The sequence below is a fragment of the Paraburkholderia silvatlantica genome, assembly GCF_003096715.1.
Lineage (GTDB): Bacteria > Pseudomonadota > Gammaproteobacteria > Burkholderiales > Burkholderiaceae > Paraburkholderia > Paraburkholderia silvatlantica.
Map to the genome: position 1 here is coordinate 1 of NZ_QEOL01000017.1, position 181,291 is coordinate 181,291.

142 protein-coding genes, 1 tRNA gene and 8 pseudogenes are annotated in these 181,291 nt (G+C 61.8%); 90 read left to right on the forward strand and 61 right to left on the reverse strand.

The features are described 5' to 3' along the window. Nucleotides 1-216: 216 nt before the first annotated feature. Nucleotides 217-456 (reverse strand): hypothetical protein, encoded by a 240-nt coding sequence (locus C7411_RS21705; protein ID WP_110386126.1) that lies wholly within the window; start codon nt 454-456, stop codon nt 217-219. Nucleotides 457-636: 180 nt separating this feature from the next. Here C7411_RS21705 and C7411_RS21710 point away from each other — a divergent pair, with 180 nt between their 5' ends. Together C7411_RS21710 and C7411_RS21715 are read left to right on the forward strand one after the other, a co-directional pair. Next, entirely contained in the window at nt 637-1,485 is an 849-nt protein-coding gene (locus C7411_RS21710; protein WP_110386127.1) for an alpha/beta fold hydrolase, read from the forward strand. A gap of 232 nt (nt 1,486-1,717) precedes the next feature. Further along, a complete protein-coding gene (locus C7411_RS21715) occupies nt 1,718-2,203 on the forward strand; it encodes a hypothetical protein (protein WP_110386128.1) in 486 nt (161 codons plus the stop codon). A 148-nt stretch (nt 2,204-2,351) separates the two neighbouring features. Here C7411_RS21715 and C7411_RS21720 read toward each other — a convergent pair whose 3' ends face one another. Then, the gene (locus tag C7411_RS21720; protein WP_110386129.1) at nt 2,352-3,149 is read right to left on the reverse strand and encodes a MipA/OmpV family protein; all 798 of its coding nucleotides are present in this window, start codon (nt 3,147-3,149) and stop codon (nt 2,352-2,354) included. A gap of 762 nt (nt 3,150-3,911) precedes the next feature. On the opposite strand from C7411_RS21720, the gene leuC reads away from it, so the two are divergent. The 17 genes from leuC (at nt 3,912) to C7411_RS21800 (ending at nt 22,492) form a co-directional block, all read left to right on the forward strand. Further along, nucleotides 3,912-5,321, forward strand: coding sequence for a 3-isopropylmalate dehydratase large subunit (gene leuC / locus C7411_RS21725; RefSeq protein ID WP_110386130.1), 1,410 nt, complete (start codon nt 3,912-3,914; stop codon nt 5,319-5,321). A 12-nt stretch (nt 5,322-5,333) separates the two neighbouring features. Continuing rightward, on the forward strand, nt 5,334-5,984 hold the full coding sequence (gene leuD, locus C7411_RS21730) for a 3-isopropylmalate dehydratase small subunit (RefSeq protein WP_042272794.1): 651 nt from the start codon (nt 5,334-5,336) through the stop codon (nt 5,982-5,984). A 48-nt stretch (nt 5,985-6,032) separates the two neighbouring features. Beyond that, on the forward strand, nt 6,033-7,100 hold the full coding sequence (leuB, locus tag C7411_RS21735) for a 3-isopropylmalate dehydrogenase (protein WP_110386131.1): 1,068 nt from the start codon (nt 6,033-6,035) through the stop codon (nt 7,098-7,100). A 29-nt stretch (nt 7,101-7,129) separates the two neighbouring features. Next, nucleotides 7,130-7,342, forward strand: a complete 213-nt coding sequence (locus C7411_RS37095) for a hypothetical protein (RefSeq protein ID WP_133253687.1) — start codon at nt 7,130-7,132, stop codon at nt 7,340-7,342. Between the two features lie 82 nt (nt 7,343-7,424). Then, a complete protein-coding gene (asd, locus tag C7411_RS21740) occupies nt 7,425-8,546 on the forward strand; it encodes an aspartate-semialdehyde dehydrogenase (protein ID WP_110386132.1) in 1,122 nt (373 codons plus the stop codon). Nucleotides 8,547-8,710: 164 nt separating this feature from the next. Then, complete coding sequence (locus C7411_RS21745; RefSeq protein ID WP_165822855.1) at nt 8,711-11,044, forward strand: FimV/HubP family polar landmark protein; 2,334 nt, start codon at nt 8,711-8,713, stop codon at nt 11,042-11,044. Nucleotides 11,045-11,060: 16 nt separating this feature from the next. Further along, on the forward strand, nt 11,061-11,876 hold the full coding sequence (truA, locus tag C7411_RS21750) for a tRNA pseudouridine(38-40) synthase TruA (RefSeq protein ID WP_110386134.1): 816 nt from the start codon (nt 11,061-11,063) through the stop codon (nt 11,874-11,876). 85 nt (nt 11,877-11,961) lie between these two features. Further along, on the forward strand, nt 11,962-12,642 hold the full coding sequence (locus C7411_RS21755; RefSeq protein ID WP_110386135.1) for a phosphoribosylanthranilate isomerase: 681 nt from the start codon (nt 11,962-11,964) through the stop codon (nt 12,640-12,642). 77 nt (nt 12,643-12,719) lie between these two features. Then, nucleotides 12,720-13,913: a tryptophan synthase subunit beta gene (gene trpB / locus C7411_RS21760; protein ID WP_110386136.1), complete on the forward strand. Its 1,194-nt coding sequence runs from the start codon at nt 12,720-12,722 to the stop codon at nt 13,911-13,913. 21 nt (nt 13,914-13,934) lie between these two features. After that, a complete protein-coding gene (locus C7411_RS21765) occupies nt 13,935-14,861 on the forward strand; it encodes a DNA-methyltransferase (protein ID WP_110386137.1) in 927 nt (308 codons plus the stop codon). A 53-nt stretch (nt 14,862-14,914) separates the two neighbouring features. After that, nucleotides 14,915-15,724 (forward strand): tryptophan synthase subunit alpha, encoded by an 810-nt coding sequence (trpA, locus tag C7411_RS21770; RefSeq protein ID WP_110386138.1) that lies wholly within the window; start codon nt 14,915-14,917, stop codon nt 15,722-15,724. A gap of 156 nt (nt 15,725-15,880) precedes the next feature. Then, a complete protein-coding gene (gene accD / locus C7411_RS21775; RefSeq protein ID WP_042272776.1) occupies nt 15,881-16,753 on the forward strand; it encodes an acetyl-CoA carboxylase, carboxyltransferase subunit beta in 873 nt (290 codons plus the stop codon). 197 nt (nt 16,754-16,950) lie between these two features. Next, nucleotides 16,951-18,261, forward strand: a complete 1,311-nt coding sequence (gene folC, locus C7411_RS21780; protein WP_110386253.1) for a bifunctional tetrahydrofolate synthase/dihydrofolate synthase — start codon at nt 16,951-16,953, stop codon at nt 18,259-18,261. Nucleotides 18,262-18,322: 61 nt separating this feature from the next. Then, nucleotides 18,323-19,246, forward strand: a complete 924-nt coding sequence (locus tag C7411_RS21785; protein WP_110386139.1) for an SPOR domain-containing protein — start codon at nt 18,323-18,325, stop codon at nt 19,244-19,246. A gap of 7 nt (nt 19,247-19,253) precedes the next feature. Next, nucleotides 19,254-19,748, forward strand: coding sequence for a CvpA family protein (locus C7411_RS21790; RefSeq protein ID WP_110386140.1), 495 nt, complete (start codon nt 19,254-19,256; stop codon nt 19,746-19,748). Nucleotides 19,749-19,873: 125 nt separating this feature from the next. Further along, nucleotides 19,874-21,418, forward strand: a complete 1,545-nt coding sequence (gene purF, locus C7411_RS21795) for an amidophosphoribosyltransferase (RefSeq protein ID WP_110386141.1) — start codon at nt 19,874-19,876, stop codon at nt 21,416-21,418. 198 nt (nt 21,419-21,616) lie between these two features. After that, the gene (locus C7411_RS21800; RefSeq protein ID WP_110386142.1) at nt 21,617-22,492 is read left to right on the forward strand and encodes an MOSC domain-containing protein; all 876 of its coding nucleotides are present in this window, start codon (nt 21,617-21,619) and stop codon (nt 22,490-22,492) included. Between the two features lie 23 nt (nt 22,493-22,515). Here C7411_RS21800 and C7411_RS21805 read toward each other — a convergent pair whose 3' ends face one another. Beyond that, a complete protein-coding gene (locus C7411_RS21805; protein WP_110386143.1) occupies nt 22,516-23,319 on the reverse strand; it encodes an AraC family transcriptional regulator in 804 nt (267 codons plus the stop codon). Between the two features lie 54 nt (nt 23,320-23,373). Beyond that, nucleotides 23,374-23,715: an FKBP-type peptidyl-prolyl cis-trans isomerase gene (locus C7411_RS21810; RefSeq protein WP_028202932.1), complete on the reverse strand. Its 342-nt coding sequence runs from the start codon at nt 23,713-23,715 to the stop codon at nt 23,374-23,376. 155 nt (nt 23,716-23,870) lie between these two features. Here C7411_RS21810 and C7411_RS21815 point away from each other — a divergent pair, with 155 nt between their 5' ends. Together C7411_RS21815 and C7411_RS21820 are read left to right on the forward strand one after the other, a co-directional pair. Beyond that, the gene (locus C7411_RS21815; RefSeq protein WP_110386144.1) at nt 23,871-24,629 is read left to right on the forward strand and encodes a sensor histidine kinase; all 759 of its coding nucleotides are present in this window, start codon (nt 23,871-23,873) and stop codon (nt 24,627-24,629) included. 110 nt (nt 24,630-24,739) lie between these two features. Next, a complete protein-coding gene (locus tag C7411_RS21820) occupies nt 24,740-26,155 on the forward strand; it encodes a hemolysin family protein (RefSeq protein ID WP_110386145.1) in 1,416 nt (471 codons plus the stop codon). Between the two features lie 9 nt (nt 26,156-26,164). On the opposite strand, the gene treY is transcribed toward C7411_RS21820, so the two are convergent. The 8 genes from treY to C7411_RS21860 all read right to left on the reverse strand — a co-directional run bounded on the left by treY (nt 26,165) and on the right by C7411_RS21860 (nt 45,717). Next, entirely contained in the window at nt 26,165-29,062 is a 2,898-nt protein-coding gene (gene treY, locus C7411_RS21825) for a malto-oligosyltrehalose synthase (RefSeq protein ID WP_110386146.1), read from the reverse strand. After that, nucleotides 29,059-31,302, reverse strand: a complete 2,244-nt coding sequence (malQ, locus tag C7411_RS21830) for a 4-alpha-glucanotransferase (protein ID WP_110386147.1) — start codon at nt 31,300-31,302, stop codon at nt 29,059-29,061. The genes treY and malQ overlap by 4 nt, the downstream gene beginning before the upstream one ends. Then, complete coding sequence (gene treZ / locus C7411_RS21835; RefSeq protein ID WP_110386148.1) at nt 31,299-33,200, reverse strand: malto-oligosyltrehalose trehalohydrolase; 1,902 nt, start codon at nt 33,198-33,200, stop codon at nt 31,299-31,301. Before treZ ends, malQ begins: the two co-directional genes overlap by 4 nt. A gap of 37 nt (nt 33,201-33,237) precedes the next feature. Continuing rightward, nucleotides 33,238-35,457, reverse strand: coding sequence for a glycogen debranching protein GlgX (gene glgX / locus C7411_RS21840; protein ID WP_110386149.1), 2,220 nt, complete (start codon nt 35,455-35,457; stop codon nt 33,238-33,240). A gap of 78 nt (nt 35,458-35,535) precedes the next feature. After that, nucleotides 35,536-37,752: a 1,4-alpha-glucan branching protein GlgB gene (gene glgB / locus C7411_RS21845; protein WP_110386150.1), complete on the reverse strand. Its 2,217-nt coding sequence runs from the start codon at nt 37,750-37,752 to the stop codon at nt 35,536-35,538. After that, on the reverse strand, nt 37,745-41,200 hold the full coding sequence (gene treS / locus C7411_RS21850; RefSeq protein WP_110386151.1) for a maltose alpha-D-glucosyltransferase: 3,456 nt from the start codon (nt 41,198-41,200) through the stop codon (nt 37,745-37,747). Before treS ends, glgB begins: the two co-directional genes overlap by 8 nt. Then, nucleotides 41,197-44,700, reverse strand: a complete 3,504-nt coding sequence (locus tag C7411_RS21855) for a maltotransferase domain-containing protein (RefSeq protein WP_110386152.1) — start codon at nt 44,698-44,700, stop codon at nt 41,197-41,199. Before C7411_RS21855 ends, treS begins: the two co-directional genes overlap by 4 nt. A gap of 360 nt (nt 44,701-45,060) precedes the next feature. Then, complete coding sequence (locus tag C7411_RS21860) at nt 45,061-45,717, reverse strand: DUF1345 domain-containing protein (RefSeq protein ID WP_110386153.1); 657 nt, start codon at nt 45,715-45,717, stop codon at nt 45,061-45,063. A gap of 325 nt (nt 45,718-46,042) precedes the next feature. Between C7411_RS21860 and C7411_RS21865 the strand changes: the two genes are divergently transcribed. Further along, nucleotides 46,043-46,783, forward strand: coding sequence for a metallophosphoesterase (locus C7411_RS21865; protein WP_110386154.1), 741 nt, complete (start codon nt 46,043-46,045; stop codon nt 46,781-46,783). A gap of 44 nt (nt 46,784-46,827) precedes the next feature. Here the strand turns inward: C7411_RS21865 and C7411_RS21870 are convergent, their stop codons facing one another. Both C7411_RS21870 and C7411_RS21875 read right to left on the reverse strand, forming a co-directional pair. Continuing rightward, a complete protein-coding gene (locus tag C7411_RS21870) occupies nt 46,828-47,529 on the reverse strand; it encodes an RES family NAD+ phosphorylase (RefSeq protein ID WP_110386155.1) in 702 nt (233 codons plus the stop codon). After that, entirely contained in the window at nt 47,526-47,888 is a 363-nt protein-coding gene (locus tag C7411_RS21875; protein WP_110386156.1) for an MbcA/ParS/Xre antitoxin family protein, read from the reverse strand. Before C7411_RS21875 ends, C7411_RS21870 begins: the two co-directional genes overlap by 4 nt. Before the next feature lie 199 nt (nt 47,889-48,087). Here C7411_RS21875 and C7411_RS21880 point away from each other — a divergent pair, with 199 nt between their 5' ends. Continuing rightward, nucleotides 48,088-48,567 carry a hypothetical protein gene (locus C7411_RS21880; RefSeq protein WP_110386157.1) on the forward strand — a complete coding sequence of 160 codons (480 nt, stop codon included), beginning with the start codon at nt 48,088-48,090 and terminating at the stop codon, nt 48,565-48,567. A gap of 7 nt (nt 48,568-48,574) precedes the next feature. Here C7411_RS21880 and C7411_RS21885 read toward each other — a convergent pair whose 3' ends face one another. Further along, the gene (locus tag C7411_RS21885) at nt 48,575-49,426 is read right to left on the reverse strand and encodes a LysR family transcriptional regulator (protein WP_110386158.1); all 852 of its coding nucleotides are present in this window, start codon (nt 49,424-49,426) and stop codon (nt 48,575-48,577) included. Between the two features lie 100 nt (nt 49,427-49,526). On the opposite strand from C7411_RS21885, the gene C7411_RS21890 reads away from it, so the two are divergent. Beyond that, nucleotides 49,527-49,910, forward strand: coding sequence for a tautomerase family protein (locus C7411_RS21890; RefSeq protein WP_110386159.1), 384 nt, complete (start codon nt 49,527-49,529; stop codon nt 49,908-49,910). Nucleotides 49,911-49,929: 19 nt separating this feature from the next. Here the strand turns inward: C7411_RS21890 and ppk2 are convergent, their stop codons facing one another. Next, on the reverse strand, nt 49,930-51,021 hold the full coding sequence (ppk2, locus tag C7411_RS21895; RefSeq protein ID WP_110386160.1) for a polyphosphate kinase 2: 1,092 nt from the start codon (nt 51,019-51,021) through the stop codon (nt 49,930-49,932). A gap of 255 nt (nt 51,022-51,276) precedes the next feature. Continuing rightward, nucleotides 51,277-51,495: an HP1242/YdcH family protein gene (locus tag C7411_RS21900; RefSeq protein ID WP_110386161.1), complete on the reverse strand. Its 219-nt coding sequence runs from the start codon at nt 51,493-51,495 to the stop codon at nt 51,277-51,279. 231 nt (nt 51,496-51,726) lie between these two features. Here C7411_RS21900 and C7411_RS21905 point away from each other — a divergent pair, with 231 nt between their 5' ends. Both C7411_RS21905 and C7411_RS21910 read left to right on the forward strand, forming a co-directional pair. Next, a complete protein-coding gene (locus C7411_RS21905) occupies nt 51,727-53,376 on the forward strand; it encodes a CHAD domain-containing protein (RefSeq protein WP_110386162.1) in 1,650 nt (549 codons plus the stop codon). A gap of 82 nt (nt 53,377-53,458) precedes the next feature. Next, the gene (locus tag C7411_RS21910; RefSeq protein ID WP_110386254.1) at nt 53,459-54,382 is read left to right on the forward strand and encodes a TOBE domain-containing protein; all 924 of its coding nucleotides are present in this window, start codon (nt 53,459-53,461) and stop codon (nt 54,380-54,382) included. Between the two features lie 36 nt (nt 54,383-54,418). Here C7411_RS21910 and C7411_RS21915 read toward each other — a convergent pair whose 3' ends face one another. Beyond that, nucleotides 54,419-55,120 (reverse strand): phosphatase PAP2 family protein, encoded by a 702-nt coding sequence (locus tag C7411_RS21915; protein ID WP_110386163.1) that lies wholly within the window; start codon nt 55,118-55,120, stop codon nt 54,419-54,421. A 300-nt stretch (nt 55,121-55,420) separates the two neighbouring features. Between C7411_RS21915 and C7411_RS21920 the strand changes: the two genes are divergently transcribed. Then, complete coding sequence (locus tag C7411_RS21920; protein WP_110386164.1) at nt 55,421-56,599, forward strand: extracellular catalytic domain type 1 short-chain-length polyhydroxyalkanoate depolymerase; 1,179 nt, start codon at nt 55,421-55,423, stop codon at nt 56,597-56,599. A gap of 101 nt (nt 56,600-56,700) precedes the next feature. After that, nucleotides 56,701-56,880: a DUF3563 family protein gene (locus C7411_RS21925; RefSeq protein WP_110386165.1), complete on the forward strand. Its 180-nt coding sequence runs from the start codon at nt 56,701-56,703 to the stop codon at nt 56,878-56,880. A 96-nt stretch (nt 56,881-56,976) separates the two neighbouring features. Here the strand turns inward: C7411_RS21925 and C7411_RS21930 are convergent, their stop codons facing one another. From C7411_RS21930 to C7411_RS21940, 3 genes are all read right to left on the reverse strand, one after another. Beyond that, nucleotides 56,977-57,780 (reverse strand): BPSS1780 family membrane protein, encoded by an 804-nt coding sequence (locus tag C7411_RS21930; RefSeq protein ID WP_110386166.1) that lies wholly within the window; start codon nt 57,778-57,780, stop codon nt 56,977-56,979. Continuing rightward, a complete protein-coding gene (locus C7411_RS21935; protein ID WP_110386167.1) occupies nt 57,771-58,778 on the reverse strand; it encodes a homoserine kinase in 1,008 nt (335 codons plus the stop codon). Before C7411_RS21935 ends, C7411_RS21930 begins: the two co-directional genes overlap by 10 nt. A gap of 173 nt (nt 58,779-58,951) precedes the next feature. Then, complete coding sequence (locus C7411_RS21940) at nt 58,952-59,359, reverse strand: hypothetical protein (RefSeq protein ID WP_110386168.1); 408 nt, start codon at nt 59,357-59,359, stop codon at nt 58,952-58,954. Between the two features lie 215 nt (nt 59,360-59,574). Here C7411_RS21940 and C7411_RS21945 point away from each other — a divergent pair, with 215 nt between their 5' ends. Beyond that, nucleotides 59,575-61,098, forward strand: coding sequence for an AMP nucleosidase (locus C7411_RS21945; protein WP_110386169.1), 1,524 nt, complete (start codon nt 59,575-59,577; stop codon nt 61,096-61,098). An 84-nt stretch (nt 61,099-61,182) separates the two neighbouring features. Further along, nucleotides 61,183-62,397, forward strand: coding sequence for an MFS transporter (locus C7411_RS21950; protein WP_110386170.1), 1,215 nt, complete (start codon nt 61,183-61,185; stop codon nt 62,395-62,397). A gap of 27 nt (nt 62,398-62,424) precedes the next feature. Here C7411_RS21950 and C7411_RS21955 read toward each other — a convergent pair whose 3' ends face one another. Both C7411_RS21955 and C7411_RS21960 read right to left on the reverse strand, forming a co-directional pair. Continuing rightward, nucleotides 62,425-62,952 carry a chromate transporter gene (locus C7411_RS21955; protein ID WP_110386171.1) on the reverse strand — a complete coding sequence of 176 codons (528 nt, stop codon included), beginning with the start codon at nt 62,950-62,952 and terminating at the stop codon, nt 62,425-62,427. Beyond that, the gene (locus C7411_RS21960) at nt 62,949-63,551 is read right to left on the reverse strand and encodes a chromate transporter (protein ID WP_110386172.1); all 603 of its coding nucleotides are present in this window, start codon (nt 63,549-63,551) and stop codon (nt 62,949-62,951) included. The genes C7411_RS21955 and C7411_RS21960 overlap by 4 nt, the downstream gene beginning before the upstream one ends. A gap of 192 nt (nt 63,552-63,743) precedes the next feature. On the opposite strand from C7411_RS21960, the gene C7411_RS21965 reads away from it, so the two are divergent. Next, nucleotides 63,744-63,926, forward strand: a complete 183-nt coding sequence (locus tag C7411_RS21965) for a hypothetical protein (RefSeq protein WP_110386173.1) — start codon at nt 63,744-63,746, stop codon at nt 63,924-63,926. A gap of 90 nt (nt 63,927-64,016) precedes the next feature. Here C7411_RS21965 and C7411_RS21970 read toward each other — a convergent pair whose 3' ends face one another. Then, entirely contained in the window at nt 64,017-64,784 is a 768-nt protein-coding gene (locus tag C7411_RS21970; RefSeq protein WP_110386174.1) for an LOG family protein, read from the reverse strand. 1 nt (nt 64,785) lies between these two features. Between C7411_RS21970 and polA the strand changes: the two genes are divergently transcribed. From polA to C7411_RS21985, 3 genes are all read left to right on the forward strand, one after another. Next, nucleotides 64,786-67,587, forward strand: a complete 2,802-nt coding sequence (gene polA / locus C7411_RS21975; protein ID WP_110386175.1) for a DNA polymerase I — start codon at nt 64,786-64,788, stop codon at nt 67,585-67,587. Nucleotides 67,588-67,835: 248 nt separating this feature from the next. Then, on the forward strand, nt 67,836-69,212 hold the full coding sequence (locus C7411_RS21980) for an NAD(P)/FAD-dependent oxidoreductase (RefSeq protein WP_110386176.1): 1,377 nt from the start codon (nt 67,836-67,838) through the stop codon (nt 69,210-69,212). Between the two features lie 71 nt (nt 69,213-69,283). Next, nucleotides 69,284-70,156: a dienelactone hydrolase family protein gene (locus C7411_RS21985; RefSeq protein ID WP_110386177.1), complete on the forward strand. Its 873-nt coding sequence runs from the start codon at nt 69,284-69,286 to the stop codon at nt 70,154-70,156. Between the two features lie 27 nt (nt 70,157-70,183). On the opposite strand, the gene C7411_RS21990 is transcribed toward C7411_RS21985, so the two are convergent. Together C7411_RS21990 and C7411_RS21995 are read right to left on the reverse strand one after the other, a co-directional pair. Beyond that, complete coding sequence (locus tag C7411_RS21990; protein WP_110386178.1) at nt 70,184-71,053, reverse strand: sulfurtransferase; 870 nt, start codon at nt 71,051-71,053, stop codon at nt 70,184-70,186. A gap of 139 nt (nt 71,054-71,192) precedes the next feature. Next, the gene (locus C7411_RS21995) at nt 71,193-72,299 is read right to left on the reverse strand and encodes an aromatic ring-hydroxylating oxygenase subunit alpha (protein ID WP_110386179.1); all 1,107 of its coding nucleotides are present in this window, start codon (nt 72,297-72,299) and stop codon (nt 71,193-71,195) included. Between the two features lie 307 nt (nt 72,300-72,606). Here C7411_RS21995 and C7411_RS22000 point away from each other — a divergent pair, with 307 nt between their 5' ends. The 4 genes from C7411_RS22000 (at nt 72,607) to folE2 (ending at nt 76,760) form a co-directional block, all read left to right on the forward strand. Then, nucleotides 72,607-72,921 (forward strand): exodeoxyribonuclease VII small subunit, encoded by a 315-nt coding sequence (locus tag C7411_RS22000; protein WP_028202970.1) that lies wholly within the window; start codon nt 72,607-72,609, stop codon nt 72,919-72,921. Beyond that, nucleotides 72,918-73,799, forward strand: a complete 882-nt coding sequence (locus C7411_RS22005) for a polyprenyl synthetase family protein (RefSeq protein WP_110386180.1) — start codon at nt 72,918-72,920, stop codon at nt 73,797-73,799. Before C7411_RS22000 ends, C7411_RS22005 begins: the two co-directional genes overlap by 4 nt. 84 nt (nt 73,800-73,883) lie before the next feature. Further along, complete coding sequence (gene dxs, locus C7411_RS22010) at nt 73,884-75,785, forward strand: 1-deoxy-D-xylulose-5-phosphate synthase (RefSeq protein ID WP_110386181.1); 1,902 nt, start codon at nt 73,884-73,886, stop codon at nt 75,783-75,785. Between the two features lie 168 nt (nt 75,786-75,953). Then, nucleotides 75,954-76,760: a GTP cyclohydrolase FolE2 gene (gene folE2 / locus C7411_RS22015; protein WP_110386182.1), complete on the forward strand. Its 807-nt coding sequence runs from the start codon at nt 75,954-75,956 to the stop codon at nt 76,758-76,760. A 77-nt stretch (nt 76,761-76,837) separates the two neighbouring features. On the opposite strand, the gene tsaD is transcribed toward folE2, so the two are convergent. Then, nucleotides 76,838-77,866, reverse strand: coding sequence for a tRNA (adenosine(37)-N6)-threonylcarbamoyltransferase complex transferase subunit TsaD (tsaD, locus tag C7411_RS22020; RefSeq protein ID WP_110386183.1), 1,029 nt, complete (start codon nt 77,864-77,866; stop codon nt 76,838-76,840). A 168-nt stretch (nt 77,867-78,034) separates the two neighbouring features. Between tsaD and C7411_RS22025 the strand changes: the two genes are divergently transcribed. The 5 genes from C7411_RS22025 to dnaG all read left to right on the forward strand — a co-directional run bounded on the left by C7411_RS22025 (nt 78,035) and on the right by dnaG (nt 83,392). Beyond that, the gene (locus tag C7411_RS22025; RefSeq protein WP_110386184.1) at nt 78,035-79,255 is read left to right on the forward strand and encodes a BaiN/RdsA family NAD(P)/FAD-dependent oxidoreductase; all 1,221 of its coding nucleotides are present in this window, start codon (nt 78,035-78,037) and stop codon (nt 79,253-79,255) included. A gap of 180 nt (nt 79,256-79,435) precedes the next feature. After that, nucleotides 79,436-80,356, forward strand: coding sequence for a universal stress protein (locus C7411_RS22030; protein WP_165822857.1), 921 nt, complete (start codon nt 79,436-79,438; stop codon nt 80,354-80,356). 142 nt (nt 80,357-80,498) lie between these two features. Further along, nucleotides 80,499-80,711 (forward strand): 30S ribosomal protein S21, encoded by a 213-nt coding sequence (gene rpsU / locus C7411_RS22035; protein WP_013434742.1) that lies wholly within the window; start codon nt 80,499-80,501, stop codon nt 80,709-80,711. Between the two features lie 225 nt (nt 80,712-80,936). Further along, on the forward strand, nt 80,937-81,383 hold the full coding sequence (locus tag C7411_RS22040; RefSeq protein WP_042269886.1) for a GatB/YqeY domain-containing protein: 447 nt from the start codon (nt 80,937-80,939) through the stop codon (nt 81,381-81,383). Between the two features lie 128 nt (nt 81,384-81,511). After that, a complete protein-coding gene (dnaG, locus tag C7411_RS22045) occupies nt 81,512-83,392 on the forward strand; it encodes a DNA primase (RefSeq protein WP_110386186.1) in 1,881 nt (626 codons plus the stop codon). 21 nt (nt 83,393-83,413) lie between these two features. Here the strand turns inward: dnaG and C7411_RS37595 are convergent, their stop codons facing one another. Further along, the gene (locus tag C7411_RS37595) at nt 83,414-83,653 is read right to left on the reverse strand and encodes a hypothetical protein (protein ID WP_165822854.1); all 240 of its coding nucleotides are present in this window, start codon (nt 83,651-83,653) and stop codon (nt 83,414-83,416) included. Between C7411_RS37595 and rpoD the strand changes: the two genes are divergently transcribed. From rpoD to C7411_RS22060, 3 genes are all read left to right on the forward strand, one after another. Then, a complete protein-coding gene (gene rpoD, locus C7411_RS22050; RefSeq protein WP_110386187.1) occupies nt 83,535-85,943 on the forward strand; it encodes an RNA polymerase sigma factor RpoD in 2,409 nt (802 codons plus the stop codon). The two genes, C7411_RS37595 and rpoD, sit on opposite strands and share 119 nt — an antisense overlap. 166 nt (nt 85,944-86,109) lie before the next feature. Next, nucleotides 86,110-86,197, forward strand: a tRNA-Ile gene (locus C7411_RS22055). Nucleotides 86,198-86,432: 235 nt separating this feature from the next. Further along, nucleotides 86,433-87,782: an IS4 family transposase gene (locus C7411_RS22060; RefSeq protein ID WP_110386188.1), complete on the forward strand. Its 1,350-nt coding sequence runs from the start codon at nt 86,433-86,435 to the stop codon at nt 87,780-87,782. A 227-nt stretch (nt 87,783-88,009) separates the two neighbouring features. Here the strand turns inward: C7411_RS22060 and C7411_RS22065 are convergent, their stop codons facing one another. Then, nucleotides 88,010-88,849, reverse strand: a complete 840-nt coding sequence (locus C7411_RS22065; RefSeq protein ID WP_243413280.1) for an HAD domain-containing protein — start codon at nt 88,847-88,849, stop codon at nt 88,010-88,012. 1,807 nt (nt 88,850-90,656) lie between these two features. Between C7411_RS22065 and C7411_RS22070 the strand changes: the two genes are divergently transcribed. The 8 genes from C7411_RS22070 (at nt 90,657) to C7411_RS22110 (ending at nt 107,538) form a co-directional block, all read left to right on the forward strand. Then, nucleotides 90,657-93,269: an AAA family ATPase gene (locus C7411_RS22070; protein WP_110386189.1), complete on the forward strand. Its 2,613-nt coding sequence runs from the start codon at nt 90,657-90,659 to the stop codon at nt 93,267-93,269. 197 nt (nt 93,270-93,466) lie between these two features. After that, nucleotides 93,467-95,833, forward strand: a complete 2,367-nt coding sequence (locus C7411_RS22075; protein ID WP_243413281.1) for a tellurite resistance TerB family protein — start codon at nt 93,467-93,469, stop codon at nt 95,831-95,833. After that, the gene (locus C7411_RS22080) at nt 95,830-97,134 is read left to right on the forward strand and encodes an ATP-binding protein (RefSeq protein WP_110386191.1); all 1,305 of its coding nucleotides are present in this window, start codon (nt 95,830-95,832) and stop codon (nt 97,132-97,134) included. The genes C7411_RS22075 and C7411_RS22080 overlap by 4 nt, the downstream gene beginning before the upstream one ends. 18 nt (nt 97,135-97,152) lie before the next feature. Beyond that, nucleotides 97,153-99,360 carry a DEAD/DEAH box helicase gene (locus tag C7411_RS22085; protein WP_110386192.1) on the forward strand — a complete coding sequence of 736 codons (2,208 nt, stop codon included), beginning with the start codon at nt 97,153-97,155 and terminating at the stop codon, nt 99,358-99,360. Between the two features lie 79 nt (nt 99,361-99,439). Then, complete coding sequence (locus C7411_RS22090; RefSeq protein WP_243413282.1) at nt 99,440-100,432, forward strand: helix-turn-helix transcriptional regulator; 993 nt, start codon at nt 99,440-99,442, stop codon at nt 100,430-100,432. Nucleotides 100,433-100,505: 73 nt separating this feature from the next. Then, complete coding sequence (locus C7411_RS22095; protein WP_110386194.1) at nt 100,506-100,784, forward strand: hypothetical protein; 279 nt, start codon at nt 100,506-100,508, stop codon at nt 100,782-100,784. A 421-nt stretch (nt 100,785-101,205) separates the two neighbouring features. Continuing rightward, nucleotides 101,206-105,315 (forward strand): hypothetical protein, encoded by a 4,110-nt coding sequence (locus tag C7411_RS22105; RefSeq protein WP_110386195.1) that lies wholly within the window; start codon nt 101,206-101,208, stop codon nt 105,313-105,315. A gap of 24 nt (nt 105,316-105,339) precedes the next feature. Next, entirely contained in the window at nt 105,340-107,538 is a 2,199-nt protein-coding gene (locus C7411_RS22110; protein ID WP_110386196.1) for a hypothetical protein, read from the forward strand. Between the two features lie 334 nt (nt 107,539-107,872). Here C7411_RS22110 and C7411_RS38320 read toward each other — a convergent pair whose 3' ends face one another. Next, complete coding sequence (locus C7411_RS38320) at nt 107,873-108,124, reverse strand: tyrosine-type recombinase/integrase (RefSeq protein ID WP_243413283.1); 252 nt, start codon at nt 108,122-108,124, stop codon at nt 107,873-107,875. A 163-nt stretch (nt 108,125-108,287) separates the two neighbouring features. Between C7411_RS38320 and C7411_RS22120 the strand changes: the two genes are divergently transcribed. Then, nucleotides 108,288-108,599, forward strand: coding sequence for a head-tail connector protein (locus C7411_RS22120; RefSeq protein ID WP_110386197.1), 312 nt, complete (start codon nt 108,288-108,290; stop codon nt 108,597-108,599). Nucleotides 108,600-108,879: 280 nt separating this feature from the next. On the opposite strand, the gene C7411_RS22125 is transcribed toward C7411_RS22120, so the two are convergent. The 7 genes and pseudogenes from C7411_RS22125 to C7411_RS22155 form a co-directional block, all read right to left on the reverse strand. After that, a complete protein-coding gene (locus C7411_RS22125; protein WP_243413284.1) occupies nt 108,880-109,134 on the reverse strand; it encodes a hypothetical protein in 255 nt (84 codons plus the stop codon). Between the two features lie 44 nt (nt 109,135-109,178). Further along, nucleotides 109,179-109,939, reverse strand: a pseudogene (gene istB / locus C7411_RS22130) (IS21-like element helper ATPase IstB). A gap of 15 nt (nt 109,940-109,954) precedes the next feature. Continuing rightward, nucleotides 109,955-111,496 (reverse strand): IS21 family transposase, encoded by a 1,542-nt coding sequence (gene istA, locus C7411_RS22135; RefSeq protein WP_110386256.1) that lies wholly within the window; start codon nt 111,494-111,496, stop codon nt 109,955-109,957. 249 nt (nt 111,497-111,745) lie between these two features. Then, the gene (locus C7411_RS22140) at nt 111,746-112,234 is read right to left on the reverse strand and encodes a Mov34/MPN/PAD-1 family protein (RefSeq protein WP_110386198.1); all 489 of its coding nucleotides are present in this window, start codon (nt 112,232-112,234) and stop codon (nt 111,746-111,748) included. Then, entirely contained in the window at nt 112,222-113,865 is a 1,644-nt protein-coding gene (locus C7411_RS22145; RefSeq protein WP_110386199.1) for a ThiF family adenylyltransferase, read from the reverse strand. The genes C7411_RS22140 and C7411_RS22145 overlap by 13 nt, the downstream gene beginning before the upstream one ends. Then, entirely contained in the window at nt 113,862-115,001 is a 1,140-nt protein-coding gene (locus tag C7411_RS22150; RefSeq protein WP_110386200.1) for a CBASS cGAMP synthase, read from the reverse strand. The genes C7411_RS22145 and C7411_RS22150 overlap by 4 nt, the downstream gene beginning before the upstream one ends. Next, complete coding sequence (locus tag C7411_RS22155; RefSeq protein WP_110386201.1) at nt 114,995-116,008, reverse strand: CBASS cGAMP-activated phospholipase; 1,014 nt, start codon at nt 116,006-116,008, stop codon at nt 114,995-114,997. Before C7411_RS22155 ends, C7411_RS22150 begins: the two co-directional genes overlap by 7 nt. A gap of 89 nt (nt 116,009-116,097) precedes the next feature. Between C7411_RS22155 and C7411_RS22160 the strand changes: the two genes are divergently transcribed. The 5 genes from C7411_RS22160 to C7411_RS22180 all read left to right on the forward strand — a co-directional run bounded on the left by C7411_RS22160 (nt 116,098) and on the right by C7411_RS22180 (nt 124,297). Next, nucleotides 116,098-117,006 (forward strand): helix-turn-helix transcriptional regulator, encoded by a 909-nt coding sequence (locus tag C7411_RS22160; protein WP_110386202.1) that lies wholly within the window; start codon nt 116,098-116,100, stop codon nt 117,004-117,006. A 295-nt stretch (nt 117,007-117,301) separates the two neighbouring features. Then, on the forward strand, nt 117,302-118,783 hold the full coding sequence (locus C7411_RS22165; RefSeq protein ID WP_110386203.1) for a DUF3375 domain-containing protein: 1,482 nt from the start codon (nt 117,302-117,304) through the stop codon (nt 118,781-118,783). Further along, nucleotides 118,770-119,633: a DUF4194 domain-containing protein gene (locus C7411_RS22170; RefSeq protein WP_110386204.1), complete on the forward strand. Its 864-nt coding sequence runs from the start codon at nt 118,770-118,772 to the stop codon at nt 119,631-119,633. The genes C7411_RS22165 and C7411_RS22170 overlap by 14 nt, the downstream gene beginning before the upstream one ends. Before the next feature lie 6 nt (nt 119,634-119,639). Then, nucleotides 119,640-123,089: an ATP-binding protein gene (locus C7411_RS22175; RefSeq protein ID WP_110386205.1), complete on the forward strand. Its 3,450-nt coding sequence runs from the start codon at nt 119,640-119,642 to the stop codon at nt 123,087-123,089. Further along, on the forward strand, nt 123,089-124,297 hold the full coding sequence (locus C7411_RS22180) for a Wadjet anti-phage system protein JetD domain-containing protein (RefSeq protein WP_110386206.1): 1,209 nt from the start codon (nt 123,089-123,091) through the stop codon (nt 124,295-124,297). The genes C7411_RS22175 and C7411_RS22180 overlap by 1 nt, the downstream gene beginning before the upstream one ends. Nucleotides 124,298-124,623: 326 nt before the next feature. Here C7411_RS22180 and C7411_RS22185 read toward each other — a convergent pair whose 3' ends face one another. Both C7411_RS22185 and C7411_RS22190 read right to left on the reverse strand, forming a co-directional pair. Beyond that, on the reverse strand, nt 124,624-125,778 hold the full coding sequence (locus C7411_RS22185; RefSeq protein WP_110386207.1) for a hypothetical protein: 1,155 nt from the start codon (nt 125,776-125,778) through the stop codon (nt 124,624-124,626). 477 nt (nt 125,779-126,255) lie between these two features. Continuing rightward, nucleotides 126,256-126,474 carry a DUF2188 domain-containing protein gene (locus C7411_RS22190; RefSeq protein WP_110386208.1) on the reverse strand — a complete coding sequence of 73 codons (219 nt, stop codon included), beginning with the start codon at nt 126,472-126,474 and terminating at the stop codon, nt 126,256-126,258. Nucleotides 126,475-126,880: 406 nt separating this feature from the next. Here C7411_RS22190 and C7411_RS22195 point away from each other — a divergent pair, with 406 nt between their 5' ends. Then, nucleotides 126,881-129,904 carry an NACHT domain-containing protein gene (locus C7411_RS22195; protein ID WP_133253688.1) on the forward strand — a complete coding sequence of 1,008 codons (3,024 nt, stop codon included), beginning with the start codon at nt 126,881-126,883 and terminating at the stop codon, nt 129,902-129,904. A 718-nt stretch (nt 129,905-130,622) separates the two neighbouring features. Continuing rightward, a complete protein-coding gene (locus C7411_RS22200) occupies nt 130,623-131,741 on the forward strand; it encodes a tyrosine-type recombinase/integrase (RefSeq protein ID WP_110386210.1) in 1,119 nt (372 codons plus the stop codon). 376 nt (nt 131,742-132,117) lie between these two features. Here C7411_RS22200 and C7411_RS22205 read toward each other — a convergent pair whose 3' ends face one another. Both C7411_RS22205 and C7411_RS22210 read right to left on the reverse strand, forming a co-directional pair. Then, the gene (locus tag C7411_RS22205) at nt 132,118-132,330 is read right to left on the reverse strand and encodes a hypothetical protein (protein ID WP_181431362.1); all 213 of its coding nucleotides are present in this window, start codon (nt 132,328-132,330) and stop codon (nt 132,118-132,120) included. Between the two features lie 336 nt (nt 132,331-132,666). Beyond that, nucleotides 132,667-133,665: an alcohol dehydrogenase catalytic domain-containing protein gene (locus tag C7411_RS22210; RefSeq protein WP_110386211.1), complete on the reverse strand. Its 999-nt coding sequence runs from the start codon at nt 133,663-133,665 to the stop codon at nt 132,667-132,669. 131 nt (nt 133,666-133,796) lie between these two features. On the opposite strand from C7411_RS22210, the gene C7411_RS22215 reads away from it, so the two are divergent. The 3 genes and pseudogenes from C7411_RS22215 (at nt 133,797) to C7411_RS38330 (ending at nt 135,531) form a co-directional block, all read left to right on the forward strand. Next, the gene (locus C7411_RS22215) at nt 133,797-134,699 is read left to right on the forward strand and encodes a LysR family transcriptional regulator (RefSeq protein WP_110386212.1); all 903 of its coding nucleotides are present in this window, start codon (nt 133,797-133,799) and stop codon (nt 134,697-134,699) included. Between the two features lie 211 nt (nt 134,700-134,910). Continuing rightward, a pseudogene (locus C7411_RS38325) lies at nt 134,911-135,066 on the forward strand (transposase); the annotation flags it as partial. Nucleotides 135,067-135,081: 15 nt separating this feature from the next. Next, nucleotides 135,082-135,531, forward strand: coding sequence for a group II intron maturase-specific domain-containing protein (locus C7411_RS38330; RefSeq protein WP_373682628.1), 450 nt, complete (start codon nt 135,082-135,084; stop codon nt 135,529-135,531). Between the two features lie 184 nt (nt 135,532-135,715). Here the strand turns inward: C7411_RS38330 and C7411_RS38335 are convergent, their stop codons facing one another. Further along, the gene (locus C7411_RS38335) at nt 135,716-136,291 is read right to left on the reverse strand and encodes a hypothetical protein (RefSeq protein WP_220025059.1); all 576 of its coding nucleotides are present in this window, start codon (nt 136,289-136,291) and stop codon (nt 135,716-135,718) included. Next, entirely contained in the window at nt 136,263-136,835 is a 573-nt protein-coding gene (locus C7411_RS22235; protein WP_243413285.1) for an MFS transporter, read from the reverse strand. The genes C7411_RS38335 and C7411_RS22235 overlap by 29 nt, the downstream gene beginning before the upstream one ends. Before the next feature lie 49 nt (nt 136,836-136,884). Here C7411_RS22235 and C7411_RS22240 point away from each other — a divergent pair. Further along, nucleotides 136,885-137,925: pseudogene (locus C7411_RS22240) on the forward strand (M20 aminoacylase family protein); the annotation flags it as partial. A 439-nt stretch (nt 137,926-138,364) separates the two neighbouring features. Here the strand turns inward: C7411_RS22240 and map are convergent. Together map and C7411_RS22250 are read right to left on the reverse strand one after the other, a co-directional pair. Beyond that, complete coding sequence (gene map / locus C7411_RS22245) at nt 138,365-139,138, reverse strand: type I methionyl aminopeptidase (protein ID WP_110386216.1); 774 nt, start codon at nt 139,136-139,138, stop codon at nt 138,365-138,367. Further along, the gene (locus tag C7411_RS22250; protein ID WP_110386217.1) at nt 139,135-139,347 is read right to left on the reverse strand and encodes a ParD-like family protein; all 213 of its coding nucleotides are present in this window, start codon (nt 139,345-139,347) and stop codon (nt 139,135-139,137) included. The genes map and C7411_RS22250 overlap by 4 nt, the downstream gene beginning before the upstream one ends. A 284-nt stretch (nt 139,348-139,631) precedes the next feature. On the opposite strand from C7411_RS22250, the pseudogene C7411_RS38340 reads away from it, so the two are divergent. After that, a pseudogene (locus tag C7411_RS38340) lies at nt 139,632-139,781 on the forward strand (integrase core domain-containing protein); the annotation flags it as partial. Between the two features lie 121 nt (nt 139,782-139,902). Here C7411_RS38340 and poxB read toward each other — a convergent pair. Genes poxB through C7411_RS22285 form a run of 6 tightly spaced genes read right to left on the reverse strand, consistent with a single transcriptional unit; the run spans nt 139,903 to nt 145,794 of the window. Next, nucleotides 139,903-141,621 (reverse strand): ubiquinone-dependent pyruvate dehydrogenase, encoded by a 1,719-nt coding sequence (gene poxB / locus C7411_RS22260; protein WP_110386219.1) that lies wholly within the window; start codon nt 141,619-141,621, stop codon nt 139,903-139,905. Between the two features lie 11 nt (nt 141,622-141,632). Further along, complete coding sequence (locus C7411_RS22265; RefSeq protein WP_110386220.1) at nt 141,633-142,967, reverse strand: acetyl-CoA hydrolase/transferase family protein; 1,335 nt, start codon at nt 142,965-142,967, stop codon at nt 141,633-141,635. An 11-nt stretch (nt 142,968-142,978) separates the two neighbouring features. Beyond that, complete coding sequence (gene ripB, locus C7411_RS22270) at nt 142,979-143,506, reverse strand: (R)-specific enoyl-CoA hydratase RipB/Ich (RefSeq protein ID WP_110386221.1); 528 nt, start codon at nt 143,504-143,506, stop codon at nt 142,979-142,981. 60 nt (nt 143,507-143,566) lie between these two features. Continuing rightward, the gene (locus tag C7411_RS22275; protein ID WP_243413286.1) at nt 143,567-144,490 is read right to left on the reverse strand and encodes an aldolase/citrate lyase family protein; all 924 of its coding nucleotides are present in this window, start codon (nt 144,488-144,490) and stop codon (nt 143,567-143,569) included. Beyond that, nucleotides 144,490-145,434, reverse strand: coding sequence for a LysR substrate-binding domain-containing protein (locus C7411_RS22280; protein WP_110386223.1), 945 nt, complete (start codon nt 145,432-145,434; stop codon nt 144,490-144,492). Before C7411_RS22280 ends, C7411_RS22275 begins: the two co-directional genes overlap by 1 nt. Beyond that, nucleotides 145,435-145,794 (reverse strand): hypothetical protein, encoded by a 360-nt coding sequence (locus C7411_RS22285; RefSeq protein ID WP_110386224.1) that lies wholly within the window; start codon nt 145,792-145,794, stop codon nt 145,435-145,437. It lies immediately after the preceding gene. A 151-nt stretch (nt 145,795-145,945) separates the two neighbouring features. Between C7411_RS22285 and C7411_RS38985 the strand changes: the two are divergent. Both C7411_RS38985 and C7411_RS37860 read left to right on the forward strand, forming a co-directional pair. After that, nucleotides 145,946-146,101: pseudogene (locus C7411_RS38985) on the forward strand (helix-turn-helix domain-containing protein); the annotation flags it as partial. A 202-nt stretch (nt 146,102-146,303) separates the two neighbouring features. Beyond that, nucleotides 146,304-146,660: pseudogene (locus C7411_RS37860) on the forward strand (LysR substrate-binding domain-containing protein); the annotation flags it as partial. Nucleotides 146,661-146,867: 207 nt separating this feature from the next. On the opposite strand, the gene C7411_RS22295 reads toward C7411_RS37860, so the two are convergent. Further along, entirely contained in the window at nt 146,868-148,130 is a 1,263-nt protein-coding gene (locus C7411_RS22295; protein WP_110386225.1) for an MFS transporter, read from the reverse strand. 103 nt (nt 148,131-148,233) lie between these two features. On the opposite strand from C7411_RS22295, the gene C7411_RS22300 reads away from it, so the two are divergent. Continuing rightward, nucleotides 148,234-149,112, forward strand: a complete 879-nt coding sequence (locus tag C7411_RS22300; protein WP_110386226.1) for a LysR family transcriptional regulator — start codon at nt 148,234-148,236, stop codon at nt 149,110-149,112. A gap of 213 nt (nt 149,113-149,325) precedes the next feature. Here C7411_RS22300 and C7411_RS22305 read toward each other — a convergent pair whose 3' ends face one another. Then, a complete protein-coding gene (locus C7411_RS22305; protein WP_110386227.1) occupies nt 149,326-150,177 on the reverse strand; it encodes a ketopantoate reductase family protein in 852 nt (283 codons plus the stop codon). A 66-nt stretch (nt 150,178-150,243) separates the two neighbouring features. Here C7411_RS22305 and C7411_RS22310 point away from each other — a divergent pair, with 66 nt between their 5' ends. Then, the gene (locus C7411_RS22310; RefSeq protein WP_110386228.1) at nt 150,244-151,107 is read left to right on the forward strand and encodes a LysR family transcriptional regulator; all 864 of its coding nucleotides are present in this window, start codon (nt 150,244-150,246) and stop codon (nt 151,105-151,107) included. A gap of 646 nt (nt 151,108-151,753) precedes the next feature. Here C7411_RS22310 and C7411_RS22315 read toward each other — a convergent pair. After that, the gene (locus C7411_RS22315) at nt 151,754-152,644 is read right to left on the reverse strand and encodes a LysR family transcriptional regulator (RefSeq protein WP_110386229.1); all 891 of its coding nucleotides are present in this window, start codon (nt 152,642-152,644) and stop codon (nt 151,754-151,756) included. 186 nt (nt 152,645-152,830) lie between these two features. On the opposite strand from C7411_RS22315, the gene C7411_RS22320 reads away from it, so the two are divergent. The 6 genes from C7411_RS22320 to C7411_RS22345 all read left to right on the forward strand — a co-directional run bounded on the left by C7411_RS22320 (nt 152,831) and on the right by C7411_RS22345 (nt 161,529). After that, nucleotides 152,831-154,003, forward strand: a complete 1,173-nt coding sequence (locus C7411_RS22320; RefSeq protein ID WP_110386230.1) for a CaiB/BaiF CoA transferase family protein — start codon at nt 152,831-152,833, stop codon at nt 154,001-154,003. After that, entirely contained in the window at nt 154,000-154,839 is an 840-nt protein-coding gene (locus tag C7411_RS22325; RefSeq protein ID WP_110386231.1) for an HTD2 family dehydratase, read from the forward strand. The genes C7411_RS22320 and C7411_RS22325 overlap by 4 nt, the downstream gene beginning before the upstream one ends. 48 nt (nt 154,840-154,887) lie before the next feature. Continuing rightward, the gene (locus tag C7411_RS22330) at nt 154,888-156,237 is read left to right on the forward strand and encodes an MFS transporter (RefSeq protein WP_110386232.1); all 1,350 of its coding nucleotides are present in this window, start codon (nt 154,888-154,890) and stop codon (nt 156,235-156,237) included. Between the two features lie 1,181 nt (nt 156,238-157,418). Next, a complete protein-coding gene (locus C7411_RS22335) occupies nt 157,419-158,765 on the forward strand; it encodes an MFS transporter (RefSeq protein WP_110386233.1) in 1,347 nt (448 codons plus the stop codon). A gap of 76 nt (nt 158,766-158,841) precedes the next feature. Next, on the forward strand, nt 158,842-159,960 hold the full coding sequence (locus C7411_RS22340; protein WP_110386234.1) for a porin: 1,119 nt from the start codon (nt 158,842-158,844) through the stop codon (nt 159,958-159,960). 72 nt (nt 159,961-160,032) lie between these two features. Beyond that, complete coding sequence (locus tag C7411_RS22345; protein ID WP_110386235.1) at nt 160,033-161,529, forward strand: M81 family metallopeptidase; 1,497 nt, start codon at nt 160,033-160,035, stop codon at nt 161,527-161,529. 88 nt (nt 161,530-161,617) lie between these two features. Here C7411_RS22345 and C7411_RS22350 read toward each other — a convergent pair whose 3' ends face one another. The 3 genes from C7411_RS22350 to C7411_RS22360 form a co-directional block, all read right to left on the reverse strand. Continuing rightward, nucleotides 161,618-162,517 carry an NAD(P)-dependent oxidoreductase gene (locus C7411_RS22350; RefSeq protein ID WP_110386236.1) on the reverse strand — a complete coding sequence of 300 codons (900 nt, stop codon included), beginning with the start codon at nt 162,515-162,517 and terminating at the stop codon, nt 161,618-161,620. Further along, nucleotides 162,517-162,903 carry a carboxymuconolactone decarboxylase family protein gene (locus tag C7411_RS22355; RefSeq protein ID WP_110386237.1) on the reverse strand — a complete coding sequence of 129 codons (387 nt, stop codon included), beginning with the start codon at nt 162,901-162,903 and terminating at the stop codon, nt 162,517-162,519. The genes C7411_RS22350 and C7411_RS22355 overlap by 1 nt, the downstream gene beginning before the upstream one ends. 203 nt (nt 162,904-163,106) lie before the next feature. Next, entirely contained in the window at nt 163,107-164,111 is a 1,005-nt protein-coding gene (locus C7411_RS22360; protein ID WP_110386238.1) for an AraC family transcriptional regulator, read from the reverse strand. A 207-nt stretch (nt 164,112-164,318) separates the two neighbouring features. Here C7411_RS22360 and C7411_RS22365 point away from each other — a divergent pair, with 207 nt between their 5' ends. After that, nucleotides 164,319-165,227: a polysaccharide deacetylase family protein gene (locus C7411_RS22365; RefSeq protein ID WP_110386239.1), complete on the forward strand. Its 909-nt coding sequence runs from the start codon at nt 164,319-164,321 to the stop codon at nt 165,225-165,227. Nucleotides 165,228-165,361: 134 nt separating this feature from the next. Here C7411_RS22365 and C7411_RS22370 read toward each other — a convergent pair whose 3' ends face one another. Beyond that, nucleotides 165,362-166,462, reverse strand: a complete 1,101-nt coding sequence (locus tag C7411_RS22370) for an NADH:flavin oxidoreductase/NADH oxidase (protein ID WP_110386240.1) — start codon at nt 166,460-166,462, stop codon at nt 165,362-165,364. A gap of 143 nt (nt 166,463-166,605) precedes the next feature. Beyond that, a complete protein-coding gene (locus C7411_RS22375) occupies nt 166,606-167,319 on the reverse strand; it encodes an alpha/beta fold hydrolase (RefSeq protein WP_165822859.1) in 714 nt (237 codons plus the stop codon). A gap of 950 nt (nt 167,320-168,269) precedes the next feature. Here C7411_RS22375 and C7411_RS22380 point away from each other — a divergent pair. After that, a complete protein-coding gene (locus C7411_RS22380; protein ID WP_243413287.1) occupies nt 168,270-169,052 on the forward strand; it encodes a MipA/OmpV family protein in 783 nt (260 codons plus the stop codon). Nucleotides 169,053-169,062: 10 nt separating this feature from the next. Next, complete coding sequence (locus C7411_RS22385) at nt 169,063-169,794, forward strand: response regulator transcription factor (RefSeq protein WP_110386243.1); 732 nt, start codon at nt 169,063-169,065, stop codon at nt 169,792-169,794. Between the two features lie 582 nt (nt 169,795-170,376). Here C7411_RS22385 and C7411_RS38990 read toward each other — a convergent pair. After that, the gene (locus C7411_RS38990; RefSeq protein ID WP_373682626.1) at nt 170,377-170,634 is read right to left on the reverse strand and encodes a BON domain-containing protein; all 258 of its coding nucleotides are present in this window, start codon (nt 170,632-170,634) and stop codon (nt 170,377-170,379) included. A gap of 125 nt (nt 170,635-170,759) precedes the next feature. Here C7411_RS38990 and C7411_RS22400 point away from each other — a divergent pair. Together C7411_RS22400 and C7411_RS38655 are read left to right on the forward strand one after the other, a co-directional pair. After that, nucleotides 170,760-172,107: pseudogene (locus tag C7411_RS22400) on the forward strand (IS30 family transposase). 63 nt (nt 172,108-172,170) lie between these two features. Beyond that, complete coding sequence (locus C7411_RS38655; RefSeq protein WP_373682629.1) at nt 172,171-172,653, forward strand: integrase core domain-containing protein; 483 nt, start codon at nt 172,171-172,173, stop codon at nt 172,651-172,653. A gap of 26 nt (nt 172,654-172,679) precedes the next feature. Here the strand turns inward: C7411_RS38655 and C7411_RS22410 are convergent, their stop codons facing one another. Further along, a complete protein-coding gene (locus C7411_RS22410) occupies nt 172,680-173,879 on the reverse strand; it encodes a citrate synthase (protein WP_243413291.1) in 1,200 nt (399 codons plus the stop codon). A gap of 311 nt (nt 173,880-174,190) precedes the next feature. Between C7411_RS22410 and C7411_RS22415 the strand changes: the two genes are divergently transcribed. The 8 genes and pseudogenes from C7411_RS22415 to C7411_RS22455 all read left to right on the forward strand — a co-directional run. Next, nucleotides 174,191-174,871: an alpha/beta hydrolase gene (locus tag C7411_RS22415; protein ID WP_133253690.1), complete on the forward strand. Its 681-nt coding sequence runs from the start codon at nt 174,191-174,193 to the stop codon at nt 174,869-174,871. Then, complete coding sequence (locus C7411_RS22420) at nt 174,868-176,241, forward strand: acyclic terpene utilization AtuA family protein (protein WP_110386248.1); 1,374 nt, start codon at nt 174,868-174,870, stop codon at nt 176,239-176,241. Before C7411_RS22415 ends, C7411_RS22420 begins: the two co-directional genes overlap by 4 nt. Next, nucleotides 176,238-176,549 carry a DUF4387 domain-containing protein gene (locus C7411_RS22425; RefSeq protein ID WP_110386249.1) on the forward strand — a complete coding sequence of 104 codons (312 nt, stop codon included), beginning with the start codon at nt 176,238-176,240 and terminating at the stop codon, nt 176,547-176,549. Before C7411_RS22420 ends, C7411_RS22425 begins: the two co-directional genes overlap by 4 nt. A 133-nt stretch (nt 176,550-176,682) precedes the next feature. Continuing rightward, the gene (locus C7411_RS22430) at nt 176,683-177,780 is read left to right on the forward strand and encodes a porin (RefSeq protein ID WP_110386250.1); all 1,098 of its coding nucleotides are present in this window, start codon (nt 176,683-176,685) and stop codon (nt 177,778-177,780) included. Nucleotides 177,781-177,860: 80 nt separating this feature from the next. After that, nucleotides 177,861-178,220: a BON domain-containing protein gene (locus tag C7411_RS22435; protein ID WP_110386251.1), complete on the forward strand. Its 360-nt coding sequence runs from the start codon at nt 177,861-177,863 to the stop codon at nt 178,218-178,220. A gap of 274 nt (nt 178,221-178,494) precedes the next feature. Then, nucleotides 178,495-179,784, forward strand: coding sequence for an MFS transporter (locus tag C7411_RS22440; protein ID WP_165822862.1), 1,290 nt, complete (start codon nt 178,495-178,497; stop codon nt 179,782-179,784). A gap of 668 nt (nt 179,785-180,452) precedes the next feature. Continuing rightward, the gene (locus tag C7411_RS38995; RefSeq protein WP_220025058.1) at nt 180,453-180,749 is read left to right on the forward strand and encodes a transposase; all 297 of its coding nucleotides are present in this window, start codon (nt 180,453-180,455) and stop codon (nt 180,747-180,749) included. A gap of 150 nt (nt 180,750-180,899) precedes the next feature. Continuing rightward, nucleotides 180,900-181,193, forward strand: a pseudogene (locus C7411_RS22455) (IS6 family transposase); the annotation flags it as partial. Nucleotides 181,194-181,291 lie beyond the last annotated feature (98 nt).

Genomic DNA, 181,291 nt, shown 5'->3' on the forward strand with positions numbered 1-181,291 from the left:
CGAGATGATCGCCGACCCCGAGCAGAAGATCGGCCGTCCGCGCCAGCTGTTCATCGGCGAAACGCCGCGCGAAGCGAAGCCGATTTCGCAACGCTAAGCGGTTTCGCTTTGCCACGCCGCGCGACAGACGCCGCGCCGCGTGCAAGCGCTCACGCAAACGCCCCGACGGGTTCTCGCCCGTCGGGGCGTTTTCTTTGGCAGTAGCCGCGGCCGCGGTTAGATCCAGCCATCGATCTTCAGCCCGCTCGCCACTTGTGCTTCTTCGCGCGTGACCTCGCGCACGGTTTCGCCGAAGCTCCACACGTGGCCTTCGGGGTCGCATGCCACATAGACGCGGTCGCCGTAGAACTGCTGACGCGTAAAGCCGAACGCCTTTTCGAGCCAGTCGAGCGCGGCGAACGGGTCGCGATAGTAGACGGCAGACCCGAAGGCCGGACGCGGCGAGGTATTGCTCATGCTTGTCTCCCGGGCTGTACGTGTGACGAATCTAGCACCGGCGTGGTGCGCTTGCGTGCAGCGCGCTCATGCGTCTTCGCCGCACACGCATGGCCATTACCTCCGACGTAATCGTCAGCGCGCACGGCATCGGCCACCATGTCGCTCATCGGCACACCCCACCCGCAAGGAGCGACGACCATGACACGCGACACCTTCAACGCCCGCCAACCCGGCTACATCAACGTCGACGACGATACCGCGCTGCACTATCGCGACTGGGGCGATGGCGTGCCGCTCGTGTTCCTCTCGGGCTGGACGCTCAACGCCGACATGTGGAACTACCAGTGCGCGCCGCTCGCGGCCGCGGGCTTTCGCTGCGTGGCCTACGACCGCCGCGGGCATGGACGCTCGAGCGACCCGGGCCGCGGCTACGACTACGACACGCTCGCCGACGATCTCGAAGCCGTACTCGCCGCCCGTGGTCTGGCGCGAGTCACGCTGGTCGGCCATTCGTTCGCGAGCGGCGAGATCGTGCGTTATTTGAGCCGTCACGGCTCGCGCCGCGTGGCGGGCGTCGTGCTGGTTTCCCCTGCATCGACGCCCTGTTTGCTCAAGACTGCTGACAATCCCGGCGGGCTCGATGCGAGCCTCTTCGAAGCGTCCATCGAAGAGATGCTCACGTCGTTTCCCGACTGGATTTCGCGGCGCGCCGAAGCTTACTTTGGCCCCGGTACGTCGCACACGGTCATTCAGTGGACAGCCGACATGATGCTGGGCGCGTCGCTCCATGCCGCGGTCCAACTGTCGCGCGTGCAGATGGTCACCGACTTCCGCCGCGAACTGGCCGCGATCGACGTGCCGGCGCTCGTGCTGCACGGCGATTGCGACGCCTCGGCGCCGCTCGAGATCACCGGACGTCCCACCGCGGACGCGCTCGAACACGCGACGCTAAAGGTGTATGAGGGCGGCACGCATGGCATGTATTTCAACCACGCCGCGCGTGTGAACGGCGATATACGGGAGTTCGTCAAGCGGTGGCAGGCGTGAAACGCGGCACGCCCCATTGGCGCAAACAAGTCGCGGATACAAGTCGTAATGAGGGCCCGGCCATTCGCGGCTAGCGCAAAGGAATAGCGCCCCTGCGCCCCTCGTTTTGCAGATGACACGCGGCCCGCGCGAGCCACTCGCGCGCCGCGTGCCAGGCGTACCGACGGAGTCTTCACGGCCAAGGCGCACAGCCCGTGCGCCGCGAGGCCGGTCCGTCGAGAGGGGCGACATCATGCGCAAACTTCTCGCCTTCACTGCGCTGGCCTGTTTGCTGGGCGCCTGCACGGCACCGGTCGCGTCGCAGCAGGCCGCGGACGCGTCGTATTACCCGCCGCCCGGCTGCCGCACCGTCACCGGCACGGCAGAGATCGACGGCACACCGCAGGTCATCAGCGGCCTCGCCTGCCTGCAGCCCGACGGCACCTGGCAGATCGTGCAGGGTAACGACGGCACGCAGGTCTACCCCGTGGCATGGACCGACGCGACGACCTGGTACGCCGGCCCATGGTATGGCTGGTGGCCGCCGGTGTTCGTGGGCGGCTCGTTCGTGTTCGTCGATCACTTCCATCACTTTCATCACATGGATCACGTCTTTCCGGGCGGCCCGCATATGCATCCGGCGCCAGGCATGCACGGCGGATTTCATGGCGGTTTCCACGGTGGTCATGGCGGCGTCTGGAGCGGGGCGGGTGGCATGCACGGCGGCGCTCATCGCTGAGACACACTGCACGGCCTGATTGACGCACGACGAATCCTTTATGGCAGAGCAAAATGAGCGAAAAACGAGGAGTGCGGGGAGCGCTCCGTTTGAGCCGGGTGTGACCTTAATACGTGCCGAGCGTGTTCTTCGACTTGTGCGGGCGACGCTAGAACTGGTAGTTGATCGAGACGTCGCAAACGCCGCCCGTCTTCGACTGGATGATCGGGCTGTGCGAAGCGCTGCCGAGCAGGCGCTTGATGGCGCCGTCCGCGCTCACGAACCAGTGTTTGTTGACGAAGTACACCATGGTGATGCCGAAGCCGGCCGACTTGAGGCCCGCGCTCGCGTCGTACTGACGGTAACCCGATGCGGCCGCCTGCTGCGGCGTCACGCCAAACCAGCTCTGCATGTAGTTCGAGTCGGCGAAGGTGACCGAGGGGCCGGCGAACCAGTAGAAGCTCTGGTTGCTGCCCGGCAGCGGCATATAGGCGCCGAGGTCCGCAGTCCAGCCATTCGAACCGCCGAAGCTGCGCGTGAACGCAGTACGGAACACGAGCGGAAAGTCCTTCGAAATCACATATTCGCCGGCTATCTTCAATTCCGGCGCCGGGTTGATGTTACCCATGCCGTGCAGCCGCGTCGGGTCGTCCTGCCCACGCCGCCCGAGGTCGTAGGCCGCGGCGACGCTCACGCGCCAGTTCGGACCCTGCAGAACGTTGACGCCGAAACCTTCGCCCGTCGAGCCGAACAGAATGTCCTTGTAGCGCAGGTCGATGCTCGGCCCGACCAGCGTGTGATAGCGGTCCGAGCCGTCGTAGCGCGGTTCGAAGGTCGCGCCCACGCCGAGCCGCGCCTCGAAGTCGGGACGGTTCGGCTCGAACATCTTTTCGAGCGGAATGCCTGCGGAGTATTGCCATTCGCCGAGCGGCGAGGGGGTTTGCGCCTGGGCGCGCAGGGCGAGCATAACGAGGGCGCATGCCGCGGCGGCGAGAGACGCACGCCGCGCGGCACGCGGGCGGCGCGGCGCCGCTGGTTTTATTCTGCTTTTTCGTTGTTGCGCAGTGCGGATTGCGAGTGGCATGAAGCCTCCGGGTTTGCCTGGCCGGCCGCGGCGTCGTTTATTGGGTGTAATGAAATCACAAAGTGGAATTCCGTGCGGCCGGGCTCGTCTCGCAAACCTCGTGCCCGATCGCAATGTCACCTGGGTGATTCGTCGTGCAGCCTGTGGATACGACCGCCAGACGCGGGTGAAGGGTGCAGATAATCAGGATGACGAATTGAATTGCCGGCGCACCCGCGCACCGTTCTGGAGCCCCGTATTCGCCCCGCGCATTCGCCCCGATTAAACCCTGGCGCGAATTTGCCGTTAGACAGCCATGGACTTCGGCGATGCGGCCCCCCCTGTGTCGCGGAACCCGGAGCCCATGTTTCACCGTTCTCACAGCGGTAACCAACTTGCGCCGGTCGTGGTCGGGCCGGCGCATCCCCTTTTTTGCCTCCCGAATCCCTTCAACAAATGACCGGCGCGCGCGCCCGCTACGGCGCGGCACGGATGCGCCACGACATCGGCACTGGCCGGGTAACGCTGATACAGGTATCGCGACTACCACCATAACCCCCTGTTTTTTATCGCTTTTTTCGGAGTGAGCCCTGTGGCGGGCGGGTTTCGCGTGGCATAATCGACTCACACCGTATTGCCCCGCAGACAAACATCTCCCCGCACATCATGGCAAAGACGCTCTACGACAAATTGTGGGACACGCATGTGGTCCACACGGAAGACGATGGCACGACGATTCTCTACATCGACCGTCATCTGTTGCACGAAGTCACCAGTCCGCAGGCTTTCGAAGGCCTGAAGATGCACGAACGCCCGGTGTGGCGCATCAGCGCGAACCTGGCCGTGTCCGACCATAACGTGCCGACCACGGACCGCAGCCACGGCATCGCCGACCCGGTCTCGAAGCTGCAGGTGGACACGCTCGATTCGAACTGCGACGCCTTCGGCATCACGCAGTTCAAGATGGCCGACCAGCGCCAGGGCATCGTGCACATCGTCGGTCCGGAGCAGGGCGCGACGCTGCCCGGCATGACCATCGTCTGCGGCGACTCGCACACGTCCACGCACGGCGCGTTCGGTGCGCTCGCGCACGGCATCGGCACCTCGGAAGTCGAGCACGTGCTGGCCACGCAAACGCTCCTGCAAAAAAAGAGCAAGAACATGCTCGTGAAGGTCGAGGGGCAACTGCCGCGCGGCTGCACCGCGAAGGACATCGTGCTCGCGATCATCGGCAAGATCGGCACGGCGGGCGGCACGGGCTACGCCATGGAGTTCGGCGGCTCGATGATCCGCAGCCTCACGATGGAAGGCCGCATGACCGTGTGCAACATGGCGATCGAAGGCGGCGCGCGCGCCGGCATGGTCGCCGTGGACGACACCACGATCGAATACCTCAAGGGCCGTCCGTTCTCACCGCAAGGCGCGGAGTGGGACCAGGCCGTCGAGTACTGGAAGAACTTCCGCAGCGACGAAGGCGCGCACTTCGACCGCGTGGTCGAGCTGAGCGCGGCCGACATCGTGCCGCAGGTCACGTGGGGCACGTCGCCGGAAATGGTCACGGCCGTCGACAGCCGCGTGCCGGACCCCGAGCGCGAGAAAGACCCGGTCAAACGCGACGCGATGGAACGCGCCCTGCAATACATGGCGCTCGAACCGAATACGCCGATCGAGTCGATCAAGCCCGACAAGATTTTCATCGGCTCGTGCACGAACGCGCGCATCGAAGACCTGCGCTCCGCCGCTTACGTCGTGAAGAAGCTCGGCCGCCGCGTGGCGCCGAACATCCGCCTCGCGATGGTCGTGCCGGGCTCGGGTCTCGTGAAGGCGCAAGCCGAGCGCGAAGGCCTCGACAAGGTGTTCACCGAAGCCGGTTTCGAATGGCGCGAGCCGGGCTGCTCGATGTGTCTCGCGATGAACGCCGACCGGCTGGAGCCGGGCGAGCGCTGCGCGTCCACCTCGAACCGCAACTTCGAAGGCCGTCAGGGCGCGGGTGGCCGCACGCACCTCGTGAGCCCGGCCATGGCAGCCGCGGCGGCAATCGAAGGCCATTTCGTCGACATTCGCAAGCTGGGGTAAGGCTACACGATCATGGAAAAATTCATCGTACACACCGGCGTCGTGGCGCCGCTCGATCGCGAGAATGTCGATACCGACGCGATCATTCCCAAGCAGTTCCTCAAGTCGATCAAGCGCACCGGCTTCGGGCCGAATGCCTTCGACGAATGGCGTTACCTCGACCACGGCGAGCCGGGCCAGGACAACTCGAAGCGTCCGCTCAATCCGGATTTCGTGCTGAACCAGCCGCGTTATCAGGGCGCGTCGGTCCTGCTCACGCGCAAGAACTTCGGCTGCGGCAGCTCGCGCGAGCACGCGCCGTGGGCGCTCGACCAGTACGGTTTCCGCGCGATCATCGCGCCGAGCTTCGCGGACATCTTCTATAACAACTGCTTCAAGAACGGCCTGCTGCCGATCGTACTTTCCGAATCGGATGTCGATCACCTGTTCAACGAGACATACGCGTTCAACGGCTTCCAGCTCACGATCGATCTGGACAAGCAGGTCGTGCGCACGACGGACGGCTCGAAGGAATACCCGTTCGAAGTGGCCGCGTTCCGCCGCTACTGCCTCCTGAACGGCTTCGACGACATCGGCCTCACGCTGCGTCACGCCGACAAGATCCGCCAGTACGAAGCCGAGCGTCTCGCGCGCCAGCCGTGGCTGAACAACCGCGTGCTTTGATACGCGGAGAATAAACGCACACCGAACAACTGAGCGAGGAATCACAGGATGAAGATTGCAGTGCTGCCGGGCGACGGCATCGGTCCCGAGATCGTCAAGGAAGCCGTCAAGGTGCTCAACGCGCTCGACGAAAAGTTCGAGCTGGAAGAGGCGCCCGTTGGCGGCGCGGGCTACGAGGCAAGCGGCCACCCGCTGCCCGAGGCAACGCTCGCGCTGGCTAAATCCGCCGACGCGATCCTGTTCGGCGCCGTGGGCGACTGGAAGTACGACAAGCTGGAGCGCGCGCTGCGTCCGGAGCAGGCCATTCTCGGCCTGCGCAAGCATCTGGAACTGTTCGCGAATTTCCGTCCGGCGATCTGCTATCCGCAGCTCACGGGGGCGTCGTCGCTGAAGCCGGAAATCGTTTCGGGCCTCGACATCCTGATCGTGCGCGAACTGAACGGCGACATCTACTTCGGCCAGCCGCGCGGCACGCGCGAAGCGCCGGACGGCAACTTCAAGGGCGCGCGCGAAGGCTTCGACACGATGCGCTATGCGGAGCCGGAAGTGCGCCGCATCGCTCACGTGGCGTTCCAGGCCGCGCAAAAGCGCCAGAAGAAGCTGACCTCGGTCGACAAGGCCAACGTGCTCGAAACGTCGCAATTCTGGAAGGACATCATGATCGATGTCTCGAAGGAATATCCGGACGTCGAGCTGTCGCACATGTACGTCGACAACGCGGCCATGCAGCTCGTGAAGGCGCCGAAGGCGTTCGACGTGGTGGTGACCGGCAACATGTTCGGCGACATTCTCTCGGACGAAGCCGCGATGCTCACAGGCTCGATCGGCATGCTGCCCTCGGCTTCGCTCGACAAGAACAACAAGGGTCTGTACGAGCCGTCGCACGGTTCGGCGCCGGATATCGCGGGCAAGGGCATCGCCAACCCGCTCGCCACGATCCTTTCGGCTGCCATGATGCTGCGTTACTCGCTCGGTCGTCCGGAGCAGGCGGACCGCATCGAGAACGCGGTGAAGAAGGTGCTCGAACAAGGCTATCGCACCGCCGACATCGTCACGCCGGACTGCAAGCAGGTCGGCACGGTGGCAATGGGCGACGCCGTGATCGCAGCGCTCTAACGCCGCACAAAGGGCATGCCGTTCCAGGCATGCCTTTTTTGCTTCGCGCGCCTGATGAACGGGCGTCGCAAATAGCGGAAAGTATGGTTTTTTCCGCGCAATTCAACTGTTTCGTGTATATTGCTTCGATGGCGAAGATCTCCCCGATCACGACTGTTACGAACATCCGCGGCACGGCCCGCGCGATTTCGCTCGCCATTACCACGAAAACCACGATTACGAAAACGATCACCATTCGTTGATCGCTCGTCGTGCCCGCTCATCTTCCCCGCGCGGCCACGCCGGGCGAGCGAAGCGGGGAAGTGTCCATCTCAAGGGTTAGTCATGAACGTAGGTCTCGTAGGTTGGCGCGGCATGGTCGGCAGCGTGCTGATGCAGCGCATGCAGGAAGAACGTGATTTCGACCTGATCGAACCGGTGTTTTTCAGCACCAGCAATGCAGGCGGCGCGGCTCCGTCGTTCGCCAAAAACGAGACGAAGCTCAAGGACGCGAACAGCGTCGACGAGCTCAAGAAGTGCGACATCATCATCACTGCACAAGGCGGCGACTACACCAACGAGGTGTATCCGAAGCTGCGCGCGGCGGGCTGGAACGGCTACTGGATCGACGCGGCCTCGGCGCTGCGCATGAAGGACGACGCCGTCATCATCCTCGACCCGGTCAACCTCGACGTCATCAAGGACGCGCTGGTCAAGGGTCAGAAGGACTTCGTCGGCGGCAACTGCACGGTCAGCCTCATGCTGATGGCGCTGGGCGGCCTGTTCCGCGAGAACCTCGTCGACTGGATGACGGCCATGACCTACCAGGCCGCTTCGGGCGCGGGCGCGCAGAACATGCGCGAACTGCTCTCGCAGATGGGCGCGCTCCACGCATCGGTTGCGAGCGACCTGGCGAATCCGTCGTCGGCGATCCTCGACATCGACCGCAAGGTGCTCGCCACCATGAACAGCGACGCCATGCCGACCGAACACTTCGGCGTGCCGCTCGCGGGCTCGCTGATTCCGTGGATCGACAAGGACCTCGGCAACGGCATGTCGAAGGAAGAGTGGAAGGGCGGCGCGGAAACCAACAAGATTCTCGGCAAGCCGGCCATGGGCCAGCCGGGCTCGGTTCCGGTGGACGGCCTGTGCGTGCGTATCGGCGCGATGCGCTGCCATTCGCAGGCGCTCACGATCAAGCTGAAGAAGGACGTGCCGCTCGACGAGATCGACGGCATCCTCGCCTCGGCCAACGACTGGGTCAAGGTCGTGCCGAACCAGCGCGAGGCTTCGATGCGCGATCTGTCGCCGGCCGTGGTCACGGGTACGCTGTCGGTGCCGGTGGGCCGTCTGCGCAAGCTGGCGATGGGCGGCGAGTATCTGTCGGCCTTCACAGTGGGCGACCAGCTGCTGTGGGGTGCGGCTGAACCGCTGCGCCGCATGTTGCGCATTCTGCTCGACAAGTGAATGAATTAAACTACGCGGCTAATGACGCGTAGACAGGGTGAAAAGCGCCGCGCCAGTCGCGGCGCTTTTTTATTGCATGCTTTTATTGCATGCATCGATGCAATCGCCCCGCAGCACACTCCTATTTGATCGACAGCCGCAAGAGCGGTATGCCAGGGCAACTGATGATCGTTCGATTTGATTCTGTTTCCGCCGCGCCTCGCGCGAAGCGCGCCCAAGGGCGGCGCGCCATCCGCGCCACCGTGGCGGCGGCGAGTTTCCTGTTCTGCGGCTTCGCCGCTGCGCAGGGCGGCGCGAGTGCGGCGCCAGGCGCTGCCGCCAGTGCTGCCACGGGTGCGTCTTCCGCCGCGGCGGCGGTGGGCATCGCTGGACAATACACGGTTCGTCCCGGCCAGTCGTTGCACGACGTGGCCGTCGACGTCACGCAGTCGCACGACAAGGCCACGCTCGCACGCATGAGCCAGGCGCTCTTCAATGCGAATCCCGGTGCGTTCATCAAGCAGGATCCCAGCCGCATGCGCGTGGGTGCGACGCTGAACGTGCCGGCTACGCCGGACGTTTCCAGCGCGGCGGCGGGCATCACGGCGGCATCCGGTGGGGCGGCTTCGGCGGGCGCTTCGGCTGCCGCCAGCGCGCCCGCGGCGGCTGCGCCTGCCAGCACACCCACCGCTGCTTCGAGCGCTGCTGCTTCGAGCGCTGCCGCTGAGGCGGTAGCGGCTGCATCGTCGGCGGCTGCCGCCGCGACGGGCGGCGCGAGTTCGGCCAGCACTGCCGCGACGACTGCAACAACGGCCTCGGCAACGGCTTCGGCAGTCCCAGCGAGCAGCCCCGAAGCGGCTGCGCAAGGCGCTTCGGGCGCCGCTGCGCTGGGCGCCAGCGCAGCGGCGCCGGCGGCCAGCGACGCGCACGTGTGGAGCGGTTCGATCCAGTCGGCCCCGGCCAGCGGCGCATCGGCCCAGAGCGCGAAGGGCGCGCCCGTGACGGTCTCCAGCCTGCAGCAGCTTCTAGCCTTGAAGAACCGCGTGCTGATGGCGTTGCAGCAGCACGGCATCGGCAAGCCGGCGCAGACGGCGGGCGGCGCTTCCGCAGGTGCGCCTGTTGCGCAAGGTGGCGCGCCTGTGCAGAACGGCGCGGCGAACGCCGGCCCGGCTGGCGGCCAACCGGAAGTCTCGCCGATCGCCATGGGTGCCGTGGCGGCGGTCGTCGTGGCGCTGCTGGCGTTGTTCGTGCGCCTGCTCATGCGCAAGCGAAAGAAACCGGCTGATCAGGCGCCTGAGGTCTCGTCCGAAGCGCACGAGCCGACGCCGTCTGGATCGGCCGCCGCCGCCGTGGCTGCCGCGCCTGCGGCCGAGGAAACGCCGGTATTGCGCGAGCCGGTTACGCGCGCCGGGGATGAACCGGGCGTGAACGACGTCGCGCCCGTGGAGGAAGCGCAGTTTGCGCCGCCGGTCGAGCCGGCCGAACCCGCCGCGGACGAAGCCACGATCACGCCGGTGCCCACGCCAGTTGTGACGGCCGCGCCGCTCGAGCACGACGAAGCGCCGCCGCCGACCCTCACGGAGACGCTGCACCCGGCCGCCCCGCAAGGGCCCGCGGTGGCGCAGGAAGTTCACGCAGCACACGAACTGCCGCATGGCGTCGAACCGGGCGAACCGCAGACGCTTGCCGACGCGACCGAAGTCGCAAGCCTCGCCGCCGCGGCGGCGCTGGGGGCGGATGCGCTGCCGCCCGAAAGTGCTGGTGCGCCGCGTACAGCCGAAGACGCCGAGGCGCTGGCGCGCACGCTGGAGGAGCCGGCGCGCGCCCAACAGCCTGCTGCGCCCGATATCGCGCTCGATTTCGGCGATGGCGTACCGCAAGCCGCGCCAGCCGCGCAAACGCCGCAGGCCGAACCGCCCGTCGCGACTCCGCCCATCGGTGAAGCCTTCGAGCGCCCCCCGGCGCCGCGTACCGCACCAGAAATTCCGTCAGCACCCACAGTCACCGAAGAAGACACGAGCTACGCCGCAGTACCGATCGCGTTCCCGCACGATGCCGTCGAGGCGCTGGGCGGCCTCGACCTGCCCCTGCCGCCGCGCATCGGGGAGCCGGTCATGCCCACGCAGCCGCTCTCGACCGAGCCGGCCGCCACGCCCGAGGCCTCGGCGCGTCTCGCGGCGCCGTTCTTCGAGCCGCCTGCGCCGCTGGCGGGCCAGGCCATCGAGGCGGGTACGGCAGGCGCAGGCGCGCTCGCGGGCCTCGGCGCGCCGCGCTTTGGCGCGCTCACGCTCGACTTCGACCTGAACCTGCCGCCCGATGCGGCCGAGCCGCTGCCGGTCTTCACGCCCGAGCAGCTCGCGCGCATCGCGCGCAACAAGCTCGATCTCGCGCACGAATACATCGCGCTTGGCGATGTGTCCGGCGCGCGCTCGCTCATCAACGAAGTGATCGAGTCGAACGATCCCGCCACGCGCAGCGACGCGCAGGCGTTGCTGTCGACGCTCGCTCCGCTTTCGTGACGCTGCTGCAAGCCGTATGCGTATCGCGCTAGGAATCCAGTACGACGGCGCCGCGTTTTGCGGCTGGCAGTCGCAGCCGCACGGCAAGACGGTGCAGGACGCGCTCGAGCGCGCGCTGCGCGAGTTCGCCACCGTGCCGCTGCCCACCGTCGTCGCCGGCCGCACCGACACGGGCGTGCACGGACTCGGCCAGGTGGTGCACTTCGACACCGGCCTCGACCGCACGCCGTTCTCGTGGGTGCGCGGCACCAATGCGTTCCTGCCCTCCACGGTGGCCGTGCAATGGGCCAAGCCGATGCCCGAGGCGTTCCACGCGCGCTTCGCGGCGTTCGAGCGCACCTACTACTACGTACTCTACGTGAACCCCGTGCGCTCGCCGATGCTGGCGGCACGCGCGGGCTGGATCCACACGCCGCTCGACGTCGATGCCATGCGCGAGGCGGCGGCGCACCTCATCGGCGAGCACGATTTTTCGTCGTTTCGGTCGTCGGAGTGCCAGGCGAAGACGCCGGTCAAGCATCTGTACCAGATCGACATCCGGCCGCAGGGCGACTTCATCCACTTCCGCTTTCGCGCCAACGCGTTCCTGCACCACATGGTGCGCAACCTCATGGGTTGCCTCGTGGCCGTGGGGCGAGGGCGCTATCCGGCCGCGTGGATGGCCGAGGTGCTGGCGGGCCGCGACCGCACCGTGGCCGCGCCGACCTTCATGCCCGATGGCCTCTATCTCGCCCAGGTAGGCTATCCTGATGAGTTCGCGGTACCCGCGCCGCATACCGCCAGCGTGCCGTGGAGCGCGATCTGGAGCGATGCGCCCGAAGGCCGTGCCTGAGGCTGCTCCGCGGGTCGCACCCGCAATCGCGGCGCGCTTGAAGCATCGGAATTGAATCATTGAAACCAACACTACACCTGGAACCATGACGTCAGCCGAGCAACTCGCCCCCGCGCACCGCACCCGCATCAAGCTGTGCGGACTTTCGACGCCCGAGGCGGTTGCGCACGCCGTCGACCTCGGCGCCGACGCCGTCGGTTTCGTGTTCTACCCGCCGAGCCCCCGTTCGGTGAGCGTGGCGCAGGCGGTCGAGCTCACGCACGACCTGCCGCCGTTCGTTTCGGTGGTGGGCCTCTTCGTGAACGCCACGCCGCAGTGGATGAGCGAAGTGGCGAGCAACGTCTCGCTCACCATGCTGCAGTTCCACGGCGACGAAACGCCCGAGCAGTGCGAGTCGCTGGCGTCCGTTGCCGGTTTGCCCTGGTTGCGCGCGCTACGTGTAGCGGCCGATACTCAGCAGGCCGATTTGATAGAATCGGCTAATCGTTATTCATCAGCCAGCGGCCTGTTGTTCGACACCCATGTCGAAGGTTACGGCGGCGGCGGAAAGGTCTTCGATTGGTCACTTATTCCCGCAGGGCTCGCGCGTCGGGCCGTTTTGAGTGGTGGCTTGAACGCGCAAAACGTCGGTGATGCGATTCGCCAGGTGCGTCCGTTCGCTGTCGATGTCTCCAGTGGCATCGAGGTTCCGGGCGCAAAGGGCGTGAAGGATCACGCCCGCATGGCGGCGTTCGTGCGCGCAGTGCGCGAAGCGGACGCGGGATGAATCCGGGGCAGATGCCCCTTTGGCCGGCACGGCCCGCGCAATGCGGGTCCTTCCAGGTCCGGCCGAGCGAGTGACTTATGTACAATTTGCCAGATGAACGCGGCCATTTCGGCCCTTATGGCGGCGTGTTCGCTGCTGAAACCCTCATGCAGGCGATCGACGAGCTGCGCGACGCCTACGCGAAATACAAGGACGATCCCGACTTCCGCGCCGAGTATGAGCGCGAGTTGAAGCATTTCGTCGGCCGTCCGTCGCCGATCTATCACGCACAGCGCTGGAGCGAACTGCTGGGCGGCGCGCAGATCTACCTCAAGCGCGAAGACCTGAATCACACCGGCGCGCACAAGGTGAACAACGTGATCGGTCAGGCGTTGCTCGCGAAGCGCATGGGCAAGCCGCGCGTGATCGCCGAAACCGGTGCAGGTCAGCACGGCGTGGCCACGGCCACCATCGCGGCGCGCTTCGGCATGGAGTGCGTGGTCTACATGGGCGCCGAGGACGTGCGCCGCCAGGCCGCCAACGTCTACCGCATGAAGCTGCTGGGCGCGACCGTGGTTCCGGTCGAGTCGGGCTCGCGCACGCTCAAGGATGCGCTCAACGAAGCCATGCGCGACTGGGTCACCAACGTCGAAAACACCTTCTACATCATCGGCACTGTGGCGGGCCCGCACCCGTACCCGATGATGGTGCGCGACTTCCAGCGCGTGATCGGCGACGAATGCCGCGTGCAGATGCCCGAAATGACGGGCCGCCAGCCCGACTCCGTGATCGCCTGCGTGGGCGGCGGTTCGAACGCGATGGGCATCTTTTACCCGTATATCGACGACAGTTCCGTGCAATTGATCGGCGTCGAGCCCGCCGGCGACGGCATGGAGACGGGCCGTCACGCCGCTTCGCTCGCGGCGGGCACCGTGGGCGTGCTGCACGGCAACCGCACGTATCTGCTGCAGGACGAGAACGGCCAGATCATCGAGACGCATTCGGTCTCGGCGGGCCTCGACTATCCGGGCGTCGGTCCCGAGCACGCGTGGCTCAAGGACAGTGGCCGCGCGCAGTACGTGACCATCGACGACGAGGAAGCGCTCAAGGCTTTCCATGACTGCTGCCGTATCGAAGGCATCATTCCCGCGCTCGAATCGAGCCATGCGCTCGCATACGCGGCGAAGCTCGCGCCCACGTTGCCGAAGGAGAAAATCCTGCTGGTGAACCTGTCGGGCCGGGGCGACAAGGACATGCACACGGTCGCCGAGCGATCGGGCATCCAGTTCTGAGCGCCCGGAGCGACGCAAAAGATGCGTGACGAGTTCGACGAGCCGGAAGTGCCGGCGCCCGTGGGCGAGGTGAACACTGAGGTGAATGCCGAGGTGAACGCAAATGCGGCTGCTCTGGAAGCCGCCGAAGCGTTCGCCAACGCAGCCGCCGGGTCACCCGCACTCGCCACGGTGCCGGAAACCATCCGGCTCCTGAACCGCGATTTTCTGACCGATGCAGCCAGCCTGCCCGACGCCTCGATCGACCTGATCGTCGCCGACCCGCCCTACGGGCTCGGCAAGGACTACGGCAACGACTCCGACATGCGTTCGGGCGAGAACTTTCTCGCCTGGACGTACGAATGGCTCGACCTGGCGATTCCGAAGCTCAAGCCCACGGGCTCGCTCTACGTGTTCTGCACGTGGCAGTACGCGCCCGAGATCTTCGTCTATCTCAAGTCGAAACTCACGATGATCAACGAGATCGTCTGGGATCGTCGCGTCCCCAGCATGGGTGGCACGACGCGCCGTTTCACCTCGGTGCACGACAACATCGGTTTCTTCGCGGTGTCGAAGGATTACTACTTCGATCTCGATCCCGTCCGCATCCCGTACGATGCCGCCACGAAGAAGGCGCGTTCGCGCAAGTTGTTCGAAGGCAGCAAGTGGCTGGAACTCGGCTACAACCCCAAGGACGTCTGGTCCGTCTCGCGTCTGCACCGCCAGCACGCGGAGCGCGTGGATCATCCCACCCAGAAGCCCCTGGAAATCGTCGAGCGCATGGTGCTCGCGAGCTGCCCGCCGGGCGGCCGCGTGCTGGACCCGTTCATGGGCAGCGGCACCACGGCAGTGGCTTGCACGCGTCAGCAGCGCGAATTCGTCGGCTATGAAATTAACGAAAGTTACTGCGCGATCGCGCGCGAACGCGTCAGCGCGGCCGCCGCATGCGCCGTCGCGGCCGGTGCCTGATGCGCCGCCGCCGGACCCACGCCCAGTAACGCCTAAAAGCTGAGGATCCTGAAATGTCCCGTATCAAAACCACGTTCGAGGCGCTCGCCGCCCAAGGCCGCAAAGGCCTGATCCCTTTCATGACGGCAGGCGACCCCGATCCCGCACGAACCGTCGAGTTCATGCACGCGCTGGCGGCCGGCGGCGCCGATGTCATCGAGCTGGGCGTGCCGTTTTCCGACCCGATGGCCGACGGTCCCGTGATCCAGCAGTCGTCCGAGCGCGCGCTCGAGAAGGGCGTGACGCTCAAGAGCGTGCTCGCCGACGTGAAGCGCTTTCGCGAAACCGACGACAAGACGCCCGTCGTGCTGATGGGCTACGCGAATCCCATCGAACGCATGGGTGCCGACGCCTTCGCGCAGGCCGCGAAGGAAGCGGGCGTGGACGGCGTGCTCGTGGTGGACTATCCGCCCGAGGAGTCGGTCGAGTTCGCGGCGAAGATGAAGGCCGCCGACATCGATCCGATCTTTCTGCTCGCGCCGACTTCGACGGATGAACGAATCGCGGAAGTGGGTCAGGCCGCGAGCGGCTATGTTTATTACGTCTCGCTCAAGGGCGTGACGGGCGCCGCGAATCTGGACGTTTCGAGCATCGCGGGTAAAATCCCGGCGATCAAGAAACATGTCTCGCTGCCCGTGGGCGTGGGCTTCGGCATTCGCGACGCGCAAACGGCCGCTGCTGTTGCGCAGGTGTCGGACGCCGTGGTGATCGGCAGCCGCATTGTTCAGTTGCTCGAACAGGCCACGCCGGAGACGGCCGCCGACACACTCACGCAGTTCATCACGGGCATACGCGCGGCGCTGGATGAGGTCTCCGTCGCGTAGGCCGCAGGCCCTGGCGTAGTTGGCTGGATTCGAGACTGCTGTAAAATCCACTTTTCGCCATGCGCGGTCGGGGTCGGAACCCGGTCGGTTTTACCGATCGGACGATGAAACGGTCCGCCGCGCCCGCGCATCACGAAGGTCAAGGAAGGAACATCAATGAGCTGGCTCGATAAACTGCTGCCGCCCAAGATCAAGCAAACCGATCCGAAAAGCCGCAAGAGCATTCCGGAAGGGTTGTGGATCAAGTGCCCGTCGTGCGAAGCGGTTCTGTACCGCAACGACGTCGAGGCGAATCTCCACGTCTGCCCGAAGTGCGATCACCACATGCGCATTGGCGCGCGCGAGCGTCTGGACGGCCTGCTCGATCCGGAAGGCCGCTATGAAATCGGTCAGGAAATCATCCCGGTCGACGCGCTCAAGTTCAAGGACAGCCGCAAGTATCCGGACCGCCTGAAAGAGGCGATGGACGAAACCGGCGAAACCGACGCCATGGTGGTGATGGGCGGCGCGATCCGCACGCTGCCCGTGGTGGTGGCCTGCTTCGAGTTCTCGTTCATGGGCGGGTCGATGGGTTCGGTGGTCGGCGAGCGTTTCGCGCGCGGCGCGCAAAACGCGCTCGAGCAGCAAGTGCCGTTCATCTGCTTCACGGCTTCGGGCGGCGCGCGCATGCAGGAAAGCCTGCTTTCGCTCATGCAGATGGCCAAGACCACGGCCATGCTGACGAAGCTGGCCGAAGCCCGGCTGCCGTTCATTTCCGTGCTGACCGACCCGACGATGGGCGGCGTTTCGGCGAGCTTCGCGTTCCTTGGCGACGTGGTGATCGCCGAGCCGAAGGCGCTGATCGGCTTTGCCGGCCCGCGCGTGATCGAGCAGACCGTGCGCGAAAAGCTGCCGGAAGGCTTCCAGCGCGCCGAATTCCTGCTGCAGAAGGGCGCGATCGACATGATCGTGGATCGCCGCAAGCTGCGCGACGAAATCGCGCAAATGCTGGCGCTGCTGCAGCGTCAGCCCGCCGACGCGGTGGCTTGAGCCCTGCCTTGAGCGATCCGCGGCGCTGCGTGCGCCGCAAGCCGCAAGCCGCAACGCTCTACCCAACGCGCCGCGAGCGAAAGCAAGCGGCGCGTTGTCATTTCCGCGATAATGCCGTTCTTTCGAAGCGGATCATTCGCGTGAACCCTCCGCCGCCGGCGGCGTCTCACGCGCAGCACCTGGCAATTTCCATCCTGATGAGTACCTTTCCCACCCTCGACGCGTGGCTCACGCACCTCGAAACTGCGCATCCGGTCGGCATCGACATGGGGCTGGACCGCATCCGTCAGGTGAAGGACGCGCTGAACCTCAAGTTCGACTGCCCGATCATCACGGTTGGCGGCACGAACGGGAAGGGCTCGACCTGCGCGATCCTCGAAACGATCCTGCTCAAGGCGGGCTATCACGTGGGCTGCCACACCTCGCCGCATCTGCTCGAGTTCAACGAGCGCGCGCGCGTGGACGGCCAGCAGGTCAGCGACGCCGAGCTGCTGCCGCACTTCGAGGCCGTGGAAGCCGGGCGCAATGCGCTCGCCACGCCCGTTACGCTCACGTACTTCGAGTTCACGACGCTCGCGATCATGCATCTGTTCGCCTCGCGCGGGCTCGACGCCGTGATCTTCGAGGTGGGTCTCGGCGGGCGTCTGGACGCCGTCAACGTGCTCGACACCGATTGCGCGATCATCACGAGCATCGACCTCGATCACACCGAATACCTCGGCGACACGCGCGAGAAGATCGCGTTCGAGAAGGCCGGCATCTTCCGGGCGGGCAAGCCCGCGATCTGCGCCGATCCGATGGCGCCGCAGTCGCTCATCGACCATGCTGAGGCGATCGGCGCCGAACTGTGGCTCTTCGGCCGCGATTTCCGCTACGAAGGGCAACCCGGCAACGAGCGCCAGCAATGGAGCTACGTGGGCCCGACGATGCGGCGCTCGGCGCTGGCCTATCCGGCGCTGCGCGGCGCGAACCAGCTGATCAACACCTCGGCCGCGCTCGCGGGCCTCGAGTCGCTGCGCGCGAGGCTGCCGGTTTCCGCGCAGGACATCCGCCTCGGCCTCGCCAACGTCGAACTGCCGGGGCGCTTCCAGGTGCTGCCGGGCAAGCCGTCGATCATCCTCGACGTCGGCCACAACCCGCACGCGGCAGCCGTGCTCGCGCAAAACCTCGGCAGCATGGGCTATTTCCCGTACACCTACGCGGTGTTCGGCGCGATGCGCGACAAGGACATCGCGGGCGTGATCGAGCACCTGAAGGGCGAGATCGACCACTGGTGCGTGACGGATCTGCCGCTGCCGCGCGCGGCCACGGCCGTGCAGCTCGAAGACGTGCTGCGCGATGCGGGCGTGACGGACGGCGCTAATAGCAGCGTCACGCGCCACGAAAATCCCGCTGCCGCCTTCCAAGATGCGCTAAAACGTGCAACCGAAAATGATAGAATTATTGTTTTCGGAAGTTTTCTGACGGTTGCCGGGGTCATGGCCTGGCGAAAGTCGCAGCAGCACTGACCGCCCGGCACCGCACGCCGCCCACGTAAGACAGGCCAGGTAGGCCAACAGCAAGCCATACATGGGAATTTTCTCGTTCGGCAAGAAAGATGACGCTGACGCGCCCCGCCGGCGCGGCACTGAGTCCGGCTCCAGCCGGCGCAGCAATCCGGGCGCGCGCGTGGAGCGGCGCAGCCGCCGGCCGGACCGGTCGGGCGACGCCGAAGCCATGCTGCTCGACCCCACGCTCCCTGAAAAGCAACGCGCGCGCCGCCGTCTTGTCGGTGCGATCGCGCTGGTGCTCGCGGCCATCGTGATCCTGCCGATGGTGCTCGATTCGCACCCGAAACCCGTCACCGACGACATCGCCATCGACATTCCGAGCCGCCCGGCCGACAAGGCCGCCGCGCGCCAGCACGACGCCGAAGACACGCAAGCCGGCGTCGCCCCCGACGATCCCGCGCCCGCGCAAGCGACGCCTGGCGCGTCGGGCCTCGCTGCCGCTTCGGGCGCCGCGGCCACGCAGAGTGCGCAAAGCACGGACAACACGCCGGCAACGGCTGCCAAAAAGCCCGCCCAGGCGGCAACCGCTCCGGCCCAGTCGACCCAAACCGCTCAAACGCAAAAGCCGGCTGCCAGGCCGGCGGTGTCGGCCAGCACGGCCATTGCCGCGAACAGCAAGCAGACAACTGCCGCAAACGACAACGCCGAGAGCCGCGACGGCAACGGCGCGAAAGCCGAATCCGGCACGCCGGCGGCGCCCCCGGGCGCGCGTTACGCGGTGCAGCTCGGCGCGTTCTCGAATGGCACGACGGCGAACAACTGGGTAACGAAGTTGAAAGCGGCGGGCGTACCCGCATATACCGAACAGCGTAAGGAAGCAGACGGCACGACGCGCACGCTGCTGCGCGCGGGCCCGTTCCCGGACCGCGCCTCGGCCACGGCGGCGATCGCCAGGGTGCGCGGCGCCGGCCTGATGGCGGGCTCGAACGCCAACGCGGAATAAGCCGTCGATGTTCACGGCATTCGACTACGCTGTAATGGCGGTGATCGGCCTGTCGGCGCTGCGCGGCGCGTGGCGGGGCTTGATCGGCGAGATTTTTGGATTGATCGGCTGGATCGCGGCGTTGCTCGTGGCCTGCCGCTACGTGGACCGCGTGGTGCCCTGGATTCCGGCGAACTGGCCGGGCGGGGCGCTTACCCAGTGGCTGATCGCCTTCGCGCTGATCGTCGTTGCCGTGGTGCTCGTAGCCGGCGTGGGCAACGCACTGATCGGCCGTCTGGTGCAGGTGAGCGGATTGTCCGGCGTGGACCGTTCGCTCGGGATGATGTTCGGCCTCGTGCGAGGCGTCGTGCTGGTGCTGATCCTCGTCGTCCTCGGCGGGCTGACCGAGCTGCCCCAGCAGGACTTCTGGCGCCACGCGCTGCTGCGGCCCTATGCCGTGCAGGGCGTGCTCGAACTGAAACCGCTGTTGCCCGAGGCGCTCGCGGCCTACGTTCACGTTTGATCAGAAACTGATCGGACGCGATGCGAGGCGCAGCTTCGCGGCAACACTGCCCATTTGCGGCGCTCGACCGGTGTTGGTGAAGCTGGGCGGCCCGCGACCGATTTCGCTTTTTTGAAGGACCTGCCATGTGCGGCATCGTAGGCGTAGTTTCCCGCTCTCCCGTCAACCAGCTCCTCTATGACGCGCTGCTGCTGCTGCAGCACCGCGGTCAGGACGCGGCCGGCATTGCCACCGCGAACGGCAGCACGTTCCACATGCACAAGGCCAACGGCATGGTGCGCGACGTGTTCCGCACGCGCAACATGCGCAGCCTCCCCGGCACCAGCGGCATCGGCCAGGTGCGCTACCCGACGGCCGGCTCGGCGTCGAGCGAAGAAGAAGCCCAGCCGTTCTACGTGAACGCGCCGTTCGGCATCGTGCTCTCCCACAACGGCAATCTCACGAACTGGCAACAGTTGAAGGAAGAGATGTTCCGCGTGGACCGCCGCCACGTGAACACCAACTCCGACACCGAAGTGCTGCTCAACGTGCTTGCGCACGAAGTGCAGCTCGCCACTTCGGGCCTCGAACTCGATCCGGCGACGCTCTTCAAGGCGGTTTCGGGTGTGCACCGCCGTCTGCGCGGCTCGTACGCCATCGTCTCGCTGATCGCCGGCTACGGTCTGCTCGCGTTCCGCGACCCGTTCGGCATTCGCCCGCTGTGCATCGGCAAGATGGAGACGCCCGAAGGCACCGAGTGGATGGTCGCATCGGAATCGGTGGCGCTCGAAGGCATCGGTTTCGAGTTCGTGCGCGACGTTCGCCCGGGTGAGGCGGTGTTCATCGACTTCGACGGCAATTTCCACTCGCAGCAATGCGCCACGGCGCCGACGCTCAACCCCTGCATCTTCGAACTCGTGTATCTCGCGCGTCCGGACTCGGTGCTCGACGGCGTGCCCGTGTATAACGCCCGTCTGCGCATGGGCGACTATCTCGCCGAGAAGATCAGGCGCGAGCTGCCCGACGTGAAGATCGACGTGGTCATGCCGATTCCCGATTCGTCGCGCCCCGCAGCCATGCAGGTCGCGAACAAGCTCGGCGTGGAGTATCGCGAAGGCTTCTTCAAGAACCGCTACGTGGGCCGTACCTTCATCATGCCGGGCCAGGCCATGCGCAAGAAGTCGGTGCGCCAGAAGCTCAACGCCATGGGCATCGAGTTCAAGGGCAAGAACGTCCTGATCATCGACGACTCGATCGTGCGCGGCACCACCTCGCAGGAAATCGTGCAGATGGCGCGCGACGCCGGCGCGACCAAGGTGATCTTCGCCTCGGCGGCGCCGCCCGTGAAATACCCGAACGTCTACGGCATCGACATGCCCACGCGCGGCGAGCTCGTCGCGCACGGCCGCACCGATGACGAAGTGGCGCGCATCATCGGCGCGGATCACCTCGTGTACCAGGACGTGGAATCGCTCAAGCAGGCCGTGCGCGACATCAATCCGGAGCTGAAGGAGTTCGAGGCTTCGTGCTTCGACGGCGACTACATTACCGGCGACATCACGAGCACCTACCTCGACAATATCGAGACGGCACGCCTCGCGCCCCAGGCGCAGTCGGACCGCGACGCCGCAAGCGACGCGATGGACGGCGGCTCCCGCTCGCAGTTGCATCTGCAGCTCTCGATGGAGTGATCCCTTCGGCGAACGCGAGCGTGATGCTCGCGTTTGCGCCGAGTCCGCAAGCCCGCTTTCTGCCTATGCAAAAGCGGGCTTTTTTGCGCCTGGGCGTGCAGGATCGAAGCCGGTAAGCTGTTTTAAGCAGCGGTTGTATCATCGTGTGCCGGGCGCCGCCCGGCCCATTTCCTTTTCTTTTTTTTCCGTGAGTTCGCCATGCCCATTGTTCGTGCGTTGTTCGTCTATCCCGTGAAGTCATGCGGCGCGATCGCGCTCGACGATGCGCAGCTCGGCCTGAAGGGCATCGAGTGGGACCGCCACTGGATGGTCGCCGACGAAAACGGTCGCTTCGTCACGCAGCGCCAGTACGCCGCCATGGCGCGCATCGTGCCCGCGTTCGTCGACGATGGCGTGCGCCTCACCATGGAGGGCATGAGCGAAGCGCTCCATCTGCCGTTCGCGCCGCGCGGCGGCGAGGCGCGCGTGCCGGCTTCGGTCTGGGACGACGATTTCGAGGCGCTCGACGAAGGCGATCACGCGGCGCAGTGGTTCACGCAGGCGATCGGCGTGCCGGTGCGCCTGCTGCGCTTCGCGCACGGCGTGACGCGTCTCGCGAGCAAGGAGTGGACGAACGGCGAAGACGCGCCCACGCAATTCGCCGACGGCTTTCCGCTTCTCGTGACCAGCGAGGCGTCGCTCGCGCAACTCAACGAGCGTCTCGCGGCGAAGGGCGCGCCGCCCGTGCCGATGGCGCGCTTTCGTCCGAACATCGTCGTCGGCGACGTGGGCGATGCGTTCGAGGAAGACTTCATCGACACGCTCGCCATCGAATCCGCTTCAGGCGGCGAAGAGATCGTGCTGCGCTTCGTGAAGCCCTGCGCGCGCTGCCCGATCACGACGATCGATCAGCTAACGGGCGAGCGCGACGCGCAATGGCCCACCGAACCGCTCGACACGCTTGCCGTGTTTCGCGCCGATCCGCGCGTGGACGGCGGCCTTACGTTCGGCCAGAACGCGATGGTGGTGACGGGAGCGGGCCAGCACGTGACAGTGGGTGCACGCGCCGCGTGGGAATACCGCTTCGACGATTGAGCGATTGAGCCGCGCCTGCGCGCTCAGTGCGAAGGCAGCGCGCGCCACTGGCCGGGCGCGAGCCCGAAGCGGCGCGTGAACGCATGCGTGAACGCGCTCTGGTCGCCGAAGCCCACTTCGAGCGCGATATCGGTGAGCGAGGCGCGCGGGTCGGCGAGCAGCGTGAGCGCCGTGTCGAGCCGCAGACGCTGCAGATAGCGATGCGGCGTCTCGCCGAACGCCTCGATAAAAAGCTGATGAAAGCGCCGCATGCCGAAGCCGCAGTGCGCGGCGAGATCGGCAATGCGCAGCGGCTGCGCGAGATGCGCGCGCAGCCAGCGGTCGATACGGGCGAAGTCCAATCCGGCAGCCGCGCCGAACTGCGCGCTGGCAGCCACGCCGGTTTGTGCGATGAATGCCGCGCACAGGCGCGCCGAGGCGTCCCAGTGAAAGCGGCGCGCGCGCAGCTCGTCGCCTTCGCGAGGCAGTGTGGCCGCGGCGGCGCGCTGTGCGATCTGGCTCACGAGCTGCGTGAGCGCGGGGTCGAGGCGCACGGCGCGCGCGGTGTCGAAAAGCCGTTCGGGCACCGCGAGCGTTGCCGCGGGCAGGTCGAGCACGAGCTGGCGGTTATCGCCGATGCCCATGTAGTCGTGCCGCGCGCCCGCCGGAATGAGCCAGGCGGAACCGCTGTCGATGCGCTCGCCCCGGCCGTTCACGGTCATCTCCATCTCGCCGTCGAGACCGAGCACGATCTGGTGAAAATCGTGCAGATCGGTTTCCTCGATCGCGCCGTAGCGGCGCAGTTCGACGCCGGGCGCGGTGACGGGAGCGTGGTGATGCGGATTCATGTTGACCGGTTGCGGTTGCAAATAAGGCGAGCGCCGTGAAGTATCAAGCGGGCGTCAGACGTCGAGCAGCTCGACTTCGAACACGAGCGTCGCGTTCGGCGGAATCACGCCGCCCGCGCCGCGCACGCCGTAGCCAAGTTGCGGCGGAATCGTCAGCTTGCGCACGCCGCCCACCTTCATGCCCTGCACGCCTTCGTCCCAGCCCTTGATGACCATGCCGCCGCCCAGCACGAAGGCGAACGGGTCGTTGCGGTCCTTGCTCGAATCGAACTTCTGGCCGTCCGTCAGCCAGCCGGTGTAGTGCACGCTGACGGTCTGGCCGGCCTTGGCTTCGGCGCCGGTGCCTTCAGTCAGGTCCTCGTACTTGAGGCCGGATTCGGTGGTCACGATAGACATGGAAAAACTCCTGATTCGGATAGGTTGGACCCGTCATTGTAGGCGCTTTGCCGGGCCGGGCGGGCAGCGGCTTGCCGGGCACGCCGGTTGCTCGCTACGCGCTGCCTATAATGGGGGACCGCTCGCCCGGCTAGTGGCGAAATACGAGGAATCCGATGGTGTCGACTTCGCAAAACCGCACCGAGCGCACGGCGCGCCTGTGCGCCGAGGCAGCGCTGTTCATGCGCGACCACGTGCTCTCGCGCGTTTCGCACGATCTGCGCAGCCCGCTCAATGCAATCCATAGCTGGGCCTACGTGCTCGAACGCAAGTTCGACAACGCGGACGCCTCCGCGCAACGTGCGGTGGGCGGCATTCGCACGGGCGTGGAACAGCAGGTTCGGCTGCTCGAAACGCTCGTCGATACCACGCGCGCCGAAACGCGCAAGCTGCGTATCGAGCGCGCGCCGTTCGCCATCGCGGCGCTGATCGGCGAGGCCGTGGACGACGCCCGCGCCGCGCTCGGCGATGCCCGCGGCGTGACGTTCGCCGTGCAGGACACGACCGGCGCGGCGGCGCTCGACGGCGACCGCGAACGCATTGCGCAGGCGCTGTGGCTGATGCTGGTGTTCGCGGCGGAAACAAGTGACCAGGGAGCCAGCGTGACGCTCGCGGCGAGCGCGAGCGTCACTGCCGCCCAGCTGGAAGTGCAATGGCACGCCACGCGCGCGGCGCTCACCGACGACGCGCTGGCGCACGTGCTGGAACCGTTCGCGCGCGCCCAGGCGAGCGAACAGCAGGAAGCGGGGCGCTACGCCTGGGTGCTGGCGCTGTGCCACCGTGTGGCCGAGGCGCATGGCGGACGCTTCGAGGCGCCGGCTCTCGTGGGCGAGGAGATGGTGCTTGTTCTCAATGTGCCGTTGAACGGCGCGTGAGCGGGTCGAGCCGGGGCGCCCATGAGCGGCGGGCCGGATTGAGTTCGCCTGAGCCTTTCATCCGCCTTGCACCCTTATACTGAGCGCTTCGTCCCTCGGAGCCATCTGTCTTGATCCAGCTTCTCGCCCTCATCGGGGCGTTCCTGCTCGTTGCCCTCAACGGTTTCTTTGTCGCGGCCGAGTTCGGCCTCGTCAAACTGCGCGCCACGCGCGTGCAGACCCTCGCGCAGCAGCACGGCTTGCGTGGCCACCTGCTCGCCAAGGTTCATGGCCAGCTCGATGCCTATCTTTCCGCATGCCAGCTCGGCATCACGCTCGCTTCGCTCGGCCTCGGCTGGATCGGCGAGCCGGCGTTCGCGCAGTTGCTCGCGCCGGTGTTCGAACTGCTAGGCGTGCAATCGGCGGAACTCGTGCATGCCATCTCGCTGGTGTTCGCGTTCACGGTCATTTCGTTTCTGCACATCGTGGTGGGCGAACTTGCGCCGAAGTCGCTCGCCATCCGCCAGGCCGAGAAGATCTCGCTGTGGACGGCCATGCCGCTCTACGGTTTCTACTGGACCATGTATCCCGCGATCTGGGTGCTCAATACGAGCGCGAACGCGGTGCTGCGCCTCGCGGGCCTTTCTTCGGAGCACGGCCACGACACGCACTATTCGACCGACGAACTCAAGCTGATCCTGCGCAGCCGCCGCGCCGCCGCCCAGGCCGAGGCGCAAGACGCGATGCACGAGCCGCGCGGCGCAAAAGGGGCAAAAGGGGCAAACGGCGCGGTGCCGCTGCTCCCCGCGCCGGCCGCGAACGCCTATAGCGCCGACGAATGGAACACGCTCGCCCATTCGCTCGACTTCTCGCGCCTCACGATATCCGACCTCATGCGGCCTACGCACGAGATGGTGGGGCTGCGCCGCGACCTGTCGCTGCGCGAGAACATGCAGATCGTGGCGCGCCACCGTTTCAGCCGCTACCCGCTGTTCGAAGACGCCGCGGGCGAGCGCGTGGCGGGGCTCATCCACCTGAAGGACCTGCTGCTCGCGCGCGAGGCGGGCAACGCCCTCAGCGATCTCGGCAAGTTCGTGCGCCCCGTGCAGTACGTGCGGCCCGACACGCCCGCGCTCGCGCTGTTCCGCCGCTTTCGCAAGGGCGCGCCGCATTTCGCGCTGGTGGGGCACAAGAACGCGCGCCCGGTCGGCTTTCTCACGCTCGACAATCTGCTGGGCGCGCTCGTCGGCCAGATTCACGACGAATTTCACCAGGCCGACACCGACTGGACCCGTATGGACGACGGCACGCTGATGGGCCGCGGCAGCCTGCCTGTGGTGTCGCTGGAGCAGGCGCTCGGCATCGACATCGACGAAGGGCGCGCGGAGTCGGTGGGCGGTCTCGTGATTCATGCGCTCAACGACCTGCCCACCGAAGGGCAGCGCGTGGAGTTCGACCGCTTCGACATCGTCGTGAAGAAAATGAAGGGGCCGCGCATCGTGCTCGTGCGCGTGTATCCCAAAGATCTCGAGGACGAAGGCGGTTGAGCACACCTCTTAGCTGCGCGCGAGCGTGGAGAGCACCGCTACGGGCATGGCGCCGAGGACCTCGCGCAGCGCGAGCGTGCCGCCTTCGCGCACCGTGTGCGTGGCGTCGCTGAGCCAGTCGTGCAGCGTGGCTTGCGCGCATCCTTTGGGCAATTCGACCGTGGTCTCTTCCCAGCGTTCGGGCGCGACGAGCGGCGTGTCGCCATCCAGCAAACCCGCCGCGAGGCGGGTGCCGATCACGACGGCCCACGCATTGCCGTGATGGCGCGCGAACGCGATCACATGGGAGGCCTGCGCGCCGCTCACCGTGAGCGGCAGATACTCGCCTTCGCGCAGCAGTTCGGGCGCGCGCGCTCGCAGCGCGAGCAGGCGGTGCACCGTGGCCAGTTTCACGTGTGCGTTGCGCCAGTCCTTCAGTTTCGCGGCGGGCGCCTGATCGTCGAGCGCGGCCGCGCGGGCGGCGTAATCGACCGGCCGCCGGTTATCCGGATCGACGAGGCTGAAATCCCATAGTTCGGTACCCTGATAAAGATCGGGCACGCCCGGCGAAGTGAGCCGCAGCACCGTTTGCAGCAGCGTATTGAGCGCGCCCGCAGGTGCCACACGCGCGACGAATTCGGCCAGCGCCTGCAAAAAGCCGTCTCGCCGCTGCGGCGCGAGGATATCGAAGAGAAATGCCTGGCATTCCGATTCATAGGTCTCGTCGGACGAGAGCCAGGTCGTGCGCAGCTTTGCTTCGCGCAACGCCTTGAGCAGCCACGTCGAGACGCGCTCCGCGAGCGCATGCACGCCCGCCTCGTCGCCCGGGTCGAGTTCGGGCGGCCAGCAGCCCACCAGCGTTTGATACAGCATCGCCTCGGCAGTGGGTCCCGGCGACCAGGCCGCGCCGGCCGTCCCGTCGTTGCGGCGATGCGTCTGGTTCAGCGTCGACCACGCGCGCAGCGTGGCGCTCCAGTCGGGCGCAATTTCGCTCAGTACGGCGAGCCGCGCGCGCACGTCCTCGCCGCGCTTGTGGTCGTGCGTGGCCGTGGCGAGCAGCCCATAAGGGCGGCGCTGGCGCAGCCGGTTCGACGCATGAAAGTCGTGGGGCGTGCGCGCGAAATCGTCGGGGTCCGCGCCCACTTCGTTACGCGAGAGCAGGCGTCCGTAGCGATAGAGCGCGGTGTCTTCCGTGGCCTTTGCCGCGAGCGGCGCGGTGAGCTGCGAGAACAGCGCGAGCGCCGTGCGCTGCGCAATGAGCGAATGGCTGAGCGGCGTATTCGCTGGGTTGCTGCCCGCACCCGCACCCGCACCCGCATTCGCGCCGGCCGGCGCGGCGCGTGGCGTCCTGGCGCCGCCGCTGTTGCTGCTGTTGCCGCCGGCGCTACCGGGATTGTTGGCGGCCGGGTCGGGAGCGCGGCCGCCCAGCCAGCCGTCGACCAGATCGAGCGCCGCGAGGCTCGCGCGCGGCAGCGCTTGTCGCGCGGCTTCGAGCGCCACGCCGAAATAGCGGTTGTCGAGCGCGCCGCGCAAGCCGTTCACCGGATAGATCCGATAAATCGGGAAGTACATGGCCAGATGCGCGGCCACGCGATGCACCGACGCATAGGTGGTGTCGCGCGTAGCCGGGAGTTCGCGCGCGATGCGGTGCAGCGCGCGCGTCACATGGTCGAGTTCCGCGGGCAGATAGGCGGCCAGCATCTCGCGGCGCGCGTCGAGCGCGTAGGCAGCGAACGGCCGGTCGTCGCCGGCAATGGCGGCCCACGCTTCGGCGAGCGGCGCGGCGCCCGCGGGATCGTGCAGCAAGGCGCCCACGTCGTTCATGAAGTCGTAGCCGGTCGTGCCTTGCACGGGCCAGTCGTCGCGCAGCGTTTCGCCTTGCGCGAGGATCTTCTCGACCACGATGAAGGGCGGCGTGGCGCGCAGCGCAGCGAGCCGCTGCCGCAGGCGTTCGCAGTACTCGCGCGGGTCCGCGAGCCCGTCGATATGGTCGATGCGCAGGCCGTCGATCACGCCGTCGGCATAGAGGCGAAACACGAGCTTGTGCACGGCCTCGAACACGTCGTGGCGTTCCACGCGCACGCCGGCGAGCGCGGTGATGTCGAAGAAGCGCCGCCAGTTGATCTCGTCGGTGGCGGTGCGCCACCACGCGAGCCGGAAGTGCTGGCGTTCCAGCAGGCGGTGCAGCCGCTCGCGCGGCACCGGGTCGCCGCTTGCATAGGATTCCAGAACGAAGTCGATGGGGTCCGTGCCGGCCCGCTCGACGAACGCGCGCAGCGCGTCGCGCCCGGCGGCGGCGCGCGCCTGATCGTCGGGCTGGGTCGTGAGGCCCTGGAACGGCCCGGCGAGCGTGTTGAGATCGGCGCGGTTCGCGGATTGCAGCAGCGCCGCGTAATCGGTCGGGCAGATCGGGCACACGTGCGGCCCGTACTGCACGTAAAAGCGCGCGGCGGCCGGGTCGAACTTCAGCTCGATGCGGCCTGCCGCGAGTTCTTCGCCGTACTGCGCGCCGAGAAACGGCATCAGCACCTTGCCGCGCAGGGCGGGGTCGGGCGAGTGCCAGTCCACGTCGAAGTGGCGCGCGTACGCGCTGTGACGTCCCCATTCGAGGATGTCCAGCCACCAGGCGTTGTGACCGCCGCCCACGCCCATGTGATTCGGCACGAAGTCGGCGATGATGCCCATGCCGCGCTCGTGCACCTTCGCGGCGAAGCGGCGCAGCGCGCCTTCGCCGCCCAGTTCCGCGCTCACCGTGCCATAGTCGACGGTGTCGTAGCCATGCATCGAGCCGGGCTGCGCGGTCGTGACGGGGGAAAGGTAGAGATGGCTCACGCCGAGCGCGGCGAAGTAGTCGAGCTGCGCGAGCGCGTCGGCAAACGTGAAGCCGTGGTGGAGCTGCAGGCGCAGCGTCGCGCGAGGGTGTGTCATGGCGTCTGCTTCTTTTCGGGCGCACCTGGCGCCGGGCTGGCGGTTGAGTGGGCGTCGCGCGCGCCGCTATCGGCGCCCGGGCCGGACTGCGCGCGCGCGACGGCTTCGCGTGCGTGGACGACGGCTTCGACGCGCGCGGCGACGGCGGGATCGGCGAACAGCGTCTCGACGGGCAGCGGCAGGCGGCGGCGCCAGTTCGGATGCTCGTCGATCGAGCCGGGCAGATTCGGCTGGTCCGACAACGCGAGCAGGTCTTCGAGCGGGCAGGTGACGAGCGGGCTGCGCGTTGCCGCGACATAGGCGAGCGCGGCGTTCACGGGCGGATCGCCGGCGGGCGGCGGATCGGTGTCGCGCGGCGCGAGCCCGCTGTGCTGCAGCGCATGCCAGAGCGCGACGCGATCTGTCGCGCGCCGCGCGTGGTCGAGCGCGACGGGGTCGCGCCCGTCGGCGCGCGGGAGCGTCTGGCCGATGCGGCTGCGCCAGTCGATGTCCGCGCCGCGCCACCAGCCCGCGACGGTCGGCAGATCATGCGTGGTGGTCGTCGCGACGCCATGCGGGTCCCAGCGCGCAGGCGCGAGAAAGCCCTTGCCGTCGTGCTCGAACCACAGCACGCGAATGCCATACAGGCCGTGCGCGGCGAGCCGCTCGCGCAGCCCCGGCGGCACGGTGCCGAGGTCTTCGCCAATCACGATTGCGCGATGCCGCCACGATTCGAGCGCAATGAGCCGGACGAGATCGTCGAACGGGTAGCGCAGATACGCGCCATGGCGCGCGCTTTCGCCTTCGGGCACGAGCCAGAGCCGGCGCAGCCCGAGAATGTGGTCGATGCGCACGCCGCCCGCGTGGGCAAAGGCGGCGCGCAGCATGTCGATGAACGCGCGAAAGCCGTTGTTGTGCATGGCGCGCGGCGAGAACGTCGTGAGCCCCCAGCTTTGCCCGGCCTGGTTGAAGATGTCGGGCGGCGCGCCGACCGAAACGCGCTGCAGCATGTCCTGCGGCAGCGACCACGCGTGCGAGCCGGCGCCGTCGCAGCCCACGGCGAGATCGGCGACGAGGCCGATCGCCATGCCGGCCTCGCGCGCGCTGCGCTGCGCGCCCGAGAGCCCTTGCGCCGCGAGCCATTGCAGGAAGCAGTGAAAGTCGACTTCGCGCCGGCGCTCCTGCGCAAACGTCGCCACGTCGGCGCTGCGCGGGTCGCGCAGCGGCTCGGGCCAGTCGCGCCAGTGGCGCGCGCCGCCGGGGCCCTGCAGCATGGCTTCCTGCAGCGCCTCGAAACGCGCGTGGTCCTCGAGCGCCTCGCCGCCCTGTGCGCAGAACGCGGCGAAGGCGGCGGCACGCGGCGAGCCGCTTGCGCGCTCTTCGGCGTCGAAGCGCTCGAACAGCGCGCGCAGCACCTTCAGCTTGAGCGGCAACGCACGCTGCCAGTCCACGAGCGGCGCGGCTTCGAGTTCGCGCCAGGCGTCGAGCGCATTCGCGGCCACGCTCGCGTCGTGCGCGGCCTTGGCGCCGAATTCCGCGGCGGGATCGATATGCGCGACGTTGACCCACAGGCGCGACGAGGGCGAATAAGGGCTGAAGTGGCCCGGCTCGGCGCTGAACATCGCATGGGTCGGGCTTACCGCGAGCGCCTGCGCGCCGCGCCGTGCGCTTTCGCTCGCCAGCGTGGCGAGCGCGGTGTAGTCGCCGATGCCGCCGTCGCCGTTGCGTCGGAGTCCATACAATTGCGCGGCGAGGCCCCATAGCGGCGGCACCGCGCCACTGTCGCCGTGACGTGCGCGCCAGGCGTCGGCGACGGTATGGCAGTGCGGCGGCGCGACCGCGATCGTCAAGCGATGGTCGTTGACGGTGAGCGTGTGGTAGCCCGGCTCCGCAAGCGGCGCGAGCAACGCGCTCTCGCCGCGCGGCGAGGTGAAGCGGCCCTCGATATGCTCGCCGCTTTCGAGGTCGATACGATAGTGGCTGCCCGCGCGTACGGCCGAAGGCGGCAGCTCGATCGCGTTGTCGTATTCGGCGGTGATGAGCGGCGGCAGTCGCCGCGTCGACTGTTCGGCGTTGAGCGCGGAGGCGCTCTGGCGGATTTGCGTGGCATTGGCGCAAGGCAGGCCCGCGCATTCCAGCAGGGCGGCGAGCGTGCTGTCGGGCACGCGCTGCACGGCGCCGTGCGCGTCGGTCCATTCGACCTCGAAGCCCGCGCGGGCGGCCAGGGTCGCGAGCGTTTCGCTGCGGCGCGCCGTGCTCATGCGTTGGGCTCCTCGCGGTGCACGACGCGCGCGTCGTGCTGGCTCGAATACTCGGGCACGTTGCCGGTGAGCCATGCAATGCACGCGCTCTCGGGCAGCACGCCATGGTCGGCATGGTCGCGCGCACGCGGCGGCGTTTCGAAGATCACCATGCCCTCGGGCCGCGGACTGAGCGGCACCCCGTCGCTGCCCAGGTTCAGCGCGATCGTGAGCGTCTCGCCATCGTCGAGGCGCCAGCGCGCGACGAGCGCGGCGAGGCCGTTCGCGGCGTCGTCGGCGAGCACGGTCGCGCCGAGCGCGCGCGCGTGGCGCAGGCGCGGCATGAGCAGATGCGCACGCACGCAGAGCGCCGATTGGTAGAAATGCATCCATTCGAGCCGTTCGCCGTCGAGCGGCGCGTCGGCCGGCGGCGACGAATTCACGAAGGTCTGCAGATCGTTCGGATCGGGAATGCGTGCGCGGCTCGCTTCGTCGTTGAACGCACTGAATGCCTTGAATTCGCGGCGGCGGCCTTCGCGTACCGCATCGGCGAGTTGACCGGTGAAGGCAGTGAAGAACTGGAACGGCTGCGTCGAGCCGTATTCCTCCTCCATGAAGAGCAGCGGAATTTGCGGCGAAAGCAGCAGCATCGCCGTGGCGGCGCGCAGGGCGTCGTCGTCGGCCAGCGTGCGCAGCCGGTCGCCCAGCGCGCGGTTGCCGATCTGGTCGTGGTTCTGCAGGAACATCACGAACGCGGTGGGCGGCAGATGCGCGCTCGGTTCGCCGCGCGGCTTGCCCGCATGCACGGGCGACGGGTCGCCCTGGTACACGAAGCCTTCGCCGAGCACGCGCGCGAGTTTGCCGATGGGGGAATCCTTGAACGCGCGATAGTAGCCTTCCGATTCGCCGGTCAGCAGCACGTGAAAGCAATGATGCGCGTCGTCGTTCCACTGCGCACTGAAGTGCGATTCGAGCAGCCTGGCTTCGTTGTGCTCGTTTTCGAGCACGAGGTGCACGTGCCGGCCGGGCTCGACACGCGCCTTCACGTGGTCGGCCAGCTCGCGCAGCCAGCCGGTGTTGCCGATCGCGTGCGCAGCGTCGATGCGCAGCCCGTCGAAGCGATATTCCGTGAGCCAGTAGAGCGCGTTGTCGCAGTAGAAGTCGCGCACTTCGAAGCGGTCGAAGTCGAGTGCTTCGCCCCACGGCGTCTTCACGTCCTGGCGGAAGAACGGCTTGGCGTAGAGGCCAAGCCAGTTCCCGTCGGGGCCGAAGTGGTTGTACACGACGTCGATGAACATCTGCAGCCCCAGCCCATGTGCCGTATCGACGAGCGTTTTCAGTTCGTCAGGACTGCCATAGGCCGCGTGCGGCGCGTAAGGCAGCACGACGTCGTAGCCCCAGCCGCGCTCTCCCGGATAGTCGTTGAGCGGCATGAGTTCGACGGCCGTCACGCCAAGCGCCGCGAGCGCGGGCAGACGTTTCATTACACCCTGGTATCCGCCCAGCGCGCCCACGTGCAGCTCGTAGATCACCGACTCTTCCCAGGGGCGCCCTTGCCAGTGCGTATGCTGCCAGGCGTACGCGCGCGGGTCGAGCACTTCGCTCGGCCCGTGCACGCCCTGAGGCTGGAAGCGCGATGCGGGGTCGGGTACACGTTGCTGGCCGTCGATGCAGTAGCGGTACAGCGTGCCCGGCCCGCACGGCGCCTGTGCCTCGAACCAGCCGTTGCCGCTCGGCGTCATGTCGAGCGGCGGCGCGTCTCTCACGTTCTCGAACACGACCTGCGCCGATTGACACGACGGCGCCCAGAAGCGAAAGCGCGTATGCGGCTGTGCGTGCGCCGCGCCGATCAGTTGCGCGCCGAACGGCAGGCAATGCATGTACCGGCGGGTGTGCGGATCGTGCGAAAGCGGGGACATGGTGGATTCCTGTTTGCTTCCTCGTTGCGTCCTTGACTCATCCAGCGGCGGCTTCGTCCGGGCCCGCGGGGGCGTCCGTCCTGGACGCGCCGGGCGTGCGGCGCGGGTCCGGCGTGGGTGCGTCGCCGCGCGTGCCCGCTGGCCGGTGCGTGTCGGCACGCGCCGGACGGGCGCGGAGCACGGCGAGCGCGCGTGCAGCCAGCTCGTACGTCGTGTCGGGCAGCGCGTAGGGCGCCGCGTCGGGCCGCGCGGTATCGAGCAGCACCTCCCATGCCATGCGCGGCGCCGGCGCGGCGAACGTCACCGCGCCCTGCGAGGCGTTCAGCATCATCAACAATACTTCCATTTGGCCTTGGAGTCCCGCTCCTGCGCGCCGCATGGTGAACGCGCTCGCCTCCGGGTCGTGCCAGGCCTCTGGCGAGAGCGGCTCGCCACGTTCGTCGAACCAGTCGATATCGTGCACGCCGGGCATCAATTCGCGCTCGCCGAACAGAAAGCGCGTTTCGCGCAGCAGCGGATGGTCGCGGCGCAGCGCGATCACGCGCGCGGCGAAACGCGTCATCGCCTTGCCTTGCGGCGTTTCGGCCAGCGCCCAGTCGAGCCACGACATATCGTTGTCCTGGCAGTACGCATTGTTGTTGCCGCGCTGCGTGCGGCAGGCCTCGTCGCCCGCGAGCAGCATGGGCGTGCCGAGCGCGATCAGGAGCGTGGCCATCATCGAGCGGGCCACACGCGCGCGCGTGGCGAGGATGGCCGGGTCGTCGGTGGGGCCTTCCACGCCCCAGTTCGCGCTCCAGTTTTCGTTGTGGCCGTCGCGGTTCTCTTCGCCGTTCGCCTCGTTATGCTTGCGCTCGTACGAAACGAGGTCGGCGAGCGTGAAGCCGTCGTGCGAGGTGATGAAATTGATCGACGCCCAAGGCCGGCGCTTGCGCTTGTCGAACAGATCCGCGCTGCCGGTCAGGCGTGCCGCGAGGTCGGCGCGCTGGCCCGGTGCGCCGCGCCAGTAGCGCCGCACGCTGTCGCGAAAGCGATCGTTCCATTCAGAAAAGCCGGGCGGATGATTGCCAAGCTGATAGCCGCCCGGGCCCACGTCCCATGGCTCGGAAATCAGCTTGCATTGCGAAAGCACGGGGTCCTGGCGCAGCACGTCGAAGAACCCGCCGTTCGGGTCGAAGCCCGCGGGCTCGCGCCCGAGCGTCACGCCAAGGTCGAAGCGGAAACCGTCGATGCCATATGACGTGACCCAGTGGCGCAGCGAATCGGCGACCATCTGCAGCACGCGCGGATGCGAGAGGTCGAGCGTGTTGCCGCAGCCCGTGTCGTTGATGAAGTGGCGCTCGTCGCCGGGCACGCAGCGGTAATAGCTGGCGTTGTCGAGGCCGCGCCACGAGACCGTGGGGCCCATTTCGCCCCCTTCGCAGGTATGGTTGTAGACCACGTCGAGAAAGACTTCGATACCTGCCGCATGAAGCTGCCGCACGGCAATGCGCATTTCGTCGGTGTCGTAGCCCACGAGGTAGCTCGGCTCTGGCGCGAAGAACGCGGCCGCATTGTAGCCCCAGTAGTTGCGCAGTCCTCGATCGATCAGAAAGCGCTCGGAGAGAAACGCGTGGACCGGCAGGATCTCGATGGCTGTGACGCCGAGCTTGTGCAGATGCTCGATGAAACGCGGCGCCGCAAACCCGGCGAAGGTGCCCCGCATGTGCGTGCGCAGCTCGTGACGCTGCATCGAAAGCCCGCGCAGATGCGCCTCGTAGATGACGGTGTCGCCCCACGGCGTATTGGGGCGCCGGTCGCGCGACCAGTCGAACTTGTCGTTCACGACCACGCATTTGGGCATGGCCGGCGCGGAGTCGCGCCGGTCGATCGAGAGATCCACGCGGTTCGAATGCACACGATAACCGTACAGCGTGTCCGACCAGCGGAACTGGCCGATGAGCTGCTTCGCGTAGGGGTCCAGCAGCAGCTTGTGCGAATTGAAGCGGTGCCCCAGATGCGGCTGATAGGGCCCATGCGCGCGCAGGCCGTAGACAGTGCCGGGATGCGCGCCCGGCAGATAGCCGTGCCACACCTCATCGGTGCATTCGGGCAAGGTGTAGCGAATGCGCTCCTTGCGGCCGGTGGGGTCGAAGAGGCACAGCTCGATGCGCCAGGCGTGGGACGAGAACACGGCGAAGTTGGTGCCGAGGCCGTCCCACGTCGCCCCGAGCGGCCAGGGGGAGCCGGGCAGCAGGCGCTCAGGCGGACCGTTTGCCATGACGATGCTCCATCTGTTGTTCTTCGTTTTGCATCGGGTTCCTGATCAAATCGCGCCGCTGCGCCGCGCCGTGTCTCGCTATCGGCGCAGGCGCAGTATCAGCGTGCCGAGCGGCGGCAGGACGAAGGCGGCCGACTGCGGCTTGCCGTGGCTCACCACGCCCTCCGTGGTGACGAGGCCCCCGTTGCCCATGTTCGAGCCGCCGTACACTTCGGCGTCGGTGTTGAGCGCTTCTTCCCACTGTCCCGGCTGCGGCATGCCGATGCGGTAGCCGTGGCGCGGCACCGGCGTGAAGTTGCAGATCACCACGATCTCGCGGCCCGAGCCGTCCACGCGGCGCCATGCGAGCACGCTGTTTTCGTTGTCGTCGGCAACCAGCCATTCGAAGCCGCCGGGTTCCGAGTCGAGCGTGTAGAGCGCGGGCTCGTTCGCATAGAGACGGTTGAGGTCGCGCACGAGTGTTTGGACGCCGCGGTGCAGCGGGTCGTCGAGCAGGTTCCAGTGCGGCGTGCCGTCGTGATCGAATTCGGCCATCTGCCCGAACTCGCCGCCCATGAACAGCAGCTTCTTGCCGGGGTGCGCCCACATGAAGCCGAAATACGCGCGCAGGTTCGCGAACTTCTGCCAGCGGTCGCCCGGCATCTTGCCGAGCAGCGAGCCTTTGCCATGCACGACTTCGTCGTGCGACAGCGGCAGCACGAAGCGTTCGGACCACGCGTAGACCATCGCGAACGTCATCAGGTGATGGTGATAGCGGCGATAAACGGGGTCTTCGTGCATGTAGTGCAGCGTGTCGTGCATCCAGCCCATGTTCCACTTGAACTGGAAGCCGAGGCCGCCATCCTCGGGCCGGGCCGTGACGCCCGGCCAGGCGGTGGATTCCTCGGCAATGGTGATGACGCCGGGGCGTTGCGGAACGTATTGCGTTTCGTGATTGAGGCGCTTGAGAAACGCGATCGATTCGAGATTTTCGCGGCCGCCATAGATGTTGGGCACCCACTCGCCTTGCGCGCGCGAATAGTCGCGGTAGAGCATCGAGGCGACCGCGTCCACGCGCAGCCCATCCACGTGATAGCGCATGAGCCACGCGAGGCCCGACGCGACGAGGAACGCGCTCACCTCGCGGCGTCCCAGGTTGTAGATCATCGTGTTCCAGTCGGGGTGATAGCCTTCGCGCGGGTCGGCATGTTCGTAGAGCGCCGTGCCGTCGAAGTCGATGAGACCGTGCGCGTCGTTCGGGAAGTGCGCGGGCACCCAGTCGAGAATCACGCCAAGCCCGGCTGCGTGCGCGCGATCGACGAATGCCGCGAAGTCCGCCGGCGCGCCGAGACGCGCGGTGGGGGCGAACTGCGAGAGCGGCTGATAGCCCCACGAGCCGCCAAACGGGTGTTCCGCCACGGGCAGCAATTCGATGTGCGTGAAGCCCATGCCCTGCGCGTAGGGGATCAGGCGCTCGGCGAGCGCGCCCCAGTCGGGCGCGGGGGCATCGGCGCCTTGCGTGGGCAGCCACGAAGGCGCATGGACCTCGTAGACCGACATGGCGGCGCGCGCGTTCTGCCGTTCGGCGCGCGTTTGCAGCCATTCCTGATCGCGCCACGCGTAGTGATCGATCGCCTCGACCGGCGCGACGATCGAAGCGGTGCCCGGCGGGCATTCCGTCTGCAGCGCGCAGGGGTCGGCCTTGAGCGGCAGGACCGCGCCGCGCGCGCCGAGTAGCTCGTACTTGTAGCGCGCGCCGGGCGCCACACGCGGAATGAAAAGCTCCCAGACGCCCGCTTCGTGGCGCAGCCGCATGGGGTGACGCCGTCCGTCCCACGCGTTGAAGTCGCCCACCACGGAGACGCGCTTCGCATTCGGCGCCCAGACGGCGAAGCGCACGCCGGGTACGCCGTCGCACGTCGAGGGCCGCGCGCCGAGGCATTCGAGCACCGCGTAGGGGTCGCCGTCTGCAAGACGCACCAATGCTTCGTGCGAAAGCTGCGGGCCGAATGAATAGGTATCCTCGATTTCCTGGCTCACGCCATGCCAGTCGATCACGAGCCGGTAGGGCACCGCTTCCGCGAGCGGTCCTGCATAGAGTCCTGCGGGATGCACGAGCGAAAGTTCGCCGAGCGTGTGGGCGCGGTCGCGCGCCACGACACTTGCGCCCGAGGCGTTGGGCAGCCATGCGCGCACGTAGGGGGCGCCGTCCACCCAATGCAGCCCGAGCACAGAGAAAGGATCGGAGTGGTAGGCGCCGGCGAGTGCGTCGGCGTCGTGGGGAATCAGGCCGGCTTGGGGCGCGCGCTCAACCATGGCCACCTCCGCCGGAATGCGATTGTGTGGACTGCGTCGGCGTGAGTCCGAGCACGCGCGCCGCCAGCGCCGCGAGTCCGCGTATCGGCAATGCGAGCCACGTGGGGCGGTTGGCCGCCTCGTAGCGGATCTCGTAAGCCGCCTTCTCGATCAGGAACAGGTCGAGCAGCGCCTGTTCGTGCGAAGCGCCGACGAGCGTGAGCGGTCCGTCGGCCACGGCTGCGCGGTACTGGCTCAGGAACGCTTCGGCCGCGTAGCCGCGGAAGCGCTCGAACAGGGCACGCTTGCGATCGACGACTTGCTGCGGCGCGTTTTCGAGCGTCGATTGCGCGGCGGCTCCCGCATACGAGAGCGAGCGCAGCAGGCCCGCCACGTCGCGCAGCGGCGAGGCCTTGGCGCGCCGGTATTCGAGCGCTCGCGCGGGCTCGCCTTCGAAGTCGATCAAATACGCGTCGCCCTGGGAGAGCAGGACCTGGCCAAGGTGGAAATCGCCGTGTATGCGGATGCGGGCGGCCTTGGTGTCGTCCGGCACGAGTTCGTCGATCTTCGCGACGAGTGCCTTGCGCCGGTCGATCAGGCTGCGGGCGAGGTCGCGTGCGTCTTCGTCGAGTGTTTGCTCGTCTTCGCCCGTGTGCTTCGCGACGATGTCGAGCGCTTCGTTGAGCATGGCCTTCGTGTCGGCGATCCAGCCGCGTACGTCGCCGGGTGTGGCGGCAACGGGCGCGAAGGCTTCGTCGTCGCTGGGTCGGGAGAGCATCGCGTGCAGTTCGCCCAGCCGCTTGCCGATGGCGCCGATCACCGCGCAATAGCCCTGCACGGCTTCTTCCTCGTGCGCCTGGTCGGCGCTCGTGTCGTCGTCCATGGCGAGCGCGAGTTCGTCGATCGTGCGGCGCAGATAGTCGAGCGCCCAGTCCCACGCGTTGCCCTGGTTGTCGATGAAACCCTGCACGATGATGAGCGTATGCGGCACGCCCGCGGGATCGACACGCACGACTTCGCCGTAAAGCGGCGCGGTGTTTGCGTAGCCGAGCTTCGTGAGGTAGCGGCTCATTTCCGCTTCGGGGTGCACGCCCGCCATCAGCCGGCGCACGATCTTGAGCACGAGGGTTTCCGCGATCACGAGCGAGCTGTTGCTCTGCTCGGCCGCGAGCCAGCGCACTTCCGGCGTGTCGCCAAGGTCGAGTTCGTCGAGGCGCTCCGTCGGCTCGAAGCGGATCGTGCTCTGCTGCACGGTGGGCACCGAGGCGCGCTCGCGCAGTTTGCGCAGCACGCCATAGGCGAACCACGGCAGCGAGAACGCATCCGTGAGATAACCCACCGTGCGGCCGCGCCGCACGCGCGAGAGCGCGAGCTGAATGTGCAGCGGCGTGGTGATTTCGGTACCCCACGTAATGGCGATCGGGAGGACGTATCGCTCGCTCGCGCCATCCGCGAGCTCGGCCTCGATCTCCGTGAACGCGAAGCCTGCGCCATAAATCGTCGTGAGCGCCGCGAGGCGTACCGCGCGCAGCGGCTTGTCCTTGGAGGCGAACCAGCGGCGACGCGAGAGCCACGACGGCAGCACTTCCGATTCGAGCAGCCGCACGTTTTCGGGCGTCGCCCCGGTTTGCCCTTCGCGGATCACCACGGTCACGAACTCGGGCAATTGCTCCGAGGTCGGCTGGCTCCACGAGGGCCGCTGATCGCCGGCGCTCAGGAGGAACCACAGGAAGCCGTAGGGCGGGAAAGTCAGTAGATAAGGCAACTGCCCGATGGCCGGAAACACGGAGTCGGCCGTCATTTCGACGGGGGACATGCCCGCGAATTCCGAAAGATCGAGTTCCACCGCCTGGGGCGCGCGCGACAGGTTCGCCACGCACAGGATCGGCGCCTCGCCGGGCATTTCGCGCAGGTACGCGAGGATCTTGCGGTTGGCGGGCCGCAAAAACCGGATCGTGCCGCGCCCGAACGCCTGCCTGGCGCGGCGCGTGGCGAGCATGCGGCGCGTCCAGTTGAGCAGTGAATGCGGGTCGCGGCTTTGCGCTTCGACGTTGATGGCGTCGTAGCCGTAGAGCGAGCCCATGAGCGGCGGCAGGACGAGCTGTTCGGGGTCGGCGCGCGAGAAGCCGCCATTGCGGTCCGACGACCACTGCATCGGCGTGCGCACGCCGTCGCGGTCGCCGAGGTGAATGTTGTCGCCCATGCCGAGTTCGTCGCCGTAATAGATCACGGGCGTGCCGGGCATGGAGAGCAGCAGCGAGTTGATGAGTTCGATGCGGCGGCGGTCGCGCTCCATGAGCGGCGCGAGACGCCGGCGAATACCGAGGTTCAGGCGCGCGCGCCGGTCGCTCGCGTAGGTGTTCCAGAGGTAATCGCGCTCGGAGTCCGTCACCATTTCGAGCGTGAGTTCGTCGTGATTGCGCAGGAAGATCGCCCACTGGCAGCTCGGCAGCAAGTCGGGCGTCTGCTTCATGATGTCGAGAATCGGGAAGCGGTCCTCGCTCGCAATCGCCATGTAGAGGCGCGGCATGAGCGGGAAGTGGAACGCCATGTGGCATTCGTCTTCGTTGCCGAAGTACTCCTGCACATCTTCCGGCCACTGGTTGGCTTCGGCCAGCAGCATGCGATTCGGGTAGTGCTCGTCGATGGCCGCGCGGATCCGTTTGAGAATGCCGTGCGTTTCGGGCAGGTTCTCGTTGTTGGTGCCCTCACGCTCGACGAGATACGGCACGGCGTCCAGACGCAGCCCGTCGATGCCCATATCGAGCCAGAAGCGCATGACCTGCAGCACTTCGCGCAGCACGGCCGGATTGTCGAAGTTCAGGTCGGGCTGGTGCGAATAGAAGCGGTGCCAGTAGTACGCGCCCGCCACCGGGTCGTGCGTCCAGTTGGACGGCTCCGTGTCGATGAAGATGATGCGCGTGCCCAGGTACTTCTGGTCCGTTTCGGACCACACGTAGTAGTTGCGATGATTCGAGCCGGGCTTGGCGCGGCGCGCGCGCTGGAACCACGGGTGCTGGTCCGAGGTGTGGTTGATGACCAGTTCGGTGATCACGCGCATGCCGCGCGCGTGCGCTTCCTGAATGAAGCGGCGCACGTCGGCGAGCTGGCCGTAGTCGGGGTGGACGTTGCGATAGTCGGCGATGTCGTAGCCGTCGTCGCGGCGCGGCGAGGGGTAGAACGGCAGCAGCCAGATCGCGGTGACCCCAAGGCTGGCAATGTAGTCGAGCTTGGCGAGCAGGCCCGGGAAGTCGCCCACGCCGTCGTTGTTCGAATCGAAGAACGATTTCACGTGCACCTGGTAGATGATCGCGTCCTTGTACCAGAGCGGGTCGTCGGAAAGCATCGACGGCTTGCCGCGCCGTTGCGTGCCGCGTTCCTCATGGCGCGGATCGTGTGCGGTCGAGTCTCGCGTGACGGTCTGCACGTTCGTTGCCACAGGCTCGTGCGTAGCGGGGTCGCGTTTCATGTCGCTCCTCCGGGCGGGAAGTCCGCGTCCAGTTCGGGATGGCCCTCGATGTGCTCATCGTACTCAGCGGCGTGTTCGGGCAGCGGTTCGTCGCGCGGCAGACCGTTGGCGGGCTCGATGCGCCAGATCGCGAATGGGCGCGCATGCGGGTCGAGCCGCACGTGCTGCCAGCGCCCATGCCACGCGAAGCGCTCGCCCGTCATTTCGTCGATCACATTGAGGGGGGCGTGGTCGTCGAGGTGCCAGCGCTGGAACGTCGCCCACGAAAGTTCGAAGTCGGCGCCCTGTTCGTTGAAGGCGTCGAGATTGATGGCCACGACGATCACGTTGTCGCGCGCGGGCGTGGCCTTCTCGAAGCAGAGCAGCGAGTCGTTGCGCGCGTCGAGGAACGCGATGCCGAGATGCGTGTGCAGCGCCGGGTTGGCGCGCCGGATGCGGTTGAGCGCGGCGATCTCCGCGACGATGTTGCCGGGGCGATGCCAGTCCCATGCGCGCAGCTGATATTTTTCGGAGTCCAGATATTCCTCCGAATTGGGCATGGCGCGCCCTTCGCACAGCTCGAACCCGCAGTACACGCCCCACAGCCCGGAGAGCGTCGCGGCCAGCGCCGCGCGGATCAGGAAGCTCGAGCGCGCGCCGGTCTGCAAATGGCGCGGATTGATGTCGGGTGTGTTGACGAAGAAGTTCGGCCGATAGAAGTCGCGCACTTCGGTTTGCGTGAGTTCCGTGAGGTACTCGGTGAAATCGCGCTTCGATTCGCGCCACGTGAAGTAGGTGTACGACTGCGAGAAGCCGAGCTTGGCGAGCCGGTACATGAGGCGCGGTCGCGTGAAGGCTTCGGAGAGGAAGATCACGTCGGGGTGGCGCGCGCGCACGTCGGCGATCATCCATTCCCAGAACGGCAGCGGTTTCGTGTGCGGGTTGTCCACGCGGAAAATGCGCACACCCGTATCTACCCAGAACAGGATCGCGTCGCGCAGCGCGAGCCACAAATCAGGTTTCGAGTCGTGCGCGTAGAACTCGGGGTTCACGATGTCCTGGTACTTCTTCGGCGGGTTTTCGGCGTAGCGCAGCGTGCCGTCGGGCCGCCATGCGAACCAGGTGGGATGCGCCTTCAGCCACGGGTGGTCCGGCGAGCATTGAATCGCGAAATCGAGTGCGATTTCGAGGCCTTGTTCGCGCGCCGCGGCGAGCATGCGGCAGAAGTCCTCGAGCGTGCCCAGTTGCGGATGCACGGCAGTGTGGCCGCCTTCGGCTGCGCCGATCGCATAGGGGCTGCCCACGTCGCCGGGCTGCGCATTGAGCGTGTTGTTGCGCCCCTTGCGGTTCGCGAGGCCGATGGGGTGGATCGGCGGAAAGTACAGCACGTCGAAGCCCATTTCGCGAATGCGCGGCATCTTCGCGATCACGTCGTCGAAGGTGCCGTGGCGCGATTCGTCGTCGCTCATCGAGCGCGGGAAGATCTCGTACCAGCTCGCGAAGCGCGCGGCGCCGCGCTCCGCATCCACGCGGCCCACGACCGTGTCGCGCGAAAGGAACGGGCGGTGGCGCGCGGCGCGCACGGCCGCGGCCGTCGACGGCGCGGCGATGATCGCGCAACGTGTTTCGGTGTCCGCAGCAATGAAGCGCTTGACGACGGCGTCGAGCGTTTCGTTTGCGCGCTTCTGGTCGTCGTCGCCCGTGCCCGATGTTTCCGCGGTGGCGAGCACTAGGGCGAACAGGCGGCTCGCTTCCTCCAGCTCCAGATCGACGGGCTGGTTCGCCGCGCGCTTCTTGTGCAAATGTTCCGCGAGCGAGGCGAAGTCGTCGCGCCACGCGATCACGACGTACTCGTAGCGTCCGATGCGATCGAGCGGAATGTGGCCCGCCCACAGGTCGGTGCCGGCGGGCGGCACAGGCGACATCGGCGACTCGTGCCAGGCGGTTTCGTCGGCGGCGCGCCAGAGCACGGCGGCGTCGATGCGGTCGTGGCCCTCCGCGAAGATGGCGGCGCGCACTTCGCAGCGCTCGCCCACGGTGCGCTTCGCGGCGAAGCGTCCGTGATCGACCGAGGGCTGTGTGCTCTCGATGGCGATGCGCGGCGCCGCGATCGCTTCGAGCACGCTCTTGTGGCCGCTCGTGTCGGTCTTGCCGCGATCTTCGGGCGGCGCGAGCACCACGTACGGACTCGTGAGCGCGCGGAACATCCAGCATGCGCCGGCGGGCAGCGTGAATGCGTCGGGGATCGCGCTCGCGTCGCGCGGCGCGGGCAGGCGTGCGCCGCGCAGCGTCTCGGCGTCGAGCGGCGCGAAGCGCGTGAAACCGCCAGGCACACCGTCGAGCAGGCGCGCGAGGTCCACGCGCACAGGCGCGGCGAGCGCGGGATTGACAAGCGTGAGGATGGCCTCGTCCGCCTCGCGCAGGTCCGCGCGGTCGCCGCGCAAGAGCGCCGCGACACTGGCGCCAGGCCCACTGAGCGCGCGCAGTTCGCCGTTGGTCTGCAGCGTCCATGTTTCGCGTTGCAACGCGTTGGCGTGCGCGACATCGGCGCTCAGATCGAAGGGGGCGCGCGCCTTCGCGGCTTCCCACGCCTGCGCGCTGTTGCCGCTGTGCGAAATCGCTTCGTCCACGCCATATTCGAAACCCATCGGCATGAGCCAGCCGGTGCCGAGCGCGGCTGCCGCGCGCAGCATGCGGCGATAGGCGCGCTCGACTGCGCGCGCATCGGCGGCGCCTTCCTGGTCGTGCGCGTAGCGCGCGCCATAAGGCGCTTCTGGAAACGTTATCGGCGAGCCCACGCGGCGCAACGCGGCGTGTTCCTCGACCATCCAGCTCGACGAGAAGTCCCACCAGCGCAGCGAGGAGAACACCGCGTCGAAGCCCGCACCTTCGAGGTGCGTGATCGCCTCGCGCGGCAGGCCAGGCGTTGCGGCGAGCCAGCGTGTCTGCGGAAAGCGTGCGCGCACGGCATCGAAGATCGCGCGCAACACATGGGGCGGCGTGCGGTGCGGGGAGTCCACGCGAAAGCCGCCGATGCCCGCTTCGACGAGCGCGATGGCGCGTGCCGTCCACCATGCGATGAGCGGCGCGCTCGCGCGCTCGAAATCGGCATAGGCGACATTGGCTTCGCGATGGCCGTGGCGTGGGTCGAGGCGGGCGTCTTCGGGCTCGAAGGGATGGAACCACTCGGGATGCGCGGCGTAGAGTGCGCCGTCGGCGGCGCTGCGATCGAGTACGAGATCGGCAAGCAGCGTGATGCCGCGCGATTGTGCCGCGAGTGCGAGTTCGCGCACGGCGTCGTCTGTGGAAAGCTTGCTGCCGAAGGCCGGGTTCAGGCGCGCATGGTCGGCGACGATGCGGTCGTCGCCCGACGCGCCCGAGGCGAACAGCGCGCCGATCAGGACGTGGTCGAAGCCAAGCGACGCCGCGCGGGCGATGTGTGCCGGCCACGCGTCGAGTGGTCCTGCCAGGACGGAATGGACGAAGTAGATCCGCGGCGCATAGGCGTGGGGAGGTTCCATCGGTCGTATTCCAGGTACGTCAGGCGAAGGGGATGCAAGTCGGGGGTTAGCCGAGATGCGATCGCGCCGCCCGGGGGCTGCCGGAGCGTGCCGCGCTGCGCATGGTGGACAGGCACCTGTTCAGAGTAGTGCAAGAGCAGGCCGGAACCAAACCGCTTGCGCCGCGGGGCGACTTGCAGGGGAGGTCGAGCAAGGCACATGCCCATGAGCGACATAGGGGCTGTTATTCGCATGAACAGGCCATCGGCGCGGGCGGCGCGCGAGAGGCGCGCGTTCGCGAAGGCCGAGCGCAAAGGCGGGAGGATCGAGGGGAGAAACCGGCGGCGATTGCCGGTATCCGTTGCAGCGGCGAAAAACGGGTCAACTACCGACCATGCTCGCGGCGATGTTTACGCACAGCCCTAGCACAGAAACGTTGAAATAGAACGACAAAATCGACTGCGCGAGCACACCGCGCCGCGCGCTGCGCCCGCGCAGGCCGATATCGGCGGTTTGCGACGCGCAGGCGATGGTGAACGAGAAGTACAGAAAGTCCCAGTAGTTCGGCGCGAGCTTTTGGTCGGGAAACGCGAGAGCGGGTTCGTTGGGATCGGAGCCGTAGTAGAGGCGCGCGTAGTGCAGCGTGAAGATGGTGGGAATCAGGAACCACGCCCCGATGAGCGTGAGCCCCGTGAGCAGCGAATGCAGCACTTTCGAGGCCGTGTCGAGATCCTTCGTCGTGCCCAGTTCGATGACGATGGCGACGATGCTCGCCACCGTTGCGGTGCAGATGAGAAACAGCACGGTGCCCGCGTTTTCGTCTTCGCGGCGGGCGTTCGCGCGCACGCTCTCCTCGTTTGCGAACACCATGTGCAGCCAGATCAGCACGAGGTAGGTCCACACCGTTGCGTCCCAGCCGAGCAGGACGCGCGCGGAAGTGCGGATCGAGGCGGGCGCGAGCGCGCCGAGCACGATGCCCACGGCGATGGCGATCATCATGTGCGGCCGGTTGCGCAGTACCAGCGGAATGAAGTTCATGGCGTGGCGAGAATTGGCGCGGGTTGGCGCGGGTTGACGCGGTTGGCAACTGATTGCGGCGATTCTACCGTGCGCGGCCCGCCATGATGACGCGCTGTTCACCACCACGGCCGCCCAGGCCGCGGCGCTCGCGCCCAGGCTCAATAACTCTGGAACGACGGGGCTTGGCGGCGTTCGCGCCGGCAGTCGCATCTGCAAACGCGTGTGCTTTGAGAGCAGGCACGCCGCTTGCATGGTGTCTAACTCGTGACGCGCCTGTCGCTATCGAATTTTTTACGATATTTGGCGCTCATATGGTCCACTCACACAGCGCTATGATGAAGTGATGACGCATACACCCGACGCTCTCGTGCAGCACCATGCCGCCAACCTTGCAGGTCGCGACTTCGTAGTAGGCGATTTGCATGGTTGCGTGGAGGCGTTGCGCTATCTTTTGCGCGAAGTCGAGTTCGACACCGCGCGTGACCGGCTGTTTTCGGTGGGCGATCTCGTTGACCGGGGCGAGCGCGAGCAGTGCGAACAGGCGCTCGCGCTGCTCGACAAGCCATGGTTCTACGCCGTGCTCGGCAATCACGAAGACGCGCTGTGCGCCGTGGCCGAAGGGCGGATGCCGCGCAACCGCTGGTATGGCATCGGCGGCGGCTGGGCGCAGAGCGTGCCCGACGCCGAACTCGTGCATTACGCGCAACGGCTGCGCCAATTGCCGCTTGCGCGCGTGGTGGGCGAGGGCGAGAAGCGCTTCAATGTCATCCACGCGGAATTTTTTGGCGACGACGCCGCGCTCGACAGCGGCCAGTTCGATTCCGACGTGCGCGAACGCCTGCTTTGGGGCCGCGATCTCGTGCTCGGTACAGGCGACCCGACCCGCCACGGGCTCTCGCTCACGTTCTGCGGGCATACGCCGGTGCGCGAAGTGCGGCAGATCGGCGCGCAGGTGTTCATCGACACCGGGGCGTTCATCACCGAAGGACGCCTCACCATGGTCGAGGCGCTGACGTCGCGCATCTGGTCTGTCCCGCAGGTCGAAGCGCTCGCGCACGGCGCGGCCGCGATCGTGCTGCCCTGAGGCCCGGGGCCTGGCGCCTGCCGGTCTCCCGTTAGCCGCTCGGACTATACGATGCGGTTCAACTCGAACACCATGTCGATGGTGTGCCCATTCCAGTTGTATTCCAGATATGCCGCGTGATGGCACGCGCGCAGCAGCGTCGTGCTGAGGGCGGCGAGGCATTCGCCGCCCTCGTCGCGCACCGACGGATACGCAATGCCCGGCGCACGCGCCTCGCGGGCGGCGCGGCCCAGCGCCTGGCCGGCCGTGTAGTCGTCGGGCGAGAGCACGCCCGGGTCGAGCGCGGGGTCGTCGCGCAGATCGATCACCTCGCCGTGTGCGATCACCGTATAGAGCCGCATTTGCTGGCGGATGGGCGGCTCGTTCGTGGCCGCGAGAAAAAGCCCCGAGTGATAGCGCGTTTCCGCCACGGCGGTCGCGCGCGAGCGCGCGCAGTAGAACACACCGTAGGTGCCGTCGGAAAAGCGGCTGCCTTGCGGATTCAAGTGCGTGAAGGCCGCCATGATCGGCCCGTAACCGGGACCGAAGCGGCGCTCCTCGCGCGGCACGAGGTCGAGGTCGCCGGTTTCGGTGCGCAAGCGGTCGTTGGTGAGCGCCTCGAGCGCGTAGAGCGCCTCGAAGTCGTCCGCGGAAGCCACACGATCGAACAGGTTCACGGCGGGAAACCGGGTGGGAATCACCCTGAACGCGGGTGACCACGTGAACTGCGCGCTGCGCCAGCGGTCTTGCCAGTTCGTTTGCGTCACGCCCAGCCGCCTCGCATTGCGTCGAGATACTGGCGCACCGCCACGAGGTCGCTGACGTTGCCGGCCAGCATGCGGTCGAGCGCGCGCCGTCCGCCAAAGGGCGGCGCGCTGTTGGGACGCTTGATCCAGGTATCGGCGGAGGCGGGTTGGGGCAGGAGAATCTGTAGCGCCTTGTAGATGCCGAGCAGCAGCGAAAGGCGTTCGAGTGTGTCGCGGCCGAGCCGGGCGGTTTGCGGGGACTGCTTCCACTTGAAGAACGTGGATCGGCCCGGCGAGCCGAGCAGAATAATCTGCTCTTCGGCGCTCAGGTTCCAGTCGCTCGCTATGCGGAAGAACGCCCTGAGCCCCGCTGCCGACATTTCGGTGAGCGAGGGCTCGGCGCCGGGACGTCGTGACGGAGTGAGGGAAGCAGTGGCGGGTGGCATGGTGGTCGAGTCCTGAATTGAACTTTTAGTAGATATTAGTCCATGTATGGATTATTGCAAGGTTCGACTCGGTATAATCCTCGCCGGACATTGGGACGGCATTGGGGAGAGACGGGTGCGGGCAGGCATATTGATGGTCGCGGCGATGGTATTTGCCGCGCCGGTTTGGGCATGGGGACAGGGGAAGACGGCCGGAGCGCATGCCGGGCAGGGCGCGGCGGCTGCGCAACAGTCGCATGGCGGGCAGGCGTCCAAAGCGCGCGGCGGCCACGCGGGGGCCGCGTCGCACACGGCCGGACGTCATACGCACGCGACGGGTTCCACCGATGCGAGCGCCCCGCGCCATGTTGCGAAGGCCGGCAAGCCGTCGCACGCGAAGCTCCACGCGGCGGCGCAGCGGCACACGCCCGGCGAGACCCACGCGGCAGTACGCCGCCATCATCCGGCTTCTGGCGCGGTACCCGCGCCCAAAACCGTCACGCAAAAGCGTCCCGCGCCGAAGCCGGCCGCCGTGCGGCCCGCGCCACGCCACAAGCTCGTGGTGGATGCGCCTCCGCCGTCCATCCAGCGTGCGATTCCTGTGCCGCATGCGTTGCCGCCCATCCTGAGCTGAGCGCCATCTAGCCTGTGCCGAGTCCCGACGCGAGCAATTGCAGCGTTGCCGCGGTTCGCGGCTCGCGTACCCGCGAGTGAAGCATCACTTGTGAAACCGGCAGCGCGGGCAAACCGAGCCGCGCGCCGACGTCGATCAGTTCGCGCGGCGCGACCCGGCGCGCCAGCGGCGAGACCGCGAGCCCTGCGGCCAGCGCCGCGCCCACCGCGGCGACACCGCCGCCCACGAACACTTCGGTCCACGCCACGCCCGCGGCGTCGAGCGCGCGAATTGCCGCTGCCCGCACCGCGCATGGCGCGGCGAGCAGCGCGAGCGGCAGCGCCGCGCCGGGCTGCCACTGCCATTGCGGCGCGGCGAGCCAGACGAGCGGCTGCGCGAAGAGCCGGCGGGCATCGCCGCGTGGCGCCTCCTCTTCCTCCCGACGGACGATGACGGCATCGAGCCGACGCTCGTCGAACTGTGCAAGCAGTTGTGCCGAGAGCCCCAGATGCAGTTCGATCACGAGCCCCGGATCGTGAACGCGAAGCTGGGCGAGCTGGCGGGCCAGGTTGGCGTCCGCAACGTGCTCGCTCAGGCCAAGCGCGAGGCGCCGTTCGTCGCCTGAAAGCGCCCTGAGCGCGCGCTCATGTGCACCCAGCAGGTCGCGCGCCGCGGCGAGGAACGTGAGGCCATCCGCCGAAAGCCGCACGACGCGCGGCGTGCGTTCGAGCAATTGCTTGCCCAGATGCGCCTCGAGGCGCTTGAGCTTGAGGCTCACAGCCGATTGCGTGGTGTCGAGGGCGTCGGCGGCGCGCGTGAAGCTGAGCAGTTCGGCGACGAGCACGAAGGCGCGCACGGCGTCGAGATCCAGTGGTTTCATTTCAGATGAAAATGGATGAAATATCTATCTATGCCTGTTTATTATGATAGATCGCACCTAAGCTGATGTCATGTCAAACCCACCCAAGCAGGAGATCGACATGCCGTTCACCCGTATCGCTGTTCGCGCAGGCAAGCCCGCCACGTATCGCAAGGCGCTCGCACAGGGCATTCATCAAGCGCTGATGGAAGTGTTCAAGGTGCCTGAAGACGACATCTTCATGGTCATCACCGAGCACGATGCCGATAACTTCGTGTTCGGCCGGCATTACCTCGGGATCGAGCGCAGCGACGATCTGGTCATGATTCAGATCGCCTTGAACAACACGCGCGGGCAGGATCAGAAGAAGGCGCTGTTCGCGCAGATTGCCGAAAACCTCGCGCGCGATCCCGGGGTGAGGCGCGAGGATGTGTTCGTGAATCTCGTGGATGTCGCGCGGGAGAACTGGTCGTTTGGGAATGGGGTGGCACAGTACGCGACTTGAGCGCTGAGCCTGAAGCCGCCTACAGAGCCCGACTCACCAGCAACGGATCGACCACCCCAATCGCCTCCGCATCCCGGCTCGCATAGGGCAGTTTATGCAGCACGAATCGCATGGCATTGAGCCGCGCGCGCTTCTTGCAATCGGAGCGAACGACCGTCCACGGCGCATCGGCGGTGTCCGTCTGCGAGAACATCGCCTCTTTCGCCTGCGTGTACGCGTCCCACTTGTCGAGCGAAGCGAGATCGACAGGACTCAGCTTCCATTGCTTGAGCGGGTGCACCTTGCGTTCCTTGAAGCGCCGCCGCTGCTCGCCACGGCTTACCGAAAACCAGAACTTGATCAGGTGGATGCCGCTGCGAATCAGCTGCCGTTCGAACTCCGGCACCTGCTGCATGAAATCGGCATATTCCTCAGGCGTGCAGAAGCCCATGACATGCTCGACGCCCGCGCGGTTGTACCAGGAGCGGTCGAACAGCACGATCTCTCCCGCCGAAGGCAGATGCTGCACATAGCGCTGGAAATACCACTGGCCGCGCTCGACTTCAGTGGGTTTTTCGAGTGCGACGACGCGCGCGCCGCGCGGGTTCATATGCTCCATGAAGCGCTTGATCGTGCCGCCCTTGCCGGCTGCGTCGCGGCCCTCGAACAGGATCACCACGCGCTGACCCGTTTCGCGCACCCACGCCTGGAGCTTGAGCAGCTCGACCTGCAGCCGATACTTCTGGCGCTCGTAGGCGCGCCGCGACATCAGATTGCGATACGGATAGCCGCCTTCGCGCCAGCCAGAGGCGAGTTCGTCGTCGGGGTGGCGCGTGCGCGAGTTGCGCCAGTCGGCAGGGTTGCCTTCGAGGATCAGGCTGCGCAACCGGGCGGCTTCGTCGGGCGACATGCCTTGCATCAACGCCGCGATCGACTCGATCAACATGGCGGGCGAATCGCCCCCGGCACGGGTGCGTGCGGCGAGATCGTGGACAGCGCCCGCGATGGCCTCGCTCGCGGATTCGACGGCACTGTCGACGGTGCGCAACTCGGCGCTGTGCGGCGTGACGAGCGGCTGTCGTGCGGCGGGGCCGGTGGTGTCGGAAGCGGAGAAGGGAATGGATTTGGGCATGGTGTCGGCGGGTGCGGAGATGGGACTGCGTGCGGAGTGACTCGCATCCAGGGCGTGCGCGTCGAAGAAGGCAGGCGCATCGAAGCGCGAGCGGCAACGGCGCGCAGGGAAGTCGTCGCGGCTTGAGGGGCAGGGCAGCGACGAGGCAAAAGCCGGCGCGCGGATGGCCGGCGCCAGCCCGCTACCAGACAACTGCCAGACAACTACCAGACAACTACCAGACAACTACCTGCCAGCGCTGGACGCCGCCTGGTTTCAGGCGTTTGCCGCCTTTTTGAGGATGAGGTAGAGCGAGTCCTTGAGTTGAAGCTTTTCCTTTTTCAGCTGCTCGACTTCGCTGCCGTGCGAAGCCAGGATACCCGCCTCCATGTTCTTGATCTGCTGGTCGAGTTCGTTGTGACGATGAAAAATCCGGGCGAAATGTTCGTCCTGGATCTTGAGGCGCGAAATCAAATCTCTGTACTCAGGGAACACTCAATACTCCTTATAGACTGGCCAAGTTAGGCAAATTGAAACGTAATTTTTCCACCGTCTAGTCGTGGCAGTCTTGATCATCGTCAGATTACGGCTTCCCGAAGGGTCAGGGACGTTACCTGGGGCATCGAGGCGCGCTCGCGTGTACCATCGATCGCGTCGTCGCAGTTCCTGGCTCTCCATCCACTTGCACTGTTCCAATCCGTCGCCCTACAGAACCCTGGAGCGTTCATGGATCGCGTTCTGGAAATCGTGCTGGACGTCGTGATCCCGGCAGCGCCGGATAGAAAAAGCGCAAAAGCCGCCGCCACCATGGCAACGGCGTCCAGGGCGCACGCCAGCCCGAAACCTTCGCAGCAGGCTGCCAGCCTGTGCGCGGTTTTGCCGCCGCTCGTGGCGCAACCCGAAGCGCGCCAGCGCGTGACGACGGTCGTCTTCGACCGCGGCGGCGTCCTTGGAAGGCTCGGCTGGCGCGTCGCGGTCGAATCGCACGGCGGCACGCAGCACGTCGTCGTGTCGAGCCGGCGCGTTCATACGCCGGGAGTGACCGTGATCGCACCGATCTTCGAGGCGGCGCTCGATGCGAACGGCATCGCGCATGCGCTCTTCGACGCCGCGCCCGAGCCGTTTCGCGAGGCGCTGGGCAGCGCGGACGATCTCGCTGCGTCGGCCACGCTCGTGGCGACACGCAGCCGCTGGCAGTGGCCGCGCGACGGCATCGACGTGCTGCTCACATTCGACGAAGACTTGCACGAGCCGTCGGCAGCGCCACAAGAACCGGCGGCGCAGGACGCTCGCGGCGCGGATGCGGCGCCCCCGCCCGACTTGCACGAGTTGCGCGTGAGCGCGCCCTGGCCCGAAGGCGAGGACGAGCGGCCCATCGTCGATGCGCTATTTGCCTGTGCCGGCGACCTCGTCGGGGCGCTGCCCGCATTCGTGCGCCTGACCGACGCCCTCGACCGCGCCAGCGCCGGCAGCGTGACCGGCGACGCCGAAGCCATCAAGGCCGAAGCCGTGGATCTGGGCGGCGCGGCCACAGCCGAGGCCGCGCTCGTGGCGATCGGGCGCAACATCAGCGCGCAGTGGTTCGGCAATGACACGGGCGCGCGCGACAGCAAGAACGGCGAGTTCATCCATCAGATGCGCGTGTCACAGCGGCGGTTGCGCACCGCCATGCGTATCTTCTCGCGCTGGTGCGACGAAACCTGGGAGACGCGCATCGAGCCGGAGCTCAAATGGCTCGGCGGCCTGCTCGGCGATGCGCGCGACCGCGATGTCTTCGTCGAATCGACGCTGCCGGCGCTTGCCGCCGCCGACGTCGAGCCGGGGCGCTGGGACGCGATTCGCGATGCGGCAAACGCGCAACGCCTCGCCGCGCGCGCGCGGCTGCGCGAGGCGCTGGCCTCGCAGCGCTACGCGCGGGCGGCGCTGGCGTGGCTCCAGTGGCTCGACTTGCTCGCGCGGCGCGCGCACGACGCCGGCAGCGCCGGGTTTTCGCTGCACCGCCACGCGAAGCGGCGTGTGCGGCGCTACTACGAGCGGCTCGCGAGCACGCAAAAGCTCACGGCCATCGACGAGGCGAGCCGTCACCGCGCGCGCATCAATGCGAAGTATTTGCGCTACACGATCGAATTCTTCGCTACCCTCACGTCGCGCCGCACGCGCGTGGAGGTGGCGCGCGCGCTCGCGCGGCTGCAGAGCGTGCTCGGCGACGGCAACGACGCCGCAGTGGCCTTGCGCTATCTCGAGCGCATGGATGCCGAGCCGTATCAGCTTGGGTTCGCGCGCGGCTGGTGCGAGGCCGTCAAGCGCTATACGGCGAAGGAGGGCGAGCGCCTGTTGCGCGAACTGGGTGAGCCGAAGGTACCGCGCGGCGCCTGACGCGCCTCTCTATAATCGCTGGCGGATTGGCGGGCGCCGAACCGTCGCTCGTTTCGGCTTGTCTTAGCTTGCCTTGCGCATGATGAATCCCACGAAACCTGACACCCCATCCGCCGGAGCCGGCCACGCCGACGCCGTTTGCACCGATACATCGACACCCGCCGAAGCGCCGGAACTGGGTCTGGGCGGCTCGGTCTGGTTTCAGTCCGGCCAGCAGATGCTGGGTGGCGCGGCGCGCATCGCGCTTCTGGAAGCCATCCATGCAACCGGTTCGATCACCGGCGCCGCGAAAGCGGTCGGCATGAGCTACAAGGGCGCCTGGGACGCCATCGACGCCATGAACAATCTCGCGGGCGAGGCGCTCGTGGTGCGCGCGACGGGCGGCAAGGGCGGCGGCGGGACGACGCTCACGCCGCGGGCGCTGCGGCTCGTCGACACGTTTCGCGTCATCGAGCAGGAACACCGGCGCTTTCTCGAGCGTGCGGCGCACGCACTCGGAGCCGTTTCGGGCGAAGGCAGCGACGCACACGCTGGCGGGTTTGCGCGCGACCTCGCCGTGCTCGGTCGCTTCGCCATGCGCACGAGCGCGCGCAATCAGCTTTTTGGCACCGTCTCGGGGATCGTGCGGGGCGCGGTGAACGACGAGGTGTCGATCGCGCTGCCCGGCGGCGACGTCATCGTGGCCACGACCACACACGAGAGCGCCGAAGCGCTTGGGCTTGCCACGGGCGCGCCCGTGGTGGCGCTCGTGAAGGCAACCTCGGTCGTGCTGGTCGCGAGCGCGGCGGATGCGGCGCGGCTTTCGGCGCGCAACCGGCTGAGCGGGACGATCGAGGTCGTGCGGCGCGGCGCCGTGAACGCCGAAGTGACACTCGTCCTGCCGGGCGGCACCGTGATCGCCGCGATCGTGACCGAAGGGAGCGCGGACGCACTGGGACTCGCCGCAGGGCAAGCGGCGACGGCCGTGTTCAAGGCTTCGAGCGTGCTGCTAGGCGTGGCCGGCTGAGCGGCGCGCGATGGAGGACCGCCCAGTCAGGCAGGTTCAGGCGTGGCGCTGTGCGGGCAGCGCGAGGCCGTTGCGGGTTTGCGAGACGGGAGCGACTGGCGCGCGGTTGGCGCGGTTGGCCTTCCATTTGGCGCGCACATAGGGCCGGTCGTGACCTGAAACCGTAAGCGCGATGTTGGTGACCCAGCGATGCGTGGGTACATGGACGTTGTGCAACGCGACAGTCAGCGCCGTGAGGCTCAGCGCGACGGCCGCCGCGGAAATTCGCCGGGCCTGCGCCTGCCACCAGTAGCGCGCAAATACGAGTGCGGTGAGCGCCCCGACTACACAGCCCGTGACGGCCTCGGAAGGCGAGTGAGCGTCGAGCACCACGCGCGAAAGCGCGACCGCGAGCCCCACTGCGAGGCCTATGGTCACGCCTGCGGCGCGCACGAAGGACGGCGTGCCTTGCAGCATCAGGAAAAACGCGACGGGATAGACGGCCGTGGACAGCATGGCGTGGCCGCTGATACCCGTGAAATCCAGTTCTCTTACGCCGACGCCCCAGCCGAGAAACGCGATCTTGGTGAGCGTCACGAGGCCGATTGCCAGACCGAGCACCAGCACCCAGCTCGCCGCCATCCGCCATGAGTAGCCGACCACGAGCCATAGCGCGATCGCCAACGCGAGCGGCAGGGTGAGGCCTGCGCCGCCGAGGTTGGTAATCGAGTACCAAAGGTGAATGGGCAAATCTGGCATGAGTCCGCGCTGCAGGCTGTCTGAAGGGGATACTGAGGTTGCAGGGGCTAGCCCCTGCTGCATGGCGACTTAACGCGCGAGCCGGCTGGCTGGCCGACATGCGCGTGAGACAAGCGTCCAGTATAGCTGCCTCGCATAGACGCAGGCGTGCCTCGTGGAACGCACACGCAGAACGCACACGCGGCCGCAATCGAATCGGTCCGATCTGCAGCGTCATCCAAATGATGTTATTGTGCGTTGCACAACGACGGATCGCGGCAAAACGCCACGATGTGTCGGACCCCTTTTACGAGGCCATAGATGACGAAAAATCTGACGAAGCTATGGGCAGGTGGCATGCGACGTCTGCTCGCCATCCAGACCCGGGCGGCGCGCGACGCCCTGAAAGGCGCGCGGATCGATACCCCCCAGCCGCAGGCAATCTGGCGCGCCGCTCAGGCCGCTGCCGAGCAGGCCGCCAGGCAGGTCACGCCGGCGCACGCGAGCGGTGCGCCGGTGCGCGAATCGCGCGTGGGTCCGCGCGCGGCCGCCTGGGCCGCGGGCGAATGGCACCGCGCGGAGCACCTTGTACCGGCGAACGACCAGCATGTCGGGCGATCGCTCCCTTACGGGCTTTATCTGCCGCCGGGGCGCAAGACGGCGGGCATGCCGCTCGTCGTGATGCTGCACGGATGCAAGCAGTCGATGGACTCGTTCGCCGAAGGCACCCGCATGAATCTGCTCGCCGACCGCCATGGCTTCGCGGTGCTGTATCCCGAGCAGACGGAACGCGCGCACCCGCACCAATGCTGGCACTGGTACGACTCGCGCGACGCGGCGGGCGGCGGCGAAGCGGCATCCATCGTTTCGCTGATCGACACGCTCGTCGAGGAGCACGGCTTCGACCGTTCGCGCGTCTATCTGGCGGGTCTGTCGGCGGGAGCGGGGCTCGCGATGCTGCTCGCAGTACGCTCGCCCAGCCGTTTCGCCGCCATCGCACTGCATTCCGGCCCCGCTTTCGGTGAAGCGCGCTCTGGCGTGACGGCGCTCGATGTAATGCGGCGCGGCGTGCACCACGATCCGGTGGCGCTCGTTGATACCCAATTGGGCGCGCGCATTCACCCGGGCATGCCGGCGATCGTCGTGCAGGGCGACGCGGACACCGTCGTCGCGCCGGTCAACGCGGAACAGCTCGCGGTGCAACTGCTGCGCCTGAACGGTCTTGCGGATACGCGTGGCGTGCGTCAGGGCGTCGTGTCGCGCGAGACGTTCAAGGACGGCTATCGCGAGCAGGATTACGAGCTGGGCGGCGCGAGCGTCGTGCGGCTGTGCCGCGTAGCGGACCTTGACCACGCCTGGAGCGGCGGCGACGACACCGTGCCGTTCCATTCCTCGACGGGACCGGACGCGAGCACGCTGATCTGGGACTTTTTCGAAGCTCATCGCCGGGAGGCCTTCGACGAGGCCTACGACGCCGAATTGACGCAGGATGTTGGCTAAACGCGACTACGGGTGATTTAGGGGTTTACCCTTAACAGGGTTTACCCTATAATTGAACCATTCGATTCGCGGGCACGTGCCCGTCAAAGAAGGGCCAAATCATGTACCTGCTCAGCCGTCTTTTCCTGTTCCTCTCCGAAACCGCCGAAACTCGCCGTCAGCAGCGCGAGGAAGCGTATCTCGCGCAGTCCGTCGACATCTACGATCTCGAGTTCCGCATGCGCAAGATGGATCGCGAGAAGGCCACGCGCCACCCGTCGTGGATGAACCACTACGGCTAAGCAGCAGTGCTGCGCCCCGCTCACGGGGCAAAATGAAAACGGCGCCCCGAGGCGCCGTTTTTGCGTCGTGCCGTGTGTGAACGGCTGCCGCGCCGCTCAGCGGCCCGAGTCCGGCATTTCGGCGGCCTGCTTTTCCTGCACGCCGAAGCAGCCGCGGTAAGTCGCGTAGAACGAGCAATAGAGCATCGTCGTCACGATGATGAGCGCGGGCATCAGGATCGCCACCGTGAAGTCGCCCGCGCCGAGCGCGCGCAGAAGCGTCGACAGGCCGATCGATACGACCGTCGAGACCGCGAACCACAGCGCCCCGTACACCATGAACGCGCCCTTGTTGCGCCAGCAGCTCACAATGCTGAAGAACATGGCCTTCACGGGCGGCACGTCGTGCCATGCCGTGAGCACGGGCGCGAACCAGAACAGCATCGACACCGGCACGTAGCAGAGCAGCGAAGCAAGCACCGCAAGCGGCACGTCGCTGCTGGCGAGCGCTTGCGCATCGAGGTCGCCGCCGATCGTCATCAGCTGCAATAGCGCGCCGCCGTCCACGAACGCAGACGCGGCCAGCACCAGCAACATCGCCACCACGTAAATCGCCCCGAGCACGAGCAGGTGCTTCGCCACGACGTTGCCGTACGAACGAAAGCCGTCGATCAGAATGGTCGGGAACACCGGTTTGCCCGCGATCGTGTCGCGGCACGCCGCCATGAAGCCGACAGCCACGCCGGGCACGAACAGCAGCGGCAGCACGCCGCCGATCACGGGAATGGCGGAAATCAGCGTCATCGCCAGCAGATAGGCGAAAAACAGCGTGAGAAACGCGAGCGGATTGCGGCGGAACAGCCAGATACCCTGGCGGAACCAGACGTAGCCGGTCTTCGCGGGGACTTCAATTAGTTGCATGGGTGATGGGGCAAGGCGTGATGGGAGCCCGCCTCGCTGCCGGCGAGGCGCTCGCGCAGGATGCGCTCGAAGTGGCCGGGATCGTGCGGCTTGAGCAGTTCGGCCGAGCGCGGCAGGTGGAAATCATACAGGCGCGAGACCCAGAAGCGGTACGCGCCTGCGCGCAGCATGTCCATCCAGTGCCGCGTTTCCTCGGGCGTGAATGGGCGCACGGTCTGGTAGGCGCGCAGGAGCGCGTCGGCGCGCGCCGTGTCGAGCTTGCCCGTGGCGAGGTCGACGCACCAGTCGTTCACGGTCACGGCCACGTCGAAGAGCCACTTGTCGCAGCCGGCGAAATAGAAGTCGAAAAAGCCGCCCAGCCGGACTTCATGGCCCGGCGCCGGGTGCGAGTGCGCGAACATCGCGTTGTCGCGGAACAGGTCGCAATGGCACGGACCGCCCGGCAGTGCCGCGTAGTCGGCCGAGCCGAAGAATGCGCGCTGGTGGTCGAGTTCGCTCGTGAGAAGCGTGCGCTGGGCGTCGGCGAGAAACGGCAGCACCGTCGGCACCGTTTCCTCCCACCACGAAAGGCTGCGCAGATTCGGCTGGTCGCCGCGGTAGTCGCGGCCCGCCAGGTGCATCCGCGCGAGCATCTGGCCCACTTCCGCGCAGTGCTCCACGCCGGGCGCCAGTTCGGGCTTGCCTTCGAGCTTCGAGACGATGGCCGCGGGCTTGCCGTGCAGCAGTCCAAAAAGCGCGCCGTCCTTGCGCGGCATGGGGTCGGGTACCGGCACGCGATGCGAGGCGAGGTGCCGCATGAGGTCAAGGTAGAACGGCAGTTGGCCGGCCGTCAGCTTTTCGAAGATCGTCAGGACGTATTCGCCGCGCGTCGTCGTCAGGAAGAAGTTGCTGTTCTCAATGCCGGACTGGATGCCGCGAAATTCGACGACATCGCCGAGATCGTAGTCGCGCAGCCATTGGGCAAGCTCTTGGTCGGTGACAGCGGTGAAGACGGCCATGCAAGAAGGTCGGTTGATTGGTAATGGCGGGTCGGCGAACGCTGCGAGGTGCTGCCCGAGGGGCTTGCAGGCGTGTCCGGCTCAGGTGCGATGTCGGCGGCCCGGCTTATGGGGCGGCGCACATGGCGGTGGCGCGGGCATGCCCCAAAAAGGCATGCGCACGCCCGGATGGCTCAGTAATGCAGGTTGATCGACGGCAGGCGCGTGCTGGCCTGGCCGTTGTTGCGCACTTGCGGCGAGGTGTCGGGGTTCGCGCTCATCGTGTAGCGCGTGCCGAAGTTCGAATGCACGTTGATTTCGACGGGCTTGCCCTTGTCGCGGAACTCGGTGATTTCGGTGCCGTTCGGGCTCACTTCGTGATAGCTGGGCACGCGCGGCACGTCGTTGATGTTGACCTTCGAGGTGACGCGTGCGGCCGGCTGGTTGTTGATCGCGGCCAGATCGGGCAGGCCCGCGCGTTCGTTCTCGGACTGCGCGGATTGTGCCTCGACGGCGGTCTTTGCGTCGTCGGCCGGCGCGGCCATGGCGACCCCGCTGAAAGCGAGCGTCACCGCGACGGCGGCAAGAAGGTGCGACTTCATGGTCATTCTCCGATGGGATGCTTTAATTCTAGCAAATCCGGGCGCTTCGCCCCATGTCGCGCAGGCGCTGCGGCCCGCCCCCGGCGGGTTGCGCGCGGCGTCCGCAGCCTGCGCGCGGCCGGTGCTGCAAAAGCCCTGGGCGCGGCGAGGTTCGTCGCCAGAAAGTCGCACCTTCCGTGGTAATGTGGACCTATCAAACGGAGAGGCGAACGAAGATGAACAACGACTACCTGCGGCCCCTCATGACGCCGGCGCACGACTTCCCGGACGAATCTTTCGAAGACGCCGCCGACGCCGTGGCGCGCCTCTCGAGCATCTACGAAGCGAATACGTCGTTCCTGCGCGACGCGTTCGCGCGCTATCGCCGCGGCGAGGCGTTCGAGCGCCGCGTGCGCGCGTGCTACCCGTTCGTGCGCATCCGCACCAACGTCAACACGCATATCGACTCGCGCCGCTCGTATGGTTTCGTGGCCGGCCCCGGCGTGTTCGAGACCACCGTCACGCGGCCCGATCTGTTCGGCAATTACTACCGCGAGCAGTTGCGCCTGCTGGCGAAGAACCATCATGTGGCCATCGAAGTGGGCGTCTCGGATCAGCCCATTCCCGTGCACTTCGCGTTCGCCGAAGGCATCCACCTCGAAGGCGATCTCGACCGCGAGCGCCTCTTCGCCATGCGCGACGTGTTCGATACGCCCGACCTCGCGCAACTCGACGACCGCATCGTGAACGGCACCTACGAGCCGGAGCCGGGCGAGCCGCATCCGCTCGCGCTTTTCACCGCGCCGCGCGTGGACTTTTCGCTGCATCGGCTCAAGCACTACACGGCGTCGTCGCCCACGCACGTGCAGAATTATGTGCTCTACACGAACTACCAGTTCTATATCGACGAATTCGTGAAGCTCGGCCGCGCGATGATGGCGCACACCGACGACGCCGACCTGCGCAACTATCGCAGCGAATACACCTCGTTCGTCGAGCCCGGCGACGTGGTCACCTACAACGCGAATCTGGGCGAACAGGACGACGAAGGCACGGCGCCCGCGCGGCTGCCGCAAATGCCGGCCTATCACCTCAAGCGTGCGGACGGCAGCGGCATCACGATGATCAACATCGGCGTGGGACCGTCGAACGCGAAGACGATTACCGACCACATTGCCGTGCTGCGTCCGCATGCGTGGATCATGCTCGGCCACTGCGCGGGCTTGCGCAACACGCAGCGTCTGGGCGACTACGTGCTTGCGCACGGCTACGTGCGCGAGGATCACGTGCTCGACGCCGATTTGCCGCTGTGGGTGCCGATTCCGGCGCTCGCCGAAGTGCAGCTCGCGCTCGAGCGCGCGGTAGCGGAAGTCACGAAGCTCGATGGCGTGGAACTCAAGCGCGTGATGCGCACGGGGACGGTGGCGAGCGTCGACAACCGCAACTGGGAACTGCGCGATCATCGCGAGCCGGTGCAGCGACTTTCGCAGAGCCGCGCGATCGCGCTCGACATGGAAAGCGCAACGATCGCCGCGAACGGATTTCGCTTTCGTGTGCCGTACGGCACCTTGCTGTGCGTTTCCGACAAGCCGCTGCACGGCGAACTCAAGCTGCCGGGCATGGCCGATTCGTTCTATCGCGCGCAGGTCGATCAGCATTTGCAGATCGGCGTGAAGGCGATGGAGATTCTGCGCACGAATGGCCTGCACAAGCTGCATAGCCGGAAATTGCGCAGCTTCGCGGAGGTGGCGTTCCAGTAAGCGTGCATTGACCGGCGGCGGCTGGCTACAGGCGCGCCGCCGGTTTCACTTGTCGTCCTCGCTTGACCTATCGGGAACGCCGGCGTGCCTGGGCACCTCAGACTCCTCTACCTCTCACTGCTGCTTACGCGGCTCGCGGATCAGATCCTGCTGTTCACCGTACCGCTCGTCGTGTTCAAGCTGTCGGGGAGCGCTGCGTGGTCGGGCATCGCGTTCTTCTGCGAAGCCTTGCCGCGCTATGCGGCTTTTCCCGTTTGCGGCGCACTTTGCGACCGTGTGTCGACGCTCAAGCTGATTCGCTGGAGTCAGCGTTGGCGCTCGATCGTCTGCGTCGGCGGCGTGCTGGGTTTCGCCGTGCACGGCAGCCTCGCGTGGCTCGTCGTCATTTCGGCGGGCGCGGGCGTGCTGACGACGCAAGGCTTCATGGCTCGCGAAGCGATGCTGCCGCGCATTTTTCATGGCGACGCCTACCGTAAAAGCCTTTCGTACACGCAGATCGCGGATCAGTTGGGAACCGTCCTCGGACCGCTCGCCGCTGCGGGATTGCTGGGCATTTCGCATTGGGAATACGTCGTGTTGGCCGCTGCCGCGATTTTCCTCGTGTCAGATATCACGTTTTCGCTTTGGGCCGCGGGGCGGCAGATACCGATGATCGATCGCGAAGAGCCTCGCCGGAACTGGCTCGCGCCATATCGCATTGCGTTCATGCACATCGTCGCGATACCCGGCTTGCTGGAAGTGAGCGTGCTTGCGGCAGGCGTGAATCTCGTGGTCGGCGTGACGCTGGCGACATCGGCGGCCATGTTCACCGGAGTGTATGGCCAGACGGCTTCGGCCTATGCGTGGCTCCAGGTTGCGGGCTCGATCGCAACGGTCGTCGTGCTGATGTTCGTCGCTCACGTGAAGCTGCCCGCGCGCGCGTCGGGCGCAACTTCTTATCTGCTGATCGTGCTGGGCGGTCTGCTGACGGGGTGGGTATCGCTGCCTTTCGTCTATGCCGCCGGTTTCGTCGCGGTCATCGGCTTTGACAAGATGTTTAGCGTGTTCATGCGCGGCGTGCGCCAACGGTTGATTCCCGCCGAGGACTTCGGCAAGACCGTGGGTCTGATCGCACTACTGAACAACCTTACCCAGCCGCTTGCGGGCCTGCTGGTCGGGTTCTTTGCGGCGCGCCTGGGAACGGCGTCCGTCATTCTCGCGCTGACCTTGTGGATGGCCTCGATCGGAATCGCGCTGGTGGCGCGGGCCGCGCCTGGCGGCAGGCGCGCGGCGTGGCTGGCGAATATCGAGGAAGCCTGAACTCGTACGCCGCCGCACGCCGCCGACTCATTGCCCGAACCCCGTCAACCCGATCAGACTCCCCGCGCCGAGCAGCCACAGCGGATGAATCTTCGTGCGAAACGCGAGCGCGGCGCACACACCGGTAATCGCCCAGGCGATCCAGGAAGGATCGGAGGCTCTGGCGATCAGCACGGCGCTCGCGGCCACGAGGCCCGCCGTCACCGGCACGAGCCCCTTTTGGGCGATGCGCCGCCACGGGCGGTCCTTGAAGCGGTCCCACGCATGGAGCGCTGCGATCGTGACGAGCGACGACGGTCCGAACTTCGCAATCGACGTGACCAGCATGCCTGCCCAGCCGGCCACGTGCCAGCCGACCAGCGTCACGACCATCATGTTCGGGCCCGGGGCGGCCTGGGCAAGCGCGAATAGCGCGCTGAACTCGCTCGCCGGCATCCAGTGGTGGACCTCGACGACCTGACGCTGCATCTCGGGCAGGATCGTGTTGCCGCCGCCGAACGCGAGCAGCGAGAGCTGGCCGAAGATCGCGGCGAGCGCAACGAGTGTGGCGCTCATCGCGAGCCTCCTTCCTTGCGCGCCGCGCGAGCTGCGAGCGCGATGCCGACCGGCGTGAGCACGAGCATGGTGGGCAAGAGCGGCGTGCGGAGCACGGCAATGGCCACGAAGCCGAGTGCGGCGACGACGGCCGCGGCAGGATCGCGCCGCAGCGGCAGCACGATTTTCAGGGCCATCGAGACGAGCAGCCCGGCCGCCGCCGCGGCGAGCCCCACGAACAGATGCCGCACGTGCGGGTCGTCTTGCGTGCGCTCGTAGAGCACGCCTAGCCCGATCACGACGAGCGACGGCCCCGCGATCAGGCCGAGGATGCCGGCGAGTGCACCGCGCCATCCCTGAAAACGCATGCCGAGCGCGACCGAGAGATTGATGACGTTGCCGCCCGGCAAGAACTGGCAGAGGCCGAGCAGGTCGGTGAACTCGCTGGCGGTCAGCCAGCGGCGCTGTTCGACGATGGTGCGGCGCGCCAGCGGCAGTGCGCCGCCAAACGATGTGAAGCCGAGACCGAGGAAGCCGACGAACAGATCGCGTACCGTCGGCGTGTGCAGGCCGTCGTCCGTGCCATGTCCGGTAGCGGGCGATGAGATGGATTGTTTCATGAAAGGAAAGGACTCTGGGGCAAGTTCGGAGATTAAGCCCAATCGCGCGCGCGGCAAATCGATTTCGATTGCGCGCGCTTGTGATCTACACTCACAAGCGCGGCACGTTCCCTTCCGCCCGTTCCCGCGCTGCGCGCATTCGAAGCCGCTGCGCGGCACAACAGCTTCTCCGCCGCGGCGGGCGAGCTCGATGTGATTCACGCTGCCGCCTCGTCACCCGCGCTCGCGGGGCCGCATCTCGACGCGCGCGGCTACTGGTGGGTGGCCCGCCGCAAGGTGGCGCAAGCGCCTCTCGTCCTGCAGTTTTGCCGCTGGCTGGAGGAGCAGGCGAGCGCGCGGGCGCCGTTCGGTACGTCCGGCGTGCAAAGCACATGAGGGCAGTGATGCGCCGAGGCGCGAGCGGTGCGGCAGGCCTGCGAAAACATTAACCGCAGGCGATCCGCACGCCGCGCCGCAAGCGATGCATCAGAGATAGAACATCCGGTCTTCGTCGGAGTCGCGGTCGCGGCGCGCCGGGTGCTCCTTCCCGGTATCTTCGGCGGTGTCCGCATCTTCGTAGAACTTGAGAACGGCTTCGAGCACCTGGTCCGGGTCGTCGATCACCTGCATCAAGTCCATGTCTTCGGGATTGATGAGGCCCATGGGCACGAGCGCCGAGCGGAACCAGTCGAGCAGGCCCTTCCAGAATTCGGCGCCCACCAGAATGATGGGCACGTGACGCGACTTTTTCGTCTGGATGAGTGTGAGCACTTCGGCCAGTTCGTCGAGCGTGCCGAAGCCGCCGGGCATGACGATCACGGCGTCCGAGTTCTTCACGAAGGTGACCTTGCGCGTGAAGAAATGGCGAAAGCGCAGCGAAATGTCCTGCCACTGGTTGCCCGACTGCTCGTGCGGCAACTCGATGTTCAGGCCCACCGAAGGCGACTTGCCCGCATGCGCGCCCTGGTTCGCGGCTTCCATGATGCCGGGGCCGCCGCCGGAGATCACGGCGAAGCCCGCATCGGACACCTTGCGCGCAATGGTGCTGGCCAGCTGGTAGTACTCCGACTCCGGTTTCAGGCGGGCGGAACCGTAGATGCTGACCGCTGGCCGGATCTCGGACAGGTACTCGGTCGCCTCGATAAACTCTGCCATAATCGTGAACATCTGCCACGATGCGCGCGCCTTCTTGGCCGTCGCGCGCTCTTGATCTGCGAGTGAACGCAGACTCGGAATCACTTTTCTCTTGTCCATAATGCCTGAAGAACTACGCGTGGAAACGAAGCTACAAAATGAGCTGGAAGGTAAGACCCTGTTGCTGGTCGACGGTTCTAGCTATCTCTATCGGGCCTTCCATGCGATGCCGGATCTGCGCGGTCCTGACGGCGAACCCACGGGCGCGCTATACGGCATCATCAACATGCTGCGTCGCATGCGCAAGGACGTTACGGCAGAGTATAGCGCGTGCGTGTTCGATGCAAAGGGCAAGACGTTTCGCGACGACTGGTACCCCGAGTACAAGGCCAACCGGCCTTCCATGCCCGAGCCGCTCGCTGCACAAATCGAGCCCATTCATACGGCCGTGCGCGCGCTCGGCTGGCCGCTCCTGATGATCGAAGGCGTGGAGGCCGACGACGTGATCGGCACGCTCGCGCGCGAGGCCGGGAAGCTCGGCATGAAGGTCATCGTTTCCACGGGCGACAAGGACCTCGCGCAGCTCGTGACGGACCGCGTCACGCTCATCAACACGATGACGAATGAAACGCTCGATCGCGAAGGCGTGATCGCGAAGTTCGGCGTGCCGCCGGAGCGCATCGTCGATTATCTCTCGCTCATCGGCGACACCGTCGACAACGTGCCGGGCGTGAACAAGTGCGGCCCGAAAACGGCGGTGAAGTGGCTCACGCAATACGACTCGCTCGACGGCGTGATCGCGCACGCGGATGAAATCAAGGGCGCCGTGGGCGGCTATCTGCGCGACGCGCTCGACTTCCTGCCGATGGCGAGAAAGCTCGTCACAGTGGAAACGGCTTGCGATCTCACGCCGCATCTCGAGTCGATCGAAGCGTCGCTCGCCACGCGCGCCGAAGCGCGCGAAGAACTGCGCGATATCTTCACGCGACACGGCTTCAAGACCTGGCTGCGCGAACTCACCGAAGCGAGCCAGCAGAGCGAGACCGTGCCCGCCGCGACCCAGGGCGACGTGCCCGAGAAAGATGCGAACGTGCAGCCTGCGCTGTTCGTCGATGCCCCGCGCCACTATGAAACGATCCAGACGTGGCCGCAGTTCGACGCGTGGCTCGGGAAGATCGAAGCCGCCGAACTCACCGCGTTCGACACCGAGACCACGGCGCTCGATCCGATGGTCGCGAAGCTCGTCGGCATGTCGTTTTCGACGCAACCTGGCGAGGCCGCCTATTTGCCGCTCGCGCATCGCGGCCCGGACGCGCCCGATCAACTGCCGCAGGACGAAGTCCTCGCACGCCTGAAGCCCTGGCTCGAAAGCGGGAAGCACAAGAAAGTCGGCCAGCACATGAAGTACGACGAGCAGGTGCTCGCGAACTACGGTATCGAGCTGAACGGCGTGGAGCATGACACGCTGCTCGAATCGTATGTGCTCGAATCGCATCGCAGCCACGACATGGACAGCCTCGCGCTGCGCCATCTCGGCATCAAGACGATCAAGTACGAAGAGGTGGCGGGCAAGGGCGCGCAGCAGATCGGCTTCGACGAAGTCGCGCTCGACAAGGCCGCCGAATACGCAGCCGAAGACGCCGATGTCACGCTGCAACTGCATCGCGCGCTCTATCCGCAGATCGCGCCCGAGAAGGGGCTCGATTACGTCTATCGCAACATCGAATTGCCCACCTCGCGCGTGCTGCGCAAGATGGAGCGCAACGGTGTGCTGATCGACACCGAACGGCTCGACAAGCAGAGCGCGGAAATTGCCGTGCGGCTCATCGCGCTCGAACAGGAGGCGTACGCGCTCGCGGGCGGCGAGTTCAATCTGGGCTCGCCCAAGCAGATCGGCCAGATCTTCTTCGAAAAGCTGCAATTGCCGGTCGTGAAGAAAACGCCGAGCGGCGCGCCTTCCACCGACGAAGAAGTGCTGCAAAAGCTCGCCGAGGATTACCCGCTGCCCAAGATCCTGCTCGAGCATCGCGGTCTTGCCAAGCTCAAGTCCACGTATACCGACAAGCTGCCGCGCATGGTCAATGCGCAAACGGGCCGTGTGCACACGAACTACGCGCAGGCCGTGGCGGTCACGGGCCGTCTTGCGTCGAACGATCCGAATCTGCAGAACATCCCCGTGCGTACGGGCGAAGGCCGGCGCATTCGCGAGGCGTTCATCGCGCCGCCGGGGCACAAGATCGTTTCCGCCGACTACTCGCAGATCGAACTGCGCATCATGGCGCATATCTCGGGCGACGAGTCGCTGCTCGCGGCGTTCGCACGCGGCGACGACATTCACCGCGCCACGGCTTCGGAGGTGTTCGGCGTCACGCCGCTCGAAGTGAGCGCGGACCAGCGGCGCATCGCCAAGGTCATCAATTTCGGCCTGATTTACGGCATGAGCGCGTTTGGGCTCGCATCGAATCTCGGCATTACGCGCGACGCGGCGAAGCTCTATATCGACCGCTATTTCGCGCGCTATCCGGGCGTTGCGCGCTACATGGACGAAACCCGCATGGACGCGAAATCGCGCGGCTATGTGGAGACCGTATTCGGCCGCCGCCTGTGGCTGCCCGAGATCAACGGCGGCAACGGCCCGCGCCGCCAGGCCGCCGAGCGCGCAGCCATCAACGCGCCCATGCAGGGCACGGCTGCCGATCTCATCAAGCTTTCCATGGTCGCGGTGCAGAAGTGGCTCGACGAACGCAAGATCGGCACGAAGATGATCATGCAGGTGCACGATGAACTCGTGCTCGAAGTGCCGGGCGACGAACTCGCCGAAGTGCGCAAGCGCTTGCCCGAGCTGATGTGCTCGGTGGCGCAGCTCAAGGTGCCGCTCGTCGCCGAAGTGGGCGTGGGCGAGAACTGGGAAGAGGCACATTGAAGGTGCATCGAGGTGCTTAGTGGCGCTTACTAAGTACATACTGAATGCGTAGTGCCGTAACCAGAGGACGTAACTGCGCGCGCGCGATAAGGCAAGCCTCGCGTGCGCGATGTCGCGAATGCGCGCCGCAAGGGTTGCCGCCGCGCGCTCCGTCAGCCGACAATGATTTGATCGAAGGCCGGTGCCTCGCACGTCATGTTGTCGATGCATCGGCCTTTCTATCGCCTTTCGACATGCACGGAGAGTCTATGCATCGCTTTATCGTTGTGGGAGGAGGCGCAGGCGGGCTGGAACTGGCAACACGGCTCGGCGATCGTTACGGCGAGGCGCGCGCGAAGCGGGGCAAGCCGCAGGCGGCATCGATCACGCTGGTCGACCGTAATCCAACGCATATCTGGAAACCGCTCCTGCACGAAGTCGCGGCGGGCAGCATGGATCCGTTCACGCATCAGCTCGAATATCCGGCGCAGGCGCGCTGGCACGGCTTCGAGTTCCAGCAGGGCGAGCTGACCGGGCTCGACCGCGCGGCGAAGCGCATTACGCTCGGGCGCGTACTCGACGAAGACGGCGGGGAAATGCTGCCCGAGCGCGTGCTCGAATACGACACGCTCGTGCTCGCAATCGGCAGCACGACGCACTTTTTCGGCGTGCCGGGCGCGGCCGAGAATTCCATCGCGCTCGACACCGTCGAGCAGGCCGAGCGCTTTCGCAAGCGCCTGATCGCCGCGTGCATGCGCGCCGAACATCAGGCGCCCGAAAGGGTCGCGGTGGAGGTGACGGCGGACGACCCCGCGCCGGCCATGAACGCAGGCGCCGAGCCGCGCGTGCAGGTGGCGATCATTGGCGCGGGCGCGACGGGCGTCGAGCTTTCCGCCGAACTGCGCAACACCGCCCAGGTGCTGTCGGCCTATGGGCTGCACAAGCTCGATCCGCGCCACGATGTGGGCATCGTGCTGATCGAGGCGGGCCCGCGCATCCTGCCCGCGTTGCCCGAGCGCGTGTCTTCGGCGACGGGCGAGCTGCTGCAGAAGCTCGGCGTGAAGCTGCTGACGAGCGAGCGCGTGATCGAAGTGGCGCCTGGCGTCGTGCGTACCGCGAGCGGCAAGAACCTGCGCGCGGACCTCACGGTCTGGGCCGCGGGCATTACCGCTCCGGCTGTGCTTTCGCGGCTCGACGGCCTCACCGTCAACAAGCTCGGCCAGCTGATCGTGCGCCGTACGCTGCAAACGGAACTCGACGACAACATCTTCGCGCTCGGCGACTGCGCGGCCTGCGAATGGCCGGGCCACGAGCGCGGCGTGCCGCCGCGCGCGCAGGCCGCCCACCAGCAGGCCACGTTCCTCTTCAAGTCGCTGGGCAATCAGCTTGCCGGCAAGCCGCTGGAGGCGTTCACCTATCGCGACTTCGGCTCACTGGTGTCGCTCGGACACTTCAGCGCGGTCGGCAATCTGATGGGCGGGCTGATCGGCGGGAATATGTTGATCGAAGGGTTGTTTGCCCGTTTCATGTACATGTCGCTGTACCGGCTGCACATCGCGGCGCTGCACGGCTACGCACGCATGGTGCTCGATACCTTCGCGCACTGGCTGCGCCGCACGACGCTGCCGCGCGTGAAATTGCACTGAGCCGCGCTTGCGTTCGGGGGACGCGGCGCTGCCCGGATCGTTTCTGCTGTTCGACCGCCAAGGAGCGCTGCATGCTGAAACCCGAAGTCGATAGTCTCGTCCCGCACGTGCCGTTCAACCGGCGCACCTTCATCAAGGCGGCGCTCGGCAGCGGGTTCGCCGCTGCCGTGCTGCCGGTCTCCGCGCAAACCATCCACACCGACAGCGAGGGTCTCGAAGCCGGCGAGATCGGCTTCGAGTCGGGCGGCACGCTCATTCCGGCGTATCGCGCGCAGCCGCGCGGCAAGACGCATTTGCCGGTCGTCATCGTGATTCACGAGATCTTTGGCGTGCACGAGCATATCGCCGATGTGTGCCGCCGCTTCGCGAAGCTCGGCTATCTCGCCATCGCGCCGGACTTCTTCGTGCGCCAGGGCGATGCGTCCGTGTACCCGACGATTCAGCAGATCAACGACAACATCGCGAGCAAGGTGCCCGACGCCCAGGTGATGGGCGACATCGACGCGGCCGTTGCCTGGGCAGGCGGGCATGGCGGCGACACGAAGCGCGTGGGCGTGAACGGCTTTTGCTGGGGCGGGCGCTATGCGTGGCTCTATGCGGAGCACAACCCGCACATCAAGGCGGCGGTGGTGTGGTATGGGCGCGTGGCGGGCCCGCACACGGCGAACGCGCCGAGCAATCCGCTCGATCTCGCGAACACGCTGCAGGTGCCGGTGCTCGCCATGTACGGCTTGCAGGACACGAGCATTCCGCAGGACACGCTCGAGCAGATGAAGGCCGCCATCGCGCAAGGTCCGCAGGGTGGGCGCAGCTCGCAGATCGTCGTGTACAACGATGCGGGCCACGCGTTCTTCGCGGACTACCGCCCGAGCTATCGCAAGGCCGATGCGCAAGACGGCTGGAAGCGCGCCATTGCGTGGTTCAGGGAGCACGGCGTGGTGTGACGCCGTGCCCGGCTCCGGGTTCCCGGCTTAGGGATTGGGACCCGTCGCGACCGGCCGCGAAGGATCGGCGCTCCACTCGCTCCACGAGCCGGGATAGAGCGCCGCGCCGTGCAGGCCGGCAATCTCCATCGCGAGCGCATTGTGGCAGGCGGTTACGCCCGAGCCGCATTGCAGGACCACGTGTTCGGGGGTGATGCCCGGCAGCACCGCCATGAAATCCTCGCGCAGCGCGTGCGCCGACTTGAAGCGGCCATCCGGCGTGAGATTGTCCTGATAAAACCGGTTGCGTGCACCAGGAATATGGCCGCCCACCGGATCGATCGTTTCGTTCTCGCCGCGGTAGCGGTCGGCGGCGCGCGCGTCGACGACCGTGAGTTCGTGCGTGGCGAGATTGCGGACGATGGCCTGCGCGTCCACCGTCACCTGGAGCGGCGCGCCAGCCTTGAAAGTGCCGCGCGCGGGCGTGGGCACATCGCGCACGAGCGGGAAGCCCGCGGCTTCCCACGCATTGAGGCCGCCGTCGAGCACCGCCACCGAGTCGTGGCCGAGCCAGCGCAGAAGCCACCACAGGCGCGCGGCGTAGGCGCCGCCTTGTGCGTCGTAGGCCACGACCTGCTGGCCTTCGTTGAGTCCGCGCAGCAAGAGCGTGGCGACGAGCGCCGAGCGGTCGGGCAGCGGATGGCGGCCGTTCTTGCCCGTCTTCGGGCCCGAGAGGTCGCGGTCCAGATGCAGGTATTGGGCGCCGGGCAGATGGCCGAGCGCATAGGCGTTCTCGCCGGCGGCGGGATTGGCGAGATCGAAGCGGCAGTCGAAAACCAGCACGCTGCCCGGCGCGGCGGTCAGGCGTTCGTGCAGATTGGCGGCCGAGATCAGCGTGGTGTGGTGCGTGTGGGGCATGACGGCTCCTTGAATCGTGCAAGGCCGCCATCTCTGGCTATGCGACGGCCCGGTGCCGTCAGTCTAAACAAAAAGACGGACTGAAGCCCGTCTTTCGGTGATGCGTTCGAGATGCCCGAGGCTCGCGCCTGGCCGCGCGTCAGATCGGTCCCAGTTCGCGGCGCAGGAACTCGTGGAAGTGCTGCATGCCGTCTTCCATCGGGCTCTGGTACGGCCCCACCTCGGAAACGCCGCGCTCGAAGAGCGCACGGCGGCCGGCGTCCATGCGCTCGGCGATTTCGTCGTCTTCGACGGCCGTTTCCATATAGGCGGCGCGCTCGGCCTCGACGAACTCGCGCTCGAAGAGCGTGATTTCCTCGGGGTAATAGAACTCGACGATGTTCGTCGTTTTCTGCGTGCCCTGCGGGATGAGCCACGAGACCACGAGCACGTGCGGATACCACTCGATCATGAGATTCGGGTAGTACACCATCCAGATCGCGCCGAACTCGGGAGGCACGCCGTTGCGAAAACGCAGGACCTCGTCGTGCCACTTGCGGTACGTCGGGCTGCCCGGCTTGCCGAGATGGTTGTGCACGCCGACCGTCTGCACGCTATACCACTCGCCGAACTCCCACTGGAGGTCGTCGCACGACACGAAGTTGCCGAGGCCCGGGTGGAACGGCACGACGTGATAGTCTTCCAGATAGACCTCGATGAAGGTCTTCCAGTTGTAGTTGCACTCGTGAACCTCGACGTGATCGAACATGTAGTCCGTAAAATCGAGGTGTTTGGCCGGCCCAAGGCGCGCGAGATCGCGCGCGACGTCGCGGCCCGCGGATTCGAACAGCAGCCCGTTCCATTGCTGGAGCGGCGAGCTGTTCAGGTTCAGACACGGCTTGTCCGCGAAGTGCGGTGCGCCGAGCAGTTCGCCCTTGAGGTCATAGGTCCAGCGATGCAGCGGACATACAATGTTGTCTGCCGTGCCGCGACCGTTTAGCATGATGGCCTGGCGATGCCGGCACACGTTCGAGAGCAGTTCGATTTCGTTGCTCTTGTTGCGAACGAGCACGCGGCCTTCTTTTTCGCCCGGCAGCGCAAAATAGTTTCCCGCCTCGGGCACCATGAGTTCGTGCCCGACGTAGCGAGGACCCTTCTGGAAAAGCGTGTCGATTTCGCGCTTGAGTAGCGCTTCGTCAAAATAAGCGGTGACTGGCAGCTGGCTGTGGATGGACTTCAGCTGCAATGCATTGCTCAGATTGGACATTCCCACTCCCGATGAAGACGTGAAAGCAGTGAACAACCCAACCATCGAAGATTCGATTTAGGGAGCCGGCGATTATACCCGGTTACCCCATCATGGGGTAGCTAAGTGACTGATTTTTGCCAAAATTACACCGGAAAGACGGCAGGAATTCAGGAAATATGAGACAAATGCACGGGTAATCGGGCCTTCTGGAACCGGTTTGTACTGACCCCGAGCGTGTGGTCGAGAGGGTACACAAGCCCGGGAGCGGGTCGAAAAGGGCCTTTTGCCGTAGAATGTCCGCCTTGTTTCATTCTGGCGACGACTCATGGCGAAATCCGCAACGAAAGACCGCGCTGGCGCGGGCGAAAGCGCAGCCGGGCTGGCCGAGGGCGAAGCCCTGCCCGAGAGCTACGAGGCGGCGCTCGCGGAGCTCGACGGGCTCGTTGCGCGCATGGAAGGCGGCAGCCTGAGCCTGGAAGAATCGCTTGCAGCCTACCGCCGCGGTGCGGCGCTCGTGCGCTTCTGCCAGCAGCAGCTCGAAAAGGTTGAACAACAGGTGCGCGTGCTCGACGGCGAGACGCTGCGGCCCGTGCCTCTCAATACGACAGACTCCGCAGCGGGCGGAGACGACGATCTATGACATTTGACCAATGGACCCGGCAGGTACTCGACCGGGTCGAAAGCGCGCTCGATCACTATTTGCCGGCTGCCGACGTGCTGCCGGCGCCGCTGCACGACGCCATGCGTTATGCCGTGATGGGCGGCGGCAAGCGGGTGCGCCCGCTCCTGTGCCACGCGGCGGGCGAACTCACGGACGCCACGCCGGAAGCGCTCGACGCGGCGGCCTGCGCGCTCGAAATGATCCATGTGTACTCGCTCGTGCACGACGACATGCCGTGCATGGACGACGACGACATGCGTCGCGGCAAACCCACCGTACACGTCAAATATGACGAACCGACGGCGCTGCTGGTGGGCGACGCGCTGCAGTCGCAAGCCTTCATCACGCTGACCGCCGATGTGCTCGATGCCCGGCACCAGGCATCGCTCGTGCGCGAACTCGCGCTGGCCAGCGGCTCGATCGGCATGGCCGGCGGCCAGGCCATCGACCTCGCGAGCGTAGGCCATTCGCTCACCCGCGAGCAGCTCGAAACGATGCACCGCCTGAAGACCGGCGCGCTCTTGCGCGCCGCGGTCCGCATGGGCGCGCTGGCGGGCGAAACGCCCTCGGCGGAAAGTCTCGCCGCGCTCGACAGGTATGCGGCGGCCGTGGGCCTCGCTTTCCAGGTGGTGGACGACATTCTCGACGTCACCGCCGACTCCGCAACGCTCGGCAAGACCGCGGGCAAGGACGCGAAGGACGGCAAGCCGACCTACGTGTCGATTATCGGTCTTGATGCCTCGCGTGCGCTCGCGCAGCAGTTGCGCGCCGACGCGCACGCGGCGCTCGAACCGTTCGGTGCGCGCGCTCAGCGCCTCGCCGAACTCGCTGACCTGGTGGTGAACCGGGTGAGCTGACCGCGCAACCCGCCCACGCGCATGAAACGGAACTCATGCGCAGAAAAAGTGCGGGAGCGCCAGTTTTCCTACAATGGAACGACGATGTACGACTTGCTGAAAACCATTGACGACCCGGCGGATTTGCGCCGCCTCGATCGCCGCCAGTTGCAACCGCTTGCCGACGAACTGCGTGCCTTCGTTCTCGAGAGCGTCTCGCAGACGGGCGGCCACCTGTCGTCCAACCTCGGTACGGTCGAATTGACGATCGCGCTGCACTACGTGTTCGACACGCCGCGCGACCGCATCGTCTGGGACGTGGGCCATCAGACCTATCCGCACAAGATCCTGACGGGCCGCCGCGACCAGATGTCGACGCTGCGCCAGCTCGGCGGCATTTCGGGCTTCCCGAAACGCGACGAGTCGCCGTACGACACGTTCGGCACCGCGCACTCGAGCACGTCGATTTCGGCGGCGCTCGGCATGGCCGTCGCGAGCAAGCTCAAGGGCGACAACGCCATGGGCATCGCCGTGATCGGCGACGGCGCGATGACGGCCGGCATGGCCTTCGAGGCACTGAACAACGGCGGCGTGGAAGACGACGTCCCGCTGCTCGTCATCCTCAACGACAACGACATGTCGATTTCGCCGCCGGTCGGCGCGCTCAATCGCCATCTCGCGCGCCTCATGTCGGGCCGCTTCTACGCCGCCGCACGCGCGGGCGTGGAGCGCGTGCTGCGCCATGCGCCGCCGGTGCTCGACCTCGCGCGCAAGCTCGAAGAGCACGCGAAGGGCATGATCGTGCCGGCTACGCTGTTCGAGGAATTCGGCTTCAACTACATTGGGCCGATCGACGGCCACGACCTGGATTCGCTGATCCCGACGCTGCAGAACATCAAGGAACTGCGCGGCCCGCAATTCCTGCACGTCGTGACGAAGAAAGGCCAGGGCTACAAGCTCGCAGAAGCCGACCCGGTGCTGTACCACGGTCCTGGCAAGTTCAACCCGGCCGAAGGCATCAAGCCGTCGGCGACGCCCGCCAAGAAGACCTACACGCAGGTGTTCGGCGAATGGCTGTGCGATGCCGCCGAACTCGACCAGCGGGTGGTCGGCATCACGCCGGCCATGCGCGAAGGCTCGGGCATGGTGGAGTTCGAAAAGCGCTTCCCGGACCGCTACTACGACGTGGGCATCGCCGAGCAGCACGCCGTGACGTTCGCGGGCGGTCTCGCGGCCGAAGGGTTGAAGCCCGTGGTCGCGATCTACTCGACCTTCCTGCAGCGCGCGTATGACCAGCTGATCCACGACGTGGCGCTGCAGAACCTGCCGGTCGTGTTCGCGATCGACCGCGCGGGCCTCGTCGGCGCCGACGGCGCGACGCACGCGGGCGCGTACGATCTCGCGTTCATGCGCTGCATCCCGAACATGATGATCATGGCGGCGTCCGACGAAAACGAATCCCGCCAGATGCTCTACACGGCGCTGCAGCAGGACGGCCCGGCTGCCGTGCGCTACCCGCGCGGTGCGGGCACGGGCGTGGCGACCGTCAAGCAGATGGCCGCGCTGCCGGTGGGCAAGGGCGAAGTCCGCCGCGAGAGCAACGCGCCGGCGGGCAGCCGCATCGCGATTCTCGCGTTCGGCACGATGGTTGCGCCGTCGCTCAAGGCCGCCGAGGAACTGGACGCCACCGTGGCGAACATGCGTTTCGTGAAGCCGCTCGATGCGGACCTCGTGAAGCAACTCGCCGAAACGCACGACTATCTCGTGACTGTCGAGGAAGGCTGCATCATGGGCGGTGCCGGTTCGGCCTGCGTGGAAGCCCTCCTTGAAAGTGGGGTTATCAAGCCCGTACTACAATTGGGCCTCCCCGACCGCTTCATCGACCACGGCGACCCGGCGAAGCTGCTGGCGGGCTGTGGACTCGACGCAGCAGGGATCGCGAAGTCGATTCGCGAGCGCTTTCTCGACAAGGCGGTGTCCGGCAAGTCGGTGATGCGCGTCGCCTGAGGCCGATCGAGATCGCGATAGTTTGCCTGGCGCCTCGCGCCTTGCAGCAGCCCAATTCACATTTGAACTGGCGGGCGGGTTTCTACCCGGCTTTCCACCAGCAAACGCCGGCTCATGCCGGCGTTTGTTATTTGCGCGCCGCGTACGGCGCGGCTTGAGGATAAGAACATGAATCAGATGAACCCGGCTTTCGTGATGCCGGACGTCCAAAGCTCCGTCGATACCCGTCAGATCGTGATCCAGCGCGTCGGCGTGAAGGCCGTGCGCCATCCGCTCACGGTGAAGACGGGGGCGGGCGACGTCCAGCCGAGCGTCGGCACGTGGAATCTCGACGTTCATCTGCCGGCCGACCAGAAGGGCACGCACATGTCGCGCTTCGTCGCGCTGCTCGAAGAGCACAAGGCGCCGCTCGAACCCGCCACGTTCCGCGCAATGCTGGCCGCGATGCTCGCGAAGCTCGAATCGCAGGCGGGCCGTATCGAAGTGAGGTTCCCGTACTTCGTGAAGAAAGTGGCGCCGGTGTCGGGCGTGGAAAGTCTGCTGGACTACGAAGTGACGCTTACGGGCGACGTGCGCAACGGCCAAACGCGCCTGTTCCTCGAGGTGCTCGTGCCCGTGACGAGCCTGTGCCCGTGTTCGAAGAAGATTTCGCAATACGGCGCACACAACCAGCGCTCGCACGTGACGATGAACGTCGAGTTCGAAGGCGATCTGCCGGTGGAGGACCTCATTCGCATCGCCGAAGAAGAGGCGTCCTGCGAGCTGTGGGGCTTGCTCAAGCGTCCGGACGAGAAGTTCGTGACCGAGCGCGCGTATGAGAACCCCAAGTTCGTCGAAGACCTCGTGCGCGACGTCGCCGTGCGACTGAACGCCGATGCGCGCGTGCTCGCCTATACGCTCGAAGCCGAAAACTTCGAGTCGATCCACAATCACAGCGCCTACGCCGTGATCGAGCACGACAAGCGCGCGGCGTAACGCTGGCCGCCTGGTTGCGCCGTCAACAAGGAAGCCGCCCTGGGGCGGCTTCTTTTACGATTGCGGCGGCAAACGGGTTACTGTTGCGCGAGCGACGTCAAATCCCAGCGCGGCTTCACGGTGAATGCGTAGTCGCGCGTGGCCTGCTCGGGCCAGCGCGCGAGGCGCAGCGCACCCGCGAGCGCGATCATCGCGCCGTTGTCGGTGCACAGCGACAGGTCCGGGTAATGCACCTCGAAGCCGCGCTTTTGCGCCGCCGCCGAAAGCGTCTCGCGCAACTGCTTGTTCGCGCCCACGCCGCCCGCCACCACGAGGCGCTTCATCTTCGTGCGCTTGAGCGCGGCGAGCGATTTCGCGGCCAGCACCTCCACGGCCGCATCGACGAAACCGCGCGCGATATCGGCCTTGCCCTGTTCGCAGATGTTCGTGCCGAGCTTCTTCACTTGCGTGAGCACTGCCGTCTTGAGGCCGCTGAAGCTGAAGTCGAGATCGCCCGAATGCAGCATCGGACGCGGCAACTCGACTGCGCCTGGCGTGCCGAACTCCGCGAGGCGCGAGACTTCCGGGCCGCCAGGGTAGCCGAGGCCAAGCAGCTTGGCGGTTTTGTCGAAGGCTTCGCCCGCGGCGTCGTCGAGCGTTTCGCCGAGGGTTTCGTACACGCCCACGTCGGTCACGCGCATGAGTTGCGTATGGCCGCCCGACACGAGCAGCGCGACGAACGGAAACGGCGGCGGCGCATCGACCAGCAGCGGCGAAAGCAGATGGCCTTCGAGATGGTGAATTCCCACGGTCGGCCGATTCCAGGCCATGGCGAGCGCATTGGCGATGCTCGCGCCCACGAGCAGCGCGCCCGCGAGGCCAGGGCCTTGCGTAAAGGCGATGGCGTCGATATCGCTTTTCGCCGCTCCGCTCTTCGCGAGCACTTCTTCGAGCAGCGGCAGCGCGCGGCGGATATGGTCGCGCGAGGCAAGCTCCGGCACGACGCCGCCGTACTCGCGGTGCATGGCGATCTGCGAGTGCAGCGCGTGCGCGAGCAGGCCGCGCTCGCTGTCGTAGAGCGCGAGGCCGGTTTCGTCGCAGGAGCTTTCGATACCGAGAACGAGCATGGTATGGGGCAGGGCAACGGGATTGCGCGGCGCAAGCAGGCAAAAACCGTCGCTAAATCAAGAATTAAGAGAACATAAAAGTATAGCAGCGCGCGACCAAGCCGGTTGAGGGCGGCAAGCGGAGCCCCCGCGGACAAGCTCCGCCGCCGCGCAGGTAGAATGCGCGCCATGGAATCTTTCGACATCGCCGTGATCGGCGCAGGGGCGGCCGGCATGATGTGCGCGGCGGTGGCGGGCCAGCAGGGCCGCCGCGTGGCGCTGATCGACCACGCGCCGCGCCTCGCGGAAAAAATCCGCATCTCGGGCGGCGGCCGCTGCAACTTCACGAACCTGCACGCGAGCCCGGCCAACTATCTCTCTCACAACCCGCATTTCTGCCGTTCGGCGCTGGCACGCTACACGCCGCGCGACTTCCTCGCGCTGCTGCGCCAGCATCGCGTGACCTGGCACGAAAAGCACAAGGGCCAGCTTTTCTGCGACCAGTCGAGCGAGGCGATCATCGACGTCCTGCGCGCCGAGTGCGACGCGGGCCAGGTGGCATGGCGCCGGCCGCTGCCGGTGGATGCGGTGAGCCACGCCGACGGCGCCGGCTTCACGCTCGGCACGCCGCAGGGCGAGATCCGGGCGAAAGCGCTCGTGATCGCGACCGGCGGCCTGTCGATCCCGAAGATCGGCGCAACCGACTTCGCGTATCGCGTCGCGAAACAGTTCGGCCACAAGCTCATCGACACGCGCCCCGCGCTCGTGCCGCTTACGTTCGCGCAGGACGAGTGGGCGCCCTATGTGCCGCTCGCGGGCGTCTCGCTCGAAGTTCACGTGGCGACGGGCGAGCGCAAGGCCGGCGGCGCCTTCGACGAAGACCTGCTCTTCACGCATCGCGGCCTTTCCGGGCCCGGCGTCCTGCAGATTTCGAGCTTCTGGCAGCCCGGCCAGCCGATCCGCGTGAACCTGCTGCCCGAGCACGATCCGGCATCGGCGCTGATCGAAGCCAAGGGCGCGACGAAACGCCAGATCGGCAACCTGCTCGCCGAATGGGTGCCGGCGCGCCTCGCGCACCTGTGGCTGGAGGCGCATCAGGTGAAGGCCGACGCGCGTATTGCCGATCTGCCCGATAAAACGCTGCGCAAGATCGGCGAAGGGCTCGCCCAATGGACGCTCACGCCCACGGGCACCGAAGGCTACAAGAAGGCCGAAGTCACGCGCGGCGGCGTGGACACGCGCGAGCTCTCCTCGGCGACGATGATGAGCCAGCGCGTGCCGGGCCTCTATTTCGTGGGCGAAGCCGTGGACGTGACGGGCTGGCTTGGCGGCTACAACTTCCAGTGGGCGTGGGCCTCGGGCGTCGCGGCCGGGGAGGCCGCCGCGCAATATTCGCTGGACGCAGGCTGATTTCCTGACCGATATGCATCGCCGAATCTCTCGCGGTTGACCCCTGTCATGGTTGGCAGGGCGCCCGAGGTTCACGCTTGAATGCCTGACCACGAGGAAAAGGTACGCAACGTGAATCGAGAGGAACAGCAGCACAGTGGGCAAATGCGCGGGGAAATGCGCGGGCAAATGCGGCGAATCATGATCGCTGTGGACGATTCGAGGGCATCGACGCAGGCACTGCGTTTTGCGTCGCGTGTGGTGCCGCCCGACGCCCAGGTCCGTATCGTGTGCGCCGCCGAACAGCCAGGCGCGTGGAATGCCGGCGGCGCTTATACCGCGGGCGATTCATGGATGTCGGACGCGCTCGGCGCGGCGTGCGGCGAATATCTCCACGCCGCCGAGCGCACGCTCGAACAGGCGATGTCGGCGTTCAACGGACAAGCCGCCCTGGTCGAAGGGCAGGTGGTCGGTCTCTCCGCCGAGGCTGGCGCTGTCGTGCCTGCGCTAGCCAATGCGGCGCGTGACTGGCAGGCCGACTTGCTCATCGTCGGCACGCGGCATCAGGGGCGCGTGAAGCGCTGGGTCGACGGTTCGGTTTCGGGCGCGCTCGCGGTTTGCGCGCCCTGTCCGCTGCTGGTCGTGCCCGTGGAGTACGAAGAAGCGAACGCTCACGCGCCGCTCGCCCGCATCCTGCTGGCGACGGACGGCAGTCCGGCCTCGGCGCAGGTGATTGACGCGGCGCTGCGCCTGGCCGAACCGCAAACCGCGTTGCGCGCGGTTTATGTCGTGGACCGCAGCAGCGTGGCCGGCGACCCGGTGCCGGGCTCGGTGCTCGAAGATGCGTTCGCCGACCTCGGGCGCAAGGCGCTCGCCAGCGCCCACACGCAGCTCGACGTCTCGGGCCGCGCCTATGAAACGGCGCTCGTGGCCACCGCGCGCCTGCGCGACGACATCGCCCACGCCGTTTTGCGCGACGCGCAGGACTGGCAGGCCGATCTGGTCGCGCTGGGTACGCAGGGCCGGCGGGGCGTCGCGCGCTGGCTGCTCGGCAGCGTCGCCCAGCGCGCCATCGAGATCACGCATGTGCCGCTGCTGCTGATCGGGCCGGGCGCTGTCTGATGCTGCGCAGCCCCGCCAGGGAAGGCTCCGGGGGCGGTCGATGCGGTTGCCGGAATTGGGGTTTCCCCCCAAACCGGCACGCGATGCCCAAACCCGGAACTGCTATACTCAATCCTCTTTACCCCCGATCCGTTATTGGAAAATGACGACCATCCGCGTAAAAGAAAACGAACCCTTTGAAGTTGCCATGCGCCGCTTCAAGCGCACGATCGAGAAGAACGGTCTCTTGACCGAGCTTCGCGCGCGCGAGTTCTACGAGAAGCCCACGGCTGAACGCAAGCGCAAGAAGGCGGCGGCGGTGAAGCGCCACTTCAAGCGTCTGCGCAGCCAGATGTTGCCGAAGAAGCTGTACTGATTCCGGCGTCGCCGTGGCGCGTGGCCGCGCAGTTCCAGCGTGAGCCTCGCGTGAATGTCACGGCGAGGTGGACAGCCGGTCCGCGGCCTCTGGTTTCATCGCGTCACGCGGCCGCCGCTGTCCTCTGGTGTGGTCGCAGCCATGTCGAATGTGCGCCAACCCGCCTGGAATCGTTTCCAGGCGGGTTTTTGCATTCCAGCAACCCCAACGTATTTCAGGTGAGTGATGAGTCTCAAAGACCAGATCAACGACGACATGAAAACCGCGATGCGCGCGCGCGAAAGCGAACGCCTCGCCACGATTCGTCTGCTGCTCGCCGCTATCAAGCAACGTGAAGTCGACGATCGCGTGACGCTCGACGACGCGGGCATCACGGCCGTCATCGACAAGATGATCAAGCAGCGCAAGGACTCGATCAGCCAGTTCGAGGCCGCGGGCCGCACCGATCTCGTCGAGAAGGAAGCCGCCGAGCTGGCCGTCCTGACCGCCTATATGCCCGCGCAGCTCTCGGACGCCGAGATCGCCGCCGAAGTGCAGGCCGCCGTCGCCCAGGTGGGCGCAGCCGGCCCGCAGGACATGGGCAAGGTGATGGGTGTGCTCAAGCCGAAGCTGGCCGGGCGCGCCGACATGACGGCCGTTTCCGGGCTCGTCAAAGCCGCGCTCTCGAAGTAAGCGCACCCGGCTCGCACGCGGCGCCGGCCCAAGGGCGACGCCGCGAGGCCCGTACGTCACGCGTATGTCACGCTTATGTTACGTATAGGGCCGCGCGAGCCCCCGGCTGCCCAAGCGCGCTCGCTTCGATGATTCCGCATTCGTTCCTGCAGGACCTGCTGAACCGCGTCGATATCGTCGACGTGGTGGGTCGCTACGTGCAGCTCAAGAAGGGCGGCGCGAACTTCATGGGCTTGTGTCCGTTCCACAACGAGAAGAGCCCTTCGTTCACGGTTAGTCCAACCAAGCAGTTCTATCACTGCTTCGGCTGTGGCGCGCACGGCACCGCCATCGGCTTCCTCATGGAGCATGCGGGACTGACGTTCCCCGAGGCCGTCAACGAACTCGCCCAGTCGGTCGGCCTGACCGTGCCGCAGGAGCCTTCGCCCATGCGTGGCGGCGGCGGTGGGGCCGGCGCGGCGGGCGGCTATGCTCCGGCTGCCTCGAAGGCCGTTACCACGGCGCTTTCCGACGTCATGCAGACCGCCTGCGACTACTACCGCAAGGAGCTGCGCAGCGCGGCCAACGCCATTCAGTACCTCAAGAAGCGCGGGCTCACGGGCGAAATCGCCGCACGCTTCGGCCTCGGCTACGCGCCCGATGGATGGCAGAACCTCGAAACTGCGTTTACCCACTATCGCGACGATGCGCTGGTCGAGGCTGGCCTCGTGATCGTCAGCGAAAAGCAGGACGCGCAGGGCCAGCCGCGCCGCTACGACCGTTTCCGCGACCGCGTGATGTTCCCGATCCGCAACGTGAAGGGTCAGGTCATCGGCTTTGGCGGCCGCGTGCTGGACGGCGGCGAGCCCAAGTATTTGAATTCCCCGGAAACGCCGCTATTTAACAAGGGCAGCGAACTGTACGGGTTGTTCGAGGCGCGCCTCGCGATCCGGGAACAGCGCTATGTTCTGGTGGTCGAGGGATATATGGACGTCGTCGCGCTCGCGCAGCTGGGTTTCCAGAACGCCGTGGCGACGCTCGGCACCGCGTGCACGCCGATCCACGTGCAGAAGCTCATGCGTCAGACCGACACGGTGATCTTCAGCTTCGACGGCGACTCGGCGGGCCGCCGCGCCGCGCGCCGTGCGCTCGATGCGTGCCTGCCGCACGCGGCCGATAACCGCACGATCCGCTTCCTGTTCCTGCCCCAGGAGCACGACCCGGACAGCTACGTGCGCGAATTCGGCGCCGAGGCGTTCTCGGAGCAGGTCGAGCGGGCCATGCCGCTGTCCCAGTTCATGCTCAACGAGGTACTGGCGGACAAGGAACTGGACCAGCCGGAAGGGCGCGCACGGGCGCTGTTCGACGCGAAGCCGCTGCTGCAGGCGCTGCCGGCGAACGCCCTGCGGGCGCAGATCATGCACATGTTCGCGGACCGCCTGGACGTGCCGTTCGAGGAGGTGGCGGCGCTGTGCGAAGTCGATGCGCGCATTGCCCAGGCGGCGCGCCAGGCGCCCGCACGCAAGGATCGGCACCTGGTGACCGGTATCGAGCGCAAGGCGCTGCGCAACCTCGTGATGCACCCGCGCATCGTGCTGAAACTGGAGGAAGAGGCCGAAAAGGCGTTGATTGGACTGACGCGCCACGGCGAGCTGTTCGAGGAAGTGACCACCCACGCGCGGGCGCTGGGCGACTCGGCGGAATTTCAGCTCCTTTCGGACCTGCTGAGAAATGGGGCCAATGCTCCAACCTTCGAGGAGATTTTTCGCGAAATTCTGGACTATGATGAAAACGTTCGGGATTTGCTGATGAAAAATCCGGAAGATGACGCTGCGGTGGAGGAGCGCCGCGAGCAGGAGCGGCTCGTGAGCGAAGAATTGATGGCGGCAATCCTGAAGATGCGGTACGACGCCTGTTGCGAGCGGCTGGACGCGCTTTCGCGGCAGTCGCGCCATACGCCCGAGGAACTTGCCGAATTGATGTCACTGAATCAGACGCGGGCTGACATGAAACGTCAGCTCGGTTTGTAGGGGAAGGACCGCGCGGGGAGATTATTGCACTGCGTGGTAAAATAACAGGTTTTCAGCGGTTTGTTTTTGTTTTTTCCGGGTGGGCATAATGGGTTGGGGTAACCCGTGAATGTCCAGTTTTCCAGCAAGGGGCGGAATGGCAATGGCAAAGACTACAGGCGGAAAAAAGGCAACAGGCAAGGGCCCGACGGGGCCGACCAGCAAGGTCACAAAGGCCGCAGTTGCCAGTTCTTCCGCCCGGTCGTCGGGCAGTGAGTCCACCAACCGTTCTGAACCGGCTACCCGGAAGAGGTCGATGACTGTTTCGGCTGCGCGAGCAGCGCCGGGACGTGCGGCGAAAGCCGCTACGCAGCCGGCAACGAAGCGGTCCGGTTCGAGAAGTGCAAGGGAAGTGCCTGCCGTCGAGGACGATGCGGCAGAGCGCGAGGCTCAAGCATCCACGGTTCAAGAGGCTGTTGTCCAGCAGCCGCGAGTCGAGACACTAGCCGGTACGGCGAACTCCATGACGAAAAAGCTGAATGAAGTACCCGTCGATGACGACGCAAACCAGAGCGAAGACAGCACCCCCGCCGCGGGCAAGGTCGAAAAGACCACCCGTGCGCGCGACCGGCGAGCGAAGGAAAAGGCGCTGCTAAAAGACGCGTTCGCGTCGTCGCAGCCCGGCACCGTCGAGGAGCTCGAGGAGCGCCGCACGAAGCTGCGTGCGCTCATCAAGCTCGGCAAGGAGCGCGGCTTCCTCACCTATGCGGAAATCAACGATCACCTCCCGGACAACTTCACGGAAACCGAGGCGATCGAAGGCATCATCAGCACGTTCAACGACATGGGCGTGGCCGTCTACGAGCAGGCGCCCGACGCCGAAACGCTGCTGCTCAACGACAACGCGCCCAACGCTTCTTCGGACGACGAAGTGGAAGAGGAAGCGGAAGTTGCGCTCTCCACCGTCGACTCCGAATTTGGCCGCACGACCGACCCGGTGCGTATGTACATGCGCGAAATGGGCACGGTCGAGCTCCTCACGCGCGAAGGCGAAATCGAAATCGCCAAGCGCATTGAAGACGGCCTCAAGCACATGGTCATGGCGATCTCCGCCTGCCCGACCACCATTGCCGACATCCTCGCCATGGCCGAACGCGTGGCGAACGACGAGATTCGCGTGGACGAGCTCGTCGACGGCCTGATCGATCCGAACGCCGAAGACACCGACGGCTTCAACGCCAAGGAAGCGGAAGAGATCGAAAACGAGGACGAAGAGGAAGAGGCGGAAGAGGAAGAAGAAGAGGAGGAGGAAGAGGACGACGGCGCGGCGCAGGCGACGGCCAACGCGGCGCAGCTCGAAGCCCTCAAGCGAGCCTCGCTCGAAAAATTTGCCCTCATCAGCGAATGGTTCGACAAGATGCGCCGCGCGTTCGAGAAGGAAGGCTACAAGTCGAAGTCCTACCTCAAGGCGCAGGAAACCATCCAGAACGAGCTGATGTCGATCCGCTTCACGGCGCGCACTGTCGAGCGCCTGTGCGACACGCTGCGTGCGCAGGTGGACGAAGTGCGCCAGGTCGAACGTCAGATTCTGCATACGGTCGTGGACAAGTGCGGCATGCCGCGCTCGGAGTTCATCGCGCGTTTCCCGGGCAATGAAACCGACCTCGAGTGGTCGGAGAAGATCGTCGGCGAGAGCCATGCGTATAGCGGCATCCTTTCGCGCAACATTCCGGCGATCCGCGAACAGCAGCAGCGCCTGCTCGATCTGCAGGCGCGCGTGGTGCTGCCGCTCAAGGACCTGAAAGAGACCAACCGCCAGATGGCGGCCGGTGAACTCAAGGCACGCCAGGCGAAGCGCGAGATGACCGAGGCGAACCTGCGTCTCGTGATCTCGATTGCAAAGAAGTACACGAACCGCGGCCTGCAGTTCCTCGACCTGATCCAGGAAGGCAACATTGGCCTGATGAAGGCAGTGGACAAGTTCGAATATCGTCGCGGCTACAAGTTCTCGACCTACGCGACGTGGTGGATCCGCCAGGCCATCACGCGTTCGATCGCGGACCAGGCGCGTACGATCCGCATTCCGGTTCACATGATCGAAACGATCAACAAGATGAACCGCATTTCGCGGCAGATCCTGCAGGAAACCGGTCTCGAGCCGGATCCGGCAACGCTTGCCGAGAAGATGGAAATGCCGGAGGACAAGATCCGCAAGATCATGAAGATCGCGAAGGAGCCGATCTCCATGGAAACGCCGATCGGCGACGACGACGATTCGCATCTGGGCGACTTCATCGAGGACAACAATACGGTGGCGCCTGCCGACGCCGCGCTGCACGCCTCGATGCGCGACGTCGTGAAGGACGTGCTCGACTCGCTGACGCCGCGCGAGGCGAAGGTGCTGCGCATGCGCTTCGGTATCGAGATGAGCACCGATCACACGCTCGAAGAAGTGGGCAAGCAGTTCGACGTGACGCGCGAGCGCATTCGCCAGATCGAAGCAAAGGCGCTGCGCAAGCTGCGCCACCCGAGCCGTTCGGACAAGCTCAAGTCCTTCCTTGAAGGAAATTGAGATTGGTTAGCTTTAATGCACAGAAGTCATGTGCAAGATGGCCAGGCCGACCCGCTTTCGTGTAGTATGTCGGCCTGTCATCGAAAAGCCCGGCCTTTGGGTAGACCGGGCTTTTTTGTTGACACGTCATCGTTGTTTTGTTTGTCGCTACGCTTCGTAGCTTCGTGGGCCGGACGCCGTGTTGGTTGCAGGCAGCGGACTCATAATCCGCCTCCGAAAGGACATCGTGGGTTCGAATCCCACCCGGCCCACCAAGGGTTTGCGGACGATTCAAAGTCCAAAAATATTTCCGCAAATCAACGCCATTTCCGCAAAATAGGAGGGCGTTTAGATGCCTGTGACTTTCGACGAGGCTAAGGGCATGTCGTTATACACAACGTCACCGCCGGTCCGCGGCGGCGAGAAAGGTCGTCTACGTTCAATGACATAGCCGCCGCGCTTGTAAACTGTCGGCGTTTGCCGTTTACTCTCCGCTTTTGAGCGGACGCCTTGGTCACGGAATCGACGCCCTGGACACAAACGGAATTCGAGCAACTGGACCTTGGCGACGCGCGCCTGAACAAGCGAGCGAGGCTTTTGATGGAAAGGATGGCGGCCGACCCGACGGCCAGCGTGCCGCAGGCAGGTCATGGTTGGGGCGAAACGATAGCGGCGTACCGCTTCTTCGATAACGAGAAGGTCCAGTGGCATGCGATTCTGGAGCCGCATTGGCAGCAGACGCAAAAACGGATGCAAACGCATCAGGTCGTGCTCTGTCTTCAAGACACCACCGAGCTTGATTTCAATGGTCAGGATGCGCTCGGATTGGGGCCGCTGACGTATGAGGCGCAGCGGGGGATGTTTGTTCACCCGACCTATGCGGTGACGCCGCAGCGCGAGCCGTTGGGCATCCTGGACGCCTGGATGTGGGCCCGCGAGAAGAAGGACGACTCGGGCCGACGCGGTGGCCCGAAGGAAAGTTTGCGTTGGATCGAAGGCTACGAGCGCATCGCCGAGATGGCGCCGGATATGCGGTCCACCCGCTTGGTGTATGTGGCCGACCGCGAAGCGGATCTGATGGCGTTGATGGAGCGCGCCGATGCGTTGGGCAACCCGGCCGACTGGCTGGTACGTGCCGCGCATAACCGCAGCCTGCCTGAGGGCGATAAATTGTGGGAGCGCGCCACGCACGACGAAGCGGTGGGCGAAATCGCCTTCCCGATGGCCGCGCGCCAAGGTGTGAAAGCGCGCACGGTGCGCCAGCGCCTGTGGCTGCAGCGCGTGCAGTTGCCCGCGAGCAAGAGCAAAAGCGTCGCTGCAACGTGCCTGGTTGCGCGCGAGTTTGACGCACCCGCCGGTGTGAAGCCGATCGAATGGCGCTTGCTGACTAACCGTACGGCGACCACGCTGGATGAAGCTGCCGAATTGATCGAGTGGTATCGGGCGAGATGGGAAATCGAAATCCTGTTCAACGTTCTGAAGAACGGCTGTCAGGTCGAAGAACTGCAGCTGGGCACGATTGAGCGACTCGAGCGTGCGTTGGCACTGTTCCTTGTGGTGGCTTGGCGCGTGACCTATCTGATGCGGCTGGGCCGGACCTGCCCTGATTTAGACGCGCGTCTGTTCTTCGATCCCGATGAAATTCGGGCTGCGTACCTGCTTACAAAAACGCCCAGATCTGTGCAACCCAAGCTCAACGAAGTGTTGCGCCTGGTCGCACGCCTCGGCGGTTTCCTCGCTCGCAAGGGCGACGGCGAACCCGGCGCGGAGACCATCTGGAAGGGACTTACGAAAGTTCATATCGCCGCACAAACCATGCGCTTATTGCGCGATGACGGTGATGCCGACACTTCTGTATAACGACATGGTTTTAGTGGTGATATTGAAAATCGGATAGCAATTAGTCGGTGTTTTTAAAACTAGAGTAAATACTCTAAAGTGTGAGGCCGCCGTGCGTGGGGGAGGTGGACTGCCACTTCTGGCAGATCGTCGGACACGGCATCCGTACCTCTTGGGGCTGCGATGGGCTTCCGGCATGAATCATGGCGGAGGCGAACGTGGGGTGGCCCTAAAGGTGCAGCCACCGTTTATTCGTCAGTGCTGGCCTGACGGTCATCACTGTCTGTCAACCATCGTCGAAGTCGTTTCAACGCTTTTTCATCGCTGATTCCCAGCGCAGGGTCGAGCAACACAAAATTGCCGGCCAGTTCACCGGGTTCTCGGCCGAAGAGATGGGCATAGAAAACCGAGTCGTCCAGCGCCAACCAGTTTCGTAGCCCTTTTCCCATCGCATACGACGCGATCACGTCTGTTCTGCCTGAGCCGTTTCGCAGATAACTGAATCGCGGCTTCATGTCCCGGGTGGTGTCAACGACGCGCCGCGCGAGGTCGGGTGGAAGGTAGGCAGTGACCTGGGTGGTCGGAAGCCTTTGCAGCCAGGATGTCGTGAGGACGATCTCCACGGCGGGATAGGGCTGGAGAATCTCAGCCAGAATCGGAGCGAATTCGAAAAGCGGTCTGCCGGAGTCCAGGGTGATCTTGCCTTTGTCGCCTATATAGGCATGGCCGGCATGCAGCGTACCGTCGTAGTCCACGAACAGTGTCGGTGTGGTGCGCTCGGGAATGAGAACAGGCTTCGTGCCGGTCGTCCTGGTAGCCGATTGCTTCGCGGCGATTTCAAGCCAGTTCACCGTATGGCCAACGGCCAGCAAGGCATCGTCGGCGTCCGCCCTCGACATGATGAGCGTTGCGAGCCCGAACTCCTTCAGCACCTTGAACAGGTGCACGGTACCGACAGATCGTCCGGCTTCAATGCGGGTAAGTACGTTTACCGTTACGCCGATGTAGTCGGCGGCGTCGAGAAGCGTCAGTTCGCTCGCCAGCCGGGTACGTTGCACCGCTTGCCCTAGCGCTTTGAGATCTGTCACGAGCGGACATGGTTTGGAGCCGGTGTCGTCGGGGGAGGGCGGCATGCTGGCCATACTGACGAGGAAGATCCGTTGGGGGTGGGCGAACCTAAGCGCGAATCACGCGGGCTGTCGGACGGCGTCTGGAGCGGGTGCGTCTATGAGAGCGTATTTGCGCGCGTCGCAGCGCGGCTTTCATGACGCGTCCGATTCGTCGTGGCGGTAGCTTGAGTAGCTGTCTGCAGCCTTACGCGCGAGCGTACAGATCGCGTACGCCAGCTGAACAGCGCCAGCTCGTGCCGCGGCGTTGAATTTCCGCGCAGGTTGCCCGAGACCAGCGCGACGAAAGCAGATGCGGGTACTGTCGCGTCGCCGGGCGCGAAAATATATGACATCCATGGTCGTAATTGCTCACAAACGTTGACACGAATTCCCGACCGGTATTGACGTGGCCGAAGTGCGCCCAATCGACCAGACCGATCTTGCCTAGCAACGCGGGTGGCCGTTGGATAGCTGCGGTTCGCGGCGGCAGGCAGTGTGACCGGACCGGGCACGGGGAGTCGTGCGGTGTATCTGTCCCAGACGGTGCATTCATGTGCTTACGCGCGGTCGTCATCGGCGGCTCCTCATAGAGGGCTCCTCTCTTCCTCTTGCTGCGAGATGCTCCTAGAGCAATGGCGGCATGCTGGCCATGCCGACGAGGAAGATCCGTTGCGAGTAGGCCAAATGCACGATTTCACGCTATACGAGTTGGCCAGAGCGGCGCTTGAGCGCTGATGGGAGGGCGACTCTCGCGAATATGGATTGTTGGACAGCGGCCGGCGTAGGGCGAGCCGCTCGTGCGCAAAGGCCTTACGTAAACCTATGGCGCTGTCACTGGGAACACCAGTCGTGCGCCACGACGCGCCACTTGGTGGCCTGCACATTTAGATATATGAGATTCGAGTATCTGAATGTGACGAAGACGTCGTGTGGAGGTAGTGGATTTTGCTTGCGTTCTAGTGACCACGCGCTACGGGAGCGTGCTGCCGGTGATGCAAAACGCATAATGTCGCTTCTCAAGACGATTGTTTAACCCAGCGCACGAAGCCCTGAGCAGATTCGGTCTTGGCGGAGGGACTGTATAAAAACACAGGGGTCGGATTATGCCGATTTTGAGCGAAACTCATCGACTAAAAGCATAATGCGTTTAACAGACCAGTATCGGGGGCAGGACTATGGTAACTGCCGAGGCGGGCACGAAGATCGCCGGCTATACCTATCAGCTTCAACGTGCGCTGCACCGTTTATTTTCCAGCGTTCATGGCAATATTTTGATCGGCGTGGGGACGGGCGACGACGTTGTTGAGCGGTCGATGCCGTCTTCGAGCAAGACAAGCGTACGATCAAAGAGGGCAGCCAGCCCTATTCCGACGGCGGTAAAAATCTCTGGCACACCGTTCACATATGGCTTGACAGCACCGAAAAGGTTTCGCGAGCAGTATGGTGAAGTCCGATATTGCCGTGTAATAACAAGACTGTTTCCGAACACGCGATAGCGAGACGCCTGAGTGACGCAACTAAACGCGGGTTTGATTCCCCATTGGCGGCTGTAAACTAAGCGTGTCAAAAGGTTATCCAAGTGGGCCCAGCCAGGGAGATAGCGAATAGTCGAAAAAATGACCCGCGGAGGCTGATCTGACGACAAGCGGGCCATGAAAAGCCACACCAGAAAAGACATATTTGATCGCGAAATGACGGTGTCCTGGTGACAACGTTGGCGATCACTGGATTACAGGTGGGTGGTTCGTGGTGCATTCCCACGGACTCGCTGACACGGGGAAGCGCGATGGCATTGTTGGATGAAATCCTGAAGTGGTCGCAAAGTGAACTAAAACCATGGCAGCAGGATGCTGTACGCCGACTATTTCTTGCTCCGAAGACGGGGCTTTCGGACGATGACTGGTCGGAAATCTACACGTTACTGTTGGCCGAGCATGAGCTGCCCAACCCCGATGGTCTGACACCTGTGCCATTATCGGCTGAGAATCTACCGGTCAATCAGGCGACCGTTGCGCCGGTGGTACTGAAAGCCATGCGGGATACGAAGTACCTCAACCGTCTGGCGAAGGGGCAGATCTTGACCTTTGCTCCGTCTGGTTTGACAGTGATATTTGGCGGTAACGGCAGCGGTAAGTCTGGTTACTCGCGCGCACTCAAGCGTGCTTGCCGCGCCCGCGACCAGGTCGAGCCTGTACATCCGGACGCCTCAGATGTGCAGTCTGTCGCGCACATTCCGGAGGCTACCTTTGATGTATTGGACCAAGGTGCCGAGATAGCGCTGACCTGGAGGCGCGGCATACAACCGCCGGAAAAGCTTGCGAGCATTGCGGTCTTCGACTCCCACTGTGCGCGTGTGTATCTGACTGCCGAGCAGGACGCCGCGATTGTGCCCTACGGACTGAGCGTCGTTGAGGACTTGGGCAGTAAGGTGTTACCTAACCTCAAGCGACGCTTGGATCATGAACGAGCTGCGATTGACATCGATACAGCGCCGTTTAGCAACCTTCGCGGCGACACTGCGGTTGGGCAATTGATTGCAAATCTGAGCCACAAGACAGATATTGCCGCGATCGAAAAATTGGGAACGCCAGATCAGACGGAATTGGAGAGGCTCGCCGATCTGCAAAAGCTGTTAAAAGAGGCTGATCCAAAGACGACAGCGAATAATCTTTCGGCTCAGGCAAAGCGTGTCACTGAGGTATCTCAGCGACTGGACAAAGCATATGCATGGGTCAAAGACGAGTCGATACAGCGTCTTCGCGCCTTGGTTGACGGCGCGGCGATAGCGACACAGGCTGAGAAGGTCGCTGCTGATGCTTTTCGTGCCGGCGAAACTTTACTCCCAGGTACCGGTGAGCCGACCTGGAAGGCGCTTTTCGACTCCGCACGCCGGTATTCCGAGGAAGTCGCCTACCAGGGACACACCTTTCCGCATACCGACGATGCCGTGTGTGTCCTGTGTCAGCAGCCGCTCGCCGACGGAGCGCAACGTTTGCTGCGCTTCGATCAATTTATCAAGGCCGACGCGGCGAAGGCGGCCCAAAAGGCGCGTGAAGATCTGGCAACGGGGATCGGAAAGGTTGCAAACGCAGTGTTGTCGCAAGAATTGCTGGCTTCAATGAGTCAGGAGCTGGAGGCAATGGAGAGTGGCCTGCCAGCTTTGATAGTTGCCTTTGAGGCTGGTGTGGAGGCTCGGCGTTCAGCAATGCTAGCAGCATCCAGGAGTGGGGAATGGGATTCTTTGACGTCTCTGCCGGAGGATCCGCGACCCAAACTTGATGCACTGGCAAGCAAGCTTGTGCAGCGGGCTGCCGGCCTGAACAACGCCGCCGACGCCGCAGCACGTCAGAAGCTCGAGAGGGAACACAACGAGCTGCTAGCTCGGCAACAACTGGCGCCGGTGCGGCCGGCAGTGGTTGCGCTCGTGAGCCGTATGAAGCTTCACAAGCAGCTTGAGCGCTGTGAGGCCGATTTGAAGACGAACAGGATTACGTCTAAGTCCAAGGAGTTTGCCACCATTGGGGTGAACCAGGCCTTGGCGACGGCCCTGAACGATGAGTTCGTGCGTCTCGGTATCGGGCACATCAAAACGAAGCTGATACCTCGAGGAGACAAGAGTAAGAACAAATACCGTCTCGGTCTCAACCTGCCAGGAACGTTCAACCTGGAAGAAATCTTGTCTGAGGGCGAGCAACGGTCGATTTCTATCGGTTGCTTCTTGGCTGAGTTACGACAATTTAGTCACAAAGGAGCGATTGTCTTCGACGACCCAGTGAGCTCGCTGGATCACTGGCGTAGACAGTATGTTGCGCAGCGTCTAGCAGAAGAGGCACGCGATCGCCAGGTAATCGTGTTTACCCACGACACTGTATTTTTGGCTTTGCTGGAAGATGCCGCCGAGAGGGCTCAAGTCTGCATTCACTCACAAAACCTGGAGTGGCAGAACGGCTATCCAGGTGTTGTGGTTTCTGGACTGCCTTGGGATCATCAGCCATACAGCCAGCGTATTGATACGCTGGAGCGCACTCATCGCAAGCTCGAGAAGGACTGGCCGGCTTATCCGAATGCGGAACAGTTGGGGCAGATACGCCATCAGTACAGTCTTCTTCGCTCGACCATTGAACGAGTAATTCAGGACCTGATATTGGGTGGGGTTATCCGTAGGCACCACGAATACGTGAAGGCCGGAGATTTGCGTCGAGTGGTCGGTTTTCCGTTGTCGGAACAGCAAGAGTATGACCGATTGATTACCCGCTGCAATCGAGTCACCGAAGCTCACGATCCTTCGTCAGCGCAGAATTTACCGCCGCCGACAGCAGTTGAATTGGGCGCAGACTTGGCAGCTTTGAGAGCGATAATCGCTATCACCAAGTCTCGGCAACAGGCGAACAAGCCTTAGATTGCGGCATATCACTAATCGCAGGCAGTTGTCCTTGAGTATGGCTTATGCCACAGCCGACTCGTGTGTATGGTATGTGCCTACAGCCACACCTACTATGTGACTTCTAATCTGGGCACACTGCGGTAACTTTGTTTGCGTCGTCAGGGGTGGACAACAGTATGGCTAGGCGAAAGAAGACGGGGTCGGGAGGATTCATGGGCGCAGTAGTCATTGGACTGTTCGCGCTATTTGCCGCCATTCCCCGTGAGATATGGATCGGAATCGCAGCGGTCGTCGTCATCGGCGTGGTCATTTACTTCTACCGCAAGTCCAGGGGCAGTACGGCGGGCGTTTCTCAAGGCGATGGACGTCCAGGTCACTCGGCGTTTCACGCCGAGGATCGGGTGCCGGTTGCGACGGAGCGACGAGTGTCCCGCAGCGCGGTTGGCCGGTTCGTCGACGACGATGAGCCCGTTTCGGTTGCTGCGGGTTCGGTGTCCACCCCTTCGTCGTTCCGCGTTCCAGCCGTGCCGAGTAGCTATGGCCCGGCCACATGGGTTCCGGCTGGGAAGGATGTGACGGTGGCGGGCATTCTGATTTCTGGTGGCCTTGTTTACGTGGGTACGTCGTTATCGACACCCATGGGCGCCAACGACCCATGTCTTATCGATCCGTCGAAATCGGTTGCGAAGCACGGCGACTACACCGAGCGGCAGATGGACTACTGGCCGAGTTACTCCGAGATTTCGGCTACCGCCCGGCGCGCCTATCTGAACTGGTTGGCCGGTGGCCGAAAGGACCCGGAAGCCGACATCGGATACGTTTTCATTTTCTTCTACGGACTGGAGCGACGTGCCATCCTCGATGCAGCCAGGGATGATGCCGCCAAAGCCGACTGGCCCGTCATCGCTGCGGAGTTGCGCCGGCTTCTCGGCATCTATGGCGACAAGTCCGGTTCATTCCGGAATTACGCGGGTTCGCTGCTCGATTGGGTTTCGCTGGCCGAACACCCCGAGAAGGCATACCTCAAGCCCATCCCGAATTTCCCCAAGACCTACGAAGTACCGCTCTATATCCGGGCCGCGTTAGGTCAGGCTGCAGTCGACGGGGTTCCTGTGCCGGCGCCGCTCGCATTGGCCTGGGCCAGGCTTGATCCGACGAGTTATCTGCGGATGCCCGCGACGCGTTGTCCTGAGGAGTTTGACCAGCTCTTCGTTCTCAGATATCGCGAACTGTTTGGCGAGGGCCTGACACTGCCGAAGAACAAGACCAGGCTCAAACTGGTTCACCGGCCGGCTTCTGCGGGATTCCGCGGCTACAACAACTTGAATTTGACGTTCGGTGATACACCCGACGTCACGGTCCTTACGGCGCCTATCCGGAAATTGCAGCAAGTCGTCGAAGCCGTCACGAAGGAACTGGAGCCGTTCAGTCGCTACGTCGGCAAGAATCCAGACGCCAGGCACGCGCTGGAAGGGCTCCTGCAACTGCCTGTTGCACTGTGGCCGGAAAATGCCCTCGAGACCTTGCAGACCCTGAAGGCACGCATAGGCGATGGAACGGTCGTCATATCGTTCCAGGAATTGCTCACGAACCTGGATGCGAGGACGACGCTCACGAGGGACAGGACGCTAGCTTTAGCACGCACGTTGGCGTCCATGGGCATCGGTGTCGAACCGGATGTATTGGGTGGAGCCAAACTGCCCAAGCCAGAGGACAAAGTGGTGCTCTTTGCCGTTCCACCCGGCGAAGAAGAAAGCCGTTCGACGCCGGGGTACCAGGCTGCCGTGCTGACGGTGGATCTGGCGTCGGCAGTGGCCGCTGCCGATGGCGATTTCAGCACCAGCGAAATGGAGCATCTTCGGACACAGGTGCAGTCGTGGGTACATCTCCGTCCGGACCACATCCACAGACTTTTGGCACACTTATCCTTGCTGGTGACGACGCCCGTATCGCTGACCGCGCTGAAAAGGAAGCTGGAGCCACTGGACTCCGCTGCCAGAGAGACCATGGCAGCTTTCATGGCGACCGTCGCACAGTCCGACGGGGAGGTTTCGCCAATAGAAGTGAAGATGCTGGAGAAGATCTACAAGGTCCTCGGTGTCGAACCCAGAAAAGTGTTTTCCGACGTGCACGCAGTAGCCGCTGGCGCCGGGGCGGCCGTGCCAACCGTCGCAAAAGCGGAGGAGACGGGTTTCAGGCTCGATCCAGCTCGCATCGCCGCTCTCCAGAAAGACTCCGAGGCCGTATCGGCTCTGCTATCAGGTATCTTCAAGGAAGATGACCAACCCCAGCCGGTAGCCACCGAGCCGCAACCAGAGATCGAGGCGGAGACAGAGGCGCGGCCTTCCGGACTGCTTGGGCTGGATGAGGCGCATAGTGCGCTGGCCCGTCTGCTGCTGTCGCGCCCCGAATGGACGAAGGAAGAGCTTGGCGATGCGGCCGCAGACCTCGATCTGATGGTCGACGGTGCTCTCGAAACACTCAACGAAGCCGCCTTCGACAAGCATGATGTGCCGTTCGTCGAAGGAGAGGATCTTGTGACGGTTAACCCCGAATTACTGGAGAAGCTTGAGGCATGAACGATCCGATTCGCCCCAGAGACCGCGACGCGGTCATCCAGTCACTGCGAGCGGGCGTCGTGCCTCGTAGTGGCCAGCATCTTATCCAGGTAGGCCGGAGTCGCGAAATCGAGACACTAGTAACCGATATTGCCCGCATTGCTGACGGCGGCTCGGCATTCCGCATGGTCATTGGCGAGTATGGCGCTGGCAAAACGTTCTTCCTGAACCTGGTTCGCGCCATAGCGCTCGAGAAGAAACTCGTGGTTGCCAATGCCGACCTGAATCCAGACCGTCGACTCTATGCTAGCGGTGGCCAGGCCCGCTCGCTATACGCCGAACTCATGCGCAATCTGTCGACTCGCACCAAGCCGGATGGTGGAGCGATCACAGGCGTCGTTGAGAAGTTCATTGCCACGGCCAGGACTGAGGCCAAGGCGTCGAATCAGTCCACTGAGACGGTCTTGCGCCAGAAGCTTGATCAGTTGACTGAACTGGTCAATGGCTACGACTTTGCCGATGTCATTGCCGCCTACTGCCGCGGCTATGAGGACGGCAACGAAAAGCTCAAGTCGGACGCTGTTCGCTGGCTGCGGGGCGAGTTCGCGACCAAAACCGATGCAAGGCAGGCGCTCGGCGTGAGGAGCATCGTGGACGACTCGGAAGTCTACGATCAACTCAAGCTCATGGCGCGATTTGTACGCCTCGCCGGCTTTAGCGGCTTGCTGATTGGACTCGATGAACTGGTCAATCTTTACAAGCTGGCGAACACTCAGGCCAGAAATACAAACTACGAACAGATTCTTCGCATCCTTAACGACTCGTTGCAGGGTACGGCCGTTGGCCTCGGATTTCTCCTCGGAGGCACGCCAGAGTTCCTGCTGGACACCCGCCGCGGGCTCTACAGCTATCCTGCTTTGCAGAGCCGCCTCGCGCAAAACACGTTTGCCTCAAATGGTCTCGTCGACTTCAGTGGGCCGGTGGTCAGGCTGTCGAGCTTGACACCCGAGGACTTCTTCGTCCTGTTGCAGAAGATTCGCTCGGTCTACGCGTTTGGGAATTCTGGCAAGGTCCTTATTCCTGACCAGGGCATTTCCAGCTTTATGGAACATTGCTCCAGGCGTATCGGCGACACCTATTTCCGCACGCCGCGCACCACCATTACGGCATTCATTAACATGCTCGCCGTGCTCGAGCAAAATCCCGGTACGTCCTGGCAGGATTTGCTCGGAGGTATCGAGGTTGTCGTCGACAGGGGCGGTATGGCCGACCAACTGGTCGACGCGGGCGATGGTGATGAATTTGCCTCGTTCAAGCTGTGACGGGTTTGGTTGAGACAAATGGCTGGCGACAGTACCTCTTTCTTCCTGCTCGATGAGCGTATCCAGCGATTTATTTGGGCCGAAGGCTGGGAATCGCTGAGAGACGCCCAGGAAGCTGCCATCCCGCTCATTGTCAAGGCGGATCTCGATGTCATCGTGGCTGCCGCCACGGCGGCGGGCAAGACCGAAGCTGCCTTTCTGCCCGCGCTGACCCATCTGCTTCAGAGCGAACCGCCGGGGCTCATTGTCTATGTCAGCCCGCTCAAGGCTCTCATCAACGACCAGTTCGGACGCCTCGACCGCCTGTGCGAGCAACTGGAAATTCCGGTCTGGCCTTGGCATGGCGACATTTCATCGTCGGTGAAAGCTCGCTTCCTGTCGAGGCGCCAAGGCGTGTTGCTAATCACGCCGGAGTCTCTGGAAGCAATGCTATGCAATCGAGGAACGTCGATTGGCGCGGTGTTTGAGCGGCTGGCATACTTTGTTATTGACGAGCTTCACGCTTTCATCGGTACGGAGCGAGGCAAGCAGCTCCAATCACAGATGCACCGCATCGAGCGGGTCGTCGGTCGTCAGGTACCGCGCATTGGTCTTTCGGCAACGTTGGGCAACATGCGCCTCGCAGCAGATTTCCTGCGTCCGGGCAACGCGACCTCGGTCGCTCTGGTGGAGTCGGAATCCTCACACGCTGAACTGAAAATTCTGGTCAAGGGCTACGAGGAGCCTTTGGTCGTGCGCAAGGAAGATGACGACGAGGAGGCCTGTCCCATCACGCCGGCGCAGATTGCACTGCATTTATTCAAGAGCCTGCGCGGCACAAACAATCTTGTTTTTCCGAACTCGCGTCGCGAGGTGGAGCGGTACACGCACCTGCTCAACAAACTTTGTGAGCAGCAGCAGGTACCCAATGAGTTCTGGCCGCACCATGGTAGTTTGTCTAAAGAGATTCGCTCGGAAACCGAAGCAGCGCTGAAACAGAAAGAATATCCGGCGACTGCCATTTGCACCAACACGCTGGAGTTGGGTATCGACATCGGGGCGGTCAAGAGCGTGGCGCAGATTGGGTCACCGCCATCGGTGGCGAGCTTGCGCCAACGACTGGGGCGATCTGGTCGCCGCAAGGGCGAGCCAGCCATCTTGCGAGGCTACAGTGTGGAGGGCGCGCTGGGTGGTAAGCCTTCACTGGCGGACGAGCTTCGACTAGCCACGGTAAAGATGACGGCGATGATTTCTTTGCTACTGGAGGGCTGGTTCGAACCACCGATGGCACATGGCATCCATCTGTCGACGCTCGTTCAGCAGATGCTGTCGTATGTGGCCCAGAACGGCGGAGCCTCCATCGGACAACTTTATGCGTTGTTCTGTAATTCGGGAGCACCGTTCACCGGCCTGACCAAAGACGAGTTCATTGAGCTTGTTCGCCATCTGGGCCGGAAAGAACTGCTAATGCAGGAATCCTCCGGTCTTTTGCTGCATGGCCTCATAGGAGAGAAATTCGTCAATCACTACACCTTTTACGCCGCATTTTCTGCCGACGAGGAGATGCGCATCGTCTGCGGCGGGAAGGTGTTAGGCACTTTACCGGTGTCACAGATGCTCAGTGTGGGCCAGCGCATCCTGTTCGCCGGCAAGACCTGGTTGGTTGAGGAAATCGATGAGGAGCAGAAGACCATCTTCGTTGTCCGTTCCGGCGGTGGGACGCCACCACTGTTTTCAGGCGGAACCGGACGCACACATACGTGTGTTCATCGGCGAATGCGCGAACTGCTCGAGTCATCCGACGTTCCCCCATTTCTCGATGAAGTGGCCAGGAGGTTCCTGGCCGAAGGACGAGCCAACTACGCTGGGCGGAATCTGGCAGGCGACTTCATTGTCGATCAGGGGCGCGAAGTCGTGGTTCTAACGTGGCTTGGAGATGCCGCCAACGAAGCGCTCGCCTGCCTCCTTCGTCGACGGAATTACACGGTCAACGCGGCTGGCCCGGGAATTGAAATTCTTAAAGGTGAGTCGACCGCCGAGGGCATCGTCGACGCCCTGATTGACGCGGCGGTGGGCGAACCTCCACCGCTGGACATGCTTCTGGCCGACGTTAGCAATCTACAGAGGGAGAAGTGGGATTGGGCCTTGCCGGATTCATTACTGCGCAAAGCGTATGCGAGCCTGTATCTGGACATCGACGAGGCGCTGTCTTGGGCAAGAACACTCTCCGACGAATCGAATATTTGAGGTTGGACGGCAAGGCGGGCCAGACCGCATTCCGATGCAGCAGATCCGGGACGCTTTGCCAATATGCGTAGAGGGGCGCGTGTCAAAAGAGAACGCCGAACGAATTCACAAGATCGTGCAGTACATCCGGAAGCGTGGTGTGGTCACGATTGAAGAGCTCATGGTTGACCTCGAGGTGTCGAGGGCGACGCTGAAAAGGGACTTTGACGTTTTGCGGGATCGGCTCGGGTGCCCTCTCATTTGGGATAAGCGCAAACGTGGTTATGTAATCGAGGATGCCCAGCTACCGGGCGGTGGCCCGTTCGAACTTCCCGGCCTTTGGTTCAGTTCATCCGAAGTCCACGCGCTGCTCACGATGCTGCACCTCCTGCAGGGTGTGCAGCCCGGCTTGCTTGAAGAACACATTGGGCCACTCAAGGCACGTCTTCGCGAGATGCTTGGGCAAGGTGCGTACTCAGCTAAAACAATCGACCGGCGTGTCAAGCTCATCCATTTCGCCAACCGAAAGGTGGATGCCCGGAATTTCCAGTTGCTGGTTGGTGCCGTTCTCGACCGCAAGCGCTTATGCATCAGATACTGGAATCGGGAAAAACATGAAGCGACCGAGCGTGAGATCTCACCGATCCAACTCGTGCACTACCGGGAAAACTGGTTACTCGACGCGTGGTGCCACGCGCGCGATGCGCTCAGGTCATTCTCGCTGGAGTCGATAGAGTCTGCGTATGTCGTCGACAAGGTTGCAATCGAGGTCGACGAGTCGACAATGGCGGAACACTTCAAGGGCGGGTACGGAATTTTCGCCGGGAAAGCCTTGCACAAGGCAACGCTGAAATTTTCTGCTCAACGGGCACAGTGGGTGGCACAGGAAGTGTGGCACAAGAATCAGATCAGCACGTGGATGGACGACGGCAGCTACCTGCTGGAGGTGCCATATTCGAACGACCACGAACTCTTGATGGACCTGCTTCGCCATGGCGATCAGGTTGAGGTGCTCGGGCCGCCTGAGCTCCGGAGCAGAATGTTCGGGATTTTGTGCGCCGCAGCGGAAAAATACCGTACCGACGCGGGGTAGTGGCTCATTCCGTGAGCCACTACCTTGGGTACCATGTTTTCCATGCTGGGAGGGGCCCGGCTGGGAGATACCAATGCGGATCAATTTCGCACATCTGCGTGAGCGCGCACAGAACGGCGGATGGATTAATTTTGCTGTTTTTGATGCCCGATCGAGTTCAGGTTCAGACTCGGACAATGCAATCCTCCTGTCGCAGTTGACGGCACAGGCTCGCGCTAATTCACTAAAAATCGATCAGTCTGCGCTGGCGTATTCCTCGGGCCGGCGCGTCATGTTCTACGGTAATCCTTCCCTGGTCGAATTTCTCTCGAAAAGTGGTGTTCCGCGCTGGACACACCACATGGATGTTTAACCGGATTGGAGAGTTGAGCGATGGCGAAAAATCCACCGATTGGCGATAACGCACGCCGTGGGGCAGTTCGTGACAGGTCGCAAGTTTATAACCCGGTCACGGAGAACTGGACGAAGCGCGACCGAGAAACGGGACGGTTCATGGACCAGAAGAAGGACGGCGAACCGTTCAAAGGTGTACGCAAGGAGCCGCGTAAGTAGGCAGCCTGACGCGTTAAGGCGGGTGCTACGCGGTGCCCGCTTGTGCGCCCAGCCGGCATGCGGGGCGAGTTGAAGATCAACTGGCGGCGTGCTGCGACACTCGTGGGAAGCGCTCCCGGCCGGACGCGACCTGCGAGCGTACGGTTGGACAGTGGCCGAAGAAACGGGGCGGCCGGGGGCTTTCCGTGTGTGAGGTTCCGCATATCAAGGGTTTCGGGCAAATGAGTCGACAGCAAAAGCGTAGTGAGACAGACATTCTCAACCGGGGATTTCGGGAGCCATTTCTCCTGGCGGGCGACCGCCCGTTCATCAAGCATTTGAACTGGTTCACGGGTTTCGGGAAGACGTACACTGCTGCGTTTTTCTCGCTCGAACTGTTCCTCAAGTATCAGGTTGTACCGGTCTTCATCGCACCGATGCAATCCCTTGTGAAGGGGTTCGTCGACGATGTCCGAAAGCAAAGTGCATCGAAGAGGGATAACGACGAGGTAAGTCATCTCTTAAAGGAGCGCGGACGGGATGTACCGGTATATCTGCTTTACTCTCGCGATTATCATCGCAACGACAAGTCATTTTTTGAGGCCGTCCTGAAACTGCATGATTGGCTAATTCAAAATCGTGAAGTGCTGTCAATGGTCGAAGTCGAGGTAGCTCGGGAGCGCTCGGTCGTATCGAAGAGCAACGTTTCCGAGATGCGACGTCGTGCAAACATCTGTCTCACGTCCAGCTTCCACGATGTCGCGCCCGGCGACGATACATATGAAGACGCAAAGGCGGCATATTTCAAGGCTACATCCAGTGCGCTGTCGTCGGCGGACGGCGTTATCAGGCGACTTATCACTTTTTCTGTTGATAACGCGGCCGACAGTTGTTGGCGTGACGTGCTTGACGTGCCACAGGTCGCTGAAATGGTACGCCGCCTTCAGCCGCTTCAGGCTTTTCTGAAGGACCCTGGAGTGATAGCCGGCACGGCCTCGAAGTCCCAAGTGCAGCAGCAACTCTACGCCTTTGATCCCGAGCGGGGCTGCAATCGGTGGTTCAGGTTTGAGACGCTGCCCGATTTCCTTGCTGAAATCAATCGGGAGGGCAGCGCACTAGGCAGGTTAATTTCAGGCACTAGCGAGCCTGCCAGGGCCGTCGTCTTCCTGGACGAGGAAGAGGATGCCTACTGGTATCAATTCGACGCGCGCAGGTCCGTTGTCAATGCCGCTGGGCGGCACGACCTGAACGTTGTCATCACTGAATTTTTTGCTTTTCTCGACTTTCGCTGGCCCATTGCCTTCGAGAAAAGCAGCGACAACTTCACCCTGGCCAGCAAGGTCTATCAGAATCTTGAGATGTTCGCCTCAGTCGCTCCCGCTGTCTGGCGAGAGTATGTCGTGGAGACGTCTTCGAAGAAGGCGCAACACATACCGGATCAACGGCGGGTAGAGATTCTTCGTGCCAAGCTCAATGAGAGTTTCCCGGGAGGGAAGGCCGATGATTGGAGTGACTCCGAACTCCTCGAAGTCCTTCATCGGTTACTTGATCGCAATGACGGCTATAAGGATTTTGAGAGATTTCGACTGAAGGCAAACATACTTGCCGATTTCCGCACGTATGTCGCGAACCTTGGTGGTCTGACAGGTTACTCGCAATATCGCGAATTCAAGCGCGTGCGTGCTCTTGTCGTCGACAAAAAATACTTCACGATGAGCCGTTCATCCTACGGTGAAGTTCTCGACCAGCCTGGCCAGACGTTTTTCACTGCTGAAGCAAGCGTCATGGATACGGAGTTCCTGAGACGCGTCGAGCTAAGTGAGGATACGGCGGGCCAGACGATCCGGTTGGAGTATCACCAGGGTGACGTTCCAGAATCTGCCTACACACTCTTCAATTATCTGCAACTGGTGCTCTTCATCGCCGGTCGACTCAATGTCGAAAGCGGGGAAAAGGAGATCACCTTTTCGCCAGATGACCATGAGCGGTACCCAAACCTTGCACGGTTCCGTGGCGAGGTGCGTAAGCTTTTCAGCAACAAAAACACCAAAGATGGCTTTGAAAGCGATACGTTCTCAGATCAGCTACTCACGGATGATTTTTTCTTCGGGGGTACGAAGAGTATTGTGACGCTGGAGGAAAGTCGCTGGAAGGCCGAAGAGTACAACCTGCCTGCGGATATTAATCTTACCGCGACCATTACTTCCTTGTTGGACACACCTGAAACGGATGTTCTGAAAGCGTTGGGGCGCAACAATGGCGTGTACCTGATGAGTGCTACTGGCGGTCTCACCGAAGCATCGTCGGGAGCCTTCAACATGGGCGAGTTGCAGCGAGGGATACTGGCCAGGGGCGGCCAATACGAGAGGATGACTGATGCCGAGACGGATGTCGTGTCGGAACGTGCCAACAATTATCTGGCAAGGCGGGAGCGCCGCGTCCAGATCATCGATGACGACTCTCCTGTCTCGAGCTTTGAACCTTCCGGTGGATTCAGAGGCTTGCAGCAGCTCGTCCACGAGACTTTTCCCGCGAAGGGGGAGCCTGGGTACGCTCCGCTGAATGCGTACAAGAGGCACGAAATTGATGGTCTCGTCGCATCGTTGGACAAGCTGCTTTCGACCGAATTGCGCTCGGGCCTCGTGCTCACACAGACTGTCCAGCGCATACGACCGATACTGCAGAAACTCGCTGGCAATTCCGCAACAGGCATCCGACAGGTCGACGACGACGGACATCATTTCGTCATCGCCCCTGTCTTGCCGTTCTACCGGAAGTCAGGGAACCGGGAGCCGGTGACTCTTATTCTTTACACCGCAGCGAGATTTCGCCGGCGTGATCCGAGGGAGATTGGCGCGGTCCACGAAACAGATGATGCAGGGCAATTTAGCCAGGAACTGATCAATGCGCTTGATATCACGGAGCACAAGGTGCTTTTGTGGTCTGCATACGGCTCCGCATCACGGGGCCTGGATTTTGTGACAACCGACAAGGGCGTGCGCAAGGACTTTGAACTCTTCTGCCTGCTCAACGATCCCTACTACACCCAACATACGAACCCGAGCGAGCGGGGGTTCTCGATAGAGATGTTTCAGAGCTATCTTCAGGTTGTGCGAGATACGGAAGAGGGCTGGCCCGCAATGTCGCGTCGCGACGTACTGTACGACTATTCCCGAAACCGTCGACGACGGCTGCGAAAGGAGCACTATATTGATATCACGCGTACAGTGTTCCAGGCTTTGGGCCGTGGCGAACGGTGCCCAGAGGCCAAAATGCCGCCCCAGCATATCTATGTGAGCTCACGCGCGGCGCAGATGGTACATCTTGGCACGCGTTGCGCCACAGAACTTGTATCGCGAGCATCTCCAGCCCAACGGGAGGTACTTCGGGCTATTGGCGCTCGTAACCTGGATATGCAGTTATTCGATGACGACAACGCGCGGCGGCAGCACGTCACAGACAGCCTGAAACGCGCGGTTGCACTCCGCGAATTCACGTCCGATACTCCGGCCCGATTCAGGAGCAGCGACGCGGCCCGCCAACTCTGGACAAGACTGTTCAGTCCGTCCATGCTTTCGGACCCCGTAAGCTATCTCGAAACGTTGCGAAAGGCCGGTGTGACAAGCGCGTTTGTCGACGGCGCATTCCAGTGCATCAGACGACGAGTCGACGTTTATACCCGGGAGGTTTCGAGGGTGGGGGTGACGGAGTCGATTCTGACCGACTCTTTTGATGGAACGGACGTCTACAACTGGGTCGAGATGCTAGCGCCGCCGGGCCTTCTGGAGAAGACTGGATCGGTCGGCAAAACGTTGGCGAAGGGCCGAAATGGCTTTCCTGCGTCAGTTGCAGGCGATGCAGAGCGACTATTCCCTCAGCCATGGTTCGTCACTGAAATCATGAAGGGGTATCTGGCAGAGCTTGAGTTCGAGCGATTTGTCGAGCAGCAGTTCGGTGTGACGGTTGAGAACAATACCGGCACCGGCCCGATACGCTTCATTGACGTGCGAAACCACCCGCTCGAGGCTGACATATTTCAGGTCTACGACTACTATCTGGAAGTCGCCGATTCGGACGCCATTGTGGCAGTGGATGTAAAGAACTGGGCACGCATCACGGACCGGCTCAAAAAGGACGAACTGGAAGCTGAGGCCGTGGCGAAACATCAGCGCATCTCCCAGATTTTCAACGGTAGAACAGTTCATGCCGTGTATCTGAACCTGCACGGCGCCCACAAGTATCACGTTCAGCGTTCTGCGGAGGGAGGGATCCGGTTCATGTCGTTGTACGTGCATCCTGCTGACGCGTGGATCTACAACGACAATCTGGTCGGTGTCCTGCTTGCGCGATAGTGTACTTACTCGAACATCACAAGTATGCCAATAAGAAACCTTGAGGGATCCGGGGCGGTCGCACGGCTCAGTTCTGTACGGCTTGACGTCAGTATTGAAGAGGCGGCGGTTCAGCTGGCGCGGTGGGAAGCATCCCGAGACAGCCTTATCGTTCCTGTCTCCATCGATCTACGGCAATTTGCGGAAGCGGCGAAGGCAGCTGGTGGCGGGGAGTTGGCTCCCGATTTTTACAGGGACCGAGCACGATACGTTCGTCAGCATATTGCCAGCGAACTTGGGCTGGACGAGCGCGCGGCGAGTCGTTTGACTTTCACGATGACGACGAGCGACGCCTGGTATCTGGGCCCCAAGCCGAAACTCAACCGCGAGAGCATGATTGCCGCTGTTCGCGCGCAACCCGTAAAGTTTGTCGAGCTGATGCTCCAACGGGAGTTGCTGGAGGCAGCCGCGTATGACCCAGAACAGACCTTTGTGACAGGTGGATTCGGCCCGGGCGTCTATCTGGGTAGCCTGCCGAAGGCGGGTGCACGCAGACTAAATCTCGCGGAAGCGAAGTTCAGGATCCGCCCAAAATATCAGCAGATCGTTTGTGATTTCATTGCGAAGTCCTTTACGCGAAAGAAGGCTTCACGGAGCAGCACTTCCGCCGAAACGCTTGCCGCCGAAGCCGGAAATGGGTTTCTTATTGGCGTTACACGCATTGTCCCGTCAGAGTTCTCTGAAGACGATGCGCGGAAATATCCAATGACGGGCGTGAGCCTGGACTCGGTGAAATTCCGTCAGACGCGACTGTACTACCTGAACATCCTGACGGAGTTTGCACTGAGTCTCTTTGAGCGGGCAGGCGTCCCGGCGAATGTGGAGACGTTTGTGGCTACGCATTGCGTCGATGACGGATATATTCCGCTCGAGCCACTTGCGGGGTTGAAGCGCCCACTTGTCGTGGTGAACGCGACTGAGCAACAGTTGACCGAAGAGGCCTTGGCCCCGCTGAAGCGAATACCTGAATTCTTTCCAAAATGGACCAGTTCCTTCGGCGAGCGTACGAATTTCACGGCTGGCTCCGTTACGGGCGTCGCCGCTGCTCCCGCGCAATTGAGCAAGGAAATGAACTATTTGTTTCTCAATGGCGAAGTGGAGCTTGGGAAGACCAGCATCAGGCTGGCTTCCAAGGCAGATGGCTTGCTACAGGCGAAAGCCGTGGCAGCAAGTGCAGCGTACAACAAGCTGTCGGAGGGCGACTCGGTGGCCGACACCTACACCGAGAAGAAATTTGCCCAGTTGATGGAGCAGGAGACTTATGTTGTGGCGATGCAGGGTCTCGATTACGGCCCTGCATCTCTTGAGAGGCTTTCACCCGGTCGCTCAGGCGACGTGACTCTCCAGGAGGCGTTGAAGCGTTGCCTGGTCGAGCTGTCACTAAAGGAGTGCCTGCTAGGCCAGAAGCCAGTTCCTGCGCCGTCGATGCCCGTAGAGTTGCGCAGTGGCCATCTAACATTGCTGGCCACACGACGAATTTTTCAACAGGGACGCAAGGCAAAGCAACTTGTTGCCTGCGTGGAGGTTGAACTGACCGCCGACGGGATTGCCGTGCGCAGCACCGAAAGATCGCCTTGGTCTCGCGATACGGTGGCCGCACTCGATTTTGTCGATCGCTTCCCGTTCCTGCAGCCTGATGGCAAACAGATGATTGAGGATGGGCAATTCTGGGTCGTCGATCCAGCGACGGGCGAGCGGCTGACGGCATGGTGGGGGGAGTTCGTCCCTAGAATCATCCTGAACAATGCCTATCCGTCCGTCGAATCCGCTCTCGCTGCTCAGGAACCAGGATTGCAACGCAGGCGTGATGCGGGAGAGACGGCGCGTTATTACTCGAAGGGAAGAGACTTCAACATGTTGCCGTACTACATGTCGATGTACAGCCCAGATCACCAGATGCGCGGCGAAAAAACAGGAACAAAGATTGCCCTTCAGGACTGCGGGCTCTTTGTGCGGACATTTGTTCCCCCCGCTGGCGGCATCGTCGGGACGGGGGACGCCCTGTCAGGTATTCGTGATGTGATGGTGTATGGCGCGGACGGAAAACAGAAGGTGGGTGACTTGCTGGACCATCGCCTCGTGCGAGTCTACCTTCACACCCTGACAAATGGCGTGCTTGTTGCCGGCGACAACTCGAAAATGAGCATTCTGGAAAAGCTCGTGCGTCTGGCACTGGAGAATTGACGCTATCTCAACCGAGCGGCTATTGCGTACACTGGGTTCGACTCCCTGTCCAGACTTGGTTCGGCAACTATGATCCACGCCCGAGAGAGTTGTTCGCCTCGATGCCCGGAAAATTGCGCTGCTACTCAGGCAGTTTTTCGTTTGGTCGATTTATGCTTTATTCTCGTCCGATTGGCCAATTTATGTTTTCTTGATGCGGCGCCTTGCGGCGTAACTACCTATATAGCGGTCACCTTATGCTTTATTCCGAGGACGAGTTATGGTCAACGGCACACAATCGATTTTTTCCGCAAAGCCGATGTTTTCCGCAAAATCGCATGATGCACCGCCGCATTCATTGCGTCGGCCCGACCTTTTCGCCCCGCCTTTTGCGCACGTAGTGCTCGGTCATCGTCAGCGACTTGTGGCCCAATTGCCGCTGCGCCTGGCGGATGTCACCCGACGAATCTGTCTTGTCCGTCCCAGCCTTCGCGCGTAGGTCGCGGAACTGGAAGTCGTCTGTCGGTACGCCGGCGCGTGCTCGGACCGCGCTGAATCGCTTCTGAAGGGCGCCAAGCGTCATGCGCTCACCCTTCTCGTTGATCACGAGCGCGTGCTGACGACCTTGAGGCCGACCTTCCGCGCACGGGTGCGATCAACAACCGCCCTCAGCTCGCCCACAACTTCGATACGAAGCTTCTGCCCCGTCTTCCCCTGGCCGATCGACAGGAAGGCGGGTGGCATCCAGACGGCGACGTCGATGCATCTGTATGCCACTTCAACTCATCACGCCGCCGGCGGCTGAGCCGCTCATGCTGGACGAGGCGAAGCTGCACCTGCGTATAGACATCGACGACGATGACGCGCTCATTGGAGCGCTGATCGCTGCGGCGCGCGACTACGCCGAGGGCGAGACGCACAAGCAGATAGTGTCGGCGCGCTGGAGGCAGGTTCTCGACAGCTTCCCGGGCCCGTCGCTGATAGGAATCCCCTACGGGCGCCCGTTCACGCTGCCTGGTCACGCGATCTATCTGCAGTGCGCGCCGGTGATGCGGACCGCCAACGTGGACGACGATATTTAGGCAGACGGATATGCCGAAAGAACTCGAGCGAGCGCAGCCTATGCTGCGCTCGTTTTTTTGAACTCGACGCCGGTGAATCATTCCTCGTACTAACCGCCGACACGATTGCTCTGGACTTGGCTGCTAATTCTCGCTGGTGGGGAGAGGATGAGACTTAGGTTTGACGGGGTCCGGAAACTTGCTTCTGGCGCGTGGTTCGACTCCCAATCCGCGACCCCATTAAGCAGTCGTGCCCGTGTTCCAGCGCGAGCCCACCATCATCGCGTTCGATCTCTTTGCGTTAGCGAGGTGGTCTGGTCGCGGGCTCCGCAGGTACGTCGTGGTTTCCGACACGCTGCGGCCATTGTCGCAGTCGGTTCAACGCCTTTTCATCGCTGATTCCTCGCGCAGAATCGAGCAACACAAAATTGCCGGCCAGTTCGCGGCCGAAGAGATGTGCGTCGAAAACCGAGTTGTCCAGCGCTAACCAGTTCTCGGCAGCGCCGAAGCCGAGATGATGATTGCGTATTCCGCGCAAATCGAGCAGCGATTCCACAGCAAAGCGAGCGCTGCGGACGCGGCGACGCGGGGTGAGCTCTTTTACTCCTCCTCGCCGTCGGTGGTCAAACCATTTCGGCGCTTGCGCATCGACTCGCCCGAGAGCGTCAAGCGATGCGCGTTGTGAACGAGCCGGTCGAGAATGGCGTCAGCAAGCGTCGGATCGCCAATCGCGGCATGCCAACTGTCGACTGGAATCTGGCTGGTAACGATCGTCGAATGCCGCCCGTGCCGGTCGTCGAGGACTTCGAGCAGGTCGCGCCGCGCCGAATCCGACAGCGGCGCCATCGCCAGGTCATCCATGACGAGGATGTCGGTCTTGGCCCATTGCGAGAGCAGCTTCGCGTAGCCCCCGCTCCCGTGTGCGATGGCCATCTCCTCGTTGAACTTCGGCATGCGCAGGTAGCTGGCCGAGAAGCCTTGCCGGCACGCCTGGTTGACCAGCGCGCACGCAAGCCAGCTTTTACCGAGCCCGGTTGGTGCGACCAGAATCACATTCTGGTGCGCCCGTATCCATTCGCCGGCAAGCAGTCGGGCGAGTAGCGCGCGATCCAGCCCGCGGGGCGCGCGCGGTAGTTAATGTCTTCAGGTACCGCGTCGGGGAAGCGCAGCTTCGCGCGACGCAGCCGCGCCGAGAGCAGGCGCGACTGGCGTTCGCTTGCTTCACGTTCGACGAGCAGTCCCAGGCGCTCCTCGAAGCCGAGCTGGTCGATGCTGCCCTGGGATTGCTGTTCGGCCAGCGCAGCGGCCATGCCGAACAGGCGCAGCTCGTGCAGCCGTTCAACGGTCGGGTGATGCAGCATGTCAATGATCTCCTTTCAGTGGTAGTAGGACGGACCGCGCACGTTGGCGTGAGCGAGCGGCAGTTCGGTCTGGGCGGCGGCCGTTTCGGTTTTGCATTCCAGACCATTCTTCAGCGTCGAGGCGATGAAGCGGTACGTTGGCGATTTCAGATCAATGGCGCGCTGGCAGGCGGCTTCCAGCCGCGTGCGGCCGTAGTCCTTGCCCATGCGCAGTACACCCAGGCAGGCGCGGTACGCCTGCTGAGGATGCTGACGGCCACCAAGCAGGTGTTCGATGACCGCTGCGGTGTGCGGTCCGATGTCGACGGCCCAGTTGATCAGCCGTTGCGGATTCCACTCGGTGGTGGCCGCCCGATGATTCGGCGGCATGTGCGCGTCGATCGTGGTGTGATGGCCGCGGCGTTCGCTCCTGGCATGAGCGGCGATACGCTGGCCGCGCAGGAAGATCTCGACAGTCGTCTTCGTATGGCGCACGTCGACCTGCTCGCGGGCGTGACAGTACGAGACGGAGTAAAAGTGCTCGTCAAGCTCGACATGGTAATCAATGCCGACGCGGGCAACCTTCCACTGCGCGTACTGGTAAGGCCTTTCTGGCAGCGGGCGAAGTGCCGGGCGATCAAGCTCCTCGAAGGCGCTGCGGCGGCAGCCGGGCAGCTTCTTGAACGGCCTGTTGTTCAGGTCGACGAGCAGTGCCGCGCTAGCGCGATTGGCTTCGTCGAGGCTGAACAGCCGCTGGTTGCGCAGCCGCGCCAGAATCCAGCGCTGCGCCAGGAGTACCGACTGCTCGACCTTTGCCTTGTCGCGGGGCCGACGTTTGCGGGCCGGGATGATCGCCATGGAGTAATGGGCGGCCATCTCGCCATAGGTCCGGTTGAGAACCGGATCGTAGAAGTCGGCCTTATGCACGCCAGACTTCAGGTTGTCGGGGACCAGGATCTCGACACAGCCGCCGATGAAGTTGAATGCGCGCACATGCGAGCCGATCCAGTCTTCGAGCTGCTGGGTCCAGGTGGCTTCGGCATACGTGTAGTTGGACGCACCGAGCGTCGCGACGAACAACTCCGCCTCGCGGATTTCGCCAGTGTGCGGATCAACGATCCCCAGTCTGTTGCCCGAGTAGTCGATGAACAGCTTCTCGCCGGGCGTATGTGTCTGGCGCAGCGTGACCGGCAGGGCTGCCGCCCATCGCTCGTAATGCTTGCAGAACCAGCTGTAGCCGTAGCCTTCGGGTTCCTGGGCCCTGTACTCGTTCCACAGCAGGTCGAGCGTTACGCCTTTCCTGCCGAGCTCACGGTGCACCAACGGCCAGTTTGGCATCGGGCGTGTACGGCTTAACGACGGTGGCGGCGGAAACAGCAGCGCCTCAAGCGCCGCCTCGTCCAACGCGATCGCCTTCTCGAAGTCCAGTTGCGCGCGCCGGGCACGATCCAGGTAGTCCCAGACCGTTGCGCTCGACAAGCCGATCGTCGTCGCGATCTCGCGCTGGCTGCGCTCGCACACAAAGCGCAGGCGCAGCACTTCCTTGATTTGACGCATGGATAACCTTTTATTCGACATTCGCACGCCCGACAAAATCGTCGAGAGTGCCATGGTTATCCCGCGTCGCCGTCCCTCCAGCTTACTGCTCGGTTAAGCGTGGAATTCGCGCTCGGGCAGTCGTGGAATCCCTGCTCGGTTTGCCGTGGAATCTGCGCTCGCTTTGCTGTGGAATCCGTGCTCGGCTTGCCGTGGAATCAGCGTTCGGTTTGGCGTGGAATACGCAATGATGATGTCTACCGTCAATGGGTAATGCCCCGGTAGGCATTCTCACGAACGCTTAACATCACGCTCTGGTTGCAGGATCGTGGGTGGCGGATTCTGGCGCAGGACTGCAACGTAAAGACGAGTGATTCCGACGATAACGCCGAGCATGGCGGCATTGTTCGCGTTACGCGATGGGAGCTGACTCCATTGATTAATATCGACGAGTGACGGGGAAGGCACGGTTTCTGGATGAGTATGCCATTCTCCGATATACCCAATTGTGCCGTGACTGCTCTTCCATAACTCAACGGCCTTTTCCTGGTAGCCGTGGTTTTCGCGAACGAAGGAAACGCGCGTACGATGATCTGTTAATACACGTTCAGTAGCGTGGGTAATTTCGACATGATTTCCGCGCCGGTGTCCGAGGAGAATCCCTCCGGCCTCCGGTTGATGTCGATCCTGGCGAAAAGCGAAGAGAAAGTCGGTCACAGCATCGGAGAATAGGACCAGGACTCGCTTATCAGGTGTCGCCCACGAACTCATGATCTGCATGCAGGACAAGATAACCTGCGTTCAGGATCTGTATCGTCGTTCCCTTTCTTATATTGACTGTCAAGGACGCATGTTCGCAGGCGAGGGGCCGGTGTGCCGCGCACCCAATCGAGCATCATTTCAGTTCCGAGGCAGGCCGCATGCAACGAGACCGTGGCGGGGAAAGGGACATAGAGGCTTTCGCACCCGTGGCCGGCGAGGCGCAGTGGGACTTCTCCCTCAACAACTGGATACAGGGCAGTTCTATCGTCGGTTTTGAGGCATCGGACGCAGGCGGCGCTATCGGAGTCACGTAGCAGCCCACGAATGGCCGTGCCGGGTCCTTCGATCCACACCGTAAGTGATGGCCTGAAATGCTGTCCCGTTAGCCGTTGAACGAGCAGGTGTCCCAGTGCCTCTTCGCCAGTTGCATCAATGATGAATTCCGCATTAAGCAGGTTGACTTGAAGTACGTCTGCGGGCAGCGGTCGGAGACTGGTACCAGGAGCGCCACGCTTCAATTCGTCAGCCAGAGCTGTCGCCTTGTTGTGAAGAACATGATTCATCCCGAGACGGTGACGACCGATGTTTTGAGGGAGGAGAACGTCGTAGTCGACAAGCGCGAGTTCACCTCCTCCCGTACCGGCGCCGGCCTTGACCAGGCACTCCGCGAGATAACCACCAATGGTTCCGCAGCCGACCAGCATGATGCGCTTGCCGGCAAGTGTCTGTTGCTCTGGAATGTTGCGCTGGGCGATATACGCATCGTCCATTCGCAGGCAATACAGTGGGATGATCTTGCTCGCGTAGACAACTTCAAGCGAAGATGAGCGAGTCTGTTTGTCTCGCGCCTGGCGGTCATACACAACGATGAAGGCGTACTTGAACTTTGGAGATTCCACTACGCATAAAACGCTGTTCGCGCGCGTCCTGGCTTCGGCATGAATCACTTGCTCAAGCTTTCTGCGCGTCTTTGTATTGAGCGCCGATTGCCAACGCAGCAATTCTGCGACTGTTCGCGGAGGCCACTGATCCTGGAGTGGGCGAGGGTGGGCGGGTGTGATGACACGACGGACGGCGACAGTATGCTTGTCGTCGATAGATGCACCGATGGTCTTGAGCTTTTCGGCTGTTGCGGTGGGATCGTCAGTCACAGCAACGAACGGACGGGTGCTGTCAGGGGAATTGAGCAGAATGGCGTGTAAAGGTCGAGCCGGATTGGCCCCGAAATCGAGCAGGCAGTGGCCTGCCACAGGCCAGTATGCAAAAAATTCTTCTTCAAGATCCGCTGTCGGTTCGCCGCGAAGTATCTGCCCGAGCACATGTTCGGCCCGTTCGACGCACGCTAGTACCTGACCGTCTGGGTCGAAAACATCAAGGGTAATGGAACCCGCTGCGGCATAGCAAAGGAACCCGCCGCCGATAATGTGCGGTGAGACAGGTTTCAGCCGTTCTGGAACCGGCGTCAGATGAATCAGCGGCAACCGTTGACAGAGCGGGTCGACGGACAGTTTCACTGGATATGCGACGCCGTCTACATGTAGCACCCCGTCGAACAGGTACCACTTGTCCGGTGTACGTCCTTTGTAGAGAAAGCCGTGTTGTGCGAGCGCGCGGGATATGCGCGCACCACTCGTGTTATTGGCGTTCATCCGGCCTGGCTCCCACCCACAAGCGGCGACGCCACTGCACTGATGGGTGTCGCAAGCACGGTTGCCGCGACAGAGGCAACCTTAACCCGGGACGGTGCGTTCGGGAATCTCGGGCCGAACTGTTGAATCATCCACGCGCATGCCTGGTTGGAACTGCTGGAACCCAGTGCACTGCGAAGGAACGTCTCGAAGAGTTCGATTTTACCGGCGGCTTCTTCGACTCCATCGCGACCCAGGCGGTCCGTCAGCGACTCGCCCGTGTCGACAGGATTCGATACGCCGTCGCGCAGCACGGAAGGGAGCTTGTCGACTAGGTCCAGAAGCGCGAGATCATCTCGGCGATCGCGCGAGTCGAACACTGGGGCCGAAGCAGCCATCAACAGGATGGAGGATGGACCGCCGGATACCCACTGCCAGTCGCGGAACGCCTTGAGATATCGGACGATTCGTCGGAACTGTTCGCTGTGTCGTTCCACTTCGTCAAGAAACCAGTCCTTCACCGGGCGGGGGTCGGACTTCACCCAGTTGTCTTCGCGGTGAGCCAGGAGCACGTGATCACGAGGCAACTCGGTCCAGGCATCGCGCTCGGCTGCCGAAACGGCCGAGTCCAGGGCGATGTACCCATACTGGCTGAGCGCGGCCTTTTGAAGTTTGTCGAACTCGTCGTCCGGAATCGCATACAGTGGAATGTCGACGTGTGCGAAAGCCGAGATTTCGATCCGGATGCAGGTTGGTTTGTCGGTGACGAGCTTCCAGCCACGCGCCCGAACGAGCGGGCGCAACGCCTCTTCTGCTGCGGCGAAGAAGATCGCGCTGGCGACACTCGGCCTGGCCGTTTGCGAAACGAAGCTGAGAGGCAGATACGTCCCGTCGTCGACATCGGCTTGCTGTGGGTGCTGCGCCGGTGCGTTAAGCGTCTTGTACGCCCAAGAGCCCTGCGTGAAGAAGCGCGGTCGCACTGTCGGGCCGGTGTAGCCGTGATTGTGCAATACCTGCATCAAATTTTCCCGCAGGCAAATCCGCACTGCGGACTTCGCTTCCGCGATGAAGGATCGCTCCTGGAGCGTCAATTCGATGTTCGACAACAGCGTCGAATCCTCGACGGTCGAATGGAACAGTGAACTCAGATTCAACACGATACGGCTCCTGCGTTTTTGTTAGCCCCGTGGTAGAACATGGGTGGTGTTGCCAGGTGATTTCGGAACGCTTCGAGTGCCGGGTCGCCGAGCACACGCTGGGCGGCATGCGCCCCTCGTTCCCGGAGAACATGAGTTGCCCCCGCTGTAACGACATCGAGTTTCTCGATGTCTCTGCTCTGGTCCGGCGTGGCGTTATCGTCTATCCGGAAGTAGTTGCTTCCGAGAACATGGGTCAACATGTCGTGGACTGCGATTTCCTGAGCCGAAATGACAAGATCGAAAATCCTGGCGCCCCACAGGAATATTCCTCGATCGAGGCGTGCAGAACCGCGCACCGTAGCGCCGCGCGTCATCGTTCCGATGGAAAGAACCCTGACCGGAACGTTGTCGTCGACGCGTAGTAGCCGTCGCGCTTCGTGCAGCCCGACGGAGCCGGGCGAGTTGGCGACGAGGCCGCCATCCGCGAATACCCCAATGCCGTCGATTCGGTGCAGCGGAAAGTATGTCGGGGCCGCCGCAGTTGCCAGTCCGACGTCGACGAGGCTGTGTTGGTGATCGGTTTCGTACTTGGGTAGATGCGGTGTCTTGAAGAACTGGCCGCCCCCCTTGCTGTAGTTGACCGCAGGGATCAACACCCGGTGTCGAAGGTCGCCCATCATCTTCGTTCCAAGTTTCTCGGTGAGAACGTCTCGAAGTCCAGCCGGGGAGTGCCTGGCTATTACCCATTTTCCGATGATGCGGCGCAGCGGACCTCGGGAATCGAAGATTCGTTTGCCGTCTCGCAGGAACATCGTCTCCAAGTCTTCGGCCGGAATTTCTGCAGCCAGACCCAACGCGAGTAATCCCCCAGCAGAAGTCCCGCAAATAAGATCGAAGTGCCTGGCAAGCGGTTGTCCAAACGACTGTTCAAGTCGCCGCAGGATCGTAGCTGTATACAGGCCGCGGTAGCCTCCGCCTAACAGGGCAAGGATGTGGAACGGCGTCGGATTCTGCTGATCGTCCATGCGCGGGCTACAATGAATGTGTGCGTAGCCTTATTATACGAATAATTTTTAGATGCGTATAATTTCTACATTTGTGGCACACTCGGGACATGAACAGGAAACTGGAAACGAACGCCGTGCCTGGCAGTGGCGAGCCAAAAACAGGGTCACGTTGGGGGCAAGAGCGTAGGCTTGAGTTCATCGACTTTCGGCTGCAATGGGAAGGGCGTCTGAATCGCGGCGATCTCACCGACTTTTTTGGCATATCCATCCCTCAGGCATCACTGGATATTTCGAGGTATCAGTCGATATGTCCCCAAAATATGGAGTACGATCGCAGCACAAAGATGTATGTGGCGATGCCGGACTTCAAGCCGGTCTTTCCGGTGAGCCATCCATCGCGTTATCTGAATGAGCTGCTGGCGACTGCCACAGGGGTGCTGCCAAGGGATGCGACTTTTGTCGGATGGTGGCCGTCCGTAGCGGTCGTGCCAGTACCAACCCGGATTCTTGATGTCAATGTGCTGACCGCACTGCTCAGAGCAATTCGGGAACGCCAGGGTCTGCGAATTCAATATCAGTCGATGTCGCGCCCCGACGCTATCAGTAGAGTCATCACACCCCATGCGATTGCCTTTGACGGCTTCCGTTGGCACGTGAGGGCGTATTGCCATATCCGGGAGTTATTCCTCGACTTTGTGATCGCTCGCATTTTGCGCGTCGAAGCTACGGAGCAGCCTGGTCGTGGGCAGGAAGAGGACCACGAATGGAATACGATCGTCACGTTAGAAATTATTGCTAACCTCGAGCTTGGCGAGCAGCGTCGGCGTGTTGTCGAGCTGGACTATGGTATGGAAGATGGTCAAATCGATCTGCGTTGCAGGCAATCGCTCCTTTTCTATACTCTTAGGCAGCTTGGATTGGATGACAGCGACGGCAGGTGCCCGGAAGTGCAGCAGATAACCCTCAAGAATCGCGCCGCGGTCGAAGGATTCCGGAAGCCACGAGCAAGCGAATAAGCGTAGATCCACCACCTTCCCCGGCAGCAGTTCGATGTGATCTGTACAGTCAGAGGGCTGATAGGAGTTTGGGCAGTTCGCTTTGGAGGCGCAGTGAACTGATGCGGGTGGGGGCGCGTCGTTTCGGCGTACATGGCGTGACAGATCCGCGGCAGCCATTATTGCCGTTGAGGGAGCAACGAATAAATGACGGGGAAGTTCACCTATAGATAAAGGGGTCACTCTGGGTGGCCCGGAGAGATAGCCGCAGATCCGAGGACCGACTCGCGCAGGCTGAGCTTAAGACGAGCGTGACATGAAAACCGCACTGGCGCTGCATGAACTGAAGGCAATACGAGAGAAACCGATGTGGATGCTGCTCGGCTCCCATCAGGCGCCTTTGACCATGGCGCTATTGCAATCGCTGTTTTCCGAAAGCTCGACGCAGCTGGGTTCGGCAAGTCTAATGGAGAAGCTCTCGATCGAGCTGGACGGACTGCGTGCGCGCGGGGAGGATATCGAGAAGACGCCGCAGATTCTGGTTGCCGAGTGGGTACAGGCCAAATGGCTGGCTCGCAGTTTTCCGGAAGGGGCTAGCGAGGAGCGATACGAGCTCTCGGCAGACGTCGTGCCAGCGCTGCAACTGGTCAGGGCACAGCTTGAGCCGAGGCAGGCGGCTACTGAAAGTGGCCTCGCGGTCGTTATCGATTCTGTGCTCCGCCTGGCTTCCGACACCGACCCGGATCCGGCGTCTCGCCTGACGGCTCTCCATGAGGAGTCCAGACGTATTGCCGAGGAAATCCGGCATGTCATGAAGCATGGTGTGTCGCCTCTGGATCCCGTTCGTGCCAGCGAACGCGGGCGTCATATCGTTGCGATGACTGAGGCGATTGCAGTCGATTTCAGGCGGGTGCGTGAAGCATTTGAACGCCTCAATCGCGACTTGCGCCGTCAACTGGTGGAGCATGATGGATCGCGTGGGGAGGTATTGGAGAAAGTCTTCCTCGGGAGCGACGTGATTGCGGAAAGTGACGAAGGTAAATCTTTTCTCGCGTTTTGGCGTTTGCTGACCGACCCTTCGCAATTTGAAGGGCTAAAGGCGGCGCTGGAAGCGCTGGAGTCGCGACCATTCATCCGCTCACTGGGCCTCGATGAACGCCGGCGGCTTTTCCGCGTGACGGAGACGTTGCTGGTCGAAGGTGGGATGGTTCAGGACGTCATGGCGACGCTGAGCCGTAGTCTGAAAACCTTTGTGCAAAGTCGGGAGTTCCAGGAGCAGCGCAAGATTCAGCGTCTGATCCGCAGCGCAATTGCGGAGTCACTGGCACTGAAGGACCAACTGACCAATGGGCGGACTCTCGATTTCACCCTGACGTTATCGACCAGCAGCTTGCGTTCGGTGGCGCAACTGGTACTCGCCGACCCACAGGAGCGCCCCGGAGAAACTTCGGTTGGTGAGGCCGAGGCGCCGGAAATCGACCTCGAGGTCATGCGTGAGATGATCGACAACGCGGATATCGACATTCCGCTACTCAAGCAGAACGTCCGGTTCGCGCTAGCCGAACGCAGTCAGGTGAGCGTTGGAGAATTGACCCGTATGTTTGAGATCACACAGGGACTTGCTTCGATAGTCGGCTATATGTCGCTCGGTCAGAGATACGGTATCGTGCTCCAGAACAGCGAGCGCGAATTCCATCCATGGGAAAGGGTGTCGTGGGCCGGACAAGATGACGTCGTGCGCCACGCGCGGATTGCACAGATACTGTTTACGAGGGACTGCCTGAATGACCTCGATTAGCAAACGCCATAGCCGTCAACCCGCCTTCCGGCGAATGGGCGGCGGGACCGAATTTCGGACAGGTATCGCGGACGTGATAGACGACGCGCCCGAAGTGAGTGACCTCGACGGGCGCGAGGAGTTGTTTGATGAAAGGGACGACGAGCCCCATCGTCCAGTCGACGGCGGCCAGGAGAGGGCGCTCTTCGAAGGCGACTCGTCGACGTTACCGTATGACGTGCGCCGGGCGTACGCGCTGCTGCTTCGTGGTCCCTCAATCGACGAACGTCACAGCAGACTCTGGCCAGTCCTGATCGACCACGAGCTGCGATTGCGACAGTTGCTGCATGCGGCCTTCCTCGATCTCGTCATCGACCGGGAGCAAAAAATCGCATTTGCACGCCCGGTCTATGCGCCGGAACTCGACGTGCCGCAGCTTCTACGGGAAGTCCGGCTTACCTTCGTCGATTCCGCTCTGGTGCTTTTCCTGAGGATGGAGCTGACGCTGGCTGAAGCCGAAGGCCGCCGCGCAACGATTTCCCGGTCCGAAATGGTCGATCATCTGAAAGCATACGAAGCTAGCGATAATGTTGACAGGGCCCGCTTTAGCAGGCAGGTCGAGGCAGCGATTGAAAAGGCCAAAAAGTACAACTTCCTGCGCCTGATTCGCAATAGCGGAGACCGCTTCGAGGTGTCGCCGGCGCTCAAGCTGGTGTTCTCGCACGAGCAGATAAGCGAACTGTCGCTGACCTATCGGCGTATCAGGGAACAGGCAGACGGGAGACCAGCAGTAGACGATGGCGCGGGGAGCATGCCGAGCGTCGATGAGCCGGATGAATTTGACGAAGACAGTGTGACGGACGGGGAGTGAGCGAACGTGGAGACAGCCCAGTTATTCGAGGATCCGGAACTGTCGCCGGTGGCGACGGACGGGGCAGCGCGTAGGGAAGGGGAGCCTCGCCCGACATGGAGCGATCGTAATCTCGAAGAAGCGGGGCAACAGCAGTTCAGGCTGCGGCAAATGCAGGTCATGAACTGGGGAACGTTCAGCAAGCTCCACGTATTCGATATTTCGCCGCGCGGACACTTGCTTGTTGGGCCGTCCGGATCGGGCAAGTCGACTATTCTCGATGCGCATTCGGCGCTGATGGCGCCGCCGAATTCGGAATTCAATGCTGCAGCCCGTGGTAACGATAAAGTCACCCGCGATCGGACGATGGTCACTTATGTGCGTGGGGCCTGGGCTACGCAGGAATCCGAAGAAGGGATCATCGCGGCGCAGTACCTGCGGCCCGATACCACCCTTAGCGCGGTCGCCGAAGTGTATGCAAATGCGCAGGGACAGATGCTGACGCTGGTCGGCATGTGGTGGATCAAGGGTAAGTCGACACTCGCAAAGGACGTGCGACACTGTTTCTTCGTGATTGAACGGGCATTCAGTCTCAAGGAGCTGTCCTTCTTCATGCAGGCCGACTACAACCTGCGCTCGTTTGCCAAGCATCTTCCTGAAGTCAAACCTTTCGATACGCACGCGTCCTTCCGTGAGCGCTTCAAGGCGCGCCTCGGTATCGACCACGACCTGGCGTTGCGACTGCTTCACAGGACGCAGTCGTCGAAGAATCTGGGCGATATCAATGCGTTCATGCGTGACAATATGCTGGACGAGCCCCAGACGTTCGGCCTCGCCAAAGCACTCTGCGACGACTTCAACACGCTGGCAGCGGCCCACCAGGACGTCGTGGAGGCTCGTGAGCAGCGGGATCTGCTGAACCTCGCACGTTCGCATCATGAGCGGTATCGGGCGCACCACGCGGAGGTCGCCAGAGTCGACGAACTGCTGACGCAACTTGACCATCACCGCGAATACCTGCAATACACGTTGCGTGGCAGGCGCGTGGACGAGTTGAAGATCGTACTCGAAGGGCTGCGTCAGAGCGTCGATGCATTGGCCCGGAAGGCGAACGACGACCAGACCGAACTCCAGCGATTGATGACGCAGCGTGCCGGCATGAACGACGGAAACGTCGCGGGACTACAGTCCCAGCTGGTCACGAAGGAAACGCAACTGAAGCAGGTCCGCCGAGCGCGTGCACGGGTGTCAGTCTGGCTCCAGACGCTCGGGTGGCCTGAGCCGCAAGATGCGGGTCATTTTGGCGAATGTGTCGGCCGCGCTGGAGTGCTGCGGGATCGTGGTCCTGGCGAAGAAGCCGAGGTGAAGGCCGAGGAACTTCGCCAGAAGAGATTTGAGGCGGAACGGCAGCTTAAGGAACTGCTTGCTGATGCGGCATCGCTTGAACAGAGAAAATCGAACTTGCCACGTGAACTGGTCAATGTCCGCGACCAGATTGCACTCGCCCTGAATCTGGATCCCGCCTCACTTCCGTTCGGCGGTGAACTGCTCGACATGCCCGAGAAATTCAGGCAGTGGCAAGGTGCTCTGGAGCGTTTGCTGGCTCCTCTTACCCGCTCGTTTCTTGTGCCGGAGGAATACTATCCGGGAGTTGTGAACTGGCTCGAGTCGAATCATACGGGACAGCATGTGCTTTACCTGCGTATGCGCCCGCATCAGAAGCGTTTCGATAATGGTCCGAAGGCTCCCGGCAGGATGCTGGATTCGTCGGCGGATGAATACGGCGGTTGGCTGCGCAACGAGATAGCTTCACATTACGGCGAGTTCGTGTGCGCAGAAACGGCTGAAGAGTTTCGTAATTCACCACGGGCCATCAGCCTGCACGGCCAGATCAAGCGGGGCGGTGCACGGCACGAAAAAAATGACCGTACCCGCCTTGATGAACGCCGGCACTGGGTTATCGGTTTCTCCAACGAGCAGAAAAAACTTGAGCTTCTCGATGAAATCCACGCACAGCAGAAGGTTGAAAGAGAAGCCAGTCGGGCGCTAGCCGAACTCCAGGCGACGCAGAACAAGGAACGGGAGAAGCTGAACGCAGCGGCGGAATTGACGCAGGTGGTCTGGGAGGACATCGACGACGTCTCCGTGGCCGACGAGGTGCAGCATTTGCTGAACCAGATAGAGGAGGCGCAACGTTCACACCCTGAGATCCAGGAACTCGATGGCCAAATCCAGGCGCAGGGGGTAAAGGCGTCCCAGGCGGGTAGCGCGCATGAAACCGAAAAGAAAAAATTCGCTGATACTGAACAGCAGATCAACGGGTTGATCCGGGATCGGGAAAATACGCGCGACGATGTGCGTATGCCGCCTGTAGACGGGGATGAGATCCAGTTATTGTTTGGCCATCTGGACGGCCTGACGCTGGAGAACCTGGAGCAGCGGCGGCTGTCTGCGCGCAGTGAACTGAAGGACAGAAGGAACGACGCCGACAAGGCTCAAGCAAATGACCGGAGCCTGCTTGAGGAAGTTCTCCGTACGTTTCAGCGTGAACACAAGATGGCAGCAGCGGATATGGGAGCGACGCTGGACGATTGGTCAGACTATGCCCAGCTGTTAGCCAAAATCGAGGAGGACGATCTGCCCCGCTTCGAGGAGCGGTTTTTCAGGCTGCTCAACGAGCAGAGCGATCGCCATCTGGCCAGACTGCGGCAGCGTCTCATTACCGAGAAGGATGAGATACGGGGGCGCATGAATATTGTCAACGACGCCCTGTCACAGTCGGAGTTCAACGCCGGTACCTATCTGGTTCTGGAGAACCGGCCTCGAACGCTGCCGGATGTGACCGCGTTCCTGGCGGAGCTCAAGAGCTGCCTCGAGCGCAATATCAGGCCGGAGGCGACCCGCGAAGAGCGCGAGGAGCAGTTTAAGGCGCTCAATACAATCGTCCAGCGGTTGCATAGCGACAAGCCCGAGGACGAACGCTGGAAAGCACTCGTGCTCGATGTACGGCAGCACGTTGAATTTGTGGCGAAAGAATTTGATGCTGATGGCCGTGTGCGCGACATTTTTCAGTCCGGCGCCGGTAAGTCAGGCGGACAGCGACAAAAGCTGGCTGCGACGTGCCTCGCGGCAGCATTGCGCTATCAGCTCGCGGGAACGCAGAGACCGCTGCCGCAGTTTTGCACGGTGTTGATGGACGAGGCGTTCGACAAAGCCGATAGCGAGTTCACGGCAATGACGCTGAACATCTTCAATACATTCGGATTCCAGATGCTGATGGCTACGCCGATGAAGGCAGTAAGAACCCTCGAGCCATTCATCGGTGGTGCGCATGTCTTTAGCAACAAGTTGCGCAACAGTTCTGGAGCGGTGGCGATCGAGTACGACATGGCGCATCGGCGGCTGGTCGGCCTTGGCCACCAGCGATCCGAAGAGAGAGGTAACGCTGGCGGTGAAATACCGCAGAGCGAGGACTAATGCCATTGGGTGAACTCGGCGGCGCATTGCTGCCCGACGATCTCGCGGTTGCATGCCGGCGTCAACTGGAGCGTCATCAGGCTGATTGGCTGGCGCAGCCATCGGAGGGCTCGTGGCCGTTATCGGTTGCTCTGCGCAGCCCATCGGACAGGCAAGCGGCCAACGCACCCGGGGCCATGCGGGCCTGGCTTGGTGCATGGAATGATTTCGACAGGATTTCCAGGGATAAAGGGCGAAGGGCCGCTGCCGTGTGGCGATCGGTGAACTGGCGGACCATGGGCAACGTCACGATACCGGAAAGGGTGTTGTTCGAAGATGCGCAGGCGGTGGCGGATTGCGCAGGACTGCGCCGGTATTGGGACACCCTTCATATGCGGTGGCAGAGGATGGGCGAGCGGTATCCGGTTTTGGCCGGCCAGCGCGATTGCACGAATGCTGTCATAAGAACCGCCGACTGGTCTGACGATGATTTCCGGCGACTGATGGAATTGCTGGCCTGGTGCAGGCAGAACCCGGCGAGTGGACTCTACCTGCGCCAATTGCCACTGATAGACATAGACACGAAATGGGTCGAGGGACGGCGTGGTGTCGTGGAACCCCTGGTTCGGATCCTTATGGGGAAGGACGGTGATATTCGTGAGGTCATGGGGCTGAGGCGTTCGCCCGATACGGTGCGGATGAGACTGCTCGATCCCGGGCTTCGCGAGCAACTGCTGGGCATGGAGGATCTTCAGATTCCCATAGGCCAGTGGAACCATGTGTTTCGGTATCCACCAAAGCGACTACTGATTGTCGAGAACCTTGAGAGCGGGCTGGCACTTCCGGATATCGAAGGGGTGGCGGTCGTGATGGCGCTCGGGAACAATGTGACCACTCTACGGGGAATAGAATGGGCGCTCGCTGCGGATGTCCTCTACTGGGGGGACATTGATACGTGGGGATTGCATATTCTGTCCCGGGCCCGTGGCATCTTCCCACATCTGAGATCGGTTCTGATGACGGAGGGGGTCATCGAGTCGCATCGACATCTCCTGACCGAGGAGCCGACTCAGGACAAGCGGCCTGCCGTGAATCTCACGAAGGACGAGGCGCAACTACTGTCCGATCTTCAAGCCGGACGATGGGGCGAACGCCGTCGTCTGGAACAGGAGCGAATACACTGGCCAAACGTAATTGAGGAAGTTTGCCGTCAGTGGACTGATTCTTGACGAAGGCGCCTGCTGCACGTACGCATGCCGAAGTGGTGAACCTGCGCCTATCGAAAAGGGCAAAGCGTATAGCATATTCGTTTGCAGCGTTGTCGCTGATGTTCTTCCTAGTAGCAGTTCTTGTTACTTCGAATGCTGTACAGAGATAGACGAACTCTCGCCGCAACGCCGGTGTAGCCCATGGCCACAACCAAAGGCATCACAACCAGTAAGGTGGTGGGCAAGAGGGCTAGTTGGGCACGAAGATCGCCGCCGCTGCGATTGCAGATGTGGTGGTATGAGCGGCAATCGGCAGGGCGGGCGACCGTGGCACTGCTCATTAAACGTCAGGAGTTCTGGTCAGATTCGGAAGGTTCGTCGACGTCATCCCAGTGAAACGAAACGGTTGGATCTAACCAGTCCGCTGCCCGCCGAATCCATCCAGCATCAACGACGCGGTCGGACGAAGTCAATTTTTTGGCCTCGAACACATCAGCAAGATTTCTCAAGCGGTTTGCACGCTCATACTTGCCGGACCATTCTTCAACCAACTTGAGGCGCTCGAGTTCCACCCGGCGTATCTCTGCCTGCCGACGTTCTTCTGCAGCTTTGGCTTCCGCGACGATGCGGCGTTCTTCGTTTATTTCTGACTGTACCCGCCGCTGGATTGCCAGTTCCCTGAGGCGAACGATGAACGCTGCAATCTTCGTTTCGACTGCAGCCGACGGCGAATTGCTGATTTTCGCCCACTCATAGCCGCTATTGGAGGGCGTCGCGGAAATGTCGAAGCTGCCGGTCGTATGGTATTCGTACCGTTGGCTGTTCCATTGAAATCCCAGTCGCTCATTTTCCTCGCGTTGCTGGCGTGTCAGCACGATGGCTTCTCGTCGGCTCCGCTCACGGACCTTGAACGACAATCGGCAGTCCACGATTGTGACGGATGCCGGCTCGGTGGCATTTGTTCCGCTCGAGATCGAGTAACCGCTGCCAAGTAGAGACTCCAGCAGCAGATTGAGGAGTAACGTTGCACGCAGGCAGTTCTCGGGCGATGCCGTCACCGACATCAATCCGGGGCCCTCGCACATCTGCCAGCCGCGCATATCACGACGTTTCCCGTTGAGTTTCGTCGCAATTTTTTTGACCAGCGGTAGACAGTCATCGATGGATGTTCGGATCGGGAGTTTCGGCACCGACGGCGGCAAGTCTTTTTGAAGGCTGTCCTGAAGACGTGTGTCGAATGCCTCGTCACGCGACGGTGTATATCTGGAGCGACGATAGGTGGTCGCTCCTGTTGTGGGCGGTAACGGTGTTCTTTGCAGCGTGTGCCCGGCGGCAAGCTTTGCCCAGTGCCCCCGCCCCGGCAGCGGAATACCAAGCTTCGCGCATATCTTTTTCAGACCGACATCGGAGATCCCGTAGTGCTTCGCGATTGTGGTGAGGGGCTCGGTCCACACCCGTTCATAAAGCTTCTCACGTCGGAATTCGGTGTACTCCCATCCCATATGTCGTCTCGTTCAAGGCGTTGTATCTGGCATACGTCCTTTCCGGATACCCTAACTTCCTCCGTTGAGTCGCTCGGTAGCCCGGGAGGCTTCTCAGTTTCGACGCATGGTCTTCCTGCGGCGATATACCTGAAGTTGGTGTCTGATACTGGTTTGCGGCCGTCGTAGCCAAGGACGATTTGCTAAGCCCGCGGTCGCCATAGATAAAGATGTGCCGCCTGGGGGGCGAAGAGCACTTTCTCCACCCGATTGAGTTCCGCAGACGACCAAGCAGATGCTCAACACTCTGTATGGGTTGCGAGGCGAAAACAACCTCGTTCAGGCGTGCTCCGGACCGGTGTTTACAAGCCCAGCGATTGCCATAGTTTTGATTATCTGCTGGCTACTGCTGGCTTTGAAGCAGGAAAGCTCCGCGGCTACCTACCACCTGGGACGCCACAGGGCGGCGAGCGAAGAATCTGGCTCGATGGTCGCGCGTTATTCCTTTCGCCACTTGTCCGGGTGTCCGCCGTTAGTGTTACGAACCCGTTCGATATGGATCGCTGCGTCCGGGTTCAACTGCTTTGCACGCTCAATTGCCTGCCCTTGGGTTGGTGCGACAGCGCTAGCTCTGTCGGAGTCCGGTTTCCGGACAGCGTAGTCCCCCTGGGGACGGCGTTCGACGTACAGGTTGTTGCTATCTTTTTTGTTGCTCATGACTGAACTCGCGAAAAAGTCTGCACACAGGAAGCGCAACCCCACTTACCACCAAGAAATACTGCATATAGGAGAAAATGGCAAGGGTAACACTATATATGGTTATTTTTTCAATAATTGGGGTTATAACAGTGGTCGTCGGGTTCAGCGGCAAGACTGTCCTGCGCTCGAAGAGCAGAGGCATCGAATCACCGGATTCGGGGTGGTTGCCGGCGACCGTGCTGATGGTCTCTCCGTGCCACGTCGATCGATAATGAATTCACAAACCTCGCGTACCCAGTCCTGCTGCCTCGGGACCATATCAATTCCGGTGCGCTTCCGTCCGACAGAGGTGTGGCAGAGTAAAAGATTTCTGGATAGCGGCCGTTAAACTTGCAGGTGTACATTTGCTCATTGGCTAACCAAAATGAATAGTCCAGATGGTGGAGCGGCGCAACCCGAATCAATAGTCCCGTTGAATTTCGATGCTCAATCAATACTCGGGGTAGTCGAAAAGCTGTGGACTTCGATTGTTGGCCATCATCCGCTCACCTTGACAAATATCGTCCTGATTGTCTGGCTGATCATTGGGCTAATTCGGATAATCGGCTCAGCGCTTGGATGGATAAACACGGCTTTGGCGCAGTGGACCATGTTCGCGGATAACTGGGGCTTGAGCGCGGGTGAGCAAGGGCCCGCGCGGCGCGAACGACAACATATCTGCGACGTACTCAAGCATCGCATCGACAGTCTGAATCATGCTGAATCATGGAGCAGCATACCCTTTACCGACCTGGAGGCCGAAATTGAGGTCGAGGGGCAGCAATACAGTTCCGCGCTCGCCAAGCTGCTGGATAGACCGACTGATGGTCGGCGTAAAGTCAATCGCCTTGTAAATGCAATCCAGAACAGCAAGGCTAGCCGGATTTTGCTTGTTGGGGAACCGGGAAGTGGTAAGAGCATTGCGCTGCGAACGCTGGCGATGGATCTCGGCCTGCTGGCAAGAAAGGCCCGTGGCTCGCATGTCATCCCGCTCTACGTCAATCTCCGCGGACTGGAAAAAATTCCGGATGTGACTCCGACGGCACAGGCAATCGAAGCGTTTGTGCGGTCCAATGCAGTTGTAGACAGTGTTGCTGCCAAATTTGTGCAGAAGCATTGGGATGAGTATCTCCGAGACGGGAAGTGGTGTTTCCTGCTCGACTCCTTTGACGAAATTCCCGCTGTTTTGCATGAGGGCAACGGGTCAAAGGTTGTTCGGCAGTATGCCGAGGCGATCCAGGCATTTGCAGACGTCACTGGGCGTTGTCGCGTCATGGTGGCATCACGTGAATACAAGGCTCCGCCATTGGAAAAATGGACGCGCTTTCACGTCCTTCCGCTTTCAACCGAGCGTCAGGAGAGAATGATCGTCCAGTCGCTGGCGAATCGGGAGAGTCGTCGCGCGGTGAGAAGTTATATTGCGAAACGGGGCGGCGATGCTTTCAGAAATCCGATGTTCCTTGCCCTGTTGTGCGCCGACATCACAGCGGAAGGGCAACTTCCACGCAATGATCTTGACTTGCTTAATCGACATCTTGAGAACCTGACATCGGATGGGAGTGAACTGCCGGGCGTGGATGTTTCGTCCGGGGAAGCCCTCGACATGGCCCGGCACGTTGCGCGTGTACTTGCGGTCAACAGGGAGCTCGGACTTGCTCCGTCGGTTCAGCAGTTAAGTCATCACCTCCGCCAAACCTTCATCGACGAAGACCGGATCCGCCAATTGCTCGATGCGCTGGTATTTATGAAGGTTTTGCGAACTGACACGTGGCTAAGCAGCAAAGAGACTTCCCATTTCGCTTTCGTACACAGGCGTTACCAAGAGGCACTTGTTGTTCAGCAAGTTGCGACCCAGGCGTTGCCTGTTGCAAGCGAGACAATGCTCTGCGACGGACGCTGGAGGGAATATGCGGTTACGCTCTTTCAGACACAGCCGGCCTGCATCATTCAGCCTTATCTGGATGACGCGATTAAGCGACTCCCAGTGCTTGCTGCTGAAGTCACAACCGTCGCTAGTAGTTTCGGTGGAGAAAAGTTCGAGTACTTTGCTCTGGAAGATTCGACATACGCGCACGTGCTGAAACTGCTTCAAGACGGATTGCGCAACCGACATGACATACGTCCCGATGCGCTGTCGTTGGTCGTCGAGGAAACGCTAGACCGGTTTTGGTCGAGCGGGGATCTCGTGAACCAGCATACAGCACTGACACTCTACGGTCTTGCCAGCGCAGCACAAATAGAACGTAAGACATCCGAAGTGATACAGGAGCCCTCGGAACTTGAGCACCGGATAGCCTTTGAGAATCTGAGCTATCTCGGGAACCTTTCTTCCGACCTTGCTGCGTGGGTCAGACTCTCACTTGCCAACCAGATACTGGATGCGAGGAAACTCGCAGATCTTTGGCGCATCGAGGCAGTTGTTGCTCGTCTCCCATCGTCCATAGGCGCTGAGAATATTTGGAAACGGTGCAGGCGGCTACGACGCCCGATAGTCTTGGCGTACTTGGTTGTTAAACCTTTGGTACCAATCGCTGGGCTGTTTGTGAAGTCTCCCGGCTTGATCGGTCAACCGGCGCCGGCCATGCGGCGAGCGGCGCACCCGAACGGAAAATCTATCAACCGAAGCATATTTTCTTTTGTGATGCTGCTGTTGTGGGCGGGTTTGGCTTTGGCCTCGCTGACAGTCGTCCTCAGCTATTTTGCGAAAGTCAGGGTTGGCCTATTTCTATGGGCGTCGCTTGCCTTGGCGTGGACGTATGCGATTCGCACCAGCATCTGCTACATGCTGCGGAACACGCCAACGAGATTGGCGCCCGAAACGATATTGGGCGCGGCTAGGCATTGGCACAAGACCCGACGACCGCGGTACGGTGCAATGCTTCGATCGGCCACAAAGATAGCGCTCGTGATCGCGGGACTTATTGGGATAATCGGATCGGGGCTATATGGGCTGAGTCGATGGACAGGAATACCACTGCCGGTGATATTCATGGCCCTATACGGCATAAGTGTTTTGAGCGTTCTTGTTGCTATTCCCGTTGGTATGCTGAAGAAGCGAGCTAGTTTCAATACCCTTCGTCGTCGCCGCGCCGAACTAAAGCAAATCGGCCGCTGTGAGAGCGATGTGCTGGTGGAAGCTCGCGGTCCGCTAGAAGTTCGTTGGTGGTTGTCGTCTGCACGTGAGGAACTGCTGTCCAAGGAGGTGGTTCGCCGCTCGTTTATTTCGTGGATCGTCCGCCAACCCGTTGATACGGGCTGGCGGAGCGGCGCAAAGCAGGAAAATCTGAGGCGGCTAGCGTGGGATGAGATCGAAGAAGTCGTGTCGACGGCATATCTGAAATGGCAAATCGTAGATGACCTTGCGGCTGCCGAACCAGACGGTCCTAAAGAAGCAATTATTGTGGACTAGGCTGCAATACTGGCCCAGCAACACGAAATTCGTACCCAGAAAGTTAGAAAGGGGAGCGTGTTGCGAACCTCGCCCGGTTGAATTTCGGCGACAAAATTCCGCGAGGCGGAACTGGGTTGCCGGGTATACGCCGTCACGCACTGATCTGCGCTCGTACTTACACCAAGCACAGATTGCGGACGCGAACGTGCAATGTATCGCCGTCGTCCAGTGGGGATGCCAGCTGACATCGTGGCTTCAACCTGATCGGCCGTTGCGCCACATCGTTCGAGGGCAGAGAGGCCTTCATCGGTGAGGTTTGATGGGGTCGAGAAATTTGCTTGTGACGCGGGGTTCGACTCCCAGTCCGGACCCGATTCGGCACCCACGATCCACTCTCCAGAGAGTGGATCGCCTCGACGCCGGGAAAATTGCCTGCTACTCAGGCAGTTTTTCGTTTGGTCGATTTATGCTTTATTCGCGTCCGATTGGCCAATTTATGTTTTCCTGAGGCAGCTCCTTGCGGCATAACTGCCTGCGTAGCGGACATCTTATGCTTTACTCCGAGGACGGATTATGATCAACGGCACATGTTCCGTCCTGATCTCCGAAACCCTTGCTGGACCGGCCTCTCGGCCTATGTCCCATTCCTTGCAATATCGCCGCAGTCCGTTGACTTCCTGCGTTTCATGGGGGTAAGTTTGGGGGTAACTCTACGCTGAAAACAGGAGTTACCCCCATGCCTCTTTCTGATACCGCAATCCGTAATGCCAAGACAGGGGTTCGCCCCACGAAACTATCCGATGGCGGAGGGCTCTTCCTGCTCCTGAATCCGAACGGGTCGCGGTGGTGGCGATTGAAGTATCGCTTCGGCGGTAAGGAGAAGCTGATTTCGCTTGGGACCTATCCGGACGTCTCCCTGAAAGAAGCCCGTGACCGGCGCGATGAGGCGCGAAAGAAACTCACAGCGGGCTATGACCCAGGCGAAGCCAGGAAGGCGCAGAAGAGGGCGGAAAGCGATCAGGCGGCGAACAGCTTTGAGGTTGTGGCGCGCGAGTCCGCGGTTGAACTGCTGGCCGCTTTGAGAAGAATCGAGAAACGCGGCGCTGTCGATACGGCACATCGATCTTTGCAGAAGTGCGGACAGATTTTCCGGTATGCAGTTGTGACCGGACGGGCAGATCGCAACCCTACGACGGACCTTCGCGAGGCACTCAAGCCGGCTCCCAAGCAGCACTATGCATCGATCAAGGACCCCAAGGAGGTCGGTGCGCTTGTGCGCGCGATCCGCGACTATCAAGGAGCTTTCGAAACGAAATGCGCGCTTCTCATCGGCATGCTGACGTTTGTTCGCCCCGGCGAGCTTCGCAAGGCTGAATGGACCGAATTCGACCTTGATCAGGGTGAGTGGCGTATTCCAGCTGCACGTATGAAAATGAAGGAGCAGCACCTTGTGCCGCTCTCGAAGCAGGCCGTTACCGTCCTTCAAAAGCTTCATGCTGTCAATGGCCATGGACGCTACCTTTTTCCCAGCGTCCGGACCAGCGAAAGGCCGATGAGCGAGAACACGGTGAATGCCGCTCTGCGCCGTCTCGGATATACCCGTGGGGAAATGACGGGCCACGGATTTCGCAGCACTGCTTCCACGCTGCTCAACGAACTAGGTTGGCCGGGTGACGCAATCGAGCGACAGCTATCACACGGTGAGCGCGACGAGGTGAGGGGTGCCTACAATTTCGCGGAGTATTTGCCGGTCCGGAAAAAGATGATGCAAGCCTGGGCCGATTACCTCGACACACTGGAACAAGGCGCACGTGTCATTCGTTCGGGATTTCGGCGAGCAGGGTTGCGAGCGTGATATGGGGTGCAGGCGGTAGGTGGTTCAAATCCTCTCGCACCGACCAAAGAAATCAAAGGGTTATGGATGAAAGTCCGTAACCCTTTGTTGTTTTTGGATTTTTTACCCACTTTTTACCCCGCCGCCTTGACCTCCATTTTCCATTGAGGATGCGGTCGGCGGGCATGGTAGCGGCGGCGCTACCGACTACTGGCGAGTCGACCTCATTGCGCCGCGTTAGTCGCGATCCAGGAATCATCTCTCACTGCTCAGCGCGATGCGCAGCAGCGCACAAGTTGAATTCGCAACCTGTGGCCGGTTCAGACCTCCCATCTCCCTGTATTGCTCGACTGTGGAGTGGGAGTGAACGTATTTTTTGTAGATCCTGGCCACGTCTCTAGATGCCAAGAAACTGCGACATCGTCCGCACGGCGTGTGAGGTCGAGCTCAGCAGATCCGATGCCGTCATCAGATCGTCGCTCATCGCTTCGTTTCCTTTCTCGAAAAACCGGCCTGGACCCGTCGGCACGATCGCGCCGATGGCAAGTCCCGAAGGTGCCGTCAACCGCGCGCCGACCGCGCTGATACCCATGGCCGACGTCGCGAGCAAGCACCTCGACTCACAGACGGGTGCCATTTGGCTGCCGCCATAGAGATTGATTCCCGAGAATGGGATGGGACTACGTTGGAACCTGCTAAGCGTTGCTGGACTTGGTTTTCCAAGAGGCTAGTCTCGTTTAGCCTTACGCCTTGACTAGACCGATTACGGCACACTTTCCGATGCCGCGGCTTTTGGCTGTTTCTTGTGTTTGATCCCGAACTAGGAGGCGTTATGGCCAAGATCAAGCTCACCAAAAAACAGAAACAAATTGAAGCACCCGCCAGAGACCTCATAGCCGAGGTCGACCCGGCGAGCGTGCTCTACCACCCTCGCCCAGGTAACCGTCTACGGCACCAGAATCGCCTTGCCCCCGTCGGCAGCCTCGAATGCCATGGCCTCTTCGATCTGATCGAAACAGAACACCCTGCCCGCACGTGTCCTGAATACAGGATCGGCAATCACGCTTTCGAGGGCGCTCAGCGCGGCCGTCAACTTTTCAGGTTCGCGCACCGTCCGGCTCTCGAAATTACTGAAGCGCTGCATCGATAGGTCCTTCATCAGAAAAAGCGGTGCCGACACGGTGAGGGCGCCCGGTCCGCCCATCGTGCCGTAGATATAGATTGCCGAACGTATCGGCAGGTGAGCGGCGATCTGGCTGGTCAATCCGCCGCCCACGCCATCGAAGACCGCTGTGGCACCGAGTTCGGTGGACAGTTTGCTGAGCGTGTCGGCAAAATCCTCTTCGGTGGTCACGAGGACGTACTGGGCTCTCTGACGCAGCAGGTCGGCCTGAGTGGCCTGGTTTCGCACCAGAAGAATGACCGGCATACCTCTTTGACGCGCGAGCGCGGCGAGCGCTAACCCGGTTGCCGAGTTTCCCGCCGTGGCGATCACGCCCCGATGCCCGGCCTCGGCTATCGTTTCGAGGAACGCATAAGCTGTTATCACGTTCACGAGCGAGCCGCTATAGTCCAACGCGCCGACGTCGTCGGGAAGGATGAGGCAGCTCGTGTAAGGTACCTGCGCTGTTTCGCACCAGAGCCCGATATTGTCCGGGCTGCGGTTCAGCGAGCGATAAACGGCGACTCGCTTGCCCGTGTAACGCGCCGGGACGCCCGCACCGGCCGCCACGACCCTCCCGGCAGCGGAGACGCCCCACACGTCGTGCTGGCTGGCGGCAAGCGCGTTGCCAGCCGCGGCCGGCATGCGCAGGAAGATCTTGTCGCCGTGGTTGATGGCCGACGCCTCGATGTCGATCAATACGTGGTCAGGCGCAGGCTGGTTCGGCGCCGGAATGTCGCGCAGAGCGAGCGCGCGTTCGGGGGTGACACAAATGGCTTTCATGCTGGGATCTCCGGAGTGAATGGGGATGTCGGAAATGCATTCCCCGTAACTTAAGCAATTCCGTCGGTTGCCGAAACGCATCCTCCGGGCATACCATCCATTCCATTCAAGAATGAATGGAAGCGTCGTCTATGGACCGCCTGAATGCGATTCGTCTGTTTGTCCGCTTGGTCGAATGCGGGAGTTTTTCCGCCGTGGGGCGGGAGGAAGGCATCGGGCAACCGGCCGTCAGCAAGCAGATCGCTGTACTGGAACGGCATCTAGGCGCCCAGTTGGTCCTGCGGACCTCGCGCCAGGTGGTCATCACCGAAGCAGGCCAGACATTCTACGAATCCGCCAAGACATGGGTGGATGATTTCGATGCGCTGGAGTCGTCTGTCGGAGCACGGCAGCAATCGCCGCGAGGACTGGTCAGACTGACGACGGCGCCCGCTTACGGCCGTCTGTGTGTGACGCCGCTGCTACCAGAGTTCTTTCGCCGGTATCCCGATGTGACGCTCGAACTATCAGTATCGGAGCATCACGTCGATCTGGTCGGGGAAGGCCTGGATTTGGCGATTCGCCACGGGCACTTGGCAGATTCCTCGCTGACCGCGCGAAAATTGTCGGACACGGAGATGGTCATGGTTGCCAGCCCGGCCTACATTGCCGCCCGGGGCAAGCCAACCCGGCTGGCCGAACTCGATGAACATACGGGCATTGTCTTCGCCCGAGACCATGAGCGTAGACCTTGGCGTTTCAAGACCGGCCGGGAAACTGTCTCTTATATTCCTCGCGGCCCATTTCTGACAGGCGATGCGGAACATGTCCGCGCCGCGGTGCTGCACGGAATCGGTATCGCCCAAGCGCCACGCTGGCTATTTGGAAAGGAAATCGATACGGGACAGGTCGAGGTCCTGCTAAGAGGACAACAGCCTGAAACACTGGCGATTCATCTTGTTTACCCCGCAGGCCGGCGCATTGCGACGCGCGTCAAGGTAGTGGTCGATTTTCTGATGTCGGTACTTGGAGATGAAAACCGGTGTCGTCAATAATCCAGTAGTAGCCGTTCTCTTCGGCGTGTGTGCGTCTAACGCGAGCATCACCCATTCTCGTATAGAACCGCACGCCGCAGAACGTCGCGGCACAGGGGCTTCGTCCGGAATGGCATGTTCCCGGCCGGCGACGATACCGAGGCGCGGCACCGGCGATTGCTGGCGGCGGATTCAGCGCATTACTTAGCCGCGACTGCCCGCCGGGCACAGGTTTCCAAAGAAGGGAAGTCATTCGGTCGGGGTAGCACGTCGGTACTGTGGGCAGCTCGGAAAGCAGGACAACTGTCTTGTCGTGCTTATCTATGCCCATCCGCGCCATGCATGTTTGCTCGGGGCCGTAACCCGACGCCTTCGGGAAGAATTTGCCAAACTGCAGGTCGAAATCAATGAAGAGAAGAGCCGCACCGTGAATCTGGCATGTGGAGAGAGCTTCGGCTTTCTGGGTTTCGACTTTCGTCGCATCCGAAGCATCCGGAACAAAGTGTGGCGACCGCAGTACACGCCCAAGCTGAAGAAGCGAACGGCGTTACTGCGAAAGCTCAAGGATGTGTTCAGGCGATATAAGTCGCAGTCGGTGGGCTGTGTTGTCGCATTGATCAACCCGATGCTACGTGGCTGGGTGAACTATTTCGCTATTGGGCATTCCAGTGAATGCTTCAGCTTCGTGAGAGACTGGGTGGAGAAGAAGATCAGGCGTCACATGCAGCGATCCCGGAAGCAACAGGGCTTCGGCTGGGAGACGTGGAGTAAGCGGCGGTTGTATGGCGAACTGAAGCTATTCAATGGCTATAAGGTTCGCTACAAAACGCAGATGAAAGCGTCCCCAGCATGATAGGTCCCATAAGCGTTGACATGAAGCAGGCAGGAGAGCGCGTAGTGCCGGAAAACGGCCCGCTGCGTTCGATGAGGCGGGGGCTCGAAACGTGGCCACGGCAGCCGGACTGAGGCCCACTGCGAAAGCAGTGGAACTGCCACCGAAGCCTAACGTGCGCGCGCCAGTTCTCCATCCTACAATACTAAGTCACGCACATCGACGATGGCGGTCGGCGCTGCTTCGATCCCCAAGGTAAACGATGGCTGATCGAGGCGTGCGAGAAACCCGGAGCATCGGTGGTTGACCTGGCGCTCAAGGCTGGCATGAACGCCGCCCAGCTGCGCAAGTGGATCATGCAGGAGCGCAGGCGGCCCATGTACATCGACTCCGGGAAGTCGACTCGCACGGGCTCGGCGGAATTCGTACCCATAGTGGAGGTCGCCGAACCGGATGCTCTCACGGTAAGCGCAAATCGGCCTTGGTCGCCTGCTGTGGCGCGCCAGTGCTCAGGCCGCGTGAAGTCGTACGGAGCGCGCCGCGCGTACCGGTACTGTCGCGCCTGGTGGCGCACTTGCCCAACGGGGTGAGTCTCGAACTTGAGTGCAGCGGACAGGATCCCGCGTTGCTCACGGGCGAACACCGTCTCACCCACTTCGTACGCGCACAAGTACTCGAACACGATGACCTTGCCGATTTTCTCGCTGCCGTCGATTTTATCCTTCGCGACATTGGCTAATGTGTAGGGAGGTTCATATCCCCACGTCCTTCGTGACGTCAAAGCGCGCCGCCATTGCGCGGAATGGAATCACCTGCAGATTTCTCAGTGCTATCCACGCCAGCGCGAGCGTCGCCGCGCATGCCGCGAAGAACACACCGAAAGCATGCGTTACGGTGCTCGAAGCCGAGGCCGTGGTTACCAGCCGCGTTGTCACTCCACCATGCCCGCTACCAGGCAAATCGGCATGCGAACCGAGCAGATGCAGCACTATTGCGCTAAATATCGCGACCCCGATCGTCCCGCCCACCGCACGGAAAAACGTGTGCACGGCGGTGGCGATGCCGATATCGCTCGCTGGCACGGAGTTTTGCGACGACACCATCATCGGCGGCAGACTCGCACCGATCCCTACACCCTGAAAGAACGTGAGTGCGATGATCGCCGCCACGGGCAACTCCGCAATTCCGTATGCAATAATCGCCAGCACTAGGACAGCGACCGCCAGGCCAGCCAACGGCGGCAGTTTGTATTTACCGCTGTAGCGCATGTATTGTCCCGAAAGATAGGAGCCGAGCACGACGCCAAAGAGCGGTGCCGTCAACATGCCACCCGCTTCGCCGACGCTCTGTCCACGCCCCATCTGAAGATAGAGCTGGGGTTACAGGCTGACCCGCGGCATTGGCGGAACGGGCATGGTGGCTACACTCAAGGCCGGGAACAGTCCACGTGCCGTCGCGTTGCGCGCCGACATGGATGCGCTGCCGATCGTCGAGGAAACCGGTCTGCCCTACGCTAGTGCCGAACCCGGAAAGATGCATGCATGCGGACACGACGGCCACACGGCCATACTGCTCGGTGCCGCGCGCCATCTTGCTCGCACTCGTCGTTTCGACGGAACGGTGCATCTGGTTTTCCAGCCGGCGGAGGAGATTCTCTTGGACAGCGGAGCAAAGCGGATGATCGAGGACGGCCTATTCGAGCGTTTTCCCTGCGAAGCGATCTTTGGACTACATAACCAGCCGGGTTATCCGGCCGGTAACTTCATGTTTTGTGGCGGCGCGTTCATGGCGGCGTGCGACACGGTGGACGTCGTGATCGATGGTTATGGTGGGCACGCTGCGCGTCCGCATCTCGCGGTCGATCCTACCGTGATTGGCTCGCAACTGGTGATGGCGCTGCAGACCGTAGTGTCGCGCAGCGTAGACCCGATGCAGGCTGCCGTGGTGACGGTCGGTTCGTTCAACGCGGGAGCGGTGGCCAATGTGATTCCAGGTAGTGCACATCTGCAGGTCAGCGTTCGCTCTTTCGATACGCAAACCCGCAAGCTGATAGAGGCACGCATACGGACGCTTGCAAAGGCTCATGCAGATGCCCACAGCGCGCGCGTTGAAATCGACTACGTCCCGGGTTATCCAGTGCTTGTCAATAGCAGGAAGGAAACCGACCTGGCGCTCGCGGTTGCACGCGAACTGGTCGGTGAACACCGTGTGATCAGCGACTTCGCCCCGTTTGCCGGCAGCGAAGACTTCGCCTACTACCTTCAGGAAAAGCCAGGCTGCTTTCTGCGATTGGGTAACGGCGAACACTCGTGCACTCTGCACAACGCATCTTACGATTTCAACGACGACAATCTCACCGTGGGCGCAGCCTACTGGACGCGGCTCGTCGAGCAGTTTCTTCCGTTACAGCAATAGGATTCGTCACTCCGGCTGAAGCGCTCGCTTAACGGGTTTGCGCTTCGGCCGCGATCCGGCGTCGCCCGAATACCCAAATTTCACTGAATTTCTATCGACGGTCTCCACAAAAGAACGTCGGGACAGAGCTTGCATGTTTTCGTGCGGCTCACTCGGTACTTCCCGTGCGTGTCCCAAAATGCAAACCGATTGTCACTTGAAGTGAACTAACGGCTATTTTGATCTTTTAACTTAGCTTCCAATCCGCGCACCGCACTTATGCCAATGGCCTGCACGGCGACCGCGGATCAGGCGAATCATGAACCGGACGAAAACATGCGCGTCAACCAGCTTCCGTCGAGGCGACAACCATTTAACTCAAACGTATCAAAAATATACACGCCGGCGGTAATCAATGGGATCAGTAAAGCGGGGCGGGGGAATTTACGTCCTTCGGGGACTATCGCGAGTGCAACATCTTTTCCTCGGGACGCAACGTCAAGACTCGCACACCGTTTCGGGTCACGGCGACGGTGTGCTCGAATTGCGCGGACAGTTGCCCATCGCGCGTCACGACCGTCCAACCGTCTTCTTCGGTCTGAACGGTACGACGGCCTTGATTAATCATCGGCTCGATGGTAAACACCATGCCTTCCTCCAGCGTCAGACCCGTTTGAGGCCGTCCCCAGTGCAGCACTTGAGGCTCCTCGTGCATCTCGCGCCCGATACCATGTCCGCAATATTCCCTCACGACCGAATAGCCGTTCTGCCGGGCATGGCGCTCGATGGCATGCCCCACATCGCCCAGTCGGGCGCCGGGACGCACGGCCCTGATGCCCTTCCACATCGCTTCGTAAGTCACTTGCACGAGCCGCTTGGCGAGCGGATGCACTTCGCCGACCAGATAGGTTTTGCTGGAATCGGCGATGAAGCCATTTTTCTCTAGTGTGATGTCGAAATTAACGATGTCGCCGCTTTGCAGTATGTCCGTCGTGGACGGAAAGCCGTGGCAAACCACGTTGTTGCGGGAAGCATTGAGCGCGTAGGCATACCCGTATTGCCCCTTGCTTGCCGGGCGTGCGCCAAGTTCATTGACGATGAAGCTATCAACCAGATCGTTGACCTGCATGGTGGACATGCCGATCAAATTCATCCGATCCAGATAACCGAACACATCCGCCAACAATTTGCCCGACTCGGCCAGCAAGGCAATTTCTTCGGGTCGCTTGGTCATGCCGAAGCCACCTTGATAGAGTGTGCCGCAACGCCCGCTGCCCGTAGTTCCCGTGCAACGATCTCATTGAAATTCTGTGTCGGGTTCATTTCGCACAACATGCCGACCTTCATCCAGAAGGCCGCTTGCGCGTTGATTGACCGGCACGACACGGCACTCGCTTTGCGCAGTTGGTCGTGCAGGTCCTCGTCGATGTTCACGATGCCCATGTCACTCTGTATATATGAAACGTATACGAATCATATATTCATATCCAATGACCGTGCAAGTGATCGTTGCGGATTCGGCAGAGCGATTTTCCGACTCGCGTCAAATCCAGATTTGCGCGTCACCGGCCAGAAAACGGCCGGTCGCGCTGTCGTGCGTCGCATTGAACCTCGCTGCGCGAGTTTCGCCTCCTGCGCGCTTCGCTTGCGTGCGATCGGCACACAGGACGGCCGTTGCCTGTCCAGCCATCTTCCCTGACTTCATCCCCTTGTTCGCGACTGTAGCCTGGCGCAGCGCGAAGTACGAAGACGTGTATCTGAAGGCATATGAATCGGTCAGTCAGGCACGCCAGTCAATCGCAGCTTACAGGATGTGGTACCACCGGCAACGGCCCCATTCCAGTCTGGCAGATAGGACGCCCTATGAGGTTTACTTCGCGTTGCTGCCTGCGATAGAAACGGCAGCGAAACGACCAGCGCTTTCCACTTTAAACAGCGGAACCACTGTCCGAACGAACGAGGCCACCTCTGATCATCTTCCCGATGTCCGCATTCCGATTATCGGAGATTGGTGTTCGCCAACTCGATCACTTCATCGCCGCGACCGTTCAGTACCGCACGAAGCATATACAGACTGAAGCCCTTCGCTTGTGCCCATTGGATTTTAGGCGGCAACGCAAGTTCATGCTTCGACGTGACAACGTCGACGACCGCAGGCCCTGGTCGGGCAAACGCACGACGCAATTGGTCCGGCAGATCCTCCGATTGCTCGACCCGTATGCCGTAGATGCCGGCGCCCTGTGCTATAGCCGCATAGTTGGTCGGATGCAGGTCTGTCCCGGTGTCGAGGTAACCGCCGGCTTTCATTTCCATTGCCACAAACCCGAGTGTGCTGTTGTTGTAGACCACCACCTTGACGGGCAGATCCAGTTGTCGGGCTGTCAGCAGATCGCCCATCAGCATCGAGAGTCCACCATCTCCCGAGAGGGAAATGACCTGTCTGTCTGGCGCTGCTGCCTGCGCACCGAGCGCTTGTGGCATTGCGTTTGCCATGGATCCATGGTTGAACGACCCAAACAAACGGCGCTTGCCGTTCATGCTCAGATAACGCGCGGCCCAAAGTGTGGGGGTGCCCACATCCGCTGTGAAGATTGCGTCCTCGTCGGCGATTTCATCGATGAGCCGCGTCAGATATTGAGGATGAATCGGGCGGTCGGTTGCGGACGGCCGGGCAAGTTCATCGAGTCCCTTGCGCGAGGACGCGTAGTGTGCCAGCGTGTTTTCGAGGAAGCGACGATCGCTTTTCCGCGAGAGCAAAGGCGCCAGAGCTCCAAGCGTACTCTTCACATCGCCGACAAGGCCGAGTGCTAGCGGAGCTCTGCGCCCCAACGCATCAGCTTTCCGGTCAATCTGCACAATGTTGCCGTGTGACGGATAGAAGTTGCGGTAAGGGAAGTCGGTGCCGAGCATCACCAGCGTTTCGCAGGACTTCATCGCATGGTATCCCGAGCTAAAACCGATAAGGCCGGTCATTCCGACGCTGTTCGGATTGTCGTACTCAACGAACTGCTTGCCGCGTAGTGCATGTACCACGGGCGCGCCGAGTATCTCGGAAAGAGCGATCACTTCATCGTGCGCCCCTTCGCATCCACTGCCGCAGAGGAGCGTGATTGCTTCGGACCGGTTGAGGATTTCAGCGAGATATTCAATATCAGCGGCCGCCGGCGTCAGCGTCGGTGGGGCCGTGGCGATCCATTTCGGCGTATCAGGCGGCGCATCTGCAAGTGCGACGTCACCCGGCAATACGATGACCGCTACGCCTTTTTGCTCGATCGCCGTGCGCATCGCGCGTTCAAGGATTCGCGGAAAGTGCGACCGGTTTGTGACCAGCTCGACATAATAGCTGCATTCCTTGAAGAGTTCCTGGGGATGCGTCTCCTGGAAATATCCGAGGCCGATCTCTGTTGACGGAATGTGTGCTGCGATCGCAAGCACGGGGACATGATTTCGCTGGCAGTCGAACAACCCGTTAATCAGGTGGAGGTTGCCAGGTCCGCAACTGCCCGCGCACACGGCAAGTGTACCGGTCTGTGCTGCCTCAGCGCCGGCGGCAAAGGCTGCCACTTCCTCGTGGCGGGTATGCATCCAGTCGATCGTACCCATTTTGTTCAAGGCATCCGACAGACCATTCAGACTGTCGCCTGTGACACCCCAAATGCGCTTCACTCCGGCCGCCTCAAGTGTCCTGGCGAGATATCCTGCGATGGTGTTCGCCATGGTCGTTCTCCTTAAAGCAGATGAAGTTCGCGAGCCTGTGACGTGAGGGACTCGCGAACGTTGGGATGTGCCAGCCTGATGAGCGCCCGCGCACGCTCGCTGGACGAAAGGCCCTTGAGGTTCGCCACACCGTATTCCGTGACGACCATATGGGTGTCGGTACGTGGCGTCGTCACGGGACCCGCAAGCCGCGGAACAATCTTCGAGATCCGGCCCCCGCCAGCTGTCGAGTGAAACGCGATGATCGACTTTCCGCCGCGCGACGCGTAGGCACCCCGAACGAAATCCAGTTGACCACCTGTCGCGCTGTATTGATGCCCCTTCACGTGCTCGGAATTGCAGGCGCCTGTCAGATCCATTTCGATCGTGGAGTTCACTGACAGAACACGCTCGTTCTGAGCGATGACATGCGGATCATTGACATAGCTGACCGGATAGCTTTCGATCGATGGATTGTCGTTCATGAAGTCATACATTGCGCGATCACCCATCGCGAACGTGAAAACGGACTTGCCGCGATTGAGTGCCTTTCGGCTATTGTCGACAACGCCACGCCGGATGAGATCGACGAGGCCGGGAGTTAGCAACTCCGTATGAATGCCCAGGTTACGATGGGAAGTGAGTGCGCTACAGACCGCGTTAGGCAGGGCGCCAATGCCCATCTGCAGGCACGCGCCGTCCGTGACCAGCTCAGCAATCAGCTCGCCGATCACCTGGTCAGTGTCAGACGCTGATTTGGCACCGAGCTCAGGCAGAGGATGATCCGATTCGACGATATGGTCGACTTCGGAGACGTGCAAAAGCGAATCGCCGAACACACGTGGCATGTTCGGATTCACTTCTACAATCAGGCGTCCGGCAGCGCGGGCGACGCCGCTTGTGTAGTCGTTGTTCGTTCCGAACGTGAAATAGCCGTTTTCGTCCATCGGGGAGACCATCACAAGCATGGTGTCGACGGGAATGTGTTCCTGAAAAAGACGGGGGGATTGGCTGAATGCATTGGGAACAAAATACACTACCTTGCGCCCACCATCCTGGTCACCCAACTGGATCAGTTCCCGCTCCGGGGCGCCCATAAACATGCAGTGTGGAACGATCCGTCCCATCAATGAATAGCGCAAAAGAGACTTTCTCAAAAACTCTTCTGCGTGGAAGTAGTAGACCTTCAGATCGTCAAGGTCCGCGGCTTCGGCACGAGCCGCCAATGCTTCGAGCAACGACGGTGGCTGGGACATCGCCATTCCGAGCGCGATGGTGGTACCGCTGCGAATCCTGGCCACGGCCTCGATCGCCGTAGTCAGCTTGCTCTCGAATAGTGCATCGAGATTACTATCCTTGCTATTCATCGCAGACTCCCTCAATAGTTGGCGGCGCTTTCGGGCGAGTGTCCGCGCTTGTAGATCAGCATCGTTCGTTCGAAACTCATCACAACGATGCTGTCCTGGTTGATCCCGCGGGTTGCGACTGTGACAATGCCCTGAGTCGGACGACTCTTCGATTCACGTTTGGAAATCACGGTCGACTCGGCATAGAGCGTGTCCCCAGCGAAGACAGGTGCAACGGCCTTGACCTTGTCCCACCCGAGGTTTGCGACAACTTTCGCGCTTACGGTGCGCACGCTCATGCCGGTGAGCAGGGCGAGAGTAAATGTGCTGTCGACCAGCAGCTTCTTCCACTCGGTCTGCGCAGCGTAGGCGGCATCGAAGTGAACCTGCTGTGAATTGAGTGTCAGCAGCGTCGTCCAGATGTTGTCAACATCCGTAACGGTCCGTCCGGGACGATGCTCGTATGTCACCCCTGGCTGAAAATCCTCGAAATAAAGTCCCGAAGTTTCCCGGAAGCGATTTTCACCAATTTTCCGATAGGCTGAAATTGCGTCGGTCATAACATTCTCCGAATTGACAAGGCCATCTGGCCGGATAGGATAGGAACCCGACTGGGCGGTTCAGATGGAGGCGATTACGTCTCTTGCTTCGCGGGCAATCGCTTCGTCGACCATGCGTCCATCTACAACCCCTGCGCCATTGTCTGAAGCGGCGATAACGCGGCGAGCCCACTCGATGCGCTTCGCCGACGGCGTGTAGGCAACGTTGATGGCCACTATTTGCAAGGGATGAATTGCGGCCTTCGCCCTGAACCCGTTTTTTTGAGCGAAGACCAGATCACTCTGAAGTGTAACGGCGTCGTTTAACGCGAAGCACGGCGCATCGATTGCACAGATACGAGCCTCTGCACACGCCATGGCGATGCTGCATCGTGCGAGCTGGAGGGTGAGGGAGTCCGGCTGCGATCTGGAATCGGACGCAAAGTCGGCTGCGCCGAACATCATCCCGAGCAGTCGTTTCGACGATTGGGCAATTGAATCGACCTCGCGTAACCCCTTGACGGACTCGATCAGTCCCACGATCTGAATGGACTTGCCTGCGTCTTCGATCTGCTTGCTGACCCGCTTGATCAGATCTGCCGACTCGACCTTGGGGATAAGGATAAAATCCGGCGCGCCGGCTAGCGCGAGGATCGTGCCCAAATCGTCCTGCCCGACGACGGTTTGCGGGCTATTAATGCGGACAGCAAGTTTAGGGAGTGCATCGCGCCGGCTGGTGTCCTCGATAAGCCGGCTAACGACGCCGCGTGCGGTGACTTTTTCACCGGAAGGAACGGCGTCCTCGAGATCGACGATAAGCACATCGGCGCCAGAATCGGTAGCTTTCGAAAACCGGTCCGGACGCGTCGCAGGGGTAAAGAGCCAACTCCGGGTCTTCTTATTGACGAGAGTCTGTTGCAACATCCTGAGCTCCTCTTGAATGAACCATCGACAGGTCCATTTTCCAATCGGCGCCTGCAGCAGACAATGCGTGATTTTCGGCATCAGCCTTCTGTTTTGTCGAAGGCTCTGGCAAACACATCCGACACGCCATCTGGACTCGCATTGGCGACAAGATGAGCGAGAAGTTGCTGCGAGTAGGCCGGCATGGATGCCCTATCCAGTACGCAGACTCTCATGTCGCGCAGTGCCCATTCTTCATCCAAAGAAAGAACCCGTATTGCCATCGTACGTTTGTAGCGACGTGCGGCCGACTGCGGGACAATTGAAACACCTACATCGTTTTCGACAAGACGACAGATCGCTTCAAAGCTTCCCAATTCGATGCGCTGCCGGATTTTCCGATGGATGCGTTGCGCGTGGTCTGCTATGTAACTTTGCAACGCGGATCCGCTCGTGTATCCGATGAAATCGCTGTCGAGAAGCGACCCGAGCGTGATATCAGCCTGTCCAGCAAATGCGCTTCGGCTGGCGGGCACGATCGCGCAGAGCCGGTCAGTTGCAAACGGGAAGGTTTGCAACGACGCATTGTCTGATGTCGCGGCAACGATTCCGATGTCGGCGATTCCATCCATCAGGGCACTGATGATTTCGTTACTGGGTCGCTCCTCGATTTCAATGTTGACATTCGGGTGGCTGGCAAGGAAGTGCCCAACCGGGACCGGTAGATACTCAGTCAGTGCATGCGTGTTCGCGAGTAGCCGAACTGTGCCGCGCAAGCCGTTGGCGAACTGATCCAGGTCATCGCTCATTTTCTGCATCGACGTAAGCAGAGTTCTTGCGTGACGCAGCAAGGTTACGCCGGCGTCGGTCATCGTCACGCCAAGCCGTTCCCTCGAGAAAAGGCAAACACCGACTGCGTCTTCCATCAGCCTAATTCTGCCGCTTACCGACCCAACAGAAAGATTCACCCGGGATGCACCATGCGTAATGCTCCCAGCCTCGGCGACTGCAATGAACAGGCGAAGATCAGTCAGGTCGAAACGCATCTATCTCTCGAGGTGTTTGGCGGAACGACGCCTGTTCGCCGGGCCGCACGAGGGCCGAAAGTAAGACTGTTCGCCAGTGATGTTGCAATACTTCGACGAGCGGTGTGCGCTGGCGGTTCGAACTCCTGTTGCATCGACAAAATCGTGTGTCTTTGGTACGTCAATGCGAATCAGAAGGCCGGTCGCAAGCAGGGCATTGCTCGCGAGGAACGAATTGCGCCAGCCGTATTCAAGAAAATGTGGACCGCTTAGCTGGCTGCGGCAGGTGCACAAAGGTGCGGCCAGAGCTTGCTCGATCGAGACAACCGTGATCCCGTCCAATGGTCGAGCTAAGGCATTTTTTTCAGGGGAAGCGTTCACATCCCTCTCCGTTGTTGTCCGCGAACATGGAGCGAGTATCAGCAACGACGGTCCTGGACTACAGCGAGATTTTTCGAACGGATTGTTTGTCAAATACGAACGATGAGTGCCAACCTTCACGTGATTTGAGGATGTTTTTTGACGGTCGACAGTGGCAAAATTCGCGAAAGCCAAAGGATATGCAATACGATCTTACGGATTTGAAAGTTTTCTTGCAGTCGCGGAAGAGGAGAATCTGTCCCGCGCTGCGAAACGCTGTCGTCTCGCGCCGTCATCGGCCAGCCTGCGCCTTAAAAGCTGGAAGCCGCTCAGGGCGTGCCCCCTGCTAACCCGTCAGGCGCGCGGTGTAACGATGACGCCTGCCGGCCTCGTGCTGGCGGAACACGTGCGGCGCTGCGTTGCGCAACTCGAGCAAATTCATGTTGACCTGCTGCCTTTCACTCAAGGTCTGACTGGACGTGTGACGTTTTTTCGCGAATAACAACGCCGTCAGCTTCTATTCCAGCGTCAGAATCACGTTGGAGGAGCGGCTCAGGCACGACATCGTCGCCGCGGGGCGAGCGGATGTGGGTGTCGTAGCACTGGAAGTGGATCAGCCTGAGCTTGAGTTCCTGTCTTACCGGGAGGATCAACTGGTGCTGCTGGCGCCGCTTGAGAATCTCTTCGGAGGGGAGAGTACGATCAGCTTCGTCGACTGCACCGACCAGCCGTTTATCAGTCTGCGATCGGGCGTCGCACTACACACGTTACTGGTCGACCATGCGAGTGCGTTGGGCCGGTGCCTGGATGTATGCGTCCAGAAATCCGGATATCGCGCCATTGCCCGGCTGGTTGTTCCGCCAGCGCAGGAGTGCATTGCTTCGTGATCGGCGCTGGAAACCGCAGCTTATGAGAAGCCTGCCGTCATCAACCTGGTGGACCCGTGGGCCCGGCGTGATCTCCGTGTGTGCGCGCGTCGCACACCCCACGAGAAAAACTATTTCCACGACAAGCTGGTCGATATCCTGTGCGGACACGCCAGCGTTGAAAATTGAACCTGAGTCCTGTTTGGAAACATTGACGCACGAATGCGGCTAGCGGGCCATTCCTGGCGATTTACGCCACAGGATTGTCGCTAGAACGAGGCAGATGGCAAGAAGCCCAATAGAAAACACGACAACTGCACCCCAACCCGATCGCTGCCAGAAGAAGCCGCCTACTGACCCGATGAAACTCGAGCCCAGATAGTATCCAAGGAGATAGAGAGACGATGCGTGCCCCTTCGCGCCGTCTGCCAGTCGGCCGACCCAGCCACTCGCGACCGAGTGTGCCGTGAAGAATCCAATGGTAACCAGTACGATGCCGACGGTCACCCAGAACAGCGAACTTTGAAGTGTTGCCAGCAGGCCGATCGCCGCTATAAAAATTCCTGATGCAAGGACTGGACCTCGCCCCAGTTTGTCCCCCAGTGAGCCAGCCCACGACGATGCAACAATGCCAAAGATGTACGCGCTGAAAATCAGGCCGGTTTTGCTCGCAGAGAGATTAAAGGGCGGAGCCATCAGCCTGAATCCGGCATAGTTGTACACAGTCACAAACACGCCCATTGCAAGGCACCCGATCGCGAACACCGCGGGCAGTAGCGAATGCTTCAGATGCTTGCGCCAGAGGGCGAAATGATCCCATCCTCCGAGGGCGGTATTCCGTACGAAGTTTCTCGACTTCGGCAACAGGACGACAAAGCCTACTGCTACAAATAGATCAAGAATGCCGACAGTGCTTAGCGCGCTGCGCCATGAGAAGTAGTCGGTCAGGTAGCTCACGCCGACTCGGCCAGCCATCCCTCCGAAAGCTGTGCCACCGACGTACAGACCCATTGAAAATCCGAGACCGTTCGCGGAAATCTCTTCCGCCAGATAGGCCATTGCTACCGCGGGCACACCACCCAATACGAAGCCTTCGACGGCGCGCGCGACGAGCAGCGAATGCCAGTCGGGAGCGCGTGCTGCCATCACATTGAAGATTGCTGCCAATACCATTGATGCGAACATGAGGCCGCGTCGGCCGAGACGTTCCGACAGTGCTCCAGCAACCAGAATCGCAATCGCAAGCAGTCCGGTCGACAGGGATAAGGCCAAAGAACTTCCCGCTGCCCCAATCTTGAATTCGGCGGCGAAATAGGGAAGCAGCGGCTGGACGCAATAGAGCAGGGAAAACGTTGCGAAGCCCGCAAGAAATAGCGCAAGGCTAATGCGCCGATATGCAGAGGAGCCGCGCGCGGCGCCTTTTGTGACGGATTCGGGAGCGACCTCGACTGCTGCAGGACGCATGGCCGCAGCATATGGAGAGGACTTCATATTAAAACTCGCAGATATGTGATGGACCAACAAATTCTGGCTGGTTTAAGCTATGCTGTCCAATATATGAAAAAAGTCGAACCTATATATCTGAGAGATATCAATGGAATTGCGACATCTTCGTTATTTCCTCGTGGTTGCCGACGAACAGAATTTCACCCGGGCAGCAGGTCGCCTTGGAATCGGGCAGCCGCCGTTGAGCATGCAGATCAAGGATCTTGAACAGGAAGTTGGGGCGGTGCTTTTCCAACGCACCTCGCGGGGAGTTTTCCTGACGGAAGCGGGTGAGGCATTCCTGCCCGAAGCGAGGCAGGCTCTCGAAGCGGCTGACAACGCCCTTCATGCAGCGCGGAGAGCCAGTCGAGGTGATTTCGGGAAGCTGCGAATAGGATTTACAGGTTCAGCAGCGTTCAACAGGATCGTCTCCGGTTCCATTCGAAAATTTCGGCGCGTATTTTCCGGAGTGGAAGTTGTCCTCGAAGAGCACAATACGAACGACCTGATTGAGCGACTGCAAAACATGAAACTTGACACGGCGTTCATTCGGCCCGGAATCACCGAGCCACATGGACTGGTTCTCAATCGACTTCCTGATGAGCCGATGAAAATCCTGTTGCCGACGACACACCGCCTGTCAAAACACAAAAAAATTCCGATTGCAGCGCTATCGGCGGAGTCGTTCGTATTCTTCCCACGATCGGTTGGACCTGCGCTTCATGACGAAATAATCAAGGCCTGTCAGGACAGCGGTTTTGAACCAATATTGGGACAGCAGGCACCCCAGATGTCTTCCGTCGTCAATCTCGTGGCAGCTGGTTTTGGTATTTCCATTGTCCCGTCAGCCATAGCACAAATACAGGCAGACGGCGTGAAATACATCGATATCGACGGCGAGGGGCCACGTGCCAGGCTGGCGCTTGCCAAGCGTCAAGACATGACGTCAGCGGTGCTCGGTAATTTTATAAAGATCGTAGCCTCCTAGGCGTCCAGGTTGGTGTCTCCGTTGTCTTCGATCGCATGTCGTAGCATTCATTTGGGCCCTCCGTTCCTCAAGTGGACGTGTCGAAACTCCACTCTGGCACCAGTTCAGGGGCCACGGGAAAGTGGCGCCTCCATGCCATCATCTCGGCGTAAAGGACATCGGGTCGTACGAGCGCGAACGGCGCATTTCGGCTCCAACGCGTCGCTTTTCATGCTACGGTCGAAGCGCAAGCAAGCGGGGCGTTTTTCCGGGCGCTGCTGCCGCCATCGCGTCTATCAGTGCGCGTGTTTCCGTTGGGCCGAATTCCCCTAGGTCTTTGACTATCCGCAACCGGCACACAAACCACAGCAGGCTCGTTCGCACGAGTGACGGCATGCGCAAAAGCATCGCGAGTGAACGGGGTCTTGTCTGGTGTCCAAGACGTTGCACGACGTCAAAACCTTCGGTCCAGGCTGCGTTGAGCCGTCTTGCCTCCGACCAGGTGAGCTGGGTCGATCTCTGCGATGTGAGCAGTGCGGACAGAAAGAGTGGCACGACGAGCGCGACGTGACTGCGAAGGAACGCGTCCATGTCATGCTCTACCTCGCTTGGCATTCCGGCTTCCTTGAACAATGCTGCCATATCTGGGCTCGACATGGTAGTCACCATTCCGGGGCCGTCTACCCGAAAGCGCAGCCGATGGTCGACGAGATACGCCGACATATTCGGGAACCCGAATGCGAAGCGCTCAGCGCCCAGAATTGTTCGATAGTGTTCAGTGCCTTTGAATGTATTGAACATCAGCAGGATGTGGTTCGCGCGGCTTGCCGATAGCGCGGGCAACAGCGATCCTATCTGGTGCTCGGGAACCGTGACGATCGTCAGATCGCACGGCGCGGTCGGATCCAGCCCCGGACGAACCTCAACCTGCGCAAGTTGTCCGTCGACGGTGGTGATTGCACCGTCCCGACGCAGTGCATTGAAGCGCTCACCTCGGGCGACGACGGTGATGTCATGACCCGCTTTGGCAAGACAGAAGGCTACGGCGCTGCCGATCCGGCCCGCACCAACAAGTATGATTTTCATGACTCCAGTTTGCGCGTGAGTGGTGTTTGCTGTATACGCAATATGTCGACAACCTGATTTCCAAAAATGGAAACACTTTCCTGGGACGATCTACGTATTCTTCTCGCGGTATATCGAGCCGGAAGCATGCTCGCTGCGGGCAAGGCGCTGGGCCTTTCTACATCCACGACCGCGCGCCGGCTGGATGCGCTCGAAGCGGCGATAGGATGCCAGCTGGTGTTCCGCAGTCGATCTGGCACTGAATTGAAGCCGCAAGCGCTGCAGATGGTTCGGCTAGCCGAAGGATTGGCCCACGGCCTCGATGCCCTGCGCCGGGATCAAAACATCATCGCGGGGACATTGCGGATCAGCGTGCCGGACGGTATGGCACAAGGGCTCGCGCGTGCACTGTTCAGACTCCGCGACGCCTTTCCCCAAGTTGATCTCGAACTGGTGGGCGAGAGCCGATTGGCAGACGTGGCCGCGCGCGAGGCAGACATTGCCGTCCGACTGACACGCTCCACTTCGAATGTGCTCGTGGAAAAGCATCTCTCCAGTTTGCGATTCGCGTTATTCGCATCTTCTGACTATGTCCGGCGCTTTCTGCCTACGCGGCAGCTCGGCAAGGATGCGTGCGTGCATACGTTTGTCGGACTCGACGAACGCTGGAAAGGACTTCCGCATGAACAATGGGTACGCGAGCTTGGCGCGACGCGGTTCGCCTTTCGGTCGAGCTCGATGGAGGCGATCGCAGAGGCGGTTCGTCAGGGAGCGGGCCTCGCGGCGTTCCTTGAGAAAGATCCACGAACCGAAGACCTTATTCGCGTGGAAACGAAAATCACTGGACCCACCCAGCCGTTCTATCTGGTCTATCACCGCGATTTACGCAAGCAGCCACATGTTCGAGCGGCCATCATCGCAATCGAGACTTATATGCGTGCCAACCGCTGATCAGTTCCAACAGTACAGGGCTTAAGGGTTACAGATGAAATCCTGGCGAAGGTAATGGCACGCGCGGCCTGCTCCTGCCGTTCGATAGAAAAGATACGAGTTTCAAGATGGGCGATCCCGCCGGCGTGTTGATGTCGCTACCCGGAAATCTGCTCGAATATATTGTCGGACGAGCGTCCCGAAAGATGCTCGATCAGATAAAGCTCAAGGTCTGGTCGACGAAGCTGGTAGCACCAAGTTCGATGAGGTCGAAGTCCGCATCTGCGATAGCACGCCTCTTCGCCAGTTGCCGATGCCGTGAGGCGAAGACCCAAGTCGCCTTGGCAAATTCTGAACCCCTGAGCATCCTTGACAACATTGAGACGAACGATCATCGATACGCCGAGCATCGAGGAGCTAATTCAATAGACATTGTTCACGCTACCGGGCTATAGCAGACTGCCCTACGCGAACGCTATCCGATCTGAAGTCGTCGATGCCGGGGACGAGTTGGAAAAGCGGGGACAGGAAACAACGCCGGGAGCGCGGCTGTGTGCGCTCAAGCGATTACGAAATTGTCACTGACCTTTGGGTGCCCTTAAAGACTGCGTCGATGTAACAGCAGAAGAGTTTATGGAGGGGTATGAGTGTTACCCCGTCCCAAGCGTCACTCGGACGGTTGGCACAGCATGTCGACGAACTTATCGCGGTACAGATTCTTCTCTGCTGGATTGCGCGGAACACATACGTGAAGGTTTCGTTGAGACCAAGGCTCGATTAGCTCGATGACTGCGACCTTTCCTTCATCCGACGCCTCAATGGCTGTTCGGGGCACAATGCCGATTCCGGCGCCGGAGGAAACCAGCCGGGCAATTGCGCGATAGCCCGAAACCTGCACACGAACATCCAGGCGCCCGTCTAGCGCGTTGGCATGATTCATCAAAAACGTGTGCAACGCAGCTCCAGATTGCAGGCTGATAAATGGCTGCCCCAGGCACTCCTTGAAGCTAACATGACTTTGCTCCGCGAGCCGATGCGTAACGGGTGCGAGCAGTACTAACTGGTCCTTTTTGTACGGCACGAAGCGCAACGCTGGGTGTTCAGATTCCAACGCAACAACGCCGACATCCGCTCGACCTGCAACGACAGCCCCGACGATGTCGTGACTCAACCGCTCTTCGAGAGTGATGCGCACGCTCGGGAATGCCGCAAAGAATCTCGCGAGGTCATCCGGAAGATGGGAGCTGATTGCGTTGTTGTTCGCGAACACCGTGACATGTCCTGTCATTCCCTGGGTGAACGGAAGAAGGTCCGAGCGCATCTGGTCAAGTTGGGCAAGGCAACGTCTTGCATGTTCAACAAGGACCTGCCCAGCGCCAGTCAGGGCAACACCTCGGGGATGTCTGCTCAATAGCGTCGCGCCGACAGAATCCTCGAGATTCTTCACGCGAAGACTCGCGGAGGACGGTGCCAGGTGGCATCGCTCCGCACCGCGCGAAACATTGCCTTCCTCGGCGACGGCAACGAACACCTTCAGGTCAGTCAAGTCGTAGCTCATTGTGTTCGATTTCGACGAAGGTAACTTCCGATTTATAGCACATAGGGCAGACCGTGTAAGCCGCCTCGGGCATGTTGCAGCGCACGATTTCGTTTTTTGCAAACACTCCCTTTGGAAAATCTCGCTGTAATTGAGGGCGGCAATTTCTGATACTGGCAGCCATCAACATAACTCCAGGAGACAGTGATGGTGGTATCAGTTGAACAGGGAACCGCAGCCAAGCCGCTTGCCGGCGTGGTTGTCGTTTCTATCGAACAAGCACTGGCAGCACCCCTGTGCACAGGGCGACTTGCGGAAATGGGGGCGCGAGTCATCAAAATCGAACGCGCGGAAGGCGACTTTGCGCGCGGTTACGATGCGGCCGCAAACGGCCAATCCTCCTATTTCGTCTGGACAAACCGGGGCAAGGAATCTGTCGTCCTGGACTTCAAAAACGCCGATGACGCTGCGCTGTTGCATTGCCTCATCGCTGAGGCCGACATCTTTGTTCAGAACCTGGCTCCGGGCGCTTTGGACCGCGCAGGCTTCGGCAGCGAAAAATTGCGCGAACTCCACCCTCGCCTCATCACCTGCGACATCAGTGGCTATGGCACGAATAACGCTGCCAGCAACCTCAAGGCGTATGACCTCCTCGTGCAGTGCGAGAGCGGCCTTGCAGGCATAACCGGCGCGCCGGACGCATGCGGGCGCATTGGGGTTTCAATCTGTGACATCGGCGCGGGAATGAACGCGACCATCGCAGTATTGTCGGCTCTCGCGTTGCGCTCGAGCACGGGCAAGGGGTCAGGCGTCTCAGTGTCGTTGTTTGATGGTGCCGCGGACTGGATGACCATTCCCTATGTTCACCAAGTCTACGGAAACGGAGCACCTACGCGGCAGGGACTGAAACACCCCTCGATTGCCCCTTACGGTGCTTTCAAGACCAAAGACGGCGACGAAATTGTCATCAGCATCCAGAACGAGCGCGAGTGGCGACAGTTCTGCTCGGCGTTTCTTCAGCAGCCTGAAGTTGCAGAGGATTCGCGCTTTTCATCCAACACAAATCGGGTGCGTAATCGCGAAGCGCTCGATTTGGTGATTGCCGAAGCATTTTCCCGAGTCGACTCCAACGAAGCCCTTCAGCGGCTGTCGGCGGCAAACACCGCTTACGGTCAAGTCCGCTCGATTGCTCAGATGGCCGAACATCCGGCGTTGCGGACGTGGCCGATGACGGTTGATGGCGAAGAACTGCAAATGATTGCTCCGGCAGTTCGCGCGCCTTGGGATAGCCAGCACTTTGATGCTGCGCCCCTATTGGGAGAGCACACCGAACGCATCCGCCTGGAGTTCGCCACGAAACAAGTGGGAGAACCTGCATGAGCGCCGTCGACATTACTCACCTGCGCGAGTGGATTGGCAAGAGTCAGTCGGACCTTGACGTACTCTCGTCGCGCCAGGCGCGGCTGATGGCCGCAACGCTCGGAATTCCTCAGTCGGACTTCGTCGACGGCACACCATTGCCTCCACTTTGGCATTGGCTCTACTTCCTCAGTGGTGAGCCGCCTTCGGCGCTCGGCCGAGACGGCCACCCCGCAAGAGGCGGCTTCTTGCCTCCCGTACCTTTGTCGAACCGCATGTGGGCCGGCGGCACGCTTGAATTCCACGGCGACCTGCCGCTGGGTACGCAGGTTCAGAAGCGCTCGAGCATCGCGTCGGTTGAACACAAGCAAGGGCGAAGTGGCGAACTTGTTTTCGTGACGGTTCTGCATGAAGTCCTGCACGAAGGCAAAGTCCTCGTCACGGAGCGCCATGACATTGTCTACAAGGAAGCGTCCAAGGCGGGTGCTACGGCCGCGAAAATGGAGATGCCCCAACCGCAGCAAACGCGTCGGGTGAAACCGGATTCGACGATGTTGTTCCGCTACTCCGCGCTGACGTTCAACGGCCATCGCATTCACTACGACGCGGACTATTGCCGCGAAGTCGAAGGCTATCCGAACCTCGTGATTCACGGTCCACTAAATGCAACGCTTCTTGCCGGCTTTGCCGAGGAAGTCGGAGGACGTCGGCTGAAGCATTTTCGCTATCGCGGAGTTCAGCCCTCGATACTCGGTAACGAATTGGAGTTCAACGCCGCGCCAGACGGTGACCAACTCATGGTCTGGGTGAGCTTACCCGACGGTGCCGTCTCAATGCGAGCTGAAGCCTCGTTCTAGACGCACGCAATCTTGCCTTGACAAGATTTTTCAAGATTGGAGACAAAGATGCACCCGAAATCCCACCTCGGTCAGGCCGACGCCTTGACCCAATCGAAGGACTCGAAGCGCATTGAACGCCGCGCAGCAATTGCGAGCGTCATTGGGACCACGATTGAGTGGTACGACTTCTTCATTTATGGCACTGCGGCGGCTCTCATTTTTCCGAAGCTTTTTTTTGCGCACGGAAGCTCAGAAGGCCTCATGGAATCGTTCGCCACGATTTTCGTGGGCTTTCTGTCGCGACCTTTGGGCGGAGCCATCTTCGGATACATGGGTGACCGTGTAGGCCGCAAATCGACTCTTGTCACCACACTTACCTTGATGGGCGTGGCAACCTTGCTCGTCGGTCTTCTGCCGACTGCGCAACAGATTGGCCCTGCCGCCGGTTGGCTGCTCATTGCCCTTCGGTTCCTCCAAGGGATTGGCGTGGGCGGGGAATGGGGCGGTGCTGTTCTGCTCTCAATGGAGAGCCATCAAGGAAAGCGCCGTGGCTTCATGGCATCGTTACCGAACGTGGGCGTCCCTCTCGGGCTGGTCATCTCCGTTCTCGTTTGGAGCGTGTGCAGTCGTTGGAACGGCGACTCATTGATGGAGTTTGGTTGGCGCGTTCCGTTCTATGCAAGCGGTGTGCTTCTGGTGTTCGGGCTGTTGATTCGGATGGGTGTTCCTGAAACAAAAGACTTCGTCGAAGCCAACAAGTCGGGCGACCGCACCAAGAGCCCAATTTGGGAAGCTATCAGGACCGAGTGGAAGGCGATTCTACTGTCGGCTCTGGTACGCCCTGGCGAACAGGCTGCGTTCTACATGCTCACCTCGTTTGCGATGCTCTATGGGTCCAGGAATCTCGGTCTCGGCAAGGAATTCATCCTCAACGCGGTTCTGATTGCTGCAGTCGTCGCCTGTTTCGCATTGCCGTTCTTTGGGCATCTGGCAGACCGCATCGGGCGTCGGAAGACCTACATGTCGGCAGCAATCTGCATGATGCTCTTCGCGTTCCCGTACTTTGCGTTGCTCAATACGAAAATCCCCCTTGCCGTCATCGCCGGTACGGTCATCATCATGGTTATTCACGCTGCGCTCTACGGGTCACAGGCAGCTTTCATTGCCGAGTCGTTTCCCGCCAGCATCCGCTACAGCGGCGCTTCGCTCGGCTACCAAGGTGCCTCGATTATCGCCGGTGGACCCGCTCCGATGATTTCGCTGTGGCTGTTCCAGACGTTTCACTCAGCGTACGCTGTCGCGGCATTCCTTGCGTTCATGTCCTTGATTAGCGCATGGGCCGCGTTCTACCTCGGACGGCAGAAGCTCGCTGAACAGAACTCAGTATCAAAGCGCCTCGTCGAGGTCGCACACTAACGTAGGAAATCGCTTCGTCGCCTCGGTGTGCTCTTTCCCTGATTGGGCAAATGCCTTGAGATATGCAGAGACAGTCGTGTGCGAGCGCGCGAGCACTATGATGCCGGACGCTATTGATGGATTTCAAAGCTGGTTTGCTTAGGAACCCAGTCCCCCTGGTGGTTAAGGTGGCCCATGATGGCAAGCCGGGTGTCAGATGGAACCATAGGCTAGACCTCGTGATGCCTGGTGCTTCGGATGTCATCGAGTGCTTGTGCTTCGCACCTAATACGGCAACCGCGCTTGGGCATGCGGTGACCATCGAAAGGTGAGCGATAAGCAACATGAGCTGATTGGGGTCGCCCGAGCAAAGACCGCCACTCTCATCCCGCAGCATGATAGTCAAAATCGCGGCGCGCCTTCTCTACCGTGTCAAGATTGTTCGCAGCCCGAATCACGACTCCGAAAAGAGCGGCACTCAAAGTGAATCCCAGATTCGTGAGTTGGTACTCCATCTTCGGTGGCACGACCGGATATCCGGTCCTTTGTGAATAGCAGGAAGGAAACCAACTTGGTGATGGCGGTTGCACTCGAACTGGTCGGTGAACACCGTGTGATCGGCGACTTTTCCCCATTCGTCGGCGGCGAAGATTTCGCCTACTACCTCTAGGAAAAGCCGTGCTGCTTTCTGCGTCTGGGTAACGGCGAAGACTCGCGGACTCTCCACAATGCATTTTTCGATTTCAACGACCACAATCTCACCGTGGGCGCGTCCTACTGGACGCGGCTCGTCGGGCGGTTTCTCCCGGTGCAGCAGTAGGATTCGTCATTCCGACTGAAGCGCTCGCTCAACGGTTTTGCGCTTCGGCCGCGATCCGGTATCACCAGAATACCTAGGTCTCCCTGAATTCCTGCCACGAAAGAATGTCCGGGCAGAACTTGCGTGTTCCCGCGCGACCCACTCGGTACTTCCCCTGCGTGTCCCAAAATGCAAACCGATTGTCACTTGAAGTGAACTAGCGGCTATTTTGACCTTTTAACTTAGCTTCCAATCCGCGCACCGCGCTTGTGCCAATGGCCTACACGGCGACTGCGGATCAGGCGAATCATGAACCGGACGAAAACATGCGCGTCGGCCAGCTTCCGCCGAGGCGACAATCACTTAACCGAACTTCTCAAAATATATACGCCGGAGGTAATCAATGGGCTCAGTAAAGCCGGGCGAAACGTCTCCCACGCCGAAGCGGCACGTCGCGCCGACGACGATCTTGCTCGCATTGGCTTTTTCCCTCTCTTACATGGATCGGCAGATCTTGCCGTTGCTTCTCGAACCGATCAAACACGCATTCTCATTGACGGATTCGGAAATCGGCATGCTGCAGGGGCTGGCATTCGGCGCGTTTTACGCATGCTCCGGTATCGTCCTGGGCGTGCTGGTAGACAGGTTTCACCGAGTCGGAATTGCGGCCGCGTGCGTCGCTTTCTGGGGCCTCGCGACGGCGGCGTGCGGGTTGGCAGGAAACTTTATTCAGCTTTTTGTTGCACGCACAAGCACAGCGGTTGGCGAAGCGGGCTGCTCGCCAGCGTCGTATTCGATTCTTTCAGACATGCTGTCCGGGCGAGCGCTATTGAGAGCAACCGCGGTGTACAACGTCGGCCCTTACGTGGGGGGAGGGATGGCCCTTATTCTTGGCAGTATGGCACTGCGCCATTTCACAACTGCTGGCGGGATGGATGTGCCGTTGATTGGACATTTCGAGCCGTGGCAGTCGGTGTTTCTCGTTCTGGGACTTCCCGGTATCCTGCTGGCGGCACTTATTCTTGCGCTGCAGGAGCCGAAACGTCACGAGTCCGGGCAGGAAATCGATACGTCAACCCCGGCGACTTTGCAGTTCATCTTCAGTAGCCCAATGCTGCTGTTTTACTTCACTGCATTTGTTTTCAGCACGTCCGGATTGTTCGTGCTTCTGACCTGGTTTCCAAGTCTGATGATCCGCGAGGGCTTCGGGACCGCGGCGACGATTGGGCGCCCGTTGGGCGCCATCTTTCTGGCGGTCGGCTTGTGCGGCTGTGTTGCGTCACAGCTTCTCTTGCGAAAGCTCGAAAATCGCGATCTCTTGAGCTCCCTGCTCAAGCGGATGTCGGCGATGTGGGCAGTCCAGATTCCGCTCGCCGTAGCGTTCATTTTCGTCGACAGGGCTAGCCTGGCCTATTGGTTTTACGCGTCGCAGGTCATCATTTTTTCCGTCGTCACGACCTTCATGGTTGCTCCCATTCAACTCGCGGTTCCCAATCGTATGCGAGGTCGCGCGACCGGCGTGTTCATGACTTTCAACTATATGTTGGGCGCGAGTATCGGACCGTGGTCGGTGGGCGTGTTGAGCGATCGGATGAAGGAAAACCCACATGGCCTGCTCACGGCATTCGTGATGGTACTGGGTGTGTCGGCGGCCGGCGCCGCAGTCTCTATCTACCTTTCTTCGACCCGGAAGACGCAGATGAATCCGGTCGATTCTCTGCCGCAGCAGACCGTGTCGGGAAACATCTAGGTCACGCGAACGGAAGTCCAGATTTAGCGCGATAGACACGCTTAGCCTATATATTTCGTATAACTACTCATATGTGATGAGCAACGAGAAATCAAGAAGATGTCTGGCGAACCTGTGCCTGTCGATCTTTTCGGTAGTTCCGGCTGTTTCGAACGCCCAGAGCAGCGTTACCTTGTTCGGAACACTGGATGAAGGTATCGAGTACCTGACGAACGCGAACAAGACATCGCATTCGGTGGTGCAGTCAGGGCCTGCGGAGATTTACTCCAATTCGCTCGGTTTGATGGGTTATGAGGGACTGGGCGGCGACGTCAAGGCTATCTTCAGGCTTGAAGGCGGCTTCAATCCCTACAACGGTACGTCGATACAAGGGGGGCGTCTCTTCGGGAGACAGGCGTGGGTAGGGATTCAGAACAGCAATAACAGGATCATTTTCGGTCGGGTCTATACGCCTCTTTACGACGTGATCGGCTATCTGGATCCGCTGCAAGGCTCCAACGTAAGCCTGTGGACCATGGATGGCGGAATGGTGTCGCGCATGGACAATGCGGTCAGATACACGCGCTCGGATGGCCCGTTCCACGAAAATGTCCAATACAGCTTTGGCAGCGCCAGCGTGGAAAGCACGATCAACGGAACGGCCGGATCAGGCTCTCGTTCCAGGGAATTCGCCGCGTCTGCTGACTACACCACCCGACAATTGATGGTGGGGATGGTGTACGACAACATCCATGGCCCCATGACTTCAGCGCAATACGGCTTGGGGTTGTTTATGCCTTCGGCGGTCCCGGCAGCGTCTTCCGGCACACCGCAACGGGCTGAGCGCATCGCCGCGGCCCTCAGATATAAGTGGGACGGCACGTCGCTGTTCGCAGGCTACCGCCATCTAAGGACGGTCGCGCAGGCCGGCAACGAAAACTCGAATCTATACTGGGGAGGCGTTACCGAGCAGTTTACGCCTGCGTGGACGGGGACTGTCGGCGTGTATCACCAGCGGGTTGCTGGTGTCGATGCCCGGCCCACGATGGCCGCGCTTCAGACGCAGTACCGGTTATCAAAATCGACGGGCGTGTACGGCAACGTCGGCAAAGTCTGGAATACCCGTCTCAGCAACATGGGGCTGGACCTTCAGACCCAAACTTTGCAGGGAGCGGGTCAGTTCGGTGCCAGTATAGGCATCTTTCACTTCTTTTAAAGAATCCCGACGTCTTGTTTGCACACGACAGTCGAGAGACATACGTTTCAGGAAATCAGCAAGGAGAGACTTATGAAGGTTCTGGTCGCCGGTTATAAACATGAAACCAATACGTTTGCGCTCGATAAGGCCGACTGGTCGGCTTTCGAAAAAGGTGAAGCGTTCCCTGCGCCCGTTCGAGGCCAACAGATGCTCGAAACGATGGACGCGGTCGCGATGCCGGCTACGGGATTTTTGCACTACGCACGATCGAAGGGATGGTCGATCGTACCAAGTTTGTGGTGCGGCGCTGTCCCGTCTTCGTATGTGACCGAAGACGCCTTTGAGCGCATTTGCGATGAGATATGCAACGACGTGAAAGCAGGCGGTTTCGACGCCGTATACCTGGATCTCCACGGCGCCGGCGTTGCCGAGAACGAAGACGATACCGAGGGTGAACTGATCGGCCGGGTTCGGCAACTGGTGGGCGAGAAAATGCCGATTGTGGTGAGTCTGGATCTGCATGCAAATGTCACCGAGAGGATGCTCCGAAGTGCGGATGGCATGGTTTCGTTCCGCACCTATCCGCACGTCGATTACGTAGAGACAGGCGAACTGGCCGCTGAGCTCCTGTCACGCCGTATGGCGCATGGACGTCGGGAAACGGTTGTCTGGAAGCGGCTTCCATTCCTTATTCCGCTGAATTCGCAGAACACGACAACGGGACCGGCGAAGCGGATCTATGAACGGCTGCGTGCACTCGATACCGAGCATGGGACGATGTCGAGCTTTTGCATGGCCTTTCCGGCGGCCGACTTTGCCGAATGTGCGCCCATGATCTGGAGCGTGGGAGAGAACGCTTCGACTGTCGTCGAGGAGCTCGCATCGCTTGCGGGTGAGCCCGCTCAATGGCGGCTGGAAATACTTTGCGCGGACGATGCGGTGCAGAAAGCGATGGCGCGCGCCGCGGAAAGCAACGCTCCGGTTGTGATAGCGGACACTCAGGACAACCCCGGCGCTGGAGGTACGGCATCGACCACCGGCATGCTGCACGCACTGCTGAATGCCCGAGCCGGCGAACGTTTCCCCCATCGGGTAACGCTAGGTGTGATGTACGACGCTCGATTTGCGGCCGCGGCGGTTCAGGCCGGCGTCGGTGCAACGTTTCGCGCCAGTCTGGGGCATGCCACGGAGCTTTGGGACGGTCCCACCGATCCGCCGGTGACCGCCGAATTCACCGTGAGAGCAGTCAGCGATGGGCGGGTCACTTTCAAGGGCCCAAAGATGACAGGGTTCGTTGCCGGATTGGGGCCAAGCGCATGCGTCGAGACTGGCGGCGTGCTGGTAGTGGTCGCAAGTGGAAAGATCGGAGCGCAGGACCGTGAACTGTTTCGTTTCGTCGGCGTGCATCCCGAGCAGATGAAAATCATCGTCGTCAAAAGCAGTAATCATTTCAGAGCGGACTTCGTACCGCTTGTCGAGAATGAACAGACCGACGTCGTGATTGCGAAGGCGCGGGGCGCGGCCGCAGCTGACCCAGGCGATCTGCCGTGGCGGAAGTTGCCGGATTCCATCCGGCGCCGTCCTTGAGCAGACGTACGCTTTCGGCCCGGACTCACAGGGAGGCTCCCCGGAGGGGCGAAATGACCATCCGGCGAGCCCGCGGGTAATGCCTCCCTCAATGTGTGAGTGGGACGCCGGAGATTTCCTCGCAAAACCTCGCCATTTCCGTGTGGTCTTTGCCCCGCCCCAGCGTTTCTGCCGCATTCGCCCACAGTTCGTTGCACAGCGCGGCAAACGGAACAGTAACGCCTTCTTCCCGTGCGACCTCTAGCGCGATGCCCAGGTCTTTGACCATCAGGTCGAGACCGAAATTGCTGGCGAAAGTCCGGGACAGGACAAATTGACGGAACTTCTTCTGCGTACTGTTATTGGTACCAGTGGAAGCGTTGAGTACGTCGACCATTTTTCCGGCGTCGAGTCCGAATTTCCGGCCGATAATCAGCGCTTCTACACCAATCAGAAAGCCGCCGGCCGACACGAGGTTGTTAAGCGCTTTCATCGCTTGACCCGCCCCGACCTTGCCTACTTCGGTAACCGTAGTTCCGATCGCAAGCAGCAAGGGTTTGGCCTGTTCGACAGCCGCTGCAGGGCCCCCAACCATAATGGCGAGTTCGCCAGATCGAGCCCGAGAAACGCCGCCTGAGACAGGCGCGTCGATCATCAGAATACCGCCCGATTCGAGGCTGGCTGCGATCTCCTGCGTGATTCCGGGATTTCCCGATGTCATGTCGATGACCAGCGCACCAACCCTGAGTGCGGGCCGAACAGCCCTAATGACCTGTGCCACATGTTGGCTTTTCGGGAGCATGGTGATGACCACATCTGCCGACTCTACGGTCGCTTCGAGCGTATCCGGCGATTCGCCGCCGATCCCGCTCGAGAACGCTGCCGCGCGTTCGCGGTCCAGATCGAAAACCGCGACGTGGAAGCCGGCATTGACGAGTCGGGCGGCCATAGGCCACCCCATTTGACCGATGCCGATAAACGCGACTTTCCTGAACGTTCTGCTGTCCATCACAGCGCCCCATTCCGGACAAGGACTTCATGAGCTGCTTTGAACGCGCTGAGGCCAGAAGGAATTCCTGAGTATGCAGTGGCATGCAGCAGCGTGGCCTTGATTTCCTCCACCGTGAGACCGTTGTTCAAGGCGCCCTTGACGTGCAGCTTCAGTTCGTCCGTGTGGCCTGCGATCGTCAGCATGGCGAGATTCAGAAGACTTCTGGTCCTGCGGTCGAGTGTTTCGTCTCCCCACGCCCATCCCCATGCCCACGCGGTGGTGGCCCGCTGAAAAGACATCATGAAGGGGTCGGCTTTCTGCATCGAAGCATCTACGTATTCCGCCCCAAGTACGGCGCGACGGATAGGCATGCCCTTTTCGAAAAGAGCGTTGTCATCTGACATGGCTGGAGTTCCTCGTCGATAAAGAAAGGTCGTATTAGCTGGCACGAATCGGCATCCCATTCCGGATTCCGAATCGATGACACAGGTCGGCCTACTTTAGCCCAAGGACGTCGTTATATTTGACTTGGCGGGACAGGTATTTGACAACATGGGACGCGCGACGCCGTCCAGGCAGCAAGTCGAACCGCGAATTTACGGAAGCCTTAACCGGATGCTTCGAGGTTCCGTTTCCATCTCGAGGCGCTGCAGCCGAAGCTGGTCTGGAACCATCTGGAGAACGCGCTCAGACTACCAAACCCCAGTGCTTCGGCTGCCTCTGTCAATGACACGGTCTGCATGCTGAGCAACCGCCTGGCCGTGTCGCACCGCACTTGCTGCAAAAGCGCGGAGTAGGACAGTCCCTTGTCCGCGAGTCGTCTATGGAGGGTGCGTCGATTCATTCCCAGACTGGACGCGAGAGTCTCGACGCTGCATCGCGAGTCGCGCAGCTGCTGATGCATGAGCCACTCCACGCGTGCTTCGAAGTCTTCCGGCGAATGATTGAAGGTTTGCCCGAGCAGGGTTTTAGCGTGACGCCGGAGTACGGCGGATGAAGCGATCACCTTCAGGGACAACGCATCGCGTGAGAGGAGGATCCCGCTGACCGTCTGGTCATAGCGGAGCTCGCATCGCATGAAGTTGCTTTGCACCAGCGTATGGGCGGGACGCGAATGTTCCTGACAGACCGCATCGGGTTGCCAGTCGGGTCCGACGAGCCAGCGAATCATCTGGACGATGCCGCAGGCGCAGTATTCCATGACGTGTATCGAAGGAATCTCGGACTCGATTCTGAACGTCAGCAGCGGTTTGTCGAAGCGTTCGTCGAGATCGATGAAGATGCCGTCGCAGTGGTGATGCAGCTGCGTCGAATACGTGTGCAGCGCATCTCGTAGCGTTTCCTCTTCTCTCAACATAAGACTTACGAGTCCGTAGTCGGGAACGCCGCGGGCGATCGCGACGCGCGCGCCGAAATCGGTGCGGGCCGACGCGGCAACCGACAAATCCAGGAGCCTGATCCAGGCATCCAACGGAATCAGGCTGTCCGGGCTTTCAGCGATGTCGCTGCTCAATCCAACCCGAGCCATTAGCGCTTTGCCGTCAATGCCGACGTCGCAGGCAGCCCGCAAATAGCCATGCAAGGTGGCGCTTCTGACAACTCGCTTGCGCATAACCGTTGTTCCTCGGAAGGGGGGTGTCTCATATTGAAAAGTGTGAGGCACGGAATGTCAACTAAACAAAATCCCCAGGTTCCACAATGGTGATGGCTGACGGCGTTTCAAAGCTTTGCGCGAATTGCCGCCTCATACTGAGAAACGTCCCACATTGATGGGATTTTTTAACAACAAACTGCGCGACACGCAGATAGGGAGTCCGTGATGAGCGATCAAAATACGATGCAACCTTGGCAATGGCCCGAGCAGGAGTGGCGACGAATCGTGACCCACGTTCGTGCGGGGCGCAGTCTGCGTCCGGATAAATGGAAAGGCGGCGCGCGGGTTGCTGTCGCCCTGTCATTCGATTCGGATCACGAAACCAATGAGCTGCGTGATGGAGGCGGGTCGGTTAACCGTCTTTCGTGGGGACAGTATGGAAATCGGGTCGGTGTACCGCGCATTCTGTCGCTCCTCGAAAAGTACAGCGTTCCTGTCAGCTTCTATGTGCCTGCCGTCTCGGCGCTGCTGTACCCCGACGAGCAGCGTCGCATCGTGGACGCTGGACACGAGATCGGCGTGCACGGCTGGATCCACGAGCTCAACTCGAAGCTGGAGTTCGCCGACGAACGGGACCTGCTCGGGCGCTCGATGGACACCCTTGAAAAGATTACGGGCAAACGTCCGACGGGCTTTCGCTCGCCGTCGGGCGATTTTTCAAAAAATACGCTGCAGATTCTTCAGGAGCTTGGGTTTGCCTACGACTCATCCCTGGGCGCCGACGATGACTGCTATGAACTGGAGATGGATGGCGAGCCTACCGGACTGGTTGAAATCCCGTTCGACTGGGTGCGTGACGATGCCGTTTATTTCCTGATGCATCGCTTTCAGGGGTTACGTCCCTATACGCCACCCTCGGACGTATTCGACATCTTCAGGCGGGAACTGGAAGCGGCGTATGCGGAGGGCGGACTGTTCGAGCTCACGATGCATCCGCATGTGATCACGAATCGCTCTCGCATCTGGATAGTCGAGGAACTGATCAGGTACGCGAAGAGCTTGCCCGACGGGGTATGGTTCGCCCGTCACGATGAAGTAGTGAATTACGCGCTGCAGAACGCGAAGCTTCGTTGAAGACCGGAGATGAGCTCAGGTAGCGTTATATGTGCCGGCGGCCGCGAGGCCGGCGGCACGAAGACTAAAGCGGATCGCGGATGCGACTGAGGATGCCAGTCGCGGCATGGGGCAGTCTCCCCGGGCAGGGCGAGTCAGACGAACAGATTCCGCAGCCGGTTGGGTTGAGAGCGGAGATACTGTTTCGGTGCCTTGATTTGAATCCCGAAGTGAGCGGCGGCATGCCAGGGCCATCGCGGGTCGTATAGCACGGCTCTCGCGAGCGCAATAAGATCGGCGTCCCCGGTGCTGAGGATAGCTTCGGCGTGCTCGAAGTCGGTGATCAGGCCAACGGCGATAACCGGCAGTGTGGTCGCGTGTTTTACTGCGCGTGCAAGAGGAACCTGATAGCCGGGTCCGATCGGGATTCGCTGTGCCGGGCTCGATCCGCCGCTCGAGACATTGATAGCGGCGCAGCCTCTCGCCTGTAATGCGTCGACAAAGGCGATCGTATCCTCGACGGACCAACCGCCTTCCAGCCAATCGGTTGCGGACACCCGCATCGTCACGGGGCGGTCATGCGCAAACGCATCCCGCACCGCCTCGAAGACTTCCAGCGGAAACCGCATTCTGTTTTCCAGCGAGCCGCCGTACTCGTCCGTTCTCTGATTCGAGAGAGGCGAGAGAAACTCATGGAGCAGGTAGCCGTGCGCGCCAAGAATCTGGATGAAATCGAGGCCAAGCCGGGATGCGCGTCGCGCTGCGCTAGCGAACGCGTTGCGGATTGCCGCGAGACCGTCGCGGTCCAGAGCGGTCGGCGGCGTCTCGCCGGACGTAAACGCGAGCGGTGACGGCGCATAGGTCGTCCAGCCGTCCGGCTGCCCAGGCGGAACCTGTGCACCGCCTTCCCATGACTTTTGCCGGGACGCTTTTCGCCCGGCATGGTTGAGCTGAATGCCGATTGGCATGTCTGACCAGCGTCGGACGCCGCGCAGCACTCGCGCCATGGCGGACTCGCAGTCGTCGGAATAGAGTCCTACGTCGCCACGGGTGTTGCGTCCGTCGGGCGTGACCGCTGTCGCCTCGATCGTCAGCAGTCCCGCACCCGAGCTCGCCAGTTGCCCAAGGTGAATCAGGTGCCATTCGTTCATCTGCCCGTCTTCGGCCGAATATTGGGCCATCGGGGCGATCACGATGCGGTTGTCTAGTTTCAGGTTACCGATCTGGGTCGGTGTAAACAGGAGGGGGCGACTCATGAGAGCTCCGTGTGGCGCCCGCTGGGCGCCGTCCATATCTGTGGGGTGGGGTTGATTTCGAAGAAGCGCTTCAGGACGGAGGGCGGCGAGACAAATCCCGTTGAACCGGAGCTCCTTGCAAGAGCGGTCGCCGCTCGACCGCCTTACGCATGCTTCAGCAATATCTCCGCAACCTCGCTTGCCTTGTCGATCATCAGATCGTGCCCGCCGTCCAATGAATAGACGTGGGTTTCAGGAAGATCGCGCTGCGACTCGTACCACTCCGGGATAGGGCTTGGGATGCCGATGTCTTTCGAGTTGTAGATGAATACCTTCTTCGGTACTTTCTTGAATCTGCCGGTGAGAGACAGTTGCTGCGTAAAGCAAGCCAAAGGGTGCGACGTTAGTTTCGAGTCGGCCCACGCCTGATGTTCCTCGCCGACACCGAATACTTTCGAAGGCCAGTTTGCAACCTGCGTACCGCCGAGCGACGCGCTGAGTTCGGTGAAAGGCAATAGCAGATTGGGCAACAATGAAAAGAGCGAGTCGCCGCTTTTTCCCGGGAGCGGGCCGTCGAGATAAACGAGCGAGGCAATCCGGTCGTGCAACTGGTCGGCAACCCCGGTAATGACGAGACAACCGTACGAGTGGCCGCAGAGCACGACATTGTCGAGGTCTCGCCACTTGATGAGGTTGGCGATATCGAGGATGTGAGTGTCCAGATTGATCGGCCCCAACGCCGAAAGATGAGAGCGTTCCCCGACTCCCGTTAGCGTGGGCGTCAGCACGCGGTGACCGGCAGTTTCCAGGGAGGGGCGGAGTTTATCGAAGCACCACCCCCCGTGGAAAGCGCCGTGAACGAAGACGAAATTTGTCATGCTGGATAGACCTCTAGCGTTAACCATTCAGAGTACGCCGGCATGCAGGCAATACATTGCGCCGCATTTCTCGGACATCCGATCCGGGTTCCACGCGGATCGGCGCCGATACAGACTCGCGAATATGACCAACCGGCATCGACACGACTTCATCTACGCGAAGTCCGGCGTGCCGCCAACGACGCACCTGCCCTGGCTGTTCCGATTCTATAGCTGTCCCGGCCGATGGGACGCGGCTCAGTCTACCGCCCCCGGTTTCTTTCACTTGATATTTTGGGACATGAATTTTTCATTTTGGGACAACTGACGCGATACAACCACCGGTGTCGCCCCGTGACGGCGCGCACCTCGGACGCATCCGTTCTCACATCGCGTCGGTGCACTCCGACACGACGGCAACGCACGTGACGTCCGGATTATCTTAAGAAGGCATTCGTGACGTTGCGGGCGACGTTCCCTTATTGCGAATGTATCGAGTTCGCTGGAACGGACCGCTCGTCGCCTGGAACGGGGATCTGAAAGCAACGCCGAAGCTGGTAGCGAGCATTCTGGTTGAATTTCTTTGCGGCGATTCAGGCCTGCAAGACTCCGTAGACAAGAGGCGCTACTTACACTTACCGGCCTGATCTCCGTCTGCCGGGCGGGTTGGCATTCCGGTAAGTAAGCGGTAAGTCGAGTGCTCCTAGGCAACGCGGCAATTGAACCGCCGCGACTAATGCAAAGGCGTGAATACCACAGAGAACCAGAAGCGCCCACCCATGTGCTCGAAACCGCATGGCTGACACCGGGGATTTTAGCTTCCAGGTCAGAAACATCGTCTCGCCCGGTTCGCAGCCTTTTGATGAGTAAGTAACCGGTAAGTCGGTCGGTCTTAGAGTCGGTTCCGTCTCACCCATCCACTTTGAGAAACGACTGTGATAAAAACTCTTTGCCGTAAGCATCCACTGCTGTTGGCTGTCACATGGGCCGTTCTGTATTCAGGCGCAGCCTGGGCAGACGGTGTCAGCGCAGCCCCTCCCGAGGCGGAAAACAATGGCTTCACCATCCTCAGCAATGCGACCAATGTGACCCACTGGGGACTCGGTGCGGCAGTGGGCATCGAGTCGTCGCCCTATAGGGGCGACAGCAGCCGGGTGTCACCGATTCCGCTGATCTCCCTGGACAATAAATGGGTACACGCCTTCGGCACCACGGTCGACCTGAAGGTCGGCAAGTGGAGTGACGTGACCTTCGCGCTGCGCGGCAAGTTCGACGTCTTCGGTGGCTACAAGGGGTCCGACGCGCCGATCCTGAACGGCATGGAGAATCGGCAGGGCGCGTTCTGGTATGGTCCGGCGCTCGCGTGGAAAACCGCATTCGGCACACTATCGGGCGATTACCTGCTTGGCGGCAACAAAGGCCAGATGGCGAACGTCGAGTTCAGCAAATCCTTCGATCTGGGCAACTGGTCGATCGAGCCGCATGCCGGTGTCGACTGGCTGAGCAGCAAGTACGTTAACTACTATTACGGCGTGCGACCATCCGAGGTGCGGGCGGGGCGGCCTGAATACACCGGCAAGGCGGCCTACAACACGTCGATCGGCACGCGGGTCGACTACAGGTTGACCCCTCATCAAATGGTGAGTGTCGACCTCGGCGTATCCCATCTCAGCAGCGGCATTACCGACAGCCCGATCGTCGGAAGGCGGTACATTCCGGCGCTCAAGATCGGCTACCTCTATCAATTCAAATGAGCGCTGCATCATGTCGCGAGTTGCACTGATCGAAGACCACCAGCGCCTGGCCGCGATGGTGCGCCAGGCCCTGTTGGGTGCGGGAATCGAAACCGATCTGTTCTCCACGGTCTCCGAGGCCAGCTACGGTGTGAGCCGGGGCGACTATGCGGTGCTGATCATCGATCGTGGATTGCCGGACGGGGACGGGCTCACCTTCCTGCGCGCGCTGCGTGAAGCAGGCCAGATGACGCCCTGCCTGATGCTGACCGCGCGCGATGCGCTGCACGACCGCGTGGACGGCCTCGAGAGTGGCGCCGACGACTATGTGACCAAGCCGTTTGCGATGAGCGAACTGGTCGCCCGGGTGCGTACGCTGATGCGCCGGCCGCCGACGCTGGCGGAACTGGTCGTGTCGTTCGCCGACATCACCGTGGACCCGCAGCAGCGCGCGATGCGCTGCGGCGCCGAGACGGTCACGCTCGCGCAGGCCGAATTGCAGATCATGCTGTGCCTTGTCAAGGCCGCCGGCCGGACCGTGCGGCACGCGGTACTCGAGCATGCCGCCTGGGGCCTGGGCGAGGCGGTCACACCGAACGCGCTGGAAGTGACCGTGCACCGACTGCGCAAGAAGCTGACGGCGCTTGGCGCCGCAACACGGCTCGCGAACATCCGTGGCGCAGGTTTCGCGCTGCAGGCCGCTCACGAAAACGGACTGGATGGTGTGCCCGACCGACCTCTATCGCGAAAGAGGGGCGTATGAAGCAACTGATTCCGGTAGTCGAGCGCGATGCCGCGTGTCGCGACGTGCTCGTATCTCATCGCCTTCAAAGAGACGCTCGGCAGACTTGAAAACGGCTTCACGGTGCAGCAACAGTTTCTTGACTCAACTGCGCACGAACTGCAAACACGGCTTACCTTGATCCGAGGTCAGATCGAGTTGCAACCGGGAGCGAGGGCAATGAACTGCTGTTTTGCGAGATCGACCTGATGACACACCGGGTCCGACAGTTGAGCACATCAACGGCGCGCAATTTTCGCGAAGATGCGTGACTTGCTGCACATTCGACTGGAGATCAGCCTGTCAGCGGACGATGCCATCATCAAGACCCGGCCTGTGTTTACCAGCCGGGCATTGGCTGCACCGATGATTGTCATCGATGTGCTCGCGCGCAGAGTTCCCATTCGAGCACCGCAAATACGCCGGGATCTCCGGGCAGCACGGTTTTCTGTCGGAGAGAACGGTGCGAGGTCCCATACGAGGAGTCGAGGAGCGACCGCGCCGGTGTTTGAAGCACTGGTTGGCGAGACATGCGAACCCGCGTAAATCACATGGTGCGGTATCTCACTGAGTGGGTTGCGTAGCTAACCGAAGGCTTTCGCGAACAAACCTCACACCGTCGACGTTCCTTTCCGCCTGCACCGCGAGAGGAATCGGACTGGCTTCCTGGACCACTCCAGACAGGATGACGTTGCCGTCGGAAGCCTTAACAAATATTCCGGTAGCGTCTAGCCCCTTGACGTGCGAGCGCGCCTTCAAAACGCGCTTTGACAAGGCCCAGTTTGCTGAGCGCACGGTCTCCGGTGATGGTGGTGCCGACACCAATTCACCATTCGGATCGCCGCTTGCGTGGCGGATTCAACCGGTCGTCGCAACACCTTTGATCGAGGAGGTGTTGCATAGGACGAAGTGCGAAGCAGGTGTATCGGTTGACAGGGCGAGAAGCGATGTGCTCGCCGGGCGCACCATCACTTGGACATGAGATCGAACGCCGGTTCTGGCAACAGGTCGCGACTGGCATTACAAGCGAGAAAGCAGCGGAGGCGGTAGGCGTATCTCAAGCGGTAGGCTCGCGCTGGTTCCGCTATCGTGGCGGCATGCCACTATTCATGTCGAAGCCTACTGCGGGCCGATACCTGTCGTTCGCTGAGCGGGAAGAGATAGCACTGCTTTCTGTCCAAGGCCTCGGGGTGCGCGAGATCGGCCGCCGTATCGGACGCAGTCCATCAACCGTTTCGCGAGAACTCACGCGCAATGCGGCGACACGTGGCGAGTACCTCGAGTATCGTGCTTCGGTCACGCATTGGAAGGCGGAACGGTTCGCCAAACGACCAAAGCCATCGAAGCTGGCGACTAATGCACGGTTACGCGAATATGTGCAGGAACGCCTGGAAGGCAAGGTATATGGCGCTGATGGTGGTGAAATTGCCGGGCCGAGGCAGGCACCGTTCAAGGGGAGAAAAAAACCGCATCGCGGTGACCGAAAGTGGGTCAACGGCTGGTCACCTGAAAAAATCGCTAATCGCTTGCAGGTAGATTTCCCGGATGATGAATCTATGCGCATTTCTCACGAAGCCATTTATCAAGCGCTTTATATTCAAGGGCGCGGCGCGCTCAAGCGCGAGCTGGTGGGCTACCTGCGCACCAGGCGCGCATTGCGCGTTCCGCGAGCAAGAGCGCGTGCTAAGCATGGGCGCATGTCAGCGAGGAGGTGATGATTTCCAGTCGGCCTGCAGAAGCGGAAGATCGTGCTGTTCCGGGCCACTGGGAAGGCGACCTGCTCATTGGTCTGAACCGATCCGCCATCGGCACGCCAGTGGAAAGATCAAGCCGTTTCACGATGCTCGTTTACCTGCCTCGCGAGAAGGGCTATGGAGTGATTCCGCGCACGAAAAACGGACCCGCGCTGGCCGGCTACGGTGCTGTCACGATGGCCAACGCCCTCAAGAAGACCGTGACTGACTTGCCTGCTGAGTTGTGGCGATCATTGACCTGGGATCGTGGCAAGGAGTTGTCCGATCATGCCCGCTTCACTGTCGAGTCCGGTGTGAAGGTATTCTTCGCCGACGCGCACAGCCCATGGCAGCGTGGCACGAATGAAAACACCAATGGCCTTCTACGACAATACTTTCCAAAAGGCACAGACCTGTCCCTGTGGAGTGCCCGGGAAATCCAAGCCGTTGCGAACACTTTGAATTCCAGGCCCCGCAAAACGCTTGGCTGGAAGACGCCTGCGGAAGCTCTGGACGAGTACTTAAATCTGTTCAACAATCCAGTGTTGCGACGACCGGTTGAATGCGCCCAATACAGTCCATTGCATTCGGACGGCGCTGCCGCGAAGCCGACGTGCAACCGTCGATGGGCACCGCCGGCGACGCCTATGACAACGCGATGAGCGAATCGTTCTTCGGCACGCTTGAAGCGGAGCTACTCTCGAGAGAACACTTTGCGACCCGTGAACAGGCCAGGCAGCGCATCTTCTGGTTCCTGGAAGGCTGGTACAACGTACGCCGCCTGCACAGCAGCATCGGCTATCGTTCAGCACTTGAATTCGAAAACCTCAACGTTAAAATGCAGACCGTATCGCCTTGCGGGTTGCCCACCGGCGTGCAGCGCCATGGTCGTGACAGGCGACCCGCCCCCCGCCCGTGGACAACCCCGCGACTCAACATTCAACGGAGGTTGGATCGCATCAAATCGCTGACTGCAAATCCGTCCGTCGAACCGGGTCAACTTCAACCAGCCTCGACGATTCCCGGGGCGATTCACTTACCCACCCGCCGATTCATTCGGCGGTCGGCAAACAGAGCGGGTTCTTTGTGGCGATGCCACGAAACATGATGGCAAGCGCCCACGGGAGGGTAACGTCAGGGAAGTCGTCCGACATATCGTGCGCGCGGTCGAACAAGCTCACCGTGCAGTTGCTGCTCCATTGCATGCGCGATCCAGCCCACAATGCGTCCCACACTAGTTATTGCATATTCTTCACCTGTAATTCCCAGCTTGTGCCCGACGAACAGGGTGGTCAGGATAAAGTCCATTGGCGATCCGACCTCAAGCGCCGCCTGTTGCGCATGTACCAGGCGTATGAAGTCACGATCACGGCCCAAGACCTGACCTATTACTTCCATCATCGGAGCGGTTCGAGGATCGGGACGAGATCGTGGTGAAGCAAATCCAGCTAAAGGTTGGGCGCTCCGCAGACGCGCTACGACGGCGTCCCCGCCGTTTTTCCCGTTCAGGATTTCTTGAAGAAAGCGGGAGCAAGATCCATATCGTTCGGCTTGAAATCGTCGTCCCTGTCCCGCAATCAGCCCAGCGAGAACCGCCTGGTAGGGTGTTATGCCGACGTTCGCACTAGCGCGAACTGCATAGGTAATCGGGTCGAACTCGTGATCCGCTGAAAGTACCAGCAAGGTTCTGATGATTTCATCAAATCCCTTGGGCGCCCTCAGTGCCTTTGCTAGGAAATGGTGGACCGGCTGCGATGACGGCGTGGACCTGCCGACGAGTGCCGCAAACCAGCGCAATACGTCAGCCGCTGTCCTGCGATAGCCCGCGCCTGACAGGTCATATGACCGAGGGTCAGCGCGCTCTATCAGGGGGAAGCTCGCAAAGCACCGTTCCGACAGGCTGCAGTCTCGCAAAGGCGTTTGCAACGCCGCCAGGGTGGGAGGCATGTGAGGGGCGGGGCCGCCAAAAATCTCCTTTTCATCGGCTTCCCAGATCAGTGCCGCCAGGCTTTCAAGAGTGGACGTCGCGGCAAGCTCAATCGCGCTTCGGCCACGGAAATAAAGGCAGTCCTCCGTGATCAGGGTGATCGACGTCTCCGCCGGCACGGGAGTCTCAAACGTGCCGTCCGCGGTTGAAATATCGCGCCCTCGAAGGCGATCAACGTCTGCCTTCCAGTAGCGCCGTGCTTTAGACCCGGGAACGCGCTCGGATCGGATCTGCTTTCGACTGACGTATGCATACAGTGTCGCGACGCTCACTCCCAGCGCTCGCGAAGCCTCCTCGGCCGTCATGTAAAGCGTCTTGTCATCCATCATCGAACTCACATTGATCACCGGCGTCAAGATTGACGAATCTGGCGATGGGAAGGTAATCTGAGTGCCACATATTTACATATTGATCGTATGTTGTCAATGTGAATTTTGGCGCCCGTGGCACGTTTCTTCGGCTCGATTTCAGCAGCGACTCACATTTGTTCGGAAACACCCTAACCGCCATGACTACACAGCTCGACCCGGCCGGATCACCTTGGTATTCGGCCCTTCACCGGAGGCCCCATGCTTTTCACGCCTTACGCTCGGATCCGCGTTTCTCCTACACCCTTCACGCGCCGCGTGGATTTTTCACGAGTCCACAGGGTCACGGATTGATCGTCGTCACCCACGGAAGTGGACGCAGCGTCGCGGAATACCGGAGTGCTTTTGGCTCATTCGCTGATGAGCACCGTTGCGTGGTGTTGTGTCCGCTATTCCCGATGGGAGTACGCGGCAATGGCTATGCAGATGGCTACAAGAACATCCTTGAGGGAGACATTCGATATGACGAGGTGTTGCTGGCCATGATCGCCGAACTGGAGGAGGCCGCCGAGTACTCATTTGGTCGGTTCCACCTTTTCGGCTTTTCAGGTGGTGGCCAGTACGCACATCGCTTTTTCTATCTCCACCCTCGGCGGCTAGCTTCAGTTTCGATTGGGGCACCAGGGATGGTCACTCGGATCGACAGCGAGCGCGACTGGTGGTTTGGAACGCGGGATCTTCAAACCGTGTTTGGAACTTCGCTGTCGCTGAAAGACATGCGTCGCGTTCCGGTTCAGATGATCGTTGGCGCCGAAGACGTCGAAGATCCTGTTCCTGCTCGACTGAGGCCGCTCATCGAGACTCTTGGCCCCGTCGGGCGCGACAGGATTGAGCGGCTTCAGCTTCTCAAGGAAAACTATGAAGAAAACGGTATCGCTGTCCGCATGGATCTTGTGCCCGACGTGGGGCACGAGGGCCTGAAGGTTATACCGACGGTTTTGGATTTTCTCCGACTACAGGTAAGTGAATGACAAGAAGCATCAATGTTGTAGTGCCGACCGGGGCGCTCGGGTCGGGTGTAAGCGAGATGCTGCTCCGGTCCGCATTTAAATCCGGGCGCGTCGATGTTATCGCGTGTGACGCGGGCTCTACGGACAGTGGGCCGGCGTATTTGGCCAGTGGCGTTTGCAAGTATTCGCGCGCAGCCGTTAAGCAGGATCTCGAGATCCTTATGCGCGCGCGCGCCGAATATGCGGTTCCGCTCCTGATCGGTTCATGCGGGACTTCGGGATCAGATCAGGCGGTTGATTGGACACGTGATATTGCGCTGGAAATTGCCGCTGAGCACGGAATGCAGTTGCGTCTCGCGTTGCTGTATTCCGAGCAGTCGCCCTCATTCCTGTCGCGGTGTGTTCAACAGGACAGGATCACGCCATTGGCGCCGATGACCAGTGTCGATATTGAAGCGATTGGGTCCTGTGAACATATCGTAGCCCTGATGGGCCCGGAGCCCTATGTCGCGGCTTTGAACGCTGGCGCGGACATCGTCCTTGGTGGGCGGTCGACAGACGCCGGAGTGCTGGCTGCTTTCCCGTTGCTGCATGGGATAGAGGCGGGTCCTGCATGGCACGCCGGCAAAACCGCCGAGTGCGGCGCGCTGTGCACCGTCGATGCACGAGAAGGCGGGGTTCTGCTGCGAGTTGATTCCATGGGATTCGACGTCGAACCTCTCAGTCAGAGCAATCGTTGCACGCCCGAGACCGTCTCCGCTCATTTGCTTTATGAGAATGCAGATGCGCTCCGGCTGATGGAGCCCGGTGGGCTGGTGGATGTGACCGCCGCGACTTACACAGCACTCGACGACCGTCGCGTACGAGTCGAAGGCTCACGGTTCGTCCCGGGCCCGTACACGATGAAACTGGAAGGTGCGGCCGCAAATGGATTCCAGACACTGATGCTGGTCGGTATTCAGGATCCGGAGGTGCTGAGCGCACTGCCACGATTCCTGTCGCAGATGCACGAACTCATGGTTGATCGCGTCTGTAAGACACTCAACGTCGAGCGTGACTCGTTCCACCTCTCCTTGAGGCCGTACGGCTGGAATGCGGTCTCTGGGTTCGATCATCGCGAACGCCCGGCGCCGGTAGAGATCGGTCTGCTGTTCATCGCCACGGCAGATTCGCAGGAACGGGCGACGCAAATAGCCAAGATCTGCAATCCGGTGCTGTTTCACATGCCGCTTGACCTTAAGGGGCCATTGCCGAGTTATGCATTTCCGTTCTCGCCGGCAGAAGTAGAGCGGGGCGCAGTGTACGAGTTCAAGCTCAACCATGTGGTCAAGGTCGATGGCCCCCTGGATTTGGTTCGGACGGTGTTTACGAATACGGGGGAGTGCGCATGATTCGCCTCTCAGACGTCTGCAGACACATTCGATCGAAGAATGCTGGACCTTTCTGGATTACGGTCGATCTGTTTTTCGCGAATCCCGACGTATTTGAGAGATGGGCCAAATCGCCTGCATTACAGGCGAGTGAGTTGGCGAAGCAGTTCGAGGTCGACGCATCTCTCGTTCGCATCCAGATCTTGCCGGAATTGGCGACGGTGAAATTCTCGTATCCGCGAAAGGAACCCCAAGGTGGTCGGGTCGAGCGGGATATGCACGGTGGCCAGCAATTCGTGAGAATCCTCGATCTGGAACTGACTCGCTGAAGGGAGGGTGATCCATATTGGAGTCGTGAGTTCGTCAAATTCTTCGATGTTTGGAGCGGCTGTTTCGACAATTGGAGTGAATACAATGTAATTAGGTATGCAGATAAATATAAATTTATAAGCAGGAGACAAATTGAAAAATACTGCCATTGCAAGTGCGATTCTCGCTTCATTTTCAGGGGGAGCATTTGCCCAGTCGAGTGTTACGCTTTACGGTCTCGTCGATACCGACATTCGTTACGTTACGAATGTCGACAAAAAGGGGGATTCAAGTATCGGGATGGGAAACGGCGGGCTGTCGCAAAGCCGGTTTGGAGTCAAGGGGGCTGAAGATTTAGGGCAGGGGTTCTCCGCAATCTTTCATCTCGAAAATCGGTTCTACGCGAATTCCGGTCAGATGGACTCCGCTAAACCGTTCTATAACACTGCGTTCGTCGGCGTGCGCTCGAGGCAGTGGGGCGAGTTGACACTCGGACGACAGACCACGACGCTGACCAACATCGTCGGCCTGGCGTATGCGTCCAATCCATGGGTTCCGTACAGCAACGTCTTCCAACCGGAGTTCATCATGATGGGCGGCGATCGGTCCAGCAACCTCGTCAAGTACACGTTGCACATCGCCGATCTCTACGGCCAGGCTTCCTATGCACTCGGCGGTGTCGCGGGACATAGCTCTTATGGGTCACAAACGGCAGTCGGTATTGGCTGGTTTCCCGGCGCCGTGCGGATCGCGGGCGGGTATGTTGTCACCCGTGATTCGACCAACGGCGCTCCGGCGGAGGTCTGGACGGCGGGCGGCTCATACACGTGGAATACAACCCAGTTTCACGCAGGCTATTTTGAGAACCGACTTAGCTCGAACTTTATGTCGTATGAGAACGGGCCATTTTCAAAGCAGCAACTCAGCGCACTGAAATATCTCGACTTCAGTTCACGCCGGATGATGTCACTGGGTGTTGCACAGTCGGTCGGCCCCGCCTTGCATCTGTCCTTCAACTACTGGCGCACGTGGCAAACCGGCAAGACCGAGAAACAGGACGGCACTGCTTCGCAGTTTCAGTTGCTCGCCGACTACAACTTGTCGAAGCGGACTGACGTCTATCTCGAAGGGGACTACGGGTTGTACCGTCAAGGTTTGATCGGTGCCGCCCTTGCTGGGACGTCTTCGACCAGTGTGCCAGCGAAATCGACCCAGCTTGGAGTCACTGCCGGCATTCGGCACAGCTTCTGACCGAGATCAAAGCGCGATGCGCCACGAATCCACGGAGCCGCGCGTAACTTGTCAATCTGAATGCGAACTGGAGAATTCAAGTGAAGATATCTAGGATCATAACAGCGCTGTCGGTTTGCGCCATTGTGACGGTGTTGTCCACTGCGTACTCGCAGCCCGTCCAGCCAACATCCGGATCGTCGAGCGTTGTTCCCGACAGATCGGCGACTAAAAAGGAACAACGAAAGGCCAACCGCAAGCTCGGGGTCGACGTTCGGCGAGCGCTGGAGCAGGCCAGGATCGACGTAAGCAGTGTTGTGGTCCAGACGAATGCTGGCGCGGTGATGCTGATCGGCACGGTTCCTGATGCCAGCCAAATTGCTCGAGCGGAAGCTGTCGCCCGCGGCGTTGTCGGCGTCACCGTGGTCAACAACAGGCTAACGATTCGTCCCGAGCCTTGACCGAAACTAGCGGGGTTTGCGTGTTATAGGACCCAGTTCCTCTGCAGGCCTCGCGCCCGTCGGCACGCCGAATATCCGCGTTACATTAGAGCGACATTGGCGGCCGCTCAGACTTTGTCGCATTGACCATTAAACGCACATGAAGCACTTATCCCAAGACGCAAGCTATGAGGGGACTGCCGTTCAAGGCTTGAGCTCCCTTGATCACACTCTGTCGAGAATGATTTCGGCGAGAATCGACCGCCTTCCTGCATCTCGCAGCCTATGGAACATCGTGGTGAGAATCTCCTTAGGGGGATTCTTCGAAGTCTACGAAACAGCTCTGACAGGTTTTCTTCCAGTCGCTCTGGTCTCGGCAGGAGTTTTTCAGAAAGGCCATCAGGGACTATTTGGCTTGCCCGATCTAGCATCATTCGCATTTGCTACCTTTTTGGGGCTTTTCCTCGGCGCACTCGTGGCGTCCTGGATATCAGACAGATTAGGGAGGCGGCCGGTCTTCAAATGGTCGGTTGTTTGGTACGCAGCAGCGTCCTTTTTGATGCTCTTTCAAACGGACGCAGCAGCTCTGTGTGTACTACGCTTTATCTCGGCGATAGGAGTAGGCGCAAGTATCGTGACGATCGATGCCTATCTCGCGGAGGTTCTCCCACGGCGTTTGCGGGGCAAAGGATTTGCCGTAAGTAAGTCAATCCAGTACCTCGCAGTTCCTGCCGCTGCGCTCATGGCAATGGCGGTTTCGCATCGCGTCTTCTGGAATATATCGGGCTGGCGATGGCTCCTCATGCTACCGGTTTGCTCCGGCATATTGATTTTCTGGGTTACGGATAAGTTACCGGAGTCCCCGCGCTGGCTGGCGAGTCGGGGCCGTGCGTCAGAGGCGACCGCGATCGTTGGAGACTGGGAGGGTGTATGCCTTGCCACGGGCTATGCGCTCGCTGCGCCAAAGGTTGTGGCCTCGGCCGAGCCGGAGTCGGGCTCCTTCCGGGAGCTGTTTCGCGCACCACTTCTCAGTCGTACGTTGATGATCATTGGAGCGACGTGTAGCGGCACGGTTGCCTACTATGGGTTCGGAAACTGGCTACCGTCCCTGCTCGAAGCTCGCCATGTTGGCGTGACGAAGAGCCTTCTATATTCAGCCTTGATTGCCTTGTCCTATCCAGTAGCGCCATTTCTTTTCAGCTGGTGGGCCGATGCGACGGAGCGAAAGACGCAAATGATCATCGGCTCGATCATCACGACAGTTGCCGGTTTAGTATTTGCGTTCCAGACGACGGGAGCAGGGTGGGTCATAAGCGGACTTCTGGTTACCGTCGGGAACAATCTCCAGGCCTACGCAGCACATACCTACCGAAGCGAGCTGTTTCCGACGAGATTGCGCGCGCGCGCCATTGGTTTTGTTTACTCGCTTGACAGGTTGGTTGCCGGCGTGAGCAGCTATATGGTTGGAGCGATCTTTCTCGGACTGGGTGTTGAGGGGGTGCTGATCTCCGTCGCGGCCTTTTCGCTAATGAGCATGGTTATTCTAGGGGTTTTCGGGCCGGCGACGCGTCATGACAACCGTTGACAACAAATTTGTCCGAGCGGAGTTGAGTTCTAGTTCGGGCCTACCCTTGGTCCGATTCGGAATTCTCACTATCTTGGGATTTTAACTTGACGCACGATGTGCACAGTACTGCATTCCTGCTCGTCGGGCGGCGGCGCTCCTGTCCTGATTCAATTGATCGTAATTTAATACCCGTGGCGTAAAGCTCCCGACAGACTGGAAAGACAAAATGCTTTGTGGCAGAAATACACTGCGCGGCTGCAGCAAGCGGTCCGAACCACGGATGATTTGAAGGAGAAGTCGATGGCCAGTGCAGAAAAATCACTGCGGCTCATGGTCGAACACTGGTTGACCCCGCTGCCGCCGACAAGGTTCGCGTCACTCGGTTCAGAAACAGGTGTTCCACAGGGGAGTGCTATGTACGCATCGAGACAATCACTACGACTGGGCGGGTTTCAATGTTTTTCTTCCGTCACCGGGACCGTCTATGGCGTACATTCCCGCCGAATGGAGAGCGGCTAACCATGCGTCTCGTGGAAATTTAAGCGAATTTTTAGATCGCCATGCGATCGTGCGTTTTTTCTGAACCAATCGTCTGGTATGCGTTCTCCGTAGACGACCCGGACGCACCGTCATGGTAGCGGCGCAGACATTCATACCGAATGTATTTCGGTTTCACATTCAGGAGAATGACAGTGCTCCAGTGTCCAATCACCGACGAACAATGGCTTCTCGTGGGTCATTTGATTCAACCGCAGGGTCGCCTTTTTTGGGGGCGACCGGCACGGGATCCTCGCACGATTCTAGATGCAATTCTTTGGGTGGTTGTCAACGACGAGCGCTGGCATCGTCTGCCGTGTAGCTTTGGTCCACCGCAGACGGCATATATGAAATGGCTGCAGTGGAGGCGTAGCGGGGTGATGGACAAAATTCTCGCACTTCTCTCCGACGACGAGGACAGTCTTGGCCGACGAAGCACGAACTGAGAAGCGCATTGAAAACAGATATTTGCAGATGGCGATTCAGGACTCTTTTCTTTCATTCGCACGTCGGTTCCTGACATAGCCTCCGTCGAGGGTTCTGTCGCAGCAAGGCGGTCTGGTATGCTGGCCGCGTGAAAGTTGACGGTGTGAACGATGAGCCCTGAGCTGAATTCGACCTCCAAGCGAGTGTTCAATTGGCTGCATTACCCGATTGATGTGATGCTGCTCTGCTGCGTTGGTATGTCTCCTACCCATTGAGCCTTCGTCATCTGGAGTAGATGATGGCTGAACGGGGCTTCGCGGTCGATCATTCGACGGTTCATCGGTGGGCTGAAGCTGCTGCCGGTGCTGGAGAAAGTGTTCCGGCGACGCAAGCGGCCGGTGGGCAAAAGCTGGCGCGTGGACGAGACCTACATCAGGGTCAACGGCAACTGGAAATATCTCTATCATTGAGGTTGACCCGGTTCGACGGACGGATCTGCAGTTGGTTTTAGCCAGGTATGGATCCTCCTGTTGCGTCGCGGGTTGTCCACGGCCGGGCGGCG

Excerpts from the sequence above, each read along its gene's own strand:
- accD (WP_042272776.1), top strand. The coding sequence starts at position 15,881 with ATGAGCTGGCTCGATAAACTGCTGCCGCCCAAGATCAAGCAAACCGAT.
- C7411_RS21905 (WP_110386162.1), top strand. The coding sequence starts at position 51,727 with ATGGATCGCGTTCTGGAAATCGTGCTGGACGTCGTGATCCCGGCAGCG.
- C7411_RS22180 (WP_110386206.1), top strand. The coding sequence starts at position 123,089 with ATGCCATTGGGTGAACTCGGCGGCGCATTGCTGCCCGACGATCTCGCG.
- C7411_RS22075 (WP_243413281.1), top strand. The coding sequence starts at position 93,467 with ATGGGCGCAGTAGTCATTGGACTGTTCGCGCTATTTGCCGCCATTCCC.
- C7411_RS21980 (WP_110386176.1), top strand. The coding sequence starts at position 67,836 with ATGCATCGCTTTATCGTTGTGGGAGGAGGCGCAGGCGGGCTGGAACTG.
- C7411_RS21810 (WP_028202932.1), bottom strand. The coding sequence starts at position 23,715 with ATGTCTATCGTGACCACCGAATCCGGCCTCAAGTACGAGGACCTGACT.
- tsaD (WP_110386183.1), bottom strand. The coding sequence starts at position 77,866 with ATGCTCGTTCTCGGTATCGAAAGCTCCTGCGACGAAACCGGCCTCGCG.
- C7411_RS22215 (WP_110386212.1), top strand. The coding sequence starts at position 133,797 with ATGGACCGCCTGAATGCGATTCGTCTGTTTGTCCGCTTGGTCGAATGC.
- asd (WP_110386132.1), top strand. The coding sequence starts at position 7,425 with ATGAACGTAGGTCTCGTAGGTTGGCGCGGCATGGTCGGCAGCGTGCTG.
- C7411_RS22335 (WP_110386233.1), top strand. The coding sequence starts at position 157,419 with ATGGGCTCAGTAAAGCCGGGCGAAACGTCTCCCACGCCGAAGCGGCAC.
- C7411_RS21925 (WP_110386165.1), top strand. The coding sequence starts at position 56,701 with ATGTACCTGCTCAGCCGTCTTTTCCTGTTCCTCTCCGAAACCGCCGAA.
- C7411_RS22005 (WP_110386180.1), top strand. The coding sequence starts at position 72,918 with ATGACATTTGACCAATGGACCCGGCAGGTACTCGACCGGGTCGAAAGC.
- C7411_RS22165 (WP_110386203.1), top strand. The coding sequence starts at position 117,302 with ATGAAAACCGCACTGGCGCTGCATGAACTGAAGGCAATACGAGAGAAA.
- leuD (WP_042272794.1), top strand. The coding sequence starts at position 5,334 with ATGGAAAAATTCATCGTACACACCGGCGTCGTGGCGCCGCTCGATCGC.
- ripB (WP_110386221.1), bottom strand. The coding sequence starts at position 143,506 with ATGACCGACGCAATTTCAGCCTATCGGAAAATTGGTGAAAATCGCTTC.
- C7411_RS21745 (WP_165822855.1), top strand. The coding sequence starts at position 8,711 with ATGATCGTTCGATTTGATTCTGTTTCCGCCGCGCCTCGCGCGAAGCGC.
- leuC (WP_110386130.1), top strand. The coding sequence starts at position 3,912 with ATGGCAAAGACGCTCTACGACAAATTGTGGGACACGCATGTGGTCCAC.
- C7411_RS22210 (WP_110386211.1), bottom strand. The coding sequence starts at position 133,665 with ATGAAAGCCATTTGTGTCACCCCCGAACGCGCGCTCGCTCTGCGCGAC.
- C7411_RS22295 (WP_110386225.1), bottom strand. The coding sequence starts at position 148,130 with ATGAAGTCCTCTCCATATGCTGCGGCCATGCGTCCTGCAGCAGTCGAG.
- rpsU (WP_013434742.1), top strand. The coding sequence starts at position 80,499 with ATGACGACCATCCGCGTAAAAGAAAACGAACCCTTTGAAGTTGCCATG.
- C7411_RS22110 (WP_110386196.1), top strand. The coding sequence starts at position 105,340 with ATGCCAATAAGAAACCTTGAGGGATCCGGGGCGGTCGCACGGCTCAGT.
- C7411_RS21790 (WP_110386140.1), top strand. The coding sequence starts at position 19,254 with ATGTTCACGGCATTCGACTACGCTGTAATGGCGGTGATCGGCCTGTCG.
- folC (WP_110386253.1), top strand. The coding sequence starts at position 16,951 with ATGAGTACCTTTCCCACCCTCGACGCGTGGCTCACGCACCTCGAAACT.
- C7411_RS22095 (WP_110386194.1), top strand. The coding sequence starts at position 100,506 with ATGCGGATCAATTTCGCACATCTGCGTGAGCGCGCACAGAACGGCGGA.
- C7411_RS22190 (WP_110386208.1), bottom strand. The coding sequence starts at position 126,474 with ATGAGCAACAAAAAAGATAGCAACAACCTGTACGTCGAACGCCGTCCC.
- C7411_RS22080 (WP_110386191.1), top strand. The coding sequence starts at position 95,830 with ATGAACGATCCGATTCGCCCCAGAGACCGCGACGCGGTCATCCAGTCA.
- C7411_RS21815 (WP_110386144.1), top strand. The coding sequence starts at position 23,871 with ATGGTGTCGACTTCGCAAAACCGCACCGAGCGCACGGCGCGCCTGTGC.
- C7411_RS22360 (WP_110386238.1), bottom strand. The coding sequence starts at position 164,111 with ATGCGCAAGCGAGTTGTCAGAAGCGCCACCTTGCATGGCTATTTGCGG.
- C7411_RS21960 (WP_110386172.1), bottom strand. The coding sequence starts at position 63,551 with ATGAAACAATCCATCTCATCGCCCGCTACCGGACATGGCACGGACGAC.
- C7411_RS22185 (WP_110386207.1), bottom strand. The coding sequence starts at position 125,778 with ATGGGATGGGAGTACACCGAATTCCGACGTGAGAAGCTTTATGAACGG.
- C7411_RS22330 (WP_110386232.1), top strand. The coding sequence starts at position 154,888 with ATGCACCCGAAATCCCACCTCGGTCAGGCCGACGCCTTGACCCAATCG.
- C7411_RS22145 (WP_110386199.1), bottom strand. The coding sequence starts at position 113,865 with ATGAACGCCAATAACACGAGTGGTGCGCGCATATCCCGCGCGCTCGCA.
- C7411_RS38655 (WP_373682629.1), top strand. The coding sequence starts at position 172,171 with ATGGGCACCGCCGGCGACGCCTATGACAACGCGATGAGCGAATCGTTC.
- C7411_RS22355 (WP_110386237.1), bottom strand. The coding sequence starts at position 162,903 with ATGTCAGATGACAACGCTCTTTTCGAAAAGGGCATGCCTATCCGTCGC.
- C7411_RS22000 (WP_028202970.1), top strand. The coding sequence starts at position 72,607 with ATGGCGAAATCCGCAACGAAAGACCGCGCTGGCGCGGGCGAAAGCGCA.
- C7411_RS21785 (WP_110386139.1), top strand. The coding sequence starts at position 18,323 with ATGGGAATTTTCTCGTTCGGCAAGAAAGATGACGCTGACGCGCCCCGC.
- C7411_RS21705 (WP_110386126.1), bottom strand. The coding sequence starts at position 456 with ATGAGCAATACCTCGCCGCGTCCGGCCTTCGGGTCTGCCGTCTACTAT.
- C7411_RS22265 (WP_110386220.1), bottom strand. The coding sequence starts at position 142,967 with ATGAATAGCAAGGATAGTAATCTCGATGCACTATTCGAGAGCAAGCTG.
- C7411_RS22420 (WP_110386248.1), top strand. The coding sequence starts at position 174,868 with ATGACAAGAAGCATCAATGTTGTAGTGCCGACCGGGGCGCTCGGGTCG.
- C7411_RS21935 (WP_110386167.1), bottom strand. The coding sequence starts at position 58,778 with ATGGCCGTCTTCACCGCTGTCACCGACCAAGAGCTTGCCCAATGGCTG.
- C7411_RS22085 (WP_110386192.1), top strand. The coding sequence starts at position 97,153 with ATGGCTGGCGACAGTACCTCTTTCTTCCTGCTCGATGAGCGTATCCAG.
- C7411_RS22345 (WP_110386235.1), top strand. The coding sequence starts at position 160,033 with ATGAAGGTTCTGGTCGCCGGTTATAAACATGAAACCAATACGTTTGCG.
- C7411_RS22370 (WP_110386240.1), bottom strand. The coding sequence starts at position 166,462 with ATGAGTCGCCCCCTCCTGTTTACACCGACCCAGATCGGTAACCTGAAA.
- rpoD (WP_110386187.1), top strand. The coding sequence starts at position 83,535 with ATGGCAAAGACTACAGGCGGAAAAAAGGCAACAGGCAAGGGCCCGACG.
- malQ (WP_110386147.1), bottom strand. The coding sequence starts at position 31,302 with ATGAGCACGGCGCGCCGCAGCGAAACGCTCGCGACCCTGGCCGCCCGC.
- C7411_RS21995 (WP_110386179.1), bottom strand. The coding sequence starts at position 72,299 with ATGTCCAATCTGAGCAATGCATTGCAGCTGAAGTCCATCCACAGCCAG.
- trpA (WP_110386138.1), top strand. The coding sequence starts at position 14,915 with ATGTCCCGTATCAAAACCACGTTCGAGGCGCTCGCCGCCCAAGGCCGC.
- C7411_RS22120 (WP_110386197.1), top strand. The coding sequence starts at position 108,288 with ATGCCACTTCAACTCATCACGCCGCCGGCGGCTGAGCCGCTCATGCTG.
- C7411_RS22200 (WP_110386210.1), top strand. The coding sequence starts at position 130,623 with ATGCCTCTTTCTGATACCGCAATCCGTAATGCCAAGACAGGGGTTCGC.
- C7411_RS22025 (WP_110386184.1), top strand. The coding sequence starts at position 78,035 with ATGGAATCTTTCGACATCGCCGTGATCGGCGCAGGGGCGGCCGGCATG.
- C7411_RS22300 (WP_110386226.1), top strand. The coding sequence starts at position 148,234 with ATGGAATTGCGACATCTTCGTTATTTCCTCGTGGTTGCCGACGAACAG.
- trpB (WP_110386136.1), top strand. The coding sequence starts at position 12,720 with ATGTACAATTTGCCAGATGAACGCGGCCATTTCGGCCCTTATGGCGGC.
- C7411_RS22425 (WP_110386249.1), top strand. The coding sequence starts at position 176,238 with ATGATTCGCCTCTCAGACGTCTGCAGACACATTCGATCGAAGAATGCT.
- C7411_RS22140 (WP_110386198.1), bottom strand. The coding sequence starts at position 112,234 with ATGCAGATCATGAGTTCGTGGGCGACACCTGATAAGCGAGTCCTGGTC.
- treZ (WP_110386148.1), bottom strand. The coding sequence starts at position 33,200 with ATGTCCCCGCTTTCGCACGATCCGCACACCCGCCGGTACATGCATTGC.
- C7411_RS22320 (WP_110386230.1), top strand. The coding sequence starts at position 152,831 with ATGGTGGTATCAGTTGAACAGGGAACCGCAGCCAAGCCGCTTGCCGGC.
- C7411_RS22315 (WP_110386229.1), bottom strand. The coding sequence starts at position 152,644 with ATGAGCTACGACTTGACTGACCTGAAGGTGTTCGTTGCCGTCGCCGAG.
- C7411_RS21805 (WP_110386143.1), bottom strand. The coding sequence starts at position 23,319 with ATGAATCCGCATCACCACGCTCCCGTCACCGCGCCCGGCGTCGAACTG.
- C7411_RS21910 (WP_110386254.1), top strand. The coding sequence starts at position 53,459 with ATGAATCCCACGAAACCTGACACCCCATCCGCCGGAGCCGGCCACGCC.
- C7411_RS21985 (WP_110386177.1), top strand. The coding sequence starts at position 69,284 with ATGCTGAAACCCGAAGTCGATAGTCTCGTCCCGCACGTGCCGTTCAAC.
- C7411_RS22350 (WP_110386236.1), bottom strand. The coding sequence starts at position 162,517 with ATGGACAGCAGAACGTTCAGGAAAGTCGCGTTTATCGGCATCGGTCAA.
- ppk2 (WP_110386160.1), bottom strand. The coding sequence starts at position 51,021 with ATGCCCAAATCCATTCCCTTCTCCGCTTCCGACACCACCGGCCCCGCC.
- C7411_RS22160 (WP_110386202.1), top strand. The coding sequence starts at position 116,098 with ATGAACAGGAAACTGGAAACGAACGCCGTGCCTGGCAGTGGCGAGCCA.
- purF (WP_110386141.1), top strand. The coding sequence starts at position 19,874 with ATGTGCGGCATCGTAGGCGTAGTTTCCCGCTCTCCCGTCAACCAGCTC.
- istA (WP_110386256.1), bottom strand. The coding sequence starts at position 111,496 with ATGTCGAATAAAAGGTTATCCATGCGTCAAATCAAGGAAGTGCTGCGC.
- folE2 (WP_110386182.1), top strand. The coding sequence starts at position 75,954 with ATGAATCAGATGAACCCGGCTTTCGTGATGCCGGACGTCCAAAGCTCC.
- C7411_RS21955 (WP_110386171.1), bottom strand. The coding sequence starts at position 62,952 with ATGAGCGCCACACTCGTTGCGCTCGCCGCGATCTTCGGCCAGCTCTCG.
- C7411_RS21710 (WP_110386127.1), top strand. The coding sequence starts at position 637 with ATGACACGCGACACCTTCAACGCCCGCCAACCCGGCTACATCAACGTC.
- C7411_RS22235 (WP_243413285.1), bottom strand. The coding sequence starts at position 136,835 with ATGTTGACGGCACCGCTCTTTGGCGTCGTGCTCGGCTCCTATCTTTCG.
- C7411_RS21930 (WP_110386166.1), bottom strand. The coding sequence starts at position 57,780 with ATGCAACTAATTGAAGTCCCCGCGAAGACCGGCTACGTCTGGTTCCGC.
- dxs (WP_110386181.1), top strand. The coding sequence starts at position 73,884 with ATGTACGACTTGCTGAAAACCATTGACGACCCGGCGGATTTGCGCCGC.
- C7411_RS22280 (WP_110386223.1), bottom strand. The coding sequence starts at position 145,434 with ATGCGTTTCGACCTGACTGATCTTCGCCTGTTCATTGCAGTCGCCGAG.
- C7411_RS21720 (WP_110386129.1), bottom strand. The coding sequence starts at position 3,149 with ATGCTCGCCCTGCGCGCCCAGGCGCAAACCCCCTCGCCGCTCGGCGAA.
- C7411_RS21915 (WP_110386163.1), bottom strand. The coding sequence starts at position 55,120 with ATGCCAGATTTGCCCATTCACCTTTGGTACTCGATTACCAACCTCGGC.
- C7411_RS21970 (WP_110386174.1), bottom strand. The coding sequence starts at position 64,784 with ATGGACAAGAGAAAAGTGATTCCGAGTCTGCGTTCACTCGCAGATCAA.
- C7411_RS21865 (WP_110386154.1), top strand. The coding sequence starts at position 46,043 with ATGACGCATACACCCGACGCTCTCGTGCAGCACCATGCCGCCAACCTT.
- C7411_RS21765 (WP_110386137.1), top strand. The coding sequence starts at position 13,935 with ATGCGTGACGAGTTCGACGAGCCGGAAGTGCCGGCGCCCGTGGGCGAG.
- map (WP_110386216.1), bottom strand. The coding sequence starts at position 139,138 with ATGACCAAGCGACCCGAAGAAATTGCCTTGCTGGCCGAGTCGGGCAAA.
- C7411_RS21990 (WP_110386178.1), bottom strand. The coding sequence starts at position 71,053 with ATGCCCCACACGCACCACACCACGCTGATCTCGGCCGCCAATCTGCAC.
- truA (WP_110386134.1), top strand. The coding sequence starts at position 11,061 with ATGCGTATCGCGCTAGGAATCCAGTACGACGGCGCCGCGTTTTGCGGC.
- C7411_RS21940 (WP_110386168.1), bottom strand. The coding sequence starts at position 59,359 with ATGAAGTCGCACCTTCTTGCCGCCGTCGCGGTGACGCTCGCTTTCAGC.
- C7411_RS22275 (WP_243413286.1), bottom strand. The coding sequence starts at position 144,490 with ATGCCGAAAATCACGCATTGTCTGCTGCAGGCGCCGATTGGAAAATGG.
- C7411_RS21875 (WP_110386156.1), bottom strand. The coding sequence starts at position 47,888 with ATGTCGGCAGCGGGGCTCAGGGCGTTCTTCCGCATAGCGAGCGACTGG.
- C7411_RS22305 (WP_110386227.1), bottom strand. The coding sequence starts at position 150,177 with ATGAAAATCATACTTGTTGGTGCGGGCCGGATCGGCAGCGCCGTAGCC.
- C7411_RS22340 (WP_110386234.1), top strand. The coding sequence starts at position 158,842 with ATGAGCAACGAGAAATCAAGAAGATGTCTGGCGAACCTGTGCCTGTCG.
- C7411_RS22040 (WP_042269886.1), top strand. The coding sequence starts at position 80,937 with ATGAGTCTCAAAGACCAGATCAACGACGACATGAAAACCGCGATGCGC.
- C7411_RS21890 (WP_110386159.1), top strand. The coding sequence starts at position 49,527 with ATGCCGTTCACCCGTATCGCTGTTCGCGCAGGCAAGCCCGCCACGTAT.
- C7411_RS22385 (WP_110386243.1), top strand. The coding sequence starts at position 169,063 with ATGTCGCGAGTTGCACTGATCGAAGACCACCAGCGCCTGGCCGCGATG.
- C7411_RS22375 (WP_165822859.1), bottom strand. The coding sequence starts at position 167,319 with ATGACAAATTTCGTCTTCGTTCACGGCGCTTTCCACGGGGGGTGGTGC.
- treS (WP_110386151.1), bottom strand. The coding sequence starts at position 41,200 with ATGAAACGCGACCCCGCTACGCACGAGCCTGTGGCAACGAACGTGCAG.
- C7411_RS22195 (WP_133253688.1), top strand. The coding sequence starts at position 126,881 with ATGAATAGTCCAGATGGTGGAGCGGCGCAACCCGAATCAATAGTCCCG.
- C7411_RS22070 (WP_110386189.1), top strand. The coding sequence starts at position 90,657 with ATGGCATTGTTGGATGAAATCCTGAAGTGGTCGCAAAGTGAACTAAAA.
- C7411_RS21880 (WP_110386157.1), top strand. The coding sequence starts at position 48,088 with ATGGTCGCGGCGATGGTATTTGCCGCGCCGGTTTGGGCATGGGGACAG.
- C7411_RS21715 (WP_110386128.1), top strand. The coding sequence starts at position 1,718 with ATGCGCAAACTTCTCGCCTTCACTGCGCTGGCCTGTTTGCTGGGCGCC.
- C7411_RS37095 (WP_133253687.1), top strand. The coding sequence starts at position 7,130 with ATGCCTTTTTTGCTTCGCGCGCCTGATGAACGGGCGTCGCAAATAGCG.
- C7411_RS38995 (WP_220025058.1), top strand. The coding sequence starts at position 180,453 with ATGACAGTGCTCCAGTGTCCAATCACCGACGAACAATGGCTTCTCGTG.
- C7411_RS22310 (WP_110386228.1), top strand. The coding sequence starts at position 150,244 with ATGGAAACACTTTCCTGGGACGATCTACGTATTCTTCTCGCGGTATAT.
- C7411_RS21800 (WP_110386142.1), top strand. The coding sequence starts at position 21,617 with ATGCCCATTGTTCGTGCGTTGTTCGTCTATCCCGTGAAGTCATGCGGC.
- C7411_RS22325 (WP_110386231.1), top strand. The coding sequence starts at position 154,000 with ATGAGCGCCGTCGACATTACTCACCTGCGCGAGTGGATTGGCAAGAGT.
- treY (WP_110386146.1), bottom strand. The coding sequence starts at position 29,062 with ATGACACACCCTCGCGCGACGCTGCGCCTGCAGCTCCACCACGGCTTC.
- poxB (WP_110386219.1), bottom strand. The coding sequence starts at position 141,621 with ATGGCGAACACCATCGCAGGATATCTCGCCAGGACACTTGAGGCGGCC.
- C7411_RS22365 (WP_110386239.1), top strand. The coding sequence starts at position 164,319 with ATGAGCGATCAAAATACGATGCAACCTTGGCAATGGCCCGAGCAGGAG.
- glgX (WP_110386149.1), bottom strand. The coding sequence starts at position 35,457 with ATGGCAAACGGTCCGCCTGAGCGCCTGCTGCCCGGCTCCCCCTGGCCG.
- C7411_RS21860 (WP_110386153.1), bottom strand. The coding sequence starts at position 45,717 with ATGAACTTCATTCCGCTGGTACTGCGCAACCGGCCGCACATGATGATC.
- C7411_RS21885 (WP_110386158.1), bottom strand. The coding sequence starts at position 49,426 with ATGAAACCACTGGATCTCGACGCCGTGCGCGCCTTCGTGCTCGTCGCC.
- dnaG (WP_110386186.1), top strand. The coding sequence starts at position 81,512 with ATGATTCCGCATTCGTTCCTGCAGGACCTGCTGAACCGCGTCGATATC.
- C7411_RS21945 (WP_110386169.1), top strand. The coding sequence starts at position 59,575 with ATGAACAACGACTACCTGCGGCCCCTCATGACGCCGGCGCACGACTTC.
- leuB (WP_110386131.1), top strand. The coding sequence starts at position 6,033 with ATGAAGATTGCAGTGCTGCCGGGCGACGGCATCGGTCCCGAGATCGTC.
- C7411_RS22250 (WP_110386217.1), bottom strand. The coding sequence starts at position 139,347 with ATGGGCATCGTGAACATCGACGAGGACCTGCACGACCAACTGCGCAAA.
- C7411_RS21755 (WP_110386135.1), top strand. The coding sequence starts at position 11,962 with ATGACGTCAGCCGAGCAACTCGCCCCCGCGCACCGCACCCGCATCAAG.
- C7411_RS21855 (WP_110386152.1), bottom strand. The coding sequence starts at position 44,700 with ATGGAACCTCCCCACGCCTATGCGCCGCGGATCTACTTCGTCCATTCC.
- C7411_RS22105 (WP_110386195.1), top strand. The coding sequence starts at position 101,206 with ATGAGTCGACAGCAAAAGCGTAGTGAGACAGACATTCTCAACCGGGGA.
- glgB (WP_110386150.1), bottom strand. The coding sequence starts at position 37,752 with ATGGTTGAGCGCGCGCCCCAAGCCGGCCTGATTCCCCACGACGCCGAC.
- C7411_RS21920 (WP_110386164.1), top strand. The coding sequence starts at position 55,421 with ATGACGAAAAATCTGACGAAGCTATGGGCAGGTGGCATGCGACGTCTG.
- C7411_RS22170 (WP_110386204.1), top strand. The coding sequence starts at position 118,770 with ATGACCTCGATTAGCAAACGCCATAGCCGTCAACCCGCCTTCCGGCGA.
- polA (WP_110386175.1), top strand. The coding sequence starts at position 64,786 with ATGCCTGAAGAACTACGCGTGGAAACGAAGCTACAAAATGAGCTGGAA.
- C7411_RS22155 (WP_110386201.1), bottom strand. The coding sequence starts at position 116,008 with ATGGACGATCAGCAGAATCCGACGCCGTTCCACATCCTTGCCCTGTTA.
- C7411_RS22030 (WP_165822857.1), top strand. The coding sequence starts at position 79,436 with ATGATCGCTGTGGACGATTCGAGGGCATCGACGCAGGCACTGCGTTTT.